This is a genomic window from Tardiphaga sp. OK246 (genome assembly GCF_900188215.1).
GTDB lineage: Bacteria > Pseudomonadota > Alphaproteobacteria > Rhizobiales > Xanthobacteraceae > Tardiphaga > Tardiphaga robiniae.
This window is the reverse complement of sequence record NZ_FZOX01000001.1, coordinates 1,355,431-1,522,541: the sequence shown is the minus strand read 5'-3', so window position 1 is coordinate 1,522,541 and position 167,111 is coordinate 1,355,431. Positions and strand designations below refer to the sequence as shown.

The window sequence follows — 167,111 nt, the reverse complement described above, 5'->3', positions numbered from 1 at the left end:
CCCCCATGAACCGCGTGACGCCGCATCTCCGGCGTCCACCGCATCCCACCCCGCGAACGTGACGATCGCGATCGCCCCTCTCGGTGGGGCAGGACAAGGGAGATAATAATCCTTATAGGGATGATGTCAACAAAGAATAGGAAAAAATGTTTGGGGTCTGTCTTGCCGCCTCCAACTCGTCATTCCCCGGCAAACCAATTGGTTTGCCTGAAGGCGGGAGCGACGTCGCAGACGGCGATCACGCGCCCGGAATCCCAACCTGTTTTGCGCTGAACATCTCGCGATTCCGGGTTCGCGTCCGGCAAGTGCCGGCCGCGCCCCGGAATGACAAGCGTGGGTCGGGACTCCCCGGCATCGAACAATACGTATGACGCGAATACCGCCAAAGGCGCCAAAACCGCTGCATTCGTAAGTATCCGGCTACGCGACGAAACAAATCTCCGCTTCCACGAAACAATTTTCTACACGGACGCCATCGGCTGGAAACCGGCCGGGACTACACCTCCATGCAACAAGTAGCCGCGTAGACGGCAGGAGGCCGCCATGAACCACTCGATCCACAGCGCAGACCGCAGCACGCATCTGAAGATCGTCGTTGTCGCCCTGGTTGCCGGCATCGCGGTTGCAGGTTTCGGCATTGCCGCCCGCACGGGTACCAGCGACGGCACCCAGACGGCTCGCGTCATCAAGGCCGGCCAGCCGACCGCGCTCACCAGTTCGAACACGACGGCGGTTCGTTGATTGTCGCATCAGGACACCGGACCGGTTTGACATAAATTAGCGTGATGTGCCGGTGATGCCGGCGCACCGCGCGTTTCAACCTTGGCACCCTCGACAGTCCTTCTGCCCTGCCATAGTAAATCCTTGAGCGCATCGACGCGCCCGAAGATGCAGGACAGACCTTTGACTGTGACAGATGTGGCGCCGGGTGCAGGCGAAGCCAACAGCACCATTCGTCAGGCTTCCGCGACGAGCCCCCAAACTGCAACCGACGCGATCATCAATTCCTATGCCGGCCGGTCGATGCCCATCGATCATCTGCGGACCTTCGTCACGCCCGAGATGAATTTCGCGACGCGCATCATCAAGGCTGGTGCGCCGGTGCGGCCACTGATCTATAGCAAGCACACGCTGCCTGACTTTCCGATCGTCTCCAATGGCGCGAGTTACGACATCTACGACTATGTTTCGCGCAACCGCGTCGCCGGACTTCTGGTGATGAAGGACGACGAGGTTCTGCTCGAACATTACGATCTCGGTATCGAGGCATCGACACGCTGGCTGTCGATGTCGATGGCGAAATCCTTCAGCACCACACTGATCGGCGCTGCCATCCAGGACGGGTACATCAAGAGCGTCGACGATACGCTGGTGACTTATCTTCCCGAATTTTCCGGCACCGCCTATGAGGGCGTCAGCGTGAAGACGCTGATGCAGATGACGTCGGGCCTGCGCTGGAGCGACGACCAGACCGATGCGAATTCCGAGCGCCGCAAGATGCTCGCATTGCAGGTCGGGCAGGAGCCCGGTGCCGTCATGCGCTACATGGCTGAGCGCCCGCGCGCCGCGGCGCCCGGCACACAATGGACCTATTCGACCGGCGATACCCATGTCGTCGGCGCGCTGGTGAAGGCCGCCACCGGCAAATGGCTGAGCGATTATCTCTCGGAGAAGATCTGGTCCAGACTCGGCATGGAGGCCGATGGCGCCTGGTGGCTGGAAGCGCCCGGCGGGCTGGAAGTCGCCGGCAGCGGCCTGTTCGCCACCCTGCGCGACTATGCACGCTTCGGCCGTTTCATTCTCGATGACGGCGTGATCGACGGTGAACGCGTGCTGCCGGAAGGCTGGGTCCGCGAGGCCGGGGCATCCAGACAGATCAACGGACAGCGCGTCGATTACGGCTATATGTGGTGGATCGTGCCAGCGCCCGACGGCACGCTGGATGACGGCGCCTTCGTCGCGCGCGGCATTTTCGGCCAGATGCTGTACATCAATCCAAAACAGCGCGTGATCTGCGTCGTGCTGAGCGCGCGCTCGAAGCCAACCACGATGAACGCGCCTATTCTGGACAATGATTTCTTCAATGCGGTGGTGAAGGCGCTGAAGTGAGGCGCTGGCTTCCTAACCTCTCCCCGCTTGCGGGGAGAGGTTAGGAAGCCGCTCGCTTGTTCTACCCCACCCTGCTCCGCTTCGCCTGCGCCGCGACGCTCAGCTCGGGCCAGTCTTGCGCGATGGCCTCGATCAGCCAGTTGCGATAGCGGCGGATCAGCGGCGCATCCCAGCGGTCGGCGCGGGTGATCAAGTAATAGATGCCGTCCGAATAAGGTTGAAAGCTCGCATTGTCTTTTCCAATCTCGACGAGGCGGCCGGATTCCAGCTCATGCGCAACCACCATATGGTTGGACAGCGCGACGCCGCGGCCGTGGATCGCAGCGTCGAGCGTCATGTGGCCCTGCCACAGGCGAGGACCGCCGAGGTCGAGTTCGTCATAGATGCCGTGCGCCGCCAGCCAGTGCGCCCAGCTGTCGAAGTCCTCTTCATGCAGCAGGCGCTGGTTCAGCAGATCGCGCGGCGTCTCGATCGCCGGCATTGAGGCCAGGTAGGCCGGGCTGGCCACCGCGACGATCGGCACACGCGCCGCCTCGATGCAACGCAGGCCGGGGGCGAGCTGCAGCGGATTGCCATAGACCGACTCGAAGCGGATATCGATATCCGTCTCGTGCGAGGCGAAATCCGGCCGGCGATCGGTGGGGCGTAGCTCGATATCGACGTCGCGATTGGCCTTCTCGAACAATCCGATCTTGCGCGACATCCAGTGCAGCGCGAAGCCCGGCGCGCACCAGATCAGCAGGCGATGATTGTCACCGCGCCGCATCAGGTCGATGGTGGCATCGGCGATGGCATCCATCGCCGCCGCAATATGCCGGTGATAACGCACGCCGTCATCGGTCAGCGAGATGCTCGATGAGGTCCGGTCGATCAACTTGGTGCCAGTCCATGATTCCAGCGTGCGCAGATGCCGGCTGATCACCGCGTGATCACGCCCGAGGCTCTGCGCCGCGCGGCGCACGCCGCCGAGCCGTGCCACCGCATCGAAGGCACGCAGCGCCTCGAAAGGCGGGATCGACTTGCGCGACGGCGGGTTCAGCGCCGGGGCCGGCGCAGCTCCGGCGTCGTCCATCACGACAGGATTGGGGCCTGGACTGGAGACCGGCTTCATCATCCATCCACATTCGGTTGGCGGCACGACCGCCAGGCGGATCGTCCCAGTGAGACAAGCATTCAGCGAAGCAAGAGACATGCCGGTGTGCGCAGAGGCAAGTCGGCAGGGCTGCGGCAAGATGGCAGCCTAGCACGGTGCGCCCGGTGCACCACCATGCCCCTCATTGGCATCTTCCGAGTCATCTTGATGGCGTTACCCTCGTGAGGTCTAACGATGGCTCATCGCGCGCTGCGCGGCGGCCGCTGCATGGGGATCACGACGCTGACCGACCTGTTTCAACGGCCACCCTACCGCGACCCGCTCCATCCCGGCGGCCCCCTGCTGCCACGCTCCGGCTGGAGCCGGGCGCCGATGCATCGTTGGACCTTCCAGCACATCCGCGAGATGACGCCGACCGCGCAGGTCTGGCGCGGGCCGGGCCCGGTAATGCCGATGCGCGAGAATTTGCAGGCGCTCGATACGGTTGCTTTCAGCTTTGACGGCCGCGAGCTGGGCTTCGAGAGCTTTCTGACGGACAACGCTACCGACGGCATGCTGGTGCTGCACCGTGGCGCCATCGTCTATGAGCGCTACTTCAACGATATGAAGCCGCACAGCCAACACCTGTCGATGTCGATGGCCAAATCGATGGTCGGCATGGTCGCCGGCATTCTCACCGACCGTGGCGTGCTCGATCCCAAGGCGCCGGTGACGCACTATCTGCCGGAGCTTTCGCGCACCGCCTATAGCGGCGCGAGTGTGCAACATGTGCTGGACATGACCACCGGCGTGGTGTTCGACGAATCCTACACCACGCCCGGCTCGCATATGGTCAAGCTCGGCTATGCCTGCGGCTGGCGCGTCAACGATCAGCCGGACTACCCGCGCACCATGTGGGAGCTGATCCTGACGCTGACCGAACAGGACCGTCCGCACGGCGCCCTGTTCCAGTATCGCTCCATCGAGACCGACGTGCTCGGCTTCATCCTCGAACGTGCCACCGCAACTTCGCTCTCCGAATTGGTCAGCCGGGAATTATGGGCGCCGATGGGCGCGCAGGAGGACGGCTATTTCACCGTCGACCACGGCGGCTTCGCGCTGGCCGATGGCGGCTTCTGCGCAAGCCTGCGCGACTATGGCCGCTTCGCCCAGATGATCATCAATGGCGGACGGTCCGGCGATCGTCAGGTGATCCCGAAAGCGTGGATCGACGAGACCCGCAACAACGGCAACACAGAGATTTTTCAGGGCTTTTTCCGCGAGACGCTGCCCGAGGGCGCCTATCACAACAAATGGTGGATCGAGGACCCCCGGGGGCGTGCCATGCTGGCACGCGGCATCTTCGGGCAATTGATCTATATCGATCCGGAATCCGAATTTGCTTTCGTCAAGCTCTCGACCTGGCCCGAGGTCACCAGCGTGCCCCGCGCCCGCGAGGCCGTCGCCGCCGCGCATGCGATCCGCGATGCGCTCACACGATAACCGAAAGGCAGCGTGATGGGCCGCTTCCTGCTCGGACGTCTGCTGCAGGCGGTGCCGACACTGATCATCGTATCGGCGGCGATCTTTTTTGCCATGCGGCTGATCCCCGGCGATCCTGCTTCCGTCATGCTCGGCGATCTCGCGACGCCCGAACAGGTCGAGGCGCTGCGCCGGGAGATGGGTCTGTCCGGCGCGCTGCCGTCGCAATATCTGACCTGGCTCGGCCATATTTTTTCCGGCGACTTCGGCAAGTCGATCTCATCAGGCGAACACGTGCTGCCGCTGATGCTGGACCGCTTCGCGGTGTCCGCGACCATCGTCGTTACAGCCGTGGTGTTTGCCGCGCTCATCGCGGTACCGGCCGGCATGTTCGCAGCATGGCGGCAGGGCACCTTCGCCGATTACGGCACGGTGGCGCTGTCGACGCTCTTGTTGTCGATCCCGAGCTTCTGGCTCGGCCTGATGATCCTGCTGGTGTTCGGCATGTGGCTCGAATGGTTTCCCGTCATCGGCTACGTGTCGCTGAGCGAGAATTTCCGGCAGGGCGTACTGTTCATCTTCATGCCGGTGCTGACGCTGATCATGGTCGAACTCGGCCCGATCGTGCGCATGGCGCGCGCCTCCACCATCGAGGTCTCCCGGCTCGAATATATCACCCATGCCCGCGCCAAGGGCCTGTCCGAATCCGAGGTGATGTGGCGCCACGCGTTTCGTAATGCGTTTGCGCCGACCTGGACATTGATCGGCCTGATCCTCGGCGGATTACTCGGCGGCATCGCCATCACCGAGACGGTATTCACCATTCCCGGCCTCGGCCGCCTGCTGGTCGAGGCGATCTATGCCCGCGACTATCCGGTGGTGCAGGGCTGCATCCTGTTCATCAGCGTCATCTATGTCATCGTCAATCTGATCGTCGACATGCTGTATCCGCTGTTTGACCCCAAGATCGCCCAATGACGCGCTACTTCCCCCGCCTCGCGCGCGGCCGCGCCAATCTCCTGATCGGCGGCGGCCTCGTGCTGCTGCTGACCCTGCTCGCGATCTTCGGGCCGATGCTGGCGCCCTATGATCCGCTCAAGCTCAACCTGCGCGCCGTGCTGAAAGCACCTTCCGCATCGCATCTGTTCGGCGCCGACGAATTCGGCCGCGATGTGCTGAGCCGCCTGATCTATGGCGCACGCACCACCGGCTGGATCGCGCTCGCGACCGTTGCCATCGCCGTCTCACTCGGCCTGTTGTTCGGCATCGTCGCCGGCTTCCTGCGCGGCTGGACCGACAGGATACTCATGATCCTCAACGACTCGCTGCTGGCCTTTCCCGGCCTGCTGCTGGCGCTGTTCATCATGGCGATCTCCGGCGCCAGCCGCGAGGCGCTGATCCTGGCGCTCAGCGTCGCCTATATGCCCGCCGTGGTGCGCGTCGCACGCGCCAGCGTGCTGTCGGTGCGCGAGCGCGAATATATCGAGGCATCGCGGGTGATGGGCAATTCGGAACTGGTGACCATGGTGCGCCATGTGCTGCCGAACTGCATGGCACCGATCACGGTACTGGCCACCACGATGTTCGGCTGGGTGATCCTGTCGGAGAGCGCGCTAAGCTTCCTCGGCCTCGGCGTACCGCCACCGGCGCCGAGCTGGGGCAACATGCTGGCCTCGGGCCGGCCGTTCATCACCCAGGCGCCGTATCTCCTCATTTTGCCGGGCCTGTGCATCTCGCTGACGCTGCTCGGCATCAATATGCTGGGCGATGCGCTGCGCGACTGGCTCGACCCGAAGATGCAGGCGTAATGCGATGACGATGAAACCCGATCCATCGCAGCCCGTCATTGCCGCCGAGCATCTGACCGTGACCGTCGGCCCCGGCGGCAATAAGCTCGTCGACGATGCCAGCTTCTCCATCATGCCCGGCAGCATGCTGGCGCTGGTCGGCGAATCCGGTTCGGGCAAAACCATGGCCGCGCGCGCCGTGCTCGGCCTGCTGCCGACACCGCTGATTGCGGCGCCAGGCAGCAGCATCAGGTTCCGCCACACCGAGCTTGTTGGCATCGCGCCGCCGGCACTGCGCAAAATTCGCGGCGCGCATATCGGCATGGTGTTCCAGGAGCCGATGGTGTCGCTCAATCCCTCGATGACAATCGGCCGGCAGATGGCGGAAGGCCTCGCGCTGCATCACCGCCGGCTGTCGCGCGGCGAGATCCGCGAGCGCTGCCTCGCGATGCTGACACGCGTCAGCATCCCCAACCCTACACACTGCCTCGATGCCTATCCGCATGAATTTTCTGGCGGCATGCGCCAGCGCATCATGCTGGCCTCGGTGATGCTGCTGAAGCCGGACCTGTTGATCGCCGATGAGCCGACCACAGCGCTCGATACGCTGGTGCAGCGCGACGTGCTCGACCTGATGGTCGAGTTGACGCAGGAGAACGGCACCGCGGTGCTGCTGATCAGCCACGACCTCGGCATGGTCTCGCATTATGTGCGTGACGTCGCCGTGATGCTGAAGGGCCGGATCGTCGAACAGGGTCGTAGCCTTGATGTGTTGTCGTCGCCGCAGCACGAATACACGCAGCGTCTCGTCGATGCACTGCCGCGGCGAAGCGCCGGCGGATTGCGCAGTGCCCGCGAGGTCAAGCCGCTGGTCGAATTGCGCGACGTGGTGATCGGCTATGCGGGACGCCCGCGCCTGTTCGGCCGCCTTGAGGCCAAGCGCGCCGTTGATGGCGTCGATCTCACCATCGGCGAAGGCGAGACGCTGGCGCTGGTCGGCGGCTCAGGCTCCGGCAAGACGACGCTCGGCCGCGCCACCGTCGGCCTGATCACGCCGACCTCCGGCAGCATCGCCTTCCGCGGCGGGCAGATCATGACCTGGCGCGGCCGCGCGGCGCGGCTGCAGCGCGAGGAAATGCAGATCATCTTCCAGGATCCGTATTCCTCGCTCGATCCGCGCCAACGCATCGGCGACATCGTCGGCGAACCACTGCGCCTCGACACCACAATGGATGGCAAGGCGCGCGAACTCCGCGTGCGTGAGGTGCTCGACGAAGTCGGCCTGTCCCAGGACTTCCTGCGCCGGCTGCCGCATCAGCTCTCCGGCGGCCAGCGCCAGCGCGTGGCCATCGCCCGCGCCATCGCAAGGCGGCCCGCGTTCGTTGTCGCCGACGAGCCGGTGTCGGCACTCGACATGACCGTGCAGAAGCAGATCCTGAAGCTGATCCGCGATCTGCAGGACCGCTACGGTTTCGCCTGCCTGTTCGTCTCGCACGATCTCGGCGCCGTCGAGCAGGTCGCCGACCGCGTCGCGGTGATGCAGAACGGAAAGATTGTCGAGGTCGGCAGCCGGGACGACATCTTCGACCGGCCGCAGCATGACTATACGAAGCGGCTGCTGAATGCGGCGATGCTGCTGGACCGGAGATTTGAGGGAGCGGTGGCCGCAACAGCCGTCTAGCGCCGATTTCTCCGGCCCTCATACGCGGGCGGCGCGAAGCGAGCTTTGCTAGACAACCCGCGTATCCATCTTTGCCCCACACGCCACTCTCGTCGCCTGAAAGATAGATTGCCGGGTCAAGCCCGGCAATGACGTGGGGAGAGGTCGGCGCACACCATCTCCAAGCGCTCCTCCCACTTCTCCAAGTATCCCCCCACGAAAAAACCCGGAGCCGTCGCTGGCTCCGGGTCTTCAAGTCTACCGTAACGCTGCGGGCAGTTACGGCTTCTTCCACACACCCCAGGCGCGCGGTTTTTCGAGCGGCCACGACTCGTAATTCACGAGCTTCGGCGAGACCGCCTCGATTACGGGATAGTAGTAAAGCCCGAGGATGGGCACTTCCTCTGCCATTTTGGCGTGGAGCTGCTTGAGGATCGCCCTGCGCTCGTCAAAGCCGATGGCGTTTAGCGCCTTGAGATAGAGCGCCTGCGCGTCCGGATCATCCCATTGCGAGGTCGGCGCCTTGGCCTTGTTGCCGATGATGGTGCCATACATCAGCATCGGGTCGGCGCGGGAGGAATAGCCAAAGGACTGGAGCTGGAACTTGCCGCTCATCCAGTTCTCGAGTTGCGCCGCCCAGTCGATCACATCGAGCTGCACGTTAAAGCCGGCGGCGTTGAGCATGGCCTGCACCACGACGGCATTCTCATACATGCCGATATAGCGCTTGTTGGTCTGCATCTTGATCGGCTCGCCCTTGTAGCCGGCTTCCTTCAGCAGCTTCCTGGCGGCTTCCGGATCGTATTTCGGCCAGGCCTGGAACGACTTGTCGAAATAGGCCGAGGATTCCGCGACACCCGACGGATTGAATTCGGTGAGACCCATCAGTTTGGTCTCGGCCATCTCCTTAAAATCGATCGCATGGGCCAGCGCACGGCGGATCTTGACGTTCGACATCAGGGGATCGGTGGTCTGGATCAGGATCGCCGACAGCGACAGGCCGGGCGCGGTCTTCACCACGGCGCCGCGCTTCTTCATCTCCTCGATGCGGGAGACCTGGAGATAGGTAACGATATCGACCTGCCCCGCAAGCAACGCGGTTTCCGCCGCGGTCTTGTCGGGGATGACGACGAAGCGCACCTCGTCGAAATAGCTGGTGCGGTCGCCGCCGAAACCGTCGCGCTTCTGCTTCGACGGCACATAGTCCGCGAAACGCTCCAGCGAAACATACTGCTCCTTGCGCCATTCCTTCAGCTTGAACGAGCCGGAGCCGATCGCAGAATTGGCGATCCAGTTGCCGTCGGCATCGACATTCTTCGGGCTGGCGATCCAGAAATTGCAGACGATATCGGCGAGCCGCACCAGGAACAGCGTGTTCGGCTTGTCCAGCGTGAACACGACGGTGCCGTCGTCGGGCGCTTCCACCGATTCGACCTTCATGCCGCGCGACCCGTCGAAGCTCGCGGCGCAGACCCATGGCGCACCGGACTTCGGGGCCGCCATGCGGCGGTCCCACAGCCACTTGACGTCGGCGGCCTTCACCTTGTCGCCGTTGTGATAGACCATGCCGTCGCGGAGCTTGAAGCTGTAGGTCTTGCCGTCCGGCGACACGTCCCAGCTCTCGGCTGCGGCGGGGCCGATGGTCATGTCGTTCCTGTGCGCGACAAGCTGCTCATAGATATGGTTGAGGACGTGATCGGTGAGATTGTCGCTGCGCGAGGCGTCGAGGGTGCGGATATCGGCGGTCATGACGATGCGCATGGTGCCGCCGCGGATCGGCTCCTCGGCGGCGGCAGCGCTTGCGAATGTGAAAGCCGCGACAATGGCGGCGAAAGCAGATCTCATCCTCATGCGGCTCTCCAAATCACGTTGCACAAATGTCTAAAGTCCAAAGTTCCGTGCCGTCTCGTCGAGTGCGCGCTTGAGCTTGTCGACGAGTTCATCGATCTCGGCATGAGTAATGACCAGCGACGGGCTGAGTACGATCGACTGGCCGACGGCGCGAACGATCAGGCCCTGATTGTAGGCGGCCTCGCGGCAGAAGACCCCGGCGCCGTCCTCGACCGTGAAGATCTCGCGGGTGTCCTTGCCCTTGACCAGTTGCAGCGCCGCCAGCGTGCCTATGCCGCGCACCTCGCCCACGACCGGATGCTGTTCGAATTGCGCCAGCGCCTGATGCAGATAGGGGCCGATATCGTCGCGGACGCGATCGACCAGGCCTTCGCGTTCAATGATGTCGATATTGGCGAGCGCCACCGCGCAGGCGACGGGATGGCCGGAATACGTATAACCATGGGCAAGCAGTCCGCCACTGCCAATCGTCTCGAACACCCGCTTGTTCATCGCAACCGCGGCGATCGGCAGATAGCCGGAGGACAGGCCCTTGGCCAATGTCATCAGGTCCGGCGTGATGCCATAAGTCTGAGCGCCGAACCATTGGCCGGTGCGGCCGAAGCCACAGATCACTTCATCCGCAATCAGCAGCACATCGTATTTGCGGCAGATGCGCTGGATTTCCGGCCAGTAGGTCGATGGCGGATCGATCACACCGCCAGCGCCCTGCACGGGTTCGCCGATGAAGGCCGCGACATTCTCGGGCCCGAGTTCGAGGATCTTCTGCTCGAGCGCCTGCGCGGCCTGCAGTCCGAACTCCTCTTTGGTGAGCTCGCCACCGAACATGTACCAGTGCGGATGCTGGATATGCGCGAAGCCGGGCAGCGTGCCGCCGTCCATCGCGTGCATATGCGGCATTCCGCACAGGCTCACGGCTGCCAGCGTGCTGCCGTGATAGGCCATGGTGCGGCTGATGAAGGTGCGCTTGGCCGGCTTGCCCTGCAGCTTCCAGAAATAGCGCACCATGCGGACGATGGTGTCGTTGGCTTCGGAGCCGGACGAGGTGAACAGGAAGTGGTCGAGACCTTCCGGTGTCAGCTGCGACAGCTTGTGCGCGAGCTCCGTCATGGCCGGGGTCGTCGACTGGAAATGGTTGCTGTAGAAGGGCAACTCCGCCATCTGCCGTGTGGCAGCCTCGACCAGTTCCTGCCGGCCATAGCCGACATTGACGCACCACAGCCCGGCCATGCCGTCCAGGAATCTGCGCCCGTCACTGTCCCAGATCTGGCAGCCCTCGCCGCGCACCACGACGCGGGTCTTGCCGCTGGTGATCACGGCGGGATCGGTGAAGGAATGGACGTGATGCGCGCCATCGAGCGCCTGCAAATCGCCGGTTGTTCTTGTTGTATCGAGCATGTTTTTCTCCGACGACGCCGGACAGCCACGACAGGGCCAGCGTCAACGAAGGGATCATCGAATTGCCCAGGCGATTGCGGGAGATGCCAAACAGGGGGTCGGTGGTGCGCGCTGCGCACCGTGAGGGATGACGCTTCAATAAGAACTCGTCATGCCCGGGCTTGTCCCGGGCATCCACGCCTCACTTCACTTCTGTCAAAAACGTGGATGGCCGGGACAAACCCGGCCATGACGGCGGAGAGAGGCGTGCGCCGCGGCTCTACGCGTGGCGATCGAAATCCGCCGGGGTCAGCTCGATCGGCTGGCCATGCGGCGTGCGATCGGCGGCGTGGTCCCAGGCGTCGCGGTAGCGATGCAGCGTATCCGCCGTAGTCACACCCTTCTCGGCGATCAGATTTTCCAGCGTCGCCAGCCAGTGGCGGTAATAGGTCTCGCCGGTGTCGGCATCGCCGCCTGCCTGGGCGCGCTTGATCTCGGCAGCCAGCGCCGCAGCCCATTCCGTCCAGGTAAACACGCCGCGCTCATGCAGCGTCACGGCCATGGCAAAGGCCTGGGCCTCCCACGGCTCGCGAAACACCGGACCCTCGGCGTCACAGGGGATGCTCGGGATTTCGGCCTTCGCACGGGTTGCAGCTTGAGTATTGGTCGTCATCACACCGACTCCAGACATCAGGCGAATCCTACACCGCCGTGCGCCTCACGCAAATGTCGCTGCGTGACGCGCATGGCAGGTGTCTAATTCCTGACCTGCGAGAAAAACTCCAACATAAAGCGCGATATGCGGCGCGTTGCCCCGTCTGCAGGCTCACACTGCACAATCTGCGATCTTGCTCCGCTGAATAATTTTGGCGTACCCGTCGCTGCACTCGATCCCGTGAATAAAAGGTAGACTTAAGATGGAAAAGCCGAGCCTCATCCTGACCGGAGGACGCGTGTTCTGTGGTCTCAACGAGGGCTTTGTCGAAGCCATCGCGATCGCATCGGGACGCGTGCTGGCGACCGGTTCGGCCGAGACAATCGCCGAGCTTGCCGGGCCGGATACGCGCATCATCGAACTCGCCGGCCGCACCGCCATCCCGGGCCTGAACGACGCCCATATGCATCTGCTGCCGCTCGGCCTGACCATGACCGAGATCAATCTGCGGCCGGAGACCGGCGCCAACTCGATCGGCGAAATCCTGCGCCGCGTCGCCGAGAAAGCCAAGACGGCCAAGCCCGGCGAATGGATCAATGGCCGCGGCTATGACCATTACGAGCTCGCGGAAAAGCGTCACCCCACCGCGGAAGAGCTCGATCAGGTTTCGCCAAACAATCCGGTCTATCTCAAGCGCACCTGCGGCCATGTCGCTGTGATCAACACGCAGGCGATGCGCGCAGCCGGCATCGGCCACAACACGCCGCAGCCTGATGGCGGCATGATCGAGCGCCGCGACAACAAGCTCACCGGCCTGCTCGCCGAACGCGCGCTGCGCCTGATCGTCGACGCCGCGCCGAAGCCCAGCGCCGAACGCCTGCGCGATGCGATCGACCGCGCCAGCCGGTTCATGCTCGAGCAAGGCTTCACCAGCGTGATGGACGCCGCGGTCGGCATGGCCGCGGGCATGGACGAGATCGATGCCTACGAGCATCTTGCGAAATCGAATACGCTGCCGATCCGCACCTGGGTCTGCATCTACGGCAACACCGACGGCATCGGCGATCAGGCCCATGCTGCAGGTTATCGCTTCGGCCGCGAGGTCGGCATGCTGCGCTATGGCGCGATGAAAGTGTTTGGCGACGGCAGCGCCGGCGGCCTCACCGCTGCGATGTCCGAGCCCTATCTCGTGGGCGATCCCGATAACCGCGGTATCTTCTGCTACACCGACAAAGAGATGCACGACTATCTCGCGCATTATCACGGCCTCGGCTACCAGCTCGCGATCCACGCCATCGGCGATGCCGCCATCGAGCAGGTGCTGTCAGGCATCGAGAAAGCCTCGACGGCGGAGAACCCTATCCTCGGTCGCCGCCACCGCATCGAGCATTGCGGCTTCCTGAGCGACAGCCAGATCGCACGCATGGCCGCCTCGGGCATCGATCCGGTGCCGCAGCCGGTCTTCATGTATGAATTCGGCGATCTCTACATCACCAATCTCGGCCAGGCGCGCACTGATGTCGCCTATCCCATGCGCAAGTGGTTCGACGCCGGCCTGCATCCCGCAGCGAGTTCGGACGCGCCGGTCTCGACCACCGATCCGTTCAAGAACCTGTTCACGATGACGACGCGCATGTCCAACCGCCACACAGTGCTCGGCGAAGGCCAGAAGCTGTCGATGGCGGAAGCGATCCACGCCTACACCTATTTCGGCGCCTATACGCAATTCGCCGAAGATCGCATGGGCCGTCTGGTGCCGGGCCAGCTCGCGGATATCGCCGTGCTCAGCCACGACGTCTTCACCTGCGCGCGCGAGGAAGTCGAGAAAGACACTCGCTGCGATCTCACCATTCTCGGTGGCGACGTCGTCTTCGACAGGCTGGGTCAAGTCGCGGTCGCCGCCGAATAAAGGGAGCGCAAGACGCTGCGCTGTTCAATCCAGCGTATTCTTCTTGCGATCCCGATCTGGTCTATGGGTGTCTGGTCGGCTGACCCTGATGCAGGTCATGCCGACCGGGGCGGATCTCGACTAGAGATGTCGTCATAACGATCACGATCTTTAATTGCCCCGATATTCAGGGTTTCCCCCAATAGCAATACGCGCAGCGATCGAGATGATTGCCTCTCTGATTTTTCGGCTGAGATTCGCTGAGGCCGAAGTCGCCCAACGAAGACCGCCTGGTGATCGGAGAAGTCATCATGCGAAAATACTTAGGGACGACCGCGTTCAGTCTGGTTGTTATTTCAGTATCAGATCTGCTGGATTGCTGCACTGCAAATGCCCAGCAGGTCGTCGCGAACGGCACCACGCAGAACGCGAGTGGAACGATCAACACGGGCGTGTTGGCGCCCACGGCAGGCTACGGGCTCTACGCACTCAACAATGGAATCATCGATAGCTTCAGCCCGCTGAGTGTGATCACAGGGGGCTCAGCCTCCCACGCGGCATACGCGCAGAGCGGCGGCAGTATCACGCTCTTCAGCGGCTCGTCCGTTTCGACCACCGGCGGAGGCGGAGTGGGTCTGTTCGCAACGGGGATCAACTCGATCGTCAATGCGACCGACACCACCGTCTTCACGACAGGTAGCAACGCCTACGGCGTCGAAGCGGCACAGGGTGGGACCGTAAACCTTGCCGGCGTTTCGGTCACGACAGCTGGCAGTATGGCCTATGGTCTTTTTGCCACCCAAGCCAACGCGATGATAAGCGCGACCAACGTGACCATCAACACGACCGGGGGCGCTGGCTACGGAGCGCGGGCGAATGCAGCTGGGCATATCGCTCTCAATGGAGGCTCGATCACAACCACCGGCAGCGGCGCCGACGCCCTCATCACCATCGACAGTACCGCCACGATTGATGCGGCAAATATCATTATCCGTACAAGTGGCCCAACGGCCAGCGGCGCCAACGGGTTTTACGGAAGCATGACACTCGACAATCTTGCGGTCACGACGATTGGCGACAACTCGCACGGAGCCAGGGCCGACAATGCCGGCTCCGTCGCAGTCACAGGAGGGACGTTCACAACCTCCGGAGCCTCATCGTTCGGCCTGCTGGCGACATTGGGAAGTACGTTGACTGCAACCAATGCCACGGTGGTCACGAGCGGGGCCAGTGGAATTGGCGCAAGCGCGCAATTTGGTGGCCAGCTCATCTTGAACGGCGGAACAGTCACAACCACAGGCACATCGGCGGCAGGTCTTTTTTCGGTCGGGTTGCTTTCGACTCTATCGGCCACGCCGGCGGTTCCGACAGCACTGATATTGCTCGACGACGCCGCAACGCCTTCTGCCAGTCCAACCGGCTCAACTCTCACTGCGAACGGTGTGACAGTCAGAACATCCGGAACCGGATCTCATGGTGCGAGCGTCCGCGGCGGAAGCAGCCTTGCGCTGAACGACAGCACCCTGACCGTTTCCGGTGCGGGCGGCGCCGCGCTGTATTCTTCGGCCTACGATGCGGGGGCCAGTATTGCGCAGATTTCAAACAGCACACTCAGTTCAGCCCAGGGCGCAGGTATCCGGACCTCCGGCACGACGCTGAATGCAACATTCCTTGGCTCCTCCCTCGCCGGAAATCCGAATCTCCTGGAAGTCGTTGCCAATGGAACGCTGAACTTGATAGCAGCATCTTCGACACTTACCGGCGCAGCGGTGACGGACGCGGGAAGCACGTCAAATGTGACATTGCAAAATGCAACGACATGGAAGGTGACCGGCAACTCCAACGTTTCCAATCTTAGCAACACGTCGAGCTTGATCGATTTTGCACCGCCGTCGGGCGGGGCGTTCAAGACGCTGAGCGCCATCAACTATACGGGCGTCGGCGGAACCATCGGATTGAATACGTTCCTCGACACGGATGGTGCGCCATCCGACAGGCTCGCGATCAACGGCGGGACCGCAACGGGTGATACGTCGTTGCGCGTAACAAACGCAGGTGGCGGCGGCGAGCTGACTGTAGGCAACGGCATCCTTGTCGTCGACACGACCAACGGCGGCACGACGGCGCCGGTTGCATTCAAGCTCGCTGGACCGGTCGTGGCTGGCCCCTTCGAATATACGCTCCATCGCAGCAGTGTAGATGGTAGCAACTCGCAAGCATGGTATCTCCGCTCGACGCTCGATTGTAGTCTGGCCCCCAACGCAGCGGTATGCCCGTCGCCGCCGGGACCAGCACCGCAACCGCCGGTGCCGAACTTCCGGCCGGAGACCTCCCTCTATGCTGCGGTGCCTGCGATGGCCCTGCTCTACGGACGGAACCTCCTTGATACGTTCCACGAGCGCGCAGGCAACCGGGAGGACGTCGGTGGACGCACTGAGCCGAACGCCGATGCGCCCTTCATCGGAGGCTGGGGCCGCTTTATCGGCATGACCGGGCGACGCGACGGGGACGCGCGCGGCATTTACGGCACCGGTCCGCAGTACACATATAACTTCCTTGGCCTTCAGGCTGGCCAAGACTTTGTGCGCCGCGAACACAGCAACGGCAGCCGGGATCATCTCGGTTTATATTTTGCTCTCGGCGGGGCCTACGGGCGAGTTACTCATTATGACGGCATCACCGGCGAAAGTGACGTCAAGGGCTACACTCTCGGCGGTTACTGGACCCACTTTGGCGCGACTGGTTGGTATTTCGACACTGTGCTGCAGGGCACCTGGTACGACGTGACCAGCAACGCCAATCGTGGGCTAACCTCGCTCACCACCGACGGGGCGGGTATCGGCGGATCGGTCGAGGCAGGCTATCCGATCAACTTGCGCCACGGATTTTTCATCGAGCCGCAGGTCCAGATCGCCTATCAGGCGATTGATCTCGCCGGCAGCCGTGACGTCGGCGCCCAAGTTCGCTTCGACAAAGTTGATTCGTTAGCAAGCCGGATCGGCGCCCGTATTGGGCGTGATTGGAGCATCGGTGACGATGCGAGCCGCCGTCGTTTAACTGCTTGGATCCGCCCAAGCCTCTGGCACGAATTTCGCGGAAATCCTCTGACCGAGTTTTCGTCCGATACCGGCTTCACCCCTTTTCAAGCCACACTCAACGGCACGTGGGGCGAATTGAACGCCGGCGTCAGCGGCCGGGTGACCTCGAATGCCACTCTGTTCGCCAGTGTTTCGTATCAATCTCGCTTCGAAGGAAAGAGCTACGCATACAACGGCAAGTTTGGAGCCAATTTTAGCTGGTGAATATTCGACGCCCGCCTCCGAGAGCCCGACTCATCATGAGTGAAGGGCGATGGATGATTGTGCTCCGCCCCCGGCGACCAGACGGTCCATGAGATCGCAGAGTACCACTCGCCGCCTGAGTTGCTGGTTTACTGGGGAAATGTCGCCGGCAAGGGTCGCCTCCTCATTCGAGGGCACTTCCGCCTCCCATCGCCGGCGAGACGATCACGCAGGTCCAACCAAAGATCGACTTAGTTTTCGCGCGCTTCTGCTGTGACGCAGAACGCTGATGTCGCCGACCAGGGCGGAGGGCTCACAGAGCTACGCGGCCTCCGTCGGAGGCCGCCGCTTCGTTTGTATATGGAGACTCCGTTGATCGGCGACGGGTCAATGGAGCGCCATTTCAATGACGACAAGGCGCCTTAACGGACGCGCTTGCGACAGGAGGCACCTGTTCCGCTGACCGCTGCACGGCATTGGTCGATCGTGTCATAACTACAATCGGTGCCCCGCGACTGTGATTTGGCGCACCACGCCCTCCCCTTGGCTTCGCTCTGCGTGGTGACGAATACCATGCTCGCGCTCGCTACGATCGTGGAAACAAGCAGGGACAATAAGAAACGCTTCTTCAGGTTCTGCATCGCATCCTCCTTTTCAATCGTCGGAATAATGGATGACGCGATTGCATCACGATATCGGGTGTTGACCTGATCCGAGCCGCGGAATCACCCCTGCGATCGCAGCGAAAGATCGTGATGCGCTGGAATGGCTATCGCAGGCGCAACGGTGCAATCGTATCGCTCACCTGCAATAGCGATGCGATACCGGGTGGGATCTTCCGCTCGATGTGCGGACCCAGCAACGACCATGGCGCCAGTAATACCGGTTATGCCAATGCCGCCTGTGACTCCCCACGGCCGCTCCGGTGGCAGCGCCTATGGCCGCGCCGCGTCGCCCACCGACGGCGCCGCCAATGATGGCACCGGACACTGCGCCGCGTCCTGCTGCGCTTTGGGCAAGCGCATCCGCCAGCGGAACCACTGCAGACAGCGCGAGTAGAACGAGCAAGGCTGAGATCCTTCGCATGCGTAACTCCCTGACAATTGATGCTGTGGCCCCCGCACGCGTTCCGATTTGAAATGCACATCCAGAGCCATGGCTATCGGGGAAAACCCTTGGTCGGCGCACATGACGCGCCATCGCATGTGTCAGCGCCTTACTAATTATTCACTGGGACACGCGGCTCTTCCGAATTATTGGAGCGCGATGCGATACTTTTTCCATATCCTGGACGGGCCGAAAGTTTTTCCCGATGAGGTCGGAAGCCGCCATTCAAATCCGAAGCTTGCGATCACGCAGGCTCGCGCCCTTGCTACGGAATTGAGCAAGGCAGGCGCGCTTTGCAGGTCCAGCCTGGTGTTCGTTCTCGACGAGAACGGCAACCGGATCTTCAGATGCCGGGCCAACTGACGGCTTCGCATCTGGCTGCCGTTGCATATGCGGATCGGGACGTCGCCGAAGAAGTTGCCGAGTATCAGGGTAAAGCCCGATACCCGCTCAGGTGCTTTCCCCTATATCTCCCGTCGCGTCTCAGTTTTTCCGGGCTATCCTGCACCACGTCGTCATTTACGGGGTTCGGTCGTGCGGGCCAGAATCTTCAGATTTGCAAAGATCCTGATGGCGTTTTTCGGCATCGCGCTGATGACGATCTTCGCTGTCCGCATCTACGATTCGCAGCGCGGCCTGCCACTCGAGACATGGCATACCTACGTTCCGCATGAGCTCCATGCGAGCAAGCTGGATACTGCCGACTGGGCGCAATACATGGCGGCCGAGGCAGAGCTTTTCGACGAGGTCCAGCGCGAGGTATCGCAGAAGCTCGATGCGACAGAACGTGTGCCACCCAATCGGTACTTCGAAGGCAGCCCGGTCTATCCCCCGCATTTCGTGCAGGATTTCAACCGCTCCTTTGTGCTGGAGCCGAAGAGGAAGCCGGTCGGGGCGGTCGTGCTTCTTCATGGCCTGACGGATTCTCCCTATAGCCAGCGCCATATTGCGCGCTTCTACCGCGATCAGGGCTTCCTGGCGATCGTGCCCAGGCTGCCGGCACATGGCACGGTTCCGGCCGCACTGACCGATATCGCGTGGGAAGACTGGATGGCTGCCACGCGGCTCGCAGTGCGGGAAGTGAAGAAGCGCGTGGATTCGCCCGTGCCGCTGCATCTGGTGGGATTTTCCAATGGCGGTGCACTGGCCATCATGTATGCGCTGGATGCCATCGACGACGAAAAACTGTCGCGACCCGACCGCCTGATACTGATCTCGCCGATGGTGGGTATCACCAGTTTTGCACGGTTTGCCGGCCTCGCGGGATTTCCGGCAATTCTGCCCGCCTTCGCCAAGGCCGCATGGCTCGATGTCGTTCCGGAGTTCAATCCCTTCAAGTACAATTCATTCCCGGTGAACGGCGCGCGTCAATCGCATCTTCTGACCAGGGCTCTGCAACGGAGGCTCGCGCGCTATGCGGGTGAAGGCAGACTGGACCGGTTTCCACCCATCCTGACATTCCAGTCGCTGATGGATTTCACCGTCAGCACGCGGGCCATCGTCTCCGATCTCTATGCCCATCTGCCGGCCAATGGGAGCGAACTCGTTCTGTTCGACGTCAACCGCACCGCCCGATTTGGCCCGCTGCTCCGCACCAGCACCGATACCGCGCTGGCACGCATTGTACCTGCCGGCCCGCGGCGCTACCGCCTCGCCGTCATTACCAATTCCGGTGACAATAATGACGACGTGATCGAGCGTGTGACCGAGGCCGGCACCGTCGACGAGCATTCCCGCCCGCTCGGCCTGAACTATCCACGGGGCTTCTATTCGCTGTCGCATGTGGCGCTGCCATTTCCGGTCAGCGATTCTCTCTATGGGGCGGAGCCGGACAAGTCCGAGGATTTTGGCGAGAACCTCGGTACCCTGGCGCCGCGCGGCGAACGCAATGTGCTGATCGCCAGCCTCGACTCGCTGATGCGGGCGTCATCAAACCCGTTCTTCCCCTATATGGTCGGCCGGATCGGTGAGAGCATTCTCACCCCCGCAAAGACCGCCCAACCCGCCCGATAAAGCGATGACCGATGATAAATGCCGACTATCGAAGAACGAGATTGGATATGCCTAGTGCCAGATTCAATCCGATCTGGCCCTCGACAGAGAGCGGCTGCAGCGTGATCGTACGGCGTGATCCGCCGACGAGAACATTGGCGCCAAGACCCAGGCCGATGGCAACATTTCCGCTTGCCCCGACATAGCTGCCTCTCAACGTACCGCGGCCGATATTACTGTTGCGCGCAAAGACACCCCAGAACAGCGTTCCCCCGCGCGTGACACCAACATCGAGGCCAACCCGCCTGATCGTGCCTCTGTAGCTGTATTGCCGTGCAGCCACGGTCGACAGGAAGACACATTGCATCTCCTGGCGTGAGCCTAGAACCAGCCCGACTCTCGGACCGGTGCTGCATGTCAGTCCGCCGACGCGGAAAAGCTGTTGCGCGTGAGCCGGTGCGGATAGCATCTGCGGGATCAGGAAGGCGCATGCCACGGTCAATATGCGAATGCTGAACATTTGCTTCCCTCTCGAAACCGCGACAAAATAACCAGGCTTCTGCCGGACGAGGCTAGCCGTCAGCACGCAATAGTTAATCGGGAAAAACCCTGAAGAGGTCATGATGAGTACCCGGATTGCCGGGGAACATTGATCTGGATTCAGGTACGCGCAGCAACGCCTGTCCCCGCGGAAAATTCCAGGTCATGCGCAGAGGTCGGAGCGCCACAACTACGGCTGCTTTGCCTCGCTTTTGGCCGAATCCGGAAACTTTAAAATTCGGTAAGAAAGTGGCGGCGCCGATGGACAAACGCCATCTTCAGCTCAGGCGACCGCTCCTGAAAGTTCCCAGATATCGCGGGCCCGGATGGCCGGCCGCAAGAGCGCCGTCGTCGTTGTCTCTGAAGAGAATGGTCGGGTGATGTTTGGATCAATCAAGGCGTTCATCTCGCGTGCGATGGAAGACGCCAATCAACGGAAAAACGTCGAGCAGAGAGAGCTTCTCATCGTGACCGCGGCATTGCTCATCCGCGTTGCCACCGTCGATAGCGAGCTATCGGATATCAGGCGCGTCAGATTGCATGCCATTTTCAGATCGCATTATGGGCTGGATGACGCGGCTACGGTTCAGCTTCTCGTTGATGCAGATGCAGTCGCTCGTAGCGCGGTCGATCTTTATCGCTTTACCCGGCAACTCAACGAGTTGCTCGATGACGATGGACGTCGACGGATCGTTCAACTGATGTGGGAGATCGTTTACGCGGATCAGCGGGTGAACGAATTTGAAGAGAATCTGATCTGGCGTGCGGCAGACCTTCTGGGTGTATCGTCCCGGCAGCGGGTCGAACTTCGACAGCGCGTCGTCGCTGGCATAAAGAATTTGGCCGCGATGTCAGCCTGACGACACGAACATCGCATCCATAGCGATGTCGATTGTTCGGCATGCTCACTGGGCCAACAGTGCCGCTCCAAGAGCCACCGTCAACGCGAGCAGTGAAATTCCCGCGACATGCCATTGGCGAAGCGTGCCTTCCGCTTGCTCGATGGTCCTGCCCCAGGCAGGAGCAATCTTCACACACCTGTCCAGAACGACGACAATATCTCCCTCGGGAATATGGGGTAGCCGCCGCACCCAGCGCCACAGCACTGCCGCCAATATGGCGCCCAACAAAACTGGAAACAGGGCCTTCCACAGCAGTTCGGGCGCCAAAGGATTGGGCAACATTCCTTCGGGGACCGCGAGGAATAGCGCCCACGGTACGATGAGCGACGCTACGGCGGTCGACAGCCATGGCCAGAACAAGCCCGGCGCCGCTGTCGCCTCCTGATCTGTCGACACCGTCGTCACCAGGCCTCGGACGAACTGCAGCATGAGCAGCGTCGTGCCGACAGCGGACAGCGTTGCAACCGTGTTGGCGGCCCCGTCTCCGAGCGGTCCATCGACCACGATTTTTGCCAGCGCACCGCCCGTCAGCGGAAGGCCGCCAAGGCCGACTGCGATGATCGCCACAGGGAGAAGGATGGGCAGCAGATATCGGCGACCGGTCGCGGCGATCACACCGACGGAGAGAAACAGCGCGCCTTTGACCAGAACGTGGTTCGCAGAATAGAAGATCGCCGCCAGTGCAGCGCGGCCATCTCCGGCGATCATGCCCATGCCAATGACGGCCACGATGAATCCCATCTGGCTGACGCTCGAATAAGCCAGCACAACCTTGGGCCTGCGTTGCGTCATTCCAATCACCACCCCGTAGAGCGCCGCGAACAGGCCCGCAGCTGCGAGTAACGTTCCTGCGTGGGGCAGTGCCGTATCGAGGGGGAGAAAGCGGATCATTCCGAGGATGCTTGCCTTGACGGCTGCACCACTCAGAACGGCGGCAGCCGGCGCCGGCGCGGCCGCATAGGCCCGTGGCATCCAGACGTGAAATGGAACAAGGCCAGCCTTCATGCCAAAACCTGCGATCAACAGGCTGATGATCAGGTCGCGGTGCGGCGACGTCGGGAGTGCGGCGGCGGCATCGCCGATTAACAGCCCGTTGCCGGGAATATCCGCCGCGAGCAGCACGAAGGCGATGAGCAGCAATGTCTCCGCCAGCAATCCGAGGCCGATATAGAGCGCGCCGGCCCGCCACGCATCGGTCGTTTCATGCTGGATGATGAGGCCACAGGCGCCAAGCGTCAGCATCGCCAAAAACAAATAGAAACCCACCATGTCGGCAGCGAGAAAGACGCCGATGCAACCCGTCAATGCGGTGAGCCAGCACACGGCGAACCGCCCGCGATTCGGCTTGCCCTGCAGATACGGTGACGCATAGGCCCCGGCCATGATCCATAGCAGCGCGGCAACGCCGAGCAGCAGTGCCCCGGGGAGATCAAGGGCGAAAGTCAAATGCAGACGGGCGGGGCCGACGACAAGCGGGGAATCGTCGGAGACAAGGAGCACGGCCACAAATGCAGGAATCGGAGCAAACGCCAGATATGAAGGCATTCGCAGTAATGCCATTGGCCAGAGGCAAGCCAGCAGCATCCCGAGCGGAAAGAGCAAGGCGAAAGCCAGCAAGGGATATGCCTCTATCATCGCTGCCAAGCCATCGGCGCCTCCGGACGACCAACTTGCAATACATCGATCGGACCGAGCGCCACGAGCCCCAGCAGAACCGAGAGCAATGCCAGCCCCAGCGCCGCCACTTCCTGATACTTCGGCACCGCGGCGTGCAATGTCAGCGGCGCGCTTGGTGGGCCCATCGCCCGCGACAGCACGATGAAGATATATGCGCTCGTGAGCAGCCCTCCTGCGATGATCACGATTGCCCACCACCACTGCGCCGTTGCAATCGTCGCCTCCAGCAAGAGCCACTTTGCCAGAAAACCACCCGTTGGCGGCAAGCCGATGAGGCATAGGCCACCGAGGCCGAAGGCAAACATCGTCATGGGAAGTGCGCGCGCGATCCCGCCAAGCTCCGAGATCTGGTCATGTCCAAGGGCGGCATAGACAAGTCCGGCAGCCATGAACATGGCTGCCTTGGCGGTCGCGTGCGAGATGGCCTGAAGCATGCCGCCCGTCAGGGCATCGCCATACTGGAGATGCAACGGGTCGGCAGCGAGCGGAAACATCAGAAACAGATAGCCGATCTGCGCGACCGTCGAATAGGCGATCAGCAGCTTGAGCCGTTTCTGTCGGAGCGCGACAATGTTGCCGCAGATAATTGCTGACGCCCCCAGTGCCCCAATGAGTTGACCGGCAGCCACACTCAAGAGTCCCGGCACAGCGTCGAACCAGAGCCGCACAATGAGAAAGAACGATCCCTTCACCACGACGGCTGACAGAACCGCGCTTGCCGCCGCCGGTGCGCCGGCATGCGCCGGGGGAAGCCAGAGATGCAGTGGAAAGAGCGCGGTTTTGGCGAACAGCCCCACCGTCATCAGCGCGGCGGCAGCGAGCGTCGCCGGCTCGATCTGCACGCGTTGCGACATCAGGACGATGTCGAGGGTCCCATAGCTGCCATACAGCAAGGCCGTTCCGACCAGGTAGAGGATCGAGCCCAGCAGCGCGAAGAGCAGATACCGCAATGCCGCCTGTAAGGTCTCTGCGCGGCCATCGAGACAGACCAGCGGAACCGCAGCGAAGGTCAGCAGCTCAAGCGCAACATATAGCGTGAACAGATCGCCGCCGAGAAAGATCATGTTCATCGCGCCCGAGATCGCCATGAGCATGACCCAGAATACCATCGGCGCGCGGGTTTCAGCGGACGCTGCGCGACTGTCGAAATTCGCATGCGCAAACACGCCGATGAGACAGATCACGATGGCCATGGCCACCATCATCGCGACTGAAAGTCCGTCGGCGCGCAGCGTGATGCCGAGCGGGGGCTTCCAATTACCCACAACGTAGCTCAGCGACTTTTCGCTTTGCCATACTTTCAGGAAGACAATGCATGCCACGCCGAGACTGGCGGGCAACAGAAGCGCGGCAATTCTTCCGGCGTGCCGCCCGCCAAGGACAAACGACAGCAGGATGCCGACAACCGGCAATACGATGGCCAGAACAAGAAGCGCCCCGCCGGCAGTTGTCGCCTCAAGCGCCGTTGCAGCCGGCATCAGGATTTTTCCTCGGCGGTTTCAGAACTGTCGGAACCGATCGAGGCGCGGTCGGTCTCATCCCAAAGACGCTGCACGAGCGCGATAGCCATGGCCGTCGCCGCGAAGGCGACGACAATTGCGGTGATCACCATCGCCTGAGGGACCGGGTCACCGCCGAGCCCGGCCGCCGCCGCCCGCCTAGCGATAATGCCGAACAGCAGAAACACTCCGCTCCCAAGCAAATTGAATGCGAGGATCTTGCGTAGCGGTTCGGGATTCGTGATGAACCCGTACAGTCCGATGCCCACCAGTGCTGCGCCACACAAGCCGAACAGCGTTGCCGCGTTCATTGCTGCTGCGCCCGTACCGGCGGTCCTGCGGCCAGCATGCCAAGCGCCACAGCGATCGACAGCGTGAGAGCGGCCTCCACGACGACAATCAGCGGTTTGGCGTAGCCCGCCGGGTAAGCCAGAAATGCGTCGGCAAATACCCATCCAGCCAGGCCAATGACAAGGAACAGCACGGGTCCGGTGACAAGCAGAACACGTAGCCAGAGCCGACCGATCGCAGGGGCCCGCTGTAATCCCGCGACAATGACAAGTAGCCACATCGCGGCCAGCACCGTGCCGCCCTGAAAGGCACCACCAGCATCCTTCGCTCCGACCCAGCACATATAGATTCCGAACACGATTCCCACCGGCGGCAAAAGCTGAGCGAGAAAGATCAATGTAGGATCGGGCTTTGCGTAAACCTGCAAGCCGGGCATTCCACCCCAGGCATGATCCGGCGCCAGCGACCAGACCCCGAGCAAAGCGAGCAGCAGAACCACCTTTTCGAGCAGTGTGTCGAGCGCGCGGAACACGAACAGCACGCCGGCGACGGGGTTGCCGAGACCACTTTGCGGCAGGTTTTCCATCACCATCGGTGCGAGCGTCGGAACGGGCGCCGGCGGATGGAGAATGGGAATGGCAAGACCCGCCACGACCAGCGCACACAATGCACCTGCGGCAAGGCGCAGCGGATAACCAACCCTTACACTGTCGACATTCACGGACCGGGAACGCGCGACGGCGCCGAGCAGCAACAGGCCGGTCATGCCGCCGCCGATCGCGGCCTCTGTCAGCGCCACATCAACGGCGTGGAGCCGGACCCATGCCATGGACAAGAGCAGCCCATAGACAACGAACATGACAACTGCAGCAAACGCCGTGCGCACAAGGATGGCCGAAGCACCGATCGTCAGGATCAGCGCAACGAGAGCAATATCGAAGACGGAGGCGATGCTCATCCGTCCGCTCCGTGGTGGCGTACCGCACCGGCGATCAATTGGGTGACGACCGCCCCGGACAACTGGACGAGCAGCCAGACGATCACCAATTTGACCGCGAACAGCAGGCTACTCGTCTGCGGCAGCAACCCCAGAACGATCAGGCCAAGACCGAGATTATCAACCTTGGTCAGGGCGTGCAGACGCGTCAGCGTATCCGGGAAACGCAACAGACCCACCGTGCCCGCAAGGAAGAACAGCGCTCCTGCGGAGACCGCGCAAATGGTCAGGATATTCATGACGAAGCTCATGCGCGCCTCACTCCCCTCTGGCTTCGGATGACGCGCCGGACGCGTCTCTGACGAATGCGACGGCCGCAAACGCCGCGAACAGCGCGAGCATCACGGCAACATCCATGACAGGCGGCGTCTCGGTTGCGACCGCGAGCAGAAGGAGGATGGCGACTCCTCCCGTGCCCAGCAGTTGGACGGCCATCAGGCGGTCCACATCGGCCGATCGCCGAAGAATGGCGAACAGGCCCAGCGCCACCGTCAGCAGCACAAAGACCGAAGCACCCAACAGCAGGCTAGGCATCGGATTTCGCGCTTCCGAGCGCCCCCATGCACAGGGTTTCCTCCATCGACAATTGTTCGACGACGGGCAGCGTCACATCGAGACAATGAATCGCCAGACTGCCGTCATTCGACGTTCCGCACGGAAGCGTACCCGGCATCAGGCTCATGATCGCGCAAAACGTATTTCGCTTCCTGCCCGGCGGCTGCTGCGCCCGGTAGGTGACGAAGCCCGGCTGCAGCGGCAGTCGTGGGTGAAGCGCCCGCAGCGCAACGTCCGCTCCCGCGACAATCGACTGACGGAGGAAGTGCAGGACGAATCCGGCAAACTTGATCGGGCGGAAGCCCCACTGTTCGGCAGGCAGCAGCTTGAGGCTTGCCCAGGTCGCTGCGGCAACCGCAATCAGACCGGGCCCCACATCGCCGGGATCGCCGCGCGTCAGTATCAGCCAGAAGCAGAAAAAGCCGATAGCGCGGATCACGGCACTGCCGATGGCATCCGACCACCTCGCCGGACTCGCCTCGCCAATATTGCCGGCCTTGATCAAATTCATTGAAGCCACCCTAACGACTGCTGTCCGTGCTCCGCTTTGATTTCTGCTTGCTCTTCGTATTGTAAACGGGCTGCTGGGGCTCCTCGACGACGATCGGGTGCTGCGGAATCTTCAGACGATCGATGCGCACGTCGTCCCGCAAGGCATCCCGGTCCATCCGGTCGCCGCGCTCGACGGAATCGCGTGGCTCCGCGCTGGCGGCAAATGCCGTACAGATGAAGAGAATAGCGGTACCTGCCGCCACAATCGAATTCCGCATGATCCCCTCTTGTGTCCTGATCGCTAAAACGCGAAATCGAGCCGTGGGCCGATCAGCCAGTCTCTATAGTGTCGCAGCGCCACGTTTGAGTTTCGCGCCTCGTAGATGACGTTCGTGGTGAGCGATACGTTGCTGGCGATGTTGTATTTCAGGCCGAGTGACGCCGAATAGATCTGGTCCTGCCGGTCGCGGTTCAAGCCGTCTGTAAACCAGAACGCTTCGATGAAAGGCGTGCTGACGATCGACCATTTCGAATTCAGCTCGACCTCGATGCCAAGCAGCGCATCGGCACGCCAGCGCCTGGCCTCGGCGAGATCGGAGAAACGATAAGTGAGCTGGAGGAGCGGCGAGAGCGTGACATTGTCGAAGCTGAAATCGCGCGCGATAGCGCCGGTGACGTCGTGGGAGGTGAAGGCGAGATCGCGAAACACGCCGTCGTAGTCATATCTGTTTTCGTAGGTGGCGCTTATTCTCCAGCCATACAGATTCTTCGTCAGCCGCGCGCCCAGACGCGCGATGGCGGCATTGCCGTCGTGTTCTCTAGAAAATGCCTCAAACTGAGCACGTGCAAAAATACGGTAGGACAGATCCGGCGCAAGTTTGCCGTCCAGCCGCAAGCTCACATCGGGCTCATAGTAAAAATCCCCCCGCCGGTCGTCGCGCGAAAACAGGGCATTGGCCGTGTAGGTGGGCGATAGGGATCCAACAACGCTCCATGTCGGGCTCATCGACGTGTATTCGACCTTTCTGAGCTCGGTCAGATCTATGTCGGCAGCTACTGCCCCGCTGGCATAAAGGATGCTTGTTGCTGCCAGGACAATTCCGGATCCACGCATTGCACACTCCCCAGACAATTACTCTCCGTCGGTCGATGGTGCTGGCTTCCGATGGTAACAGTCCCATGATCTCGCTCCCCCGAGCGGAGAATGGCCGATTACGCTAGTAATCCACGGCATCGCGGATGATCGGGCAGGTCATACAGTGACCACCACCACGGCCACGACCGAGTTCGGCACCGACGATCGTAATCACCTCGATGCCTTCCTTGCGCAGCAACGTGTTGGTGTAAGTGTTGCGGTCATAGGCATAGACAACACCCGGCGATGCACAGACGAGATTGGCGCCGCTGTCCCATTGGGTCCGTTCCCGCTGGTAGTCACTGCCACCGGCTTCGACCACGCGGAGCTTCTTGAGGCCCAACGCTTCCTCGACGACGCCGACAAACGACTTCTTCTCGGCATGCAACTCGACACCGCTCGGATGATCGCTCGGACGATAGGAATAGGTACGTGTCTGGTTCATGAAGTCAGGCGCTAGCAGCACGCAGTCGCGGTCGGCGAATGTGAAAACAGTATCGAGATGCATGGCCGCGCGGATCTTGGGCATTGCCGCAACGATGACGCGCTCCGCGGCCTTCTTTTTAAACAAGGTCGCTGCAAGTTGGCTGATCGCCTGACGGGAGGTGCGTTCGCTCATGCCGATCAGCACCACCCCCTTGCCGATGGGCATCACATCACCTCCCTCCAGTGTGGCCAGTCCATGGTCCTCTGTCGGGTCGCCCCACCAGACATTGACGTTGCCGGCAAAATCGGGATGAAACTTGTAGATCGCTGTGGTGAGGATCGTTTCCTCATGTCGCGCCGGCCAGTACAGCGCGTTGAGGGTGACACCGCCATAGATCCAGCAGGTCGTGTCGCGCGTATAGAGCGTGTTCGGCAGCGGCGGCAGAAGGTATTCAGTCGCCCCCGCGGCCTCCTTCACCATCCTGAGTGCCGCGCCCCCATGTGCTTCGGGAAAGTCATGGGTCGACAGGCCACCGATCAGCGTTTCCGCGAGCTTTCGGTTTTCCAGCCCGAACAGGTAGCTTTTGAGCTCATCGATGAAGCCAAGGCCAACCTGGTTCGGCACGACCTGATTGTCGAGGATCCAGGCCTTGCCCTCCGGGACTGCCAGCGTCTCGGCGAGCAGGTTATGCATCTCAACGACATCGACGCCGCGGTCCCGCATTTTGGTGACGAAATCGAAGTGGTCGCGCTTCGCATTATCGACCCAGAGCACATCGTCAAACAGCAACTGATCGCAGTTGGACGGGGTCAAGCGTGTATGGGCAAGGCCGGGGGCGCAGACCAGAACCTTGCGCAGCTGGCCAACTTCGGAGTGCACACCAAACGGGACTTTTTTTGCACTGGCCATCATGAACTCCCATCGATTTCCTAGATGCTGATATAGCCGGTGGCGAGGCCATGGATGCCGACAACGCATCCGACGACAGCGACGCCGAACAGGACCCATTCTGCCGGAGTGAAGAGCTGCTTGTTGAGCTCCCTCCGTGTGATGAAATACAGGATTGTGCCGGGCGCGTAGATGATGAAACCAAGCAGCAGAAATTTCATACCGCCGGCGAACAACAGGAAGATCGTGTAGGCTGTCGCCAGGACTGCAATGATCGTGTCCTTGCGAAGATCGCTCGGATCGGTCTCGTAAGTCTCCTTGCGGTAGACCAGCATCAGCGCGAACGCTGCCGAAAGAAAATAGGGAATCAGCGACAGGTGGCTGCACAGCGAAAGAGCGAAGGTGAAGGCATCGTCGGAAAACAACGTCGCGATGAGCACAGCCTGAACCAGCAACGTGCTCATCAGGAGCGCCATTGACGGAACCTGATTTGCGTTTTCGCGCGCCAGGAAGGCCGGCATGTCTTGCCTCTTCGCCGCAACCGACAGCACTTCGGCGGCCATCAGGGTCCAGGCAAGATAGGCCCCGAGCACCGAGATAATCACGCCGATGCCGATGAAGATGGCCCCCCAATGACCAACGGCCGCTTCGAGCACGCCACCAACCGAGGGTTGACGCAGTTGCGCCAGTTCTTCGCGGGGAAGGATGCCGTATGCAAGAATGGACACCGACGCGAACAAGGCCAACACGGCCAAAAATCCCGTCACAGTCGCAATACCGACGTCCTCGCGCCGTTGCGCGAAGCGGGAGTAGTTGCTGGCGCCTTCGATGCCGAGAAACACGAAGACCGTTACCAGCATCGTCGCCTTGATCTGCGCGAAGAGATTTCCGTAGTCCCCGCTTGCACCGCCCCAGAGGTTTCCGACGAACACATCCGGTTTGAAGAAGAAGATCGACAGGACGACGAACAACAGCAGCGGAATGAGTTTGGCAATCGTCACGATCTTGTTGATCGCTGCCGCCTCCTTGACGCCGCGCAGCACAAGGAAATGGAACGCCCAGACACCGACCGACGATAGTGCGATGGCAGTGACCGTGTTGCCCTGACCGAGCGCGGGGAACAACGCGCCGAGCGTCGACTTGATCAGAATCCAATAGGATACGTTGCCGACGCAGGCACTGGCCCAGTAGCCAAAGGCGGAGAAGAAGCCGACATAGGGCCCGAACCCCTCGCGCGCATAGGCGTAGACGCCCGCATCGAGATCCGGCTTGCGGTTGGCCAGCGTCTGAAACACAAATCCCAGCATCAGCATGCCGGCACCGGCGACGGCCCACGCTATCAGCGCTCCATAGATGCCGGTGGCCTGAGCAAAGTTACGCGGTATCGAAAACACGCCGGCGCCGACCATGCCGCCGACCACCATGGCCGTGAGCGTCCAAAGCGGCAATTTCTGGTCACCTGCACTGCTCATGGCCAAAGCACTCCCATGTGCAGAAGCGGTCGGCCTGCAGCAAATGGGACATGCAGGCGACCACCTGCGACCGGGGCCTGCAAGACGCGGCGACGGGTTTGAGGAAAGTGATGGGTTTGAGAAAGGTTCGGCCGCGAAGGACGCGCGCATCGATTGTGTTGCGCAGCCTCATAGGGCTGGCGCAGGAGCCACGCCGGTGCGCACAAGGCGCGGGCAGATGCAAATAACATCAGGTCCTGCACCGGCGTCCCCTTCCAACATCAACTACTGGAAAGAAGAGCACATTCGGGACGCACCACGATATCGGGTGATGCCCTAGGTTGAAGACCGGGAGTTACCCTAAGTGCCGAAGCGTCCGGCGTGAAACAGATACGATCTGACTATGCTTGCGCCGATCGGAGCGGCCCCGGCGCCCTCTCTTTTCCCCCGAACCATGCCACATACAATGTGGGCAGAAAGATCAGAGTGAGAACCGTCGCAACCAACAGCCCACCCATGATCGCAAAGGCCATCGGGCCCCAGAACACCGTCGGAGCGATCGGTATCATGCCGAGCACGGTCGACACGGCCGTCAGCATGATCGGGCGAAAACGAGAGCTCGAGGCATCCAAAGCGGCGTCCCACACGCTTTTCCCTTCATCGCGTTCGGCGTCGATCTGACCGATCAGGATCACCGCATTTTTCGTGATCATGCCGAGCAGTGCGAGAATGCCCAGAATTGCAACGAAACCGAGCGGCCGCCCTGATAGCAGAAGGGCGGCGACCACGCCGATGAGCCCAAGAGGCGCGACGCTCAGGACGAGAAACAGCCGCTGAAAGCTCTGGAGCTGGATCATGAGGACCGTAAACATGATCAGCAGCATCACCGGCACAACGGCGATGACCGACGCCTGCGATTTCTGACTTTCTTCGACCGTGCCCCCAACCACGATCCTGTAGGATGCTGGAATGGTCTTCGACAACGCGGCAATGGCCGGCGTCAACGAATTGACGACGGATTCCGGAATTGCACCGGCAGTGATATCAGTCTGCACCGTGAGGGTCGGGACACGATCACGCCGCCAGATCAGGGGATATTCCTGCTCGTATTCGAAAGTTGCAAACTGGCTGAGCGAAACCGTCTGCCCGCCTGGCAGCGGAACTTGCAAATTACGCAAGTTGGGCAACGAGACGCGCTGGTCATCGACCGCGCGCGCAACGACATCGATCAAATAGATATCATCGCGAACCTGGGTGACCGTGGTGCCTGATATGACCGTGTTCAGCACGCCTGCCAGGGTTTGAGAACTCAGCCCGAGCAACCGGGCCTTGTCCTGATTGACCCGAATACGCACCTGCCTTGCCGGCTCGATCCAGTCGAAATTGACGCCATTCGCCTTGGGATTGGCGGCGATGACTTGCGCAAGCTTGAACGCAATTTCGCGCACCGTGCCTGCGTCAGGACCACTGACGCGATATTGGACGGGCCAGCCGACCGGCGGCCCAAGCTCAAGAGGCGAGACCCGTGTAATCGCATTGGGAAAATCATTTGCCAGAAGCGTCTCCAGCTTTGCGCGGATACGTTCACGCGCTGCGACATCCTTTGCGACGACCACTGACTGGGTAAAGAAATCATTTGGCAGCTGAACATTGAGCGGAAGGTAGAACCGGATAGCACCGCGGCCCACATAAGTGCTCCAGCGCGCAACGTCCGGGTCGCCCTTCAGGGCAGCATCGAATCTCTGTGCCGCTGTCTGGCTGGCATAAATGGATGCGTTTTGCGGCAGACTGACATCGACGAGCAACTCCGGACGATCAGACGACGGAAAGAATTGCCGAGGGATGAACGGGAGAAGAAGAAACGAGCCGACGAAAAGCACCAGCGAGAGCGCGATGGTCAGCCATTTCGACCGCATGGCGAATATCAGGAAGCCGCGATACCACCTGAAAACTCTGCCGGGGGCGTCTGTCTTGCGTTCCGTCGGCGGCTTGAGGATGACAACGCCCATCAGCGGAGCGAAGATCACGGCAACGAACCAGGAGACGATCAGGGCGATACTGACAACGGCAAAGAGGGAGAACGTGTATTCTCCTGCAGAACTCGCGGCAAAGCCGACGGGCACGAAGCCCGCGATAGTCACCAGTGTTCCTGCCAGCATGGCGAACGCGTAGGTGCGAAAGGCAAAGCTGGCAGCCTGGACCTTGTCGTCGCCTTCCGCCAGCCGGTTCAGGGTGGCATCCGTGGTGGTCATTGCATCATCGACGAGGAGCGCGAGCGCGATAATGAGCGCGCCGAGCGATATGCGCTGCATGTCGATTCCGGCAAGCTTCATGATCGGGAACACGATGGCGAGTGTCAGCGGTATGGATAGTGCGATGATCAGGCCCGGGCGCACACCGAGGCTGATAAAACTCACCACGAGAATGATGGCAATTGCCTGCAGCAGCGACATCATGAATTCGGAGATGGCGCTCTCGACCGTGACAGCCTGATCGGCGATGAGCTTCGGTTCGATGCCAATCGGAAGATCCGCCGTGATCGCAGCCATCGCCCGCTTGAGACTCTTGCCGAGCGCGAGAATGTCTCCGCCGTCACGCATCGAGATAGCCAGGCCAATGGCTGGTTCGCCATTAACGCGAAACAAGGGCTGCGGCGGATCGGAATAGCCGCGCGTAATCCGGGCGATGTCGCTCAGGCGGATCATGCGCCCGGCAGCGACGAAATTAATGTCAGCAACATCCTGCTCGGACTGAAACGCGCCCGATACCCGAAGCGATAGTGTCTCGTCGCCCGTTTGAATCGTGCCGGCTGGCCTTATGATATTTTGCGTCTGGAGAGCGGACAGCAGTGCGGTGCGGTCGATGCCAAGGCTTGCCAGTTCCTTCATCGAAAATTCAACAAAGATCCGCTCGTCCTGAGCTCCCAGCAACTCGATCTTCGAGACGTCGGGGACAAGAAGAAGCTTCGAGCGGACGTCTTCCACATAGTCGCGAAGCGCGCGGTGCGTGAACCCGTCGCTCGTGAAGCCATAGATAATTCCGAACGTATCGCCGAAATCATCGTTAAACCCGGGTCCGACCACCCCTGCCGGCAGCGTATGGCGGATGTCACCAATGTTCTTGCGGACCTGATACCAAGTGTCGGAGACTTGTTTGGCGTTCGCGTTCCCCTGCAGGTTGACGAAGATTGTGGTGACGCCTGCCCGCGTGAAACTGCGCAGGAAGTCGAGATGCGGCGTTTCCTGCAGCTTGCGCTCGAGGCGCTCGGTGACCTGTTTGACGGTCTCCTCAACCGTTGCCCCGGGCCATGCCGCCTGAACGATCATCGTCTTGATGATGAATGACGGGTCCTCGCTGCGACCGAGGCGGAAGTAGGACAGGACACCGAAGATAACGGCAACAATCATGACATAAACCACCAGGGAACGGTGCTTAAGTGCCCATTCCGAGAGGTTGAAGCCGGTCATTGCTCTGACCCAAGAAGACGTATTTTCTGGCCGGGGTGCAGCGCCTGCACACCCGCGGTCACGATGACCTCCCCCGTGTCGAGTCCCTGAGACACCACGACCTGCGCTTGCTCGAAGCGCAAGACGTCCACGTTTCGGGTCGAAACCGTGCGACTCGCGGGATCGACAATCCAGACCGCGGGCTGTTGATTGGCCCTCGTCAATGCCGATGCCGGGATCTCGATCATGGGGACGGCATCCATCTCCATGCGCCCCACGACGGTCGCGCCAAGCCGCATGGCCGGCGGCGGATCCGTCAGGCCAACCTTGATTTCAAAGGTGCGCGTGACGGGATCGGCCTGGGCGCCGACCTCACGGACACGACCGTGAGCCGTCACCGCGGGATCGTCCGTCAGGCTGACGGCTATTTGCGGATCGCTCGGTGCCGATCGGAAAAATTGAGCCGGTACGTCAAAGACTGCATCGCGGCCATCTTGCCGCGCCAGCCTGAGAATCATTTGCCCGGCCTGGATAACTTCTCCAGCGCCAGGTCCGACTGCGGTTATGACGCCCGGTGCATCTACCTTCAGCTCGGTAAAGCTCACCAGATCATGTGCCGTCTTGAGCTGGGCCTCGGCGGCATCGACCTGCGATTGAGCGGTTTGTTGCGCCTGCGTTGCCTGGTCGTAGTTGACGCGGGTGGTCCAGCCCTGTGCAAGCAGTGTCTGCTGGCGATCGAAATGATTGCGTGCCTGAGTCAGTTGCCCCTGCGCGGCCGCGACAGCCGCCTGAGCCTGGCGCAACGTGTTCAATTCATTCTGGGATTCAAGCCGCGCCATGACCTGACCGGGCTGCACCCGATCTCCGGTCTTCCCGTTGTTTTCGATCAGTCGGCCCGAGATGCGAAATGCCAGCGCCACCTCGTCTTCCGCTTCGATACGGCCGGTGAATGAAAGCGGAGCGCCCGCAATGCTCTTCGCAACAGTGACTGTACGCACGGGCCGCACGACAGGAGCGGCTTCATCAGACTCTCTGCCGCACGCGGTCAGCAGAAACGCCGGCACAATGGTTAGAATAATTATAATCGTCCGATATCGTGTAACTCGACATAGGGAGGCATGACGCGCATACGCAGGCATGAAGAAACCCTCGCTGAGCAAAATTGCACACCAGATTCGCTGACCACCTCGCAAAAGCAGATCGCTGGCTTTTGCTTGCGTGATCGCCAGCCCGCCAATTCTTCTATGACTCAAACTATTCTGGGGGTGCGGATATCTACCCGGTATCGGGGAAACTACTGATCGCACCAACGATTCTCAGGCGCCGTGCTGACACTCTCAAACCGCAGCAAGATTCAAGCGCTCAGTTGAAGACGATGAGGTTCCTTGTGCAGAGCAAACGCGGCAATTAACTGAAATTACTTCTATTGTTACTTCGTATATTTTGAGACTGAGTACAGTCAGTCGCGACATCGGACGATCTGGCGACATCTTACTTGACGCCGATTCAATCAAGGGTATTTAGTAAGGATAACTTCGCGCAAGAGAACGATGGCATTTAACCTTAGTGGTTACTCGCCACTCGATCCAAGATGCATCGGACTACATGATGGCCCACAAGGCTCACGTAGACGACTCGTGTCGAATTCACGTTCGGGAAAAGATCGTGGTTCACGACACTTTCAACGGCGCCGCTAGTGCACGAACAAAATTGAAACTTGGCAAATCAGGCCCTGGTAAGCAGCTCTTAGCGCTTCAGGAGGATATGCAGCAGCGGATTGCATCAGACCTTCACGATTCGACTTGCCAGCATCTGCTGGCCGCGAGTTTGAATATGATGCGAATGAGGTGCGCCGTTGCTGGCATCGGCAGCGCTATAAAAATTTGCGATGAGATCGACGCGTCGATCTGTGAGGCCCTTAGGGAAATCAGGGCTTTCACCTACCTCCTGCATCCCCAGAATTTGCTCGACGGCGGATTGAAGTCGGCGATCGAGGAGTTTGTGGTGGGGCTTTCATCGCGGACATCGCTGGAAACGCGTCTCAAGATCGATGCTGCGGTCGATGCATTGCCTAACGAAACGCAGCGCTCATTGCTGAGAGTTGTCCAGGAAGCGCTCGCGAACGTCTTCAGGCACGCGAAAGCGACGCAGGTGAATATCTCGGTCAAGGCCACAGATACCAACGTCACGCTTCGGATCAGCGATAATGGCTGCGGAATGCCGATTTCTCAGGCGAGAGATCGCCATAAGGCAGTGCCGCTTGGTGTTGGAATTCCGGCCATGAGAACGAGACTGGATCAGATGGGAGGCACATTTGAGATCCACTCGTCATCCACAGCGGCATGTAGCGGGACAACGGTGTACGCGACTATTCCACGAGCCATCTCGCGCAAAGGAAACAAGCCAGCGGATATCCACCAGGGCGGCCGAGGATCGACGAAGATCCGACCGTCGCATGGCTAAAGGTCAGCTAACGGATTCAACAATCTGACGCTCAGCGAGGGCAACGAACTCCAAGGGCTGGATCTTCTCGATGAAAGTATTTTGCCACTCGTAAGGAAATGACATCGGAGTACTGAGGACCATGAAGCAGATTATGATAGCCGATGATCATGACGCGGTGCGGGCTGGAATTCGTGCAATTCTGGAACGACGTCCCGGATGGGAAGTCGTCGGCGAGGCCCGCGATGGTAAAGAAGCTGTCGCTTGCGCCATCGAAAAGCAGCCGGATGTCGCTATCGTTGATTACTCGATGCCATTCATGACCGGCCTCGAAGTGGCGAGGCGGATGAAGGAGTACAAACTTCCAACAGAGGTGCTTATCTTCACGATGCACGACTCGATCGCGCTCGAACTACAGGCATCTCAAGTTGGCGTTCGCGCATTCCTGCGAAAATCCGATGCCAACAAAATGCTCCTGGCAGCCGTTGAATCACTGATGCATCACAGATCGTTTCATGCCGGCGAGACTTGCGGCACAATGGTCGGATCATCCGACGGAAATATTGGCACAGGCCGATCGCTTTCGCCGCGAGAGAGGACAATCGTTAAACTGGTTGCCGAGGGTTACAGCAACAAGCGTGTAAGCGAGACCTTGAATTTAAGCATCAAGACGACCGAGACCCACCGAGCTGCCGCGATGCGCAAGCTCAACGTAAAATCGACTGCAGGTCTGGTTCGGTATGCCGTACGAAATAATCTAGTAGAAGCATGATTGCGCAAACATGGTCGACAGCCTTCACGGATTTGGCAGCCGTGACGCATATCATTTCGAGGCGGTCGTTCTAGCGAGCTGCTTTCGTCAATTGGATATGGCCGGTGGTTCCAACGAATGGGAACGGCACTGTGAAGCAGATCTTGATTGCAGACGATCATGAAGTCGTGCGATCCGGATTGCGCGCGATCGTCGAAAGCCGTGCGGACTGGGCTGTGAGCGGAGAAGCGAGCGATGGCAGGGCTGCGGTCGCCATGATCAGGGAGTTGAAGCCCGATATAGCAATTGTCGACTATTCCATGCCCGTCCTGAATGGTCTGGAGGTGAGCCGTCAGATCAAGTTGCATTACCCCCGGACGGAGGTGCTCATCCTGACAATGCATGAAAGCAATGAAATCCTCACCGAATCCCTCCTGGCAGGGGTACGAGGCTTCTTGTTAAAGTCAGATGCGCGACATCATCTCATTGCAGCGATCGACGCATTACTCAATCACCGGCCTTACTTCACCGGTGTGGTCGTGGAAAAATTGCTTCACGACTACCTAGCCAGCAAGAGGGACAAATCGAAAGTCCTGCTGTCGTTACGCGAGCAAAACGTTGTCCAGCTGATCGCCGAAGGGCACACCAACAAGTCCGTCGGCACGGTACTGAATCTCAGCGTGAAAACTGTCGAGGCCCACCGCGCATCCGCCATGCGCAAACTTGGAGTTTCCTCCACTGCCGAACTGGTCCGGTATGCAATTCGCATGAAACTGATTGGACCCTAGCTGCCATAGGAAATGTGGGGGACCATGCCTGAGCCGAGAGTGGATCAAGCCATCCTAGCCAAGAACGTTCGAAGTGGGGATCTTCCGACGGCAGGCGCGAACGCCGGCCGGCGGCTGACCCTCGGGGGAGCACTCGTTATTCTGGGTGTTGCCAGCGGCATCTTCCTCGCCTGGCGCGCGTCATCCAGCCTTCTCATCATATTTGCGGCGATCCTGCTTGCATCGCTTCTCGATGCCTGCGCTCGGTCGCTTGGTCGATACATTCCGATCGGGCGCGCGTGGCGGCTAGCCATCGTGATCGTCATCCTGACTGCAGTGATCGTGCTCGGGACAATATGGGGGATTGGAAAAATCCCCGAGCAGGCCCGGATCCTGATGCGCGTCATGGACGCACAACTGGATGTCCTGCAACAACGTCTTCTCGCTTTTGGCGTGGATCTGTTCGGGCCGGACGGAGGGCGCGACTTCTCCCGCTGGTTTCCCGATCACGACAAGCTCTTTGGCCACGCTCAATCGGCCGTCGGGACCGCCTCGAGCTTTCTTGCCAATACGCTCGTCATCATATTTCTCGGCCTTCTCTTTTCGCTCGATCCGCAGGCCTATCGCGACGGCGTCGTATTGCTGGTCAACCCCTCCTCGCGCGAGCGCATGCGTTCTGTTCTGGATGAAATGGGCGCCGTGTTGCGCTCATGGCTCATGGGGCAACTGATCCGGATCGTCCTGATGACCGCCTGCGTGTGGCTGGCGCTCTATTTGCTCGGCCTTCCAAGCGCTTTTCTGCTCGGCCTGCAGGCCGGTCTGTCGAATTTTGTGCCTTATCTCGGCCCGATATTGGCCAGTATCCCCGTGGGATTGGTGGCCATGCCGCTTGGTCCCTCGATGGTGATCTGGGCCATCGGGATTTACACCGTTATTCAATCCATCGAGGGCTATGTGATCGGCCCGCTCATTCAGCGGCGCGCGGTGGAACTGCCCCCCGCATGGACGCTGGTCGCCATCGTCCTGCTCGGCTCTCTGTTCGGCGTCTTGGGAATTGCGCTTGCGATGCCGCTATTCGCGATCGGGCGCGTCGCCGTTCTTCGACTCTATGTGGAGGACTGCCTGGGAGATAACCTGAACGACGGTCCTGACCTTAGGTAGGCGCGGGAAACTCCGACTAGATGGAAATATTGCCCATCGCCAGATTGTAGAGGCCAGCGGCAGCTGCCACGAGGATCGCTCCGAACAGGATTCCCTCGGCAGACGCAAAGACCGTTGCTTTCTGCTCCCGCCGCGCGATCACAAACAGGATCGTGACCGGCGCATAGAGAAGCGCCGAAAGCAGCAGGAAGGTGGGACCGCCTGCGTAAATCATCACAGCCGCGTAGATCGTGGCAAGCGCACCGCGCACCCAGTCGATGGCGCGGCTACGCGGCTCTGTCCGATATGTTTCCCCGGTCCATGCGAGCTTAAGTCCGTATGCCGCGACAAACAGATAGGGAATGAGCGTCATTGAACTCGTCATCTTCAATGCCAACGTAAAGGCATATTCGGCAAAATAGGTCACGAGCAGGAACAGCTGAATCAGGCAGTTGGTAAGCCACAGCGCCCCTGCGGGTACTTTATTGACGTTCTCGCGCGTGAGGAAGCGCGGCATCGTGCCGCTGACGGCTGCGGAATGGAGAACCTCGGCGGCGAGCAATGACCAGGACAGATAATTTCCAAGCACGGAGATCAGCAGGCCGATGCTGATGAATACCTTGCCCCAAGGCCCCACGATCGCTTCCAATACGCCCGCCATCGACGGCGTCGCGAGCGCGCTTAGCTCTGGGCGGAGCAGAATTCCATAGGACAGCATGGTGACCAGGACAAGCAAAGCGAGCACACCGAGAAAACCCAGAACCGTCGCGATCCCGACATCGTTGCGGTCCTTTGCGTAGCGCGAGTAGACGCTTGCTCCTTCGATCCCCACAAACACGAATACGGTGACGAGCATCGTGTTGCGAACCTGGTTCGACACACTGGCAAAGCTCGGTTCCTCACCACCCCAGAAATTAAGTGCGAAGACGTTGGCCTTGAACGCAAAAGCGGCAACGACGATGAAAAGGAGTATCGGTATCATCTTCGCGAATGTCGCAATCGTATTGAGCGCAGCAGCTTCCTTGATGCCGCGGAGGATAAGGATATGAACGCTCCAGAGCAGCAACGACGCGGCCACGATCGCAACGGGCGTGGTGCCGTCGCCAAACACCGGAAAGAACTGTCCCAATGTCGCTTTGATCAGCACAAGACACGCAACATCGGCAAGGCAGCATCCGATCCAGTAACCGGCCGCAGATGCAAAGCCGGCATAGTCGCCGAAGCCAGCTTCAGCATAGGCGAAAATGCCCGTATCGAGATCGGGCCGACGCCGGGACAGCGTCTGAAAGACGAAAGCGAGCATCAGCATTCCGGTGCCGGCGATGCACCAGGCAATCAGGGCGCCGAGACCGCCCGTGGCGCGACCGAATGCCGATGGTAATGCAAAGATCCCGGAGCCGACCATCGAGCCAACCACGAGCGCAATCAACGCGCCGCGCGAGAGCTTCTGATCGGATGAATTGGATGATGTTCCCATTTTTCTATTGAACCTGACGCTCGACGATGAGCGGTCGAATGAAGAAGGACCGGTATTGGCGCAGCAATAGGAGGGCACCGTTTCCGGGTCCCTCCGAGATCGTTCCGGCTATCCGTTTGCACCTTCTGCAATCGGCGACACGGTGTCGTCCTCATCGAGCAGAACAGCCGCCCTGGAAAGCCGGTCAAAGAGTTTTCTGCGAGCTGCAACGGGTGGCCAGGCGTAAAGAAAGATTTCCGAAGGCTTCCAGATCGCAACCCAGCCCAGAATAAGAAAGCTCTCTGACAGAACCCTTGAAAACGGTCCCTCCGTCATTCGCTGAGCGAAGACCCAGCCGAGCAAGAGGCAAATGAAAAGGATCACCATTCCGACGACGAGTGACAGCCGGCCGGTCTTGAATAACTCGCTCAGTTCGCGCGAGACGGCCTGGCTTCGAAGGCCAAAGTAGTATCTGACGGCGGCAGCGATATCGGATACATGCGTTTTCCGGAGTTCGTCAGGCGGCAGATAGATGACGATTTCAATTGGAACACGGTCGGAGAACTCCAGCGCGCGATCAACGATATATTCTTCGGCCTGTAGCGCGAGATCAGTCTCGCGGAACGGAGACGGATCGAGCGTATCGAAGAGCTGCGATACCTTGCGAAGCTTCATTTCTATTCGCCCGACTTGTGCCCCTTCGGTCGAACGGTTTCTCATGGCCTTTCTCGATCGTCTTCGAGTAACACAGCGTGCTGGCGCGGCCTTCGCAGGGAACGTCCGACGAGCCGAGAAAATCCCAGCAGATCATTGACGCTGCCACCAGTACAATCAGGTGTTTCCCCTAGGGCGAGATGCAGGATCCAGATTAGTGAACGCCGATTGCGCCGCGTTTGTTGCGTCCAGCGACGCCTCAGCCAGACCGGAAACAAATTGATGCCTGCGAACTCATCGGGAAATTCCCTAGGTCCCCTAAGGTGATCATCCGATATCGCATCGGCCTCACAGAAGCTTAGGCTAGCTTTTTGAAGGAGGCCGCGCCGTTTCGGAGTTCGCGACAGCGGACAGAATTGCGACTGGATCTTCGATGAGTGAACTGGATCTGCCACCGGGTCGGCATACTGAAGACCTTCACTTCAGAACGAGAAGCCTCGTCCTCAGGCAACTACCCTTTCTCGCCATCCTCGCGCTTGCAATTGCGGGCGTGGCCTATACGAACTTTTCAGGAAAACCGCTCATTGGCTATTGGGAGTTCCTCGCCCTCGCAATTGGCGTTGTATGCGTCGTGACCGAATGGACCGAGCTCGATGACAGGCAGACTCGGGTTCGACTGGTATGGACGCAAGCGCTTCACTGGATCGCGGTTCTTGTTACGATGAACATCATGCTGCTGGCAGGCGTTCAACAGCTTCTGCCTGCGCCTGCGACGAGTCTCGTGCTTTTGATGTTGCTGGCGCTTGGCACTTTTCTCGCCGGCCTGAACCTTATGTCGCTGCAAATGGGCTTTCTCGGCCTCTCAATGGCTCTGGCAGTTCCCGCGATCTCCTGGATCAAGCAATCGGCGCTCTTTCTGATTCTGGTTGTGGTCTTCGTGATCGGCCTTGCCATGGCTTTCTGGTCGCTTCGGACGGATACGCGTCGATCTGAGCGAACGAAGTCTTCACGACCCGCCTCGCCAGGCGATCCGGTTGCCGATCACGAAGACACATCGGACGAAGATACATCGGACATCGAAGCGGCCCGCCGGCGCCTTGGGCTAAGTGACGATTAGCGGATCTGACAAACCAGGAAGCTGCGTTAGGCCGCATGGAGATGCGCAGCTTTCTCATTTAAGAGTTTCCGTTCGGAGCGATCCTCAACAGGAGATATCATGAAGCGCTTTATTGCTGCGGCAGGTTCAGGGTTGATTTTCTTGTGCGCTGCGTTCTCCGCGACTGCAGACCCTCGCGACTCCGTCGAGCGTGGTCAAAGGCTGGATTCTGAAGCAATTCGGGACGATGTCCGCACCAACCGCCTGAAGACACCAGCGTCACCACTCAACGTCGAACAACCGCGGCAACCTCAAGGACAGACACTGCACCGCAGAGGGCGACCACGTTTGCACGCCATGCCGCGACCTCCGAGCGAGCGACAAATGCGGCTGCGCCGGCAACAAAAATCAGTTCAGTGACGCTAGCGTAACGTCATCGTCGCTATTCCCGCGGCAAGGCTCACACCGATCTGGCGCTCAAGCGACAGTGGCTGGAGCATCACGGTCCTGCGAGATCCCCCGATCAGAACATTCGCGCCCAGACCCGGGCCAAACGCAACACTCCCACTCGCGCCGACGTAATTTCCACGGAGCGTACCCCGGCCGACCTGTGAGTTCCGGGCGAAGACCCGCCAGACCAACGCGCTCGATGGAGTTACTCCGAGATCCAGGCCGATGCGGCGCACCGTTCCCTCATAGATGTACTGCCGTGACGCATTTCGTACCCTGAACACGCATCGCAGCGTCTGACGTGAACCGATAATCAATCCAATCCGGGGGTTGCTCATACATGTCAGCGTTCCCGCCCTGAATGCGGCAGAGGAAGCCGGCAGCGATGAAACGCAAAGCAAAAGGGATGCACCGAAAAGTCCAAGCAGGGCCTTCTTGATCATGGGAGCCTCCACTTTCTGCGCGAGAATATGGCAGTGGCTATTCAGCGCCGCAAGATCGCCACGTCAGGCACAACTCGCAAGCTGACTCGATTTCGATTCGAATAGTTACGATGCGATGCCGTTCGACGCGGTTCTTCTGGTCGATACATTTCCGCAGACGATTGCGAGTGATCGCATTACGCGATCGATGATCTGGCGGTCGTATCCTCCGCTGCATTCGCATGGTCAAGCGCGCCCACCAGCACGTCGATCCGCTCCGGCTCAAGCAAGCAAAGCTGCTCACCCGGCCCTGCCGCAAGCCTGTGAATATAGAAGTGCGTGCTGGTCGCATCAGCAGCGCCCATGACCGGTGACGGAGCCGAAATGACCTTCAACGAACCAAAGGTGCCGATCCAGTCGATATGGCGATGTCCGTGCATGACGACAGCCCGATCGGCAAAGGCCTCCAGCCGACGTACAAACCAGCTGCCGTTGATCACGGCCGTTCCGATGCGTTCCGCGAACGCGGTCACTGGCATCGGATACTCCATCAGGTGATGATGCAATGCGATTATCCAGCGCGCTTTCGGGAACTGAGCGATAAAAGCCTCCAGCCGGCGGGTCTGCTCGATCGAGACGAGGCCAAGTGCATTGGTGAAGGAGAAGTGTGTTTCAGCATTGGAGTTCAGCAGCGCTATGCCGAGATCATTCTCCTCCAGAGGCGGAACCACCATCGGATACAAGTCATCGAAGACCCCACGTAACCGGGCTGCACGCTGCAGACCACCGAGATCCGCGAAATCGGCCATCTGACGGCGATACGGCACCAACGCGTCGTTCAGTGTTGTTGTATGGCCTTTCCCGTCTTTCACAACAAACGCACGATCGCCCTGAATGGCAGCGATGGTCGAAAGTGTGCGGACCTGTCGCAACCGTTTGCCCGGACTGAACGGTAGATCCAGCCGTGCCGGATTCGCCCGGTCCACGATATTGATGTCGTGATTTCCGGGCAGCACGAAGGTGCGCGCGACGAGGTCCGGATAGTGTGACAGGACGTCCAGAAACTCCGCCCATTCGGTCGCCCGTCCGGCATCAGTCATATCGCCGCTGATCAGTACATGGTCGAGAGGATCAACGGCGTGAATGGCGGCCAGCCGCGCCATCACCTGCTGCAGACGCTCATTTCCCTGCGGCCCGGCGCGCCCGCTTTCAATGCGAAACCCGTATCGTTCGCCAACCACATGGAGGTCCGACAAGTGAGCCACACGCCAGATGCTGGTGTGGGCCGGCGCTGCATCGAACGCGACAATGTCCACCGGCTGCGCCATACGGGCATCGGCCAGACCCCAGACAAGCGATGCGCCGGCAAGGTAGCCGCATATCAAGACTGCGGCATTTGCCAGCGTCGGAATAATCAAACGATGAGGAACACCAAGATCTTCGAGGCTTCCCGTCCAGCGCGAGGCTGGCCACGCCCACATCGCGACCGCCACAGCGCAGATGGAGATGGCGATTCCTGCCGCGGCCGAATTCACCGCGCGGAGCCGCGCCCTTCCATGCACGGTCAGATGTCTTCCCAGCACCTTCTCCGTCAGATGCTGTAGCCCTTCACGGCCGAAGACATATCCCGGCTGGATGGCAAGCGCGTTAAGAGACCAGAAATTGATCTCGGCGACCCGAAACAGAGGCTTCCAGCCGATCCACCCCAGCGCGACGATTCCGATCGCCACCAGGAACGCGCCGATCTCCGTCAACACGAGAACCTTGTCCGACAGAGTTGAGAGCCAGGCAGAAGCAACCAATGCCGCGAGGCCCAACGACACCGCCGGCAGTAACAGCGATACTGTCCAGGCAAACAGGAGCTTCGGCAGACTGACTTCGACAAGCAGGCTCCCGGCCATCGAGAGCAGGGTTCGCTGTTCAGGACTGGCGGCATCGTCCTCGATATCGCCCCTACGCGGGTCGATCGTTTCCCTGTTCCACTCCTTCGTTGGCTCGTCGTCTCCCGCATCCCCTCTCTTCATGGCATCGCCTCTTGTGAGCAGGCATGTTCCTGTCACCAGAGTGACGCTATCACATCTTCGACGACATCCGCGCGCGTCAGGGTTTGACCCGATGCAACATCACCGCTCGTATGATGTAATTACCGAAGCATGGCGAGAGATGAGCGCGGCAAATAGAGACAGGTCACTGAAAATATCACTCAATTTCTCGAACATGTTGCGGCATGCAGATTTAATTAGGCGGTTCAAGACTTCTGAAAATTGAGACAGCGAGGCATACCCATATCGAGCGCATCTTCCCGTTCTGATTGACGGACTACGCCTTTGGTAATATCCATTCGCCCCGTGCGATATCAAAAATCAGGCTGATAAAAAGCCGGAACGGAGTCCCATGGACTCGCAATCGATCGCAACACAGGCTGAACGGCCTGATGTCCCGACTGGGCAATCGACCTGGTCGGAGACTGTTCAAGGGCTGGCGCCTGAAGCCCATCGCCGCTTCACAACTGCTTTCATGGGTGAACTATCATTCGCGGCCGCCATTTGCGGGCCCATGCACGTCCGCGCCTCACCGTTGATCTTGCGATGCCGTCGCCATTCGGAGTCGCTACGATTATCGGCTCTGCCGTGCAGTTCCGGTGCCCCCTTATATCCCTGACGTTCCTTTTCTATCCGTGAAAGGAGAAATTCTATGGAAGCGATGGATCGGCGAAACCTCTTGCAGGGCCTTCTGTTCAGCGCGGTCGCCACGGGCCTTGGCACGAGCGTCTTTCTGACGACTGCCAAGGCCGCGCCAATCCCGCTGCAGAAAGACCTTGCCAACAAGTTGGAGCCCCTCACCGAAAACGCCCAGGTGGTTGTGGCGGGCCGGCCGCCACGCAGGGTCCTTCACCACCCGCATCGATCGTGGCGACGTCGTCGCCGTGTGTGTTGGTGGCGCCATGGTCGCCGCGTCTGCGCTTGGCGCTGATGGCATGAAGCGCATGCGCGGTGACACGAGCGGCCTCAAATCATAGCGCAAAAGCAGCGCAGGAGCGGGAGGACAAGATGACGACGTATGGCAATAGTTCCTCGGTAAGCGTCACCGGCTTGTCTTCACCGCCGTTCTGGATATGCGTACTGCTTGGCATCGTTCTGATTTTGGCCGGGTTCCTGATCCTCGGCGATGTCGTTCTCGCCACCGTCATCAGCACGCTGTTCATCGGCTGGACGGCCATTGCCGCTGGCGTGTTCGAAATGATCCATGCGTTCTGGACCAAGGGATGGGGAGGATTTCTGTGGCAGATCCTCCTCGCCATTCTCTACGTCGCATTCGGCATCGTTCTGGTGCAACAGCCCGTCGCCAGCGCGATCATCCTCACCTATGTCCTCGGTATATTGCTGCTGGTTTCCGGCGTCATTCGCGTGCTGCTTGGATTTAGCCGCTGGAGCAAAGGGGGCTGGATCATGCTGGCTTCAGGACTGTTCGGCGTTCTGGCAGGTCTGGTTATTCTGACAGGTTTTCCCAGGACGGGCCTGTGGGTCCTCGGCTCTCTGCTGGCCGTCGACATGATCTCCCACGGTCTGGCGTGGCTCGCTTACGCATGGCAACTGAGAACCAAGGCAGCATAGCGGCAGAAGGAACCATCAACGACGAAGGCCACGTGGCACCATAGAAATCTCTCAGTCAGGAGGAATAGAAATGTCAGATCTCGTTGCGATCATCTATCCATCCGAGGCAAAAGCCGAAGAGGTACGGCAGCGTCTGTTCAAGCTGCAGAAGGAATATCTGATCACGATCAGCGATGCCGTTATCGCGGTGAAAACCGAAGCCGGTCCGGTCAAGCTGAACCAGCTGATGAACACCACCATGGCCGGTGCGGCCTCCGGCAGCTTCTGGGGATTATTGATCGGCGTGCTGTTCCTGAATCCCCTTCTGGGCGTTGCACTGGGCGCCGCATCCGGTGCATTGGGCGGCGCATTGACGGACTATGGCATCAATGACGATTTCATGAAGGAACTATCGGCAAACCTTCAGCCGGGAAATGCAGCGCTGTTCGTTCTCATCAAGAGCATCACTGCAGACAAGGTGCTCAAGGAAATCCAGGACGCCGGCGGCACTGTGCTGAAGACGTCCCTGGACGATGCCAAGGAGCAGGCGCTCAGGAACGCGCTCGCCAAGGCCACAACCGAGCCCCAGGCTCAGGCAGCACCAGCGGCGTCCACGACCACGGCATCCAAGCCCGCTGCCTGAGTTTGCGGGACTGGCATGGGTACAACAGAAGCGTCCGGCGTAGATATCTGCGCCAATGCTCTTGTGCGTATCATTGCCGCGAATAACGAAGTCCGCCTGATCTTGCGCAGATCAAGCGGACTGTTGAATTTGCGTTTGAGGTGTCGTTGTTAGGCCGGCGGCTTACTCCACCTTACCCATTTCCTTGAGCACTTCGTTGGCGGCTTTGAAGGCATCGAGGCCGGCCGGGATACCGCAATAGACCGTGGCGTGCAGCAGCACTTCCTTGATCTCGTCAACCGTGACGCCATTGGTGATTGCGCCGCGCGTGTGCAGCTTGATTTCCGGCGCACGGTTCAGGGCCGTCAGCATTGCGAGGTTCAGCATGCTGCGGGTCTTGCGATCGAGGCCCGGACGATTCCAGGCGTAGCCCCAGCACCATTCGGTGGTGATGTGCTGGAACGACATCATGAAGTCATTGGTCGACTGCATCGACTTGTCGACATAGGCAGCACCAAGCACTTCGCGCCGTGCGGCAAGACCGATATCGAACATCCCGCCGAGGGTGATCGTCTGATCGTAGCTCATATTTTCTTCCTTCTGTTTGCGATTGCCAGGGTTCGACGTCGTTCGCCCGTCTGCCTCGATCATATGCCGAGATAGGCCGCGCGAACGGCAGGATTTTCGTTCAATTCTGCAGACGTGCCCTGCAGCGCGATGCGACCGCTTTCCAGCACATAGCCGCGTGTCGCGACATCAAGCGCCAGTCCGACATTCTGCTCCACCAGCAGGATCGAGGTTCCACGGCTGTGAATCTTGGTGAAGGCGTCGTGCATCTCTTCGACGACCTTCGGTGCCAGACCGTGGCTCGGTTCGTCCAGCAGCAACAGCTTCGGCTGCAGCATGAGCGCGCGCCCGACAGCCACCATCTGCTGCTCACCGCCCGACAGCGTGCCGGCCAACTGGCCGCGCCGCTCGCGCAGACGCGGGAACAGTTCGAAGATGCCTTCCATGCGCGACGACAGATCCTTGGCATGTCGTGCGGTGAAGGCACCGAGCATCAGGTTTTCTTCCACCATCATATCCGAAAACACGTGGCGTCCTTCGGGAACATGCGCGATGCCCAGCGTTGGGATGTCATGCGAGGCACGGCTCGACAGATCATTGCCTGCAAAACGCAACGTGCCGGTGACATGCGGCACCAGGCGCGAGATCGCGCGAAGGATCGTGCTCTTGCCGGCGGTATTGGCGCCGATGATGCAGACGAACTCGCCTTCGAACATCTGTAGATCGATGCCGTGCAGGACTTCGATCTCGCCGTAACCGGCATTGAGGCCCTTGATCTCGAGCAATGGCTGAGACGCACTCATTTATGGGCCTCCATCGAACGGCCGAGATAGGCTTCCACCACCACCGGATCGTTCGCCACCTGCTCCGGCGTGCCATCGGCCAGGAGGCGACCGAAATTCAGCACCAGGATGCGATCGCAGATCGTCATGATTGCGCGCATATGATGCTCGACGACCAGCAGCGTGATGCCGTCGTCGCGCAGCGAGCGGATCAGGTCCATGATCTCCTGCATTTCGACCGGATTGAGCGCAGCCATCACCTCATCGAGCAGCAGCACCTTGGGGCCGGTACACAATGCGCGTGCCAGTTCGACGCGCGCGCGCTCGGGAAACGAGAGATTGCCGGCGAGCTTGTGGGCAACGGATTTGAGCCCGACGCGGTCGAGGCAGATCAACGCCTCCTTGCGCGCAGTCTCCACATCGTGGCGCAACAAGCCTGCGGTGAGCACGTTGTCGAGCACCGAACTTTCGGCAAACAGCGCCACGTTCTGGAACGTCTTGGTCATGCCAAGCGCCGCAACCCTATGCGGCTTCTGGCCGACGACACTGGTGCCGTCGAGTTGAATGGAGCCACTGTCCGGGCGAATGAGGCCGACCAGTGTACTGAAGAACGTCGTCTTGCCGGCGCCATTCGGGCCGATCAGGCCGACGATCTGGCCTTTCGGTACCGAGAAGGTCACGTCGGACAGCGCCTGAAGCCCGCCGAAACGACGCGAGATGCCACGCACATCGAGAATTGTCATGAGCGTGCCTTGCTCGAGAAGCGTGCCATCAGCGTGTCGAACACCGTGATGAAGCCACGTGGACGCCACAGAATGACGGCGATCAGGATGACGCCGAAGATCAGTTGCGAAAGACCCGCTGCGCCCGACGAGAACAGATCGTTCATCAGCTCCTCGACCGGAATGATGAACAGCGCGCCGAGGATCGGACCGACCGCCGTACCGACGCCGCCCAGAATGGCGATCAACGCGACGCGGATGGAGATGGATGCTGCGCTGAACACCGTATCCGGATCGAAGAACACGGCGACCTGCGCATAGAGCGTGCCCAGCATGGCCATCAGGACGCCGGAGATCACAGCGGTCTGCAGCTTCACCTTGGTGGTGTCGATGCCGATCACTTCCGCAGCGGCCGGGTTTTCCTTGATGGCGCGCAGCCGATAGCCCATGGCACTGCGCCGAATCCATTCAAAAATGACCGTCACAATGATCAAGGCGATCAGCGCGATATAGGCATGCGGCAATAGCTGCTTGAACGAATAGGCAGCAATGCTGGGCGGCACGAACGGCACCGAGAGGCCGACCGGTCCGCCGGTGAGCGATGTCCAGACATTGGCAATGACGCGCATCACTTCGCCGAACGCCAGCGTTGCCAGAGCAAAGTAATGGCCCTGCAGTCGCATGGTCGGAACGGCAATGATCAGCGCGGCGATGCCACCGAGGAAGCCGCCGGCGAACATGCCTATCCACGGGCTGATGCCGAATTTCAGCACCAGGATGGTGGACGTATAGGCGCCGATGCCGAAGAAGGCGGCGTGGCCGAGCGACGTCTGATTGGCCAGGCCACCGATGATATTCCAGACCTGCGCCATCGCCGCGAATAGCAGCGTAAAGGTGAGCACGCGGATCCAGTATCCGGTCGGGCTGAGCAGCAGCGGCAATACAGCCGCAATGGCGATCACAGCCAGAATTGCGATCCAGCGTTTCATCGGGATGCTCCTACGAGGCCTTGCGGCCTCACCGCGAGCACGAAAATAAAGACGATGAACAGAATGAGGTTCTGCAACTGGATCGGGAAAAACAGCGACGACAATGCCTGAATGACGCCCACAGCCAATCCGCCGACCACCGCTCCCGCAACGCTGCCGAGACCACCGAGCACAACGACGGTGAACATCAGCACGACGAACTGGCCACCGACCCCGGGAAATACCGTGACATAAGGCAGGATCACCGCGCCGCCGAAGGCCGTGAGGCCGACGCCGAGTGCGAAGGCGATCTTGTACATCAATGCCGTATCGATCCCCATCAGCTGCGCAGCCATCGGGTTCTGCGCCGTCGCGCGCATGGCGCGGCCGAACCAGCTCGTGCGCATGAACCACCACAGGGCCAGACCACAGGCCAGCGACATGCCGAAGGCGATCAGATACGGCACGCTGATGAACAGCGCGCCGAGCGACAGCGACATGGTCTGATAGGACGTGGTTACCGAACGAAACTGCGAGCCGAACAGCAACAGCGATCCGTTCTCGATGACGATCAACAGTCCAACGGTGAGGAAGATCTGCGCGACCGACGGTGCCTTCAACACGCGCGCAATCAACTGCCCCTGCACCAGCCAGCCAATCCCGAATGCGACCGCAAAGGACAGCGGCGCGGCCAGCACCGGATCAAGGCCGAGATAGGCCCAGGCGAACCACGATACGAACATGCCGATCATCAGGAATTCCGCCTGCGCGAAATTCACGATGCCCATCACGCCATAAACCAGCGTCAGGCCGATGGAGATGACGGCGTAGACGCCGCCGACCAACAACCCATCGATTATTGCTTGTAGAAATGACACTGCGATCTTTCTTCAGTTCGTCAGGACTTCCAGACCGCGGTGCCCTTGGCGACGTCCTTCGGCCAGACCGTGACGAGCTCCTTGTTGCGCCATTGCGCCATGACGGGAACGGACAGGGTATTGAGGCCGGTGCTGTCGAATTCGACGGCGCCGCCGGTCATCGCCTTGGTCCAGCCACCGGTGAACTTCGCACCGCGCAGCGCCATGGTGACGTCCTCAGCCTTGGCCGACTTCGCCTTCTCGATGGCCTGCACCAGCACGTCGAGCGCGACGGCGTGTTCCAACGCCTCATGCACCATGAAGTAACCGAAGCGCTTGCGGAAACGCTCGGTGAGATCCGGCGCGAGATCGTAATTGGCTGGCGCGATCGAGAGCACGTTCTCCGCGAATTCGCCGAGACCCTTCTCGAAATCCGGAATGACATAACCGGCAGCACCACCGATGGCCGGGATCGTGATGCGCTGCTGGCGCATTGTGCGGATCAGCAGCAGGCTGTCGTTGAGATAGGACACCGGGAAGACGGCCTGGGCACCGGACGCACGCAGCTTGTTGATCAACGGCGTGGTGTCGGTGATCCCCAGCGGATAGGCATCGTCCATCGCAATGTCGATATTGGCTGCCTTGGCAGCAGCACGAAGGCCGGCCGCCTGCGCAGTGCCATAGGCGGTGTCTTCATACATGATCGCGATCTTGTCGATCTTGGCGCCGGATGCCTGCGCAATCGCCAGCGTGTAGTCGAGCTGCGCCTTGCCGAGCGCCGATGCCTTGGCGACGATCTGGAAGATGTTCTTGAAGCCGCGACCGGTGATCTGGTCGGCGAAGGACATAGTGAGCAGCGGAATGTCACGGCGCTCCGTGACTTCCGAAATAGCAATGGTCAGCGATGACGCGAATGCGCCGAGGATCGCCGTCACTTCGTTCTGGGTGATGAGGCGCTGCGCGACGGTGCCCGCGGTGGTGGGCGTCGAGGTCGCGTCCGCCACGATCAGATTGATCTTGGCACCGCCGAGCGCCTTGATGCCGCCGGCTGCGTTGATCTCGTCGGCCACCAATTCGATGCCGTTGCGCGAATTGATGCCGAACTGCGCATTGGCGCCCGACAGCGGCATGATCACGCCGATATTGACCGGCTTCGCCTGCGCGCGTGCCGACGAAACAATCATCGGGCTGGCCAGCAGAGACGCGGTTCCGGCGAGCAGCGAACGTCGGCTCAGGCCACCACGATGGGAGGTTGTCTTGGACATGGGCGTTTTCTCCGAATGCAGAACGGCCTTTGCGGCTTCGTCAGCAATTCGACATAAAACAGACGAGCGGTCAAGCTGCTTGACAGATTGTCTGATAGGCGGTCAACTTGACGCATGGCAAAGATCGAATCGGACCTGAATGTCTCGCGGGAGTCGACCAGCCTGCGACTGCTGGTTGAAAACCGACTACGCTCTGCAATCGGTAGCGGGCTGTTCAAGCCTGGCCAGCGGCTGATCGAGCGTGAACTGTGCGAGCAGGTCGGCGTCGGCCGCACCTCGATCCGCGAGGCGCTCCGGCAACTGGAGGCAGAGGGCCTCGTCACCACGATCCCGCATCGCGGCCCGATCGTCAGCACCATCAGCGTCGAGGAAGCCGAGCAGCTCTATGATCTGCGCGCGCTGCTGGAAGGCTATGCCGGCCGTGAATGTGCGCGGCTGCGCGACCCGGTGATCATCGGACGATTGCGCAAACAGTTCGTCCAGATGGGCGCCGTTGCCGGTCAGGAAGACCGCAGCGACCTGTTGGCCGCCAAGACTGAATTCTATGCTGCGCTGCTCGAAGGCTGCGGCAATGTTTTCGTCGAACGCTTTCTGAAGATGCTGCTGAACCGCGTCACGGTACTGCGCATGACATCGATGACCCAGTCCAATCGCATCGGCCGCAGTCTTGCCGAAATCGAGACCATCCTTGTCGCGATCGAGGCCGGCGACGAAGATAGTGCCGAGCAGGCTTGCGTCCAGCACATCAAGAATGCCGCCGCGATAGCGCTGGAAGCGCTGCGGCGCGATAATCCCTGACAAGCGCGATCACCTGCCGCGCCAGATATCGACTAAAATAAGAACTTGAAGAGGAACGCCCGTGTCGAATTCAGCCGCCATCAATCCGCCCGCCAAGATCGCAGTAATCGGCCTCGGCAATATGGGACGCCCCATGGCCGCATGCATTGCGCGCGCCGGATATCAGGTCGTCGGGTTCGATACATTCGCCGAAGCGCGCGCCAAATATGCCGAAGCCGGCGGGACGTCGGCTGCGACAGTCGATGAAGCCGTCAAGGATGCAGCTGCGGTCATCACGCTATTGCCCGACGGCAAGATCGTGCGCGCCGCCGTCGAAGGCTTCAAGGCGAAGCTCGCGCCGGGCACGGTGGTGATCGATATGAGCTCCTCCGCTCCGATGGGCACGCGCGCGCTCGGCGAAGAACTGATCGCGGCAGGCCTTGCTTTCATCGACGCACCGGTGTCGGGCGGCGTGAAACGCGCCGTCGACGGCACGCTGGCGATCATGGCCGGCGGCGACGGCAAGACCATCGATCGCGCCGATCCCGTGCTGAATGCCATGGGCAAGTCGGTATTCCGCACCGGCCCGCTCGGCTCCGGTCACGCCGCCAAGGCATTGAACAACTACGTCTCGGCAGCAGGCCTCGCCGCTGCCGCCGAAGCCGTTGCCATCGGTGGAAAGTTCGGCATCGATCCGAATGTCCTTGTCGACGTGCTGAACGCCTCCACCGGGCGCAACAACTCGACCGAGAACAAGCTCAAGCAGTTCATCATCCCAGAGAAATACACTTCGGGATTTGGGCTGGCCTTGATGGCGAAAGATATCCGCACCGCCGACGAGCTCGCACACCAGATCGGCGTCAGCGCGCCGCTGGCAGACGAAGTCGCCGCATTGTGGGATGCTGCGCTGGAGAAACTCGGACCGTCGGCCGACCATGTCGAGATTGGCCGCTATCTCACTGCCAGGAAGTAGGTAACGTTGGGCATGGGCCTGATCGACGAGCTTCGCAATCGACTTGCGGTCGCGATTGCCGCGCCGGAGGTGCAGTCTTTTGCGCGCGGACTGGATCTTGAAATTCAGTTTGGGATCGATGAGGCCGCCGTCGCGATCGCTTGTCGCAACAACCAGCCGGTTGTCAGTATACCCAGCAATGCGCCGGATATCGCGCTATCTGGACCAGCCACAGCATGGCTGAAGGTGCTGGCGCCCTGCCCGCCGCCGACCTATCATTCATTTTCATCGATCCAGCTGCGCAACACCAGCTTCACCGTGAGCGGCGATGCGCTGGTCATTGCACAGGCCCGCGCATTTCTAGAAGCCGTGTTTGCGAATCTGACGACGCCGGCCGCGCATGCAGTCGAAGTCGATCTCACGCGCCTTGAGGGCCGCTATCACCGCGTGCACAGCGCCGGCGGGCAGATTGCCGAAATCTATTCAGAGGCCACGGGTACCGGCAGGCCAGTGCTGTGCCTCCACACAGCCGGAGCGGATACGCGGCAGTTTCACGGCGTGATGTGCGATCCCGAACTCGGGCGCGACTGGCGCCTGATCGGCTTCGACATGCCGCAACACGGCCGCTCCATGCCACCCGCCGGTTGGGATGGCAGCATCTATCAGCTCGATCAGCCGACCTATCTGGACTGGTGCGCGAGCTTTATCGAACAGGCGATCGGCGAACCCGTTGTGGTGATGGGCTGCTCGATGGGCGCCGGCATCGCCATGGCGCTCGCCGCAGAGCGACCTGATCTCGTGAAAGCCGTGATCGCGCTCGAAGCGCCTGTGCGCCCACGCGGCCGTCGGAACGAGTATCTCACGCATGCACGCGTCAATGGCGGCTGGCATTCGGCAGCCTATGTGCGCGGATTGATGAGCCCATCCAGCCCCGCCGAAGACCGCCGCCGCGCCGCCTGGATCTATTCGCAGGGTGCGCCGGGCATCTATGACGGCGATCTGGCTTTCTATTCGGACGAGTTCGACGGCGAGCAGACCGCCAAGCTCATCGATGGCCACAAGATCCCGGTGCATCTCCTGATCGGTCACTACGACTTCTCTGCCACCGTGAGCGATGCCTACGCGCTTGCCGAATGGATCGAGGGTGCCGTGGTGACCGAGATGCCGGAGCTCGGGCATTTTCCGATGACGGAGAACCCGCCAAAGATGCTGGACTATCTGCGTCCCGTCTTCCAAGCACTGCGTCGTTTGCCGCTTTAAATGCGCAAGATTCAATCCGGAGGTTGCAGCCCCGGTGACGCCACCCAATTTTCGACCTTCGCGTAAAAACGAAACTGCTGTGCTTTCTTAAGCAACTCGTCTCTCTTCGGGCCGGGCTCCAAGGCGTCAGCTCGCTCAGCGCAATTTTTCGCCATTCGCGCGTAGTCACTGGGTGTCATATGCGAATCCCCCGATTCGGCGTTGGCATACTACCAATCTAAATCTGGGCGAAAATTAGTTCTGAAGATCAATCTCAAGTCGGTGCGATATCTGAGTATTCACAGACACGGCTACATCGACGTTTTTTGTGCCACCATAACGGTCGGATCGGCCAGGCTCGGTACGACGATCAATCTCTTCACGGCGCCTGCCTTGTAGGCCTGCAAGAACGTTGCGTAGTCCTTGAACGATACGCAACCGTTCGAATCTCCCTTTGGTCCCATCAGGTAGCTGTGCGTAAGCAATCCGGCGCGGCCAAACAGATCACCTTGACCCACCGGCTTCATTCGCAATGCTTCAACGCCGTGAAACGGCTTCTCTCGCTTGCTCAGTTCATATATCTGCGGTGGCGTCGCGCCTCGATCATGGACGTGGACTTGCGTTGGATCGTCCATCAGTTCGCCAAGTCCGGAGTGAGCCTCGAGCCGCGTTCCGTCGGGCATGTAAACGGTGCGCGCGGAAATATCGTAAAGCGCCGTTCGCGTTTCCGCCAACGTTGGAGGTGCACTGTCCTTTCCGTCACCGGAGATTCCACCCTCGGGTGACGCAGATGCCAAAACAGTTTCAGACGGCTGTAGCATCGCGAAGACTTTTTTAAGTGCTGCGCTTACGTTGGACAAAGGATCAGACGGTGTTGACGCTTGATCGGGCAGAGACACAGCAATCAAATTGGCCGCCGACGGTCGGACTCTCGGTAGCGGCACTTTTCCATTCGCCGCCGAGATTCCGAGCGAGCTGTCGGCGGGAAGCACTGGCGGCGATCGCATTGCTTGCGCGAGCTGCGACTTAGCCCGCTGAACTTCTAATTCGACATTAGAAGCCGACACTTCAAAATCAAACGCTTGCGGAAAACGCTGAACGAACGAGACGTCGTCGAGCTGGGGACTACTTGGATTTTTGGCCTTAAAGAAGCTCAGTACATTTTGAGGCTCTCGAACATACGCGCATAACGTCAGGGCCGCAGCGAGGGCTCCGACAGACGCAGCAGCGATAACAATTCGAGATCTACGCAATTGATGCCCCGGACGCGACGCAAAAAGGCTACCCAATAATTCAAGCTTAAATCAAGCCAACGAGCCTGACGTATTAGGCCATTTTGGCCTTGCCAGACTTTGCGTCACTCCGGAAGGTCCGTCTCCCAGAGCGAGAGATTCCTTTTCCAATTCAGCCTGCCTAAACAGGCTCGCTAAAAACCCAGCCATCGACGCAGACGTCATCCTGTTACCGCGCGCGGGGCGCGGAAGGACGACGGCCGGCTCGCAAATAGATCAGCTGGTTAGGAGGGGTGCTGGCGGAGAGAGTGGGATTCGAACCCACGGTACGGTTTCCCGCACACACGCTTTCCAAGCGTGCGCCTTAAGCCACTCGGCCATCTCTCCGGCGCGCCTTCTCATGACGGGCCGGAGCGAGATTTGCAAGGGACCGCCGGCCCGGCCCGGCGGTTTTTCTCAAATTATTGAAGGATATAGGGAATTCGGGGGAGCCTTGGCGCCACCTGCTGGCCCTGGCGAGCGGCGAATCGGCTTGCGATGCGTCGGCACTGCCCCCGCGCCAGCGGGGGACCTCCCCATTTCGCCTGGGCGGCGCCGCGGCTCAGTGGAACCGGCTACCGACCCCAGCGCCCAGCGATTGGACCGGCCAGAGTACGGCCGGCTCAACCGGCAGCGTTTCCACCGGCGTCTTGTCATTGGCGACATGGGCTTGCTGAAGCGCCTCGACGAAATCGGCGAACCAGTCCTGAATGGTGCCGGCGCGCAGCTTCGCCATCATGGCTTCCCAGCGCATCCGGCGCTCCAGCAACGGCATCGAAAATGCGGTCGCGATGGTGCGCGCCATGCCGTCCACATCATGCGGATTGACCAGCAGGGCCGTATCGAGCTCGTTGGCGGCGCCGGCATATTTCGACAGCACCAGCACACCGGGATCGACCGGGTTCTGCGCAGCGACATATTCCTTGGCGACCAGATTCATGCCGTCATGCAGCGGCGTAACGAGGCCGACCTGCGCGGTGCGATAGAGGCCAGCGAGCACGGTCTGGCTGAAGCCCTTGTTGAGATAGCGGATCGGCGTCCAGTCAACTTCGCCGTGACGCCCGTTAATATCGCTCACCAGCTTCGCAAGCTGGTTCTGCAGATCGCCATAGGCCTCGATCGTGCCGCGCGACAGCGTCGCGATTTGCAACAGCGAGACCGTGCGCTTGAGCTGTGGCTGCCGCGTCAGCATGCGATCGAATGCATCGAGACGATTGACGAGGCCCTTGGAGTAATCGACGCGATCGACGCCGATGGCGAGCTTCTCGCCGTTCAGGCTGCGGCGCAGCCGCGACACATCTGGATGCGACGCCGCCTTGGCGGCATGCGCAGCAAACTTCGCGGGATCGATGCCGATCGGAAATACCGCACAGCGCGACACGCCGTAACGCGACATCACCACACCACCCGTCGTGTCCAGGCCGAGCTCGCCATCGACATAAGACAGGAAGTTGTCGCGATCACCTTCGGTCTGGAAGCCGATCAGATCGTAAGCGAGCATTGCCTCGACCAGTTCGCGATGATGCGGCACGCCGCCAAAAATATCGCGTGCCGGCCACGGCGTATGCAGGAAAAAACCCAGCGGATGCGTCACGCCAAGCGCGCGCAATTCTGCGCCGAGCGCAAGGAAATGGTAATCCTGAATCCAGAAAGCGGTATCGGGCTTGCGGAACCGCAGCAGCGCGCGCGCGAAGAACGAATTCACTTCACGATACGACTGATAATCATCGTGCGACGTGGAGATCAGGTCGGTACGGGAATGCAGTGCAGGCCAAAGCGCCGAATTGGCGAAGCCTTCGTAATAGCCACCGTAATGCGCCGCAGGCAGATCGAGCATCGCCAGCGCACCGGCGCCCAGCGCCTCAATTTCGGCAAACGGTTCCTTCTGCGCGCCATCGCGCACGCGACCACTGGAACCCACCCAAATCGCGCCAGATTTCTCCACCACGGGCAGCAAGGCTGCTGCCAGACCGCCGGTCATCGGCTCATTCGCCGAAGCGCGCGATACTCGGTTTGAGACTACGACGAGATTCACAGGGTCCCCTCCTGATTGCACACATTGATAAACGTCCGTTCATCAATATGGTTCCTCGTCACCATTCGACCCAATTGAAACCAAATTCGGGCACGCGACGATGGAACTCACCTTTCAGTGAGTTCCATCTGCATCGGTATCAAGACATGAGATGAATCACTTCGATTTGGCTGCATCGTCGACCAGCAAGCGCGCGAGCCATGCGCGCACATCGCGCGGCTCGTCGAAGTGACCCGACACACCTTGCGCACGGCGACCGACGGAGAATGCGAGACCATTCATGCCGGGCATGATCGCAAATACAGATTCATCGGTGACATCATCGCCGATGAAGATCGGACGGCGCCCACTGAACGGCTCATGCGTCATCAATTCGATCACGCCCGTCGCCTTGGTTACACCAGCCGGCTTGATCTCGCAGACAGCCTTGCCGGGCAGCACTTCGATCGGCGCATTTGGGAGATCGGCACGGATCGCGGAAACCGCATCATAGATCGCCTTCTCCGCATGCGGTGCGAGACGATAGTGCAGCGCGAGCGCATAGCCCTTGTCCTCGAGCAGAATGCCCGGGCTCAACTTCGCAATGGCAGCAAGGCGACGCTTCAATTCCTTGTCCATCGGCGGCGCGCCTGACGCGACCGATTCATTCTCTGCCGATAGTCGCATTTCAGCGCCGTGGCCGCCGACCGCCGGGAATTGCATCGGCGCGAAAATCAGATCGATGTCGTTGATCGAGCGACCTGAGACAAGCGCCATGGCGCCATTCGTGCGCTGCAGCAGTTTGCCCATGGACGTCGCCAGATCCGGCGGCACCCACACTTCACGCGGCGTCGGCGCCAGATCGAGCAGCGTACCGTCGATATCGAGCAGCAGCGCACATTCGCTAAGCCGCGGCAATTCCGCACCCGGATACAGTACCTCTTCGGAATGCGGCGCATCGTCGACAGGAATTTCGATAATTTTCTGAGACATGTTCATGAAGTTACTCCACCACGGCCAGCGGCCGTGCAACTGATTCAAGCGGCTGGCGTTCCGCCGCGATGGCATAGCGCCAGCCGACAATCGCAGCCACGATCATCAGAACAGCGCCAAACAGGTAGCCGGCAAACACGCTATTGCGCGACCCGGTATCGATCAGCACGCCAAACAGCGCCGGGCCGGCAACGCCGCCGATCCCGGTGCCGATCGCGTAGAAGACAGCGATCGCCAATGCGCGCACCTCGATCGGGAACGTCTCACTGACGGTGAGATAGGCCGCACTCGCCGCCGGCGACGCAAAGAAGAAGATGATCATCCAGGCGATGGTCTGGGTCTGTGCACTCAACACATCGATCGAGAACAGATAGCCGGAGATCGCAAGCAAGATGCCCGACATCCCGTAGGTCACCGCAATCATGACGCGACGCCCGAGCGTATCGAACAGCCGGCCGAGCAGCAGCGGTCCAAGAAAATTGCCTGCGGCAAACGGCAGGATATACCAGCCGACATGGTTGGACGGGATACCGAAGAAATCCGTCAGTACCAGCGCATAGGTGAAGAAGATCGCGTTGTAGAAAAACGCCTGCGACGCCATCAGCACGAGTCCGACCAGCGACCGCTGCCGATACAGCACGAACAGTGTCTGCGCGACTTCCTTCAGCGGCGTATGATCGCGCATCGTCAGCCTGATCTTCGGCAGCGCGGCCAAAACCGACGGCTTGGCCTTCTGATGCGCGGAGATTTCGATCTCAGCCACGATCTCTTCGGCGCGCTGCGGCTGACCATGGATCATCAGCCATCGCGGGCTTTCCGGAATCCACATCCGCATGAACAGCACGATGAGACCCAGAATAGCACCGGTGAAATAGGCCAGCCGCCAGCCATAGGCTTGCGAAATCACTGCGGGGTCCAGCAGGACAATGGCACAAACGGCGCCCATAGCCGCTCCCAGCCAGAAGCTGCCGTTGATCACCAGATCGGTCCAGCCGCGATAACGCGCCGGGACAAGCTCCTGAATCGTCGAATTGATCGCGGTATATTCCCCGCCAATGCCGGCGCCCGTCAGGAATCGAAACAGGGCATAGCTGGCAAGATTCCATGACAGCGCCGTGGCGGCAGTCGCCGTGAGATAAAGCGCAAGCGTAATGAAGAACAGCTTCTTCCGACCGATGCGGTCCGTCAGCCAGCCGAAGCCCAGCGCGCCGATCACAGCGCCTGCAAGATAAGCGCTGTTGGCAAAGCCGACATCGAGGTTCGAAAACTTCAACGCCGGATCTTCCTTCAGCGCGCCGGATAGCGCCCCCGCCAGCGTCACCTCAAGGCCGTCGAGTATCCATGTAATACCGAGCGCCAAGACAACCCGTGTGTGAAAGCCACTCCAGCGCAGCGCATCCAGACGCGCGGGAATATCGGTTTCGATGATACGATCCGAGTCAGAAGCTGACGTCTGGCTCGGCACCGGCGAAACCGCGATATCCGCGCTGCTCAGATAAGCCATGCCGCCTTGCTCCTGAGCATTTGTTTGCTACCCCCACGGACAAGCGGAAATCGACATCAACGCGAAAAGCCCGAAACCTTGCGGTGACGGGTGATTCAGCGCCAGAGGGTTACATTCTCCGTGAAACAACCCACGAAGAACGCGTTGGTTCCCATTTTATGCGGGGGAGGTGGGACCTAGAGCGAAACGGCGTAATGCTCGTATTCGCCGCGCACCAGCTCGATATGGGCGCGCATCGCCGCCGCGGCGCCATTGCGATCGCCGCGCATGATGGCGACGACGACCCGGTCGTGCTCGGCCTGCGACTTGGCAAGACGGCCGAGATTGCGGAACTGCGCGCGCCGGAACGGCTGCACCCGAACCCGGGTCGCAAGCGTTATCTCGGCGATATATTCGTTCTGCGAGCCCGCATAGATCGCGTTGTGAAAACGCTCGTTCACTTCATGGAAGCGATCCGGATTGCCGTCATAGCTCAGCACCCGCAGCTCTTCGTGAATGGCCTCCAACCCGTGACGTTGCACGGCCGGCATCCGTTCGGCGGCGAGGCCGGCACATATCGCTTCGAGCTCTGCCATTGCCTCGAACATGCCGGTGAGGCGATCGATCGATGGCTGTGCCACCACGGCGCCGCGATGCGCGCGCGAGTCGACAAGGCCGCTGGCCGTGAGCTGGCGCAGCGCTTCACGAACGGGCGTGCGCGAAACATTGAAACGCTGTGCCAGATCGGTTTCGTCGAGCGAGGTACCGGGGGGCAGCACGCCGCGCACGATCTCGTCGGCCAGTTGCAGGCGGAGTTCTTCGGCGCGCGTCATCTTGCCGGTGATAGTCCCGGCACGGTCAACCCGGCTGACCGGCCCGGCGATGCCCGCCTTGCGGCGCGGCTTCCCCGGCTGGATCAGCATGTCGTCGAAACTCATCCCTTGGCGCCCTGCGGTTCGTCGATCAGGCTGACAGACGCCGCCACGATTCGCCAGCCTTCCGGAAAGCGGATCCACGTCTGCATCTGTCGACCGACCTTACCCGGAGCCGTGTCGCGATAAAATAGCGTCGAGGCGACCGCAGTGTCGCGGCCATAGGCGGAAATCACCGTGCGCGCAGTGCGGCGCATCAATCCAACCGGCGAGCGTGCACCGCGAAAGGCCTGGATCTCGTCATAACCGTAGAGGTTTTCGCCCATGCCGTAACGGAGCGTCCGCGGATCGTTGCGAAACAACTCGCCAAGCACCGCCGTGTCGTTGGTCGTCAGTGCCTTCTCATAGCGTGCGAAAGCGGCGCCCACTTCGGCGATGACGTCCGGCAGATCGATGTCCATGTCAGAACCCTTTTGCGCGGGGCGCGGCAACGACGCCGGCCCGCTCCAAAGCATAAGCGACGCGCAGCGCGATGTCTTCCCGCCACGGCGCGGCAATGATCTGCACACCGACCGGCATCGGATCGAGCGGCACCGGGACGGCGACGACGGGCAGACCGATGAAAGAGATCGGCTGGGTATGGATGCCGATATTGGCCCGCACTGGCAGTTCGATGCCATCGAGCACAAACGTTGCCTGACCGAGCTTCGGCGCGACGCAAGGCGTTGCCGGCGCGATGATCACATCGACATCCCCAAACAGTTCGAGCACCTTGGCGCGGTACCAGCGACGGAATTTCTGCGCGCGGTCGACCAGCGGCGCCGGCACCATGGCGCCGGCCAGCAAGCGGTCTCGCACCGCCGGGTCGAAGTCGTTGGGGCGTGTGCGCAAGCGATCCAGATGCAGTGAGGCGCCTTCGACGGTCGAGATGACATAGGCCGCCGACCGCGCACGGGCGACCTCGGGCAGCTCGATATCGCGTGTGACGCCGAGCGCCTTGGTGACACGCGCAACCGCCTCCTGGGCCTCCGGAAACAGGTTCTTGCGGAAGTATCCGCCGGCTGCAGCGATACGGAGGCCGCCGATATCCTGTCCAATCAGCGCCGTCACAGACTCGATGACGCGCGTCGAACATGCAGCATCCTCGGCATCGGGTCCCTGCATGGCATCGTAGGACAGCGCGAGGTCCTCGACCGATCGTGCGAACGGGCCGAGATGATCGAAGCTCGCGACAAACGGAAACGAGCGCGCCCGCGACAGCCGGCCATAAGTCGGCTTCAGGCCGAAGATACCGCAAAACGACGACGGCACGCGGATCGAGCCGTTGGTGTCCGACCCCAAGGCAATCGGCACGAGACTGCCGCCGACTGCGCCGCCGGAACCGCCCGATGAGCCGCCGGTCATCCGGGTCACGTCATGCGGATTCCGCGACGGCCCGTCATGAATGTTCTCGCCCGTAAAATCATAGGCGTATTCGCCCATATTGAGCGCGCCGACCAAGACGGCGCCCGCGGCTTCCATGCGCTCGACCAGCGTCGCATCGCGGGTCGAGGGCGGACGATCACGATTAATTTTGGAGCCGGCGCGGGTCGGCAGGCCAGTGACATCGAACAGGTTCTTCACCGCAAACGGCACGCCTGCAAGCGGGCCGACGCTTTGACCGGCGGCAATCGCGGCATCCAGCGCCTTCGCCGTGGCGCGCGCGCGATCGGCGGTGACATCGGTGAATGCGTTCAGGACCGGATTGTGCTGAGCGATGCGCGCGAGCGCAGCTTCCGTGACGGCGAGCGCCGAGATTTTCTTCGCGGCGACTGCCTGTGCGATGTCGGACGCCGGGCGCCAATCGCCTTCGGGGGTGATGACCGGATCAAGCTGCATAGATGCTCGCCGGCTCGGTTTCATCTGGCAGCGCAAATTCGTCGACCATTTTAGCCATCTTCAGCGTCACCGCGAGATTGGCACGGACGGATGGCTTCCACGCGTCTTCAATCGGCAGTCCCAACGCCCCGGCGACAGCGTCGATATAGTCATCAAGCGGTTCGGCCACGGTCCCTCTCTCGATCATTCGTATCAGTGAACCGGCAGCGGCGGATGCGGGATCGCCGACAGCAGCTCCTTCGTATAAGCATCTTGCGGCGCATCCAGCACGGCTTCGGTCAGGCCCTGCTCGACGATCCGCCCCGTGCGCATCACGATGACACGATCGCACAGCAAACGCACCACATTCAAATCGTGCGATACGAACAAATAGCTCATCCCCATCGACTGTTTCAGGTCCTGCAGCAGGTTCAGCACCACCGCCTGGACGGAGACGTCGAGCGCCGCCGTCGGCTCATCCAGGATGATCAGCTTGGGTTGCAGCGCGATGGCGCGAGCAATGCCGACACGCGCCTTCTGGCCGCCGGACATCTGGTGCGGAAAGCGATCAAGCAACTCGAGCGGCAACCCCACCTGTCGCGCGAGGTCTTCGCATTTTGCACGCAATGCATCGGAGCCCTTGATATCGCCGAGCTGCATGATCGGATCGGCGATGGCCCGCGCCGCCGTGAAACGAGGATTCAAGCTGTCCGTGGGATCCTGAAACACCATCTGGATGCTCTTGCGCAGCGGCAGCCGCGCAAAAGAGTTCGGCGCAATCTCGCCGATCTCGTCGCCATCGAACGAGATGCGGCCCGAGGTCTTGTCGATCAGCCGCATCACCATCATCGACGTCGTGGACTTGCCGCAGCCGGATTCGCCGACAAGGCCGACGCTCTCGCCATGGCCGACCGTAAAGCTGATGCCATCGACAGCACGAAACTTGTCCGGCTCTGTCGGCGGCTTGCGCGAGAACAGTTTGGCGAGTGAGGCCGTCGCGCCCTGGCGGGCATATTCCTTGACCAGATTTTCGACGGTGAGAAGGGGCTTCTGCTCCCTCTCCCCGCTTGCGGGGAGAGGGTCGGGGTGAGGGGGAATCAGAGATTCACTCGCCGGCTCCCCCTCACCCGACGCGCTACGCGCGTCGACCTCTCCCCGCAAGCGGGGAGAGGTAAGAAGAGCCTGCACTGGCATCGCCGCGCGTTCTTCGGCCGGCAGCAGGTCGCGCAGCGAGACGCCAAGCCGCGGCGTCGCCTGCATCAGCTTCTTGGTATAGGCGTGTTTCGGATTGGCGAAGATATCGGCCGACAGTGCCGTCTCGACCACCCTGCCCTTTTCCATCACCACGACACGGTCGCAATAGGCAGCGGCAAGGCCGAGATCATGGGTGATCAGGATGGTCGACATGCCGCGGCTCTTGGTGAGCTCGACGACGAGATCCATCACGGCCTTCTGCGTCGTGACGTCGAGGCCGGTGGTCGGCTCGTCAGCGATCAGGAGCTGTGGATTGCAGGCCAGCGCCAATGCGATCACCACGCGCTGGCACATGCCGCCCGAGAGTTCGAACGGATAGGCGTGATAGCGCTCGCGCGGGCGCGCGATCTTGACCTGCTCCAGCGCCTCGATGGCTTTCTCCGCGCGGTCTGCGCTACCGGCCTGCGCATGTTGCCGCAACACGTCCTCGATCTGGTCACCGACCTTCCGGATCGGATTCAGCGCCGCCCGCGGGTTCTGAAAGATCATCGAGATTTCGCGGCCACGCAGGTCGCGCATCTGGTTCTCGGTTGCGCCCTTGATGTCGACGCCGGAGAACATCACCGAGCCTTCGGCGATCTTGCCGGCCCGGTCGAGAATGCGCATCACCGCATAGGACGTCACCGACTTGCCCGAACCGGACTCGCCGACGATGCCCAGAGTTTCGCCCTTGGCGACGGAGATATTGACGTGCTGCACCGCCTTGACGATGCCGCGTCGCGTGGCGAATTCGACAGTGAGATCGCTGACGTCGAGAAGCGGTTGAGCGGTCATGCCGATGTCTCCACGTGCTCGGTAGGCTCCCTCGCCCCGCCCTTGCGGGGAGAGGGTTGGGGTGAGGGGCTCTTGCGATCCGCAAACACCTGCGTTGATGGCGAGGTCAGTGCCCTGCCCCTCACCCGCCGCTCGCTACGCGAGCGTCGACCTCTCCCCGCGCAGAGCGGGGAGAGGTTAAGAAAGCGATCTGCGGAGTGTGCTTGCATCGTTACGTCCGTCGCTGCGGATCGACGATGTCGCGCAGACCGTCGCCGAGCAGATTGAAGCAGAACACCGCGATCATCAGCGCGAGACCAGGAAATAATGCGATCCACCATTCGCCCGACACCATGAAGGACGCGCCTTCCGCGACCATGATGCCCCATTCCGCGGTCGGAGGCCGCACACCGAGGCCGATGAAGGAGAGGCCCGCGGCATTGAGGATGGCATAGCCCATGGTGAGCGACATCTGCACGATCATGATCGGCATGATGTTCGGCAGGATATGCACCAGCAGGATGCGCATCTCGCTATTGCCCGACAACCGCGCCGCCTGCACGAAGCCCGCCTCGCGGCGGACATTGGCTTCGGCGCGCGCAACACGCGCATAGAGCGGGAAGTTCACGATCGCCGTCGCAATGATGATGTTCTGTACGGTGTTGCCGAGCGCGGCGACGATACCCATGGCCAGCACGAACAGCGGAAACGCCATGATCGTATCGGCGATGCGGCCGACGATGCGATCGGTCCAGCCACCGAAATAGCCCGACGCGATACCGGCGAGGCCGCCCATGGCGAACACCAGGATGACCGAGGCAATCGCGATGAAGAAATCAAGCCGGGTCGCGACGATGACGCGGCTGAAAATATCGCGGCCGAGCTGATCGGTGCCGAACCAGTGCGCCGCAGATGGCGCCTTCAACGCCTGCGCCGTGTCGCTGGCGAGCGGATCGTAAGGTACGATGTAAGGACCGAACAGCGCTGCGAACACGATCAGCACCAGCAGGCCGAATGCAAACGCCGTGACGCGGTTTTCACCGAGGATGTAACGGGTGTGTGACAGCGTCGCGGCAAAGCCGGAGGTACGCTTTGCGGGCGCAGGCTGCGACGCGGGAACGGCTTCGGAATCGACAGGCGTGACAGCGTTCATGGTTTACACCTCACCCTTCCAGCCGCACGCGCGGATCGATCACGCCGTAGAGAATGTCGATGATCAGATTGATCAGCACATACATGACGGCCATCGTCAGCACGAAGCCCTGCACCGGCGCGAAATCCGACGAGATCAGCGCTTCGACCGCGTAAGAGCCGATGCCCGGCCAAGCGAAAACCTTCTCGACCAAGACGTTCGCACCGAGCAGGAACGAGAACGTCATCGACAGCGTGGTGATGACCGGCAGCATGGCGTTACGAAAGGCGTAAGTGACGATCACGGCGCGCGGCGACAGTCCGCTGGCGCGGGCCGTACGCACGAAGTCCGATGACAGGATCGCCAGCATCGACGCGCGCGTCATGCGCGCGATCGGCGCCAGCGAAAAGATCGCCAGCGTCGCCGTCGGCAGGATCAATTGGTTGAAGGCGGACCTGAACACTTCCCAGTCACGCGCGATGAGACTGTCAATCAGATAGAAGCCCGTCACATTGGGCGGCGTCGATGCGAAAACATCGAGCCGGCCGAGCGGCGCCGGCGACCAGCCCAGCCTGAAATAGAACACATAGACCAGCACCAGACCAGTGAAGAACACCGGCAGCGACACGCCGGCCGTCGTAGTCACCCGGCAGAGATGATCGATCCACGAGCCCGGCCGGGTGGCGGCGAGAATGCCGAGCGGAATGGCGATCATGACCGAGACCAGCAGACCCAGCAGCGTCAGCTCGGCCGAAGCCGGCAGGCGATTGCGAATTTCGGTCGCCACCGGTTGCCCGGTCGTCAGCGAGTTGCCGAAATCGCCCTTGGCCAGATCCGCCGTATAGCGGAAGAACTGCTCGATCAGCGGCTTGTCGAGACCGAGCTTCTTGCGGATTTCCTCGATCGCCTGCTTGTCCGCCGACGGTCCCGCGAAATAGGCCGCGGGATCGCCGGGCAGCGCGCGCGTCAACAGGAATGTGACGATGACGACCCCGATCAAGCTCGGGATCGCGAACATCAATCGTTTGCCGATCAGGCTGAGCATGGTGCGTGCCTCGTGTTCATCGACGTAGTTGCAAACAAACTCAAGGCGCCCCCTCCCCCCTTGCGGGGGAGGGTTGGGGAGAGGGGGAGCACCAAGCGCCAGAGTTCGTGGCTCCCCCCTCTCCCGGCGCTTCGCGCCACCCTCCCCCGCAAGGGGGGAGGGGACGATAGAACCGCCCCGTCATCGAACCAGGCGAGCTTCCTCGCACCCATCACATCACGCCTTCACGAGCGCGCGATAGTCGAGTCGACGGTGGAACCAGTACTGGTAGCCGGAGATGTTCTTCTGCATCGCCACGTTGACATAGGGCTGATACAGCGGGATTCGCGGCACATCAGTGAAAGCGAGATCGACGAAGCCCTTCACATCGGCATCATAGGCGGCCTTGTCGCCGGTTGCGGCGGCGGTGCGCGCGCCGTTGATGAGCTTGTCCATCTCAGACGACTTGTAGCTCATGGTGTTAAACACCGAATTGTCGCCGTGATAGCACCAGTAGAAGAAGTATTCGGGGTAATCGAGCCAGCCGGAGAACACGTTGGTGTAGAGCGGCATCTCCTTCTTGTTCAGCTCGGTGCGCCAATTGGCGCCGGGGATCTTGTTGATGGTCGTCTTGATGCCGATCTGGCCGAGGCTTTCCTGCACCAGCACACACAGCGGCTCGTTGACGACGGCAAAGCCAAGATCGAATGAGATCGTGGTCTCGAAGCCGTTGGGATAGCCGGCCTCTGCGAGCAGTGCCTTCGCCTTGGCCATGTCGGTATTGTATTTATGCGGCTGCGGCCACGCGACTTCGGTCGGCTTGTCGGCTGATGCGCCGTACATCGGATTGGCGAGACCGAACAACACGGCATCGACGATCTTCTGATAGGGCAGCGCATAGGCCACGGCCTGACGCACCTTCGGATTGTCGAAGGGCGGCTTGGTGACGTTCATGCCGATATACTGGATGCCGTTGCTGAACGGCAGCGACACCACGTCGAGCTTGCCGTTGGCCTTGATCTCCTGGAAATCCTTGTAGGGCAGCTCATAGGACATATCGGCATCGCCGCGCTCAAGTAGCGCACGCCGGTTGCCGGCCTGAGGCACCATGCGCCAGATCACGCGCTTGATCTTCGGCGTCGGACCGGAGACCCAGTCGTCATTGCGCTCAAGGATGACTTCGGTGCCGGCGGTCCACTTGGTCACCTTGTATGCTCCGCCGCCAGCGGTCTGCATCTTGGTATATTCGAGACCCCACGGATCCTTCTCGGTGGCGTTCTTCTTCACCAGTTCGGAATTGATCACACAGGGGACGATGACCGCGAGATCCGGAATCGTCAGGCGATCCTTGGTGGCGAAATCGACCCGCACGGTGTGATCATCAACGATCACGAACTGCTCGGGCTTCTTCAGCGATCCGGCGCTCATCTGGAAGGTCGGAAAACCGCCGACGCTGACCGAACGATCCAGCGACCACTTGACGTCCTTCGCCGTCACCGGCGTGCCATCGTGAAACTTCGCGTTCTTGCGCAGCTTGAAGGTCGCCGACATGTCGCTGATGGTCATGTCCTCGGCGAGTTCGGGCTTGAACTTGTCGCGGTCGTAATAGGGCACGCCGCCGGGGCCGGCCTTCATCTCGTGGCCGATCAGGCGGTCGTAGCAATTCCAGGACACTTCATAGCCGGGCACATTGGTGCCCACGCCATGGATATCGAGGTTGTTGGGGCCGCTTTCGGAGACGATCAGCAGGGTTTCGGATCGGGCGTCTGCCTTGGCGGACGAAAAGATCGCCGGGCCGGAGACCATGGCGCCGGCCGCGGCGCCTGTGGCGGTTTTCAGAAAATCACGACGCTTCATTCTGGCTCTCCCCAAGGGCGCGAGTGGATCGGCTTGGGAACAGACATCGCAAACTTCGTGCCAGAGCTTAACGAACACCTAATGCGCGCCTAGGCATCTGACAAACCTTGCATTTCCCGCAACGCCTCCGACGGTCAGCATCGCCAGAGGCTCAGTCACGTTGCATACAAAGATATTGATATGCATAAAATTTAGACCACCCCGTGTGCTTGCCCGGTCATTACTCGCCCGATTCCGGCTTGACATAAACGGCTTACGTCTCCTTATTGCGAATAGTTCGCATTAGCATTCGCATCAGATCAGTAACCTTGGGGAATGGCGTGAGTTTGAGGTTGTGGGCGTCGATCACGGGAGCAGCGTGCCTCTCATCAATCTGGATTGGAGAGGCAAAGGCCCAGGAGGGGCAAACGCTGTCGGAAATCGTGGTCAGTGCCGAGCGGCAGAAGGAAGCGGACGGTTTCCAGTCCACCACCCTGCTGACCGGCGACGCCCTCCAACGCACGACCTCCGCCTCCATCGCCGACCTGCTGGCAACCCAGCCGGGCGTTGCGGCATCGACCTTTGCGCCAGGCGCGAGCAGACCGAATATCCGCGGCCTCGACGACTATCGCGTCCGCATTCAGGAGAACGGCATCGGCAGCCAGGACGCGTCGGATTTCAGCCAGGATCATCAGGTCCCGGTCGATCCGCTCTCCGCCGACAAGATCGAGGTCATCCGCGGTCCCGCAACGCTGCGCTATGGCAATCAGGCCATCGGCGGCGTCGTCAATGCCAGCAACAATCGTATTCCGGAAAATCTCGTGCCGGACAATTTCAGCGCGCGAATCAAGGGTGGCGGCTCCTCGGTGGATAGCAGCATCGACGGCGCAGCCAGCATCGATGCGTCAGGCAGCAATGTCGCCATTCACGTCGACGCCTTCGGCCGCAGCGCCGGCGATTACAGAATTCCCGGCGGCGGCGTGCAGGCCAATACGAGGCTGCGCTCGGAAGGCCAGTCGGTCGGCGGCTCCTACATCTTCGATGGCGGCTATATCGGCACCGCGATCCAGCACATCATCAGCCTGTATCATATCCCCGGCATAGCTGAATCCGCGTCGCGGACTCGCATCGATCTCGAACAGACCAAGGTGACCAGCAAGGGCGAATGGCGCGCGCCGACCGAAGGCATCGCCGCGATCCGCTATACGTTCGGTGTCAGCGACTACAAGCATGGCGAGCTCGGCATCGGCAGCAATGGCGTCGACGGCCTGCAGAACACCATCACCAACAAGGAAGTCGAAGGCCGTTTCGAACTGGACCACGCCTCGGTCGCAACACCGCTCGGCGCATTGACCGGAAGCTGGGGCGTACAGGCCAGCAACCGCAAGCTCGGCACCGCGGGCCTGCTCGGCGGGCTGCTCGCTCCCACCAATACCGACACAGTCGCGGGCTTCGTGTTCGAGCAATTGCAGCTCTCGGACACACTCAAATTCCAGGCCGCCGGCCGCATCGAGAGCCTGTCAGTATCCGGCATGGCGCCAATCTTCCCCAGCAATTTCCTGCCACCACCCGACACATTTTCCGAGACCGCAGCGACGCGCGATTTCACCCCGAAGAGCTTCAGCTTCGGACTGCTGAAATCACTGCCCTGGGACATGGTCGCCAATCTGAGCGTACAGCGTGCGCAGCGCGCGCCTGCTGCGCCGGAACTTTATTCGCGCGGCTCTGATGGCGCATCCGGCACTTTCGTCATCGGCAATCCGGATCTGAAAATCGAAACCGCAGAATCGATCGAAGTCGGCCTCAAGCGCAGCAGCGGCCAGCTTCGCTTCGAGGCCAGCCTCTACTACACGCGCTATCTTGATTTCATCTTCAAGCAGGTGACCGGCAACTTCTGCACCGACACTTTCGCAAGCTGCGGCGCGACCGGCCCGCTTCTGCAGGTCGCCTATGGCCAACGCGACGCAAATTTCCGCGGCGCCGAGCTGATGGCACAACTCGATGTGACGCCGCTCAGCGACGGCATGTTCGGCATCGATACCCAGTTCGACGTGGTCCGCGCGACCTTTGCCGATGGCAGCAATGTTCCGCGCATCGCACCGATGCGCGTGGGCGGCGGCGTCTGGTGGCGCAACGCCGAATGGTATGCTCGCCTGGGTGTCCTGCATGCATTTACGCAGAATGACATTGCGCTCAATGAAACGTCGACGGCCGGCTACAATCTGCTGAGGGCTGAGGTGAGCTATACCCACACATTCGCGAAGGTCGACGGCGGCCTGCGCGACATCACCTTTGGCGTGACCGGCGACAATCTGCTCGACGAACAGGTCCGCAACCACATCTCCTTCAAGAAGGCGGAGGTGCTGCAGCCCGGACGCGGCGTGCGGCTCTTCACGAGTATGAGATTTTGAGCCCAATGACCTTGGAATCGCTCCAGTTTGGGCCTCAACTCGGCCCCCGGAGGGCGACATCGTTCACATGCGAAGCTATTCTCTCGCCATCATCTCACATTGCAAACTTCGACCGACGGAATGCAGCCCCTATGACAAGATCCTGGTCTCCCATCACAACTGTATTGGTGGCGGTTAGCGGAATGGCAGCGCTTCCGCAGCTTGCCGTAGCTGCGACCACGGAAGCGTTGCTGCCGCATAATCTGTCCCCATGGGGCATGTTCATGAACGCCGACATCGTGGTGAAGGCCGTGATGATCGGTCTTGCCATCGCCTCGCTGGTGACCTGGACGGTCTGGCTCGCAAAGACCATCGAACTCAACCGCGAAACACGGTCTGCCAAACGGCGGCTCGACATACTGGAAAGCGACACGACGCTAGCCCAGGTCGAGCGCGACAGCGCCAACGCCCGCGATCCCGTGGCCCAGCTCATTCATTCGGCGGTGCGCGAGACTGCCCTCTCCCATGGACTGTTCGATGACGGCTTCAAGGAGCGCATTGCGCTTCGGCTTGAGCGCGTCGAACAAGCAATGTCGCGCCGGATCTCCCGTGGCATCGGCGTCGTCGCAACGATCGGTGCGACTGCGCCCTTTGTCGGGCTGTTCGGAACCGTCTGGGGCATCATGAACGCCTTCATCGGCATTTCGGAAACCAAGACCACCAACCTCGCCGTCGTCGCACCGGGCATCGCCGAAGCCTTGCTCGCGACAGCACTCGGTCTTGTCGCAGCCATTCCGGCCGTGGTGATCTATAACCAGCTCGTTCGCAACATCACGACTTACCGTGCGCTACTCGGCGATGCCTCCGCACAGGTCATGCTGCTGATGAGCCGCGATCACGGCCGTCGCGGAATGCCGATCTCGCGGGCGGCGGAATAAATCATGGCTGCAAGATTAGGTGGACGCTCAGGCGGCGGTGACGACCTCGAGGTCAACCACGAAATCAATGTGACGCCTTTCATTGACGTGATGCTGGTTCTGCTGATCATCTTCATGGTGGCGGCGCCGCTTGCAACGGTCGATCTCGGTGTCGATCTGCCGGCAAGCGCCGTAGAACCGCAGCCGCGTCCCGACAAGCCGGTCTTCGTCACCGTCAAGCCGGACCTGACGATCGCCGTGGGCGAAGACATCATCCCGCGCGATACGCTGAGCGGCACGCTGGATGCTGCGACCAAGAACAACAAGGACGAGCGCATCTTCCTGCGCGCGGACAAGGTCGTGAGCTATGGCGATCTGATGGAAGTGATGAACCTGCTGCGCAATGCAGGCTATCTCAAGATCGCGCTGGTCGGCCTCGACGGACGAACCTCTGCGCCATGAACGTCTTTGCGCTACATGCGCCGACCGACAGCGTCGGTCTTCGCTGGACCGGGTCGGCGATTGCTATCGTCGCGATCCATGCCGGCCTGATCGCCGCAGGCATCTGGTGGTACCATCAGCCGAACCCGCCGGGCGTTACGATGCCCACCATCATGATCGACATGGCGCCCGCCACCGCCGCGCCTGAAACGCAGCCGCTGGATATCGCCCCTGGTCCCGAGATGCAGCAAGCGGAAGCGCCGTCCGAGCCGCCGCCCGAGCCCGTTCAGCAGAAGCAGGTGGAAGAACAGATCCCGCCGACGCCGCTGATGGAGAAGCCGGTCGTCGAAGCGCCGCCCGAGCAGAAGACCGAGCCGACGCCGCCCCCGCCCGAGCCCGCCAAGATCATTCCCGATCCGCCAAAGCCGGTGCCGGAAAAGCCCAAGCCGAAGCCGATACGCGCCGAGGTCAAGAAGAAGCCCAACGATACGCCGGCTACACCGCAGACGACCGCAGCACCGCGCGCAGAACGCGTTGCGCCTGCAGCATCGGCTGCAGCGGCCGGTGCCTCGAGGGCAGCGTCTGCGTCTTACAATCAGCTCGTTCAATCACACTTGCAACGCTTCAAGCAATTTCCCCAGAGTGCACGCACCGGTCAGTCAGGCACGGCAGTCGTCAGGATCGCCTTTACACTCGATCGCAGCGGTCGCGTGCTGTCGTCCCGCCTCCTGGGATCGTCGGGAAATCAAGCGCTCGATGCCGAAACGCTCGCCATGGTTCGTCGCGCGCAGCCATTCCCGGCATTTCCGCCGGAGAAGACCGGCGGTACGGAGGCGTTCAACGTTCCATTGAGATATGATCTACGTTAGCGACTAACGAAGATCATATGCGCCGCGACCGGGCAGATATCACTGCACCGGATTGGCGCGTTCGAACTGGCGCAGCAATTTGTTGCCGCGCTCTGCTGCAGCGTCGAGGGCGTCCTGCGCAGGCTTCTTGCCGCTGAAGGCCTGCTCCAGCTCATCCTCGATGGCGTCACGGATCAGCGTGAACGAGCCGAGGCGCAATCCCTTCGAATTTTCCGTCGGCGCTTTGAGCGTGATCTGTTCGATGGATTTCACGGTGCCCGGGTTGCGGTCGTAAAAACCCTGCTGGCGCGTGAGTTCATAAGCGGCGCGCGTGATCGGCAGGTAACCCGTCTTCTGATGCCAGGTCGCCTGCACTTCGGGCTGCGAAAGAAACGCAAAGAACTTCGCGATGCCCTTATATTCTTCGCGCGGGCGATCGCGCAGCACCCAGAGCGTTGCGCCGCCGATGATCGAATTCTGCGGCGCGGCCGTGACATCCGGCCAGTACGGCATCATGCCATAGCCGACCTCGAATTTCGCATTGGCGAGAATGTCGGCGCGGGTGCCTGACGAGCCCAGAAAAATCCCGCATTCGCTCTTCTGAAAGCGTGGCTCAGCCGCTGTCGCACGGCCGCTATAGTCGAAGATCTTGGTCTTCTGCCATTCGGCGAGTTGCGCGATATGGCGCGCCATCAACGGATTGTTGAAAGTCAGAACCGCATCTAACCCGCCAAGGCCATTGGACTTGGTCGCCACCGGAATGTTGTGGAATGCCGAGAAGTTCTCGACATTGATCCATGACGGCCAGGCCGTGGTGAAGCCGCAAACCGCACCTGCCGTCCGCAATCGCTTGGCAGCTGCGCCGAGTTCCGGCCATGTCCGCGGCGGCTCGTCCGGATTGAGCCCAGCGGCACGGAACAGATCCTTGTTGTAGTAAAGGATCGGCGTCGACGCATTGAACGGGAAGGACAGCATGTTGCCGGCCATGTCAGTGTAGTAGCCCGTAATGGCTGGCAGATAGGCTGACGGATTGAACGCCTCCGCCTGATCGCGCATCAGCTCATAGACGGGATAGGTTGCGCCTTTGGCGGCCATCATGGTGGCCGTCGCGATTTCGTTGACCTGGACGATGGCCGGCTGGCTCCGGGACCGGAAAGCAAAGATCGCCGCCGTGACGGTTTCGGTATAGTTGCCCTTGTAGACCGGAACGATGCGATAGCCCGTCTGCGTGGCATTGAAATCCGCGGCCAGCTTTTCAACGTGCCGGCCGAGTTCTCCGGACATCGCGTGCCACCACTGAATGTCGGTGGCGCGTGCGGGCGTCGCCGTCTGGCTGACTGTCATCACGAGCGCGAGATATCCGAGCGCCGCCTTCAACTTCATTTTATCCTGCCCTACAACGCCTTTGGCTGCCCGCCTGCTGCGTCATCATTGGGGGCCAAAGCCGCCCAATAAAATAATGATTCCGTTATAGTTTTGATCGAAATTGCCCCGCACGGTGGCGTTCACCGGACACGATCAGCCGCAGCACTCTGTTGCGACTTCGCGGCGTTCGGTTCAATCGGGACTGCGCCAATTCAACCAGTTGTTGCAGGTTAATAGCCAGCACCGCCTGTATTTGCTACATTGAACTGTCTCGCAACCTCAACGAAACTCTTTCAGACTAAAAAAACGAATTGCCGGGTTGCGACGCACGGCTGTCTCACCGATTGAACCTTTCGCAAGGCCGAATGACACACCTGTGGTGACGAGCCCGCACAACGGAGTTTCTGAAGGACAGGACGAGCTGGCGGCGCGAGGCCGGACCGGCCTCGTCGCGGCTGTCCGTGCGATTCCGATCCGCTGGCGCATTTTGTCCATCGCAGCCCTGAACTCGGCGGTCGTCCTCGTCCTGGCGGGCTTGATCTGGAGTGGCTCGCGGGTGTTGTCCTCCGCCTGGGACGACGTGCGCCAGGTCCGGCAGTCCGATCAGGTTCTTGCCCTGCTCGAGAGCGAGACCGGCCGGCTGCAGAACCTGATCCATCGTTATATCAATCAGCCCAGCCCCGAACTGTTCGCCGAAATCCTGCTGCTGCGCGAGGCTGTGCTTGGGACACTGAATACCCGTGCCTCGACCGACCCCATGCTGTCTGGCTCGGTCGCCGAGCTAGAACGCGTCACCGAGCGCTTCCTTAGCGGCTTCGGTGAATTGCGGACGCTTCAAACCACCATTGCCAAGACCTACGAAGAACAGGTGCTTGGGCCTGCCAAGGACATGGCGGGACTGTACTCCATCATCGAGGGCGCCACCGGCCAGCGCGACGCGCTGATCTGGCCGGCACTCGGCAAGTCGCGTGAGGCATTCACCGCGATGCTGGTCGCCGCCAACGCCTATTATCTGTCGCTGGCATCCGCCTCGGCCGAAGATGCACGCCGCAACACCGAGACGATCGAGCGTACTATCCCGGTCATGACCGACCTCGCCGACAATGATCTGCAGCGTATTGCGTTGCAGCGGCTCAAGGGACGCTCAGTTGCCCTCCGCCAGGGGCTCGCAAAACTGTCCGAACAACTCTCCAGCCGCACGGACCTGCTGCGCAATTCGATCGATGCCAGCCAGGCCGACACGATTGCTGCGATCGATGGCCTGTCCGTCAAGATGCGCCAGCGCGAGCAGTCCGCGCAGGCCACTTTCGACCGCACGCTGACGGCGATCTCCCGCAATGTCATGGTCATCGCCACGGGCTTTCTTGGGCTGATCATCACCGCAGGCATCATCATCGCGCTGAGCATCCGCCTGCCACTACAGCAGATCATGGCCTCGATGCGCGCAATCACCTCCGGCGACTATGATCGCAAGGTTCAGGGCACCGCCGCCAAGGACGAGGTTGGCGCCATGGCCCGCGCGGTTGAAGTGTTCCGTGAGAACGCCGTCGCCAAGCGCGAAGCCGAGAACGAGCTGCGCGCGTCGAAGGAGAAGGCCGAGAGCGCCTTGCTCGAACTAAATGCCGCACAGCAGAATTTGATCGACGCCGAACGGCTGGCCGCCCTTGGCGGTCTGGTCGCCGGCGTGGCTCACGAGGTCAATAATCCGATCGGCATCAGCCTCACCGTGGCATCGAGCTTCGCGCGGCGCTCGGAAATGTTCGAGGCCGAGCTGCGCTCCAATGCCCCGCTACGGCGCTCGCAACTGGAAGAATTCGTCAAGACGTCACGCGATGCGGCGCAGCAACTGGTCGCCAACCTGCATCGCGCCGGCGAGCTTATTCAGTCCTTCAAACAGGTCGCCGTCGATCGGTCCCACGCTGAACGGCGGCAATTCAGCCTCTCCGAGGCCACCGATCAGATCATCGCCAGCCTGCGCCCCGTCCTGAAGAAGGCTCCGATCACGTTGACAGTCGACGTGCCGGACGGGCTGATGATCGATGGCTATCCCGGTTCCTACGGCCAGATCCTGACCAATCTGTTCCTGAATGCGGCCAATCACGCATTTCCGGACGGCAAGCCGGGCGCCATCGCTATCACCGCCAAGCCGCGCGGCACCGACGATATCGAGATCAGCTTCTCCGACAACGGCGCGGGCATGAGCCCGGACGTCCAGCGACAGGCTTTCGACCCGTTTTTCACCACGCGCCGCAACGAAGGCGGCACCGGCCTTGGCCTCCACATCGTGTACAATCTGGTGACCCAGCAACTGGGTGGCCGGATGATGCTGGAGTCAAGACTGGGACAAGGCACGACATTTCGCATTATCATGCCGCGGGCCGCCACTGGCGCCGCCGGATCATTTGACGGGACGACGCAATGGCCGACCAGGACGATGTCCTCTACCTGATTGAAGACTCCGGTGATGTCCCGGAAGAATCCAATAACCGAAAATGGAAGATCGCGGTCATCGACGATGACCAGGCCGTGCATGAGGGCACGCGCTTCGCGCTGAGCGATTACACCCTGAACGGCCAGTCGCTGGAAATCCTGTCGGCCTATTCCGCTGCCGAAGGCCAGGCCCTGATGCGCGAGCATACGGATATCGCGGCCGTGCTGCTCGACGTCATCATGGAGACCGACGCGGCCGGCCTCGAACTGGTCGAGTTCATCCGCAACGAACTGCACAACGAAACCGTTCGTATCATCCTGCGCACTGGCCAACCCGGCCAGGCGCCGGAGCGCCGGGTCATCGTCGACTACGACATCAACGACTACAAGGCGAAGACCGAACTGACCGCCGACAAGCTGTTCACCTCGCTGACAGCGGCACTGCGCAGCTATCAGCAGCTCGAGCGCATGGTGCAGACACGGCGCGGCCTCGAAATCATCATCGACGCAGCCTCGACGCTCTATGATTTCAAATCGATGCAGCGGCTTGCCGAAGGCGTGCTGACCCAGATCGCCTCGCTGCTGAATGTGGATTGCGCCGGCATTCTGGTGCTGCGCGATGGCGGCGTTGTCGGCGACGACTATGCCGTCCTCGCCGGATCGGGCTGCTACAGTCGCTTCATGGGTACCGCGACTTCACAATCGCTCGACCCGGACCTGCGCCAGATGGTCGAAGAGGCCTTCAAGCGCCGCAAGCATGATTTCGCCGACCATCGGACGGCGCTCTATATCCGCACCGGCAGCGGCCGCGAGGTTGTCGTGCTGCTGCAGGCGGAGCGGCAATTGTCGGAGACAGACCGCTCGCTGGTGGAGATCTTCGGCAGCCGACTGTCGATCGCCTTCGACAACGTGATCCTCTACCAACAACTGCACGAGGCCAATACGCAGTTGGAGGACCGCGTGGCGCAACGCACCCGCGCCCTCATGCAGGCTAATCGCCGGCTTTCCGCGCAGTGGCTGCGGCTGCAGCGCGCCAACGGCTTCAAGAACGAGATTCTGGGCACCGTCGCCCATGACCTGAAGAATCCACTCGGCGTGATCCTCGGCCGCACCGAGATGCTGACCGAGCTGATATCCGCGGGATCGCCGAAGGAAAATATCGCCGCGCAGGTCGATCACATCCGTGACGCCACCAAGCGACTGACCTCGATGGTCGATCACCTGATCTCCGATGCCATGGCGGACGCTTTCGATATCACCATCCGCCGCGAGCCGGTCGATCTGGCGACGCTGGTCCGGGACGTCGCGGAAGCGAACCGGCCGTCTGCGGTGAACAAGCAGCAGGATCTCTCCGTCTCCGCGCCGGCTCACCACGATCTCACCATGTGCGACGCCGACCGGATGCGCGAAGCGATCGACAACCTCGTCAGCAACGCCATCAAATACAGCCCGATCGGCGGCAAGATCGCGCTACTGATTATGGGTGACGCCGATTATGTCCGCATCAGCATCAGCGACGAAGGTCCCGGCCTATCGCCGGAGGATCTCGACCGCCTGTTTGGCCGTTTCCAGAGGCTGTCAGCCAAACCGACCGGCGGCGAAAGCTCGACCGGCCTCGGCCTGTCGATCGTCAAACGCATCATCGACATGCATGGCGGCGAAGTGAACGCACATAGCCCCGGCCCCGGCCAGGGCGCCACCTTCACCATCCTGCTGCCAGCCACCAGTGAGGGCCTGTCATGAGCCAGAGCCCGCATATCGTTATCGTCGACGACGAAGCGCCCGCCCGCGAGATGGTGGGCGACTATCTCAAGATGCACGGCTTTGCCGTGACCCTGTGCGACGGCGGCAAGAGCCTGCGCAGCGAGATTGAGACCAAGGTGCCCGATCTCGTGGTGCTCGACCTCAACATGCCCGAGGAAGACGGGCTCTCGATCATCCGTGATCTCAAGAGCCGCATCAATGTGCCGGTGATCATGCTCACCGCCACCGCGAGCCCGATCGACCGTGTCGTCGGCCTCGAACTCGGCGCCGACGATTACATCGCCAAGCCCTGCGAACTCCGCGAATTGATGGCGCGCATCCGCTCGGTCTTGCGCCGAAGCACGCCGGGGAAGGGCGCAGCAGCAGATTCAACGCCTGCCAAGGAGAACAAGGACCATCTCGTGCGCTTCGGCACGAAGTGGCTCGATCTGGAAGCGCAGGCCTTGCGTGACGACGAAGGCAACGAACATCCGCTGACAGCTTCTGAATTTGGCCTGCTCAAGGTATTCGCCGCGAATCCGAAGCGCGTGCTCTCGCGCGAACGGCTGCTCGAACTGGCCAATGCCCGCGACGCAGAGGCTTTCGACCGGGCGGTTGACCTGCGCATCATGCGAATCCGCCGCAAAATCGAGCCCGATCCGACGAAACCCGCCGTGATCCGTACAATTCGCGGCGGGGGCTATTTGTTCTCCCCGGCCGGCGAGAAGGCCTGAGCCCCCCTTTTGGAATCTATCTCATTCAAGTTGCACGCATTTCACCTCTGAATGTTTCTTCGCTAACCCTGCGACGAAACAATTCTCCGGTTCCATGAAACCATTTTCCGCTTTTGAAGCAGACGCCCTGAAACCGGGGCTCCTTAACAATCCTCCCAACGAAGCCGCTACGCGGTCTCTTACGGGAGTTAGTCATGCAGAACGTCATCGCCCTCAATGCCGCCGGTCAGCAGGGTATCATTACGGCCCGCGCCACCTCGGATGAGATGCTGCTGGAGAATATCGCCAGCGGCGACCGCACAGCGATGCACACGCTTTATGCCCGACACAATGTGCGGGTCTATCGCTTCGTTCTCCGCATGCTGCGCGACACGTCGGCGGCGGAAGATCTGGTCAGTCAGGTATTCCTCGACGTGTGGCGGACCGCCAGCCAATTCGAAGGCCGCTCGCAGGTCTCCACCTGGCTGTTGTCGATCGCACGCTTCAAGGCACTGACCGCGCTGCGCCAGCGTAAATATGAAGACATCGACCAGGACGATGTCGTGGAAATCGCCGACCAGGCCGATACACCTGAGGCGTCGCTTGATCGCAGCCGCACCAGCGCCATTCTTCGCGCCTGTGTCGCCAAGCTGTCGCCGGCGCATCGCGAGATCGTCAACCTCGTCTACTATCATGAGAAGTCAGTGGAAGAGGTCGCCGGCCTGATCGGCATCCCCGCGTCGACGGTGAAGACCCGCATGTTCTACGCCCGCAAGCAGCTCGCCGATCTCCTGAAGACCGCCGGCATCGACAGCATCGCAGCGTAATCTGCCGCGTTCCTTTTGCTCCAACGTTCCAGACGTCAGTTCACGTAAACCTCCCCACCTCCAGCGACCCGGACGGGATGCCCCCTTCCGGGTCGTATTCTGTTTGGAGCTAGGGCTTTGTCATCGTCGGCGGACGCACGAACTTCCGCATCGACCTGCGCAATACATCTGACAAAATTGGACAAATTGTCTACGAGTCCGACGGCGAACGCCAATGTGGGCAGATGGACAGCCTTTTCAAGACGTTGCCGAATCCGGGCGGCCAACTAACAAAGACCTCGCGCAGTTTCGCCCGCGCGCTCTGCATGATAGAACACGTCCAGACTACACATGGACGGATGCAGATGTTCGAAGGCTTTGACCCTGTCATACTAGCCCGAGCGCAATTTGCGTTCACGATGTCATTTCACATCATCTTTCCCGCATTCTCCATCGGGCTAGCGAGCTATCTCGCGGTGCTCGAAGCGCTCTGGCTGTGGACCGGACGCGAGGTCTTCCTCAACCTGTTCAATTACTGGCTCAAGATCTTCGCCGTGGCCTTCGGCATGGGCGTGGTCTCGGGCATCGTGATGTCCTACCAGTTCGGCACCAATTGGTCGGCCTTCTCCGACAAGGCAGGACCGATCATCGGCCCGCTGATGGCCTATGAAGTCCTCACCGCCTTCTTCCTTGAGGCTGGCTTTCTCGGCGTCATGCTGTTCGGACTGAAGCGCGTCGGTCCAAGGCTGCATTTCTTCGCTACGCTGATGGTCGCGATCGGCACGTTGTTTTCGGCGTTCTGGATTCTCTCGGCGAATTCCTGGATGCAGACGCCGGCCGGCTACAGCATCAATGCTGCCGGCCAGTTCGTTGCGGCCGACTGGTGGAAGGTGATTTTCAATCCGTCCTTCCCGTATCGTCTCGTGCATATGGTGCTGGCGGCCTATCTCACCACGGCTTTCGTGGTAGGCGCGGTCGGCGCCTGGCATCTGCTCAAGGATACGCGCCTGCCCGGCCCGCGCGTGATGTTTTCCATGGCGATGTGGATGGCGACGCTGGTCGCGCCGCTGCAGATCCTCGCCGGCGATCAGCACGGCCTCAACACGCTCGAGCACCAGCCAACCAAGATCATGGCCATGGAAGGCCATTTCGAAAGCCATCCCCATGGCGCACCGCTAATCCTGTTTGGCATCCCGAGTCAGGCCGAAGGCAAAGTGAACTACGCCATTGAAATCCCCAAGCTCGGATCGCTGATCCTGAAGCACGATCTGATCGCGCCGATGGCCGGGCTTGATACTGTTCCGCGCGAAAACTGGCCGCCGGTGCCGGTGACCTTCTGGTCGTTCCGTATCATGGTTGGCATCGGATTCCTGATGCTGGGGCTGGGACTGCTGAGCCTCTTCATGCGCTTCCGCGGCAAGTTCTATGAGTCGCGTTTGCTTCACAGCTTTGCGCTCGCGATGGGCCCGGCGGGATTCATCGCCGTGCTGGCCGGCTGGGTGACGACCGAAACGGGGCGGCAGCCGTTCACGGTGTTCGGCCTGCTGCGGACCAGCGATTCGGTTTCGCCGCTGGCGGCGCCAGCCGTTGCGTCGTCGCTGATCGCCTTCGCCATCGTCTATTTCCTGGTCTTCGCCGCCGGCACGATCTATCTGCTCCGGCTCATGGCCGTGCCGCCCCATCATGATGAGCAAGGCCCGGCCGGCACTGTCCCGAGTCGCGCGGCGGGCATTACCCCGGCTGTGGGTGCAACCGCATCGGGGCGTGCATCATGATCGATATCGCGGTCGTCTGGGCCTTCATCATCGCCTTTGCCGTCTTCGTCTATGTCGTGATGGACGGCTTCGATCTCGGCCTCGGCATGCTGTTTCCACTCTTCCCGAAGAAGGAAGACCGTGACGTCATGATGAACTCGGTCGCCCCGGTCTGGGACGGCAACGAGACCTGGCTGGTGCTCGGCGGCGGAGGGCTGATGGCGGCGTTTCCGCTGGCCTATGCGGTGCTGATGCCGGCGCTCTATACGCCGATGATTGTGATGCTGCTCGGCCTCGTGTTTCGCGGCGTCGCTTTCGAATTCCGCTGGCGCACCACGCGCGAGCGAAATCTGTGGGACATTGCCTTTGCGGGCGGATCGCTGATGGCCACGCTGGCGCAGGGTGTGGCGCTAGGCGCGATCCTGCAAGGCATCGTCGTCAATGGTCGCCACTATGGCGGCGGCTGGTGGGACTGGTTGACACCGTTCAGCGTCCTGACCGGACTCGCACTGATGGCCGGCTACGGTCTGCTCGGCGCCACCTGGCTCGTGCTGAAGACCGAAGGCGCGTTGCGCGATCAGGCCTATCGGCTGAGCTGGTGGCTGCTATTCGCCATGCTCGCCGCCATCGGCCTCGTCAGCATCGCGACGCCATTTCTGGATGCCGAATATGCGCGGCGCTGGTTCGCCTGGCCCAACATCATCCTGACGGCGCCGGTGCCGATTGCAGTTGCTGCCATCACAGCGCTCTTGATGCGAAGCCTCGCGGCCAAACAGGATTACCGGCCGTTCTTCCTGTCGCTGGCGCTGTTCGCATTGTCCTATGCCGGATTGGGCATCAGCATGTGGCCTTATATCGTGCCGCGCAGCATCACCATCTGGCAGGCCGCGTCCCCCGACAACAGCCTGCATTTCATGAGCTATGGTGTCGCCGTGCTGGTTCCCATCATCCTCGGCTACACCGCCTGGGCCTATTACGTGTTTCGCGGCAAGGTTCGCGCCGGCGCGGGCTATCACTGATGACACCTGCGTCGCAGCAAAAGCCCGGCTCTTTGGGCAAGCGCCCGCTGATGCAGCGCCTGTTGTGGTTTGTTGCGCTGTGGCTGGGCGGCGTCGCCAGTGTGACCCTCGTCAGCTACGTGCTGCGACTGTGGATCGCACCGAAATAGACGCGGTGACCTTTAATCAAATCGTCACCCGCGGACGGCAAATATGCCGGCGACTCACGACGTCCGCGCGCGGACCGTCGCCATGCCCGCTGATTTCATGGTTCCCGTGATTTGGCTGGGATGATACAGAATATCAGACGCGAAACCGGAGATGCCTGCGATGATCAACATCCGCCGCCTGCTTGGCTTTCAGCTCGTCGCCGCAGCCAGCCTGATGTTGTCGATCACGCAAGGCCTCGCCCAGCAACCGCGCCCGGATGTCGGCGACGAGCCCGGGCTGATTGCCGACGACTCCGTTCAGCTTGAACCGGAATTCCAGAAGCAGATGGTGCTGTACCGCACCACCGAGGCACCGGGCACCATCATCATCGCGACCTCAGAGCGCCATCTCTATGTGGTGCAGGGCAATGGTCGCGCGCTGCGTTACGGCATCGGCGTCGGCCGCGACGGCTTCCAGTGGCAGGGCCTCTTGAAGATCTCGCGCAAGGCGGAATGGCCGGACTGGACGCCGCCGCCGGAAATGATCGCGCGTCAGCCCTATCTGCCGCGCTTTATGGCCGGCGGCCCCGGCAATCCGCTCGGCGCCCGCGCGCTCTATCTCGGCGCCACCGTCTATCGCATCCACGGCACCAACCGGCCCGACACCATCGGCACCGCCGTATCGTCCGGCTGCTTCCGGCTGGTCAATGCGGATGTCGCCGACCTCTATGAGAGGATCCCGGTGGGCACCAAGGTCATCGTGCGCCAGAAGCCTGAAATCTGATCTGCGCCTCGCCGCGCAGCTCTTCGATCCAGTTTTTCTCTGACATATTTTTCTCTGACGACGGGGCGGACTTCGCATGGGGATGAAGCGGACTTTCACGACCGGGCTGGCCATCGGCCTGGTGGTTGCCACTGCAGTGGCTGCGGCTGCGATCACCTATGAGCGCTACGACACCAAGACGCTGAAGCGCACCGTCAAACGTGATGCTGTACTCTGCGGCGTCAATACCGGCCTGCCCGGCTTCTCGTCCCCGGATGCGCAGGGCACCTGGACCGGCTTCGACGTCGACTTCTGCCGCGCCGTTGCCGCCGCGATCTTCAACGATCCGAAGAAGGTGACCTTCGTTCCGCTCGACGCGTCAGACCGCTTCAAGGAGCTGCAGAGCCGCAAGGTCGATATCCTGTCGCGCAATTCCACCTGGAGCATGTCGCGCGAAACCAATTACGATCTCTATTTCCCGGCCGTCTCCTATTATGACGGCCAGGGCTTCATGGTGCCGAAGTCCCGCAAGATCGATTCCGCGCTGGAACTCGATGGCAGCAAGGTCTGCGTCCAGGACGGCACCACGACGGTGCTGAATCTCGCGGACTACTTCCGCAGCAACAACATCAAATATACCGAAGTGAAGTTTCCAAAGCTGGACGAAGTCCTCAAGGCCTATAATTCCGGCCAGTGCGACACCTTCACGGCGGACGCCTCGCAGCTCTATGCGCTGCGCCTGACCATGGGCAAGCCCGACGATCACCTGATCCTGCCTGACGTCATCTCCAAGGAGCCGCTGGCCCCCGTGGTGCGCCAGCGTGACGACGACTGGATGATGATCGTGAAGTGGACGCTCTATGCGATGATCAATGCCGAAGAGCTTGGCATCACCTCGAAGAACATCGACGAAGCCCTGAAGTCCAAGAAGCCCGACGTGATGCGTCTGGTCGGCACCGAAGGCGCTTATGGCGAAGACCTCAGCCTCTCGAAGGACTGGGCCGCCCGCATCATCCGCCATGTCGGCAATTACGGCGAAGTCTATGACCGCAATATCGGCGAAGGCTCGAAGCTGAAGATTCCGCGCGGGTTGAACCAGATCTGGAACGCCGGCGGCATTCAATATGCGCCGCCGATTAGGTAGGCTGCTTCTTTCTAACCTCTCCCCGCTTTTGCGGGGAGAGGTCGACCCGGCAGAGCGCAGCGACGCCGGGGCGGGTGAGGGGCATGGCACAGGGCCGGCGCCAATCTCACACTCTCGAAGCAAAGAATTCCACGGGAAGCTTCGGCGCCCATCATCGGAGCGATCCGATGAACTGCCGATGAGGCGCGCGCCTGCCATGCCCCTCACCCGGCGCTACGCGCCGACCTCTCCCCGCAAAGCGCGGGGAGAGTTTAAGAGAGCCCCTCAATAATTCTTCAGCCGCGCCAGTTGGTCCGCGTGATAATTGCTGTCCCCCAGCAATTCCTGGCAGACCCGCGCGCGCTTCATGAAGAAGCCGATGTCGAACTGGTCGGTCATGCCCATGCCGCCATGCATCTGCACGCCTTCCTGCACCGCGAGCGTCGCCGTGGTGCCGGCCTTGGCCTTGGCGACGGCAATCGCAGCCGGCGCCGTCGGCGCGCCGTCGTCGATCAGTTGCAGCGCCTTCAGCACGGCCGCGCGGGTGACTTCGATCTCGGTATAGAGATGCGCGGCGCGATGCTGCAGCGCCTGGAATTCACCGATCAGTTTGCCGAACTGCTTGCGCTCCTTGAGATAGGTCACGGTGCGGCCGAACACTTCGTCTGACAGGCCGACCATCTCCGCCGCGACGGCGCCGCGGCCGATATTCAGCACGCTGTCCAGCAATGCGCCGCCCTGATCGACATCGCCAAGCACGCTGTCGGCAGTCACTTCGACATTCTCGAACGTGATCCGCGCTGCATTGTGCGAATCCACCATAGCGGTGCGCTCGAGCGCGATACCCTTGGCCTTCGGATCGACCAGAAACAGCGTGAGGCCGTCCCGCTCACCCGGCGCGCCTGCACTGCGCGCTGCGACGATCAGGAGATCGGCGGTGTGACCATCGACGACAAATGCCTTCGCGCCATTCAGCTTGAAGCCATTGCCGGAGCGTGCGGCCTTCATCGCCGTCTGCAGCGGGCGATGCTTCGCGCCTTCATCGATGGCCAGTGCCGCCAGCAGCGTGCCACTGGCGATCTTCGACAGATATTCCGACTTCTGCGCGTCGCTGCCCCGATTCAGCGCCGAGACGCCCAGCACAGTCGTGGAGAAGAATGGCGACGGCATCAGTGTGCGGCCAATCTCTTCCATCACGACGCCGGCTTCGACGGCGCCGAGCCCGCTGCCGCCGAACGCTTCCGGCACCAGCAATCCGGCAAATCCCATCTCGGAAAACGCGCGCCAATAGTCGCGCGAGAACCCGGTCGCATCCTTGCTATCGCGGAGCTGCCGGAAATGACTGACCGGCGCCTTGTCGCCGATAAAGCCGCGGGCACTATCGCGCAGCATGGTCTGTTCTTCGTTGAGGAGGAGAGGCATGGGTGTGATCCAATGATGAGGCGGTCTGGCGACCAAATTGATCCTAGCTCAGTCCTCATGGTGAGGAGGCGCGAAGCGCCGTCTCGAACCATGAGATGGAGTGCACCACCATCCTTCGAGACGCGGCCTTCGGCCACTCCTCAGGATGAGGGCAGAGTGAAATTCACGCCCCCGGCAAATCCAGAATGCGCTTGGCGACGATCCCCAGCATCACTTCGCTGGTGCCGCCTTCGATCGAATTCGCCTTGGTGCGCAGCCACGCACGCGGACGTGCGCCTTCATGCGAGCGCTGGCTTTCCCATTCCAGTGCATCGATGCCGCCCGATGACATCAGGATTTCATGGCGGCGCTTGTTGAGTTCGGTGCCGTAATATTTCATCGCCGACGAAAACGCCGGATGCGCCTGCCCCGCTTTCGCCAGATCGACGGCGCGCTCGGCCGCACAGGCCAGGGCGGCCTCGTCGACTTCGAAACTTGCGATCTGCCCGCGCAGCATCGCGTCGTCGAGACGGCCCTGCGCATCAGCCCCGATGGAGTCGGCAGCGACCTGGCCAAGCGGTCGGCCAGCGCCGCGCTCGCCCATGCCAGAGATCATCGCACGCTCATGCTGCAGCAGATATTTCGCCACGTCCCAGCCGCGATCGACAGTGCCGAGCACATGTGACTTCGGCACGCGGACGCTATCGAAGAAAGTTTCGCAGAAGGGCGACTTGCCGGAGATCAGCAGGATCGGCTTGGTCGAGACACCTTTCGACGTCATATCGAACAGGATGAAGCTGATGCCGTCATGCTTCTTGCCGGACGCGTCGGTACGCACCAGGCAGAAGATCCAGTCGGCATAGTTCGCATAAGACGTCCAGATCTTCTGGCCGGTGATGAGATAGTCATCGCCGTCGCTCTCAGCGCGCGTTTGCAACGAGGCCAGATCGGATCCGGCATTGGGTTCGGAATAACCCTGGCACCAGCGGATCAGGCCCGCAGCGATCTTCGGCAGATGCTCCTGCTTCTGGGCGTCGGTGCCATATTTCAGCAGCGCCGGCCCGAGCATGGAAATGCCGAACGACACCAGCGGCAGACGCGCCGAGATCGCCGCCATCTCCTGCCGCAGGACCTTGGTCTGCTCGCCGTCGAGACCCCCGCCGCCATATTCCTTTGGCCAATGCGGCACGGTCCAGCCCTTGTCGCGCATCCGTTCGAACCAGATCCGCTGCGGCTCGGATGAATATTTCGCGTTACGTCCGCCCCAGAATGTATCCTCGTCCGAGCTCATCGGCCTCCGCATCTCTGGCGGGCAATTGGCCTCAAGCCAGGCGCGCGTCTCGCTGCGAAATTGATCGAGATCCGACATCAGCGTTTCCATCCGTTTTGTGCGCGGGATGCCGAGCATCCGCAATGTTGTTGGGCGAAGCTTACTCGCCACTTCGTGGAATTCAATGGCCTGCTGCAAAGCGGAAGTAGTCAGGCTCGCCATTCCGGTGTATCGCCAAAGGACAACGAGCAAAAACGCGCGAGGAAACAACATGCGTCTCAAGTGGCTTTCGCCTGGCGAAATGTCTCCCGACCAGAAGTCCATCTATGACGAGTCGATCGCCAGCAAGCGCGGACGCCCGCCGGAGCCGATGATGGCCTGGCTCGCCAGCCCGAACATGGCCCGGCACGCGACCCGCCTCGGCGCGTTTCTGCGCTACGACACCACGCTGACGCCGGCGCATGCCGAGCTGGCGATCCTCGTCACCGCACGGCACTGGACCGCGCATTTCGAATGGTATGCGCACAAGAAGATGGCGCTCGATGGCGGCCTCGATCCCGCCATCATCGAAGACATCAAGAACCGTCGTACGCCGAGCTTCAGCGAGAAGAAGGCGCGGGTGATCTATGACGTCGCCAGGTCGCTGCACGAGGCGCAGGGCCTGTCCAAGCCGCTCTATGACGAAGCCACCGAGACGCTGGGTGCACAGGGCCTCGTCGAGATCATCGGGCTGTGCGGCTACTACACCATGGTCTCGATGACACTGAACACCTACGAATTCGGCCTGCCGGACGGGCTGGTCTCGGAGCTTGCGTAGGCGATGCTCCCTCGGATGGGCACAGCGCGGCGAGACCTATCAATCCAATTCCCGGAAACGATGGGTTTCGCGAAGACGCTCTACCGATCCTGCGATCGCGTGACTAGATCGTCCTGAGCGTCACACCATTCAGGAGCTTCGACATGCCCGACCCCACCACGCCGATCCCCGCAGGCACACGGATCGGGCATGTTCACCTGAAGGTTGCCGATCTTGATCGCGCGCTCGGCTTTTACCGCGACGTCCTCGGTTTTCAGGTCAAGCAGCGCTATGGCGATCAGGCCGTTTTCATCGCCGCCGGCGATTACCATCACCACATCGGCCTGAATACCTGGGAGAGCAAAGGCGGCCAGCCGCCGGCGCCCGGCACCACAGGCCTTTTCCATACCGCGATCCTGTATCCGACCCGCACCGCATTGGCCGACGCACTGCACCGCGTGCTCTCGGCCGGCATACAGCTTGACGGCGCCAGCGACCACGGCGTCAGCGAGGCGCTGTATCTGCGCGACCCCGACCAGAACGGCGTCGAACTATATTGGGATCGCCCGGAGGCAGACTGGCCACGGAATGGCGATGGCGGCATCGCGATGTTTACCAGGCGGCTGGATGTTGAGGAGCTGCTGAAGCAGCGGCAGACATAAACTCAGTCCTCATCCTGAGGAGCCGCGCCCCTTCGCGCGGCGTCTCGAAGGATGTGCCAAGCAGCTCATGGTTCGAAACGGCGCTACGCGCCTCCTCACCATGAGGTTAGAGCTTTGCTCTTCCGCCCCCGCACCATGATCAACACTGCCGCGGCCACCTGCAACGCCATGCAGACATAAAACGGCACGGCGTAACTGCCCGAAAGATCGCGCAGCCAGCCGACGATGCCCGGACCGAAAGCGTAAGTGACCTGCGTCGCCGCAGTGATCAGGCTGACCAGCACCCCGAACGAGCGTGCGGCAAATTCGCGCTGCACGATCAGCGCTGGCAGCGTGATCAGATTTCCAACCGAAAAGCCGAACAACGCGCAGGCAAAGAACACCAGCGCCTCATTGCGCGAATTGATAATTATCGCAAGCGCCGTCGCCTGACTGAGAAACGACAGCGCCGATGCAAGTCGCTGATTGAGCCGGTCGATCACTGTCGAGAACAATACGCGGCCAACCACCGCCATCAGTGTCAGCAGCGATACCGCGGCCGCCGCGCGCTCGCGGCCGATCACCGGATCGAGAAACGAGATCAGGTGCACGATGAAGCCGACTTGCGCGAACAATCCGAACGCGAAGGCAATAGTGAGCGTCAGGAACGCCACGTCGCGCATCGCCTCCGCGCGAATGCGTGTCGACGATGGCGCGCTGGCCGTAGCGGCAACACCGTCCGGTGTGGCGGATGCTGCGCGATGCGGCGGATGGCCGACGAAGATGATGATCACCGGGACGAGCAGCACAAGCATCGCGATCGCTGCTGCGATAGTCGCGCCGCCAAAGCCGAAGGCATTGCTCGCCGCGACCAGTAAAGGCACGCCGACGATGCCGCCGAAACTCGCGCCATTCAGCGCAAGGCTGATGGCCATACCGCGCTTCTTGTCGAACCACAGACCGAGCGTGTTGGTGATGGCGCCGAGACTGGTGCCGGCCCACCCGAATGCGAGCAGCACATTCACCGCATAGAGCTGCCAGGGCGACGTGATTTGTCCGAGCAGGATGGTGGCGAAAGCCATCACGCCGACGCCGGCCAGCAAACAGTTGCGCGGCCCGAGCGCACGCATTGCTTCACTCACGAACGCGACCAGCAACGCGCCGACGAGATAGAAAAACGTGGTGGCGGTTGCGATGGTCGAGGCCGGCCAGCCATGCACGCGCTGAAGTTCCGCGAGATAGACGCTCTGGCCATAGAAGCCGAGCGCCCAGCCGAATGTCGCGAGCAGGAGACAAACACCGACGATACGCCAGCCGTCGTAACGAGCGGATGTCTCGTCATTTACCTCGGGCTTCTTCGGCCCAGTCGGAGTCGCGTCCATTCCGGATCTGCTTTCATTACGTTTCGTCCATCATGCTGCTCTGCGACAACACGCCGCGCTGATGTACCACCGTGATTAGAATTAACCACCCGTTTTACGGGCCAAAACGCTTTTGGATTAACTTCACAATCAGGCCATTCAAATCTTCACACCCTTGGCAGCTGCATTCGGCAGCGCCATATGGTATCGTATTGGATATGGAGGATTTTGAACCGTGAATGCGCTCGCCGAAGTGACTGAACAGACCGACCGCTCGCTCCTGATCGTGGAGGACGACAAGCCGTTTCTGGAGCGTCTTTCGCGTGCAATGGAAACGCGCGGCTTCACGGTCACATCCTGCGACTCCGTTTCCGAAGGTCTCGCCCAGATCAGCAAATCAGCGCCTGCTTTTGCCGTGGTCGATCTTCGCCTCGGTGACGGCAACGGCCTCGATGTCGTGTCCGCGCTGAAGCAGCAGCGTCCCGATGCGCGCGCCATCGTGCTCACCGGCTATGGCAACATCGCCACCGCCGTGACCGCAGTGAAGATGGGCGCTGTCGACTATCTGTCGAAGCCGGCCGATGCCGACGATGTCGTTGCGGCGCTGCTTGCGATCGACAATGATAAGTCCGAACTGCCGAACAACCCGATGTCGGCCGACCGCGTGCGCTGGGAGCACATCCAGCGCATCTATGAGATGTGCAACCGCAACGTCTCGGAGACCGCTCGTCGGCTGAACATGCATCGCCGTACGCTGCAGCGCATTCTCGCCAAGCGCGCGCCGCGCTGAGCCTTCTTTAAAAGCTAGATTTCGTTCGGCCAGGCTGCATGACCTTGAGGGTCGTGCAGCCTGTTCAGTCTGTGCGCCGCGGTCATCGCGAAGCGCAGCATCATGCCCTTGCGCGTCGGCGCCGGCAGCCGGTGCTCCGGTGCATCGCAATGAACATGCGCGCCATAGGCATCCGCCACGATCAGGCCTGTGTCAGCGGGAAAAATCTCGCACGGCAGATCCTGCGTGAAGGCGAAGAACAGCCGGTCGCAATGCGCGCGATACTCGGGCCATTTCTGATCAGCCCGCAGATCCTCGATCGATGACTTGATCTCGACGATCCAGACATCGCCGCGTTCGTTCAGCGCAACCAGATCCGCACGCCGTCCGGATGGCAGCGGCAATTCGCTGACGCATGAGAATCCCAGCGACCGCAGCAGCCTTGTGGTTCCGCGCGCAATGGCCAACGCCGTCTCCGACTGGCGGCGATCGAAAATCAGCGCGGGGGTGTGAACGGCATTCGATTCCATGGCGACAAACTTAGCCGATTTCGGCGGGGCCGCCCATCACGTCTCCCGCCGGTCTGCCGCACGCTTGTCGCAAGCCGGACGCAAGTTTTCCGCAAGCGACGACGTGCGCCGAAAATCATTGCTGCAGCCCGGATTACGGAGACATCTCATGAGCTTAGCCCATCTCGGTCGCGTCGTTCTGCTCGCGGCTGCCGCAACTTTGCCGCAAGCGATTTTCGCCGGTTCCGCACAGGCCAAGCCGACCGTCGAAGTCGCCTTCGTGCTCGACACTACCGGTTCCATGAGCGGCCTGATTGAGGGCGCCAAGCGCAAGATCTGGTCGATCGCGACCACCATCCTCGACAGTAATCCCGACGCCGACATCCGCATGGGCCTCGTCGCCTATCGCGACATCGGCGACGACTACGTGACCAAGACCTTCGACCTCACCACCGACATCCAGGATCTCTATGGCAACCTGCTGCAGGTCCGGGCGCAGGGTGGCGGCGACTGGCCGGAAAGCGTCAACGAGGCGCTCGATGTCGCCGTCAACAAGCTGCAATGGACCAAGGGTAACGATGTCAGGCGTATCGTCTTCCTGGTCGGCGACGCACCGCCGCATATGGATTATCAGCAGGACACGAAATACACGACCACGCTCGAAGTCGCGAAGCAGAAGGACATCATCGTCAACGCTGTTCTGGCAGGCGCTGCCCGCGATACGGAGAAGGTCTGGCGCGACGTTGCCCAGCGCGGCGACGGCCGTTTCATCGCAATCCCGCAGGATGGCGGCCAGATCGTCATCATCGAGACACCCTATGACGAAGAGATCATCATCCTGCAGAACGACATCAACAAGACGGTGATCCCCTACGGCCCCCGCGCGCTGCAGAAGCACACCGAGAACAAGACACGACAGCTCTCGGAAGTCGCAGCGGCGGCGCCCGCCTCGGCAACGGATATGGCGAGCTACATCAACAAGCGCGCGAAAGTGTCGTCGGAAGCCGTCACCGGCGGCGGCGACCTCGTCAGCGACGTGTCCGCCGGCAAGCAGAAACTCGACAGCGTGAAGGAAGATGAATTGCCTGAGGCCATTCGCAAATTGTCACCGCAGCAGCGCGCCGATGAACTCGGCAAGCAGATGAAGGATCGCAAGGCGCTGAACGACAAGCTGACCGCGCTGGTGGCCAAGCGCGATGCCTACCTCATGACCCAGCGCGACAAGGCGCCGGCCAAGGCGTCGTCCTTCGATCGCGAGGTGGAGGCGACGTTGAAGGTGCAGTTGAAGAAGTAGAACGCGGTCGTCCTTTCCCTCCCCCCTCCCCAGCGCAGCGAAGCTGCGCGCCGTGGGAGAGGGTGCCTGAGCGAAGCGAAGGCGGGAGAGGGCCTTGAGCGAGCGCCCCCTCTCCCGTCTCGAACCGCTCTGCGGTTCGATCCACCCTCTCCCACCCGTCGCGGCTGCGCCGCGCCCGGGGGAGAGGGGAAGAAAGAAGCCGCCCAAATTCCCCCTTTTCTCGCCCGCAAAAATCAGCATTGTGGCGCGATGACAGATGAAACCAAACATAAAGCCCAGGCCGGGGGCACCATCATTCCGGTGACCCTGTTTCAGCAGAACTGCATGTTGCTGTGGGATGAGGCCACGCGGCAGGCCGTGGTGATCGATCCCGGCGGCGACGTGCCACTGATCCTGGACGCCATTGCCAAGGCCAATGTGAAGGTCGAACAGATCTGGCTGACCCATGGCCATATCGACCATGTCGGCGGTGCCGACGAGCTGCGCGAAACGCTGAAGGTCGAAATCATCGGCCCGCATGTCGCCGATACGTTCCTGCTCGAACACGTCGAGGACAGCGGCGCAAAATACGGCATGACGGGCACCCGCAACTTCATGCCTGACCGCTGGCTCAATGAAGGCGACACCGTCAGCGTCGGCGGTCTGACCTTCGACGTATTGCACTGCCCCGGTCATTCGCCCGGGAGCGTCGTGTATTACAGCAAGGCGATGAAATTCGCCCATGTCGGCGACGTGCTGTTCGCAGGCTCCATCGGACGGACCGACTTCCCCGGCGGCAGCCATGAGACATTGATTAATTCGATTACGACCAAGCTGATCCCGCTCGGCGACGATGTCGGGTTCATCTGCGGTCATGGCCCCGGCTCCAGCATCGGCCAGGAGCGCATGACCAACCCGTTCCTCACCGGCGAGGCGTAATCCCGCCATGAGTGACGACAGGGCCTCCGGGGAGCAAGGAGCGCTTTCCAAGCACATCCTGCCGAGCTCCGGAACGATGATCGGCGTCTGCGCGACGCTGATCGGACTGGTCAAGATCATGGAGCCGCAGATCGGCCCCAGCCGGGTCGATGAATATTCGGCCATCGCCTCGCTGTTCTTCCTCGCCAGCGCGGTCGCGTCCTACACATCGATGCGGAAGTCGCAAAACCGCCAACTCAGCGAGCGCTGCGAGTCGATTGCCGATCAGTGCTTTCTGGGAGGCCTCGTCGCGATCACGGTAATCATCCTGTTTTTCGCCTACGAAGTCATCTAGCCGGATTAGTGGGCTCGAGCGGGATCGGCCCAGTCTTCGATCTGCGATGCCGCAATGGTACGCTTGGGTTGATATGGATTGAGTGTGCCGGCTGTTGCGGTCCAGCCTTTGGCCAGGATTTCCCGGGCGAACAGTTTTGCATCGATTTCGGATTTGAAGGTCCTGGTCGTACGCACACCGTTTGTCGCGCGGGTGTCGGACTTCACGGATTTGTCGGGGCCAAACGCCACATACCAGATATCGGGCTTCGTCATCATGGTGTAGTAACGCGAATTGTGACGAAAAGTTGCACCTCGTGTGGCATGTGCGGCGCCAATTTTGATTAGCGCTTGGTCGTATGCCGCGGCTCGACAATATCCGATACCAGGCCGAGCTTCTCCAGCAGGCGGATCGTCAGATAGGTGGTATCGAACTCCCACCAGCGATGGCCATGGCGCGCGGAGCGCTGATCGGCGTGATGGTTGTTATGCCAGCCCTCGCCATGGGCGAGGTAGCCAATGAACAGATTATTGCGACTGTCCTCATCGGTCGCGTAGTTGCGATAGCCCCAGATGTGGGTGACCGAGTTGACCGCCCAAGTCTGATGCCAGACGAAGACGGTTCGCACGAAGACCGCCCAGATGACGATGCTCAGAGCGAACTGCACGGCCTCGGCCCATGAGCCGCCCCACAGCAGTTTGCCGGCCAGGCCCGCAAAGAAGAAGACGTTGATCTGGATGAGCAGGATCTTCAGCTGCCAGAAATTACGTTCCAGCGCGACATAGAACGGATCGCGCAGGACGTCCTTGGCATATCGTTCATAGATGCCGAGGCGGGACAGGTCCGGGTTCTTCACCAGCAGCCAGCCCATATGGCCCCAGAAGAAGCCGGCAAGCGGGCTGTGTGGGTCCGGCTGCTCGTCGGACTTCTCGTGATGACGGCGATGGATGGCAACCCAGCGCGCCGGCGTATCCTCGGCGCAGCAGATCGCCACGACAACGAAAGCGTGCTCCAGCCATTTCGGACACTTGAAACCACGATGCGTCAGCAACCGGTGATAACCGATATTGATGCCGATGAGGCCGAACAACCGCGCTGCGATGACCGCCACGATCACCGCTGTCCAGTTGAAGAACATCGGCATCAGCGCGAGTAGTGCGAGTGCGTGAAAGGTGGCGATGGTGAGCGTGTTGAGCCAGTCGATGCGATAGGGCTGCACGCCGTCCGGCAAAGCGAGACCTGTCTCGGTACGATCGGCAAGGGGAATGTCCAGTGCGATGGCAGGGGCGATCTGATCGCGATTGCTGGTGGCCATCGTTCTCCGCATCCGGGCGATTGATCGCCGCGTGGTGCTCGTGTGATTCCCCGGCACTTCTCTACGCGAGAACATCGGCGCTGACTACAGATACGCCGCAGGCCATAGATGGAACAAAACGGGCCGCCTGAAGGCGGCCCGTTCGAAAAGTCATTTATTGATCGGCTTAATCGATCACTTCCACGATGCGATGGGTGCGCGGCTCGACGAGAACCGTGCGACCATTGACCACGGTGTAGCGGTATTCACGGGCGGAATTGTATTCTGCCGGAACCTCGTAATAGGTCACGCCGCTCTCAGGCAGCACGGCACCGACACGAACTTCGTTGCTATAGGTGTAGGATGGGCGACGCTGTTCCACGACATAGCTGCGGAACCGCGGACGATCGTCGACACCGAGCACGCCGGCTACGCCGCCGACAACACCACCGATGGTGCCGCCTACGATAGCGCCCACAGGACCAGCTGCGCGCTCGCCATCGCGCGCACCACGCTCAATGCCTCCGGGGACACCCTGAGCCTGAGCAACAGCGGGAAGAGCCATCGTGGCGACGATGGCAGCGGTTCCGAGAAGACGGCGGATCATGATGATCTCCAGCTTTGATTGATTAGTATTGCGCCGATACAAGTGCGCGGCCGCACAATGGTTCCGGCGATTGAACTGTTAGAACCTGCGCATCGAGGCTGAAATATCTGGAGAGATATGGAACCGGAGGGCTACGCCTTTTATTCTGACGCGTTTTCTAGACGCGAACCGGTATCCACTTCGCTTGAAAACGCTTTAGCTCGTGACCATCGCGCGGATGCGTCGCAGGAAATGATCGAGGTCGAACGGCTTGGTGATCATCTCCATCCCAGGCAGCAGAAAGCCTTTCGCCATAACGACGCTTTCGGAATAACCGGTGATGAACAGGATCTTCAAGTCCGGCCGCGCCTCGCGCGCTTGATCGGCAAGCTGACGGCCGTTCATGCCGGGCAGCCCGATATCGGTGACCAGCAGATCGATATTCGGCGTCTCGCGCAGGACCCGCAAGCCCGACGGACCATCAACTGCCTCGAGCACGCGATAGCCTTCGTCCTTCAACATATCGACGATGACAGAGCGCACCACCGGCTCATCCTCGACCACCAGCAGGGTTTCGCCTGCGGCCACATGCTGATCGCCCTTCAGCGGGGCCGCATCCTGTGCGGCAGCGTCTCCCTCATGGCGCGGGAGATACAGTTTCACGGTCGTCCCGATATCGAGCCTGCTGTCGATGCTGACATGTCCATTGGATTGACGCGCGAAGCCGTAGATCATCGATAGGCCAAGGCCCGTGCCCTGCCCGATCGGCTTTGTCGTGAAGAACGGATCGAAGGCGCGCGCCACGACCTCCGGGCTCATGCCGGTTCCGCTGTCGCTGACGCTGATGCAGATATAGTCGCCGGGAGTCAGAGCCGGCGCATTGGCATTGATGGCATCGACACGCACATTCTGTGTCGCGATCTTCAAGTGCCCGCCATCAGGCATCGCGTCGCGCGCATTGATCGCCAGATTGAGCAACGCGCTCTCCAACTGGTTCGGATCGCACAGCGTGCACCATAGATCAGGCGCCGCCACGATATCGAGATCCAGCGTCTCGCCAATGGTCCGGCGCAACAGATCCTCCAGCGAGACGATCAGCCCATTGGCATCGACACTTTTCGGAATCAGCGGCTGCCGCCGCGCGAAGGCCAGCAACCGGTGCGTCAGCGCCGCCGCACGATTGGCCGAGGTCATCGCAGCGTCGATATAGCGCGCGATATTGTCGGTGCGACCCTGACCGAGCCGTGTCTGCATCAAGTCGAGCGAGCCGACGATGCCGGTGAGCAGGTTGTTGAAGTCATGCGCGATGCCGCCGGTGAGCTGACCGACAGCCTCCATTTTCTGCGACTGCCGCAGCGCCTCTTCAGTATTTTTAAGGCGTTCGGCAGCAGCCTTCTCGGCAGTGACATCGCGCGCCACGCAATAGATCTGGTTCTGATCCGGCACCGCCGTCCAGGACAGCCAGCGATAGGAGCCATCCTTGTGGCGAAGGCGATTCTCGAAGCGGATCGTCGGTTCGCCGGCGGCAAGCTTGTCGACCTCGGCCATCGTCCTGGCCTGATCCTCGGGATGCTCGAGCCAGCGCGAGGTCTTGTTGAGCAGCTCGGCCTCGCTCCAGCCGAGCGTGCGCGTCCAGGCCGGATTGACGGTGCGCCAGACGCCATCATGGTCGGAGACCATCAGGAGATCCTGCGACACGCTCCAGATCCGGTCGCGCTCACGCGTCTTGTCGCGCACGCGCTGCTCCAGCGTCTCATTGAGGTCTGCAAGTTTTGCCGCGAGCTGACGCGCCTCATCCTCGCTCTTGCGCAGCGCCTGCTCGGCCAGCACCTGATCGGTGACGTCGGTATGCGCACCGACAAGCCGCAGCGGCTTTCCCGCGTCGTCGCGCTCGATATAGGACCGCACTGAAATCCAGCGGGTCTGGCCATCGCTCGGGCGAATGATGCGATACTGCACAGTATAGTCGCGCACGCCGCTTTTCACCGCGTCGCGAAACTTCTGCTCCGTCGCCTCGCGATCCTCGGGGTGGATGCGACGCACCCAATCTTCGTGCGACTCGTTGGCTGCTTCCGGCGGCAAACCATGAACGATCAGATATTCGGGTGATCGACGATTGCGGAAGCCGGTACGCAGATCGACTTCGAGACCGCCGATCTGGCCGATCTGCTGCACGCGCGCAAGCTCTGCTTCTCGCTCGCGCAAGACAATGGTCGCTTCATGATCCCGGGTAACATCGCGGCAAACCACTAGCACGCCGCCGACGCCGTCATCCAGATCGAGCGGACTGTAGCTGTAGGTCCAATAGCTGTGTTCGAGCTTGCCATTGCGCGTCATGGGGATCAGCTGGTTTTCGTGCCAGGTGGCACCGCCGCCACTCATCACCTGCGCGATCTGCGGGCCGATGATGGGCCAGATTTCGTGCCAGAATTCACGGCCGCGCGCGCCCAGCCCTGCGTGATGCTGTTGTGCATCCATGGTCAGCGCATAGGCGTCATTATAGAACTGGATGAGGTCCGGTCCCCACCAGATGAACATCGGGTGGTTGGTATTCAGAACGATCCGGATCGCGGTGCGCAGACTCTGCGGCCAGGTGTCCGGTGCTCCGATCGGATGCGATGCCCAATCGTAAGCGCGCATCAACGCTCCCATCTCGCCTCCACCGGCGAGAAAGTCGGGCGAATTCGGTCGATGGGCATCCAACATGCGCGGGCAATCGGTACGCAAGACCAGTCTAACGTATCTTGAGAACTTAGCGCCCTGTCAGACCTGGCGCAAATCGGCGCCGATCACGCCCTGTTACTTGTCAGGGTGACTTGATGAGACCGGCAGCCGTGAGGGCACGGGTAATGGCACCGTTGATATCGATAGACCGCCGTCCTGCGGGATCGCGGCGCGCGGCACCTCGATCGCCTGCCGTGCGCGGCTTTTGCGTCACCAATGAGACAACAGCATCCGCCGGCGTCGCGGGTTCCACGGCTGCAGCTTCGACATTGCGGGGTGCAAGCTGCCGGGTAAGGCCGAAGAACTGCGCGATATGATAGGAAGATGAGATGCCGGCTTCGAGCAGGAAGGCACCGGCGGCACCATAGGGCTCGTCCTGTCCGGCAATCGCCAGCGGCGTGCCATGCGCCATGTCGGTGATCGTGAAGGATTCCACGACGGTTTCACCGTCCTTGTTCCACCACACCTCACGCGGATAGCCATCGACATCCACGGCGGACATCGGTGCGGGCGGCAGGCCGTGAAGGTCGAGCCATTGCTTGACGATCTCGCCGGCATTGGCCGGATTGACGGTGCGATCGGCACTACCATGCCAGACGGATACTTTCGGCCACTCACCGGTATGCGGCGATGCCTTGCGCACGAGATTGCCGAGATCGTTCGCGGCACGCGGCGCCGCGCGATACATACCGCTCAGCGCCTCCTGCATGGTGGTGGCGATACCGTAAGGCAGGCCTGCGATGATGGCACCAGCAGCAAAGACATCGGGATAGGTCGCGAGCATCACCGAGGTCATCGCGCCGCCGGCCGACAGACCCGTAACGAAGATGCGCTTGCGATCCACATCGTGGTCCACGGCCATCTGCTCGATCATCTCACGGATCGAGAGCGCTTCGCCGCTATCGCGCGCGATGTCATCGGCATTGAACCAGTTGAAGCAGGTGTTGCCGTTATTGGACGACTTCTGTTCGGGCATCAGCAGCGCGAAACCATAGCGCTCGGCCAGAGCAGACCAGCCGGTGCCGTTGTCATAGCCCGCAGCGTTCTGGGTGCATCCGTGCAGCACGACGACCAATGCCGGATTTGCTGCCAGCGTGGCGGGCACGTAACTGAACATACGGAGGTCGCCGGGATTGCTGCCGAAACCCGTTGATTCGCTGATCGGACTCAAACCTGCCGACGCACGGCCGCGCGCCAACCCCTGCAACGTATTGATTCCGGGCGGTTTCGGGAGATTGCGGAGGAAATCGATATTATCGGCAAGAGACACGGCAGCTCCTAGGTCGTCAGGCTTATACAACAGTACCGACGACATATGGTTGCTGCACTGCAAAATAAAACAAATACGGTTTCAATATACCTATCAACGAAACGAGAGGCGCCACGGACGCTTCCGAAATTACCTATATTGCAAAGGAAGCCCCGCAGGGCCGGCCATAACATGGCCAGGTCATACGGGGCGAGTCGGGGAGAGATGACGAGTTATTGTTTCATCTCGTTCTTCATCATCTTGTCTTTCTTCATGCTGTCCTTGTGCATGGAATCCTTCTTCGCGCTATTTTTCGACATTCCCTGGGTGCCCGTGGCCTTGGTCTCGCCATCCTTCGCCGTCGTGCCGGTGCCCATCTTGGTCGAATCCTGGCCGGACGGGCCGGCCGCCTGGGCAAAGGCTGCGAACGGAGTAGCGCCGATGGCCGTGGCGCAGATCGCAACAAGAATGGTTTTCCGCATGGTCAGCTCCTGTTGAGTGAACGGCCTTCAACGCGACGTGGTTCGAAACGTTCCTGTTCCGTCGGCCGTCAATTACCGGTTCCGCACACGGTTTCGCGATTGACGTCACACCAGACCGACGATGTGCAAAAGCACACCCGCGCCTGCACAAGCCAACAGGATCTGCAGCAAACCAATCCTCAGATAGAAGACCCCAAGCAGCGCCGCGACCGACAGCGCGACAGCCCATCCATTGACGCTCTGCAGAACCGGCATGTCGAAGCTGAGTCCGAGCGTGCGAACAGGTTTCACCTCCCGAAACATCGTGTGGATGGCGAACCATATCGCCAGGTTGAGGATGACGCCGACCACTGCGGCGGTAATCGCCGCCAGCGCGGCGCTCAGCGCGCGGTTGCCACGAAGAGTTTCGACGAACGGCGCCCCGAGGAAAATCCAGAGAAAGCACGGCGCAAAGGTCACCCAGGTCGCGAGCAATCCACCAAGCGTGCCCGCCAGCAGCGGCGGCAACATCCCCGGTGCGCGGAAGGCGGCCATGAAGCCCACGAATTGCAGCACCATGATCAACGGACCAGGCGTGGTTTCGGCCATGCCAAGACCATCGAGCATCTCGCCCGGCTTCAGCCATGCGTAGTGATCGACGGCCTGCTGCGCGACATAAGCGAGAACCGCATAGGCCCCCCCAAAGGTGACCATCGCCATCTTGGAGAAGAAAACGGCAATCTGGCTGAACACGTCATTGCTGCCGAATGCCACGAGCAGCACAGCGACGGGCGTGAGCCACAGCACCAGCCAGACGACCGCAACGGTGAGCGACTGCCGTACACTCGGCCGGGCATGGAGAGGAAGTTGATCTCCGAGCAAACTATCAGCGTCGCCTCCGCCTGATGACCCGTGACCCGCACTCACCGTGAAGGCCGGCAGACCGGCCCGACCGCCGAGGAAGCCAATCGCTGCCGCACCGAAAACGATCACCGGGAACGGCACATCGAGAAAGAAGATCGCGAGGAAGGCGATGGCCGCCAGCGCGCGCATCACGTCGTTCTTCAGCGCGCGGCTACCGACCCGCACCACCGCCTGCAGCACGATCGCGAGCACCGCGGCCTTCAAACCGAAGAACAGCGCCGCGACGAAGCCGACATTGCCGAATGCAGCGTAAATCCAGCTCAGCACCATGATGCAGATCGCACCGGGAAGGATGAACAGCCCGCCGGCCATCAGCCCGCCGGCGGTCCGGTGCATCAGCCAGCCAATATACGTGGCGAGCTGCTGCGCCTCCGGGCCCGGCAACAGCATGCAATAGTTCAGCGCATGCAGAAAACGGCTTTCCGACACCCAGCGCTTCTCGTCGACCAGGATCCGATGCATCACCGCGATCTGCCCGGCCGGACCGCCGAAGGAAAGCAATGCGATCCGCAGCCACACCGAAAACGCCTCGGAGAAGGACACGCCGTGGGTCTGCGGCTCGGGAATGGCCGGTGGTGTGACCGAAGTTGCTTCCGCCATCTCAAGCTTTCGTCTTTGCTGTCGGCCAGTTGTGGGTTTCGGTGCTGGCATCTCGGCACCAGCGATAGAACGCATCGTACAAATTCAGTCCAGCCTCAAGCTGTTCGAGATCGTCGGCATACATCCGCGACAGGCCGAGTGACGCCGCCAGCAGGCCCGGCGCTTCCGGGGCGAGATCGAGCCGTGCTGTATCCGCTGCGCGGACAATGGTAGCCAGCCGCAGCAACGGCGGCGTGGTGAGGCCGAATTCCTCGATCATCACATCGAAGGTACAGAGCTCGCCGCGATGGCTCCAGAACACGCCTTCGATATCGAAGGGCGCAGCATCGAATTTCTCGCCGACTGCCGACACTTCCGACGGCGCAACGAACATGAACAGCGCCGCCGGATCGATGAAACGCCGGATCAGCCAGGGACAGGCAATGCGGTCGATCTTTGGCCGTTCGCGCGTCACCCACAAAGTGCGGCCCTGCGGGTTTTGTGGCGGCAACTTGCCGGTGGGAACGCGCGGCAGGCCCGCACTCTCCCATGCGAGATACCCGCCTTCCAGAACCTCTGCCGGGATACCGGCATCGCGCAGCAGCGCGGCAACGCCGTGACTGAGCTTGAGACCTTTCTGGCAGATCACCATGGCGGACCGACCGCGCAGCGCCGCGACCCAGCCATTCACGTCGCCAAATGGCCGCCGGACCGAACCTGGCAGGAGAAACGGCGACAGGGCGAAATCCTCGTCGGTGCGAACATCGACGAGCGCGGGACATTTCGGCGTCCCGATCAGGCGAACGAGTTTTTCAACGGAAATGCTGTTAATCGATGACATGGCGCGTCCTTGCAGGAATGCGGGACGCGATACTTGGGCATGTCGCCTCGTGGGGAGATCGCTTTGTCCCCATGCCCCAATATCAAGCCATCGCGATTGACCTGTCAAGGCGCGTGCTGGACGATCAAACGCCGTGCTGGAATTCTATACGTTGCCCGCGCGGCGCATCCACAGCAGAAAGCCCGCACTGGCGGCGACCGACAACACGCATAATGCGAGGCTTGCGAGCAGCGCGGTGACTGCCGATGCTGCGGATTGCACCGCGAAATAGACCGCGCCGATCGCAGCAACGCCGGCTGCATTGGCGATTTGTGTCGTGGTGCCGTACATGCCCGAGCCGGCTCCCGCGCTCGACATCTGCACGGTCGACAGCACGGCACTGGACAGCGGTGCCATGACCAGGCCCTGGCCATAACCGAACACGGCAAGCGGCACCGCCAGCAGCAATGCAGACGACGCGTTCGCGGCCAGCACCGTTGCAGCCAGCGCGGCGAGACCGATGACCTGCACCACGCAGCCCTCGATCAGCACCAGCGTGCCACGATGGCGTGACCGCATGCCGCTGTGACGCGATGCGACAACAAAAGCCAGCGCCAGCGGTACGAAAATAAAACCGGCCCGCAGCGGCGGCATGTGCAACGCGTTCTGCATGAACAACGTCATCACGAGGTAGAATGACAGATTGGCGAAGAAGAAAAAGAACACCGCGCACAGCCCGCGCATGAAAGCAGCATCCGCGAGCAACGCCAGATCGATCAGCGGCATGCCACCGCGCAACGCGACACGGCGCTCCAGCCTGACGAAGCCGGCGATCACTGCCGCACCCGTAGCCATCGCCAGCCACACCGACGGCGCCCAATGCAATTCGTGCCCGAACAGCAGCGGGCCGATCAGACCGAGCAGCCCGGCGAACAGCACCAGCGCACCCGGTATATCCAGCCGCGTGTCTGGACGGCGGGGAACGGATGGCATCAGCCGCCAAGCAGCCGCGATGATGACAAGTCCCGCCGGTACATTGACGAAGAACACGGCGCGCCAGCCGAGGCCTGCAAGGTCCATCGTCACCAGCAGACCACCGAGCAGAAAGCCCGCAGCGCCGGCAAGGCCAAGCACGATGCCATAGACGGCGAAGGCGCGCGCGCGGGTTTCATCGACAAACAGCACGTGGATGGTGGCCAGCACCTGCGGCACCATCAGCGCAGCAGTGGCGCCCTGCGCCAGCCGCGCCAGAATCAGCTCCGGTCCGGATTGCGCGAGCCCGCACCACAGCGACGTCAGGGTGAAGCCGAACACGCCGGCGAGAAAGGTGTTCCTGGTGCCGTAGATATCACCGAGCCGACCGCCGGTGATCACCAGCGTCGCGTATCCGATCAGATAGACCGCAATAACGGCCTCGATCTGCGCCGCGCTGGCACGAAGCTCGGCCGCGATGGTTGGGATCGCGACATTGACGATAAAGGCATCGACCCCAAACATGAACTGCGCCGCAACGACGATCGCCAGCACCCACCAGCGGCGCGTGGAGTCGACAGGATTGGCAACGATCTGGTGCATGGTAGCGCCTCGCTCAACGGTTCGGCCTGAAGCAGCCGCCCACTTTGATCCCAGCTTCCAGTCATCGCGTCGATTACCTCGGAGGTAGCCTTATTCAATTGAACTCTCCCGTCGGAATTGGTGGTGCTGACCGCGGGCCCGGCTTCGCAGGTCGATCTCCCCGTCCAAGTCACACCGAATTTGCATTCCTCGTGCAGGAAGATACCGCCTGTGGCCCGATTGCTGCATGGCGAAGCGATTGCATATGCCGGCCCTTCCGGTTTCGAGGCCTCTTCGATGTATGACTACGACACGATCGTGATCGGCTCCGGCCCCTCTGGCCGGCGCGCTGCCGTCCAGTTCGCCAAGCTCGGTAAATCGGTGCTGGTGGTGGAGAAGGGCCGACGAGTCGGCGGCGTCTCGGTCCATACCGGCACCATTCCATCGAAGACGCTGCGCGAGACCGTGCTCAACCTGTCCGGCTGGCGCGAGCGCGGCTTCTACGGCCGTTCCTATCGGGTGAAACAGGACATCGATGCCCACGACCTGATCGTGCGGCTGCAGAAGACACTCGACCACGAGGTCGAGGTGCTGGAGCATCAGTTCAGCCGCAATGCCGTAAAGACGGCGATCGGCGAGGCACGTTTCACCGGACCGCACCAGATCGAGATCGCCAATGAGAAGAACGAGATCAAGAATGTCACCGCCGGCCATATCCTGATTGCCTGCGGCACCCGCCCGTTCCGGCCGGATTACGTGCCGTTCGACAACAAGACCGTGTTCGACAGCGACGAGATCATCGACCTGCCGAAACTGCCGCGCAGCCTCGCAGTCATCGGCGCCGGCGTGATCGGCGTCGAATATGCGACCATCTTCAGCGCGCTCGATGTCGCCGTCACCCTGATCGAACCGCGGCCGACCTTTCTCGACTTCATCGACAAGGAGCTGATCGACGAATTCATGCACGAGCTGCGCGACCGCAATGTCGCGCTACGGCTCGGCTCCAAGGTCAATGCGATCGAGCAGAACGCACATGGCCAGATCGTCACCCGGCTCGCTGACGGCCGCAACGTCACGTCCGAGATGTTACTGTTCGCCGCCGGCCGCGTCGGCGCGACCGACCGACTCAATCTCGATGCTGCCGGCATCGCCGTCGATCACCGCGGTCGCATTGCCGTCGATCCCGTAACGCTGCAGACCAGCGTGCCGCATATCTATGCGGCGGGCGATGTCATCGGCTTTCCTTCACTGGCCTCCACATCGATGGAGCAAGGCCGCGTTGCCGCCTGCCACGCGCTCGGGATGGAGCCGCTGGCGCCCCCGGAGTTCTTTCCCTACGGCATCTATTCGGTGCCGGAGATTTCCACGACCGGGCTCACCGAAGAGGAAGTCCGCCAGAAGGGTATTCCCTATGAAGTCGGCGTCGCGCGGTTTCGCGAGACCTCGCGGGGACATATCATGGGCCTGGATAGCGGCATGATGAAGATGATCTTCTCGACCAAGACCCGCCGCCTGCTCGGCGTGCATATCCTTGGCGAAGGCGCGACCGAGCTGATCCATATCGGCCAGGCCGTGCTCAACCTGAAAGGCACGATCGACTATTTCATCCAGAACACGTTCAACTATCCGACGCTGGCCGAGGCCTACAAGATCGCCGGGCTGGATGCATGGAACAGGATGACGGCGCGGTAGCGCAGAAGCGCCATGGCCACATGGATTCGTGGCCTGACGTCACGCGTGGCATGCCCAGGTCCTAGCCGCGCTTGCCACCAATCGAGATGAACGCCATGAGACACGGCTCCGGCAACGGGTTGCGCCAGCGATGGCGTGTTCCGTTCTGCACGACGCAGTCGCCCTGACGCAAATGGACTTTCTGTCCATCGTCCAATTCCAGCGTCATCTCGCCGCGAACCACGACTCCGTAATCGATCGTATCCGACGTGTGCATGCCTGGCGCATCGCGCTCGAAATGATCCCCCATGCCCGGGACCTTGTCCGACAACTCGCGCAGCCCGCTTTCCATTGTGACGCCGGGCGGCGGCTTCCAGCCTTCGGGCCGCTTGGGCGGATACGAAATCAGGCGAAACATCGTTCCGCCTGGGCCGGGAAAAGCACGCGTTCCCTTGAGCATCGGGTCCAGCTCCAGGCCGGTGAGCTGCGGCACGCCCTCGGTCATATAGAGTTCGTAGAATGTCAGGCCGGGATTGGCATCGATCTCCACGACCTTGGACGTGACATCGAAGGACTTGAACACCGACTTGCCGGCTTCATCGCGGCCGGTCACGACCCGCTTGGGCGGTGGCAGCTCGCTCGCATCTTTCGCATCCGAGCTTTGCGGCAGCACGGCCAAAGCGCCGCCACCGGCGATGGCCGACAGCGCCTGAAGTAACTGACGCCGATCGCTGCCTGCAAATCGTTCGGTACCCTGCGCGGCATCCAGAGACCCAGCATTCGAAGGCTTAGGCTTCTGACGTGATAACCACCGCCATGAGAACTTGCTCATCTGCATTCTCCATCGCGCTTTATCGTCAGCACATCGCTGTGCCGCGAGGCTGATCAGGCCGACATGACGTAGGGGATGCTGCCGATAATGGCGGCAAGCTGGAATGCGTTCGACAGCATGCCACCCCAATGCATCCGTCGGAGCCGGCGCACGGCCTCGGCATCACCGGCGTCTCGTGCGCTCATCTGACTATCCATCCGCCGCAAGAACCAGCCCCGCGCCCAGATCGCAAAAGCCGCGATCAAACCGATGCCGATGGTGAAAACCAGTCGACCCGCCAGTGCAAAGGCCGTTGTCGCGATGACACCGGCGATAGCGACCATCAGAAAATAAGAGCGGAACAGGCCCCGCAGCAGCTGTGTCACTTCCGGGATATCCAGCCTCACCAGCAGAAAGGCCGGTGACGACAGCAGAAAGAAGCCCATCGAGAAAATCAGAAGGACCATAGAGGCCAAGGCGACGGCATCGGGCGTCATGCAATTACCCTTCTATCTGTCCGGGCAACAACCTTTCCATCAACTTCCGATACCAATATCCCCGTCTGCTTCTTTAGCACTATTGGGCTTTGGTCGAATCTGGAGAGATATCTCTTCTCCAACAGAACAGCGCCTATCCGAAGGACCTCACACCGGCGAGCCCACCCACCCCCAACATCCGTTGCGATCAGTTCAGCTTGACGACTTCCACACGCCGGTTCTTGGCGCGGCCGTCATCCTGGTCATTCGATGCTGCAGGTGCGAGCATGCCGACACCGGCTGCGCGCAGGCGCTTGCCGTCTGCACGGAAGCTCGTAGTGAGCGCTCCGACCACCGACTCGGCGCGGCGGCGCGACAGATCGAGATTGTAGTCATAGGCGCCCTGATTATCGGTATGGCCAACGATCAGCACGGCGAGCTTCGGATCCGACGACAGCAGACCTGCAATCTCCTGCAGGGTCGGCGATGATTCCGGCTTCAGGTCGGCCTTGCCTGTATCGAAGAATATTCCGTAAAGGGCAACGCGGCCGGTAGAGCCGATGGTCTTCGCCATCTCGTCGGCCTTTACCACCACCATCTTCTGCTCACGCGGCTTCGGCTCGACGATATGCACGACGGCCACGGTGCGTTCGTTGAAGGCCTTGCAGTAGAGATCGTCCTTCACGAGATAAGTCTGCACGGTGACATAGGCTTCGCCGCCAGCTTGCGGGATCTTGGCAGCGAAGAAGCGCTGATCGTCGAGATGAGACGCCATGGCGCATTTGCCATTGGAGAAATCACCGTCTTTCAACTGCGCCTCAGTGACGAAATACATCAGCAGGCTCATATCGCCGCCGCCGCCCGCAGCCGAGCGCGTCGGATCGCCGCCGCAGTCATCGGTCTTGCAGCTATAGAGCACCTCGCCGCCGGCTGCCTTGACCACATCCTGATAGTTCCGCAGCACTTCGAGCGGCGAGCGGTTGGCCGGCAGCAGATAGGTGATGCGCGTGCGTGCGCCTTCCACTTCAAGCAGCTTGTTCGGCTTGTAGACCTGATTGTTCATCCGATCGCGATCGCTATCACTCGTCTTTTCGAGCTTCGACAGCGGGATGGTGAAGTCAGTGAAGGCGAGACGCTCATAGCTGATGATGAAGGAGCCGTCGTAACGCTTCAGCAGCGCACTATCCCGGGCACCGGGAATATCCTTGTTGGGAATCGTCGCATCGGCCTGTGCCGCACACGCACCGAACAGAACAAACAAGCCAACCGTCAGAATGCGTCCGAGCATGAGTCATGCGTCCCCGTTTCAGGAGCGCACACGATGACGATTTGGGACATGTAAACAAGCGGACTAAAGCGCAGCGAATGGCCGCGCAGCCATGTAGCCATGTCCGGTTTTCATTGAACCGGACGATGCTGCGCGGCGACCAATCTCGTTAAGTCCAAACGGGTTTTTGCCCCACGGACCGCGCGGACGCGACTGACCGCTGTTCCACGGGCCAGTTGCTTGAGGCGCGGATCGCGTCGATACCTGCGACTGAGCACCCATCTGCCCCGCAAGCTGCTGCAGCGCTGCGATTCGATTTTGCGTCGCCGGATGCGTGGTGAACAGATTGTCCATGGCACGCCCCGACAGCGGATTGATGATGAACATATGGGCGGTCGCCGGCGCACGCTCGGCATCCTCGTTGGGAATCTGATGCGCGGCGTTGTCGATCTTGGCCAGTGCCGAGGCAAGCCACATGGGCTGGCCGCAGATCCGCGCGCCCATCTCGTCGGCAGCATATTCGCGCGTCCGGCTGATCGCCATCTGCACCAGCATGGCGGCGAGCGGCGCCAGGATCATCAGCGCTATCTGGCCGATCATGCCCGGGCCATTATTGTTGCGGTTGCCGCCGAAGAACATGCCGAACTGCGCGATCATCGAGATCGCACCGGCGATGGTGGCGGTGATGGTCATCAGCAGCGTGTCGTGATGCTTGATATGCGCGAGCTCATGCGCCACCACGCCGGCGAGTTCCTCGCGCGTGAGCTGCTGCATCAGACCGGTGGTCACGGCAACGGCGGCGTTCTCCGGATTCCGGCCGGTCGCAAAGGCGTTCGGCTGCGGATTGTCCATGATGTAGATCTTGGGCATCGGCAGGCCGGCATTCTGGGCGAGTTCGCCGACCATGCGATACAAGTCCGGCGCGTTGCTGATATCGACCGGCTGGGCGCCGTGCATCGACAGCACCGCGCGGTCCGAATTCCAGTAGGCGAACATGTTCATGCCGGCGGCGACCACCAGTGCGATCATCGCACCCGACGCGCCGCCCATGAGATAGCCGACACCCATGAACAGGGCGGTCATGCCAGCCAGCAGAATCGCGGTTTTGAAGTAGCTCATTGGTCCTCCTGCCCGCCTGCGGAAAACGCTGCGGTGCAGGCATCAAATGGTGATCCGCCCGATCGTTCCGCAAGACGGCATTGTGCGGCAGCGCGTCGCGGCCATGCAGCGGACTGCATTGAATGCCGCGACATGTGGCCATAGGCTGCGCGCAACGAAAACATTAAAAAACATTACAAAGAGGAAACACTATGGCTCGCGTGAAGTTCGGCGCCTTTCTCGCACCGCATCATCCGATCGGCGAACATCCGATGCTGCAGTTCCGGCGGGACCTCGATCTCGTCGAGCAGCTCGATGCGCTCGGCTACGATGAATTCTGGTGCGGCGAGCATCATTCGTCGGGCTGGGAGATGATCGCCTCGCCGGAAATGTTCCTCGCCGCGGCAGGCGAACGTACCAAGCGCATTCGCCTGGGGACCGGTGTGATCTCGCTGCCCTATCATCATCCCTACAATGTCGCGCAGCGCATGGTGCAACTCGACCATATGACCGGCGGCCGCGCGATCTTCGGCTCCGGGCCGGGCGCGCTCGCCTCCGACGCGCATACGCTCGGCATCGACCCGATGACCCAGCGCGACCGCCAGGACGAAGCCATCGCCATTATCCGTCGGCTGTTCGACGGCGAACGCGTCACCGCGAAGAGCGACTGGTTCACCATGAACGACGCCGCGCTGCAGATCCTGCCGCTGCAGGAGGAGATGCCCTTCGTGGTGGCGTCGCAGATCTCGCCTTCGGGTATGACGCTGGCCGGCAAATACGGCATCGGCATCATCTCGCTCGGCTCGATGTCGACGCAGGGATTGATGGCGCTGCCGACGCAATGGGGCTTTGCGGAGGATGCCGCGAAGAAGCACGGCACCACGGTGGACCGCGCCAACTGGCGTGTGCTGCTGTCCTGGCATATCGCCGAGACCCGCGAACAGGCGGCGCGCGAGGCCGGCCCTGGCCTGATGCGCTGGCACAACGAATACAATGTTGGCACGCTGCAGCGGCCGGGCCTGCAGCCCTTCACCTCACCCGAGGACGCAGTGGAAAAGACGGCGGGCGGCGAGAATGCGGCCTCGACCATCGGCACGCCGGATGACCTCATCAAGACCATCAAGAACCTGATGCAGGTTTCCGGCGGTGTCGGTACCATCATCGGCTTTGTGCATGACTGGGCCAATCCCGAGAACACGAGGCGCAGCTGGGACATGGTGGCACGCTACGTGGTGCCGGAGATCAACGGCTACATCGCATCACTGCGCAAGTCGCAGCAATTCGTCATCGAGAACCGCGAGGTGTTCGAGCGCGCCGGACAGGCCGTGATGGCCAAGATCATGGCCAATGAGAAAGCAGCGGCGGCGCTGCCGCTGACGGGACCGGGACGCGTGGCGATCCCACTGGTGAATGCACCGGATCTGCAGAAGAAGAGCTAAGCCCGCTCGGCTCAGGCCTTTCCTCCGTCATTGCGAGGAGCGAAGCGACGCGGCAATCCAGCTCTTCACTTCGGCGAAGAAAGACTGGATTGCTTCGCTGCGCTCGCAATGACGGGGAGAAGCTGGCGGCCTACTTCCCGTAATAGTCCTGCACCGTTTCCCATGCTGCCGTCTGCAGCATCTTCGCAGTCGCTTCATCGAGACCTGCGAGATACAGATTGCCCACCGGCGAGCGGCCCGTCAGCGCGGTGAAGACCACGCAGGACGCAAGGTAGGTGCCTGCCATGCTCGGATGACGCCTGTCGGGCTGGTACAGATTGAGCTCGGGCTGCTTCGCGCGCACCCTCGCAAATGCCAGACCTGCCGGAATCACCAAGGCATTGTTGTCATTGCCGGCAACCGTATAGGCCTCGGCCAGTTGCTGCGTCATCTCCGGCTTGTCTTCATAGGCCCAGGACATGAAGAAGATCGGCTTCGCGCCATGGGCGCGGACGATGTCGGCATCCTTTTTCGCATATTCGGTAAAGACCGACTTCAGCTTGGGATGGATCGGGCACTGGCTGCAATCCATCATGATCGCAGCATCGAACAGCCGCTCCCGCTTGTTGAAGATGATGTTGTTATTATCGTCGAAGGAATAGGACGCGATGGCGTTGGGTCGGAAATAGCTCTCGACATCATGCCACTCGAATCCGGAGCCGCCGATGGTCACCGAGGTCGCCTGATAGCTCATCCTGTTGGCGGGATCGGCAGCTCGCACCATCCCCAGCACGTGGCTGTGCATGCTGTTATTGAAATAGAAGAAGCTGTTGCCGATGAAGATCTCGGTCTTCGGAAAATCCGGCCCCAGCGACGTGACCTTGGGTTTGGTCTGCGCTTGCACTGCAACGGACGCACTGGCCATGGCAGCAAGGGTCGCCACGGCGACAAGCAAGACTCGCAAAGTTCTGGACAATGGAATGTCTCCCGGTTCTTATTATGTGCCTATATACGTATCGATAGCACAAGGCGGTGCGGATTGCGCCGGCCTCGATCGCGGGAGGCAGACAGCGCCATGCCCCAGAACCTTGATCCCCACGAGCTCGATTCCCATAACCTCGATCCCCTGATCCTTGATCTCCTGGAATGGATCGCGCGCGAACCCAGATCCCATGCCGACGTGCTCGATGCGTGGCGGACGTCGTGCCCACGACTGACGGTGTGGGAAGACTGCATCGACCGTGGATTCGCCACGCGCATGCACATCGCCGGACATGGCTCCGTCGTTCAAGTGACGGCCGCAGGCTTGTCCTTTCTGCAACGGCATGGACGCGTCATGCCAAAGACGCCAGCCTCGATCAACGCAACTAGTCCAGCGGCATCGTAAGCTGCGCGCCTTCATCGGCCACAAACACCGCGATCAGCTCGGCCGGCTCCGTATTGCTCGCATTGGCCGAGACGAGATGCGTCGAGCCCGGCGGCTCGAAGAATGACTGCCCAACCTTGAAGGTTTCGACCGGCCCGCCGCCGAGCTGCGAGCGGATCTCTCCCTTGGTGATGTAGGCTGTCACCGTGCCGGAATGACGATGCGGCGCGCTGAAGCCGCCGGGTCCATAGGACACGCGCACAATGGTCACGCGCTTGCCCGGCACATTCGGCAGTGCATGCGACGTGATCAGTTCCACCGCATCGCCGGGATTGGCGCTGGAGCCAGCGTTGACGGCGCAAAGCGGCGCCAGAACAATCGACAAGGCGTCCATTGTCGCCGGAAGTGCTTTGCCAAGGGCAATCGCACACATCAGTCCTGCGGCAACGGCAACAGACACATAGCGGGCTTCAGGCAGCCGCGGCGCGATCGCATCGCATGTGATGGACATTCTTTGCTCCCTGCCCATCAGCCGTTGTCCTGGCCGAACGCCTTGCGCATCGCGACATAGCCCTGCTGCTGCTGGCTCCAGTTACGACCGCCGGTGACACCGCCATCGACCACCAGATCGTTGCCGTTGACGAAAGAGGATTCATCGCTGGCGAGGAACACCGCGGCATGGGCGATGTCGTCCGGCAGACCGGCGCGCGGGATCGGCTGTGCAGCCTTGAATGCCTCGCGCATCAGCGCCGGCGTCTGCTCGGCTGCTTCCACCGATAGTCCCAGCGCCTTGCCGAAGATTCCGGTCGCAATGGCGCCTGGCGAGATGCTGTTGACGCGCACGCCGCTCTCACCGAGCTCCATCGCCACGCATTTGGTCAGATGGATGACCGCGGCCTTGGCGGCGCCGTAGACCACCGAGGACGAGTAGCCGGCGAGCCGGCCGGCAATACTGCCATTGTTGATGATGCTGCCCGAGCCCTGCTTCTTCATATGCGGGGCGGCATGTTTCATGCCGAGCATGACGCTGCGTACGAGTGTCGCCATCGCCGCATCGAAACGATCGACGTCGAGGCCTTCGATACCACCGGTTTGCGCCGGACCGCCGGCATTGTTGAACAGGCAATCGATGCGGCCGAATTTCTCGACCGCGTGACCGATCAGTGCACCCATCTGCGCTTCATCGGTAACGTCGGTCTGACGGAAACTGCAATTTGCGCCGAGCTTCAAAGCAAGCGCATTGCCTTCCGGCGCACGACGCCCGGCAATCACAACTTTCGCACCCTGTGTGATGAAGATTTCCGCCGTACGGTATCCGATGCCGCTCGTTGCACCGGTGATGACTGCGACCTTGTTGTCGAGACGCCCCATATCGTTTCCCCATTTGTTTTTATGGTCAGCATTTGACGCCCCGAATCCGCGCCCGCGCAAGGCGTATTTTGAGTCAGCGCGACTCGCAGTCCACTGAATTTGCAGGCGAAGCGGCGAACTTTCCAAGCCACAACCGTCGGAGACTCCCGAGAATTACGATTAAGGAAGTTCTAAGACGCAACTGCGTATCGTGCAGCATTGTACCGCCATCCAAGCATGGCTCGCGATTGCTGGAGACCTTTTCCGTGAAGCTGCTCAATAACCTTCCGATTTCCGCCAAGCTCGGGCTTCTCGTCACCGTCACTCTGATCGGTCTCTGCCTCGCCGGCGTGCAGGCGACGCGTCTCGTCAGCGCCGAGATGCGCAGCTCTCGCATGGAGCAGGTTCTCGCCATCGTCGAAACGGCGCGTAACATGGCGCTCGGTCTGCAGAAGCAAGTGACAGCCGGCGAGTTGACGAAGGATGCCGCGATCCAGGAATTCGTCAAGCGCGCCCGCACGATGACTTATGACAAGGGCAACGGCTACGTCTTCTCCTATGACATGAACGGCATCGCGCTGGTGACGCCGGATCCGAAACAGTTCGGCACCAACCGGCTGGACGTCCCGACCAACGGCCGTGCGCTGACCCGCGAGTTGCGCGACGGCGTCGCCGCCAAGGGCGATGTCACGCTGTATTACGAATACATGAAGCCGGGCACGACCGAATTGATCCGCAAGTTCTCCTATGCGGTTGCCGTGCCCGACTGGAATCTGTTCGTCGGCACCGGCGCCTATCTCGACGATCTCGATGCGAAGCTGACGCCGATCATCTGGTCGCTGGCGACAGCGATCCTCGGTATCGCTGTTGTTGCCGGCCTGATCGCCTGGTTCATCGCCCGCAGCATCACAAGGCCGCTGAGCCAGCTCGGCACCCGCATGCGGGACCTCGCTGACGGCAAGCTGGAAGCCGAGATTCCCGGCGCCGACCGTCGCGACGAGATCGGCGCGATGGCCACGACGGTGCAGGTGTTCAAGGACAACGCGATCCGCATGCACGGCCTCGAGCAGGAAGAGGTCGCCGTCCAGCAGCGCGTCGCCGCCGAACGCAAGTCGGCGATGAACAGCCTTGCCGATGGCTTCGAGCAAAGCGTCAACGGCGTCGTGAAATCGGTTGCGACGTCCGCGGCCGGAATGCAGGCCACCGCATCGTCCATGACCAACACCGCAAGCGAAACCACCGATCGCGTCGCCAGCGTCAGCATGGCGTCCGAGAAGGCGCTGAACAACGTGCAGACCGTTGCCGCTGCAGCGGAAGAATTGACCGCGTCCGTCGAGGAAATCTCGCGGCAGGTCGCGCAATCGACCGAGATCGCGCGGCAGGCCGTCGGCGAGGCAGACCGAACCAACGCAACGGTTCAGCTCCTGTCCGGCGCAGCCGAGAAGATCGGCGTTGTGGTGCAGTTGATCGACACGATTGCAGCACAGACCAACCTCCTGGCGCTCAATGCCACCATCGAGGCCGCCCGTGCGGGCGAAGCGGGGCGCGGCTTCGCGGTTGTCGCCTCGGAAGTGAAGGCTTTGGCAACCCAGACAGCCAAGGCGACGGAGGAAATCTCGGCGCAGGTCGCCAGCATGCAATCGACGACCGGAGATGCCGTCTCGGCGATCGGCAATATCAGTGCGACCATCGAGAAGATGAGCGAGATTTCGATGGCGATCTCATCGGCCGTCGAGGAACAAGGCGCCGCGACCCGCGAAATCGCCCGGAATATTCAGGCGGCAGCGACCGGCTCCAGCGAAATCGCCACCAATATCGGCAGCGTCAACGCAGCAGCCTCCGCCACGGGACAAGCGGCCGGCCAGGTGCTCAGCGGCGCGCGCGAGCTCGACGGGCAGGCCAGCATGCTGCAATCGGCGGTGACGGACTTCCTGACCAAGGTTCGCGCGGCCTAAATCAGGCGACCGACTGAAGCTTCGATCAATATGGGCCGTTCCGCTTACAGCGCGGGGCGGCCCGATGTCTTTTTGGCATTGCTTGCCAGCGTGGTCAGAGCTGCTTCATCCGCAACGGGACGCTGCGTAGCCGCCAGCAGCGGCGCGTCGACATATTGCCGGATGCCGTTGTGATCCATCACGAAGAGCGGCCGGGTGTTCTTCATGTTGACGTCCTCGACCATCGCCATGCGACGGTTGTCGAGCATGAACCAGCGGCCATCGAGACGGGCGGCCGCAACAGCGTGGTCTTCCTGGCGCAGCGTATCGCGCAAGATCACAACGCGCAGATCCTCGGCCGCGACGCCGGCGGCACGTAACGCGGTGAACTTGGCGATGGCATAGTCCTCGCAATCGCCGGCACCAATGGCGAACAGTGCCAGCGGCGAGCGCCAGACATCCGTTGCGCCATAGAGCACAAGATCATCACCGGGCCGAACCGCCAGATTGATCGCGCGATTGACCTCACCCATGCGGGCGCGACCATCGCGAGCACTGGCATCACCGACGATATCCAAAAACTTCGCGGCCTCAGGCGAGCAGCGGACGGGTGTCTCGGCACAAAGCTCGACGGCAAGCTGCTCGTCGTCCTGCTCGCGTTCCACCCCGCGCCATTTGGCTTTGAGCTCACCTTCCGGCAGCGACGATGTGGCGAGGCCAAACGGCTCCGCAGGCCGTTCGACTGCGTCGATCGCCTGGTCAGGAAAGGCCGTTCCGGCCAGGAGATCAGCGGGTGCCGCGAAAATCGCCAGCCCCAAGGCCAGCACAGACGCGCAGCGCACCCGCGCAAAAGCAGAAGTCCACATCATAGACGCCCCGTCTGTCCGGGCATCGGCAAGCAGAGCTGCTCGCACGTGACCGGATCATTTGTGGGGCCATCTTGAGGCGGCTAATTTTCGAAGAGATTAAAAGGGGTTAGCCGGGTCAGCGAAGTTCGCGGACAGGCTGAAGGGGGGCTAACCGGCTTGACGACAATTTTATCGAAATGGCCGAAAGGCTAGTATGGGAGGGATTATATTACCTCACGCATTCGTTCCAGCGACGTCGATTTCCGGAACCGGGAACACAGCCTGAACTCGGAACATCGTTAACGAAAATTTACTATATGGATCAGTGGTATCCGGATGATTTCACAAAGCGGGCGATAGCTTGAAAAAGTGATGCGCAGACGTCCACTATCGCATTGCACCCCGCGGTGGTATGCATGGCTCGCAAATTAGCTAATTAATAACCATAACCATGCGCGGTAGAAATTGAACTACGCGGGTCCACTCGAATTTTCGCAATCTGGCGATGCTCCGGCCGAACCAACGGCTGGCGGCGGCAGTATTGGCCATACGTTTTCCGCTCATACGGCCGGTTCCGCGATTGTCGTGCAGGATGCCAACCTGCTGTTCTCCGGCGACTACAAGCGCTCCGGCGTCGATCTCGTGCTGTCCAAGGACGGGCACGAACACGTCGTCTCCGACTATTTCAAGGGTTCGCTGCGCGCAGCTCTGTCGTCGCCCGATGGCGCGCAGCTATCCGGCGATCTCGTCACTGCCCTTGTCGGCGAAGTGCAGGTCGCGCAACTCGGCGGCGGCGCCAATGCTGCCGCGCAAGTCATTGGTACTGTTAGCAAGCTAGCCGGCAGCGCGACTGCGATCCGCAATGGCGTCTCCGTGATGCTCAATGTCGGCGATCAGGTGCAGAAGGGCGACGTGGTCCAGGCTGGCGCAGACTCATCGCTGACCATGACTTTCATCGATGGCACCGTGTTTGGCCTCTCGGCCAATGCACGCATGGTGCTGAACGAGATGGTCTACGATCCCCAAGGATCGGCGAACTCATCCTTGCTCAGCCTCGTGCAGGGCACGATCACTTTCGTTGCCGGCGAAACTGCCAAGCATGGCAACATGCGCGTCGATACGCCGGTTGCCACGATGGGCATCCGCGGCACCGCCGTGCTGGTCGAAATCGGTTTCGAAGTGCCCGGACAGGGCGGCGCACCGCCGGTGAAATTCCAGGTTCTGGTCGAGCCCAACGGCGTGACCGGCTCTTATGTGCTGTATAGCAAGACCAGCGGCCAGGCGATCGGCACCGTCAATGCGGCCGGTCAGGTCACCAGCGTGCTCGGCAATGGCGATACATCCACAGGCATCGCCGATCCGCTGACGCCGATCGCACGGGCGATCATTGAGCAAACGCTGCAGACCTATTTCCCGAACTACGTTCCAAACGCCAATCCGCGCAGCGGACCCGGCGGCGGTTCATCTCCGGGCGATCCCAATTCCGGCACCAGTCCGGATCCCTTGAAATTCATTATTCCGGATCTTCTGCCGAACCAGCCCTACACCGTCCCGATCAAGCTGCAGGGCGACGGCTCCAACACGTCGCCGATCGACGTCACCTTCACGCGCTTCAACACCGCGCCGATCGTCACCGTCGCTCCGGTTGTCGTGATGCTGCCGGTCGACAAGACCAGCTTTGAAATCAAGGATCAGGTCCAGATCACCGATCCGGATAGCGGCGACGTTGCGACACCCTATGTGCCGGGCACAGCGCATATCATTTCGGCGAGCGGCCCGAGCGGCACACCCACATCGCTTGACCTCAAATCGCTGATCACCGTCGATCCGCAAACCGGCCATGTCAGTTACGACCCGGCAGCGTTCAAGTTCCTCGCGGCAGGGCAGAAGGCCGTCTACACCATCGGCTTCGATAGCCAGTCCGGGCCGGACACAACCCATGAGACGCTGACCTTCACGGTCGATGGCTCCAATGATGCGCCTGTCGTGCTGTCGGCACTGACCGCTGCAGCGAGCCAGGATGACGGCGCGCAGAGTTTCAACCTGCTAGCCGGCGCATCCGACGCCGATCTCGGCGAAACGGCGACATTGACTGTCGGCAACGTCAAGTTCGCGCTGAATGGCGGCACCGCACAACAGGCCGCACCGACCGGCGTGACACTGACCGGCACGACGCTGCATGTCGATCCGAGCGCCTTTGCCTATCTCGGCGAAGGCCAGACCGCGACCATCACTGTCACCTACAACGTTATCGACGCCCATGGGGCGAGCGTCGCGCAGACCGAGACGATTACGGTTACGGGCGTGAACGATCAGCCGACGATCGTATCGACGAACTTCACAGTGCCTCAGGGCGGAGAAGTCACGCTCGGCGCCACGAGCTTCACCATCAGTGACCCGGATGTCGGCTCAGACCTCACATTTACCGTCACCAATGTGAGCGGCGGCTATTTCGTCGTCGATCCGCCGCCTGGCCAGCTTCTTCGCTTCGCCGGATTCCGAGCGCTCTCCGAGAGCCAGGCGATCACCTTCACCATGGCCGACCTTCAGCACGGACGGGTTCACTTCATCAGCGACGGCAGAGGCCCGCCATCATTCGACCTCCAGGTCGATGACCGCAGTGGAGCTCCGAACAGCCAAAGCCCGACAGCGACTCAGACTGTCAAATTCTCGGACCTTGCCCCTGTCGTCGACAAGCCGCTCACGTCAGCGGCAAACGAGGGCGACTGTGCCGTCACGGTCGATCTCCTGACAGGCGTTAACGACCCGGATGGCGGAACGCTGTCGATCGACAACGTGCGCTATACGATCGGCAACGACGATTCATCAACAGATCTTCCGGCAGGGCTGTCGCTTAACGGCACGTCGTTGACCTACGATCCTGCAAATAAAGCATTCGATCATCTCGCTGCCGGCGAGAAGATGATTATCACCGTCAGTTACGACATCTTCGATGGCCAGGGCGGCAAGACCACGCAGACGGAAACCATCACCGTCACCGGCACCAATGACCGGCCGGCGATCAAATCCGCTTCGTTTGCCTTGAGCGAGGGTGGCACCACTGTTCTCTCCGCCACCAGCATCGGCATCGTCGACCCTGACAGTCACGACTTCTCCTTCACCGTCTCCCAGGTCCGGCACGGCAAGTTCCAGATTCAGACCGAGAGCGGCAACTGGTGCGACACCACCACATTCACCTCGGACGACCTCGACGCCGGTCATGTCCGATTCGTGCATGACGGCAGCGAGTCCGACGCGAGCTTCTCGATCCGGGCTAATGACGGCCAAAGCGAGCATAACCTCAGCGACACCTTCCGCGCCACTATCGAGATCGAGCACGTCAACGACGCTCCCAAGATGCTCGCGGCACCGCTGCTGATCGCCGAAGGCGCCACGGTCGTCCTGACCGGCCTGAACTTCCTTGTAAACGATCCCGACGACAACAGCTTCACCTTCACGGTCTCCGACGTCGAACACGGCGTGTTCAAGATCAAGCAGGGAAACAGCTGGGTCGAGACCGATCACTTCACCACCGCAGACCTGAAGGCCGGCCGGGTTATCTTCACGCATGATGGCGGCGAGATTCCGCCGTCATATACCGTCACGGCCGACGACAACCACACCGATACACCCAATCACCTGAGCAATCCGGTCGACAGCACCGTGGTCTTCATCCCGGTCAACGACGCGCCGAAGATCGTGAACGCTCACTTCAGCGTGGACCAGGGCGGCAGCGTCCTGCTTCACGCATCGAATTTCGGCGTCTGCGATCCAGACAGCAGCAGTTTCAAATTCACCGTCTCCAATGTGAAGGGCGGTCATTTTGAAACTTACAACTATAGCCACGGGCAGTGGTCGTGGACGACCGATACGAGCTTCACCACAGCGGAGCTGAATGCTGACCACGTCCGTTTTGTGCAGGACGGCAGCAACAAAACGCCGACTTTTTCGATCAAAGCTAATGACGGCTCGTTGTTCAACAGCACGAGCGATGCGTTCAGTGGCGGCAGCACACTAACGCATCCGGCGCCGATCGCAAATGAAGATCACATCCTCAACGCAGCGGTGCCCTCGCTTGGTGACGGCTGGCTACTGAACATCGATAACGGCCACTATTATCGATTAGTTACAACCGCATCGAGCTGGAGCGTCGCAAAAGCGACGGCTCAAGCGGACGGTGCTTATCTCGCAACGATTACAAGCCAATCCGAACAGGACTTTGTCGGGCCGCTTGCCACCGGCTATCGCGCCTGGCTCGGAGGCGTGAGCCATGACGATGCGAATGGCTCGGGACATTTTTTCTGGGCGACTGGCCCCGAGGCAGGCACGCCCTTGAACTATGCACACTGGGCTCCGCTCGAGCCGAATGGCGGTGGTGGCGCGAATACACAATACATTCACATCGAGGGCGTCACCGACTCCCAAAATCTTGGATGGAACGACGAACCGGGTTTTGATAACGGACGTGTCTTCATCGAGGAAGTAGGTGGATTGCCGGGACAGATCGCTTTCCGGGAAGACACCGGCACGACGCTGACGGCACAGCAGTTGCTGCAAAACGACACTGGCCTGAACCAGAGCTCGCTCTCTATAACCGCAGTGAGTACAACGAGCGTCCACGGCGGATCGGTGACGCTCGCCGACAATATTATCACCTATCATCCATCTGCGAACTACAATGGCGCCGACAGCTTCACATACACGCTGTTCGACGGCACGGCGACATCAACGGGTACCGTCAGCTTCGACGTTGCACCGGTCAATGACGCGCCGATGATCTCGACGGAAAACCTGTCTTTTTCGCAAAGCCAGTCCGGCCAGATCACACTGATTGGAATTTCGGTCGCAGATGCGGACTCTTCAAACGGGAATTTCACCGTCACCACCGCAACAGGCTGGGGCCATGCGACACCCGTCGGAGGCAACTCCGAGAGCTTTGCCGCCATCAATGCGAGTCTCGCACAAGGTGTCACCTATGCGCCCGGCAACTCTGCCCCCCCGACCACGGAGAAGGTGTCGGTTACGGTCACCGATAGCGATGGCGCATCAGACTCGGTGAATTTCATCGTTGCGTTGTCAGACTCGGCTTCGATTGTTCTCGAGGGAACCAGCGGCAAGGACGTCATTCTTGCGACTTATCTGAAGGACACGTTGACCGGAGGCGCTGGCAAGGATCAGTTTGTCTTCGCGAACAATCAGGGCCAGCATACGATCACGGATTTCAAGCCAGACGAAGACCGGATCGATCTCCACATGCCGAATGCGCCGACGACTGGCAGCACTCTGACGGCCTGGCTCGATGCGCACGCCACCCAGGTCGGTAACGATACGCTGATCCATCTCGATGCGCCCGACGCGTTGGTGCAGACCAACACGATTCTGCTTCAGGACGTGGTCAAAAGCCAGCTCACTGCAAACGACTTCATTCTGCATGCCTGATCCCGTGCGGAGGGATTTCGGCACTGGCCGACTGGTCCATTAACTGTCCCTAATGGACCACCTGCACAAATCGTTCCGATGATGGCATAATGGCCGTTAGATCAGGGCTCGGGTGGTATGCAGCACCTGACGACCATCGATCCATGCGATCCGCAAAGGTTTGACGATGCAGCGTGGCCTGTCACGAACCTCCAGCCTGCCGGCGCGGACCGAGCTCGGCGATGCCTTGCGGGCCTGCCGCGGCGCCTTTCTGGGCGTCGGGCTGATGAGCTGCATGATCAATATCCTGTATCTGACCGGCTCGTTCTTCATGCTCGAGGTCTATGACCGCGTGCTGCCGAGCCGCAGCGTGCCGACCCTCGTCGGTCTCATCATCCTGGCTGGCGGCCTCTATGTCGCCCAAGGCGTGCTCGACCTGCTGCGCGGGCGCATCCTGGTGCGGATCGGCAGTTCGCTCGACGAGGCGCTGAGCCCCCGCGTTTTCCAGACCGTGGTGCGACTGCCGCTACTATCCGGCGGGCACAACGAAGGCCTGCAGCCGCTGCGCGACCTCGACAACGTTCGCTCGTTCCTCTCCGGCATGGGACCGAGCGCGCTGTTCGACCTGCCCTGGCTGCCGCTCTATCTGGCGATCTGTTTTGCGTTTCATCCGATGATCGGCGTTACCGCGCTGGTCGGCGCAGTTCTGCTGGTGGGCCTGACGATCCTCACGGAAATCATGACCCGCGAACCAGCGCGCGAGGCCAACGGACTTGCCGCTCGTCGCAGCGGCATCGCTTCAGCTAGCCGGCGCAATGCCGAAGTCGTCGTCGCGATGGGCATGGCCGGACGTCTGACGCAACGCTGGCGCGAGGCCAACGAGACCTATCTGGCCGGCAACCAGCGCACCAGCGATGTGGCCGGCGGTCTCGGTGCCATCGCCAAGGTCATGCGCATGATCCTGCAATCGGCGGTGCTCGGCGTCGGTGCCTATCTCGTGATCAATCAGGAAGCCACCGCCGGCATCATCATCGCGGGCTCGATCCTCAGCGCCCGCGCGCTGGCGCCGGTCGATCTGGCGATCGCGCACTGGAAGGGTTTTGTCACCGCCCGGCAGAGCTGGCATCGGCTCAACGGGCTTCTATACGCCTTGCCGGATCAGGCGGCTGTTACTCAGCTGCAGAACCCGTCGCAGAAACTGACGATCGAAGGCGTCAGCATAGCACCGCCGGGTGAGCAGAAGATCACGGTCAGCGACATCACGTTTGCACTCGCGGCCGGCAACGGCCTCGGCATCATCGGACCGTCGGGCTCCGGCAAGTCATCGCTGCTGCGCGCACTGGTCGGCGTCTGGAAGCCGGTGCGCGGTCATGTCCGGCTCGATGCCGCGGCGCTCGACCAATGGGCGCCGGACGATCTCGGCCGCCATATCGGCTATTTGCCTCAGGATGTCGAACTGTTCGCAGGCTCCATTGCCGACAATATCTGCCGTTTTGATCCCGATGCGAAGGATGACGATATCATCACCGCGGCAAGGCAGGCCGGCGTCCATGACCTCATCGTCGGCATGCGCGAGGGCTATGATACGCAGGTCGGCGATCACGGCGGCGTTCTATCCGCCGGTCAGGCGCAACGCATCGCGTTGGCGCGCGCGCTGTATGGCGATCCGTTCCTGATCGTTCTGGACGAACCGAATTCCAATCTCGATACCGAAGGCGATGAAGCGCTGACCAAGGCCGTGCGCGCGGCCCGTACGCGCGGCGCCATCGTCATCGTGGTTGCACACCGGCCGATCGGCATCGAAGGCGTCGACATGCTGCTGGTGCTGAAGGATGGTCGCATGCAGGCCTTTGGGCCGAAGGAGACCGTGCTGGGTCAGGTGCTGCAGCGCCCGGCAGCACAGCCGATCAAGATCGTCGCCGACGGCGGAGTAGCCAAGCCATGACTGCGCCGCTGATAGGATCGCGCCGCTCGATCCGAATCCACCTCATTATCGGCCTCGTCGTTGTGCTCGTGCTCGCAGGCGGTTTGGGCGGCTGGGCATCGACCGCGCAGATCTCCGGCGCCCTGATCGCGCCCGGCTCAGTGGTGGTCGATTCCAACGTCAAGAAGGTGCAGCACCCGACCGGCGGCGTCGTCGGCGAAGTGCGCGCGCGTGACGGCGACGTGGTGAAAGCCGGCGATGTCGTCGTGCGTCTCGACGACACCGTCACCAAAGCCGGCCTCGCCATCGTCACCAAGAACCTCAACGGATTGTGGGCACGCGCGGCGCGGCTGGAAGCCGAACAGCGCGGCGTCGATCGTATTGCGTTTCCACCGCAGCTTATCGAGCAGATCGCAGATGACGACGTGAAGAATGTCATCGCCAGCGAAACGAAGCTGTTCAATGTGCGCTCGACCGGCCGCGTCGGCCAGAAGCAGCAGCTCCGCGAACGCATCGCGCAGCTCAACGAGGAGATCGCCGGCCTCACCGCGCAGGAGACTGCCAAGACGCGCGAAATCGCGCTCGTGGAAAAGGAATTGGTCGGCGTCCGCGGACTGTTCGATCAACAACTGGTGCAGATCTCGCGCCTGACCGTGCTGGAACGCGACGCCGCGCGCCTCGCCGGCGAGCGCGCGCAGTTCATCGCCGCCCGCGCTCAGGCCAAGGGCAAGATCACCGAGATCGAGCTGCAGATTTTCCAGATCGACAAGGACCTGGTCAGCGAAGTCTCCAAGGATCTGCGCGAGACCAATGACAAGATCGGCGAATTCGTCGAACGCAAGGTCACTGCGGAGGACCAGCTGCGGCGCATCGACATCCGCGCACCGCAGGACGGCATGGTGCTGCAATCCAGCGTGCACACGATCGGCGGCGTCATCACCGCGGGCGACGCCATTATGCTGATCGTGCCGCAGACCGACAATCTGTCAGTGGAAGCCCGGGTCAATCCACAGGACATCGACAAGCTGCAGATCGGCCAGAAGACGCTGCTGCGACTCTCTGCCTTCAACCAGCGCACCACGCCTGAGCTCAACGGCGCCGTCAGCCGCGTCTCGCCGGATACGACGACGGATCAGCGCACCGGGCAGAGCTATTACACGATCCGGATTTCGATGCCCGCATCGGAAGTCGCCAAGCTCGGCGATGTGCGCCTGATCCCCGGCATGCCCGTCGAAGCCTTCGTGCAGACCGGCGACCGCACCATGCTGTCCTATCTCGCCAAGCCGCTGAGCGATCAGTTGATGCGCGCCTTCCGCGAGAAATGACCCTGCACCCATGAAGCGCATGCGGCGAGTGAGACGGCTGGCGCAGCGGTTCGGTTGGGCACGTGCGTTCTGTGTCGTATTACTGCTTGGCCTCGCATTGCTGCGCATCGCTGACCCACCCGCCATCGAGGAGTTACGGCTGCGAGTCTTCGATACCTATCAGGTGATCCAGCCGCGGGTGAAGACGGCGAAGCCCGTTACCATCGTGGATATCGACGAGAAGAGCCTCGCAAAATATGGCCAGTGGCCGTGGCCGCGCACGCGTATCGCCGAACTTGTCACCAGGTTGAACCAGCTCGGCGCCGTCGTGACCGGCTTCGACATCGTATTCCCCGAACCGGACCGGCTGAATCCTGCGCTGGCGGTGGAGAGTTTTACAGGGCTCGATGAGGAGACGCGCATCCGGCTGAAAGCATTACCCAGCAACGATCAGGTGCTGGCAGATGCCATCCGGCGCGGGCGCGTGGTGCTTGGCGAGTCCGGCCTGCCCTATGTCGTTTCGGAACTCGACAAGTCTCTGCCCCTGACGGGATTGGCCATGCTCGGCGGCGATCCGCAGCCATTCATGTTGGCGTTTCCCGGACTGATCCGGAATATCGATCTGCTGGAAAAGGCAGCCATGGGACGCGGCCTGTTCACCATCAGTCAGGAGCGCGACGGTCTCGTGCGCCGCGTGCCCGTGATGATGCAGGCGCAAGGCATAGTCATGCCGTCGCTGAGCTTCGAGATGCTGCGCGCCATCACCGGCACCGACACGATCCTGATCAAATCCGACCGCGCCGGCATCAAGAGCATTGCGGTCAAGGGTCTGGAGATTCCCACCGACAGCGAAGGACGGATCTGGGTGCATTTCGCCAAGCGCGATCCCAGTATCTATGTGTCGGCGTCCGACGTGCTCGATGGCACGGTGCAACCCGGCATGATCGCACGGCATCTGGTGCTGATTGGCACCTCGGCGGTCGGCTTGCTCGACACCAAAACGACACCGCTCGACGCGGTGATTCCCGGCGTCGAGGTTCATGCGCAGGTGCTGGAGAGCGCGCTCACGAAGACCGTGCTGTCGCAACCCGCCTATACGCGTGGCGCCGAACTATGCATTGCGATCATTCTCGGCATCATCGTGATCTGGCTCGCCCCGATGTTCGGGCCCGTCACCCTCATCATCATGGGCGCTGTGTTTGCGGCGCTGCTCGCCGGTACATCCTGGTACTTCTACACGCAGCATCGCCTGCTGATCGACTTCACCTATCCGCTCCTTTCGACGACGCTGATCTATCTCACGCTCATCTTCAGCAATTTCGTACGTGAGCAGGCGCAGCGCCGCCGCATCCGCTCGGCCTTCAGCCAATATCTGTCGCCGGCGCTGGTGGCTCAACTCGCGCAGTCGCCGGAGAAACTGGTGCTCGGCGGCGAGGAACGCGAGATGACCATTATGTTCTCGGACGTACGCGGCTTCACTACGATCTCGGAATCCTACAAGCACGATCCGCATGGCCTGACCACGCTGATGAACCGCTTCCTGACGCCGCTGACCAATGCAATCCTCGATCGCAAGGGCACCATCGACAAATATATGGGCGACGCCATCATGGCGTTCTGGAATGCACCGCTCGACGACGATCAGCACCAGATCAATGCCTGCCACGCCGCGCTCGACATGCTGGATCGCATCGACGCGCTGAACAGACTGCGCCAGACCGAGGCCGAGAACGGCGGCCACGTCTATATCCCGATCAATGTCGGCATCGGCCTCAATACCGGCATCTGCGTCGTCGGCAATATGGGATCGGATCTGCGCTTCGACTATTCGGTGCTCGGCGACAGCGTCAATCTGGCTTCGCGTCTCGAAGGCCAGTCAAAGGAATACGGCTTTCCGATCATCGTCGGCTCGAAGACCGCGCTCGCCGTCAAGGACAAGTTCGCCATTCTCGAACTCGACTTCATCATGGTGAAGGGCAAGAAAGAACCGGAAGTGATCTACGCCATCGCCGGACGTGAGGACGTGACGCATTCGGAGCGCTTCCAGACGCTGCGCAACCTGACCATCGAAATGCTGGCTTGCTATCGTAGTCGCGACTGGGACGGCGCACTGTACGCCGTCGAGCGCGGCCGCAATTCCGATGTCGCGAATGCGCTCGAGAAGCTCTACGATCTCTATGAGAAGCGCATCCGCGCCTATCAGGAGACCCCGCCACCAGCGGACTGGAACGGCTCGTTTGCATTGCTGACGAAGTAATCCCACGTAGGGCACAATAGCAAAGCGTATTGCGCCACCGGCGGTGGGTTACGCTGCGCTAACCCACCCTACAATCTATGGATCAGATTTCGCGCAGTGCCCGCATGCTGGGCACGCTGACTTCGGCGAGCTTCAGATTATCTTCGTTCTGGTCGATCGCCACATATTGCCCGTCCCAATAGGTCAGCGCGGTGTGCGGGACCGAGGTGATGACATCGCGGACGCGGCCGATGACGATGGCGTGGGAGTGGCGCTCGATGACTTCCTCGACGTCGCAGTCGATTGCCGCAAGGCTGCCGGCCAGCAGCGGCACGCCGGTTGCCCGGGTAACCCATTGCGCGCCAACGAAACGTTCTGCGCCCTTCAATCCGCCCTTGCCCGAAAATCGCTCGGCCACGTCGAGCTGATCAGCCGACAAAATGTTGACACCGAAGGCGCCGTAGCGCTGCAGCAGTGGCCAGGACGACGACTCCCTGTTGACGCTGACGATCAGCGTCGGCGGTTCGACCGACAGCGACGAGACCGATGTCACCGTCATGCCGGTGATGTCCTTGCCACGCCCGACGGTGATCACACCGACGCCGCCGGCTAGCACCCGCATGGCGCCACGGAATTCTTGCGAAGAGACCTCGCGATCGGAAGAAATCTCGCGATCGACGGTGATGTTACGAACGACGGAATTCATGGCAGCCTCGCAGGTCACAATAGTCTCACAAGCCAGTGGCGTCGGCTCCCGGGCCGAGCAGATTGCGCAGGATCGAACCTTCCAGCGCCGCAAGATCTGCCGAGCCGCGCTGCCGCGGCCGGGCGATATCGACATTGATGTCGTGCGCGATGCGGCCGTCTTCAATCACAAGCACGCGATCCGCCAGCGCCACGGCCTCGGACACGTCATGCGTCACGAGAATCGAGGTGAAGGTCTGGTCATGCCACACGCGGCCGAGCAGTTGCTGCATCGAAATACGCGTCAGCGCATCGAGTGCGCCGAGCGGCTCGTCGAGCGCCAGCACACGCGGATGGCTGACCAGTGCCCGCGCCAACGCGACACGCTGCTTCTGGCCGCCAGACAACACGGACGGCCATTGATCGCGCTTCTCGGCGAGACCGACTTCCGTCAATGCACTTTCGGCACGCGCCTTGGCATCGGCCGATGTCCGGTCGGTCCCCAGGCCAACTTCCACATTCGAGAGCACGCTGGCCCATGGCAACAGGCGCGGTTCCTGAAACATCACGCGGATGTCCTCCGCGCGGGTTTCCTCGCCAAAGCTGATCGTGCCGGCGGTCGGCGCGTCGAGGCCTGCGATCAGGCGTAGCAGCGTGCTCTTGCCGCAGCCGCTCTGGCCGACAATGGCCACGAACTGGCCGGCAGGAATATGCAGATCGACGCCGCGCAGCACTTCATTGCTGCCGAAGGATTTGCGGAGACCGCGGATGGTGAGCGACAGACCACGGGACTTCTGCTCGGCCGGACGCCGCGCTTGCGTGGCGAGGGCCTGTTCGAAATCGACGGGCGCATCGATGACCTGAGCATCGGCATGGCTGAGGCGAAGGGACTGTTGCGCGGTCATTTCAAATTCTCGCTTCCGAATTTCGCTCAATGTTTCTGAAAAGCCGGGTGCCAGGACAATGTCAGCCGTTCCAGCGCGCGCGAGGCGCTGTCGGCGACCTTACCCAGCAGCGCATAGATCAGGATGCTGAGCACCACGACGTCGATCTGCATGAATTCACGCGCCTGCATCGCCATGTAACCAAGGCCCGACGAGGCCGCGATGGTTTCGGCCACGATCAGCGTCAGCCACATGATGCCGAGCGCAAAGCGCACGCCGACGAAGATCGATGGCAGCGCGCCCGGAAAGATCACGCGGCGGAACAGTTCGCTGTTGCGCATGCCGTAGATGCGGCCCATCTCGATCAGCTGCGGATCGACCGTGCGAATGCCGTGCAGCGTGTTGAGATAGATAGGGAAGAATACGCCAAGCGCGACCAGGAACAGCTTGGCCGATTCATCGATGCCGAACCACAGGATCACCAGCGGGATCAGCGCCAGATGCGGCACGTTGCGCACCATCTGCAGCGTCGTATCCGTGAGCTTGCTGCTGAGCTGGGACAGACCGTTGGCCAGACCGAAGGCAAAGCCGATGCTGCCGCCGATCAGGAAGCCGACGGAAGCACGCCAGAACGACACCCAGATATTCTGGGCGAGTTCACCCGAGATCAGCAGCTTCCACCCGGCCAAGGCGACATCGGTCGGCGCCGGCATCACCCGCGCCGGCACGTAACCGGTCACGCAAGCGGCCTGCCAGACGAGCAGGATAACCAGTGGCACGATCCACTGAGTCAGACCATCGATGCGCGGCAGGCGAAAGCTGCGAACGCGGGGAAGAATTTCAACAATGCTCATGATGGGTGCCTGTCGGAATTACGAGGCGCTCTGCGCGCGATGCTCATTGGCAACGATTTCACCGACCGGGCCGGTGCGCGTGCGTAGCGATGTGACGTTGTCGTGCTGTTGCAGCGACAGCAGCGGAAAGACGAGCTCGGCGAAGCGATAGGCCTCCTCTAGATGCGGATAGCCGGACATGATGAATGTATCGACGCCGACGTCCTGATATTCCTTGATGCGCGCCGCCACCGTCTGCGCATCACCAACCAGCGCCGTACCGGCGCCACCACGTACGAGGCCGACACCGGCCCAGAGGTTCGGGCTGATTTCGAGCTTGTCGCGACGTCCGCCATGCAGCTGCATCATGCGCTGCTGGCCGACGGAGTCCTGCCGCGCCAATGTCTTCTGCGCGTTGGCAATGACGTCGTCGGTGACGTATTGAATGAGTTCGTCGGCAGCCTTCCATGCGGCTTCGTTGGTCTCGCGCACGACCACATGAAGACGGATACCGAAAGACAGCTTGCGACCGCGCTTTTCGGCAGCAGCCTTGACGCGCGCAACCTTCTCGGCGACCAGCGTCGGCGGTTCGCCCCAGGTGAGATATTTGTCGACGGTGTCCACCGCGACATCGATGCCGGCATCCGATGAGCCGCCGAAATAGAGCGGCGGGCGCGGCGACTGCACCGGCGGGAATATCAGGCGACCGTCTTCAATCTGGATATGCTTGCCCTGGACATTGACGGTCTTGCCGGCCAGCAGGTCGTTATAGACGTTGAGGAATTCGCGGGTGACGGCATAGCGCTCGTCATGCGGCAGGAAAATGCCGTCGCCCTTGTTCTCGACGGGATCGCCGCCAGTCACGACATTGATCAGGAGGCGACCGTTGGTGACACGGTCTAGCGTTGCAGTCATGCGCGCGGCGACGCTCGGCGATTGCAGGCCCGGCCGGACGGCCACGAGATAGCGAAGCTGTTCGGTCCACGGGGCCACAGCGGATGCAACCACCCATGAATCCTCGCAGCTGCGCCCCGTAGGCAGCAGCACGCCGAAATAGCCCAGCTGATCGGCGGCCTGCGCGATCTGACGGAGATATTTGAAGTCGATGTCGCGCGCACCATGGGTCGATGCCAAATAGCGTCCATCGCCGTGGGTCGGCAGGAACCAGAGAACATTGGCTTTGGATGGATTACTCATCGGCGACGTCTCTCTCGCATCGGGCGACCATTGCGGCATCGCGAGAGGATGGTGTCATGACATAAGTCTGTCGAGTGGCCTGGGAAAATAGCGACGCGCGCACTGTGACTTACGTCAATGACGAGGCGTTCCTTTCAAACTTCCGGGCATATGCAGCGCATTTTTCTCCACCAATCCTGCATCCCGCAGCGATCACAACCGCGTGGGTCGGAATGCAAAAGCCCGACCGGCGATCAGCGCGACTGAGTGGAGAATTTCATGCTGAGATCGCGGCGTGTGACACTCAGATTGTTTTGCTCAAAGACTCATCATGAGAATGATCGTACAGGCTGTCATCGAGCAATCTGGCGCTTTCGCCGCCGTCATTGACGCTTTGTTAATGACGTCAGCACCGCTACCGCTCCAAATCGTGCGGCATTTACACAACTACCCGCGTTTTGCGAACCGATTTAACCAAATCGACAAGGCGTTTTGCGAGGCTCGGCCACCATGCAGAACGCATCCGCCCCAGGCTCGTCGGCCTCTCCAATGGACAGCGACCGCCCGACCGCAACCTCTTCGACCGAGGCTGCTACCGGATTCGTGGATAGCGATGCCGCACGCGAATTGGAGATGCTGCGCGAGATCGTACGCATGCTACCGGCCTCCGTCACTGTGCAAGACGATCAGGGCGACTTTCTGCTGGTGAATGATGCCGCGGCAATCCAGTTCAATGCATCGGCAGACCAATTCAACAGACCCGATCCGCAATCGCATTTTCTGGTGCAAGCACTGACGCATCGACGAACGACTGCACTCGACCTGCTGCAGTCCGGCCGCTCCGCGGTGTTCGAGGAACGCGTCAATTCCGAACGCGACAGGCGCGTGTTCCTGACCACGCATCGTCCGGCGCGTATCGGTGATCGTAGCGTGCTACTGTCCAGCGCCACCGATGTGAGCCGGCAGAAAGAGATGGAAGAGGAGTTGTTTCGTCGCGCCTATTACGACGAGCTGACCGATCTGCCGACGCGGCGCGTGATCGAGAAACATGTCGGCGACATCATAGGCCATTCCGGCGAGACATCGCATTTCGCGCTGGCCTTCCTCGACATCGACAATTTCAAGCACATCAACGACTATTACGGTCACAGCGTCGGTGATGCGCTGCTGGTGCAGTTCGCCAAGCGACTGGCGCTCGACCTGCGCGGCACCGACATGCTGTCGCGGATTTCCGGTGACGAATTCCTGCTGCTGCTGAACCCGATCCAGAGCCAGCAGGAGGTCGCCGAATATCTGGAGCTGCTGGTACAGCGGCTGCGCGCTCCGTTTTTCATCGACGGCTCCGAAGTATTCGCCTCCGCATCGATCGGTGTCAGCCTCTATCCCGAACACGGCCGCAACTACGACGCGCTGCATCAGAACGCCGATATCGCGATGTATCGCGTGAAGAATGAGACCAAGGGCGCTGCGGTGTTCTTCGACTCCAGCATGGAGAGCGAGGCGCTGACCCGCATGGCTACCGAACAGTCATTGCGGCTAGCGATTCTCGACAAGCGGTTCTGCTGCGCGTTTCAACCGAAGGTCGATATCCGCAGCCTGGAGATCAAGGGTATCGAGGCCCTGGTGCGCCTGCGTAACGACGATGGCGTGATCCAGGCACCCAGCACCTTCATCAATCTGGCGGTCGAACTTGGCCTGATTGATGAGCTCACGCATCTGGTGCTCGCCGAGATCATGAAGTCGATCGACCAGATCGACGAGACCTTCGGCGCCACCGCCAGTATCAGCATCAACGTCGCCGCCAAACAGGCCGGGAATCCGGAATTCATGCGCGCCTTTGCAACGGCGATCGAGGAGACCGGCTGCCCGACGCGCTTCATGGTCGAAGTGACCGAAGACGCATTCGTCGCCAAGACGCATTTCCAGGACGACATCCTGCCGATGTTCCGCGCGCTTGGCGTCGGCATCTCCATCGACGATTTCGGCGTCGGCTATTCGTCGCTGTCGGCGCTGGCCGATATCACCGCCGACGAGATCAAGATCGACCGATCCTTTATTACGGACATCCACAAGCGCCCGCGCAGCCAGGGCATCCTCCGCGCCATCGAGTCGCTCAGCGAGGCGCTGGGCATGACCGTGATCGCCGAAGGCGTCGAGACCTTCGAGGAACTGGCCTATCTTCAGGCCGCGACCAAGATCCGCTATGCGCAGGGTTATTATTTCTCCAAGCCGATTTTTCTGGAAGAACTGCAGCCACAGGCACGCACCAGTAGCGACCTGCGCGGCGCATCATCGGCTCGCCCGGCACCAGATGCCCGCCCCGCCTATTCCCGCTCCGGCGGCCGGGGTTATTGAGGCACCGCCCTCTCCCCGTCATTGTCATCCCGTAACCACATCCCATCTGTTAAGGGACTGAAAACCACGCGCTACGCATCACCAGGGAGCCACCATGCCCGTCGTCCCGCTGTTTCTGAATATCCTCTGGATCGTGTTCGGCGGATTGGGAATGGCGGTCGGCTGGCTGATCGCGGCCGTTGTCATGGCCATCACCATCATCGGCCTGCCCTGGGCCCGCGCCGCCTTCAATATCGCCGCCTATACGCTGCTGCCGTTCGGCCAGCGCGCCGTTGACCGCGAGGCCGTCACCGGCCGCGGCGACATCGGCACGGGTGTGTTCGGCCTGATCGGCAATGTGATCTGGCTGGGGCTGGCCGGCTGGTGGCTGGCGATCGGCCATCTCCTGGCGGCGCTGGCCCTGGCGATCACCATCGTCGGCATTCCCTTTGCCTGGGCACATCTGAAGCTCGCCGGCATCGCGCTATGGCCGATCGGCAAGGTCATCGTACCGGCCTAACGCGCATTGCGTTGAACAAATTCAAATTTTCTCGTTAAGAGTGCGCCGCGCATACGCGTGATTAACTATTTCGCTCAATGGTGAAACGAGGTGGGCCTCGGGCGCCGGAGTGATTATGCGTAAGCTTCCTTTTTTGATCGTTGCAGGTTCTTTCACGGCGGTTGTCGCCGCGGGCGCTGGCGCCTGGCATTTCTTCGGGCCCGCCGGCGCTCAGACCAGCGCGAAAGCGGATAAAGGCGAGCTCACCACCGCCTCGATCGACACGCGCGCGCCGAAGTCGAATTCGGCCGCACCGACCGAACCGCCGCCGCGTGTGCAGGCTGTCGCAGCCGCACCGGCCGCCACGCCGATGCCCGCCGCTCCGGCCATGGAAAAACGCCCGGCCATCGCCAAGCCCGTCTGCAACAATCCGAACGCGCTTGGCGTGTCACGCACCGTACAGATCGACACCACCGGTGGCCCCGGCCTCGGTATGTCGCAATATCGCGACTATGACTTCCTGCAGCCCGGCGAAGTCGTGCTGACCTTCGATGATGGCCCGTGGCCGGTGACGACGCCCGCCGTGCTGGCGGCGCTCAGCGCGCAATGCGTTCAGGCCGTGTTCTTCCCGATTGGTAAGCATGCCACCTGGCATCCTGCGGTGTTGAAGCAGGTGATCGCGGCTGGCCATTCGGTCGGTACCCATACCTGGTCGCACCAGAATCTGGCGACCAAGGCCCCGCAGGAAGCCAAGGACGAGATCGAGCGCGGCATCAGCGCCATCACGCTGATGGCCGGCCAGCCGCTGTCACCCTTCTTCCGTTTCCCGCAGCTGCGCCAGAATGCGGAGCTGAAGGCCTATCTCGCCGAACGCAACATCGCCGCCTTCTCCATCGACATCGATTCCGAGGATTTCCGCATCCACAATGCCGGCAAGCTCGTCGCTTCGGTGATGGAAAAGCTGAAAAAGAAGGGCAAGGGCATCATCCTGATGCACGACCTGCACAAGTGGTCTGCGGCTGCCGTGCCGGACCTGCTCGCCCAGCTCAAGGCCGGCGGCTACAAGGTCGTGCATATCCGCGCCAAGGACACGCTGCCGACCATCGCAAGCTACGACGCCGCCATCGCCGCCGAACTGCAGCCGGTGAAAACCAGCAATGCGCGCCCGATTTCCAACGTGATCCAGACGGTCGACTAACACCTGATCCACTCGGGTTGAACCCAATCGAGACCGGGGCGGCACCGCTGCCCCGGCCTTTTTGTGTTTCGTGGCAAGGCGCGCGGCGAAACAAAACGATCCCCCGACGAAACCATTATCCACCTCGACGCAGACCGCCTGAAACCGGGCATGGTTATCCATCTGTCCAACGAAGCGGCACACAGCGCCGCCCAACAGGGACAGTCAGATGCGCATCATCGGTTTCATCGTCGCCTTCTCGTTCGCCTTTGCCGGCCCGTCATTCTCCGGCACCGCGATGAACGACCTGCCGGGTATCGGCACCTTTTCCTACAACGGCGCGCAGATCGCCCCAGATACGGCGACCGCGAAATTCGCCTATCTGACGCTCACGCGTCGCGCCTGATCGCATCCCCTCCCCTCCGACATCCCCAGACACAGAAAGCCATCACCATGACCTCATTCAGCGCAAATCTGATCGGACACACGCTCAAGGTCGCCACTGTCGGCGCAATCCTGATGCTGTCGGCGACGGCGAGCCAAGCCCAGTCGGCGAGCCCTTTTGTCGGCTTTGACGGATCGTGGAGCGGCAGCGGCACCGTGTCGCTGTCGGATGGCTCCTCGGAGCAGATCCGTTGCCGCGCCACTTACAATGTCGTTGGCGGGACCGCGCTGAAACAGTCCCTCCGCTGCGCCAGCGACAGCTACAAGTTCGAACTCAGCAGCGATGTGAAGAGCCAGGGTAATCAGGTGACCGGCACCTGGGGCGAAGCCAGCCGCAATATCTTCGGCAATCTGCAGGGCAGCGCCGGCGGTGGCCAGATCGATGTCTTCGTCGAGGCCGCCGGCTTCGCCGCCAACCTGACGCTGACGACGAAGGGCAACAAGCAGCTGGTCTCGATCAGCTCCAAGGGTCAGATCCGCGACGTCTCGATCAATATGATCCGGAGCTGAGGCAGAACCTATGCGGCTTGATGCTGGCGACCCACGGCATCAAGCTCACTGCCTGACACGAGTGTTTTGATGCCCGGTTGCCGCCTGCGCCTGATCACGCGAAGCAGTGGGTTTTCAATTGTGAGATGCACGATGATGCCCGCGCCGCCGGCTATGGCGACATAACACAGCATCATCATTGTCGATGCTTCGGGCGTCGGCAGCTGAAGCCATCGCTCATTACCTGTTTTCATGACGTCGAAAACGATCGGATGCGTGAGATAGATGGCGTAGGACGCATTGCCGATCAGAATAAGCGGCTGCCAGGTTATGGCACCGCCGGCATATTCGACAAACAGCGCACTGGCGACAATCACAACCGGCGCGGCTGCGGCGAGCGCCATATAAACCGACGGCGTGACACTGTTTGCCCATAGCGGTCCCACGAATTGCGACCCATAGCAGAGTGTGACGAGTGCGGCGCCGATCCAGACAATGGAGCGTTGTGGTGAAGCGGGAGCAAAAACCCGCAACGCATAGAAGATCGCGATCCCGGCGATGAAGAACTTCGTATAGTCGAAGGACAGATAGTGGCAGGCAGCCGCCGTGCAGACGGCGGCCGCGGCATAGTTCAACGCCACCAGGCATCCGACAACGATCAGCGGCGCCAGACGGCGGCTGATCACAAGCGCGGCTGCGAAGATCAGATAAAAATACACCTCGTAGTTCAGCGACCAACCGACATTCAGGATCGGATATTTGTCTCCGATCGGCGCGAACATCAGGCTGCGGCCGACATAGGCCCAGAGCGGCTCGGCCGAACGGCCATCCAACGGCTTTGCCCATGTTGCTGCCTCAAGCAGCGCAGATCCGAACATCACGACAAGAAGCACGGCTGTGCACAGCCAATAGAGCGGTGCGATCCGCTCCAAGCGCTTGGCGAGAAAATCGTCATCACCCTTCCGGGTGATGAAACACATGATGAAGCCGGAGATGACGAAGAAGGTGGAGACCCCGAAGAATTCGGTGTGCCAATCGCCCGCGAACTTGTAGCCGGTGTGGAAGAACACCACACCAAGGGCAGCTACGCCGCGCAACACCTGCAGATTTGACAGCATGGGGCTCCCTCGACCGCCCGTCGCGGTCGGGGGCAAACCTCTGGCAGAGACGAGAGTTCCGCCGATCCGGAACTCTTGCGGGACAAAGAAGGCGGCGAGGTGACGCCAGTGGTCAGAAGCCGTAAAGCCGTGCGGGATTGTCGACGAGGATTGTCTTGCGAAGTGCCGCGTCGGGCGCCCACACCGCGAGCTGGTTCAGCAGGCGGCCGTCGTCAATCTGAAAGAGCGGCGTGACCTCGGTCGGCTTCCTGCCAGCCGGCGTCACCGAATCCGGATGCGGCCAGTCGGTGCCCCAGATGATCCGCTCCGGATTGGCGGCGATCAGCGCCTTCGCCAGCGGTGCGACGTCCGGGTAATCCGGCCCTTGCGTCGAAGCGCGATAGGCGCCGGAAATCTTCACATAGGCCTTGCCGGTTTTGACGAGGTCGAGCAGGTCCGCAAAGCCCGGCTGATCCAGCCCGAGCCTGGCTTCCGCGCCACCGAAATGATCGAACACCAGCGGCATCGGCGCACTGGCAACAACCTCCTTGATCGCAGATACCAACGGCAGATTGGTGAACATCTGGATGTGCCAGCCGCGCGTCTTCATCCGCTCGATCGCGCCCTGGAGACGCTGCTTGCCGATGGCGGGGTCGCTCACGCCGCTGGTCGCAAGATTGATCCGCATGCCGCGAATGCCCGCGGCCGTCATGACGTCGAGCTCGCTCTCCGGTGTCTTGTCATCGATGACCGCAACGCCGCGCGCATCGTTGCCGCGTGCCTTCATGCCGAACAGGGTCGCCGAATTATCGGTGCCATAGATGCTGGGCGTGACGATCACGACACGCTTGACGCCGAGTGCCTTGTGCAGCGCCGCCATTTCCTCCGGCGACGCCAGTTCCGGCGTGTAGACGCGGCCTGCAAAGAACGGGAATTTTTCGGGATCGCCATGAATATGGGTGTGACAGTCGCAGGCGTCTGCAGGCACCTGGAAATTCACCGGCGTCGCCGGCTGCGCGGCCTTGCCAACCGCAAATCTGTTGCTGAGCACGACAGCCCCCGCGATTGAAGAGAGCAGAACACCGCGTCTTGTGAGCATTGGTTCCTCCCTGAGGTCGTGACGCCATTTTGGGCCGGCGTTCACTTGATTGAGGCCAACGTGATCGTTTCGCGATCCATGTCAAGTGTGCTTCCACATGCTGCAAAGCGAAGACGACGGGGATCGCGCTCCTGCTGCACAGCCCGATGCCAAATTGGCTGTGCAGCAGCTCGCTCGCAGTCATGTCACGGTTTGCGGACGGTCACGCGCAGGAACGTCGCCTTCACCGAAGTCGCCGAAGGATCAGAGCTTCTGTTCTGGCTCTCGAAGAGCTTTACAAGCTCGCCCTTCAAGGTGTCGGCGTGACCGTCTTTTTCAGCCGCATCGAAGGCATTCATGGTCGGACCGTAATAGGCCCTGAACTGGTCGACGAACTTTGCGGGCGTTCCGGCAAAGTTGAATTCGTAGGAGTCACGAGCGAATGAGATATTTGGCTTCGGAATGCCGGCCGATGTGAAGCGCTCGACAACATTGTCCTCGACACCCCAGGTCATGGGACTTACGAACCCTTCCGGCGGAGGAGGCGAATAGGACGAGCTGATTTTAAGGATCTGCGCCACCAGAGTGGGATCGTTCGGGATCCAGTTTCCCATCACAATCCGGCCGCCCGGCCGCGTGACGCGAACCATTTCCCTGGCAACATCCGATGGCCTGGGCGCGAACATCGCGCCGAAGATGCTGACAACGAGATCGAAACTGTCGTCCTTGATATCTTTCAGATTCGACGCATCGCCTTCCTGAAAACGACACGTAAGCCCTTCCGCCATCGCGCGCCTGTTGCCAGCCTCCACCAGATTGCGTGCAATATCGACGCCCGTGACATTTGCCCCGGCTTTTGCTGCTGGAAGCGCTGTCGTGCCATCTCCGCATCCAAGATCGAGCACATCACTTCCGCGCGTGACCCCGATCAACGCAACGAGCGCCTCGCCGCTGGCGCGCATCGTCTCCGCGATACGGGTGAAATCGCCTTTCTCCCAAAGAGCCTGGTTCGCATTCATGGGACGTCCTCCGATGTTCAACGCGGGAACGGCCGGCGCCTGGGTCGGTTCGCAGAACGGCGCCTGGGTAGCCGCAGTTATGTCACTCGGCTAGCGTTTCAGGTTCAGCATTCGGGATCGGACGATACCCCGCTGCCAAACACAGCGTGATTGAGCAAATGGGCGAGGTTCCGGGACAATCACGGGCGCAACCTCGTCCCCTCGCCCGCGCGAAATACCCGCCACACCCGCGGCGCGAGCGCTTCTGCGCATCCCGGCACGCTTCGAACGTGTGACCGTCGCCTGAAAGAAGGCGCCGCGCCCTCTAACCGAGCCATTTTCGCCGAATCCAGCCCCGGCCAGCCGTTGCCGCCGCCCGGCCAATCGGCTAAATGGACGCTCAAGCACCCGTAGCTCAGCTGGATAGAGCGTTGCCCTCCGAAGGCAAAGGTCACACGTTCGAATCGTGTCGGGTGCGCCAGATCTTGCCGCGCCGCGCTAGGCGGCCTTTGCGGGGTTAAGCCCAACGGATTGCGCTCAGAGCTTTGCCTCCGTTAAGCCGTTCGACCATCAGCACGCAGCGTCTCGTCGATGACATAATCGACCATCGCGTCCTGCAGATGATATTTGCGAACATGCTCGCGCAGATCCAGTGCCATCTGGCGCAGATGCGGCTTGTCGCTCAGTCCGCGCTCGATCACGGCCGACAGACTGCCCGGGGTTACGTCGTACAACAGAACATGCTCGTGTTCTCGAACGGGCGCGTGACGCTCGACCGTCGGATAGTTGAGAACCGGCACCGTCAGGCATTGCGCCGCCTCGGCGGTTCGATAGCACTCCCAGCTATAGCCCGACGGCGACCAGGCCAGCCATGCGCTCGAAAGCCGCCGCAGGAACTCGTCGTGCGGTAGCCTCTCATGCGGAATATCGACCTTGAGACCCTTGCTTCTCAACGCCTCGAGTTCTGAAAGACCGACACGGCGCACCCACGAATTTTCCGCAACCTCGCCAACGAAAAACACGTCAGATGTCTTTTCCGGAGGTTCGCTATCGGTATCGATCCTTGTTGCAGGAAGCGAAATGGGGCGGATCTTCGCCAGACGTTCGTTCCAGCGCCGATTGCGCCGTATGCGCCGCGTCGGAAGTGCCGGATGGGCCGAGTGGCAGAGAATGTGCCACCGATCGACGGGAAGCTCGCGTTTAAAAGCCGCGGTAGCCTTGTCGAGCAGAAAAAAGTTATGCGAGCCGACGATGAAGGCGTCGTTCATATCCAGAACGGCGATCGGCACGGGAGGCTTCACGAATCGTAGCCAGGAGACGCCGAACACTCTTGTCATCGCGGATAGCGGGCGAAGCGGCTGCCGGAAGAAAGCGCGTAGCCAGTAGCGCGGATGCCACGCCGGGCGTAGTGGCATATAGACGATGATCAGGTCGTATTTCCCGCGTCGCGCCTCACGCATCGCCTTGATGAATCGCCAGGGCGTGCAGTCGGCGAAGCCTTTCGCCGCTCGCCCGCGAGGGATCGGACGTTCCCCCGTCCAAAGCACATCGGTCTCTTCGGGATAGATATCCTTGCAGTAGTGCCAGGAGCCTAATTCGAGGATTCTCGGTCTGGTTCTATTTGGGCTTTCTGCCGTCGCACTCACCGATGGAATTCCTTAACAGACGAGGCCAGCTCACAGGAGTTGCAATCGAACGGGTAGCGCCATCACGGATTGATGCGCGACACGACATGAATGCAACAAAAAAGCGCGTCTGACGAGGGCGAAGAAGGCTGCAACATGCCCGTTTGCAAGCGTTTTTGACGAGCCGGCCTCAAGGCGCCTTTTAGCCTCGCCCAGATCCGACACCCTTCATCCGCTTGCTGCACCGGCTGCAGTTTTCACAACAACTCGGCGTGGACCGCCCCTCAACCTGTTGAAGATCGCCGGGCATTCCAATTTTCACTTTCCGCACCCGGCGACCGTTGACGCTGCAGGATCAGTCGATGAGCGCCCCCGCGCCATCACCCATATTCCATGTCGTCAACTGGGCGCACCACGCGCTGTAGCCACATCCTCTACAGGACATGATGAAGCATAACATCCTGAGCGCGCGGCGGAGTGGATCCATACCTTGGTTGGTCATGAAGCTGATCACATATCAGGGTGGACAAGGCCGAGCGTCGGCACCTCAGATAACCGAACGGTCAGTGCTGAAGGACAGGCGCCACACAAGACAACCAACGTCGAGCGAACGCCACAGGCAGAGCCCATGCCGCAATGCGGCGGGAGCACCATGCCGGTCCTCTTTCAGATCGATCCACTCCAACGACCTTCGTGACAGAAGGTCGTCAACAAGGGACTCGTGTTGAATGGATCGAATTTGACAATTCGCAACGTGACTCAGTCGGCAGTGCCTTGTGGCTCGGGCGGCTCCTGATCAGGCGCATCACCAAGCGCCTTTCCCCGGGCGAGACTCCGTTCTTCCTGCACCCTGATATTGTGCATCAGAGCTGTGAGGCGACGGCCGGTGATGGGCTGACCATCACCCTGGGTAACGCCCTGCGCAGCAAGGCCCGCAGCAATCTCGGTCCACGTCGCGCCGTCTTCACGGTGCATCCGTTCCAGTTCCCGAAGGTTCTTTCGAATAATTTCAGTCGCGCCAGATTTGATCTTGCCGATCGGCGAATCCTGCCGTTCGGCTTTCAACAATTTCACGTAATCGCGAAGGCTTTTGAGATCGATATCCATGGCCACGGCAATAGTGTCGGTTTCTTAAAACGCCACTTCATCAACCGATGAATAGCCCCTATCGATCTATTATCAAGATTTACGGCATTTAACTCAATGCGCGGATTTACCGATTTGATCTGATAGACTTTGGAGTGAGGCAGCTCGACTCATCTATATTTTTACGAATCAATTTCAATATTCTTTGGGTCGACTTTAATTTGATTGTCGCGCATCTCATTGATCGTGCGTGCGCCATTCTCCATTCTTCGATCAAATCGCCACCCCGTGACGGTCGTGAGATGAGCGGCTAGATCTCGTGACCACACGAAGACCACACCGATAACTACACAACTCCTATGCGCCCTTGTGCACGACATATCGGTGCGGACCGCACCCGATCATCGTTCGAACGATCTGCATCGTCGTGCGATGAAGATCGACCGTCGGTTGATCGTTTGCGCACACATCTATCTCGACGGCTTCGCGCAAGCTTCGCTTGTTACGCCGCTCTTACGATTTGATTGCCACTGCAGACAGTCATGACCAATGCAAAGATCAGCATGACGATGTCCAAGAAACCGTCGGATTCACAGTCGACCGCTGTGGAAAACGGCAGCCTGTTTCGTGAGCAATCACCGAATTCACACTCCACGCCAAAACCTCACATCGCTGCTGCCGCCGCGATCGACGAGCTTCTCGCCAGCGAGGCGCGGGCAAATATGCAACGCGCTCGCATTTCCACCCGCGAAGAGCCGATCAAGGCAAAGGTGCGCTTCACTGTGCCGCCCGCCCGTATTGTCGCAAGACCGTTACAATCGCCGGCATGGAAAGCTCCATTCTTCTCCCTGGCGATGGTCGTCGGCCTGTCAACGCTCGTTTCCGCTGGCGCGATTGCCTATCTGCTCCTGCGGCCGATGACATCTTCAGCCGTATCTGATGCGGATCTTCGCAGCATTCGCGATTCCGTCGCGCAGCTACGACGGCAAGTTGCGGAGATGACCGGCGATGTGGCGAGCAGTCGCGCTGCCGCTGAAGCTGCCCGTACGCAGGCCGCCGAACAGGCAAGCCGCGCACAAGATCGCGCCGACCGCGAACAAACCGCTCTGGCTGCGAAATTTGCACGCATTGCCGATGAGAAAGCACAAGCGGTACAGGTCGCAGCCACGCTGGCGAATACTCCCGATATCACCGGCACGGTGCAGCCTCAGGCGCAACGGCCAGCAAGTACGTCACGCGAAGTTATTCCCGGCTGGCACGTGCGCCGCGCCTATGATGGCGTCGCAGTGCTCGAGGGAAAGACCGGCGTGATTGAGGTCGTGCCGGGGCAGGATGTCCCTGCTCTCGGGCGGATCCAGGAAATCAAGAACGAAAACAACCGCTGGCAGGTTCTGACCAGCAGAGGCGTCATCCTTTCAGGTCGCTGAATTGATGCCTCGATCTGACTGATCGATACTAACGGCCACGCACAGGCAGGATGCTCGTGACACGCTGGATGACTACCAAGGACGACGCCGACAAGATCGGCAACTTCGGATTCGTATCGAGCGATCCGAGCGCCCTATATGGCACGCTCTTGAGAGCGGATATCAGTATTGGCCGATACCGACTGATATCGGACCCACGCAATCGCATGTTGCTGCCCTGCACATGACGAACAGACTCTCGCTCCATATGCCCGCGCACGACAATCAATGCGTTTTGCCGTGTGGTACTGCACTGGTTCAAACCGGTGAAGTCGCGATTGCATCTATGCCGGCACGCTGTGAGATAGTTGGGTGCAAAAAGGGTCCGACAAAATCGTCGCACCTTATGAATTATCCACTTGTTAGTTTGCTTCAACTGCATGGTTTGCAAGCACGACTCTTTGCAAATTTGTGCACCTCGACTACTTGATGATGCGGTATCATCTTGATGATCAGTATGCCGATTCGCGTGTGTGATAACTCGGGCAAGTCCAGCCGATCAAAGCGCCAGATATCGACGATACGGCACGCGATCGGCCACTCCCCCCGTTTTGACATTAGCGCTGGTTCGGTTCTGCCACCGACCGTGCACGACCATGAGATGTCATGTCGTGTTCACATAGCGAGAGGGAGCTCTCTGAAACTACGGATGAATGCTAGCCGGAGAATGTGAGCTGACCGCATCACAGCATTGGGTATCCCGTAAAAGCGACCGGGCCCCCATTGCAAGTCAGCACACTGCTCAAAGGCCCATCCATCCGCTCAAGTAACTGTTGTGTTGCGTCTTCAAGACAAAAATGGGGCGAGTGCGCCTAATTCGACCCCATAACGATATCAAGGCGAAACACGCAGGGGATTAAAATGTTTGTTGTAATCGATGACCGAGAGGGCGTCACACAAGGCTATGCGGCCGGGTTTGATCGCGAAGGGGTTGTATCGATTGGCTTCACTTCTACAGACTTTCGCGATTGGCTGGAATGTGCCGTTGGTAATGATTTAACTGTCATTCGGGCCTTTCTGCTGGGCGATTGTCCGGATCGGACGAGCATCCCGTCCAGTATCCGCAACAGGTCACGGGCGCCGATCATTGCGCTCAACAGCCTGAAGCACCTCAAGCAGACCATTGAGTTGTTCGAAGCTGGCGTCGATGACGTCGTTCACGCACCGGTCCACGTCCGCGAGATCATGGCACGAACGGCAGTTATTCGCCGCCGCACCATCGATCAGCATGAACCGGCACAAACGAGCGTGATTCGTGTCTTTCTCGATGGCCGCGACCCGGAGGTCGCCGGTCGCACTTTGATTCTGCCACGACGCGAACTACGTATTCTCGAACACCTGGTCGGGCATCAAGGCAAATGGCTGACGAAGACCCAGCTCTTCAACGCCATCTACGGTCTGTTCGATGCCAGCTTCGATGAGAATGTGATCGAAAGCCATGTGAGCAAGCTCCGCAAGAAGCTACGCGATCATCTCGGCTTCGACCCGATCGAATCGAAGCGTTATATGGGTTACCGGCTGGACGATCTGAAGTCTCGTCCCGCTAACGAAGCGCCTGTTTCAAAGGCGAACTAAGGCTCACGCCTTACGCGCAAGAGGACGCCGACCACGGCGTTGGCGTCCACCGCCGCCTCGAACTGCTGTGCAAGACACAGAGCTTCTTATGCAACTCGAAGTACCACACATCCACCACGCCAGATCATCGAACATCACCGTACCACAGCGATGACCACTCGCTGTAGTCTCAGCGGCGAATCTGATCCTTCGACACATAGTTGAAATCCTGCACCAAGACTTCCTGCAGCGCCTCCGTCTGCAGACGCTTGTTGACCTGCGCGCGCACCGTCTGTGCGAATTGTGTGAGGTCGTAACGACCGAGATTCTTGAAATCGAGCTTCTGGTCGCCATAGATCATACGGAATGCTTCATCGACGACGAACGGCTCCGGCGGCACCGGCAGCTGACGCAGGACTTTGGCGTTGGCAGTGAAGACGAGCTGGGTGACGATATAGCCCTGAACGCTGCCGTCGGCGATCATCGGCACATTGATCACCTTGACCTTTTCATAAACCAGACCTTCAGGTTGGTCCTGCTTCGCGGGCAATGCGGCCGCAGTCTCCTTCCAGTAGGAGATCCCGAAACTGGTACCCACAGTGACGAGGCAGGCCCAAATGCCCGTGATCAGCAGCTTCATCATTTGCGCTTGCCTGCGATCGCCAGGGAATAGGTGCCGTCCGATTCAACCTCCTGGATCGAACGCGCGATAATGGCCGAGACCTCACGCACCGCATCGAGATGGATCTGTAACGCCGCTTGATTACGGATCAGGCTGGCGCGCAACAGTGTGAGTTGCGGCGCGACACGCGGATCGTTCTTGATGTCATGAGTCAGCCGCATCGCGCGAGTCAGCTCGAGCAGACCACGGTTCTTGCGCTGGCTGAAGCCGTCGAAGTCCACTACGGCGCGAACCTCAAGCTTCTCCGTCTCTTCGTCGATGGTTGCTTTCAACCGATCAATCGCGGTCAGCGCGCTGCTTTGGGTGCCGAGCCATTGGCCAGGCGTATCGTCCGCCTCGCCGAAAATGGGGGCTTCCTGCGCTGCCGATTCAGGAAGGTCGGTCTCAGGCAAGGCCAGAGCCTGCGCCTCGACGGGGATGACTGAGGTCTGCTGTTCGATCTGTTCCATGTCGATCTCTACTGTCATGGCCGGAATCGGCCGTTAGCCTTCGGAAGTTGGAGCCGATGTCGGGCGCGATTTGGCCAGTTGCTTGGCGATGCCGACGCCGTTGCCCTTGGCCATTTCATTGCCGATCTGCTCGGCGAGCATCGAACGCCAGATATTGCCGGCGGTGCCCTTGCCGAATACATCCTCGGCGTCCTTCGGCAGCATCGTTTCCACGAACATCTGCAGCACGAAGGCTTCGAACTTGCGGTAGACCGGATTGCTTCCCTCAGCCTTCCGGATGATCGGCGTTGACGCTATCTCTCCGCCGCTGACGGGGGCAGACTTCGCACTCTGGGCGGCCTGCCCTGCGGCAAACTCGTCGGCGACCGCAGATGCGAAGTTCGCCTCGCCCGCCGGCGCCATACGCTCGAGCCTCGTTGCCGCGACACGTTGAGCGGCCGGATCCGCCGCCTTCATGACATCCGCGATCAGATCGTTCGATACCGGGGCGACTGTCATGACATACCCTGCGCAACTGTCAGAATTCCCATCGGTCTATGCTCCCTCGATCGACCGCCGTGCGGCCTTGTCGATCTCGTCGTCCAGAACCCGCTTTTCGTCGGCCCGGACCGTGCGTCCGACCGCCGACTTCACCATCTTCAGCGCATGTTTCAGCTTGCGGCCTTCGTCGCGTGCATGCGCCGCCAGTCTTTCCCTGGTCTTGGCTACGACGCCTTGCTCGATGCTGGCGGCGCGCAAACTCTGGCTTGCCGTCTGCACGGCGAGGTCCGGAAGCTTGCTCTCATCATTGAACCCTTCGAGAATGAGGCGCTGCTTCTCCTCGAGCTGGTTCTCCCGTGCCTGGCATTCCATCAGCTGCCACTCGGCAATCCGGTGCAGCCTGGCCTGCACGGCGGCGATACGGCGGATCTTGTGGTCGCGCTTCTGCATGGTTCGTCACCCGGACAGCCAGGATGCGAAAGCGATGCTGAATTGCAGCACCATTTCGCGGCCCGTGAGATAGAGCAGCAACAGACCGCCAGTGAGTACAAAGGGAATCGAGATAAAGTAGACGGGAATGCTTGGCGTCAGTTTATTGGCGAGACCAACCGCGAAATTGACGATGACAGCATAGACGACGAAGGGACTGGCGACCCGGAGCGCCAGCGTAAAGGCCATGGAGAGATGATCTACGAGTTGCGTCAACCCGCCCTCGGCGCTGATCCCGGTTGCCGGCAACCAGATCTGATAGGACCCGACCAGGCCGCGCAACAATTCCCAATGCTGGTCGGTTACAAAGAAGACCACCGTCGCAGTCAGCGTGATCAGCGGCACCAGCGCTGGCACATGCTCGCCATCGTCGGCGACACCAGGGAGGGTCAGACCGATCCCCGACGCGACGAATGTAGCCATCGTTTCCAGCGCCGCGAAGAACATCCGTGCAGTGAGTCCAATGACCAGGCCCACCATCAGCTCGGACATGATCAGGCGGAGGAGATCCGGCGCCGTCGCCGCTTCCACAGCAGGCCGGACCGTAGACTCCAGCAGAGGTGTGAGCATCAAGGTGACGCTGATGGCGAGGAACAACCGGATCTGTGTCGGGATATTGACGCGGGAATAGCCCGGCGCCACCATCATGCAAGTTCCGATACGGCAAAAGATCAGGAACGTGGCTAGAATGGAGACGGAGCTGCTTGCGATCAAGACACAGCTCCGAGCGACATCACCTCGGCCCCCCGTGCGATCTCCACATGCGACAGCACCGGCAGCGTGGGGAACATACGTTCGGTGATCATGCGCACATAGGGGCGGACATCGGGCGGCGCCACCAACACCGCAGTGTCGCCGTTGGCAGCCGCCTTGCGGACCGCAACCGACACGTCATCCGCAAATTGCTCGACCAGCCGCGGATCGGCGTCGAATTCCACGATCTCACCCTTGGCGTCGCGCTTGATGCTTTGATGAAAGGCGAGGTCCCAGCGATTGCCGAGGCGGAGCACCTTGAGCACGCCGTTGTCGGCGAAATCGCCGCAGATCTGCTGCGCAATGCGCATCCGTACGTGCTCGGCCACATGCTCGGACCGACGCACATGCGGCGCGATCTCGGCGATGGCTTCCAGAATGAGATGCAGATTGCGGATCGAGATACGCTCTGCCAGCAGAAGCTTGAACACCGCCTGCAGTCCTGAATAAGAAATCTGCGATGGCACCATATCCTCGATCAGCCGCTTGTATTCGGGATCGAGCCGTTCAATCAGTGCGCGAGTGTCCTTGTAGGTAAGGAGCTGGGCCAGATTGTTGCGGACAACCTCACTGAGATGCGTGAGCAGCACCGAGATATTGTCAGCGATCTTGAATCCATCCTGTTTGACTTCATCAATAAACGTCTCCGGAACCCACATCGCCTTCATCCCGAAAGCGGGTTCGATTGTCTCGTCGCCCGGAACATCCGGCTTCCGATCGCCGTCAAACAACACGAGAGACTCGCCGATACGTAATTCGTGATGGGCCACGACGGTGCCGTAGATCTTGATACGATATGACTTCGGCCCGATGGAGAGGTCATCGGTCAGCTTGATCTCGGGAATGACGAAGCCATATTGGGCAGCGAAACGCCGCCGAACCTTGGCGACGCGATGCGCCAGTTCGCCATGGGCATTCAGCATCTGGATCGCAAGCTGGCTACCGACGCAGAGCTCGATATCGGAGGTCTTGAGCAATTCCTTGACGGAATCCCTGTTCTCGATCTGCGCTTTTTCCTGAACCTGCGCGATACGTGCCTGTTCCAGCTTGGCGCGGGCCGCCTGCTGACGTGGCAGCGAGAAGCTCATAAAGGCCATCGCGCTACCCAGCAGTGCGAATGGCAGGAACGGCAAGCCGGGGAGCAAGCCAAGCGCGAACATCATCATTGCAGCGACTGACTGGGCACGCGGATATTTTCCGAGCTGCTTCAGCACCATCTGCTCGGCAGAGCCGCGGGTACCGCCCTTGGAGACGAGCAGGCCGGCCGAGAGCGACACGATCAGCGCCGGTATCTGCGAGACTAGGCCGTCACCAACCGAGAGCTTGGTGAAGACGTCAGCGGCGCGTGACAACTCCATGCCATGATGAGTGACGCCGATGATGATGCCACCAAAGATGTTGATGGCCGTGATGATCAGGCCGGCAATGGCGTCGCCGCGCACGAATTTCGAGGCACCATCCATGGCGCCGAAGAACGAACTCTCCTCCTCCAGCTCGTGGCGCCGGCGCTGCGCTTCCTTGTCATCGATCAGACCCGCCGACAGGTCGGCGTCGATCGCCATTTGCTTGCCCGGAATGGCGTCAAGCGAAAAACGAGCGCCGACTTCGGCGATACGCGTCGCACCCTTGGTGATCACTACGAAATTCACGGTAACGAGAATTGCAAAGATGATCAGACCGATGACGAAATCACCGCCCATCACGAATTTGGCGAAGCCGGCGACGACATAGCCGGCGGCGTGTTCTCCTTCACCGCCATGCGACAGGATCACGCGTGTGGTCGCGACGTTGAGCGCCAAACGCAGGATGGTGGCGATCAGCAGCACGGTGGGAAATGCCGAAAAATCCAGCGGCCGCTGAATCCACAGCGACACCATCAGGATCAGCGCGGACAACGCGATCGAGAAGGCCAGGCCGAGGTCGATCAGGATCGTCGGAACCGGCAGCACCAGCATCACCAGAATGGTGACGATGCCGAACGCAAAGGCCACGTCCGTGCCGGCCCGCCGTTCGGCCGGCAGGGCTGAAATCATTACGTCGGCCATGGCAATTCTCGCACGAATATCATGGCCGCACTGTGCAGCGCCGACCTTGCGTGAAGATGGTGGAGACGATGGCGGCTAGAAGCCGCGTTCGATCCGACCGTAGAGCACTTCGGTGAAGGCAAAGATGTGGGCTCCCATGAAGGAGCCGGTGACGGCGACCACGATTAACATCACCACGATCTTGGGGATGAAGGTCAGCGTCATTTCCTGTACCTGGGTCAGCGCCTGCAGGAGGGCAATGACGATGCCGACGAACATCGCGGAACCGACCGCCGGGCCGGCGGCAACGATGATGGTCCAGATCGCCTGTTGGGCGATATCGAGGGCGTCGCGCTCGTTCATGGCTCAGCTGATCGTGATGCCGGGCCCGAGCTGGACCTTCGTGCCGTTTTCGAGCGTCGCGACCGCACCGCCCTGGATGATATAGACTTCTTTGATCTTGCCGGTCGTGCTCGTTCCGCTTTCATCCGTGAATGAAGCAGTGCGGCCGATCAGGCCTTCTGCCTGGGTAATCGCGCTGGTCGAAAGCAGCGTGTCGAGCTTTGCATTGGTCTGAACTGCTTGCTCGACCGACGACAGCTGTGCAAGCTGGCTCATATATTCGGTTGAATCGGTCGGATTGGTGGGATCCTGGTTGCGCATCTGCGCGATCAGAAGCTGCAGGAAGCCATTGTAGTCGATCATGTTGGTCGACGACGTCGTTGACGTCGTGTTTGTTGTGGATTTCGCGGTATCTACGCCGTTGACGATCATCTCGCTCTCCCTGGGTTAGGCCACGACCGGCAGCAGCATGTCCGCGCCGATCAGGATCGCCTGTTCGACTTCGAACAGAGCCCGGATCTTCCGCAACGCCTCGTAATAACGTTTAGCCTCGACGAGCTCCTCGATCGCATCGAGGCCCTGCAACAATTCCTTGTTGTCGGCCGCCGCGTAGATCGCGCAGCGCTGATGTCCAAAGACCGCACGCGCCTGTTCGATATCGCCCGGGCTCATCAACATCAGTTGCACAACGAAATAGAGCTGCCGGAGCGGTGTCGTTGCATCGGCGACCTGCATGACCTGGCTTTCCAGCAGGAAGGTCACGTCGTTGATCAGTTCCAGCGTCACCTTGCGGTCGACCCGTAAAACTGCGCCGTTAATATAAATTTTCTCGCCAGATCGCAGCGATATGCACATTGGCTTCTTCATGCCAGCGAATCCCGAATGACGATATTGATCGCAACGAGATCGCTCACGTCCGACAACTGCCCTTCCCGGAGGCGCTCGGCTTCCTTGATGACCCAGAGACCAATCGAAATCAGTTGCGCTCGCAACTGCTCCGGCAGGCCGTTTCGTGGATTCGACAGATCTTGTATGAAGAAGGTCCAGAGATTACGAATATAGAGTAAGGCATCTGTTTCTTCGGATGAAGCAAGCGCTCCGCTCTGGATTTTCTGAAGTAGTTTAATTCCGTGATTGAGCGCTTGTTGTTCCCTGGATCGCGCCTCGCGGCCGCTATCCTCGATTTCCGCGTCGTAACCTGCCAGTGTCATTTCAATCGATAACCTGTTGCTTCATAGATCAGCCCACCTATCAGAGATAATTGAGGATGCTGAGGTTCTGAATTTGCGCGGTCAGCGCATGCGACATCTCCAACTGATTTTTCAGAGAGTTGACCCGGACGGATGCCTCTTCCGGATCGACCACTTCCATAGCGTTGATCTGCTTGTTGACGATGTCGGTCTGCACCTTGAGACGACTGGTAGCATTTGTTGTCTGTTCCTGCGCGGTTCCGAGGCGTGCACCGACACTCGCAAGGTCGGACACCGAACCGCCGACCAGCAGCAGCGCCTTGTCTGTAACGGCCTGGAACGCGCTCTGATTCAGAGTTTCCAGACCAAGCCCGCTGAGCATCGTGTAGGCCATCGCCAGGTTCCGGAATGCCTTGTCATTGGCGCTGGCGGAGGAATCGACGGTTTGTGTCGTAGAGATGCGACTGCGCATGACCTGATCGGATGCCGAAGACCAGTTCGTTCCCCAGGCCGGATCGTCGAATTCGGTCGCAAACGCATTGTCGAGGAAGTTATTCATGGCGGCGGGGGTGATATTTACGGCAGCCACGTCACCGGGCGGAAAACCAAAAGCGGCAGTAAAGGCCGCATCGATCGCCGTCTTGCTGGCCGAACCGGTCTGATAAGGCGTCATCGGCTGTTGCGCCGTGTTGATGCCGGCGAAAAGATATTGCCCGTCCATCGAAACATTGAGCGTCGTAAGAAGCGACTGGAGATTCGACGCCGCCGGCTGGGCGATGATGACGCCGCCATTTGCCGAATTGCGCGCCGCCAGCAGATCCTTCTGGAAGGACTGTGCCGTCTCGATCAATTGCGAAACACGCTCCTGCGTGACGTCCAGGCGGGCACTCACGAGTGCATTGGTATCGACGATTTTCTCCATATCGAGAAGCTCCGCACGCAGGGTCACGTCGCGACCCGTGAGTGCACCAAGACTCCCCCCGACGTCAGCGAGTCTTCCTGTCGTCGCCTCCTTGGTGGCTTTTGAGATCGCCACCTGGCTTTTCGACGCGGAGATGCGCAGGGTGGTCGAGATCGAGTTCGATGAAATGAAATTTGTAGCCATATCGATTACCCCACCGCCATCAGAAGTTCTTTCAGCATGTCGTCGATCGTTGAGATCAGTTTCGACGATGCCGAGAAAGTGCGTTCGACCTGCAACATGAAGGTCATCTCATCATCCATGTTGACGCCATTGACGTTCGACAACGCATCGGCGCTGCGCTCCAGGAGCGTCTGGCTATAGGTGGCGTCGTCGCCGACGCTCTTGCGTTGCGATTCCAGCCAACTCACCGAGGAGCCGGCAAAGTCGATGAGGCTGCCGCTAGGCTTGCCGAGCGCGGCCGGATCATAGGTTCGGGATGCCGCCATGCCATCGACGAGGCCCTGAATGCGGGCGAAGAAACCCGCCTCACCGCCGGCATTGTAGACGTAATTAACGCCATTGATCCCACCATCGCGGATCAGGCTCGGATTGCCGCCAAGGGCCTGATCGACCAAGGCTGTCACCTTGATCGTGCCGGCGAGTCCGGTATTGATCACGCCCGTGGTCGGCATTCCGGGTCCACCGGCATAGGTGAAGAGGCCGGTTTGGTCTGGTCCAGCGGCAGCACTCTGGTCCTTCTCGGCAAAAATCTCGATCACGGCGCGCGCAACTTCGTCGAGCTGATTCTGATAGGTCACCATCTTGTCGTCGCGAAGCGTCGCGAGACCAGCGAGCTTGCCGGAGCCGATCGGCATGATCGCGTTAGCGCCGGTAACGGGAACGCCATCGATGACCACAGCGTTACCCGTTGTGGCGGCCGTGTAGGAATTTGTCGGAGCGAAGGTTACGGAGCGAGCGGTACGCTCGAACAACGTGACCCCGGAATCCGTATAGACAACCATGTCATTGTTTGTGCGGGTGGCAAACGTGATCCCAACCTCCTGGGACAGCTTCGACAGGATACTATCGCGCGTATCAAGGTAGTCGGTGACGTCGGAGCCGGAGATCGTGCCCTTGATGATTGCCGTATTGACCGTCTCGAATTGCGCCAGAAGCTGATTGATATTCCCGACCGACGTCGCCATTTCGGCGTCGGCATCCGCGCGAACAGTCTGCACGGTGTTGGTCGAATCGTTCAGCGATGCGGCAACATTTTTGGCCGCCGTGACGGCGGAATTCGCGAACGTTACGTTATCCGGCGCCGATGCATATTGCTGCAGGGCGCTTTTCAGCTTGGCCAGTTGCGCCGCGGCAGACTGATCGAGCTCGGGGTCGTCGATGGTGACAGCCGCAACCTTCTGCAGACCGTTATAAAGGGCATCCTGCTGTGCGGTGTTCGATACCGCCTTGACGACATTGTTGAACAAGCCGGCGCTGGCGGCCCGCTGAATACCACTGACATAGACACCGCTGCCCGGCTGGGAAACGATCAGAGCATTCTTGCGGGAGTAGCCGTCCTGATGCAGGCCGGCGACGTTGCGCGAGATGACGGAAGACTGGACGCCCGACGCCATAAGCGACGAGCGGGCCGAATTGAGTGCGACCGTAAGTGACATTGGAGACTCCCGTCAGTGATCCGCGCTGTGCGCTAGCGCTTCAGGTTGACGAGTACGTCGAGCAGGTCAGCGCCGGTCTGGAACACCTTGGAATTCGCGGTGTAGCCACGCTGCGACTCGATCATCGCCGTGAGCTCGTTGGCCAGATCGACGTTGGATGCTTCGAGCGCTTCCGGCTTGATGGTACCGAGACCGCTATTGCCCGCGAAATCAACCTGGATGTTGCCGGAGTTGGTGCTGATCGAATAGACATTCCCGACTTCGGGCGAGAGATTGTCGGGACTCGGTACCGTCGCCAGCGGGATCTTGTAGCTCGCGATTCGCGTGCCGTCGTCGAAGATCGAATACATGGTGCCGTCTGAGCTCACCTCCACACGGTCGAGCGCGCTCGGCGCGTTGCCGTTGGTCGTGGCCTTTAACTGGAACTCGTCCGCGACCTGCGTCATACTCGACATATCGAAAGTGACGGGCGAGCCGCCCGGGATCGTGAAGGCCATCGAGGTCGGGCTCGCGGCAGCGAGGCGGCCCTTGCCGGTGGCGCTGACGTCGAAGGTAAATGTCTGGGTGGTGCCCAGCTGCGACCCGGCTGCATAGGGGAAGCCGCCGCCTGCTGCCGCGCCTGCGCTGTTGTAGATCTGCACATCCCATGTATTGGCGGCTGTCTTGAACATATACATGTCAAGTTTCACCGCATTTCCAATATTATCGTAGGTGATGACCGACGTTTTCGACGTAAAGTTCGGCGGTCCGGCGCTGATCGCAGCATTGGAATCCAGGTTGGCGCTACTGATACCTGCCTGGGTCGTCGGATTTCCCAGCAAGGACTGCTGCGCGATGTTTACGACCTCGAGATTGCCGAGGCCGTTGGCAACGACGTTCGGCTGGGCACCATTCTTGATGTTGTAGCCCATCAGATAGTAGCCACCGGTATTGTAGAGATTGCCCTGGCCATCCGGAACGAAAGAGCCAGCGCGCGTGAGGTAAGGCGTGCCACCCGCATCGCTGACGACGAAAAAGCCATTGCCCTGAATCATCATATCGGTCGCAGAAGTCGTGTAATTCGCCGTACCGGGATCAGAGATCGCGTAACGAACCTGCGTCTCGACGCTGCCGGAATTGTAGTTTCCGGTTCCGCTGCGAAGGATAAGGGAGGAGAATTCCGTCGAGGCGCGCTTGTAGCCTGTGGTATTCACGTTGGCGATATTGTCAGCGACCGTCGCCAGTTTGTTCGACTGCGCGTTCATGCCGGAGCCGCCTGTGCGCATCACCCCATACAGACTCATCGATTATCCTCCGTTTCACGTGTGAAGTATTAGAGTTGAAGTTGCTTGCGCGAGGCTGGCGGTTATCCACAGGGTCATCGTGACGCAGTGCGCTCGGCGCAAAAATCGCGGGCCTTGCTCGTCCACGACCCAAATCCGCTGGCGACAAGGCTGCCGATGACACTGCAGATGTAGCGTTTTTGGCCGACAACGTTAGTCGGACCGGCGTTGTAGCGCGCGACAGCCATCGTCCAGTTTCCCTCGCGCTCACGCAGATCTTTCAGAAATCGCGCGGCATAATCGACATTGCGCGCGGGATCGAACATCGCTTCCACACTGGGAAACTTCTCGCCGTGATAGCGGTGATTGATCTGCATGCAGCCGAGATCGACCAGCTTCGCGCCCCTGCTTTTCTCCTCGGCGAAGCGCGCAACGGCGTTGCGCAGATCGGTGGCGAGCACCGTCCGGCCATCGACATTGAGCGCATAGGGATTCAGCACGCCCTTGCGTCCAGTCTCGCTGAGTCCGACAGCAAAGAGCACGCCGAGTGGTACATTATGGCGGCGTGCCGCTCGTGCCATCTCCCGCTCGCACGGGCCTTCGGCCCGCGCATTGGTCGCAGCGCTAGATATAAACAGTGCTGCTGCGAACCCGGCTGCTATTCTGATCCTGCTGCCGTTCTGCCGGCCTTGGCGATTGCTCATGATCCTGCCTGTTATGCCGTGTGCCGTTCTGCGAATCGCCGGATGACCGGCCCGAAGAACCACCATCCGCCTGCGATCCGCCCGACGACGGCAGCGAAGAGCGATGATCGGACGGCATCTGTTGTTGCTGCTGCTGCTGACCGTTGTTCAGATTTGAGTCGGGGGTGCGGGTATGGTCGATCGCTGCGATATCGAACGAGTACCCAGCCGACTGCATGGCGTCGGTGAGCGCACCGCGCTCCTGTCGCAGCATCTGCGTGGTCTCGTAGCGATCCGCAGTGAGATGAATCTCCACGGAATCGCCAGCAAGCCGCATCTTCACGGTGACAGAACCGAGATTGGGCGGATCGAGTTCGAGCGTCATCATGCGCACCGGCCGGCTATCCGCGGTCTTGTTCGTTTCGAGCCCCGGCGCGTCGGCCGCGCGAGCCCCTTCAGGTGATGCGACGGTTGCCAGATCAGTCGCCATTCGATCGACGATCTTCTGCAGCGTCGTGACCTGTTGCACGGGTTCGAAATGCGTCTCTTGTTCACGGACAACCGCCTTCGCAACCGGAAGCGGCTTGGTATCCGTCGTCTCAACCGCCAACGTAAACCGTTGCGTGGCAGCCGCATCGGCGTCAGGCACGTCGGCCGTTGCGACGTGAACGGGTGTCGTGGGATCGCGCGGAGCATCATCTGCCTTCACGTCCGGTACCGAAATGCGAGACGTCGATTTGTCGTTGCTTGGTAAAGGCGAATGCGCGTGATCGAATTTGGCCATTACCGCGCTGAGCGCGGGATCCGATCCGTGCCAGGGTGCAGATTTTGTCGCGCTCTCCTCGCCCCTCGTGGCCTTTGAATCGTCATCATCGGATTGGTCGTCACTGACGTTTGGTTTTTGCGCGACCTCACCCGTCAATTCCGCAAGAACGGATGCCGCGTCGAGCACCGGCTTTGCGTCAACGATTTTCGCGTCATCGGCTGCCTTGGCGACATGCGGCGTGACTGTTTTGGACTCCTTTGAGATCAGGCGGAGCTGCTCGCGAAAGTGATCGGCCTTCTCCTTGCCGTCCTTGGCATGGGCACCGCCGTTCAATCCGCCTTTCGTCCCAGCCTTTCCGGCCGCTGTCTGGCGAAGCGCTGCCATCAGGAGATCGGCATTGTTCATCGGGTTTTCTCCTTTAATTGTTCCTGCGACGCATCGAGCAGCTTTTGCGCGCGGTCGACGGCGGCGAGAGAGCGGCTAAAATCAATGCGCGGCCGCATGGCCGTCTTCACTTCGCTGCTTCCGTCGCTCTTGGCCTTTGCCTCCGGCAGTGCCTTTCGAACATTCAGTCCAATGGCAAGCGCCGCGGTTTGCAGTTCGACGTCACGTTCGGACAGTTTTGCCTTGTCGATCTGCTCAAGCTCGGCGATTGCCGTACTGTGTGCCGATGTGGCGACGCGTGCCGCGGCACGATACAGGCGCGCGCGGACGCGCTCGGCGCTATCGTCATCGGACAATGCAAATACACGGTCGGCGGCAAGCACGGTCATTTCAGTCTTGCCGCGAACCAATGCCGTTCTTGCAATCAGAAGATAGAGTGCCCGCTGGCTCGCCCGATCGAGATGATCGAGCACGGCGACAAGACGCGGGAAACGATCGGGACGCTGCACGAAGCTGAAGCGTGCAACAGAGAGCGCAAAGCGCTGGCGGAAATTGCCTGCATAGATAGAATGCCTATATCGGCGAAAGTAGCGCACCGCGAGGGCTTCGAACTTGTCGAAGTCGTCGTCCTGCCCGACGATGAAAATCTCGCGACGCAGTGCCGCTTCCTCGACCAGCGTGCCCGGCATCATCAACCGCACCTCGTCAAGCAATGCGATCGCGACCTTCAGGTCATCCTGCGCAACCAGCGCCGATTGCACCAGCGCAATCTCCGCACCGAGTGCCGCAGGCAGGCTGCGTGGCTTGATATTGGCAAGCTTCGATTTCGCTTCGTCTGTGCGCCCTTCGACATAGGCGATGGCGCCGTCGACAATGGCCTCGTCAATATTCAGCACGTTGCGGGAGCGGAGGCTCGCAACCACTTGCGGCGACCCGCCACTCAAGAGGAAGGTGACAGCTGCGCGCGAATTGCGCGGCTCCTTCCAGACGGCGGCATCGGCTTTCAGGAAGTTCTCACCCAGGCGCTTCAGCAGGGCGGGTTGGGAATTGTGAGCATCGAGATCGCCGCGCGCGATCTGATCTTGCAGCATCTGCAATGAACGAACCATCTGATACGGCTCGCGCATTTGGTCGTCGGCCGGCTGCGCATGTGCACTGCCAAGACAGGCTAGAAGCGTTGCTGCAATGATCCTGGCGCTGGTCATAGCACGGGAGCACGGATCAGAAGCTCGATCCGCCGGTTCTGCGCGGCAAGCGGGTCGTTCTGAATTTTCGGCCGGCGGTCCGCATAGCCCTCGATGCGCTCGACCCGCCCGGCGTCGAGGCCGCCGCGCACCAGCATGTGATACGCCATATGCGCACGCGCCGTCGAAAGCCGCCAATTGTCATATTCCGACGTCCGATAGACGCGGCTATCGGTGTGACCGCGCACGATGACCTGACCCCGGTTCTGCGCGATCATCGGCGTGATCTTGTCGAGCGCACGAACGAGACCGGGCGTGGGCTCGGCGGAGCCGTTGGCAAACATTCCGTAATTCACGTCGTCCGTCAGATTGATCAGAAGTCCTTCGGGGGTTTCCCTCACTTCGGCCACCGGACGCGCCGGTCCAATGGCGGCCAGTGCTGCCGAGATTGCGGCCTGGAGCTTGGCGGCGTCCATCGGCTGGGCCTTTTCGGCCTGGGCGGGCACCTTGTCAGGCTGCGCCTGGGATTTGTCAGCCGGCGCTGCAGTCTTGTCTGCCTGCGCCGGTTGCGGGCGACCCGCTGCCGGATTGGACTTGTCGCCATCGTCAGCAAACAACCCGGCGGGCTTCGGTGCCTCCTGCTTGTCGGATTTCGTGAGAGTAGAATTCGATCCGGACATCTCCCGCCCTGGGGTGCCGGTGGCATCAGGTTTGGCGTCGAGCGGGCGCTGCTCCTGGCCCTCGCTTGCAACAGCAACATCTTCGCCGAATGGTAGGCTGCCGGCGTCCTTACGTCCCGACAGCTTCTTCTCGAGCGACGAGATCGACGCCATCGGCCAGTTGATAGGATCGAAGGGGTCTCGATAAGCCTCTCCGCCCTTCAGCCCCTCTTTGCGATTTGGGTCGAGCGCCGCGCTGGTCTGCCCCGGACGCGGTGGACCGCCGGCAATCTCCGACAACACCGCATAAGGATCGCGAAACAACGTCGCCTCGCCATAGCGTGGCTGCGGAGGTTGCGGACGCGCGAGCGAATCCGTCGGCTGACCTGGCTCCGGATGCGGCCACTTGCTCTCGCCTTCCACGGCCTTGCCGGGGTCAACCCGCCGGGCATCGTTGATGCCTTTACGATCCGGCGTCGAGTCCGTCAGCTTGATCGGATTGAAATAGGTAGCCACGCTTTCGCGCGTTTCCTGATTGGTGGCATTGATCAGCCACATCACCAGGAAGAATGCCATCATCGCCGTCATGAAGTCGGCGTAAGCGATTTTCCAGACGCTGTTCTTCGTCTCGCCGCTCTCAAGCGAACTGCGACGGCGGATAATTACTATTTCTGGCGGAAGCGGATCGGCCATCTCAGCTTTGGACCGCCATTTTCAAGCGCTCGGTCCATATCTTGAGCTGGGTCTCAAGCACGATCTGATCAACGACAATCGACGCTTCTGTTTCGGGGCCGGCACGCAATTCCGATGCAATGGCGCGGACGCCGAGCTTGCTGCGGATCAATTCGAGCAAGTCCGATGGACCGGTGATGCGCAGGACCGGGCGGCGGCTATCGGTCGTGATCGACGACAGATGCTCGATGAATGACGTAACGGCCTGTTTCTGCACGGCGTTACTGATGAGCGGCTCGAGAAGTCGAGCGGCTACGCCGGCGATTCTTCCCTGCAACTGGTCACCCATTTCGGCGATATCGCCGGCGAGCTTAGCCGCAGTCTCGTTGAGCAGTTGCTGCCGTTCTTCGGCGGCCTGCGCCGCAAGTGCCTGCTTCTCTTGCTCCATGCGCCGTTCGAACTCGGCGAGTGCACTCGCATAGCCTTCGGCGCGACCGCGCTCATAGCCATCATCCTCCTGCACGAGAGGCGGCTTTGGCTGCATCTGCGGCTGCGGTTGAAACGACGGTTGCTGCTTTGCCTTCTGCAGAAGCGGCTGATGCTGCGGCTGCACGCTGGAGTGATGCAGATGGTCGAACGGAACGACGCGGCTGCGTGTTTTTGGCGGCTCCGGTCGATCGAAATCGGCGATCAGACGTGCGACTTGCTCTGCGCTCATACCGCTTCCTCTTGTCTGATCCATTGTTTCAGAATCGCTGCCGCCTGCTTCTCATCAAGCTGGATGATCTGTTCCAGCCGCTTCTGTGGCGTATTCTGCATACTGCTCGAGACATCCTGGATAAGATTGGGCGGAGCCTCGCCTCCTGACAGAGCCGCGGCCGCCATCGTGCTGCCGCCACTGAGCAGCGCATTCGTCTCCGCCTGGAACTGCGTTGTCTCGTCCGTCTTCGCGCTGGCCAGGATCGTATTGATCGCGGGGCGCAGACCGAACCAGATCAGCATACCGGCCACGGCCAGGATGGTGATGGCACTCACGAGACTGCCCGCTTGGCGCATCATCACCTCTGTGAAGGTGATCGACGGCACCGGCGCGAGATCGCGCGCACCTTCCATGAATTCGACCGCCGAAACCTGAATCTGGTCGCCGCGCGGGCGATCGATGCCAGCTGCGGTCGCAGCAATCTGCGAGATCTCCGCGACCTTGGCTTCGATCGCAGCATCGCTCACCTTGTCGCCAAGGCTCGCAATGAGACGCGGCCGGTTGACCAGAACAGCAAGGAACATCTTGTTCACCACGAAACCATCGCTCGTGGTCGTCACCGTCTTCGACGAAACTTCGTAATTGGTGATGTCTTCGCGGCGCTGCTTCTCGTCATTCTGATTCTTGGCGCCGGTCGCATTGACCTGCTGATCTGGCAGGTTCTGCTGAACGGTTGTCGGTTGCTGCCGATCGAGGCTCTGTGACGTTTCCTTCTCTCGCACAGCGCGTACGGAGCGCTGCACCCGCGAATCCGGATCGTAGACCGTCTCATTGGTCTGTTTCTTGTCGGTCGACAGCTGGGTCGCAACGCTGACCTCGAAGTTATCGAGCCCCAGATAGGGTGTCAGTGCCCGGCTCACATTCTCCTGGATCGAGCGGCTGACGACCTTCTGCAAATTGGCCATCGTGGTCGGCGTTGCCCCGACGCTGCCGCTGCCGTCATCGTCCGAAAGCAGCGAACCGTCACTGTCGAGCACGGTGACCTTGTCCGCGGTCATTCCCGGCACAGCCGCGGCTACGAGATGACGCACGGAGCGTGCCGTGCGTGCATCCGCCGGACCATCCGTTCGCAATACGACCGAAGCCGATGGCGGCGACTGCTCACGCCGGAATGAGCCACGCGCAGGCATCACGATATGGACGCGGGCTGCCTTGACGCCTTTGAGAACCTGGATCGTCCGCGCAATCTCGCCCTCGAGCGCACGCACGCGCGTGATTTCCTGCATGAACGACGTCAGGCCGAGCGAGCCAATCTTGTCGAACAGCTCATAACCGCCGCCGGTGGTGCTGGGCAGGCCCTTGTCGGCCAGCAGCGTACGCGCCTGCGCGGTCTGTCCGGGACGAACGTAGACGATATCGCCCGCCGTATTCAGATCGAAAGCGATATTCGCGTCGCGCAGCACCGAGCTGACACGCGTCACGTCCTCGCGGCTAAGACCCGAATAGAGAACATTGTATTCCGGTCGGCTGATGTAGTACGCGCCGCCGCCAACGCCGCCAAACACAGCGAGGCCAACCACCGCGAGCAGAATGAGACGCTTCGTACCCAGCTCAAGCAGATTGTTCCAGAGCTTCTGCGCGTGCTCGCGATTGACCATAAATACCCCTGCCCACTTCCGAATCGATCATCGATTGTGAAGCTTGTCCGAGGGTTACGGAGAGCCGTAAAGCGAAATGGCCGCGACCTATGACGGTCGCGGCCATTCCTGTTCACGATGCGAGAGCGATTAGCCGCGGAACAGCGACAGGATGCTCTGGCTGCCGGCGTTGGCGATCGACAGCGCCTGGATGCCCAGCTGCTGCTGCGTCTGCAAGGCCTGGAGGCGGGTCGATTCGGCGTTCATGTCTGCGTCGACGAGCTGGCCGATACCGCGATCGAGCGAGTCAGTCAGGGTCTTCACGAAGTCCTGCTGCAGACCGATGCGGTTCTTGATGGCGCCGAGATTGGTGGCGGCATCGGTGATCTTGCTCAGCGCTTTGTCTGTACCAGAGATGTAAGTCTCGAGCGCAGCCAGATCGGAGGCGCTATCGGTGAACTTCGAGATGTCCAGATTAGCGACGCTGAAGGTAGTCCAGCCACCATTCTTGTAGACGTCGTAGGTCTGGTCGAGAACGCCTTTTTGGGTCGCCACATTGGCGGTAGCCGCTGGCTGTAACGCAACGGTACCGCCGGTCGCGCCGCCATTGGTGCTTGTGGTGGCGATCGAGGTCGTGCTGGCGTTCTTGATCTCAAGCGTCTTGCCATCGGCATTGACGCCAACAGTAAGGCCCTGGATGCCCAAACCGTTAAGTGCTCTGGCGACGTCCTGAATCGTGGAAGTCTGCGACACGTTGATCGTGGTCGTCGTAACAGCTCCACCAAGAGGCGTGACGGCGAAAGCGATCGTGCCCGTGGTCGTCGCGGGCGGGCCAGCCGCACCGACGGTGGCCGGATCGAAAACGAGGGTCGACGTCGTGGCGGCAATGTGAGCCGTGATGTAGGCGGCGTCCAGCGTTGTATCGTAGAGCTTGATGGCGTCGAGGTCGATGGTGAGCGTATCCACCGAAACGACACCGCCAGCGCGGGAGAAGGACGACACGACCGACTTGGTGGAGTTGTAGGTCGGGTCCTGCGAATCGACCGAGATCCAGTTTTCACCGTTGAACACGGCCGAGTCGGCAGTGTTCTTCAGCTGCTTCTGGAGTTCGGTGATTTCGCTCTGGATCTTGGCGCGGTCAACACCCGGGGTACGGGCAGCAACCAGTTTTTCCTTGATCGACGAGACGACCTCGACCGTGCCGCTCAGACCGGTATACATGGTGTCGATGGTCGCAGCGCCGAGGCCGAGAGCGTCCTGCACGGCGCCCAGAGCCTGAACGTCCGAACGCATCGTGGTGGCGATCGACCAGTAAGCGGCGTTGTCGGAAGCGGTCGACACCCGGTAGCCGGTCGAGATACGGTTCATCGTGGTGGAGAGATTGGCATCGACCGAGCGCAGGGTCTGCAGCGCGGTCATGGCCTGGGAGTTGGTCATCAAGCTAGACATCGTATGTCCCTTTAATTTGATTGATTTGCTGGGGACATACCGGACTTTCACCGGTACGAGAGGGCGGCATCATGCCTTTGGAATGTCGATATCTGATCGACCCAACCTGTCGTGAATTGCAAGCTAGCCGCCAAACCTTACCCAAAGCTGAAGGGAGCGGCGGCTCGTATAGTTAACAGCGATCATTTGATTCGTCACTTACCTTGTGATGAATCAAATGATCTACAGAAACGACTTCACAAGACCGACTGCGAGCAAATTCCAGCCGTCGATCAGTACGAAGAATAGTACCTTGAACGGTAGCGCAAACACCGTGGGCGGCATCATCATCATGCCCATCGACATCGTTAGCGTTGCGACGATCATGTCGATCACCAGGAACGGCATGACGACAAGAAAGCCGATTTCGAATGCGCGGCGAAGTTCCGACACCATGAAAGCCGGAATGATGATTCGCAGATCGATCCGCTGGCCTTCGAGTTTGATCTTCATGCTCTCGGCAGCGAGGTTCTCGAAGGTTTGCAGATCCTTCTCACGCACATGCTGCAGCATGAAATCGCGGAACGGATCTGTGACACGCGAATAGGCTTCCTGCTCGGTGATTTCATTCTTCATCAGGGGCTGAAGGCCGTTCACCCACGCGCGATCAAAAGTCGGCGCCATCACATAGAATGTGAGGAACAGCGCGAGGCTGATCATCACGATGTTCGCCGGCGTCGTCTGCAGGCCGAGCCCGGTGCGCAAGAATGAGAGTGCGACGACGAATCGCGTGAAGCTCGTCACCATGATGAGCAAGCCCGGCGCCAGTGACAGCACCGTCAGCAGCGCGACCATCTGGATGATTCGGCCGCTGGCACTGCCTTCGCCCTGCGGAAGCAGGGTCGACAGATCCGGAACCTGCGCCACTGCAGCCGTCGGCAGAAGCACCAGGAGCAGGATCGGAATGATACGCTTCATTGCACCACCAGCGTCTCGATAATCAGCTCACGAACCTTGCCGCTTGAGCGCGTAAGCGCACGCTCATTCAGGTCTTCGCGTAGATACTGCAGACCGCGGGCACCCTCGATCTGCGCGGGTGTGAGCGTGCGCAGATAGGCTGCAACATCCTCACCTATGCGAGCGACCACGATGCTCGCCTCCTCCTCGGTCAATTTATCGGTTACGATCGATGCCTCCATGCGGATCCAGGCATTTGGCGGCGCCGCCAGATTGGTCACGACCGGCGTGATCTTGCGCAGACGATCATTGGCATTGAAGGCCGACGAGATCGGTTTCTCTGGGACTTCCTTCTGGCTTTCACTGATGCGCTGGAACGTCGACATCAGATGCAGGCTTGCCAGCGCTCCAGCCCCGACCGAGAGCGCGGTGACGAGCAGCAGGGCGCCAAACCACTGCATGAATCCTGGGCGCTGGCCTTCATTCGCTGTGTTATCGGCCATGATCGATTCCCATCAGAACGGCGCGACCTGGTCGTAAACCTGTTGACCCCAGTTCGGCTGCTGCACTTCCATGGACCGGCCTCGCCCGCCATACGAAATGCGGGCTTCGGCGATCTTCTCATAGGCGATGGTGTTGTTGCGGCTGATATCGATCGGACGCACGATGCCACCGACATTGACGATGCGCATTTCGTAATTGACGCGCATCTCCTGCGAGCCGCTAACCAGGAGATTTCCGTTCGGCAACACATCGACAACGACTGCGGC

The 167,111-nt window shown here is 60.8% G+C and carries 151 protein-coding genes, 2 tRNA genes and 1 pseudogene (1 of these 154 running past the window's edge); 56 read left to right on the top strand and 98 right to left on the bottom strand.

Annotated features, from left to right (window positions below; all coding sequences use genetic code 11):
• The first annotated feature begins 543 nt into the window (after nucleotides 1-543).
• Nucleotides 544-741, top strand: coding sequence for a hypothetical protein (locus CHC01_RS07355; protein ID WP_089263559.1), 198 nt, complete (start codon nucleotides 544-546; stop codon nucleotides 739-741).
• Between the two features lie 168 nt (nucleotides 742-909).
• Nucleotides 910-2,109, top strand: coding sequence for a serine hydrolase domain-containing protein (locus CHC01_RS07350; RefSeq protein WP_244558260.1), 1,200 nt, complete (start codon nucleotides 910-912; stop codon nucleotides 2,107-2,109).
• 61 nt (nucleotides 2,110-2,170) lie between these two features.
• Here CHC01_RS07350 and CHC01_RS07345 read toward each other — a convergent pair whose 3' ends face one another.
• On the bottom strand, nucleotides 2,171-3,220 hold the full coding sequence (locus CHC01_RS07345) for a LysR substrate-binding domain-containing protein (protein ID WP_210421651.1): 1,050 nt from the start codon (nucleotides 3,218-3,220) through the stop codon (nucleotides 2,171-2,173).
• A gap of 216 nt (nucleotides 3,221-3,436) precedes the next feature.
• On the opposite strand from CHC01_RS07345, the gene CHC01_RS07340 reads away from it, so the two are divergent.
• From CHC01_RS07340 to CHC01_RS07325, 4 genes are read left to right on the top strand one after another with little or no spacing between them, the layout of a single operon-like run.
• Complete coding sequence (locus CHC01_RS07340; RefSeq protein ID WP_244558236.1) at nucleotides 3,437-4,684, top strand: serine hydrolase domain-containing protein; 1,248 nt, start codon at nucleotides 3,437-3,439, stop codon at nucleotides 4,682-4,684.
• Between the two features lie 15 nt (nucleotides 4,685-4,699).
• Nucleotides 4,700-5,641 (top strand): ABC transporter permease, encoded by a 942-nt coding sequence (locus CHC01_RS07335; RefSeq protein WP_089263557.1) that lies wholly within the window; start codon nucleotides 4,700-4,702, stop codon nucleotides 5,639-5,641.
• Nucleotides 5,638-6,471, top strand: coding sequence for an ABC transporter permease (locus CHC01_RS07330; protein ID WP_089263556.1), 834 nt, complete (start codon nucleotides 5,638-5,640; stop codon nucleotides 6,469-6,471). Before CHC01_RS07335 ends, CHC01_RS07330 begins: the two co-directional genes overlap by 4 nt.
• 4 nt (nucleotides 6,472-6,475) lie before the next feature.
• Nucleotides 6,476-8,131, top strand: coding sequence for a dipeptide ABC transporter ATP-binding protein (locus CHC01_RS07325; protein ID WP_089263555.1), 1,656 nt, complete (start codon nucleotides 6,476-6,478; stop codon nucleotides 8,129-8,131).
• 258 nt (nucleotides 8,132-8,389) lie between these two features.
• Here the strand turns inward: CHC01_RS07325 and CHC01_RS07320 are convergent, their stop codons facing one another.
• The 3 genes from CHC01_RS07320 to CHC01_RS07305 all read right to left on the bottom strand — a co-directional run bounded on the left by CHC01_RS07320 (nucleotide 8,390) and on the right by CHC01_RS07305 (nucleotide 12,029).
• Nucleotides 8,390-9,961, bottom strand: coding sequence for an ABC transporter substrate-binding protein (locus CHC01_RS07320; protein WP_089263554.1), 1,572 nt, complete (start codon nucleotides 9,959-9,961; stop codon nucleotides 8,390-8,392).
• Between the two features lie 30 nt (nucleotides 9,962-9,991).
• The gene (locus tag CHC01_RS07315; protein ID WP_089263553.1) at nucleotides 9,992-11,359 is read right to left on the bottom strand and encodes an aspartate aminotransferase family protein; all 1,368 of its coding nucleotides are present in this window, start codon (nucleotides 11,357-11,359) and stop codon (nucleotides 9,992-9,994) included.
• A gap of 259 nt (nucleotides 11,360-11,618) precedes the next feature.
• Nucleotides 11,619-12,029, bottom strand: coding sequence for a nitrile hydratase accessory protein (locus CHC01_RS07305; protein ID WP_502695633.1), 411 nt, complete (start codon nucleotides 12,027-12,029; stop codon nucleotides 11,619-11,621).
• A 226-nt stretch (nucleotides 12,030-12,255) separates the two neighbouring features.
• Here CHC01_RS07305 and CHC01_RS07300 point away from each other — a divergent pair, with 226 nt between their 5' ends.
• Together CHC01_RS07300 and CHC01_RS07295 are read left to right on the top strand one after the other, a co-directional pair.
• Complete coding sequence (locus CHC01_RS07300; RefSeq protein ID WP_089263550.1) at nucleotides 12,256-13,902, top strand: amidohydrolase; 1,647 nt, start codon at nucleotides 12,256-12,258, stop codon at nucleotides 13,900-13,902.
• A 272-nt stretch (nucleotides 13,903-14,174) separates the two neighbouring features.
• Nucleotides 14,175-17,183 (top strand): autotransporter family protein, encoded by a 3,009-nt coding sequence (locus CHC01_RS07295; RefSeq protein ID WP_089263549.1) that lies wholly within the window; start codon nucleotides 14,175-14,177, stop codon nucleotides 17,181-17,183.
• 401 nt (nucleotides 17,184-17,584) lie between these two features.
• Here CHC01_RS07295 and CHC01_RS33450 read toward each other — a convergent pair whose 3' ends face one another.
• The gene (locus tag CHC01_RS33450) at nucleotides 17,585-17,803 is read right to left on the bottom strand and encodes a DUF3551 domain-containing protein (RefSeq protein WP_089263548.1); all 219 of its coding nucleotides are present in this window, start codon (nucleotides 17,801-17,803) and stop codon (nucleotides 17,585-17,587) included.
• A 160-nt stretch (nucleotides 17,804-17,963) separates the two neighbouring features.
• On the bottom strand, nucleotides 17,964-18,248 hold the full coding sequence (locus CHC01_RS33445; protein WP_089263547.1) for a YMGG-like glycine zipper-containing protein: 285 nt from the start codon (nucleotides 18,246-18,248) through the stop codon (nucleotides 17,964-17,966).
• A 69-nt stretch (nucleotides 18,249-18,317) separates the two neighbouring features.
• Here CHC01_RS33445 and CHC01_RS33440 point away from each other — a divergent pair, with 69 nt between their 5' ends.
• Together CHC01_RS33440 and CHC01_RS07275 are read left to right on the top strand one after the other, a co-directional pair.
• Complete coding sequence (locus tag CHC01_RS33440; RefSeq protein WP_089263546.1) at nucleotides 18,318-18,632, top strand: DUF6894 family protein; 315 nt, start codon at nucleotides 18,318-18,320, stop codon at nucleotides 18,630-18,632.
• A gap of 207 nt (nucleotides 18,633-18,839) precedes the next feature.
• Nucleotides 18,840-20,282, top strand: coding sequence for an alpha/beta hydrolase (locus CHC01_RS07275; protein WP_089263545.1), 1,443 nt, complete (start codon nucleotides 18,840-18,842; stop codon nucleotides 20,280-20,282).
• A gap of 25 nt (nucleotides 20,283-20,307) precedes the next feature.
• On the opposite strand, the gene CHC01_RS07270 is transcribed toward CHC01_RS07275, so the two are convergent.
• Nucleotides 20,308-20,883 (bottom strand): DUF992 domain-containing protein, encoded by a 576-nt coding sequence (locus CHC01_RS07270; RefSeq protein WP_349633092.1) that lies wholly within the window; start codon nucleotides 20,881-20,883, stop codon nucleotides 20,308-20,310.
• Between the two features lie 244 nt (nucleotides 20,884-21,127).
• On the opposite strand from CHC01_RS07270, the gene CHC01_RS07265 reads away from it, so the two are divergent.
• Nucleotides 21,128-21,661, top strand: coding sequence for a tellurite resistance TerB family protein (locus CHC01_RS07265; RefSeq protein ID WP_244558235.1), 534 nt, complete (start codon nucleotides 21,128-21,130; stop codon nucleotides 21,659-21,661).
• A 45-nt stretch (nucleotides 21,662-21,706) separates the two neighbouring features.
• Here the strand turns inward: CHC01_RS07265 and CHC01_RS07260 are convergent, their stop codons facing one another.
• The 13 genes from CHC01_RS07260 to CHC01_RS07200 form a co-directional block, all read right to left on the bottom strand.
• Nucleotides 21,707-23,338 (bottom strand): proton-conducting transporter transmembrane domain-containing protein, encoded by a 1,632-nt coding sequence (locus CHC01_RS07260; RefSeq protein WP_089263544.1) that lies wholly within the window; start codon nucleotides 23,336-23,338, stop codon nucleotides 21,707-21,709.
• Nucleotides 23,335-24,858 (bottom strand): complex I subunit 5 family protein, encoded by a 1,524-nt coding sequence (locus CHC01_RS07255; protein WP_176454509.1) that lies wholly within the window; start codon nucleotides 24,856-24,858, stop codon nucleotides 23,335-23,337. Before CHC01_RS07255 ends, CHC01_RS07260 begins: the two co-directional genes overlap by 4 nt.
• Nucleotides 24,858-25,190: an NADH-quinone oxidoreductase subunit K gene (locus CHC01_RS07250; protein WP_089263542.1), complete on the bottom strand. Its 333-nt coding sequence runs from the start codon at nucleotides 25,188-25,190 to the stop codon at nucleotides 24,858-24,860. Before CHC01_RS07250 ends, CHC01_RS07255 begins: the two co-directional genes overlap by 1 nt.
• Nucleotides 25,187-26,128, bottom strand: coding sequence for a hydrogenase subunit MbhD domain-containing protein (locus tag CHC01_RS07245; protein WP_089263541.1), 942 nt, complete (start codon nucleotides 26,126-26,128; stop codon nucleotides 25,187-25,189). Before CHC01_RS07245 ends, CHC01_RS07250 begins: the two co-directional genes overlap by 4 nt.
• Entirely contained in the window at nucleotides 26,125-26,418 is a 294-nt protein-coding gene (locus tag CHC01_RS07240) for a monovalent cation/H(+) antiporter subunit G (RefSeq protein WP_089263540.1), read from the bottom strand. The genes CHC01_RS07245 and CHC01_RS07240 overlap by 4 nt, the downstream gene beginning before the upstream one ends.
• A 7-nt stretch (nucleotides 26,419-26,425) precedes the next feature.
• A complete protein-coding gene (locus CHC01_RS07235; RefSeq protein WP_089263539.1) occupies nucleotides 26,426-26,701 on the bottom strand; it encodes an MrpF/PhaF family protein in 276 nt (91 codons plus the stop codon).
• A complete protein-coding gene (locus CHC01_RS07230) occupies nucleotides 26,694-27,233 on the bottom strand; it encodes a Na+/H+ antiporter subunit E (RefSeq protein WP_141137053.1) in 540 nt (179 codons plus the stop codon). The genes CHC01_RS07235 and CHC01_RS07230 overlap by 8 nt, the downstream gene beginning before the upstream one ends.
• A 10-nt stretch (nucleotides 27,234-27,243) precedes the next feature.
• Nucleotides 27,244-27,492 (bottom strand): hypothetical protein, encoded by a 249-nt coding sequence (locus CHC01_RS07225; protein WP_089263537.1) that lies wholly within the window; start codon nucleotides 27,490-27,492, stop codon nucleotides 27,244-27,246.
• 23 nt (nucleotides 27,493-27,515) lie between these two features.
• Complete coding sequence (locus CHC01_RS07220) at nucleotides 27,516-28,328, bottom strand: outer membrane beta-barrel protein (protein ID WP_089263536.1); 813 nt, start codon at nucleotides 28,326-28,328, stop codon at nucleotides 27,516-27,518.
• Between the two features lie 103 nt (nucleotides 28,329-28,431).
• Entirely contained in the window at nucleotides 28,432-29,685 is a 1,254-nt protein-coding gene (arcA, locus tag CHC01_RS07215) for an arginine deiminase (RefSeq protein WP_244558234.1), read from the bottom strand.
• Between the two features lie 20 nt (nucleotides 29,686-29,705).
• Entirely contained in the window at nucleotides 29,706-31,136 is a 1,431-nt protein-coding gene (locus CHC01_RS07210; protein WP_089263534.1) for a basic amino acid/polyamine antiporter, read from the bottom strand.
• Nucleotides 31,137-31,516: 380 nt separating this feature from the next.
• Complete coding sequence (locus tag CHC01_RS07205; RefSeq protein ID WP_089263533.1) at nucleotides 31,517-34,582, bottom strand: efflux RND transporter permease subunit; 3,066 nt, start codon at nucleotides 34,580-34,582, stop codon at nucleotides 31,517-31,519.
• Nucleotides 34,579-35,700 (bottom strand): efflux RND transporter periplasmic adaptor subunit, encoded by a 1,122-nt coding sequence (locus CHC01_RS07200; RefSeq protein ID WP_089263715.1) that lies wholly within the window; start codon nucleotides 35,698-35,700, stop codon nucleotides 34,579-34,581. The genes CHC01_RS07205 and CHC01_RS07200 overlap by 4 nt, the downstream gene beginning before the upstream one ends.
• A gap of 526 nt (nucleotides 35,701-36,226) precedes the next feature.
• On the opposite strand from CHC01_RS07200, the gene CHC01_RS07195 reads away from it, so the two are divergent.
• From CHC01_RS07195 to CHC01_RS07180, 4 genes are all read left to right on the top strand, one after another.
• Nucleotides 36,227-37,024 (top strand): sensor histidine kinase, encoded by a 798-nt coding sequence (locus CHC01_RS07195; RefSeq protein WP_244558233.1) that lies wholly within the window; start codon nucleotides 36,227-36,229, stop codon nucleotides 37,022-37,024.
• Nucleotides 37,025-37,145: 121 nt separating this feature from the next.
• The gene (locus CHC01_RS07190; protein ID WP_089263531.1) at nucleotides 37,146-37,775 is read left to right on the top strand and encodes a response regulator transcription factor; all 630 of its coding nucleotides are present in this window, start codon (nucleotides 37,146-37,148) and stop codon (nucleotides 37,773-37,775) included.
• Nucleotides 37,776-37,906: 131 nt separating this feature from the next.
• Entirely contained in the window at nucleotides 37,907-38,542 is a 636-nt protein-coding gene (locus tag CHC01_RS07185) for a response regulator transcription factor (RefSeq protein WP_089263530.1), read from the top strand.
• Nucleotides 38,543-38,581: 39 nt separating this feature from the next.
• A complete protein-coding gene (locus tag CHC01_RS07180; protein ID WP_244558232.1) occupies nucleotides 38,582-39,682 on the top strand; it encodes an AI-2E family transporter in 1,101 nt (366 codons plus the stop codon).
• A 16-nt stretch (nucleotides 39,683-39,698) separates the two neighbouring features.
• Here the strand turns inward: CHC01_RS07180 and CHC01_RS07175 are convergent, their stop codons facing one another.
• On the bottom strand, nucleotides 39,699-41,138 hold the full coding sequence (locus CHC01_RS07175; RefSeq protein WP_089263528.1) for a basic amino acid/polyamine antiporter: 1,440 nt from the start codon (nucleotides 41,136-41,138) through the stop codon (nucleotides 39,699-39,701).
• A 108-nt stretch (nucleotides 41,139-41,246) separates the two neighbouring features.
• Entirely contained in the window at nucleotides 41,247-41,837 is a 591-nt protein-coding gene (locus CHC01_RS07170) for a hypothetical protein (protein ID WP_210421650.1), read from the bottom strand.
• A 367-nt stretch (nucleotides 41,838-42,204) separates the two neighbouring features.
• Between CHC01_RS07170 and CHC01_RS07165 the strand changes: the two genes are divergently transcribed.
• Nucleotides 42,205-42,888 (top strand): hypothetical protein, encoded by a 684-nt coding sequence (locus CHC01_RS07165; protein WP_244558231.1) that lies wholly within the window; start codon nucleotides 42,205-42,207, stop codon nucleotides 42,886-42,888.
• A gap of 401 nt (nucleotides 42,889-43,289) precedes the next feature.
• On the opposite strand, the gene CHC01_RS07160 is transcribed toward CHC01_RS07165, so the two are convergent.
• Both CHC01_RS07160 and CHC01_RS07155 read right to left on the bottom strand, forming a co-directional pair.
• Entirely contained in the window at nucleotides 43,290-43,760 is a 471-nt protein-coding gene (locus CHC01_RS07160; RefSeq protein WP_089263526.1) for a DUF992 domain-containing protein, read from the bottom strand.
• Nucleotides 43,761-43,936: 176 nt separating this feature from the next.
• On the bottom strand, nucleotides 43,937-45,763 hold the full coding sequence (locus CHC01_RS07155) for a metallophosphoesterase family protein (protein WP_089263525.1): 1,827 nt from the start codon (nucleotides 45,761-45,763) through the stop codon (nucleotides 43,937-43,939).
• Between the two features lie 1,026 nt (nucleotides 45,764-46,789).
• On the opposite strand from CHC01_RS07155, the gene CHC01_RS07145 reads away from it, so the two are divergent.
• Entirely contained in the window at nucleotides 46,790-47,353 is a 564-nt protein-coding gene (locus tag CHC01_RS07145; RefSeq protein WP_089263523.1) for an HdeD family acid-resistance protein, read from the top strand.
• Nucleotides 47,354-47,423: 70 nt separating this feature from the next.
• Complete coding sequence (locus tag CHC01_RS07140) at nucleotides 47,424-47,975, top strand: DUF1269 domain-containing protein (RefSeq protein ID WP_089263522.1); 552 nt, start codon at nucleotides 47,424-47,426, stop codon at nucleotides 47,973-47,975.
• A gap of 162 nt (nucleotides 47,976-48,137) precedes the next feature.
• On the opposite strand, the gene CHC01_RS07135 is transcribed toward CHC01_RS07140, so the two are convergent.
• The 6 genes from CHC01_RS07135 to CHC01_RS07110 are packed head-to-tail and all read right to left on the bottom strand — an operon-like array spanning nucleotide 48,138 to nucleotide 53,115.
• Complete coding sequence (locus CHC01_RS07135; RefSeq protein ID WP_068729678.1) at nucleotides 48,138-48,542, bottom strand: carboxymuconolactone decarboxylase family protein; 405 nt, start codon at nucleotides 48,540-48,542, stop codon at nucleotides 48,138-48,140.
• A 59-nt stretch (nucleotides 48,543-48,601) separates the two neighbouring features.
• A complete protein-coding gene (locus tag CHC01_RS07130; protein ID WP_068729680.1) occupies nucleotides 48,602-49,324 on the bottom strand; it encodes an ABC transporter ATP-binding protein in 723 nt (240 codons plus the stop codon).
• Complete coding sequence (locus tag CHC01_RS07125) at nucleotides 49,321-50,046, bottom strand: ABC transporter ATP-binding protein (RefSeq protein ID WP_089263521.1); 726 nt, start codon at nucleotides 50,044-50,046, stop codon at nucleotides 49,321-49,323. Before CHC01_RS07125 ends, CHC01_RS07130 begins: the two co-directional genes overlap by 4 nt.
• The gene (locus CHC01_RS07120; RefSeq protein WP_089263520.1) at nucleotides 50,043-51,014 is read right to left on the bottom strand and encodes a branched-chain amino acid ABC transporter permease; all 972 of its coding nucleotides are present in this window, start codon (nucleotides 51,012-51,014) and stop codon (nucleotides 50,043-50,045) included. The genes CHC01_RS07125 and CHC01_RS07120 overlap by 4 nt, the downstream gene beginning before the upstream one ends.
• Nucleotides 51,011-51,871, bottom strand: coding sequence for a branched-chain amino acid ABC transporter permease (locus CHC01_RS07115; RefSeq protein ID WP_089263519.1), 861 nt, complete (start codon nucleotides 51,869-51,871; stop codon nucleotides 51,011-51,013). The genes CHC01_RS07120 and CHC01_RS07115 overlap by 4 nt, the downstream gene beginning before the upstream one ends.
• 20 nt (nucleotides 51,872-51,891) lie before the next feature.
• Nucleotides 51,892-53,115 carry an ABC transporter substrate-binding protein gene (locus CHC01_RS07110; RefSeq protein WP_089263518.1) on the bottom strand — a complete coding sequence of 408 codons (1,224 nt, stop codon included), beginning with the start codon at nucleotides 53,113-53,115 and terminating at the stop codon, nucleotides 51,892-51,894.
• 114 nt (nucleotides 53,116-53,229) lie between these two features.
• On the opposite strand from CHC01_RS07110, the gene CHC01_RS07105 reads away from it, so the two are divergent.
• From CHC01_RS07105 to CHC01_RS07095, 3 genes are all read left to right on the top strand, one after another.
• A complete protein-coding gene (locus CHC01_RS07105) occupies nucleotides 53,230-53,913 on the top strand; it encodes a GntR family transcriptional regulator (RefSeq protein WP_089263517.1) in 684 nt (227 codons plus the stop codon).
• A gap of 61 nt (nucleotides 53,914-53,974) precedes the next feature.
• Nucleotides 53,975-54,865: an NAD(P)-dependent oxidoreductase gene (locus tag CHC01_RS07100; RefSeq protein ID WP_089263516.1), complete on the top strand. Its 891-nt coding sequence runs from the start codon at nucleotides 53,975-53,977 to the stop codon at nucleotides 54,863-54,865.
• A 12-nt stretch (nucleotides 54,866-54,877) separates the two neighbouring features.
• Nucleotides 54,878-56,104 (top strand): alpha/beta fold hydrolase, encoded by a 1,227-nt coding sequence (locus CHC01_RS07095; RefSeq protein ID WP_141137052.1) that lies wholly within the window; start codon nucleotides 54,878-54,880, stop codon nucleotides 56,102-56,104.
• A gap of 290 nt (nucleotides 56,105-56,394) precedes the next feature.
• On the opposite strand, the gene CHC01_RS07090 is transcribed toward CHC01_RS07095, so the two are convergent.
• The 13 genes from CHC01_RS07090 to CHC01_RS07030 all read right to left on the bottom strand — a co-directional run bounded on the left by CHC01_RS07090 (nucleotide 56,395) and on the right by CHC01_RS07030 (nucleotide 70,593).
• Complete coding sequence (locus CHC01_RS07090) at nucleotides 56,395-57,336, bottom strand: DUF2778 domain-containing protein (RefSeq protein ID WP_244558230.1); 942 nt, start codon at nucleotides 57,334-57,336, stop codon at nucleotides 56,395-56,397.
• Nucleotides 57,337-57,612: 276 nt separating this feature from the next.
• Nucleotides 57,613-57,702, bottom strand: a tRNA-Ser gene (locus tag CHC01_RS07085).
• 214 nt (nucleotides 57,703-57,916) lie between these two features.
• Nucleotides 57,917-59,389 carry a trehalose-6-phosphate synthase gene (locus tag CHC01_RS07080; RefSeq protein WP_176454508.1) on the bottom strand — a complete coding sequence of 491 codons (1,473 nt, stop codon included), beginning with the start codon at nucleotides 59,387-59,389 and terminating at the stop codon, nucleotides 57,917-57,919.
• Nucleotides 59,390-59,545: 156 nt separating this feature from the next.
• Nucleotides 59,546-60,361, bottom strand: a complete 816-nt coding sequence (gene otsB / locus CHC01_RS07075) for a trehalose-phosphatase (RefSeq protein ID WP_089263713.1) — start codon at nucleotides 60,359-60,361, stop codon at nucleotides 59,546-59,548.
• A gap of 10 nt (nucleotides 60,362-60,371) precedes the next feature.
• A complete protein-coding gene (locus CHC01_RS07070) occupies nucleotides 60,372-61,865 on the bottom strand; it encodes an MFS transporter (RefSeq protein WP_089263513.1) in 1,494 nt (497 codons plus the stop codon).
• Nucleotides 61,866-62,041: 176 nt separating this feature from the next.
• Nucleotides 62,042-62,767: a GntR family transcriptional regulator gene (locus tag CHC01_RS07065; protein WP_420878729.1), complete on the bottom strand. Its 726-nt coding sequence runs from the start codon at nucleotides 62,765-62,767 to the stop codon at nucleotides 62,042-62,044.
• A gap of 11 nt (nucleotides 62,768-62,778) precedes the next feature.
• Nucleotides 62,779-63,177 (bottom strand): oxalurate catabolism protein HpxZ, encoded by a 399-nt coding sequence (gene hpxZ, locus CHC01_RS07060; protein WP_089263511.1) that lies wholly within the window; start codon nucleotides 63,175-63,177, stop codon nucleotides 62,779-62,781.
• Nucleotide 63,178: 1 nt separating this feature from the next.
• A complete protein-coding gene (locus CHC01_RS07055; protein ID WP_089263510.1) occupies nucleotides 63,179-64,594 on the bottom strand; it encodes an AtzE family amidohydrolase in 1,416 nt (471 codons plus the stop codon).
• Nucleotides 64,584-64,763: a DUF4089 domain-containing protein gene (locus CHC01_RS07050; RefSeq protein WP_089263712.1), complete on the bottom strand. Its 180-nt coding sequence runs from the start codon at nucleotides 64,761-64,763 to the stop codon at nucleotides 64,584-64,586. Before CHC01_RS07050 ends, CHC01_RS07055 begins: the two co-directional genes overlap by 11 nt.
• Before the next feature lie 23 nt (nucleotides 64,764-64,786).
• Complete coding sequence (locus CHC01_RS07045; protein ID WP_089263509.1) at nucleotides 64,787-66,601, bottom strand: dipeptide ABC transporter ATP-binding protein; 1,815 nt, start codon at nucleotides 66,599-66,601, stop codon at nucleotides 64,787-64,789.
• Between the two features lie 211 nt (nucleotides 66,602-66,812).
• Complete coding sequence (locus CHC01_RS07040) at nucleotides 66,813-67,733, bottom strand: ABC transporter permease (protein WP_089263508.1); 921 nt, start codon at nucleotides 67,731-67,733, stop codon at nucleotides 66,813-66,815.
• A 10-nt stretch (nucleotides 67,734-67,743) separates the two neighbouring features.
• A complete protein-coding gene (locus tag CHC01_RS07035; RefSeq protein WP_089263507.1) occupies nucleotides 67,744-68,757 on the bottom strand; it encodes an ABC transporter permease in 1,014 nt (337 codons plus the stop codon).
• 216 nt (nucleotides 68,758-68,973) lie between these two features.
• Nucleotides 68,974-70,593, bottom strand: coding sequence for an ABC transporter substrate-binding protein (locus tag CHC01_RS07030; protein ID WP_089263506.1), 1,620 nt, complete (start codon nucleotides 70,591-70,593; stop codon nucleotides 68,974-68,976).
• Between the two features lie 320 nt (nucleotides 70,594-70,913).
• On the opposite strand from CHC01_RS07030, the gene CHC01_RS07025 reads away from it, so the two are divergent.
• The 4 genes from CHC01_RS07025 (at nucleotide 70,914) to CHC01_RS07010 (ending at nucleotide 75,189) form a co-directional block, all read left to right on the top strand.
• Nucleotides 70,914-72,983: a TonB-dependent receptor gene (locus CHC01_RS07025; RefSeq protein WP_244558229.1), complete on the top strand. Its 2,070-nt coding sequence runs from the start codon at nucleotides 70,914-70,916 to the stop codon at nucleotides 72,981-72,983.
• A 182-nt stretch (nucleotides 72,984-73,165) separates the two neighbouring features.
• Nucleotides 73,166-73,900 carry a tonB-system energizer ExbB gene (gene exbB / locus CHC01_RS07020; protein WP_244558228.1) on the top strand — a complete coding sequence of 245 codons (735 nt, stop codon included), beginning with the start codon at nucleotides 73,166-73,168 and terminating at the stop codon, nucleotides 73,898-73,900.
• 3 nt (nucleotides 73,901-73,903) lie between these two features.
• Nucleotides 73,904-74,341 (top strand): TonB system transport protein ExbD, encoded by a 438-nt coding sequence (gene exbD / locus CHC01_RS07015; protein ID WP_089263503.1) that lies wholly within the window; start codon nucleotides 73,904-73,906, stop codon nucleotides 74,339-74,341.
• Nucleotides 74,338-75,189: an energy transducer TonB family protein gene (locus tag CHC01_RS07010; RefSeq protein WP_089263502.1), complete on the top strand. Its 852-nt coding sequence runs from the start codon at nucleotides 74,338-74,340 to the stop codon at nucleotides 75,187-75,189. Before exbD ends, CHC01_RS07010 begins: the two co-directional genes overlap by 4 nt.
• 39 nt (nucleotides 75,190-75,228) lie before the next feature.
• On the opposite strand, the gene ugpB is transcribed toward CHC01_RS07010, so the two are convergent.
• Entirely contained in the window at nucleotides 75,229-76,551 is a 1,323-nt protein-coding gene (gene ugpB / locus CHC01_RS07005) for a sn-glycerol-3-phosphate ABC transporter substrate-binding protein UgpB (protein ID WP_089263501.1), read from the bottom strand.
• 403 nt (nucleotides 76,552-76,954) lie between these two features.
• Here ugpB and CHC01_RS07000 point away from each other — a divergent pair, with 403 nt between their 5' ends.
• The 9 genes from CHC01_RS07000 (at nucleotide 76,955) to CHC01_RS06960 (ending at nucleotide 87,033) form a co-directional block, all read left to right on the top strand.
• The gene (locus CHC01_RS07000) at nucleotides 76,955-78,982 is read left to right on the top strand and encodes a sensor histidine kinase (protein ID WP_244558258.1); all 2,028 of its coding nucleotides are present in this window, start codon (nucleotides 76,955-76,957) and stop codon (nucleotides 78,980-78,982) included.
• Entirely contained in the window at nucleotides 78,952-80,706 is a 1,755-nt protein-coding gene (locus tag CHC01_RS06995) for an ATP-binding response regulator (RefSeq protein WP_089263500.1), read from the top strand. Before CHC01_RS07000 ends, CHC01_RS06995 begins: the two co-directional genes overlap by 31 nt.
• Nucleotides 80,703-81,440 carry a response regulator gene (locus CHC01_RS06990; RefSeq protein ID WP_089263499.1) on the top strand — a complete coding sequence of 246 codons (738 nt, stop codon included), beginning with the start codon at nucleotides 80,703-80,705 and terminating at the stop codon, nucleotides 81,438-81,440. The genes CHC01_RS06995 and CHC01_RS06990 overlap by 4 nt, the downstream gene beginning before the upstream one ends.
• A gap of 194 nt (nucleotides 81,441-81,634) precedes the next feature.
• Nucleotides 81,635-82,246 (top strand): sigma-70 family RNA polymerase sigma factor, encoded by a 612-nt coding sequence (locus CHC01_RS06985; RefSeq protein ID WP_089263498.1) that lies wholly within the window; start codon nucleotides 81,635-81,637, stop codon nucleotides 82,244-82,246.
• 344 nt (nucleotides 82,247-82,590) lie between these two features.
• On the top strand, nucleotides 82,591-84,000 hold the full coding sequence (locus tag CHC01_RS06980) for a cytochrome ubiquinol oxidase subunit I (protein ID WP_089263710.1): 1,410 nt from the start codon (nucleotides 82,591-82,593) through the stop codon (nucleotides 83,998-84,000).
• Nucleotides 83,997-84,998, top strand: coding sequence for a cytochrome d ubiquinol oxidase subunit II (gene cydB / locus CHC01_RS06975; protein WP_089263497.1), 1,002 nt, complete (start codon nucleotides 83,997-83,999; stop codon nucleotides 84,996-84,998). The genes CHC01_RS06980 and cydB overlap by 4 nt, the downstream gene beginning before the upstream one ends.
• Entirely contained in the window at nucleotides 84,998-85,147 is a 150-nt protein-coding gene (locus CHC01_RS06970) for a DUF2474 domain-containing protein (protein ID WP_089263496.1), read from the top strand. Before cydB ends, CHC01_RS06970 begins: the two co-directional genes overlap by 1 nt.
• A gap of 160 nt (nucleotides 85,148-85,307) precedes the next feature.
• On the top strand, nucleotides 85,308-85,910 hold the full coding sequence (locus CHC01_RS06965; protein ID WP_089263709.1) for a L,D-transpeptidase: 603 nt from the start codon (nucleotides 85,308-85,310) through the stop codon (nucleotides 85,908-85,910).
• Nucleotides 85,911-85,992: 82 nt separating this feature from the next.
• Nucleotides 85,993-87,033, top strand: coding sequence for an amino acid ABC transporter substrate-binding protein (locus CHC01_RS06960; protein ID WP_089263708.1), 1,041 nt, complete (start codon nucleotides 85,993-85,995; stop codon nucleotides 87,031-87,033).
• Between the two features lie 264 nt (nucleotides 87,034-87,297).
• Here the strand turns inward: CHC01_RS06960 and CHC01_RS06955 are convergent, their stop codons facing one another.
• Nucleotides 87,298-88,434, bottom strand: a complete 1,137-nt coding sequence (locus CHC01_RS06955) for an acyl-CoA dehydrogenase family protein (RefSeq protein ID WP_089263495.1) — start codon at nucleotides 88,432-88,434, stop codon at nucleotides 87,298-87,300.
• Between the two features lie 163 nt (nucleotides 88,435-88,597).
• On the bottom strand, nucleotides 88,598-89,782 hold the full coding sequence (locus CHC01_RS06950) for an acyl-CoA dehydrogenase family protein (RefSeq protein WP_089263707.1): 1,185 nt from the start codon (nucleotides 89,780-89,782) through the stop codon (nucleotides 88,598-88,600).
• Nucleotides 89,783-89,954: 172 nt separating this feature from the next.
• Between CHC01_RS06950 and CHC01_RS06945 the strand changes: the two genes are divergently transcribed.
• Together CHC01_RS06945 and CHC01_RS06940 are read left to right on the top strand one after the other, a co-directional pair.
• Complete coding sequence (locus CHC01_RS06945; RefSeq protein WP_089263494.1) at nucleotides 89,955-90,500, top strand: carboxymuconolactone decarboxylase family protein; 546 nt, start codon at nucleotides 89,955-89,957, stop codon at nucleotides 90,498-90,500.
• A gap of 143 nt (nucleotides 90,501-90,643) precedes the next feature.
• Nucleotides 90,644-91,141, top strand: a complete 498-nt coding sequence (locus CHC01_RS06940; protein ID WP_089263493.1) for a VOC family protein — start codon at nucleotides 90,644-90,646, stop codon at nucleotides 91,139-91,141.
• 95 nt (nucleotides 91,142-91,236) lie between these two features.
• On the opposite strand, the gene CHC01_RS06935 is transcribed toward CHC01_RS06940, so the two are convergent.
• Nucleotides 91,237-92,502, bottom strand: coding sequence for an MFS transporter (locus CHC01_RS06935; protein ID WP_089263492.1), 1,266 nt, complete (start codon nucleotides 92,500-92,502; stop codon nucleotides 91,237-91,239).
• A 214-nt stretch (nucleotides 92,503-92,716) separates the two neighbouring features.
• Between CHC01_RS06935 and CHC01_RS06930 the strand changes: the two genes are divergently transcribed.
• On the top strand, nucleotides 92,717-93,271 hold the full coding sequence (locus tag CHC01_RS06930) for an ActR/PrrA/RegA family redox response regulator transcription factor (protein WP_089263491.1): 555 nt from the start codon (nucleotides 92,717-92,719) through the stop codon (nucleotides 93,269-93,271).
• 14 nt (nucleotides 93,272-93,285) lie between these two features.
• Here the strand turns inward: CHC01_RS06930 and CHC01_RS06925 are convergent, their stop codons facing one another.
• Entirely contained in the window at nucleotides 93,286-93,780 is a 495-nt protein-coding gene (locus CHC01_RS06925; RefSeq protein WP_089263490.1) for an MmcB family DNA repair protein, read from the bottom strand.
• Nucleotides 93,781-93,928: 148 nt separating this feature from the next.
• On the opposite strand from CHC01_RS06925, the gene CHC01_RS06920 reads away from it, so the two are divergent.
• The 3 genes from CHC01_RS06920 (at nucleotide 93,929) to CHC01_RS06910 (ending at nucleotide 96,305) form a co-directional block, all read left to right on the top strand.
• On the top strand, nucleotides 93,929-95,053 hold the full coding sequence (locus tag CHC01_RS06920; RefSeq protein ID WP_089263489.1) for a vWA domain-containing protein: 1,125 nt from the start codon (nucleotides 93,929-93,931) through the stop codon (nucleotides 95,051-95,053).
• A gap of 249 nt (nucleotides 95,054-95,302) precedes the next feature.
• Complete coding sequence (locus tag CHC01_RS06915) at nucleotides 95,303-95,971, top strand: MBL fold metallo-hydrolase (protein ID WP_089263488.1); 669 nt, start codon at nucleotides 95,303-95,305, stop codon at nucleotides 95,969-95,971.
• A gap of 7 nt (nucleotides 95,972-95,978) precedes the next feature.
• Complete coding sequence (locus CHC01_RS06910; RefSeq protein ID WP_089263487.1) at nucleotides 95,979-96,305, top strand: hypothetical protein; 327 nt, start codon at nucleotides 95,979-95,981, stop codon at nucleotides 96,303-96,305.
• A gap of 5 nt (nucleotides 96,306-96,310) precedes the next feature.
• Here CHC01_RS06910 and CHC01_RS06905 read toward each other — a convergent pair whose 3' ends face one another.
• The 9 genes from CHC01_RS06905 to CHC01_RS06865 all read right to left on the bottom strand — a co-directional run bounded on the left by CHC01_RS06905 (nucleotide 96,311) and on the right by CHC01_RS06865 (nucleotide 106,496).
• A complete protein-coding gene (locus CHC01_RS06905) occupies nucleotides 96,311-96,562 on the bottom strand; it encodes a hypothetical protein (protein WP_089263486.1) in 252 nt (83 codons plus the stop codon).
• Between the two features lie 65 nt (nucleotides 96,563-96,627).
• Nucleotides 96,628-97,599, bottom strand: a complete 972-nt coding sequence (locus tag CHC01_RS06900; RefSeq protein ID WP_244558227.1) for an acyl-CoA desaturase — start codon at nucleotides 97,597-97,599, stop codon at nucleotides 96,628-96,630.
• 166 nt (nucleotides 97,600-97,765) lie between these two features.
• Nucleotides 97,766-98,185 (bottom strand): DUF1236 domain-containing protein, encoded by a 420-nt coding sequence (locus CHC01_RS06895; RefSeq protein WP_089263705.1) that lies wholly within the window; start codon nucleotides 98,183-98,185, stop codon nucleotides 97,766-97,768.
• 195 nt (nucleotides 98,186-98,380) lie between these two features.
• Nucleotides 98,381-100,870 carry a PAS domain-containing hybrid sensor histidine kinase/response regulator family protein gene (locus tag CHC01_RS06890; RefSeq protein WP_089263485.1) on the bottom strand — a complete coding sequence of 830 codons (2,490 nt, stop codon included), beginning with the start codon at nucleotides 100,868-100,870 and terminating at the stop codon, nucleotides 98,381-98,383.
• 100 nt (nucleotides 100,871-100,970) lie between these two features.
• Entirely contained in the window at nucleotides 100,971-102,158 is a 1,188-nt protein-coding gene (locus CHC01_RS06885; protein WP_176454507.1) for an extracellular catalytic domain type 1 short-chain-length polyhydroxyalkanoate depolymerase, read from the bottom strand.
• Between the two features lie 212 nt (nucleotides 102,159-102,370).
• Nucleotides 102,371-102,619 (bottom strand): hypothetical protein, encoded by a 249-nt coding sequence (locus CHC01_RS06880; RefSeq protein WP_089263483.1) that lies wholly within the window; start codon nucleotides 102,617-102,619, stop codon nucleotides 102,371-102,373.
• A 105-nt stretch (nucleotides 102,620-102,724) separates the two neighbouring features.
• Nucleotides 102,725-104,122 carry a chromate efflux transporter gene (chrA, locus tag CHC01_RS06875; protein ID WP_089263482.1) on the bottom strand — a complete coding sequence of 466 codons (1,398 nt, stop codon included), beginning with the start codon at nucleotides 104,120-104,122 and terminating at the stop codon, nucleotides 102,725-102,727.
• A gap of 1 nt (nucleotide 104,123) precedes the next feature.
• Nucleotides 104,124-104,942 (bottom strand): chromate resistance protein ChrB domain-containing protein, encoded by an 819-nt coding sequence (locus CHC01_RS06870; protein ID WP_089263481.1) that lies wholly within the window; start codon nucleotides 104,940-104,942, stop codon nucleotides 104,124-104,126.
• A 144-nt stretch (nucleotides 104,943-105,086) separates the two neighbouring features.
• Nucleotides 105,087-106,496, bottom strand: coding sequence for an MFS transporter (locus tag CHC01_RS06865; protein ID WP_089263480.1), 1,410 nt, complete (start codon nucleotides 106,494-106,496; stop codon nucleotides 105,087-105,089).
• A gap of 276 nt (nucleotides 106,497-106,772) precedes the next feature.
• Between CHC01_RS06865 and sthA the strand changes: the two genes are divergently transcribed.
• Nucleotides 106,773-108,167 carry a Si-specific NAD(P)(+) transhydrogenase gene (sthA, locus tag CHC01_RS06860; RefSeq protein ID WP_089263704.1) on the top strand — a complete coding sequence of 465 codons (1,395 nt, stop codon included), beginning with the start codon at nucleotides 106,773-106,775 and terminating at the stop codon, nucleotides 108,165-108,167.
• Between the two features lie 61 nt (nucleotides 108,168-108,228).
• Here sthA and CHC01_RS06855 read toward each other — a convergent pair whose 3' ends face one another.
• From CHC01_RS06855 to htpX, 4 genes are all read right to left on the bottom strand, one after another.
• Nucleotides 108,229-108,978: a cupin domain-containing protein gene (locus tag CHC01_RS06855; protein WP_141137051.1), complete on the bottom strand. Its 750-nt coding sequence runs from the start codon at nucleotides 108,976-108,978 to the stop codon at nucleotides 108,229-108,231.
• Between the two features lie 53 nt (nucleotides 108,979-109,031).
• Nucleotides 109,032-109,454, bottom strand: coding sequence for a hypothetical protein (locus CHC01_RS06850; protein WP_089263479.1), 423 nt, complete (start codon nucleotides 109,452-109,454; stop codon nucleotides 109,032-109,034).
• Nucleotides 109,455-109,641: 187 nt separating this feature from the next.
• On the bottom strand, nucleotides 109,642-110,721 hold the full coding sequence (locus CHC01_RS06845; protein WP_089263478.1) for a DUF4892 domain-containing protein: 1,080 nt from the start codon (nucleotides 110,719-110,721) through the stop codon (nucleotides 109,642-109,644).
• Nucleotides 110,722-110,784: 63 nt separating this feature from the next.
• Entirely contained in the window at nucleotides 110,785-111,819 is a 1,035-nt protein-coding gene (gene htpX, locus CHC01_RS06840) for a zinc metalloprotease HtpX (RefSeq protein WP_089263477.1), read from the bottom strand.
• A gap of 191 nt (nucleotides 111,820-112,010) precedes the next feature.
• Between htpX and CHC01_RS06835 the strand changes: the two genes are divergently transcribed.
• On the top strand, nucleotides 112,011-113,237 hold the full coding sequence (locus CHC01_RS06835; RefSeq protein WP_089263476.1) for an LLM class flavin-dependent oxidoreductase: 1,227 nt from the start codon (nucleotides 112,011-112,013) through the stop codon (nucleotides 113,235-113,237).
• Nucleotides 113,238-113,367: 130 nt separating this feature from the next.
• On the opposite strand, the gene CHC01_RS06830 is transcribed toward CHC01_RS06835, so the two are convergent.
• Nucleotides 113,368-114,141, bottom strand: a complete 774-nt coding sequence (locus tag CHC01_RS06830; protein ID WP_089263702.1) for an SGNH/GDSL hydrolase family protein — start codon at nucleotides 114,139-114,141, stop codon at nucleotides 113,368-113,370.
• 150 nt (nucleotides 114,142-114,291) lie between these two features.
• On the opposite strand from CHC01_RS06830, the gene CHC01_RS32955 reads away from it, so the two are divergent.
• The gene (locus tag CHC01_RS32955; RefSeq protein WP_089263475.1) at nucleotides 114,292-114,603 is read left to right on the top strand and encodes a hypothetical protein; all 312 of its coding nucleotides are present in this window, start codon (nucleotides 114,292-114,294) and stop codon (nucleotides 114,601-114,603) included.
• Here CHC01_RS32955 and CHC01_RS06820 read toward each other — a convergent pair.
• Complete coding sequence (locus tag CHC01_RS06820; RefSeq protein ID WP_089263474.1) at nucleotides 114,584-115,093, bottom strand: cupin domain-containing protein; 510 nt, start codon at nucleotides 115,091-115,093, stop codon at nucleotides 114,584-114,586. The genes CHC01_RS32955 and CHC01_RS06820 overlap by 20 nt on opposite strands.
• Before the next feature lie 17 nt (nucleotides 115,094-115,110).
• Complete coding sequence (locus tag CHC01_RS06815; RefSeq protein ID WP_089263473.1) at nucleotides 115,111-115,953, bottom strand: SDR family NAD(P)-dependent oxidoreductase; 843 nt, start codon at nucleotides 115,951-115,953, stop codon at nucleotides 115,111-115,113.
• A gap of 245 nt (nucleotides 115,954-116,198) precedes the next feature.
• On the opposite strand from CHC01_RS06815, the gene CHC01_RS06810 reads away from it, so the two are divergent.
• Nucleotides 116,199-117,887 (top strand): methyl-accepting chemotaxis protein, encoded by a 1,689-nt coding sequence (locus CHC01_RS06810; RefSeq protein ID WP_089263701.1) that lies wholly within the window; start codon nucleotides 116,199-116,201, stop codon nucleotides 117,885-117,887.
• Nucleotides 117,888-117,931: 44 nt separating this feature from the next.
• Here CHC01_RS06810 and CHC01_RS06805 read toward each other — a convergent pair whose 3' ends face one another.
• Nucleotides 117,932-118,732 carry a transglutaminase-like cysteine peptidase gene (locus CHC01_RS06805; protein ID WP_089263700.1) on the bottom strand — a complete coding sequence of 267 codons (801 nt, stop codon included), beginning with the start codon at nucleotides 118,730-118,732 and terminating at the stop codon, nucleotides 117,932-117,934.
• Between the two features lie 447 nt (nucleotides 118,733-119,179).
• On the opposite strand from CHC01_RS06805, the gene CHC01_RS06800 reads away from it, so the two are divergent.
• The gene (locus tag CHC01_RS06800; protein WP_089263472.1) at nucleotides 119,180-124,153 is read left to right on the top strand and encodes a cadherin-like domain-containing protein; all 4,974 of its coding nucleotides are present in this window, start codon (nucleotides 119,180-119,182) and stop codon (nucleotides 124,151-124,153) included.
• A 96-nt stretch (nucleotides 124,154-124,249) separates the two neighbouring features.
• On the opposite strand, the gene CHC01_RS32950 is transcribed toward CHC01_RS06800, so the two are convergent.
• On the bottom strand, nucleotides 124,250-124,429 hold the full coding sequence (locus tag CHC01_RS32950; RefSeq protein WP_244558261.1) for a hypothetical protein: 180 nt from the start codon (nucleotides 124,427-124,429) through the stop codon (nucleotides 124,250-124,252).
• Between CHC01_RS32950 and CHC01_RS06795 the strand changes: the two genes are divergently transcribed.
• The 3 genes from CHC01_RS06795 to CHC01_RS06785 are packed head-to-tail and all read left to right on the top strand — an operon-like array spanning nucleotide 124,419 to nucleotide 129,617.
• Entirely contained in the window at nucleotides 124,419-126,077 is a 1,659-nt protein-coding gene (locus CHC01_RS06795) for a type I secretion system permease/ATPase (RefSeq protein ID WP_244558257.1), read from the top strand. The two genes, CHC01_RS32950 and CHC01_RS06795, sit on opposite strands and share 11 nt — an antisense overlap.
• Entirely contained in the window at nucleotides 126,074-127,381 is a 1,308-nt protein-coding gene (locus CHC01_RS06790; protein ID WP_089263470.1) for an HlyD family type I secretion periplasmic adaptor subunit, read from the top strand. Before CHC01_RS06795 ends, CHC01_RS06790 begins: the two co-directional genes overlap by 4 nt.
• Nucleotides 127,382-127,391: 10 nt before the next feature.
• The gene (locus tag CHC01_RS06785) at nucleotides 127,392-129,617 is read left to right on the top strand and encodes a CHASE2 domain-containing protein (RefSeq protein WP_089263469.1); all 2,226 of its coding nucleotides are present in this window, start codon (nucleotides 127,392-127,394) and stop codon (nucleotides 129,615-129,617) included.
• Nucleotides 129,618-129,699: 82 nt separating this feature from the next.
• Here CHC01_RS06785 and CHC01_RS06780 read toward each other — a convergent pair whose 3' ends face one another.
• The 4 genes and pseudogenes from CHC01_RS06780 to ssuD all read right to left on the bottom strand — a co-directional run bounded on the left by CHC01_RS06780 (nucleotide 129,700) and on the right by ssuD (nucleotide 133,194).
• Nucleotides 129,700-130,302: a flavin reductase family protein gene (locus CHC01_RS06780; RefSeq protein WP_089263468.1), complete on the bottom strand. Its 603-nt coding sequence runs from the start codon at nucleotides 130,300-130,302 to the stop codon at nucleotides 129,700-129,702.
• Between the two features lie 25 nt (nucleotides 130,303-130,327).
• Nucleotides 130,328-130,972 (bottom strand): annotated as a pseudogene (locus tag CHC01_RS06775) (ATP-binding cassette domain-containing protein); the annotation flags it as partial.
• A gap of 239 nt (nucleotides 130,973-131,211) precedes the next feature.
• Nucleotides 131,212-132,018 carry an aliphatic sulfonate ABC transporter permease SsuC gene (ssuC, locus tag CHC01_RS06770; protein ID WP_089263466.1) on the bottom strand — a complete coding sequence of 269 codons (807 nt, stop codon included), beginning with the start codon at nucleotides 132,016-132,018 and terminating at the stop codon, nucleotides 131,212-131,214.
• Nucleotides 132,019-132,036: 18 nt separating this feature from the next.
• On the bottom strand, nucleotides 132,037-133,194 hold the full coding sequence (gene ssuD, locus CHC01_RS06765; protein WP_089263465.1) for an FMNH2-dependent alkanesulfonate monooxygenase: 1,158 nt from the start codon (nucleotides 133,192-133,194) through the stop codon (nucleotides 132,037-132,039).
• Nucleotides 133,195-133,806: 612 nt separating this feature from the next.
• Between ssuD and CHC01_RS06760 the strand changes: the two genes are divergently transcribed.
• The 5 genes from CHC01_RS06760 (at nucleotide 133,807) to CHC01_RS06745 (ending at nucleotide 138,137) form a co-directional block, all read left to right on the top strand.
• Complete coding sequence (locus CHC01_RS06760; RefSeq protein ID WP_244558256.1) at nucleotides 133,807-135,528, top strand: putative bifunctional diguanylate cyclase/phosphodiesterase; 1,722 nt, start codon at nucleotides 133,807-133,809, stop codon at nucleotides 135,526-135,528.
• A 94-nt stretch (nucleotides 135,529-135,622) separates the two neighbouring features.
• Nucleotides 135,623-136,027 (top strand): YccF domain-containing protein, encoded by a 405-nt coding sequence (locus tag CHC01_RS06755; RefSeq protein WP_089263463.1) that lies wholly within the window; start codon nucleotides 135,623-135,625, stop codon nucleotides 136,025-136,027.
• A gap of 115 nt (nucleotides 136,028-136,142) precedes the next feature.
• On the top strand, nucleotides 136,143-137,204 hold the full coding sequence (locus CHC01_RS06750; RefSeq protein ID WP_089263462.1) for a polysaccharide deacetylase family protein: 1,062 nt from the start codon (nucleotides 136,143-136,145) through the stop codon (nucleotides 137,202-137,204).
• 208 nt (nucleotides 137,205-137,412) lie between these two features.
• A complete protein-coding gene (locus CHC01_RS32240) occupies nucleotides 137,413-137,589 on the top strand; it encodes a hypothetical protein (protein WP_170849619.1) in 177 nt (58 codons plus the stop codon).
• A 47-nt stretch (nucleotides 137,590-137,636) separates the two neighbouring features.
• Nucleotides 137,637-138,137, top strand: coding sequence for a hypothetical protein (locus tag CHC01_RS06745; protein ID WP_089263461.1), 501 nt, complete (start codon nucleotides 137,637-137,639; stop codon nucleotides 138,135-138,137).
• Between the two features lie 8 nt (nucleotides 138,138-138,145).
• Here CHC01_RS06745 and CHC01_RS06740 read toward each other — a convergent pair whose 3' ends face one another.
• The 3 genes from CHC01_RS06740 to CHC01_RS06730 all read right to left on the bottom strand — a co-directional run bounded on the left by CHC01_RS06740 (nucleotide 138,146) and on the right by CHC01_RS06730 (nucleotide 141,310).
• Nucleotides 138,146-139,234 (bottom strand): acyltransferase family protein, encoded by a 1,089-nt coding sequence (locus tag CHC01_RS06740; protein WP_089263460.1) that lies wholly within the window; start codon nucleotides 139,232-139,234, stop codon nucleotides 138,146-138,148.
• A 112-nt stretch (nucleotides 139,235-139,346) separates the two neighbouring features.
• Nucleotides 139,347-140,312: an amidohydrolase family protein gene (locus CHC01_RS06735; RefSeq protein WP_089263459.1), complete on the bottom strand. Its 966-nt coding sequence runs from the start codon at nucleotides 140,310-140,312 to the stop codon at nucleotides 139,347-139,349.
• A gap of 185 nt (nucleotides 140,313-140,497) precedes the next feature.
• Nucleotides 140,498-141,310: a class I SAM-dependent methyltransferase gene (locus CHC01_RS06730; RefSeq protein ID WP_089263458.1), complete on the bottom strand. Its 813-nt coding sequence runs from the start codon at nucleotides 141,308-141,310 to the stop codon at nucleotides 140,498-140,500.
• 383 nt (nucleotides 141,311-141,693) lie between these two features.
• Here CHC01_RS06730 and CHC01_RS06725 point away from each other — a divergent pair.
• A tRNA-Arg gene (locus CHC01_RS06725) sits at nucleotides 141,694-141,770 on the top strand.
• A 73-nt stretch (nucleotides 141,771-141,843) separates the two neighbouring features.
• Here CHC01_RS06725 and CHC01_RS06720 read toward each other — a convergent pair.
• Nucleotides 141,844-142,836, bottom strand: a complete 993-nt coding sequence (locus CHC01_RS06720; RefSeq protein WP_141137050.1) for a glycosyltransferase family 1 protein — start codon at nucleotides 142,834-142,836, stop codon at nucleotides 141,844-141,846.
• A gap of 837 nt (nucleotides 142,837-143,673) precedes the next feature.
• Entirely contained in the window at nucleotides 143,674-144,021 is a 348-nt protein-coding gene (locus CHC01_RS06715; protein ID WP_089263456.1) for a hypothetical protein, read from the bottom strand.
• Nucleotides 144,022-144,605: 584 nt separating this feature from the next.
• On the opposite strand from CHC01_RS06715, the gene CHC01_RS06710 reads away from it, so the two are divergent.
• Both CHC01_RS06710 and CHC01_RS06705 read left to right on the top strand, forming a co-directional pair.
• Nucleotides 144,606-145,427 (top strand): hypothetical protein, encoded by an 822-nt coding sequence (locus tag CHC01_RS06710; RefSeq protein ID WP_141137049.1) that lies wholly within the window; start codon nucleotides 144,606-144,608, stop codon nucleotides 145,425-145,427.
• A 900-nt stretch (nucleotides 145,428-146,327) separates the two neighbouring features.
• On the top strand, nucleotides 146,328-147,041 hold the full coding sequence (locus tag CHC01_RS06705) for a response regulator transcription factor (protein WP_089263454.1): 714 nt from the start codon (nucleotides 146,328-146,330) through the stop codon (nucleotides 147,039-147,041).
• Between the two features lie 169 nt (nucleotides 147,042-147,210).
• On the opposite strand, the gene CHC01_RS06700 is transcribed toward CHC01_RS06705, so the two are convergent.
• From CHC01_RS06700 to flgH, 23 genes are all read right to left on the bottom strand, one after another.
• Nucleotides 147,211-147,663: a hypothetical protein gene (locus tag CHC01_RS06700; protein ID WP_089263453.1), complete on the bottom strand. Its 453-nt coding sequence runs from the start codon at nucleotides 147,661-147,663 to the stop codon at nucleotides 147,211-147,213.
• Nucleotides 147,660-148,151 carry a hypothetical protein gene (locus tag CHC01_RS06695; RefSeq protein ID WP_244558225.1) on the bottom strand — a complete coding sequence of 164 codons (492 nt, stop codon included), beginning with the start codon at nucleotides 148,149-148,151 and terminating at the stop codon, nucleotides 147,660-147,662. Before CHC01_RS06695 ends, CHC01_RS06700 begins: the two co-directional genes overlap by 4 nt.
• A gap of 33 nt (nucleotides 148,152-148,184) precedes the next feature.
• On the bottom strand, nucleotides 148,185-148,649 hold the full coding sequence (locus CHC01_RS06690; RefSeq protein ID WP_089263452.1) for a rod-binding protein: 465 nt from the start codon (nucleotides 148,647-148,649) through the stop codon (nucleotides 148,185-148,187).
• A 36-nt stretch (nucleotides 148,650-148,685) separates the two neighbouring features.
• Complete coding sequence (locus CHC01_RS06685; protein ID WP_089263451.1) at nucleotides 148,686-149,081, bottom strand: hypothetical protein; 396 nt, start codon at nucleotides 149,079-149,081, stop codon at nucleotides 148,686-148,688.
• A gap of 6 nt (nucleotides 149,082-149,087) precedes the next feature.
• On the bottom strand, nucleotides 149,088-149,834 hold the full coding sequence (gene fliR / locus CHC01_RS06680) for a flagellar biosynthesis protein FliR (protein ID WP_089263450.1): 747 nt from the start codon (nucleotides 149,832-149,834) through the stop codon (nucleotides 149,088-149,090).
• Nucleotides 149,831-151,918 (bottom strand): flagellar biosynthesis protein FlhA, encoded by a 2,088-nt coding sequence (gene flhA, locus CHC01_RS06675; protein ID WP_089263449.1) that lies wholly within the window; start codon nucleotides 151,916-151,918, stop codon nucleotides 149,831-149,833. The genes fliR and flhA overlap by 4 nt, the downstream gene beginning before the upstream one ends.
• A gap of 75 nt (nucleotides 151,919-151,993) precedes the next feature.
• Nucleotides 151,994-152,260, bottom strand: a complete 267-nt coding sequence (fliQ, locus tag CHC01_RS06670) for a flagellar biosynthesis protein FliQ (RefSeq protein ID WP_089263448.1) — start codon at nucleotides 152,258-152,260, stop codon at nucleotides 151,994-151,996.
• Nucleotides 152,261-152,263: 3 nt separating this feature from the next.
• On the bottom strand, nucleotides 152,264-152,671 hold the full coding sequence (flgD, locus tag CHC01_RS06665) for a flagellar hook assembly protein FlgD (RefSeq protein ID WP_089263447.1): 408 nt from the start codon (nucleotides 152,669-152,671) through the stop codon (nucleotides 152,264-152,266).
• A 15-nt stretch (nucleotides 152,672-152,686) separates the two neighbouring features.
• Complete coding sequence (gene flbT, locus CHC01_RS06660; RefSeq protein ID WP_089263699.1) at nucleotides 152,687-153,094, bottom strand: flagellar biosynthesis repressor FlbT; 408 nt, start codon at nucleotides 153,092-153,094, stop codon at nucleotides 152,687-152,689.
• Between the two features lie 8 nt (nucleotides 153,095-153,102).
• The gene (gene flaF / locus CHC01_RS06655) at nucleotides 153,103-153,450 is read right to left on the bottom strand and encodes a flagellar biosynthesis regulator FlaF (RefSeq protein WP_068729866.1); all 348 of its coding nucleotides are present in this window, start codon (nucleotides 153,448-153,450) and stop codon (nucleotides 153,103-153,105) included.
• A 40-nt stretch (nucleotides 153,451-153,490) separates the two neighbouring features.
• Complete coding sequence (locus tag CHC01_RS06650) at nucleotides 153,491-154,534, bottom strand: flagellar hook-associated family protein (protein ID WP_089263446.1); 1,044 nt, start codon at nucleotides 154,532-154,534, stop codon at nucleotides 153,491-153,493.
• Between the two features lie 5 nt (nucleotides 154,535-154,539).
• Nucleotides 154,540-156,009, bottom strand: coding sequence for a flagellar hook-associated protein FlgK (gene flgK / locus CHC01_RS06645; RefSeq protein WP_089263445.1), 1,470 nt, complete (start codon nucleotides 156,007-156,009; stop codon nucleotides 154,540-154,542).
• Nucleotides 156,010-156,041: 32 nt separating this feature from the next.
• Entirely contained in the window at nucleotides 156,042-157,292 is a 1,251-nt protein-coding gene (locus CHC01_RS06640; RefSeq protein WP_089263444.1) for a flagellar hook protein FlgE, read from the bottom strand.
• A 74-nt stretch (nucleotides 157,293-157,366) separates the two neighbouring features.
• On the bottom strand, nucleotides 157,367-157,852 hold the full coding sequence (locus CHC01_RS06635; RefSeq protein ID WP_176454506.1) for a transglycosylase SLT domain-containing protein: 486 nt from the start codon (nucleotides 157,850-157,852) through the stop codon (nucleotides 157,367-157,369).
• 43 nt (nucleotides 157,853-157,895) lie between these two features.
• The gene (gene fliK / locus CHC01_RS06630) at nucleotides 157,896-159,125 is read right to left on the bottom strand and encodes a flagellar hook-length control protein FliK (RefSeq protein WP_089263442.1); all 1,230 of its coding nucleotides are present in this window, start codon (nucleotides 159,123-159,125) and stop codon (nucleotides 157,896-157,898) included.
• The gene (locus CHC01_RS06625) at nucleotides 159,122-160,309 is read right to left on the bottom strand and encodes a chemotaxis protein (RefSeq protein ID WP_089263441.1); all 1,188 of its coding nucleotides are present in this window, start codon (nucleotides 160,307-160,309) and stop codon (nucleotides 159,122-159,124) included. Before CHC01_RS06625 ends, fliK begins: the two co-directional genes overlap by 4 nt.
• Nucleotides 160,306-161,640 carry a MotB family protein gene (locus CHC01_RS06620; RefSeq protein WP_089263440.1) on the bottom strand — a complete coding sequence of 445 codons (1,335 nt, stop codon included), beginning with the start codon at nucleotides 161,638-161,640 and terminating at the stop codon, nucleotides 160,306-160,308. Before CHC01_RS06620 ends, CHC01_RS06625 begins: the two co-directional genes overlap by 4 nt.
• A 1-nt stretch (nucleotide 161,641) precedes the next feature.
• On the bottom strand, nucleotides 161,642-162,337 hold the full coding sequence (locus CHC01_RS06615) for a hypothetical protein (protein WP_089263439.1): 696 nt from the start codon (nucleotides 162,335-162,337) through the stop codon (nucleotides 161,642-161,644).
• On the bottom strand, nucleotides 162,334-163,977 hold the full coding sequence (fliF, locus tag CHC01_RS06610; protein WP_089263438.1) for a flagellar basal-body MS-ring/collar protein FliF: 1,644 nt from the start codon (nucleotides 163,975-163,977) through the stop codon (nucleotides 162,334-162,336). Before fliF ends, CHC01_RS06615 begins: the two co-directional genes overlap by 4 nt.
• A 129-nt stretch (nucleotides 163,978-164,106) precedes the next feature.
• Complete coding sequence (locus tag CHC01_RS33280) at nucleotides 164,107-165,405, bottom strand: flagellin N-terminal helical domain-containing protein (RefSeq protein ID WP_089263437.1); 1,299 nt, start codon at nucleotides 165,403-165,405, stop codon at nucleotides 164,107-164,109.
• A gap of 222 nt (nucleotides 165,406-165,627) precedes the next feature.
• Complete coding sequence (fliP, locus tag CHC01_RS06600) at nucleotides 165,628-166,362, bottom strand: flagellar type III secretion system pore protein FliP (RefSeq protein WP_089263436.1); 735 nt, start codon at nucleotides 166,360-166,362, stop codon at nucleotides 165,628-165,630.
• The gene (locus tag CHC01_RS06595) at nucleotides 166,359-166,844 is read right to left on the bottom strand and encodes a flagellar basal body-associated FliL family protein (RefSeq protein WP_089263435.1); all 486 of its coding nucleotides are present in this window, start codon (nucleotides 166,842-166,844) and stop codon (nucleotides 166,359-166,361) included. The genes fliP and CHC01_RS06595 overlap by 4 nt, the downstream gene beginning before the upstream one ends.
• Before the next feature lie 12 nt (nucleotides 166,845-166,856).
• Nucleotides 166,857-167,111, bottom strand: the final stretch of a protein-coding gene (gene flgH / locus CHC01_RS06590; protein ID WP_089263698.1) for a flagellar basal body L-ring protein FlgH. The gene runs 441 nt beyond the window's last position; only the last 255 of its 696 coding nucleotides appear in the window; the start codon falls outside the window, past its right edge; it ends in the stop codon at nucleotides 166,857-166,859.

What these genes read in the sequence shown, in the direction of transcription:
- CHC01_RS06790 (WP_089263470.1), top strand. Translation starts at nt 126,074, where the DNA reads ATGACTGCGCCGCTGATAGGATCGCGCCGCTCGATCCGAATCCACCTC.
- CHC01_RS06990 (WP_089263499.1), top strand. Translation starts at nt 80,703, where the DNA reads ATGAGCCAGAGCCCGCATATCGTTATCGTCGACGACGAAGCGCCCGCC.
- CHC01_RS07250 (WP_089263542.1), bottom strand. Translation starts at nt 25,190, where the DNA reads ATGAACGCGGCAACGCTGTTCGGCTTGTGTGGCGCAGCACTGGTGGGC.
- CHC01_RS07140 (WP_089263522.1), top strand. Translation starts at nt 47,424, where the DNA reads ATGTCAGATCTCGTTGCGATCATCTATCCATCCGAGGCAAAAGCCGAA.
- CHC01_RS06615 (WP_089263439.1), bottom strand. Translation starts at nt 162,337, where the DNA reads ATGAGCGCAGAGCAAGTCGCACGTCTGATCGCCGATTTCGATCGACCG.
- CHC01_RS07340 (WP_244558236.1), top strand. Translation starts at nt 3,437, where the DNA reads ATGGCTCATCGCGCGCTGCGCGGCGGCCGCTGCATGGGGATCACGACG.
- exbB (WP_244558228.1), top strand. Translation starts at nt 73,166, where the DNA reads ATGGCAGCGCTTCCGCAGCTTGCCGTAGCTGCGACCACGGAAGCGTTG.
- CHC01_RS06910 (WP_089263487.1), top strand. Translation starts at nt 95,979, where the DNA reads ATGAGTGACGACAGGGCCTCCGGGGAGCAAGGAGCGCTTTCCAAGCAC.
- CHC01_RS07145 (WP_089263523.1), top strand. Translation starts at nt 46,790, where the DNA reads ATGACGACGTATGGCAATAGTTCCTCGGTAAGCGTCACCGGCTTGTCT.
- CHC01_RS07045 (WP_089263509.1), bottom strand. Translation starts at nt 66,601, where the DNA reads ATGACCGCTCAACCGCTTCTCGACGTCAGCGATCTCACTGTCGAATTC.
- CHC01_RS33450 (WP_089263548.1), bottom strand. Translation starts at nt 17,803, where the DNA reads ATGCAGAACCTGAAGAAGCGTTTCTTATTGTCCCTGCTTGTTTCCACG.
- CHC01_RS06925 (WP_089263490.1), bottom strand. Translation starts at nt 93,780, where the DNA reads ATGGAATCGAATGCCGTTCACACCCCCGCGCTGATTTTCGATCGCCGC.
- CHC01_RS07245 (WP_089263541.1), bottom strand. Translation starts at nt 26,128, where the DNA reads ATGAGCATCGCCTCCGTCTTCGATATTGCTCTCGTTGCGCTGATCCTG.
- CHC01_RS07335 (WP_089263557.1), top strand. Translation starts at nt 4,700, where the DNA reads ATGGGCCGCTTCCTGCTCGGACGTCTGCTGCAGGCGGTGCCGACACTG.
- CHC01_RS06635 (WP_176454506.1), bottom strand. Translation starts at nt 157,852, where the DNA reads ATGGCACGAGCGGCACGCCGCCATAATGTACCACTCGGCGTGCTCTTT.
- CHC01_RS33445 (WP_089263547.1), bottom strand. Translation starts at nt 18,248, where the DNA reads ATGCGAAGGATCTCAGCCTTGCTCGTTCTACTCGCGCTGTCTGCAGTG.
- CHC01_RS06740 (WP_089263460.1), bottom strand. Translation starts at nt 139,234, where the DNA reads ATGCTGTCAAATCTGCAGGTGTTGCGCGGCGTAGCTGCCCTTGGTGTG.
- CHC01_RS07240 (WP_089263540.1), bottom strand. Translation starts at nt 26,418, where the DNA reads ATGAGCTTCGTCATGAATATCCTGACCATTTGCGCGGTCTCCGCAGGA.
- CHC01_RS06830 (WP_089263702.1), bottom strand. Translation starts at nt 114,141, where the DNA reads ATGGCCAGTGCGTCCGTTGCAGTGCAAGCGCAGACCAAACCCAAGGTC.
- CHC01_RS07160 (WP_089263526.1), bottom strand. Translation starts at nt 43,760, where the DNA reads ATGATCAAGAAGGCCCTGCTTGGACTTTTCGGTGCATCCCTTTTGCTT.
- CHC01_RS07155 (WP_089263525.1), bottom strand. Translation starts at nt 45,763, where the DNA reads ATGAAGAGAGGGGATGCGGGAGACGACGAGCCAACGAAGGAGTGGAAC.
- CHC01_RS07170 (WP_210421650.1), bottom strand. Translation starts at nt 41,837, where the DNA reads ATGAGAAACCGTTCGACCGAAGGGGCACAAGTCGGGCGAATAGAAATG.
- CHC01_RS06750 (WP_089263462.1), top strand. Translation starts at nt 136,143, where the DNA reads ATGCGTAAGCTTCCTTTTTTGATCGTTGCAGGTTCTTTCACGGCGGTT.
- CHC01_RS06935 (WP_089263492.1), bottom strand. Translation starts at nt 92,502, where the DNA reads ATGGACGCGACTCCGACTGGGCCGAAGAAGCCCGAGGTAAATGACGAG.
- CHC01_RS07235 (WP_089263539.1), bottom strand. Translation starts at nt 26,701, where the DNA reads ATGCCTAGCCTGCTGTTGGGTGCTTCGGTCTTTGTGCTGCTGACGGTG.
- CHC01_RS07065 (WP_420878729.1), bottom strand. Translation starts at nt 62,767, where the DNA reads ATGCTGATCCAGCCGGGGAAGCCGCGCCGCAAGGCGGGCATCGCCGGG.
- CHC01_RS06625 (WP_089263441.1), bottom strand. Translation starts at nt 160,309, where the DNA reads ATGACCAGCGCCAGGATCATTGCAGCAACGCTTCTAGCCTGTCTTGGC.
- CHC01_RS07190 (WP_089263531.1), top strand. Translation starts at nt 37,146, where the DNA reads ATGAAGCAGATTATGATAGCCGATGATCATGACGCGGTGCGGGCTGGA.
- CHC01_RS07055 (WP_089263510.1), bottom strand. Translation starts at nt 64,594, where the DNA reads ATGCAGCTTGATCCGGTCATCACCCCCGAAGGCGATTGGCGCCCGGCG.
- CHC01_RS07165 (WP_244558231.1), top strand. Translation starts at nt 42,205, where the DNA reads ATGAGTGAACTGGATCTGCCACCGGGTCGGCATACTGAAGACCTTCAC.
- CHC01_RS06715 (WP_089263456.1), bottom strand. Translation starts at nt 144,021, where the DNA reads ATGGATATCGATCTCAAAAGCCTTCGCGATTACGTGAAATTGTTGAAA.
- ssuC (WP_089263466.1), bottom strand. Translation starts at nt 132,018, where the DNA reads ATGAGCATTGTTGAAATTCTTCCCCGCGTTCGCAGCTTTCGCCTGCCG.
- CHC01_RS07325 (WP_089263555.1), top strand. Translation starts at nt 6,476, where the DNA reads ATGACGATGAAACCCGATCCATCGCAGCCCGTCATTGCCGCCGAGCAT.
- CHC01_RS07105 (WP_089263517.1), top strand. Translation starts at nt 53,230, where the DNA reads ATGGCAAAGATCGAATCGGACCTGAATGTCTCGCGGGAGTCGACCAGC.
- CHC01_RS06735 (WP_089263459.1), bottom strand. Translation starts at nt 140,312, where the DNA reads ATGCTCACAAGACGCGGTGTTCTGCTCTCTTCAATCGCGGGGGCTGTC.
- CHC01_RS07330 (WP_089263556.1), top strand. Translation starts at nt 5,638, where the DNA reads ATGACGCGCTACTTCCCCCGCCTCGCGCGCGGCCGCGCCAATCTCCTG.
- CHC01_RS06865 (WP_089263480.1), bottom strand. Translation starts at nt 106,496, where the DNA reads ATGCACCAGATCGTTGCCAATCCTGTCGACTCCACGCGCCGCTGGTGG.
- CHC01_RS07210 (WP_089263534.1), bottom strand. Translation starts at nt 31,136, where the DNA reads ATGAGCAGTGCAGGTGACCAGAAATTGCCGCTTTGGACGCTCACGGCC.
- CHC01_RS07130 (WP_068729680.1), bottom strand. Translation starts at nt 49,324, where the DNA reads ATGAGTGCGTCTCAGCCATTGCTCGAGATCAAGGGCCTCAATGCCGGT.
- CHC01_RS07300 (WP_089263550.1), top strand. Translation starts at nt 12,256, where the DNA reads ATGGAAAAGCCGAGCCTCATCCTGACCGGAGGACGCGTGTTCTGTGGT.
- CHC01_RS07220 (WP_089263536.1), bottom strand. Translation starts at nt 28,328, where the DNA reads ATGCGTGGATCCGGAATTGTCCTGGCAGCAACAAGCATCCTTTATGCC.
- CHC01_RS06915 (WP_089263488.1), top strand. Translation starts at nt 95,303, where the DNA reads ATGACAGATGAAACCAAACATAAAGCCCAGGCCGGGGGCACCATCATT.
- CHC01_RS07265 (WP_244558235.1), top strand. Translation starts at nt 21,128, where the DNA reads ATGGCCGGCCGCAAGAGCGCCGTCGTCGTTGTCTCTGAAGAGAATGGT.
- fliK (WP_089263442.1), bottom strand. Translation starts at nt 159,125, where the DNA reads ATGAACAATGCCGATCTCCTGATGGCAGCGCTTCGCCAGACAGCGGCC.
- fliP (WP_089263436.1), bottom strand. Translation starts at nt 166,362, where the DNA reads ATGAAGCGTATCATTCCGATCCTGCTCCTGGTGCTTCTGCCGACGGCT.
- CHC01_RS06900 (WP_244558227.1), bottom strand. Translation starts at nt 97,599, where the DNA reads ATGGCCACCAGCAATCGCGATCAGATCGCCCCTGCCATCGCACTGGAC.
- CHC01_RS06845 (WP_089263478.1), bottom strand. Translation starts at nt 110,721, where the DNA reads ATGCTCGGACGCATTCTGACGGTTGGCTTGTTTGTTCTGTTCGGTGCG.
- CHC01_RS06620 (WP_089263440.1), bottom strand. Translation starts at nt 161,640, where the DNA reads ATGGCCGATCCGCTTCCGCCAGAAATAGTAATTATCCGCCGTCGCAGT.
- CHC01_RS06780 (WP_089263468.1), bottom strand. Translation starts at nt 130,302, where the DNA reads ATGAATTCCGTCGTTCGTAACATCACCGTCGATCGCGAGATTTCTTCC.
- CHC01_RS07125 (WP_089263521.1), bottom strand. Translation starts at nt 50,046, where the DNA reads ATGACAATTCTCGATGTGCGTGGCATCTCGCGTCGTTTCGGCGGGCTT.
- CHC01_RS33440 (WP_089263546.1), top strand. Translation starts at nt 18,318, where the DNA reads ATGGCTATCGGGGAAAACCCTTGGTCGGCGCACATGACGCGCCATCGC.
- CHC01_RS06995 (WP_089263500.1), top strand. Translation starts at nt 78,952, where the DNA reads ATGGCCGACCAGGACGATGTCCTCTACCTGATTGAAGACTCCGGTGAT.
- CHC01_RS07230 (WP_141137053.1), bottom strand. Translation starts at nt 27,233, where the DNA reads ATGAATTTGATCAAGGCCGGCAATATTGGCGAGGCGAGTCCGGCGAGG.
- CHC01_RS06730 (WP_089263458.1), bottom strand. Translation starts at nt 141,310, where the DNA reads ATGAATGCGAACCAGGCTCTTTGGGAGAAAGGCGATTTCACCCGTATC.
- flhA (WP_089263449.1), bottom strand. Translation starts at nt 151,918, where the DNA reads ATGGCCGACGTAATGATTTCAGCCCTGCCGGCCGAACGGCGGGCCGGC.
- CHC01_RS06760 (WP_244558256.1), top strand. Translation starts at nt 133,807, where the DNA reads ATGCTGCGCGAGATCGTACGCATGCTACCGGCCTCCGTCACTGTGCAA.
- hpxZ (WP_089263511.1), bottom strand. Translation starts at nt 63,177, where the DNA reads ATGGACATCGATCTGCCGGACGTCATCGCCGAAGTGGGCGCCGCTTTC.
- CHC01_RS33280 (WP_089263437.1), bottom strand. Translation starts at nt 165,405, where the DNA reads ATGTCTAGCTTGATGACCAACTCCCAGGCCATGACCGCGCTGCAGACC.
- CHC01_RS06815 (WP_089263473.1), bottom strand. Translation starts at nt 115,953, where the DNA reads ATGGGGCGTCTCGACAACAAGGTCGCAGTCATCACCGGTGCAACGAGC.
- ugpB (WP_089263501.1), bottom strand. Translation starts at nt 76,551, where the DNA reads ATGAAGTTGAAGGCGGCGCTCGGATATCTCGCGCTCGTGATGACAGTC.
- exbD (WP_089263503.1), top strand. Translation starts at nt 73,904, where the DNA reads ATGGCTGCAAGATTAGGTGGACGCTCAGGCGGCGGTGACGACCTCGAG.
- fliQ (WP_089263448.1), bottom strand. Translation starts at nt 152,260, where the DNA reads ATGAACGAGCGCGACGCCCTCGATATCGCCCAACAGGCGATCTGGACC.
- flaF (WP_068729866.1), bottom strand. Translation starts at nt 153,450, where the DNA reads ATGACACTGGCAGGTTACGACGCGGAAATCGAGGATAGCGGCCGCGAG.
- CHC01_RS06690 (WP_089263452.1), bottom strand. Translation starts at nt 148,649, where the DNA reads ATGACAGTCGCCCCGGTATCGAACGATCTGATCGCGGATGTCATGAAG.
- CHC01_RS32240 (WP_170849619.1), top strand. Translation starts at nt 137,413, where the DNA reads ATGCGCATCATCGGTTTCATCGTCGCCTTCTCGTTCGCCTTTGCCGGC.
- CHC01_RS07010 (WP_089263502.1), top strand. Translation starts at nt 74,338, where the DNA reads ATGAACGTCTTTGCGCTACATGCGCCGACCGACAGCGTCGGTCTTCGC.
- CHC01_RS06980 (WP_089263710.1), top strand. Translation starts at nt 82,591, where the DNA reads ATGTTCGAAGGCTTTGACCCTGTCATACTAGCCCGAGCGCAATTTGCG.
- CHC01_RS06890 (WP_089263485.1), bottom strand. Translation starts at nt 100,870, where the DNA reads ATGTTGGATGCCCATCGACCGAATTCGCCCGACTTTCTCGCCGGTGGA.
- htpX (WP_089263477.1), bottom strand. Translation starts at nt 111,819, where the DNA reads ATGAGCTACTTCAAAACCGCGATTCTGCTGGCTGGCATGACCGCCCTG.
- CHC01_RS07070 (WP_089263513.1), bottom strand. Translation starts at nt 61,865, where the DNA reads ATGGCTTATCTGAGCAGCGCGGATATCGCGGTTTCGCCGGTGCCGAGC.
- CHC01_RS06755 (WP_089263463.1), top strand. Translation starts at nt 135,623, where the DNA reads ATGCCCGTCGTCCCGCTGTTTCTGAATATCCTCTGGATCGTGTTCGGC.
- CHC01_RS07030 (WP_089263506.1), bottom strand. Translation starts at nt 70,593, where the DNA reads ATGAAGCGTCGTGATTTTCTGAAAACCGCCACAGGCGCCGCGGCCGGC.
- CHC01_RS07320 (WP_089263554.1), bottom strand. Translation starts at nt 9,961, where the DNA reads ATGAGGATGAGATCTGCTTTCGCCGCCATTGTCGCGGCTTTCACATTC.
- CHC01_RS07305 (WP_502695633.1), bottom strand. Translation starts at nt 12,029, where the DNA reads ATGTCTGGAGTCGGTGTGATGACGACCAATACTCAAGCTGCAACCCGT.
- CHC01_RS32950 (WP_244558261.1), bottom strand. Translation starts at nt 124,429, where the DNA reads ATGCAGCTCATCAGCCCGACGCCCAGAAAGGCGCCGCGGCAGGCCCGC.
- CHC01_RS32955 (WP_089263475.1), top strand. Translation starts at nt 114,292, where the DNA reads ATGCCCCAGAACCTTGATCCCCACGAGCTCGATTCCCATAACCTCGAT.
- CHC01_RS06850 (WP_089263479.1), bottom strand. Translation starts at nt 109,454, where the DNA reads ATGACGCCCGATGCCGTCGCCTTGGCCTCTATGGTCCTTCTGATTTTC.
- CHC01_RS06695 (WP_244558225.1), bottom strand. Translation starts at nt 148,151, where the DNA reads ATGGAACAGATCGAACAGCAGACCTCAGTCATCCCCGTCGAGGCGCAG.
- CHC01_RS06870 (WP_089263481.1), bottom strand. Translation starts at nt 104,942, where the DNA reads ATGTCATCGATTAACAGCATTTCCGTTGAAAAACTCGTTCGCCTGATC.
- CHC01_RS07035 (WP_089263507.1), bottom strand. Translation starts at nt 68,757, where the DNA reads ATGCTCAGCCTGATCGGCAAACGATTGATGTTCGCGATCCCGAGCTTG.
- CHC01_RS06965 (WP_089263709.1), top strand. Translation starts at nt 85,308, where the DNA reads ATGATCAACATCCGCCGCCTGCTTGGCTTTCAGCTCGTCGCCGCAGCC.
- flgK (WP_089263445.1), bottom strand. Translation starts at nt 156,009, where the DNA reads ATGTCACTTACGGTCGCACTCAATTCGGCCCGCTCGTCGCTTATGGCG.
- CHC01_RS06650 (WP_089263446.1), bottom strand. Translation starts at nt 154,534, where the DNA reads ATGGCTACAAATTTCATTTCATCGAACTCGATCTCGACCACCCTGCGC.
- CHC01_RS06745 (WP_089263461.1), top strand. Translation starts at nt 137,637, where the DNA reads ATGACCTCATTCAGCGCAAATCTGATCGGACACACGCTCAAGGTCGCC.
- CHC01_RS06795 (WP_244558257.1), top strand. Translation starts at nt 124,419, where the DNA reads ATGAGCTGCATGATCAATATCCTGTATCTGACCGGCTCGTTCTTCATG.
- CHC01_RS07260 (WP_089263544.1), bottom strand. Translation starts at nt 23,338, where the DNA reads ATGATAGAGGCATATCCCTTGCTGGCTTTCGCCTTGCTCTTTCCGCTC.
- CHC01_RS06640 (WP_089263444.1), bottom strand. Translation starts at nt 157,292, where the DNA reads ATGAGTCTGTATGGGGTGATGCGCACAGGCGGCTCCGGCATGAACGCG.
- fliF (WP_089263438.1), bottom strand. Translation starts at nt 163,977, where the DNA reads ATGGTCAATCGCGAGCACGCGCAGAAGCTCTGGAACAATCTGCTTGAG.
- cydB (WP_089263497.1), top strand. Translation starts at nt 83,997, where the DNA reads ATGATCGATATCGCGGTCGTCTGGGCCTTCATCATCGCCTTTGCCGTC.
- CHC01_RS06940 (WP_089263493.1), top strand. Translation starts at nt 90,644, where the DNA reads ATGCCCGACCCCACCACGCCGATCCCCGCAGGCACACGGATCGGGCAT.
- CHC01_RS07110 (WP_089263518.1), bottom strand. Translation starts at nt 53,115, where the DNA reads ATGTCCAAGACAACCTCCCATCGTGGTGGCCTGAGCCGACGTTCGCTG.
- ssuD (WP_089263465.1), bottom strand. Translation starts at nt 133,194, where the DNA reads ATGAGTAATCCATCCAAAGCCAATGTTCTCTGGTTCCTGCCGACCCAC.
- CHC01_RS06835 (WP_089263476.1), top strand. Translation starts at nt 112,011, where the DNA reads ATGGCTCGCGTGAAGTTCGGCGCCTTTCTCGCACCGCATCATCCGATC.
- CHC01_RS07275 (WP_089263545.1), top strand. Translation starts at nt 18,840, where the DNA reads ATGGCGTTTTTCGGCATCGCGCTGATGACGATCTTCGCTGTCCGCATC.
- CHC01_RS07225 (WP_089263537.1), bottom strand. Translation starts at nt 27,492, where the DNA reads ATGCGGAATTCGATTGTGGCGGCAGGTACCGCTATTCTCTTCATCTGT.
- CHC01_RS06920 (WP_089263489.1), top strand. Translation starts at nt 93,929, where the DNA reads ATGAGCTTAGCCCATCTCGGTCGCGTCGTTCTGCTCGCGGCTGCCGCA.
- CHC01_RS06945 (WP_089263494.1), top strand. Translation starts at nt 89,955, where the DNA reads ATGCGTCTCAAGTGGCTTTCGCCTGGCGAAATGTCTCCCGACCAGAAG.
- sthA (WP_089263704.1), top strand. Translation starts at nt 106,773, where the DNA reads ATGTATGACTACGACACGATCGTGATCGGCTCCGGCCCCTCTGGCCGG.
- CHC01_RS07355 (WP_089263559.1), top strand. Translation starts at nt 544, where the DNA reads ATGAACCACTCGATCCACAGCGCAGACCGCAGCACGCATCTGAAGATC.
- CHC01_RS06855 (WP_141137051.1), bottom strand. Translation starts at nt 108,978, where the DNA reads ATGAGCAAGTTCTCATGGCGGTGGTTATCACGTCAGAAGCCTAAGCCT.
- CHC01_RS07200 (WP_089263715.1), bottom strand. Translation starts at nt 35,700, where the DNA reads ATGCCTGCGTATGCGCGTCATGCCTCCCTATGTCGAGTTACACGATAT.
- CHC01_RS06950 (WP_089263707.1), bottom strand. Translation starts at nt 89,782, where the DNA reads ATGTCGGATCTCGATCAATTTCGCAGCGAGACGCGCGCCTGGCTTGAG.
- CHC01_RS06705 (WP_089263454.1), top strand. Translation starts at nt 146,328, where the DNA reads ATGTTTGTTGTAATCGATGACCGAGAGGGCGTCACACAAGGCTATGCG.
- CHC01_RS06895 (WP_089263705.1), bottom strand. Translation starts at nt 98,185, where the DNA reads ATGATCCGCCGTCTTCTCGGAACCGCTGCCATCGTCGCCACGATGGCT.
- CHC01_RS07175 (WP_089263528.1), bottom strand. Translation starts at nt 41,138, where the DNA reads ATGGGAACATCATCCAATTCATCCGATCAGAAGCTCTCGCGCGGCGCG.
- CHC01_RS06595 (WP_089263435.1), bottom strand. Translation starts at nt 166,844, where the DNA reads ATGGCCGATAACACAGCGAATGAAGGCCAGCGCCCAGGATTCATGCAG.
- CHC01_RS07135 (WP_068729678.1), bottom strand. Translation starts at nt 48,542, where the DNA reads ATGAGCTACGATCAGACGATCACCCTCGGCGGGATGTTCGATATCGGT.
- CHC01_RS06685 (WP_089263451.1), bottom strand. Translation starts at nt 149,081, where the DNA reads ATGCAGAAGCGCGACCACAAGATCCGCCGTATCGCCGCCGTGCAGGCC.
- CHC01_RS07315 (WP_089263553.1), bottom strand. Translation starts at nt 11,359, where the DNA reads ATGCTCGATACAACAAGAACAACCGGCGATTTGCAGGCGCTCGATGGC.
- CHC01_RS07255 (WP_176454509.1), bottom strand. Translation starts at nt 24,858, where the DNA reads ATGCCGGCTGCAACGGCGCTTGAGGCGACAACTGCCGGCGGGGCGCTT.
- CHC01_RS07205 (WP_089263533.1), bottom strand. Translation starts at nt 34,582, where the DNA reads ATGACCGGCTTCAACCTCTCGGAATGGGCACTTAAGCACCGTTCCCTG.
- arcA (WP_244558234.1), bottom strand. Translation starts at nt 29,685, where the DNA reads ATGGCCAGTGCAAAAAAAGTCCCGTTTGGTGTGCACTCCGAAGTTGGC.
- CHC01_RS07270 (WP_349633092.1), bottom strand. Translation starts at nt 20,883, where the DNA reads ATGACCTCTTCAGGGTTTTTCCCGATTAACTATTGCGTGCTGACGGCT.
- CHC01_RS06820 (WP_089263474.1), bottom strand. Translation starts at nt 115,093, where the DNA reads ATGTCCATCACATGCGATGCGATCGCGCCGCGGCTGCCTGAAGCCCGC.
- CHC01_RS06955 (WP_089263495.1), bottom strand. Translation starts at nt 88,434, where the DNA reads ATGCCTCTCCTCCTCAACGAAGAACAGACCATGCTGCGCGATAGTGCC.
- CHC01_RS06805 (WP_089263700.1), bottom strand. Translation starts at nt 118,732, where the DNA reads ATGTGGACTTCTGCTTTTGCGCGGGTGCGCTGCGCGTCTGTGCTGGCC.
- CHC01_RS06880 (WP_089263483.1), bottom strand. Translation starts at nt 102,619, where the DNA reads ATGCGGAAAACCATTCTTGTTGCGATCTGCGCCACGGCCATCGGCGCT.
- CHC01_RS06700 (WP_089263453.1), bottom strand. Translation starts at nt 147,663, where the DNA reads ATGATGAAGCTGCTGATCACGGGCATTTGGGCCTGCCTCGTCACTGTG.
- otsB (WP_089263713.1), bottom strand. Translation starts at nt 60,361, where the DNA reads ATGTCTCAGAAAATTATCGAAATTCCTGTCGACGATGCGCCGCATTCC.
- flbT (WP_089263699.1), bottom strand. Translation starts at nt 153,094, where the DNA reads ATGTGCATATCGCTGCGATCTGGCGAGAAAATTTATATTAACGGCGCA.
- CHC01_RS06905 (WP_089263486.1), bottom strand. Translation starts at nt 96,562, where the DNA reads ATGATGACGAAGCCCGATATCTGGTATGTGGCGTTTGGCCCCGACAAA.
- CHC01_RS06985 (WP_089263498.1), top strand. Translation starts at nt 81,635, where the DNA reads ATGCAGAACGTCATCGCCCTCAATGCCGCCGGTCAGCAGGGTATCATT.
- CHC01_RS06970 (WP_089263496.1), top strand. Translation starts at nt 84,998, where the DNA reads ATGACACCTGCGTCGCAGCAAAAGCCCGGCTCTTTGGGCAAGCGCCCG.
- CHC01_RS06960 (WP_089263708.1), top strand. Translation starts at nt 85,993, where the DNA reads ATGAAGCGGACTTTCACGACCGGGCTGGCCATCGGCCTGGTGGTTGCC.
- CHC01_RS07345 (WP_210421651.1), bottom strand. Translation starts at nt 3,220, where the DNA reads ATGAAGCCGGTCTCCAGTCCAGGCCCCAATCCTGTCGTGATGGACGAC.
- chrA (WP_089263482.1), bottom strand. Translation starts at nt 104,122, where the DNA reads ATGGCGGAAGCAACTTCGGTCACACCACCGGCCATTCCCGAGCCGCAG.
- flgD (WP_089263447.1), bottom strand. Translation starts at nt 152,671, where the DNA reads ATGATCGTCAACGGCGTAGATACCGCGAAATCCACAACAAACACGACG.
- CHC01_RS07095 (WP_141137052.1), top strand. Translation starts at nt 54,878, where the DNA reads ATGGGCCTGATCGACGAGCTTCGCAATCGACTTGCGGTCGCGATTGCC.
- CHC01_RS07120 (WP_089263520.1), bottom strand. Translation starts at nt 51,014, where the DNA reads ATGAAACGCTGGATCGCAATTCTGGCTGTGATCGCCATTGCGGCTGTA.
- CHC01_RS06785 (WP_089263469.1), top strand. Translation starts at nt 127,392, where the DNA reads ATGAAGCGCATGCGGCGAGTGAGACGGCTGGCGCAGCGGTTCGGTTGG.
- CHC01_RS07040 (WP_089263508.1), bottom strand. Translation starts at nt 67,733, where the DNA reads ATGAACGCTGTCACGCCTGTCGATTCCGAAGCCGTTCCCGCGTCGCAG.